The 230,686-nt window shown below is 56.3% G+C and carries 201 protein-coding genes, 2 tRNA genes and 1 riboswitch (1 of these 204 cut by a window edge); of the genes, 127 read left to right on the top strand and 76 right to left on the bottom strand.

Going from position 1 to position 230,686, the window contains the following annotated elements:
* Nucleotides 1–86 precede the first annotated feature (86 nt).
* Complete coding sequence (locus PSR63_RS05090) at nucleotides 87–848, top strand: hypothetical protein (RefSeq protein ID WP_274331302.1); 762 nt, start codon at nucleotides 87–89, stop codon at nucleotides 846–848.
* Between the two features lie 80 nt (nucleotides 849–928).
* On the opposite strand, the gene PSR63_RS05085 is transcribed toward PSR63_RS05090, so the two are convergent.
* A complete protein-coding gene (locus tag PSR63_RS05085) occupies nucleotides 929–3,214 on the bottom strand; it encodes a sulfatase-like hydrolase/transferase (RefSeq protein ID WP_274331300.1) in 2,286 nt (761 codons plus the stop codon).
* A 259-nt stretch (nucleotides 3,215–3,473) separates the two neighbouring features.
* On the opposite strand from PSR63_RS05085, the gene PSR63_RS05080 reads away from it, so the two are divergent.
* Nucleotides 3,474–3,863 (top strand): YkvA family protein, encoded by a 390-nt coding sequence (locus tag PSR63_RS05080; RefSeq protein WP_274331298.1) that lies wholly within the window; start codon nucleotides 3,474–3,476, stop codon nucleotides 3,861–3,863.
* A gap of 85 nt (nucleotides 3,864–3,948) precedes the next feature.
* Nucleotides 3,949–4,770 carry an amidohydrolase family protein gene (locus PSR63_RS05075; protein ID WP_274331296.1) on the top strand — a complete coding sequence of 274 codons (822 nt, stop codon included), beginning with the start codon at nucleotides 3,949–3,951 and terminating at the stop codon, nucleotides 4,768–4,770.
* On the opposite strand, the gene PSR63_RS05070 is transcribed toward PSR63_RS05075, so the two are convergent.
* The 3 genes from PSR63_RS05070 to PSR63_RS05060 all read right to left on the bottom strand — a co-directional run bounded on the left by PSR63_RS05070 (nucleotide 4,767) and on the right by PSR63_RS05060 (nucleotide 6,944).
* A complete protein-coding gene (locus PSR63_RS05070) occupies nucleotides 4,767–5,531 on the bottom strand; it encodes a phytanoyl-CoA dioxygenase family protein (RefSeq protein ID WP_274331294.1) in 765 nt (254 codons plus the stop codon). The genes PSR63_RS05075 and PSR63_RS05070 overlap by 4 nt on opposite strands.
* A gap of 64 nt (nucleotides 5,532–5,595) precedes the next feature.
* Nucleotides 5,596–5,943, bottom strand: coding sequence for a low molecular weight protein tyrosine phosphatase family protein (locus PSR63_RS05065; RefSeq protein WP_274331292.1), 348 nt, complete (start codon nucleotides 5,941–5,943; stop codon nucleotides 5,596–5,598).
* Between the two features lie 23 nt (nucleotides 5,944–5,966).
* Nucleotides 5,967–6,944, bottom strand: coding sequence for a YHYH protein (locus PSR63_RS05060; RefSeq protein ID WP_274331291.1), 978 nt, complete (start codon nucleotides 6,942–6,944; stop codon nucleotides 5,967–5,969).
* A gap of 181 nt (nucleotides 6,945–7,125) precedes the next feature.
* Here PSR63_RS05060 and PSR63_RS05055 point away from each other — a divergent pair, with 181 nt between their 5' ends.
* From PSR63_RS05055 to PSR63_RS05045, 3 genes are all read left to right on the top strand, one after another.
* Entirely contained in the window at nucleotides 7,126–8,001 is an 876-nt protein-coding gene (locus PSR63_RS05055) for an alpha/beta hydrolase (RefSeq protein ID WP_274331289.1), read from the top strand.
* A gap of 332 nt (nucleotides 8,002–8,333) precedes the next feature.
* On the top strand, nucleotides 8,334–9,278 hold the full coding sequence (locus PSR63_RS05050) for a hypothetical protein (protein ID WP_274331287.1): 945 nt from the start codon (nucleotides 8,334–8,336) through the stop codon (nucleotides 9,276–9,278).
* Nucleotides 9,279–9,385: 107 nt separating this feature from the next.
* Nucleotides 9,386–10,174 (top strand): transporter, encoded by a 789-nt coding sequence (locus PSR63_RS05045; protein WP_274331285.1) that lies wholly within the window; start codon nucleotides 9,386–9,388, stop codon nucleotides 10,172–10,174.
* A gap of 18 nt (nucleotides 10,175–10,192) precedes the next feature.
* On the opposite strand, the gene PSR63_RS05040 is transcribed toward PSR63_RS05045, so the two are convergent.
* Together PSR63_RS05040 and ypfJ are read right to left on the bottom strand one after the other, a co-directional pair.
* Entirely contained in the window at nucleotides 10,193–11,014 is an 822-nt protein-coding gene (locus PSR63_RS05040; RefSeq protein WP_274331283.1) for an alpha/beta hydrolase, read from the bottom strand.
* A gap of 71 nt (nucleotides 11,015–11,085) precedes the next feature.
* The gene (ypfJ, locus tag PSR63_RS05035; protein ID WP_274331281.1) at nucleotides 11,086–11,940 is read right to left on the bottom strand and encodes a KPN_02809 family neutral zinc metallopeptidase; all 855 of its coding nucleotides are present in this window, start codon (nucleotides 11,938–11,940) and stop codon (nucleotides 11,086–11,088) included.
* Nucleotides 11,941–12,509: 569 nt separating this feature from the next.
* Here ypfJ and PSR63_RS05030 point away from each other — a divergent pair.
* Nucleotides 12,510–12,773, top strand: a complete 264-nt coding sequence (locus tag PSR63_RS05030; protein WP_274331279.1) for a hypothetical protein — start codon at nucleotides 12,510–12,512, stop codon at nucleotides 12,771–12,773.
* A gap of 68 nt (nucleotides 12,774–12,841) precedes the next feature.
* Here PSR63_RS05030 and PSR63_RS05025 read toward each other — a convergent pair whose 3' ends face one another.
* The gene (locus PSR63_RS05025) at nucleotides 12,842–13,540 is read right to left on the bottom strand and encodes a CHAP domain-containing protein (RefSeq protein ID WP_274331277.1); all 699 of its coding nucleotides are present in this window, start codon (nucleotides 13,538–13,540) and stop codon (nucleotides 12,842–12,844) included.
* Between the two features lie 154 nt (nucleotides 13,541–13,694).
* Nucleotides 13,695–14,834, bottom strand: coding sequence for a substrate-binding domain-containing protein (locus tag PSR63_RS05020; protein WP_274331275.1), 1,140 nt, complete (start codon nucleotides 14,832–14,834; stop codon nucleotides 13,695–13,697).
* A 343-nt stretch (nucleotides 14,835–15,177) separates the two neighbouring features.
* Between PSR63_RS05020 and PSR63_RS05015 the strand changes: the two genes are divergently transcribed.
* The 4 genes from PSR63_RS05015 (at nucleotide 15,178) to PSR63_RS05000 (ending at nucleotide 21,370) form a co-directional block, all read left to right on the top strand.
* Nucleotides 15,178–16,692, top strand: a complete 1,515-nt coding sequence (locus PSR63_RS05015; protein WP_274331273.1) for a sialate O-acetylesterase — start codon at nucleotides 15,178–15,180, stop codon at nucleotides 16,690–16,692.
* 152 nt (nucleotides 16,693–16,844) lie between these two features.
* On the top strand, nucleotides 16,845–18,350 hold the full coding sequence (locus PSR63_RS05010; RefSeq protein ID WP_274331272.1) for a sulfatase family protein: 1,506 nt from the start codon (nucleotides 16,845–16,847) through the stop codon (nucleotides 18,348–18,350).
* A 17-nt stretch (nucleotides 18,351–18,367) separates the two neighbouring features.
* On the top strand, nucleotides 18,368–19,828 hold the full coding sequence (locus PSR63_RS05005; protein WP_274331271.1) for a sulfatase family protein: 1,461 nt from the start codon (nucleotides 18,368–18,370) through the stop codon (nucleotides 19,826–19,828).
* Between the two features lie 36 nt (nucleotides 19,829–19,864).
* A complete protein-coding gene (locus tag PSR63_RS05000; protein ID WP_274331269.1) occupies nucleotides 19,865–21,370 on the top strand; it encodes a sulfatase-like hydrolase/transferase in 1,506 nt (501 codons plus the stop codon).
* Nucleotides 21,371–21,450: 80 nt separating this feature from the next.
* Here the strand turns inward: PSR63_RS05000 and PSR63_RS04995 are convergent, their stop codons facing one another.
* The 6 genes from PSR63_RS04995 to PSR63_RS04970 form a co-directional block, all read right to left on the bottom strand.
* Nucleotides 21,451–22,632, bottom strand: coding sequence for a Gfo/Idh/MocA family protein (locus tag PSR63_RS04995; RefSeq protein WP_274331267.1), 1,182 nt, complete (start codon nucleotides 22,630–22,632; stop codon nucleotides 21,451–21,453).
* Between the two features lie 46 nt (nucleotides 22,633–22,678).
* Nucleotides 22,679–24,010 carry a right-handed parallel beta-helix repeat-containing protein gene (locus PSR63_RS04990; RefSeq protein WP_274331266.1) on the bottom strand — a complete coding sequence of 444 codons (1,332 nt, stop codon included), beginning with the start codon at nucleotides 24,008–24,010 and terminating at the stop codon, nucleotides 22,679–22,681.
* 113 nt (nucleotides 24,011–24,123) lie between these two features.
* The gene (locus tag PSR63_RS04985; protein WP_274331265.1) at nucleotides 24,124–24,546 is read right to left on the bottom strand and encodes a hypothetical protein; all 423 of its coding nucleotides are present in this window, start codon (nucleotides 24,544–24,546) and stop codon (nucleotides 24,124–24,126) included.
* A gap of 96 nt (nucleotides 24,547–24,642) precedes the next feature.
* Nucleotides 24,643–24,834 carry a hypothetical protein gene (locus tag PSR63_RS04980; protein ID WP_274331264.1) on the bottom strand — a complete coding sequence of 64 codons (192 nt, stop codon included), beginning with the start codon at nucleotides 24,832–24,834 and terminating at the stop codon, nucleotides 24,643–24,645.
* 123 nt (nucleotides 24,835–24,957) lie between these two features.
* Nucleotides 24,958–25,407: a carboxypeptidase-like regulatory domain-containing protein gene (locus PSR63_RS04975; protein WP_274331262.1), complete on the bottom strand. Its 450-nt coding sequence runs from the start codon at nucleotides 25,405–25,407 to the stop codon at nucleotides 24,958–24,960.
* Nucleotides 25,408–25,409: 2 nt separating this feature from the next.
* Nucleotides 25,410–26,414, bottom strand: coding sequence for a DUF1559 domain-containing protein (locus PSR63_RS04970; protein WP_274331261.1), 1,005 nt, complete (start codon nucleotides 26,412–26,414; stop codon nucleotides 25,410–25,412).
* 617 nt (nucleotides 26,415–27,031) lie between these two features.
* On the opposite strand from PSR63_RS04970, the gene PSR63_RS04965 reads away from it, so the two are divergent.
* Nucleotides 27,032–28,723, top strand: a complete 1,692-nt coding sequence (locus tag PSR63_RS04965; RefSeq protein WP_274331259.1) for an ABC transporter permease — start codon at nucleotides 27,032–27,034, stop codon at nucleotides 28,721–28,723.
* Between the two features lie 70 nt (nucleotides 28,724–28,793).
* Here the strand turns inward: PSR63_RS04965 and PSR63_RS04960 are convergent, their stop codons facing one another.
* Nucleotides 28,794–29,288, bottom strand: coding sequence for a hypothetical protein (locus PSR63_RS04960; RefSeq protein ID WP_274331257.1), 495 nt, complete (start codon nucleotides 29,286–29,288; stop codon nucleotides 28,794–28,796).
* 387 nt (nucleotides 29,289–29,675) lie between these two features.
* Here PSR63_RS04960 and PSR63_RS04955 point away from each other — a divergent pair, with 387 nt between their 5' ends.
* The 5 genes from PSR63_RS04955 to PSR63_RS04935 all read left to right on the top strand — a co-directional run bounded on the left by PSR63_RS04955 (nucleotide 29,676) and on the right by PSR63_RS04935 (nucleotide 36,909).
* Nucleotides 29,676–31,343 (top strand): efflux transporter outer membrane subunit, encoded by a 1,668-nt coding sequence (locus PSR63_RS04955; protein WP_274331255.1) that lies wholly within the window; start codon nucleotides 29,676–29,678, stop codon nucleotides 31,341–31,343.
* 160 nt (nucleotides 31,344–31,503) lie between these two features.
* Entirely contained in the window at nucleotides 31,504–32,463 is a 960-nt protein-coding gene (locus tag PSR63_RS04950) for an aspartate carbamoyltransferase catalytic subunit (RefSeq protein WP_274331253.1), read from the top strand.
* A gap of 80 nt (nucleotides 32,464–32,543) precedes the next feature.
* Complete coding sequence (locus PSR63_RS04945) at nucleotides 32,544–33,827, top strand: dihydroorotase (RefSeq protein WP_274331251.1); 1,284 nt, start codon at nucleotides 32,544–32,546, stop codon at nucleotides 33,825–33,827.
* 56 nt (nucleotides 33,828–33,883) lie between these two features.
* Nucleotides 33,884–34,585, top strand: coding sequence for an NYN domain-containing protein (locus PSR63_RS04940; protein WP_274331250.1), 702 nt, complete (start codon nucleotides 33,884–33,886; stop codon nucleotides 34,583–34,585).
* 278 nt (nucleotides 34,586–34,863) lie between these two features.
* The gene (locus PSR63_RS04935) at nucleotides 34,864–36,909 is read left to right on the top strand and encodes a hypothetical protein (protein ID WP_274331248.1); all 2,046 of its coding nucleotides are present in this window, start codon (nucleotides 34,864–34,866) and stop codon (nucleotides 36,907–36,909) included.
* Nucleotides 36,910–36,976: 67 nt separating this feature from the next.
* Here PSR63_RS04935 and purD read toward each other — a convergent pair whose 3' ends face one another.
* Nucleotides 36,977–38,272 carry a phosphoribosylamine--glycine ligase gene (purD, locus tag PSR63_RS04930; RefSeq protein WP_274331247.1) on the bottom strand — a complete coding sequence of 432 codons (1,296 nt, stop codon included), beginning with the start codon at nucleotides 38,270–38,272 and terminating at the stop codon, nucleotides 36,977–36,979.
* 536 nt (nucleotides 38,273–38,808) lie between these two features.
* Between purD and PSR63_RS04925 the strand changes: the two genes are divergently transcribed.
* The 24 genes from PSR63_RS04925 (at nucleotide 38,809) to PSR63_RS04810 (ending at nucleotide 68,758) form a co-directional block, all read left to right on the top strand.
* The gene (locus tag PSR63_RS04925; protein WP_274331246.1) at nucleotides 38,809–39,588 is read left to right on the top strand and encodes a hypothetical protein; all 780 of its coding nucleotides are present in this window, start codon (nucleotides 38,809–38,811) and stop codon (nucleotides 39,586–39,588) included.
* Between the two features lie 25 nt (nucleotides 39,589–39,613).
* Nucleotides 39,614–40,396: a cupredoxin domain-containing protein gene (locus PSR63_RS04920; RefSeq protein ID WP_274331245.1), complete on the top strand. Its 783-nt coding sequence runs from the start codon at nucleotides 39,614–39,616 to the stop codon at nucleotides 40,394–40,396.
* A gap of 177 nt (nucleotides 40,397–40,573) precedes the next feature.
* A complete protein-coding gene (locus tag PSR63_RS04915) occupies nucleotides 40,574–41,872 on the top strand; it encodes a c-type cytochrome (RefSeq protein ID WP_274331244.1) in 1,299 nt (432 codons plus the stop codon).
* A gap of 84 nt (nucleotides 41,873–41,956) precedes the next feature.
* Nucleotides 41,957–42,757 (top strand): cytochrome c oxidase subunit II, encoded by an 801-nt coding sequence (gene coxB, locus PSR63_RS04910; RefSeq protein WP_274331243.1) that lies wholly within the window; start codon nucleotides 41,957–41,959, stop codon nucleotides 42,755–42,757.
* A gap of 6 nt (nucleotides 42,758–42,763) precedes the next feature.
* A complete protein-coding gene (locus PSR63_RS04905; protein WP_274331241.1) occupies nucleotides 42,764–44,578 on the top strand; it encodes a cytochrome c oxidase subunit I in 1,815 nt (604 codons plus the stop codon).
* Nucleotides 44,579–44,582: 4 nt separating this feature from the next.
* Entirely contained in the window at nucleotides 44,583–45,605 is a 1,023-nt protein-coding gene (locus PSR63_RS04900; RefSeq protein WP_274331239.1) for a COX15/CtaA family protein, read from the top strand.
* Nucleotides 45,602–46,513, top strand: a complete 912-nt coding sequence (gene cyoE / locus PSR63_RS04895) for a heme o synthase (RefSeq protein WP_274331238.1) — start codon at nucleotides 45,602–45,604, stop codon at nucleotides 46,511–46,513. Before PSR63_RS04900 ends, cyoE begins: the two co-directional genes overlap by 4 nt.
* Nucleotides 46,514–46,546: 33 nt before the next feature.
* A complete protein-coding gene (locus tag PSR63_RS04890; protein WP_274331237.1) occupies nucleotides 46,547–47,764 on the top strand; it encodes a cytochrome c oxidase subunit 3 in 1,218 nt (405 codons plus the stop codon).
* A gap of 12 nt (nucleotides 47,765–47,776) precedes the next feature.
* Nucleotides 47,777–48,220 (top strand): cytochrome C oxidase subunit IV family protein, encoded by a 444-nt coding sequence (locus PSR63_RS04885; RefSeq protein ID WP_274331235.1) that lies wholly within the window; start codon nucleotides 47,777–47,779, stop codon nucleotides 48,218–48,220.
* A 12-nt stretch (nucleotides 48,221–48,232) separates the two neighbouring features.
* On the top strand, nucleotides 48,233–49,171 hold the full coding sequence (locus tag PSR63_RS04880) for an ABC transporter ATP-binding protein (RefSeq protein WP_274331233.1): 939 nt from the start codon (nucleotides 48,233–48,235) through the stop codon (nucleotides 49,169–49,171).
* The gene (locus tag PSR63_RS04875; RefSeq protein ID WP_274331231.1) at nucleotides 49,168–50,025 is read left to right on the top strand and encodes an ABC transporter permease; all 858 of its coding nucleotides are present in this window, start codon (nucleotides 49,168–49,170) and stop codon (nucleotides 50,023–50,025) included. The genes PSR63_RS04880 and PSR63_RS04875 overlap by 4 nt, the downstream gene beginning before the upstream one ends.
* On the top strand, nucleotides 50,022–51,197 hold the full coding sequence (locus PSR63_RS04870) for an SCO family protein (RefSeq protein WP_274331229.1): 1,176 nt from the start codon (nucleotides 50,022–50,024) through the stop codon (nucleotides 51,195–51,197). The genes PSR63_RS04875 and PSR63_RS04870 overlap by 4 nt, the downstream gene beginning before the upstream one ends.
* A 3-nt stretch (nucleotides 51,198–51,200) precedes the next feature.
* Nucleotides 51,201–51,650 (top strand): DUF420 domain-containing protein, encoded by a 450-nt coding sequence (locus PSR63_RS04865; protein WP_274331227.1) that lies wholly within the window; start codon nucleotides 51,201–51,203, stop codon nucleotides 51,648–51,650.
* A gap of 4 nt (nucleotides 51,651–51,654) precedes the next feature.
* Nucleotides 51,655–51,978 carry a hypothetical protein gene (locus PSR63_RS04860; protein WP_274331225.1) on the top strand — a complete coding sequence of 108 codons (324 nt, stop codon included), beginning with the start codon at nucleotides 51,655–51,657 and terminating at the stop codon, nucleotides 51,976–51,978.
* Nucleotides 51,979–52,148: 170 nt separating this feature from the next.
* A complete protein-coding gene (locus PSR63_RS04855; RefSeq protein ID WP_274331223.1) occupies nucleotides 52,149–54,623 on the top strand; it encodes an outer membrane protein assembly factor BamB family protein in 2,475 nt (824 codons plus the stop codon).
* 66 nt (nucleotides 54,624–54,689) lie between these two features.
* Nucleotides 54,690–55,730, top strand: a complete 1,041-nt coding sequence (locus tag PSR63_RS04850) for an AAA family ATPase (protein WP_274331221.1) — start codon at nucleotides 54,690–54,692, stop codon at nucleotides 55,728–55,730.
* A complete protein-coding gene (locus PSR63_RS04845; RefSeq protein ID WP_274331219.1) occupies nucleotides 55,696–56,589 on the top strand; it encodes a DUF58 domain-containing protein in 894 nt (297 codons plus the stop codon). The genes PSR63_RS04850 and PSR63_RS04845 overlap by 35 nt, the downstream gene beginning before the upstream one ends.
* A 29-nt stretch (nucleotides 56,590–56,618) precedes the next feature.
* Nucleotides 56,619–58,838, top strand: a complete 2,220-nt coding sequence (locus tag PSR63_RS04840) for a BatA domain-containing protein (RefSeq protein WP_274331217.1) — start codon at nucleotides 56,619–56,621, stop codon at nucleotides 58,836–58,838.
* A complete protein-coding gene (locus PSR63_RS04835) occupies nucleotides 58,835–61,237 on the top strand; it encodes a hypothetical protein (protein ID WP_274331215.1) in 2,403 nt (800 codons plus the stop codon). The genes PSR63_RS04840 and PSR63_RS04835 overlap by 4 nt, the downstream gene beginning before the upstream one ends.
* A gap of 21 nt (nucleotides 61,238–61,258) precedes the next feature.
* On the top strand, nucleotides 61,259–65,221 hold the full coding sequence (locus tag PSR63_RS04830) for a DUF4175 family protein (RefSeq protein ID WP_274331213.1): 3,963 nt from the start codon (nucleotides 61,259–61,261) through the stop codon (nucleotides 65,219–65,221).
* On the top strand, nucleotides 65,214–66,152 hold the full coding sequence (locus PSR63_RS04825; protein WP_274331211.1) for a hypothetical protein: 939 nt from the start codon (nucleotides 65,214–65,216) through the stop codon (nucleotides 66,150–66,152). Before PSR63_RS04830 ends, PSR63_RS04825 begins: the two co-directional genes overlap by 8 nt.
* A gap of 13 nt (nucleotides 66,153–66,165) precedes the next feature.
* Nucleotides 66,166–67,233 carry a prenyltransferase/squalene oxidase repeat-containing protein gene (locus PSR63_RS04820; RefSeq protein ID WP_274331209.1) on the top strand — a complete coding sequence of 356 codons (1,068 nt, stop codon included), beginning with the start codon at nucleotides 66,166–66,168 and terminating at the stop codon, nucleotides 67,231–67,233.
* Nucleotides 67,233–68,441, top strand: a complete 1,209-nt coding sequence (locus tag PSR63_RS04815; protein ID WP_274331207.1) for an NPCBM/NEW2 domain-containing protein — start codon at nucleotides 67,233–67,235, stop codon at nucleotides 68,439–68,441. Before PSR63_RS04820 ends, PSR63_RS04815 begins: the two co-directional genes overlap by 1 nt.
* A 20-nt stretch (nucleotides 68,442–68,461) precedes the next feature.
* Entirely contained in the window at nucleotides 68,462–68,758 is a 297-nt protein-coding gene (locus tag PSR63_RS04810; protein ID WP_274331206.1) for a hypothetical protein, read from the top strand.
* Nucleotides 68,759–68,799: 41 nt separating this feature from the next.
* Here the strand turns inward: PSR63_RS04810 and PSR63_RS04805 are convergent, their stop codons facing one another.
* Both PSR63_RS04805 and PSR63_RS04800 read right to left on the bottom strand, forming a co-directional pair.
* On the bottom strand, nucleotides 68,800–70,788 hold the full coding sequence (locus PSR63_RS04805; protein WP_274331205.1) for a methyl-accepting chemotaxis protein: 1,989 nt from the start codon (nucleotides 70,786–70,788) through the stop codon (nucleotides 68,800–68,802).
* A gap of 381 nt (nucleotides 70,789–71,169) precedes the next feature.
* Nucleotides 71,170–72,378, bottom strand: coding sequence for a 2,3-bisphosphoglycerate-independent phosphoglycerate mutase (locus PSR63_RS04800; RefSeq protein WP_274331203.1), 1,209 nt, complete (start codon nucleotides 72,376–72,378; stop codon nucleotides 71,170–71,172).
* A gap of 250 nt (nucleotides 72,379–72,628) precedes the next feature.
* On the opposite strand from PSR63_RS04800, the gene PSR63_RS04795 reads away from it, so the two are divergent.
* Complete coding sequence (locus PSR63_RS04795) at nucleotides 72,629–73,336, top strand: metal-dependent hydrolase (RefSeq protein ID WP_274331201.1); 708 nt, start codon at nucleotides 72,629–72,631, stop codon at nucleotides 73,334–73,336.
* Between the two features lie 28 nt (nucleotides 73,337–73,364).
* Here the strand turns inward: PSR63_RS04795 and lpxB are convergent, their stop codons facing one another.
* Both lpxB and PSR63_RS04785 read right to left on the bottom strand, forming a co-directional pair.
* Entirely contained in the window at nucleotides 73,365–74,585 is a 1,221-nt protein-coding gene (gene lpxB / locus PSR63_RS04790) for a lipid-A-disaccharide synthase (protein ID WP_274331199.1), read from the bottom strand.
* A gap of 17 nt (nucleotides 74,586–74,602) precedes the next feature.
* On the bottom strand, nucleotides 74,603–75,352 hold the full coding sequence (locus PSR63_RS04785; protein WP_274331198.1) for a hypothetical protein: 750 nt from the start codon (nucleotides 75,350–75,352) through the stop codon (nucleotides 74,603–74,605).
* A 267-nt stretch (nucleotides 75,353–75,619) separates the two neighbouring features.
* Between PSR63_RS04785 and PSR63_RS04780 the strand changes: the two genes are divergently transcribed.
* Nucleotides 75,620–76,114 carry a DUF420 domain-containing protein gene (locus tag PSR63_RS04780; protein WP_274331197.1) on the top strand — a complete coding sequence of 165 codons (495 nt, stop codon included), beginning with the start codon at nucleotides 75,620–75,622 and terminating at the stop codon, nucleotides 76,112–76,114.
* Here the strand turns inward: PSR63_RS04780 and PSR63_RS04775 are convergent.
* Nucleotides 76,093–76,590: a hypothetical protein gene (locus PSR63_RS04775; protein WP_274331195.1), complete on the bottom strand. Its 498-nt coding sequence runs from the start codon at nucleotides 76,588–76,590 to the stop codon at nucleotides 76,093–76,095. The two genes, PSR63_RS04780 and PSR63_RS04775, sit on opposite strands and share 22 nt — an antisense overlap.
* A gap of 212 nt (nucleotides 76,591–76,802) precedes the next feature.
* On the opposite strand from PSR63_RS04775, the gene PSR63_RS04770 reads away from it, so the two are divergent.
* The 3 genes from PSR63_RS04770 to PSR63_RS04760 all read left to right on the top strand — a co-directional run bounded on the left by PSR63_RS04770 (nucleotide 76,803) and on the right by PSR63_RS04760 (nucleotide 79,654).
* Nucleotides 76,803–78,257: a sulfatase family protein gene (locus PSR63_RS04770; RefSeq protein ID WP_274331193.1), complete on the top strand. Its 1,455-nt coding sequence runs from the start codon at nucleotides 76,803–76,805 to the stop codon at nucleotides 78,255–78,257.
* Between the two features lie 108 nt (nucleotides 78,258–78,365).
* Entirely contained in the window at nucleotides 78,366–78,731 is a 366-nt protein-coding gene (locus PSR63_RS04765; protein ID WP_274331191.1) for a hypothetical protein, read from the top strand.
* Nucleotides 78,728–79,654, top strand: a complete 927-nt coding sequence (locus PSR63_RS04760; protein WP_274331189.1) for a lactate/malate dehydrogenase family protein — start codon at nucleotides 78,728–78,730, stop codon at nucleotides 79,652–79,654. Before PSR63_RS04765 ends, PSR63_RS04760 begins: the two co-directional genes overlap by 4 nt.
* Here PSR63_RS04760 and PSR63_RS04755 read toward each other — a convergent pair.
* Nucleotides 79,635–81,140 (bottom strand): DcaP family trimeric outer membrane transporter, encoded by a 1,506-nt coding sequence (locus PSR63_RS04755; protein WP_274331187.1) that lies wholly within the window; start codon nucleotides 81,138–81,140, stop codon nucleotides 79,635–79,637. The two genes, PSR63_RS04760 and PSR63_RS04755, sit on opposite strands and share 20 nt — an antisense overlap.
* Nucleotides 81,141–81,575: 435 nt before the next feature.
* Here PSR63_RS04755 and PSR63_RS04750 point away from each other — a divergent pair, with 435 nt between their 5' ends.
* The 4 genes from PSR63_RS04750 (at nucleotide 81,576) to PSR63_RS04735 (ending at nucleotide 84,272) form a co-directional block, all read left to right on the top strand.
* Nucleotides 81,576–82,457: a DUF1559 family PulG-like putative transporter gene (locus tag PSR63_RS04750; RefSeq protein WP_274331185.1), complete on the top strand. Its 882-nt coding sequence runs from the start codon at nucleotides 81,576–81,578 to the stop codon at nucleotides 82,455–82,457.
* An 85-nt stretch (nucleotides 82,458–82,542) separates the two neighbouring features.
* On the top strand, nucleotides 82,543–82,938 hold the full coding sequence (locus PSR63_RS04745; protein ID WP_274331183.1) for a hypothetical protein: 396 nt from the start codon (nucleotides 82,543–82,545) through the stop codon (nucleotides 82,936–82,938).
* Nucleotides 82,939–83,117: 179 nt separating this feature from the next.
* Nucleotides 83,118–83,528: a hypothetical protein gene (locus tag PSR63_RS04740; RefSeq protein WP_274331181.1), complete on the top strand. Its 411-nt coding sequence runs from the start codon at nucleotides 83,118–83,120 to the stop codon at nucleotides 83,526–83,528.
* A gap of 126 nt (nucleotides 83,529–83,654) precedes the next feature.
* Nucleotides 83,655–84,272: a heme-binding protein gene (locus PSR63_RS04735; protein WP_274331179.1), complete on the top strand. Its 618-nt coding sequence runs from the start codon at nucleotides 83,655–83,657 to the stop codon at nucleotides 84,270–84,272.
* Nucleotides 84,273–84,304: 32 nt separating this feature from the next.
* Here PSR63_RS04735 and PSR63_RS04730 read toward each other — a convergent pair whose 3' ends face one another.
* The gene (locus PSR63_RS04730) at nucleotides 84,305–84,700 is read right to left on the bottom strand and encodes a DUF6331 family protein (RefSeq protein ID WP_274331177.1); all 396 of its coding nucleotides are present in this window, start codon (nucleotides 84,698–84,700) and stop codon (nucleotides 84,305–84,307) included.
* Between the two features lie 166 nt (nucleotides 84,701–84,866).
* Complete coding sequence (locus PSR63_RS04725; protein ID WP_274331176.1) at nucleotides 84,867–85,334, bottom strand: cupin domain-containing protein; 468 nt, start codon at nucleotides 85,332–85,334, stop codon at nucleotides 84,867–84,869.
* A 280-nt stretch (nucleotides 85,335–85,614) separates the two neighbouring features.
* Here PSR63_RS04725 and PSR63_RS04720 point away from each other — a divergent pair, with 280 nt between their 5' ends.
* The gene (locus PSR63_RS04720; protein ID WP_274331175.1) at nucleotides 85,615–86,562 is read left to right on the top strand and encodes a PIG-L deacetylase family protein; all 948 of its coding nucleotides are present in this window, start codon (nucleotides 85,615–85,617) and stop codon (nucleotides 86,560–86,562) included.
* Here PSR63_RS04720 and PSR63_RS04715 read toward each other — a convergent pair.
* Nucleotides 86,536–87,504, bottom strand: a complete 969-nt coding sequence (locus tag PSR63_RS04715; protein WP_274331174.1) for a hypothetical protein — start codon at nucleotides 87,502–87,504, stop codon at nucleotides 86,536–86,538. The genes PSR63_RS04720 and PSR63_RS04715 overlap by 27 nt on opposite strands.
* The gene (locus PSR63_RS04710; protein ID WP_274331172.1) at nucleotides 87,488–87,925 is read right to left on the bottom strand and encodes a DUF7832 domain-containing protein; all 438 of its coding nucleotides are present in this window, start codon (nucleotides 87,923–87,925) and stop codon (nucleotides 87,488–87,490) included. Before PSR63_RS04710 ends, PSR63_RS04715 begins: the two co-directional genes overlap by 17 nt.
* 154 nt (nucleotides 87,926–88,079) lie before the next feature.
* Between PSR63_RS04710 and PSR63_RS04705 the strand changes: the two genes are divergently transcribed.
* Complete coding sequence (locus tag PSR63_RS04705; RefSeq protein ID WP_274331170.1) at nucleotides 88,080–88,625, top strand: imm11 family protein; 546 nt, start codon at nucleotides 88,080–88,082, stop codon at nucleotides 88,623–88,625.
* Between the two features lie 328 nt (nucleotides 88,626–88,953).
* Nucleotides 88,954–90,306, top strand: coding sequence for a glucoamylase family protein (locus tag PSR63_RS04700; RefSeq protein ID WP_274331168.1), 1,353 nt, complete (start codon nucleotides 88,954–88,956; stop codon nucleotides 90,304–90,306).
* A gap of 8 nt (nucleotides 90,307–90,314) precedes the next feature.
* Here PSR63_RS04700 and PSR63_RS04695 read toward each other — a convergent pair whose 3' ends face one another.
* Nucleotides 90,315–91,040, bottom strand: a complete 726-nt coding sequence (locus PSR63_RS04695) for a DUF502 domain-containing protein (RefSeq protein ID WP_274331166.1) — start codon at nucleotides 91,038–91,040, stop codon at nucleotides 90,315–90,317.
* 594 nt (nucleotides 91,041–91,634) lie between these two features.
* Here PSR63_RS04695 and PSR63_RS04690 point away from each other — a divergent pair.
* Nucleotides 91,635–92,072: a hypothetical protein gene (locus PSR63_RS04690; protein WP_274331165.1), complete on the top strand. Its 438-nt coding sequence runs from the start codon at nucleotides 91,635–91,637 to the stop codon at nucleotides 92,070–92,072.
* Nucleotides 92,073–92,247: 175 nt separating this feature from the next.
* Nucleotides 92,248–93,375 (top strand): nucleotide-binding protein, encoded by a 1,128-nt coding sequence (locus PSR63_RS04685; protein ID WP_274331164.1) that lies wholly within the window; start codon nucleotides 92,248–92,250, stop codon nucleotides 93,373–93,375.
* Between the two features lie 101 nt (nucleotides 93,376–93,476).
* On the opposite strand, the gene PSR63_RS04680 is transcribed toward PSR63_RS04685, so the two are convergent.
* Nucleotides 93,477–94,988 carry a 2-isopropylmalate synthase gene (locus PSR63_RS04680; RefSeq protein WP_274331163.1) on the bottom strand — a complete coding sequence of 504 codons (1,512 nt, stop codon included), beginning with the start codon at nucleotides 94,986–94,988 and terminating at the stop codon, nucleotides 93,477–93,479.
* Between the two features lie 498 nt (nucleotides 94,989–95,486).
* Between PSR63_RS04680 and PSR63_RS04675 the strand changes: the two genes are divergently transcribed.
* The 3 genes from PSR63_RS04675 (at nucleotide 95,487) to PSR63_RS04665 (ending at nucleotide 97,549) form a co-directional block, all read left to right on the top strand.
* On the top strand, nucleotides 95,487–95,729 hold the full coding sequence (locus tag PSR63_RS04675; protein ID WP_274331161.1) for a hypothetical protein: 243 nt from the start codon (nucleotides 95,487–95,489) through the stop codon (nucleotides 95,727–95,729).
* Between the two features lie 117 nt (nucleotides 95,730–95,846).
* Nucleotides 95,847–96,347: a hypothetical protein gene (locus PSR63_RS04670; RefSeq protein ID WP_274331159.1), complete on the top strand. Its 501-nt coding sequence runs from the start codon at nucleotides 95,847–95,849 to the stop codon at nucleotides 96,345–96,347.
* 23 nt (nucleotides 96,348–96,370) lie between these two features.
* Entirely contained in the window at nucleotides 96,371–97,549 is a 1,179-nt protein-coding gene (locus PSR63_RS04665) for a hypothetical protein (RefSeq protein ID WP_274331158.1), read from the top strand.
* Nucleotides 97,550–97,594: 45 nt separating this feature from the next.
* On the opposite strand, the gene PSR63_RS04660 is transcribed toward PSR63_RS04665, so the two are convergent.
* On the bottom strand, nucleotides 97,595–97,972 hold the full coding sequence (locus tag PSR63_RS04660) for a hypothetical protein (protein WP_274331156.1): 378 nt from the start codon (nucleotides 97,970–97,972) through the stop codon (nucleotides 97,595–97,597).
* 276 nt (nucleotides 97,973–98,248) lie between these two features.
* On the opposite strand from PSR63_RS04660, the gene PSR63_RS04655 reads away from it, so the two are divergent.
* Nucleotides 98,249–98,527: a ferredoxin family protein gene (locus tag PSR63_RS04655; RefSeq protein ID WP_105350693.1), complete on the top strand. Its 279-nt coding sequence runs from the start codon at nucleotides 98,249–98,251 to the stop codon at nucleotides 98,525–98,527.
* Nucleotides 98,528–98,832: 305 nt separating this feature from the next.
* A complete protein-coding gene (locus PSR63_RS04650) occupies nucleotides 98,833–99,147 on the top strand; it encodes a hypothetical protein (RefSeq protein ID WP_274331152.1) in 315 nt (104 codons plus the stop codon).
* 112 nt (nucleotides 99,148–99,259) lie between these two features.
* On the opposite strand, the gene PSR63_RS04645 is transcribed toward PSR63_RS04650, so the two are convergent.
* A complete protein-coding gene (locus PSR63_RS04645) occupies nucleotides 99,260–99,661 on the bottom strand; it encodes a hypothetical protein (RefSeq protein ID WP_274331150.1) in 402 nt (133 codons plus the stop codon).
* A 151-nt stretch (nucleotides 99,662–99,812) separates the two neighbouring features.
* On the bottom strand, nucleotides 99,813–100,808 hold the full coding sequence (locus PSR63_RS04640; protein ID WP_274331148.1) for a DUF1559 domain-containing protein: 996 nt from the start codon (nucleotides 100,806–100,808) through the stop codon (nucleotides 99,813–99,815).
* Between the two features lie 431 nt (nucleotides 100,809–101,239).
* Between PSR63_RS04640 and PSR63_RS04635 the strand changes: the two genes are divergently transcribed.
* The 5 genes from PSR63_RS04635 to PSR63_RS04615 all read left to right on the top strand — a co-directional run bounded on the left by PSR63_RS04635 (nucleotide 101,240) and on the right by PSR63_RS04615 (nucleotide 106,083).
* The gene (locus PSR63_RS04635; RefSeq protein ID WP_274331146.1) at nucleotides 101,240–102,103 is read left to right on the top strand and encodes a peptidoglycan-binding domain-containing protein; all 864 of its coding nucleotides are present in this window, start codon (nucleotides 101,240–101,242) and stop codon (nucleotides 102,101–102,103) included.
* Nucleotides 102,104–102,341: 238 nt separating this feature from the next.
* Nucleotides 102,342–103,406, top strand: coding sequence for a 3-isopropylmalate dehydrogenase (locus PSR63_RS04630; RefSeq protein ID WP_274331144.1), 1,065 nt, complete (start codon nucleotides 102,342–102,344; stop codon nucleotides 103,404–103,406).
* A gap of 123 nt (nucleotides 103,407–103,529) precedes the next feature.
* Nucleotides 103,530–104,306, top strand: a complete 777-nt coding sequence (locus PSR63_RS04625; RefSeq protein ID WP_274331142.1) for an SDR family NAD(P)-dependent oxidoreductase — start codon at nucleotides 103,530–103,532, stop codon at nucleotides 104,304–104,306.
* A 138-nt stretch (nucleotides 104,307–104,444) separates the two neighbouring features.
* Complete coding sequence (locus tag PSR63_RS04620) at nucleotides 104,445–104,804, top strand: STAS domain-containing protein (RefSeq protein WP_274331141.1); 360 nt, start codon at nucleotides 104,445–104,447, stop codon at nucleotides 104,802–104,804.
* Complete coding sequence (locus PSR63_RS04615) at nucleotides 104,785–106,083, top strand: GspE/PulE family protein (protein WP_274331139.1); 1,299 nt, start codon at nucleotides 104,785–104,787, stop codon at nucleotides 106,081–106,083. The genes PSR63_RS04620 and PSR63_RS04615 overlap by 20 nt, the downstream gene beginning before the upstream one ends.
* Here PSR63_RS04615 and PSR63_RS04610 read toward each other — a convergent pair.
* The 7 genes from PSR63_RS04610 to PSR63_RS04580 form a co-directional block, all read right to left on the bottom strand.
* Entirely contained in the window at nucleotides 106,080–107,153 is a 1,074-nt protein-coding gene (locus PSR63_RS04610; RefSeq protein ID WP_274331138.1) for a hypothetical protein, read from the bottom strand. The genes PSR63_RS04615 and PSR63_RS04610 overlap by 4 nt on opposite strands.
* 218 nt (nucleotides 107,154–107,371) lie before the next feature.
* Entirely contained in the window at nucleotides 107,372–108,103 is a 732-nt protein-coding gene (gene mtnC / locus PSR63_RS04605; protein ID WP_274331136.1) for an acireductone synthase, read from the bottom strand.
* Nucleotides 108,103–108,684 carry a 1,2-dihydroxy-3-keto-5-methylthiopentene dioxygenase gene (locus PSR63_RS04600; protein WP_274331134.1) on the bottom strand — a complete coding sequence of 194 codons (582 nt, stop codon included), beginning with the start codon at nucleotides 108,682–108,684 and terminating at the stop codon, nucleotides 108,103–108,105. The genes mtnC and PSR63_RS04600 overlap by 1 nt, the downstream gene beginning before the upstream one ends.
* 79 nt (nucleotides 108,685–108,763) lie before the next feature.
* Nucleotides 108,764–109,474, bottom strand: a complete 711-nt coding sequence (gene mtnB / locus PSR63_RS04595) for a methylthioribulose 1-phosphate dehydratase (protein ID WP_274331132.1) — start codon at nucleotides 109,472–109,474, stop codon at nucleotides 108,764–108,766.
* A 140-nt stretch (nucleotides 109,475–109,614) separates the two neighbouring features.
* Nucleotides 109,615–110,190: a tRNA-(ms[2]io[6]A)-hydroxylase gene (locus tag PSR63_RS04590; RefSeq protein WP_274331130.1), complete on the bottom strand. Its 576-nt coding sequence runs from the start codon at nucleotides 110,188–110,190 to the stop codon at nucleotides 109,615–109,617.
* Between the two features lie 155 nt (nucleotides 110,191–110,345).
* Nucleotides 110,346–110,636, bottom strand: a complete 291-nt coding sequence (locus PSR63_RS04585; RefSeq protein WP_274331128.1) for a hypothetical protein — start codon at nucleotides 110,634–110,636, stop codon at nucleotides 110,346–110,348.
* A 428-nt stretch (nucleotides 110,637–111,064) separates the two neighbouring features.
* Nucleotides 111,065–111,138: transfer RNA gene (locus tag PSR63_RS04580), tRNA-Asp, on the bottom strand.
* Nucleotides 111,139–111,402: 264 nt separating this feature from the next.
* Here PSR63_RS04580 and PSR63_RS04575 point away from each other — a divergent pair.
* Together PSR63_RS04575 and PSR63_RS04570 are read left to right on the top strand one after the other, a co-directional pair.
* Nucleotides 111,403–111,549, top strand: coding sequence for a hypothetical protein (locus PSR63_RS04575; RefSeq protein WP_274331127.1), 147 nt, complete (start codon nucleotides 111,403–111,405; stop codon nucleotides 111,547–111,549).
* Nucleotides 111,550–111,623: 74 nt separating this feature from the next.
* Nucleotides 111,624–112,649: a GGDEF domain-containing protein gene (locus PSR63_RS04570; RefSeq protein WP_274331125.1), complete on the top strand. Its 1,026-nt coding sequence runs from the start codon at nucleotides 111,624–111,626 to the stop codon at nucleotides 112,647–112,649.
* Between the two features lie 16 nt (nucleotides 112,650–112,665).
* On the opposite strand, the gene PSR63_RS04565 is transcribed toward PSR63_RS04570, so the two are convergent.
* Complete coding sequence (locus tag PSR63_RS04565) at nucleotides 112,666–113,604, bottom strand: tetratricopeptide repeat protein (RefSeq protein ID WP_274331123.1); 939 nt, start codon at nucleotides 113,602–113,604, stop codon at nucleotides 112,666–112,668.
* Between the two features lie 408 nt (nucleotides 113,605–114,012).
* Between PSR63_RS04565 and PSR63_RS04560 the strand changes: the two genes are divergently transcribed.
* The 4 genes from PSR63_RS04560 to PSR63_RS04545 all read left to right on the top strand — a co-directional run bounded on the left by PSR63_RS04560 (nucleotide 114,013) and on the right by PSR63_RS04545 (nucleotide 116,070).
* On the top strand, nucleotides 114,013–114,339 hold the full coding sequence (locus PSR63_RS04560) for a DUF6793 family protein (RefSeq protein WP_274331122.1): 327 nt from the start codon (nucleotides 114,013–114,015) through the stop codon (nucleotides 114,337–114,339).
* A 268-nt stretch (nucleotides 114,340–114,607) separates the two neighbouring features.
* Complete coding sequence (locus PSR63_RS04555) at nucleotides 114,608–114,835, top strand: hypothetical protein (RefSeq protein ID WP_274331120.1); 228 nt, start codon at nucleotides 114,608–114,610, stop codon at nucleotides 114,833–114,835.
* A gap of 358 nt (nucleotides 114,836–115,193) precedes the next feature.
* Nucleotides 115,194–115,364, top strand: coding sequence for a hypothetical protein (locus PSR63_RS04550; protein WP_274326707.1), 171 nt, complete (start codon nucleotides 115,194–115,196; stop codon nucleotides 115,362–115,364).
* 37 nt (nucleotides 115,365–115,401) lie between these two features.
* On the top strand, nucleotides 115,402–116,070 hold the full coding sequence (locus tag PSR63_RS04545; RefSeq protein ID WP_274326708.1) for a transposase: 669 nt from the start codon (nucleotides 115,402–115,404) through the stop codon (nucleotides 116,068–116,070).
* Nucleotides 116,071–116,100: 30 nt separating this feature from the next.
* Here PSR63_RS04545 and PSR63_RS04540 read toward each other — a convergent pair whose 3' ends face one another.
* From PSR63_RS04540 to PSR63_RS04530, 3 genes are all read right to left on the bottom strand, one after another.
* Nucleotides 116,101–116,826 (bottom strand): hypothetical protein, encoded by a 726-nt coding sequence (locus PSR63_RS04540; protein WP_274331118.1) that lies wholly within the window; start codon nucleotides 116,824–116,826, stop codon nucleotides 116,101–116,103.
* 490 nt (nucleotides 116,827–117,316) lie between these two features.
* Nucleotides 117,317–118,297 (bottom strand): hypothetical protein, encoded by a 981-nt coding sequence (locus tag PSR63_RS04535; RefSeq protein ID WP_274331117.1) that lies wholly within the window; start codon nucleotides 118,295–118,297, stop codon nucleotides 117,317–117,319.
* Nucleotides 118,298–118,727: 430 nt separating this feature from the next.
* A complete protein-coding gene (locus PSR63_RS04530) occupies nucleotides 118,728–119,333 on the bottom strand; it encodes a superoxide dismutase (protein WP_274331115.1) in 606 nt (201 codons plus the stop codon).
* Between the two features lie 315 nt (nucleotides 119,334–119,648).
* Here PSR63_RS04530 and PSR63_RS04525 point away from each other — a divergent pair, with 315 nt between their 5' ends.
* Nucleotides 119,649–120,581 (top strand): cupin-like domain-containing protein, encoded by a 933-nt coding sequence (locus PSR63_RS04525; protein WP_274331114.1) that lies wholly within the window; start codon nucleotides 119,649–119,651, stop codon nucleotides 120,579–120,581.
* A 75-nt stretch (nucleotides 120,582–120,656) separates the two neighbouring features.
* Here PSR63_RS04525 and PSR63_RS04520 read toward each other — a convergent pair whose 3' ends face one another.
* Nucleotides 120,657–121,064, bottom strand: a complete 408-nt coding sequence (locus PSR63_RS04520) for an NINE protein (RefSeq protein ID WP_274331112.1) — start codon at nucleotides 121,062–121,064, stop codon at nucleotides 120,657–120,659.
* Between the two features lie 106 nt (nucleotides 121,065–121,170).
* On the opposite strand from PSR63_RS04520, the gene PSR63_RS04515 reads away from it, so the two are divergent.
* Together PSR63_RS04515 and PSR63_RS04510 are read left to right on the top strand one after the other, a co-directional pair.
* Nucleotides 121,171–121,929, top strand: coding sequence for a 2-phosphosulfolactate phosphatase (locus tag PSR63_RS04515; RefSeq protein ID WP_274331110.1), 759 nt, complete (start codon nucleotides 121,171–121,173; stop codon nucleotides 121,927–121,929).
* Nucleotides 121,930–122,116: 187 nt separating this feature from the next.
* Nucleotides 122,117–122,191, top strand: a tRNA-Pro gene (locus PSR63_RS04510).
* 237 nt (nucleotides 122,192–122,428) lie between these two features.
* Here PSR63_RS04510 and PSR63_RS04505 read toward each other — a convergent pair.
* Nucleotides 122,429–122,827, bottom strand: a complete 399-nt coding sequence (locus PSR63_RS04505) for a hypothetical protein (RefSeq protein WP_274331108.1) — start codon at nucleotides 122,825–122,827, stop codon at nucleotides 122,429–122,431.
* A 783-nt stretch (nucleotides 122,828–123,610) separates the two neighbouring features.
* On the opposite strand from PSR63_RS04505, the gene PSR63_RS04500 reads away from it, so the two are divergent.
* From PSR63_RS04500 to PSR63_RS04485, 4 genes are all read left to right on the top strand, one after another.
* Entirely contained in the window at nucleotides 123,611–124,174 is a 564-nt protein-coding gene (locus tag PSR63_RS04500; protein ID WP_274331107.1) for a hypothetical protein, read from the top strand.
* A 93-nt stretch (nucleotides 124,175–124,267) separates the two neighbouring features.
* Nucleotides 124,268–125,020, top strand: a complete 753-nt coding sequence (locus PSR63_RS04495; protein ID WP_274331106.1) for an ATP-grasp domain-containing protein — start codon at nucleotides 124,268–124,270, stop codon at nucleotides 125,018–125,020.
* Nucleotides 125,021–125,284: 264 nt separating this feature from the next.
* A complete protein-coding gene (locus tag PSR63_RS04490) occupies nucleotides 125,285–125,623 on the top strand; it encodes a hypothetical protein (RefSeq protein WP_274331104.1) in 339 nt (112 codons plus the stop codon).
* Between the two features lie 1,251 nt (nucleotides 125,624–126,874).
* Entirely contained in the window at nucleotides 126,875–127,957 is a 1,083-nt protein-coding gene (locus PSR63_RS04485; RefSeq protein ID WP_274331102.1) for a metallophosphoesterase family protein, read from the top strand.
* A gap of 143 nt (nucleotides 127,958–128,100) precedes the next feature.
* Here the strand turns inward: PSR63_RS04485 and PSR63_RS04480 are convergent, their stop codons facing one another.
* Both PSR63_RS04480 and PSR63_RS04475 read right to left on the bottom strand, forming a co-directional pair.
* Nucleotides 128,101–128,511 (bottom strand): carboxypeptidase regulatory-like domain-containing protein, encoded by a 411-nt coding sequence (locus tag PSR63_RS04480; RefSeq protein WP_274331100.1) that lies wholly within the window; start codon nucleotides 128,509–128,511, stop codon nucleotides 128,101–128,103.
* A 77-nt stretch (nucleotides 128,512–128,588) separates the two neighbouring features.
* A complete protein-coding gene (locus PSR63_RS04475) occupies nucleotides 128,589–129,632 on the bottom strand; it encodes a DUF1559 domain-containing protein (protein WP_274331099.1) in 1,044 nt (347 codons plus the stop codon).
* An 813-nt stretch (nucleotides 129,633–130,445) separates the two neighbouring features.
* Between PSR63_RS04475 and PSR63_RS04470 the strand changes: the two genes are divergently transcribed.
* Together PSR63_RS04470 and PSR63_RS04465 are read left to right on the top strand one after the other, a co-directional pair.
* A complete protein-coding gene (locus PSR63_RS04470) occupies nucleotides 130,446–131,282 on the top strand; it encodes a hypothetical protein (protein ID WP_274331097.1) in 837 nt (278 codons plus the stop codon).
* 324 nt (nucleotides 131,283–131,606) lie between these two features.
* The gene (locus tag PSR63_RS04465; protein WP_274331095.1) at nucleotides 131,607–132,923 is read left to right on the top strand and encodes a hypothetical protein; all 1,317 of its coding nucleotides are present in this window, start codon (nucleotides 131,607–131,609) and stop codon (nucleotides 132,921–132,923) included.
* Nucleotides 132,924–133,067: 144 nt separating this feature from the next.
* Here PSR63_RS04465 and PSR63_RS04460 read toward each other — a convergent pair whose 3' ends face one another.
* Nucleotides 133,068–134,519 carry a Gfo/Idh/MocA family protein gene (locus tag PSR63_RS04460; RefSeq protein ID WP_274331093.1) on the bottom strand — a complete coding sequence of 484 codons (1,452 nt, stop codon included), beginning with the start codon at nucleotides 134,517–134,519 and terminating at the stop codon, nucleotides 133,068–133,070.
* A gap of 260 nt (nucleotides 134,520–134,779) precedes the next feature.
* Between PSR63_RS04460 and PSR63_RS04455 the strand changes: the two genes are divergently transcribed.
* The 3 genes from PSR63_RS04455 (at nucleotide 134,780) to PSR63_RS04445 (ending at nucleotide 137,019) form a co-directional block, all read left to right on the top strand.
* Nucleotides 134,780–135,568, top strand: coding sequence for a hypothetical protein (locus PSR63_RS04455; RefSeq protein ID WP_274331091.1), 789 nt, complete (start codon nucleotides 134,780–134,782; stop codon nucleotides 135,566–135,568).
* A 118-nt stretch (nucleotides 135,569–135,686) separates the two neighbouring features.
* Nucleotides 135,687–136,475: a glycerophosphodiester phosphodiesterase gene (locus PSR63_RS04450; protein WP_274331089.1), complete on the top strand. Its 789-nt coding sequence runs from the start codon at nucleotides 135,687–135,689 to the stop codon at nucleotides 136,473–136,475.
* A 118-nt stretch (nucleotides 136,476–136,593) separates the two neighbouring features.
* Complete coding sequence (locus tag PSR63_RS04445) at nucleotides 136,594–137,019, top strand: hypothetical protein (protein ID WP_274331087.1); 426 nt, start codon at nucleotides 136,594–136,596, stop codon at nucleotides 137,017–137,019.
* 9 nt (nucleotides 137,020–137,028) lie between these two features.
* On the opposite strand, the gene PSR63_RS04440 is transcribed toward PSR63_RS04445, so the two are convergent.
* Both PSR63_RS04440 and PSR63_RS04435 read right to left on the bottom strand, forming a co-directional pair.
* Nucleotides 137,029–137,661 carry a hypothetical protein gene (locus PSR63_RS04440; RefSeq protein ID WP_274331085.1) on the bottom strand — a complete coding sequence of 211 codons (633 nt, stop codon included), beginning with the start codon at nucleotides 137,659–137,661 and terminating at the stop codon, nucleotides 137,029–137,031.
* A gap of 55 nt (nucleotides 137,662–137,716) precedes the next feature.
* Nucleotides 137,717–139,003, bottom strand: a complete 1,287-nt coding sequence (locus PSR63_RS04435) for a hypothetical protein (RefSeq protein WP_274331084.1) — start codon at nucleotides 139,001–139,003, stop codon at nucleotides 137,717–137,719.
* Between the two features lie 182 nt (nucleotides 139,004–139,185).
* Between PSR63_RS04435 and PSR63_RS04430 the strand changes: the two genes are divergently transcribed.
* Together PSR63_RS04430 and PSR63_RS04425 are read left to right on the top strand one after the other, a co-directional pair.
* Nucleotides 139,186–140,550: a putative Ig domain-containing protein gene (locus tag PSR63_RS04430; protein WP_274331082.1), complete on the top strand. Its 1,365-nt coding sequence runs from the start codon at nucleotides 139,186–139,188 to the stop codon at nucleotides 140,548–140,550.
* A gap of 48 nt (nucleotides 140,551–140,598) precedes the next feature.
* Complete coding sequence (locus tag PSR63_RS04425; RefSeq protein ID WP_274331081.1) at nucleotides 140,599–142,500, top strand: amidohydrolase; 1,902 nt, start codon at nucleotides 140,599–140,601, stop codon at nucleotides 142,498–142,500.
* 112 nt (nucleotides 142,501–142,612) lie between these two features.
* Here PSR63_RS04425 and PSR63_RS04420 read toward each other — a convergent pair whose 3' ends face one another.
* The 4 genes from PSR63_RS04420 to PSR63_RS04405 all read right to left on the bottom strand — a co-directional run bounded on the left by PSR63_RS04420 (nucleotide 142,613) and on the right by PSR63_RS04405 (nucleotide 146,009).
* Nucleotides 142,613–143,320, bottom strand: a complete 708-nt coding sequence (locus PSR63_RS04420; protein ID WP_274331080.1) for an ABC transporter ATP-binding protein — start codon at nucleotides 143,318–143,320, stop codon at nucleotides 142,613–142,615.
* A 3-nt stretch (nucleotides 143,321–143,323) separates the two neighbouring features.
* A complete protein-coding gene (locus PSR63_RS04415; protein ID WP_274331078.1) occupies nucleotides 143,324–144,550 on the bottom strand; it encodes an ABC transporter permease in 1,227 nt (408 codons plus the stop codon).
* A gap of 23 nt (nucleotides 144,551–144,573) precedes the next feature.
* Complete coding sequence (locus tag PSR63_RS04410) at nucleotides 144,574–145,350, bottom strand: hypothetical protein (RefSeq protein ID WP_274331076.1); 777 nt, start codon at nucleotides 145,348–145,350, stop codon at nucleotides 144,574–144,576.
* 182 nt (nucleotides 145,351–145,532) lie between these two features.
* On the bottom strand, nucleotides 145,533–146,009 hold the full coding sequence (locus PSR63_RS04405) for a hypothetical protein (protein WP_274331074.1): 477 nt from the start codon (nucleotides 146,007–146,009) through the stop codon (nucleotides 145,533–145,535).
* Nucleotides 146,010–146,328: 319 nt separating this feature from the next.
* Between PSR63_RS04405 and PSR63_RS04400 the strand changes: the two genes are divergently transcribed.
* Complete coding sequence (locus PSR63_RS04400) at nucleotides 146,329–149,364, top strand: DUF1553 domain-containing protein (protein ID WP_274331072.1); 3,036 nt, start codon at nucleotides 146,329–146,331, stop codon at nucleotides 149,362–149,364.
* Nucleotides 149,365–149,379: 15 nt separating this feature from the next.
* Nucleotides 149,380–150,807, top strand: a complete 1,428-nt coding sequence (locus PSR63_RS04395; RefSeq protein ID WP_274331071.1) for a DUF1501 domain-containing protein — start codon at nucleotides 149,380–149,382, stop codon at nucleotides 150,805–150,807.
* Between the two features lie 3 nt (nucleotides 150,808–150,810).
* Here the strand turns inward: PSR63_RS04395 and PSR63_RS04390 are convergent, their stop codons facing one another.
* Nucleotides 150,811–151,584, bottom strand: a complete 774-nt coding sequence (locus PSR63_RS04390; protein WP_274331070.1) for a class I SAM-dependent methyltransferase — start codon at nucleotides 151,582–151,584, stop codon at nucleotides 150,811–150,813.
* 198 nt (nucleotides 151,585–151,782) lie between these two features.
* Here PSR63_RS04390 and PSR63_RS04385 point away from each other — a divergent pair, with 198 nt between their 5' ends.
* The 8 genes from PSR63_RS04385 to PSR63_RS04350 all read left to right on the top strand — a co-directional run bounded on the left by PSR63_RS04385 (nucleotide 151,783) and on the right by PSR63_RS04350 (nucleotide 159,741).
* Nucleotides 151,783–152,097 (top strand): DUF3302 domain-containing protein, encoded by a 315-nt coding sequence (locus PSR63_RS04385; RefSeq protein ID WP_274331068.1) that lies wholly within the window; start codon nucleotides 151,783–151,785, stop codon nucleotides 152,095–152,097.
* Between the two features lie 33 nt (nucleotides 152,098–152,130).
* A complete protein-coding gene (locus tag PSR63_RS04380; RefSeq protein ID WP_274331066.1) occupies nucleotides 152,131–153,255 on the top strand; it encodes an HlyD family secretion protein in 1,125 nt (374 codons plus the stop codon).
* Nucleotides 153,256–153,400: 145 nt separating this feature from the next.
* Entirely contained in the window at nucleotides 153,401–154,351 is a 951-nt protein-coding gene (locus tag PSR63_RS04375; protein WP_274331064.1) for an SgcJ/EcaC family oxidoreductase, read from the top strand.
* A gap of 37 nt (nucleotides 154,352–154,388) precedes the next feature.
* Complete coding sequence (locus PSR63_RS04370; RefSeq protein WP_274331062.1) at nucleotides 154,389–156,056, top strand: hypothetical protein; 1,668 nt, start codon at nucleotides 154,389–154,391, stop codon at nucleotides 156,054–156,056.
* A gap of 172 nt (nucleotides 156,057–156,228) precedes the next feature.
* Nucleotides 156,229–157,092: a DUF2314 domain-containing protein gene (locus tag PSR63_RS04365; RefSeq protein ID WP_274331060.1), complete on the top strand. Its 864-nt coding sequence runs from the start codon at nucleotides 156,229–156,231 to the stop codon at nucleotides 157,090–157,092.
* A 36-nt stretch (nucleotides 157,093–157,128) separates the two neighbouring features.
* Entirely contained in the window at nucleotides 157,129–157,671 is a 543-nt protein-coding gene (locus tag PSR63_RS04360; RefSeq protein WP_274331058.1) for a hypothetical protein, read from the top strand.
* A 34-nt stretch (nucleotides 157,672–157,705) separates the two neighbouring features.
* Nucleotides 157,706–158,962 carry a DUF6348 family protein gene (locus PSR63_RS04355; RefSeq protein WP_274331056.1) on the top strand — a complete coding sequence of 419 codons (1,257 nt, stop codon included), beginning with the start codon at nucleotides 157,706–157,708 and terminating at the stop codon, nucleotides 158,960–158,962.
* A gap of 71 nt (nucleotides 158,963–159,033) precedes the next feature.
* Nucleotides 159,034–159,741, top strand: coding sequence for a tetratricopeptide repeat protein (locus PSR63_RS04350; protein WP_274331054.1), 708 nt, complete (start codon nucleotides 159,034–159,036; stop codon nucleotides 159,739–159,741).
* Here the strand turns inward: PSR63_RS04350 and PSR63_RS04345 are convergent.
* On the bottom strand, nucleotides 159,723–160,748 hold the full coding sequence (locus PSR63_RS04345; protein WP_274331052.1) for a hypothetical protein: 1,026 nt from the start codon (nucleotides 160,746–160,748) through the stop codon (nucleotides 159,723–159,725). The genes PSR63_RS04350 and PSR63_RS04345 overlap by 19 nt on opposite strands.
* A gap of 239 nt (nucleotides 160,749–160,987) precedes the next feature.
* Here PSR63_RS04345 and PSR63_RS04340 point away from each other — a divergent pair, with 239 nt between their 5' ends.
* Nucleotides 160,988–162,550 carry a choice-of-anchor I family protein gene (locus PSR63_RS04340; RefSeq protein WP_274331051.1) on the top strand — a complete coding sequence of 521 codons (1,563 nt, stop codon included), beginning with the start codon at nucleotides 160,988–160,990 and terminating at the stop codon, nucleotides 162,548–162,550.
* A gap of 96 nt (nucleotides 162,551–162,646) precedes the next feature.
* Here PSR63_RS04340 and PSR63_RS04335 read toward each other — a convergent pair whose 3' ends face one another.
* On the bottom strand, nucleotides 162,647–164,155 hold the full coding sequence (locus PSR63_RS04335) for a DEAD/DEAH box helicase (RefSeq protein ID WP_274331050.1): 1,509 nt from the start codon (nucleotides 164,153–164,155) through the stop codon (nucleotides 162,647–162,649).
* A 497-nt stretch (nucleotides 164,156–164,652) separates the two neighbouring features.
* Between PSR63_RS04335 and PSR63_RS04330 the strand changes: the two genes are divergently transcribed.
* The 3 genes from PSR63_RS04330 to PSR63_RS04320 all read left to right on the top strand — a co-directional run bounded on the left by PSR63_RS04330 (nucleotide 164,653) and on the right by PSR63_RS04320 (nucleotide 168,480).
* Complete coding sequence (locus PSR63_RS04330) at nucleotides 164,653–165,168, top strand: DinB family protein (RefSeq protein ID WP_274331049.1); 516 nt, start codon at nucleotides 164,653–164,655, stop codon at nucleotides 165,166–165,168.
* 31 nt (nucleotides 165,169–165,199) lie between these two features.
* Nucleotides 165,200–165,805: a hypothetical protein gene (locus PSR63_RS04325; RefSeq protein ID WP_274331048.1), complete on the top strand. Its 606-nt coding sequence runs from the start codon at nucleotides 165,200–165,202 to the stop codon at nucleotides 165,803–165,805.
* Nucleotides 165,806–165,942: 137 nt separating this feature from the next.
* Nucleotides 165,943–168,480 (top strand): LamG domain-containing protein, encoded by a 2,538-nt coding sequence (locus PSR63_RS04320; protein WP_274331046.1) that lies wholly within the window; start codon nucleotides 165,943–165,945, stop codon nucleotides 168,478–168,480.
* Nucleotides 168,481–168,487: 7 nt separating this feature from the next.
* Here PSR63_RS04320 and PSR63_RS04315 read toward each other — a convergent pair whose 3' ends face one another.
* Complete coding sequence (locus tag PSR63_RS04315; protein WP_274331044.1) at nucleotides 168,488–169,981, bottom strand: sulfatase; 1,494 nt, start codon at nucleotides 169,979–169,981, stop codon at nucleotides 168,488–168,490.
* A 379-nt stretch (nucleotides 169,982–170,360) separates the two neighbouring features.
* On the opposite strand from PSR63_RS04315, the gene PSR63_RS04310 reads away from it, so the two are divergent.
* A complete protein-coding gene (locus PSR63_RS04310; protein ID WP_274331042.1) occupies nucleotides 170,361–171,056 on the top strand; it encodes an MBL fold metallo-hydrolase in 696 nt (231 codons plus the stop codon).
* Here PSR63_RS04310 and PSR63_RS04305 read toward each other — a convergent pair.
* A complete protein-coding gene (locus PSR63_RS04305) occupies nucleotides 171,050–172,405 on the bottom strand; it encodes a sugar porter family MFS transporter (RefSeq protein WP_274331041.1) in 1,356 nt (451 codons plus the stop codon). The genes PSR63_RS04310 and PSR63_RS04305 overlap by 7 nt on opposite strands.
* 237 nt (nucleotides 172,406–172,642) lie before the next feature.
* Between PSR63_RS04305 and PSR63_RS04300 the strand changes: the two genes are divergently transcribed.
* The 4 genes from PSR63_RS04300 to PSR63_RS04285 all read left to right on the top strand — a co-directional run bounded on the left by PSR63_RS04300 (nucleotide 172,643) and on the right by PSR63_RS04285 (nucleotide 177,005).
* Complete coding sequence (locus PSR63_RS04300) at nucleotides 172,643–173,968, top strand: UDP-glucose dehydrogenase family protein (RefSeq protein WP_274331039.1); 1,326 nt, start codon at nucleotides 172,643–172,645, stop codon at nucleotides 173,966–173,968.
* Nucleotides 173,969–174,011: 43 nt separating this feature from the next.
* On the top strand, nucleotides 174,012–174,980 hold the full coding sequence (locus tag PSR63_RS04295) for a UDP-glucuronic acid decarboxylase family protein (protein WP_274331037.1): 969 nt from the start codon (nucleotides 174,012–174,014) through the stop codon (nucleotides 174,978–174,980).
* A gap of 93 nt (nucleotides 174,981–175,073) precedes the next feature.
* Nucleotides 175,074–175,141: riboswitch (guanidine-III (ykkC-III) riboswitch) on the top strand.
* Between the two features lie 37 nt (nucleotides 175,142–175,178).
* Nucleotides 175,179–175,502 carry a DMT family transporter gene (locus PSR63_RS04290; RefSeq protein WP_274331035.1) on the top strand — a complete coding sequence of 108 codons (324 nt, stop codon included), beginning with the start codon at nucleotides 175,179–175,181 and terminating at the stop codon, nucleotides 175,500–175,502.
* A gap of 111 nt (nucleotides 175,503–175,613) precedes the next feature.
* The gene (locus PSR63_RS04285; RefSeq protein WP_274331033.1) at nucleotides 175,614–177,005 is read left to right on the top strand and encodes an alkaline phosphatase PhoX; all 1,392 of its coding nucleotides are present in this window, start codon (nucleotides 175,614–175,616) and stop codon (nucleotides 177,003–177,005) included.
* Here the strand turns inward: PSR63_RS04285 and PSR63_RS04280 are convergent.
* The 3 genes from PSR63_RS04280 to PSR63_RS04270 are packed head-to-tail and all read right to left on the bottom strand — an operon-like array spanning nucleotide 177,002 to nucleotide 179,465.
* Nucleotides 177,002–177,808: a hypothetical protein gene (locus tag PSR63_RS04280; RefSeq protein WP_274331031.1), complete on the bottom strand. Its 807-nt coding sequence runs from the start codon at nucleotides 177,806–177,808 to the stop codon at nucleotides 177,002–177,004. The genes PSR63_RS04285 and PSR63_RS04280 overlap by 4 nt on opposite strands.
* The gene (locus tag PSR63_RS04275; protein WP_274331029.1) at nucleotides 177,805–178,620 is read right to left on the bottom strand and encodes a hypothetical protein; all 816 of its coding nucleotides are present in this window, start codon (nucleotides 178,618–178,620) and stop codon (nucleotides 177,805–177,807) included. Before PSR63_RS04275 ends, PSR63_RS04280 begins: the two co-directional genes overlap by 4 nt.
* A gap of 14 nt (nucleotides 178,621–178,634) precedes the next feature.
* Nucleotides 178,635–179,465, bottom strand: a complete 831-nt coding sequence (locus tag PSR63_RS04270) for a hypothetical protein (protein WP_274331027.1) — start codon at nucleotides 179,463–179,465, stop codon at nucleotides 178,635–178,637.
* Between the two features lie 188 nt (nucleotides 179,466–179,653).
* Here PSR63_RS04270 and PSR63_RS04265 point away from each other — a divergent pair, with 188 nt between their 5' ends.
* On the top strand, nucleotides 179,654–181,255 hold the full coding sequence (locus tag PSR63_RS04265; RefSeq protein WP_274334288.1) for a glycine--tRNA ligase: 1,602 nt from the start codon (nucleotides 179,654–179,656) through the stop codon (nucleotides 181,253–181,255).
* 92 nt (nucleotides 181,256–181,347) lie between these two features.
* On the opposite strand, the gene PSR63_RS04260 is transcribed toward PSR63_RS04265, so the two are convergent.
* Nucleotides 181,348–183,585 (bottom strand): sensor domain-containing diguanylate cyclase/phosphohydrolase, encoded by a 2,238-nt coding sequence (locus tag PSR63_RS04260; protein ID WP_274331025.1) that lies wholly within the window; start codon nucleotides 183,583–183,585, stop codon nucleotides 181,348–181,350.
* A gap of 273 nt (nucleotides 183,586–183,858) precedes the next feature.
* On the opposite strand from PSR63_RS04260, the gene PSR63_RS04255 reads away from it, so the two are divergent.
* The 4 genes from PSR63_RS04255 to PSR63_RS04240 all read left to right on the top strand — a co-directional run bounded on the left by PSR63_RS04255 (nucleotide 183,859) and on the right by PSR63_RS04240 (nucleotide 189,454).
* Complete coding sequence (locus PSR63_RS04255) at nucleotides 183,859–184,719, top strand: fumarylacetoacetate hydrolase family protein (RefSeq protein ID WP_274331024.1); 861 nt, start codon at nucleotides 183,859–183,861, stop codon at nucleotides 184,717–184,719.
* Nucleotides 184,720–184,951: 232 nt separating this feature from the next.
* On the top strand, nucleotides 184,952–186,496 hold the full coding sequence (locus PSR63_RS04250; RefSeq protein WP_274331022.1) for a hypothetical protein: 1,545 nt from the start codon (nucleotides 184,952–184,954) through the stop codon (nucleotides 186,494–186,496).
* 134 nt (nucleotides 186,497–186,630) lie between these two features.
* Nucleotides 186,631–188,223: a glutamate--tRNA ligase gene (gene gltX / locus PSR63_RS04245; RefSeq protein ID WP_274331021.1), complete on the top strand. Its 1,593-nt coding sequence runs from the start codon at nucleotides 186,631–186,633 to the stop codon at nucleotides 188,221–188,223.
* A 7-nt stretch (nucleotides 188,224–188,230) separates the two neighbouring features.
* Complete coding sequence (locus PSR63_RS04240) at nucleotides 188,231–189,454, top strand: class I SAM-dependent rRNA methyltransferase (RefSeq protein ID WP_274331019.1); 1,224 nt, start codon at nucleotides 188,231–188,233, stop codon at nucleotides 189,452–189,454.
* A gap of 3 nt (nucleotides 189,455–189,457) precedes the next feature.
* Here the strand turns inward: PSR63_RS04240 and PSR63_RS04235 are convergent, their stop codons facing one another.
* Entirely contained in the window at nucleotides 189,458–190,246 is a 789-nt protein-coding gene (locus PSR63_RS04235; RefSeq protein WP_274331018.1) for a hypothetical protein, read from the bottom strand.
* A gap of 296 nt (nucleotides 190,247–190,542) precedes the next feature.
* Between PSR63_RS04235 and PSR63_RS04230 the strand changes: the two genes are divergently transcribed.
* A complete protein-coding gene (locus PSR63_RS04230) occupies nucleotides 190,543–191,490 on the top strand; it encodes an isoaspartyl peptidase/L-asparaginase (RefSeq protein WP_274331017.1) in 948 nt (315 codons plus the stop codon).
* Here PSR63_RS04230 and PSR63_RS04225 read toward each other — a convergent pair.
* The 3 genes from PSR63_RS04225 to PSR63_RS04215 all read right to left on the bottom strand — a co-directional run bounded on the left by PSR63_RS04225 (nucleotide 191,487) and on the right by PSR63_RS04215 (nucleotide 195,969).
* Nucleotides 191,487–191,945, bottom strand: a complete 459-nt coding sequence (locus PSR63_RS04225) for a hypothetical protein (RefSeq protein ID WP_274331016.1) — start codon at nucleotides 191,943–191,945, stop codon at nucleotides 191,487–191,489. The two genes, PSR63_RS04230 and PSR63_RS04225, sit on opposite strands and share 4 nt — an antisense overlap.
* 53 nt (nucleotides 191,946–191,998) lie before the next feature.
* Nucleotides 191,999–192,877, bottom strand: a complete 879-nt coding sequence (locus PSR63_RS04220; protein WP_274331015.1) for a DUF1559 domain-containing protein — start codon at nucleotides 192,875–192,877, stop codon at nucleotides 191,999–192,001.
* Between the two features lie 146 nt (nucleotides 192,878–193,023).
* A complete protein-coding gene (locus PSR63_RS04215) occupies nucleotides 193,024–195,969 on the bottom strand; it encodes a hypothetical protein (RefSeq protein ID WP_274331014.1) in 2,946 nt (981 codons plus the stop codon).
* A 242-nt stretch (nucleotides 195,970–196,211) separates the two neighbouring features.
* On the opposite strand from PSR63_RS04215, the gene PSR63_RS04210 reads away from it, so the two are divergent.
* The 10 genes from PSR63_RS04210 to PSR63_RS04165 all read left to right on the top strand — a co-directional run bounded on the left by PSR63_RS04210 (nucleotide 196,212) and on the right by PSR63_RS04165 (nucleotide 208,244).
* Complete coding sequence (locus PSR63_RS04210; protein ID WP_274331012.1) at nucleotides 196,212–197,114, top strand: PfkB family carbohydrate kinase; 903 nt, start codon at nucleotides 196,212–196,214, stop codon at nucleotides 197,112–197,114.
* A 13-nt stretch (nucleotides 197,115–197,127) separates the two neighbouring features.
* Nucleotides 197,128–197,700 (top strand): RNA 2',3'-cyclic phosphodiesterase, encoded by a 573-nt coding sequence (thpR, locus tag PSR63_RS04205; protein ID WP_274331010.1) that lies wholly within the window; start codon nucleotides 197,128–197,130, stop codon nucleotides 197,698–197,700.
* 265 nt (nucleotides 197,701–197,965) lie between these two features.
* On the top strand, nucleotides 197,966–199,102 hold the full coding sequence (gene recA / locus PSR63_RS04200) for a recombinase RecA (RefSeq protein WP_274331008.1): 1,137 nt from the start codon (nucleotides 197,966–197,968) through the stop codon (nucleotides 199,100–199,102).
* 430 nt (nucleotides 199,103–199,532) lie between these two features.
* Nucleotides 199,533–202,352, top strand: coding sequence for an alanine--tRNA ligase (gene alaS / locus PSR63_RS04195; RefSeq protein WP_274331006.1), 2,820 nt, complete (start codon nucleotides 199,533–199,535; stop codon nucleotides 202,350–202,352).
* Between the two features lie 289 nt (nucleotides 202,353–202,641).
* On the top strand, nucleotides 202,642–203,061 hold the full coding sequence (locus PSR63_RS04190; RefSeq protein WP_274331004.1) for a hypothetical protein: 420 nt from the start codon (nucleotides 202,642–202,644) through the stop codon (nucleotides 203,059–203,061).
* A 397-nt stretch (nucleotides 203,062–203,458) separates the two neighbouring features.
* Entirely contained in the window at nucleotides 203,459–203,812 is a 354-nt protein-coding gene (locus tag PSR63_RS04185) for a hypothetical protein (RefSeq protein ID WP_274331002.1), read from the top strand.
* A 227-nt stretch (nucleotides 203,813–204,039) separates the two neighbouring features.
* Entirely contained in the window at nucleotides 204,040–204,258 is a 219-nt protein-coding gene (locus PSR63_RS04180; protein ID WP_274331000.1) for a BON domain-containing protein, read from the top strand.
* Between the two features lie 258 nt (nucleotides 204,259–204,516).
* The gene (tpx, locus tag PSR63_RS04175) at nucleotides 204,517–205,038 is read left to right on the top strand and encodes a thiol peroxidase (protein WP_274330998.1); all 522 of its coding nucleotides are present in this window, start codon (nucleotides 204,517–204,519) and stop codon (nucleotides 205,036–205,038) included.
* Between the two features lie 91 nt (nucleotides 205,039–205,129).
* Entirely contained in the window at nucleotides 205,130–206,626 is a 1,497-nt protein-coding gene (locus PSR63_RS04170) for a hypothetical protein (protein WP_274330996.1), read from the top strand.
* Between the two features lie 208 nt (nucleotides 206,627–206,834).
* Nucleotides 206,835–208,244, top strand: coding sequence for an undecaprenyl-phosphate glucose phosphotransferase (locus tag PSR63_RS04165; RefSeq protein WP_274330994.1), 1,410 nt, complete (start codon nucleotides 206,835–206,837; stop codon nucleotides 208,242–208,244).
* A gap of 154 nt (nucleotides 208,245–208,398) precedes the next feature.
* Here PSR63_RS04165 and PSR63_RS04160 read toward each other — a convergent pair whose 3' ends face one another.
* On the bottom strand, nucleotides 208,399–210,846 hold the full coding sequence (locus PSR63_RS04160) for a PVC-type heme-binding CxxCH protein (RefSeq protein WP_274330993.1): 2,448 nt from the start codon (nucleotides 210,844–210,846) through the stop codon (nucleotides 208,399–208,401).
* Between the two features lie 164 nt (nucleotides 210,847–211,010).
* Here PSR63_RS04160 and PSR63_RS04155 point away from each other — a divergent pair, with 164 nt between their 5' ends.
* A complete protein-coding gene (locus tag PSR63_RS04155) occupies nucleotides 211,011–212,009 on the top strand; it encodes a ThuA domain-containing protein (protein WP_274330991.1) in 999 nt (332 codons plus the stop codon).
* Nucleotides 212,010–212,025: 16 nt separating this feature from the next.
* Here the strand turns inward: PSR63_RS04155 and PSR63_RS04150 are convergent, their stop codons facing one another.
* The 7 genes from PSR63_RS04150 to PSR63_RS04120 all read right to left on the bottom strand — a co-directional run bounded on the left by PSR63_RS04150 (nucleotide 212,026) and on the right by PSR63_RS04120 (nucleotide 221,695).
* Nucleotides 212,026–213,612, bottom strand: a complete 1,587-nt coding sequence (locus tag PSR63_RS04150) for a GumC family protein (protein ID WP_274330989.1) — start codon at nucleotides 213,610–213,612, stop codon at nucleotides 212,026–212,028.
* A 113-nt stretch (nucleotides 213,613–213,725) separates the two neighbouring features.
* Nucleotides 213,726–214,853, bottom strand: a complete 1,128-nt coding sequence (solA, locus tag PSR63_RS04145) for an N-methyl-L-tryptophan oxidase (protein ID WP_274330987.1) — start codon at nucleotides 214,851–214,853, stop codon at nucleotides 213,726–213,728.
* A 9-nt stretch (nucleotides 214,854–214,862) separates the two neighbouring features.
* The gene (locus PSR63_RS04140) at nucleotides 214,863–216,710 is read right to left on the bottom strand and encodes a hypothetical protein (protein ID WP_274330986.1); all 1,848 of its coding nucleotides are present in this window, start codon (nucleotides 216,708–216,710) and stop codon (nucleotides 214,863–214,865) included.
* A 247-nt stretch (nucleotides 216,711–216,957) separates the two neighbouring features.
* Complete coding sequence (gene holA / locus PSR63_RS04135; RefSeq protein ID WP_274330984.1) at nucleotides 216,958–218,058, bottom strand: DNA polymerase III subunit delta; 1,101 nt, start codon at nucleotides 218,056–218,058, stop codon at nucleotides 216,958–216,960.
* Between the two features lie 47 nt (nucleotides 218,059–218,105).
* Nucleotides 218,106–219,860 (bottom strand): hypothetical protein, encoded by a 1,755-nt coding sequence (locus tag PSR63_RS04130; RefSeq protein ID WP_274330983.1) that lies wholly within the window; start codon nucleotides 219,858–219,860, stop codon nucleotides 218,106–218,108.
* A 152-nt stretch (nucleotides 219,861–220,012) separates the two neighbouring features.
* Nucleotides 220,013–220,969 carry a DUF1559 family PulG-like putative transporter gene (locus tag PSR63_RS04125; protein ID WP_274330981.1) on the bottom strand — a complete coding sequence of 319 codons (957 nt, stop codon included), beginning with the start codon at nucleotides 220,967–220,969 and terminating at the stop codon, nucleotides 220,013–220,015.
* Nucleotides 220,970–221,047: 78 nt separating this feature from the next.
* Nucleotides 221,048–221,695, bottom strand: a complete 648-nt coding sequence (locus PSR63_RS04120; RefSeq protein ID WP_274330979.1) for a bifunctional 4-hydroxy-2-oxoglutarate aldolase/2-dehydro-3-deoxy-phosphogluconate aldolase — start codon at nucleotides 221,693–221,695, stop codon at nucleotides 221,048–221,050.
* 888 nt (nucleotides 221,696–222,583) lie between these two features.
* Here PSR63_RS04120 and clpX point away from each other — a divergent pair.
* The 6 genes from clpX (at nucleotide 222,584) to PSR63_RS04090 (ending at nucleotide 230,033) form a co-directional block, all read left to right on the top strand.
* Nucleotides 222,584–223,873, top strand: coding sequence for an ATP-dependent Clp protease ATP-binding subunit ClpX (gene clpX / locus PSR63_RS04115; RefSeq protein WP_274330977.1), 1,290 nt, complete (start codon nucleotides 222,584–222,586; stop codon nucleotides 223,871–223,873).
* Between the two features lie 204 nt (nucleotides 223,874–224,077).
* Complete coding sequence (locus PSR63_RS04110; protein WP_274330976.1) at nucleotides 224,078–225,088, top strand: UbiA family prenyltransferase; 1,011 nt, start codon at nucleotides 224,078–224,080, stop codon at nucleotides 225,086–225,088.
* Between the two features lie 107 nt (nucleotides 225,089–225,195).
* The gene (locus PSR63_RS04105; RefSeq protein ID WP_274330974.1) at nucleotides 225,196–226,029 is read left to right on the top strand and encodes a sugar phosphate isomerase/epimerase family protein; all 834 of its coding nucleotides are present in this window, start codon (nucleotides 225,196–225,198) and stop codon (nucleotides 226,027–226,029) included.
* 310 nt (nucleotides 226,030–226,339) lie between these two features.
* Nucleotides 226,340–227,662 (top strand): alkaline phosphatase family protein, encoded by a 1,323-nt coding sequence (locus PSR63_RS04100; protein ID WP_274330972.1) that lies wholly within the window; start codon nucleotides 226,340–226,342, stop codon nucleotides 227,660–227,662.
* Nucleotides 227,663–227,927: 265 nt separating this feature from the next.
* Nucleotides 227,928–229,544, top strand: coding sequence for a HEAT repeat domain-containing protein (locus PSR63_RS04095; RefSeq protein ID WP_274330970.1), 1,617 nt, complete (start codon nucleotides 227,928–227,930; stop codon nucleotides 229,542–229,544).
* 12 nt (nucleotides 229,545–229,556) lie between these two features.
* Nucleotides 229,557–230,033: a hypothetical protein gene (locus PSR63_RS04090; protein ID WP_274330968.1), complete on the top strand. Its 477-nt coding sequence runs from the start codon at nucleotides 229,557–229,559 to the stop codon at nucleotides 230,031–230,033.
* Between the two features lie 114 nt (nucleotides 230,034–230,147).
* Here PSR63_RS04090 and PSR63_RS04085 read toward each other — a convergent pair whose 3' ends face one another.
* Together PSR63_RS04085 and PSR63_RS04080 are read right to left on the bottom strand one after the other, a co-directional pair.
* Nucleotides 230,148–230,474 carry a YbjQ family protein gene (locus PSR63_RS04085; protein WP_274330966.1) on the bottom strand — a complete coding sequence of 109 codons (327 nt, stop codon included), beginning with the start codon at nucleotides 230,472–230,474 and terminating at the stop codon, nucleotides 230,148–230,150.
* A 171-nt stretch (nucleotides 230,475–230,645) separates the two neighbouring features.
* On the bottom strand, nucleotides 230,646–230,686 hold the 3' end of the coding sequence (locus PSR63_RS04080) for a hypothetical protein (protein ID WP_274330964.1). The gene runs 1,360 nt beyond the window's last position; only the last 41 of its 1,401 coding nucleotides appear in the window; its start codon lies off the right edge, out of view — the gene reads right to left on this strand; its stop codon occupies nucleotides 230,646–230,648.

Genomic DNA, 230,686 nt, shown 5'->3' with positions numbered 1-230,686 from the left:
TCTTCGAGCCCCATTCTTTGTGGCTCACCAGTACCCAATTCATGCTGGCTGGAGTTGCGTGTCACACGAGTGCAACGAGTATCGCCATGTCATCGCCCATCGCACAATCCGAACAAAGCGGCCAGCTCTCGCCAGAGAGTAAGCCGCAGGTTGTCGTGCGCGCTGGCAAGTACTTCCTCTGCTCGGCCTGCGGGACAATGGTCCAGGTGCCTGCCGAGGTCGTGGGGCAGCTGGTGATTGCGGTCGGTCATCCATCGCAAGATACGCATGTCGAAAAGACACATGTCCCCGAAGAATCGGGGGAGCAAGCATGCCACGGCAAGGAACCTGTCCCGCATGTGCCTGTTTCTGATGTGCCGATCGCGGTCGAAGATCATCCAGACGCTACCCGTCACCAAAAGATCAGGCCGCCGCGTCCCCGACGTCCGAAAGAACCGCAACCAGTAAGTTTCGCCGGCACCACCATCGACGGGCTCAGGGTGCCGACCAGTCATCAACTCGACCGCGCGCTGGCCTGGGTCACGTTTCACCTCAAGGTGCTCGACCGACAAGGGAGTGAAGTGGGGCGGCTGAAGAAACTGCTCAAGAAAATGCGGCGGCACCAACAAAGCGCTCCGGCGAGTAGTCATTGGAGCGACAACCCCTCAGGCAGCTCGAAGAAATCCTCTGTACGCTCACGGGCTAAGGTTCTTAAGCAGAATAACCAAGAGCACGCCCCCGCAGACATAATTATCACGCCCAGACCGAAGTCGAATCGGTCGCTTGCAAGACGAACGTCATCCACGCATAGGCAAGGTCGCCCACGGCGCAGCGCAAAACGCTTGCCGGGACGCGGGCCTCCGCGATGAAGCGGCAGACAATGTGAACCTCAGACCAACGGCTCGCAATAGCCTTCGTGGCAGTGTGTTCGTATGCGCGCTGGCGATGCTTATCGCCGCCGTGCCGGTGGAAAGATCCGATAACCTTCCTTGCCCAGCTCTATACGAAACAGCCCAAAGCTTGTCTTGCCTTGTTCGTTGGGCTCGGTTTGGGCGGTGATGTAAAGTGCGTTCGGTTCGTCGGGTCCACCGAAGATGCAGTTGGTGGGGACATCAGGTACCTTGATCACGGCTAATTGCTCACCGGTGGGGCTGAAGACGTAGACGCCTGCGTCGTCCCCCTGGCCGGCGGTGGCGTAGATGTTGCCTTGTTGGTCCATGGCCATGCCGTCGATGCCGCGGCGTCCCATACCAAAGTCAAACAGTTTGATCGCCGGGCCGAAGGTGCCGTCCTTTTCGATCGGCATTTTCAGTAGCGACCGGGCTCCACCGAACTGGTTGTTGTTATCGGCCACGTAAGCGGTGGTGCCGTCCTGCGAGATCAAGATGCCGTTGGGACGCTGGATCTTGTCGCTGGCAACGTGGGCTTTGCCATTGCGAATGAAGTAGACTCCCTCGAAGTCGATCTCCTTCGGGGAATTGCCACCATAACGCGGGTCGGTGAAGTAAACAGTTCCGTTCGGAGCGATGGCCACGTCGTTGGGGCTGTGGAAGTGCTTGCCTTGCCAGTTGTCGACGACGGTGGTGACCTTACCGTCAAGCGATCGAATCGAAACGCGACGCGGGCCTCCGCCAGCGCCTTCGCAGGAAAGCAAGCGTCCCTGGGCGTCGTGCATCATGCCGTTCGAGTTATTCGAGTCGGCTCGGAAGACTGTCGTCTTCCCCGATTTCGGATCATATCGCAGTGTTTTGCTTTCCCGCACGTCGCTGAACAAGATCGCTCCGTCAGCCGCGACGGTCGGACCTTCGGTGAAGGTGCCGCCGCTGTAGACGACTTCGAGTTTGCTTGCGGGGGGAACGAACTCGGCCTGCTTCGTCGCTTGGAAATGCAGTGGATCACGCGGGGCTGGTTCTGGGTTGGGCATCTGGGCGAGGACCGTACCCAACGCTTGCCGAGCCGCAGTCGCCGCCGCAGGTTCCGCTACGGGGCTGAGGGGGCTTTGCTCCAGCGGATCGGCGGAAACGTCAAACAGCTTACTGTCGTCGTACAACTTGAACTGCTTATCGCGGGCAAAGCGAATGTGTGCGAACTGATCCTTGTCCCAGCCTGGACGCGGGTCGTAGTGACAGAACACCCAGGGCCGAACGTCTGATGCCTGGCCAAGCAATTGCGGATAGAAGCTGATCCCGTCGATGCCTCCTGGCGTTAGCTTCTGCTGCCGAGCGGCTTCCAATAGCGTCGGCAGGAAATCGGTTGAGTCGACCAGGTTGTTATTCTTACCAGGGGTAATGTGACCGGGCCAACGAGCAATCAACGGTACGTGTGTGCCGGCGTTGGTCGTCGAGCCTTTGCCGCCAGCGACGGGGCCGCTGTTCGTTTGCGACGTGATTTTGACGTGCGTGCCGTTATCGCTATAGAAGAGAATGAGCGTCGACTCCTTCAATCCGAGGGCATCGACATTGTCGACAATCTTGCCGACACACTTATCGGTGTAAGCAACCATGTCGGCGAAGTAGCGGGTATCTTCTTCCAGGCGACGGCTCGGGTCGGACCACTCCTTGCTGTCTGGCGTTGGGACCATCGGCCAGTGCGGCAAGGCCATGGGGTAGTAGACGAAGAAAGGCTGATCTTTCTGGCTGGCCTCGCGGACGTAGTCGTTGATGAAGTCGACCCACAGATCAGGACCGTACTTGCCATCGATATCTTCGTGCAGGGTACCGTTGATGTTGAGTGTTGGGTTGGCGTAGCGAGAACCCTTCAGCTCGGTGTGTCCGCTATGAAACATGTTGTAAGAATCGAAGCCGGCATCCTCGACCTTCATGCCAGTATCGCGCCGCATCTGAGCGCCGGGGTAGTCAGGCGGGTCATAGCTTTGCAGTTGCCACTTGCCGGCCATGCATGTTTGATAGCCGGCCTGCTTCATGAAGTGACCGAAGGTGCGTTCGCTGGGATCGAGAATACCGAAGAATTTCCAGTTCCGATTGTTGTACTTGCCGGTCATCAACTGGACGCGGGTATTGGTGCATAGCGGCTGGGCATAGGCGTGCATGAACTGCTGCCCTTCGCCGGCCAAGCGGTCGAGATTAGGGGTCTTGTAGCTCGTGCCGCCGTAACAGCCGAGCCCTTCGACGCCTAGGTCGTCGGCCATGATCAAGATGATGTTGGGACGCTCGTCAGCAAAAATGCTGGTAGCGGCGAGCAGAACAATACCAAGGGCAAGTCGCGAGAATTGCATGAAGGAGGCCTGGTGGAATGAAGCCAACGGGGCAGGGGAGTAGGTTCCACGTATGATAATTTACGCTGCCCGCTCGATCTACGGACGCCTGGCAAGCGATGGCGAACCTGCCAGAATTTGGGCCAATTCGGTCCAAGATTCGTTTTCCTGCGACGAATAACTTGCTGAGGGACCGTATGCGCGGGGTGTTTCTGACGGGGAAATGCCTGGACATTTGCCTGGTCGCGAGTACGATTCCCTTGAAATTGGAGGAATCCCTATGAGTAAATCTGAAGCCTACGATCGGCTGCATGAATATGCCGAAAAGGCATCGCCGGAAGATGTTCAGAAGATTCGCGAGAAGCTTTCCGGTATGAATCGTGGACCCATCATGAAGATCTGGGACGATGTGCTTTCCCTGTGGAAGATGATTGTCGATCCCAATGCCAGTTGGACCTCGAAAGCGATCGCCATCGGGGCGGTGCTCTATTTGGTCTCGCCGCTGGATGGTGTGCCGGATCTGCTTCCCCTGATTGGTCTGACCGACGACGCGGCCGTGATTCTGGCAGCCGTCGCGACGCTGGCGTTTGAGCTGAAGAAGTACCGCGATGCGAAAATGTCGAACACGGTCGATGGAAAAACGAGCCAACCAGCCGCGGCAGCATCCTGATGTTCGACTAGCAACGCGGAACAAAATTTGCTCTCCTAAGCGGTAGGCTCTACGCTACAAGAATCACCGCGAAGGAGAGAAGCCGATGATCATCGATTGTCACACGCATCTGAATAATTATCACGAGGAACGCGTTCGCTCGATCACCGAGTGCCTCGATCATCTGCAGGAAGATATGTCGGCCAATAGTGTCGACTATGCCTTGGTGCTTAGCTCCTACAAGATCACGCCTCATAGGCCGGCAACGCGTGACGTCGTTCAGGCGACGCGTGATTTCGATAACATCGCCGTCGTCGCCGGCATCAGCTATCTGCATTACAAAGAGCGCGACCTCCGCGAAATGGCCGACTTCCTCCGCGACGGCCTCGTGAAAGGGTTGAAGCTGTATCCCGGGTACGAGCCCTTCTACCCGCACGATAAACGTTTACAGGTCATCTACGACTTAGCGATCGAGTTCGACGTGCCGGTGATGATCCATAGCGGCGATACGTACAGCCCAACCGGCAAGGTACGTTACTCGCATCCGCTACATATCGATGACGTGGCGGTCGACTACCCCGATTTGAAACTCGTCATCTGTCACGTTGGCAATCCGTGGATTCGCGATTGCATGGAAGTGGTCTACAAGAATGAAAACGCCCACGCCGACATCAGCGGGCTGGTGCTGGGGGACTTCGAGGACCGCTTCGAGCAGTTCATGCTGCAAGAGATCCGCGAGATGATCCTGTACGCAGGCGAACCGAAGTACCTGCTGTATGGCACCGACTGGCCCATCTGCGGCATGAAGAGCTATCTTAAGTTTATCCGTGGGCTCGGCCTTCCGGAGAAGAGTTTAGAGCTGATCATGTGGCAGAACGCGGCTCGGCTTTTCAAGCTGGACGTGGTGGATGGTAAGGTCGTGAACTAACGATCTTCGATGCTAAGAAAGTCATGCCACCGCACCCCATCGGGCAGTTCTGGTGACGCGGCGAACTCCAAGTGCACGATCCGACGATGCGCGGTAATGCCTTCTTTCGACATGCTGCTGGCGTGCGAAACGAGCGGCCGCATGGCCAGGACGTCGCCGGCCTGGGCGGCGAGAATGACTGGCGGCTCTTCTTTCGTGGCGTCTAATAGGTGCGAGCCTGGGATGACCGACAGCGGGCCGTTCACAGGGGTCATCGCGTCGAGGTGAATCCGCAGGGTGAGCATGCTCGCGAGCAACTGGTCGGAGGCTTCCAGATGAGCGATACCGGCTTTCTGAGTCGGGTTGTCAAAGTGCTCGCTGATAATCGTGTTGTCCGTGACCGCAATCGTGCGATCACGATGCCACGGCAGCGACCAACTGCGATCGGGCGGCTTGTCGAAATACAGTCCTCGTACCAGGCCGACTTCCGCGCCCAGCGTCTGGTGCAGTACTTCCGCCAGCGGCGGCGTGCGTGCCAGATCGATCAGCCAGGCAGCGGCAGCCAGCAGATTGCGCGAACCATAGATCCGTCCGCGGCTCTCGAGAACGGCCGGTCCGGGGTGGGCCTCGAGTGCTGCGATCAACCGCGTACCAAGATCATGCATTTGGTCGGCTGAAAAGATGCCGGGCAGCATCGCGTAGCCATCTTTTTCGAGGGATGCGTAAAGGTCTGACATGGTGGTCGGCGAAGTAGGAGAGACATTGACGAGATCGAGCGTCAATCATTGCGATCGGGAACTCGATCCCATCATTCTAGCCAACATGAGAACGCTTCGCCGAGAGGATCTACTCAACAGGAGATTCGCTCAGGAACGACTCGACGCCTTCCTGAATCAGCTTGACCAGTTTGGGATCCATGAACTGATACTTGTCAGGTATTTCCAAGACATGCACAGGCCTTTGGCCGAGTGCATTGCGGTAGAGCGAACGTAATTTGGCCAGGTGTTCGTACTCCATGACGAAGACCACGTCGGCCCAACGCAAGTCATCTGGCGAGATCCGCCGCGCGGCCTTGGGGCTAAGGCCGCGCGAGCGAACCGCGAGTCGCGGGTCATTACAATAGACCCGCTCTGCCGTTGGACTTCGCCAAAGGTTCTTCGAGCAGATAAACAAGATCTTCGTGGGGGACGTCACGCTCTGTTCCTTCTGAGGGACTGCTATCGCCGCGGCGGTGGACCAAAGCCCGGTCGACCACCCGGAGGTCCAAAACCCGGGCGTCCTCCCCCGGGGCCGCGACGAAAATCATCGGACGGGGTACCGCGATAGTTGCGGGGGATTACCGGCCAATGGTTGGTCAGGTAGTAGGCATACGTTCCTTCCGGATACTCAGGCGTGACGGCGAATCGGCCGTTGCACTCGTCCAGGTCACCATGCCCTTCGACGTATTCGTAGTCCTGAACGAACGTACCGTCATAACGACCGCCTGGCTGATTGTCGGTACTGGGACGACGCCCTTTCTTCAGCCGGAAGGAAGATTCCAGCTGGACAATTTCGCTTTCGGGATTGTTCGGATCTTGAAAGCCGTACAGGGCATAAATTGGAAAACCATCGGCGGCCCAGCCAACGATCGGCGAATGCTTGCCACGTTGTACGTTCAGGCTTTTCAGCAAATCGCTCGGCAGTCCGTGGTAGTGATACGCACCGGTCGGTTGCACGTGGGCATGATTGGCATCGATACCCAGCGACACGGCCCCTGACAGGGCTTCATACTGCCAGCCGCCGCGCGGATCGCCGTTGTACCACTCGGCAGCACCTGGATCGAAAGGAACGCCGTTGACGCCAATGCCAAAGTTCTGCATTCGCAGGGGAGTGATTTGACTGGCCGGCTTGGGCTCGGCCGGCAGATGAAAAACATACTGCTGCTGAGTAATTCCGTTGGGGTTGCCATGGTTCGGGAACGAACCGGTCCGATGATCGGGAATACCATTGGCCCGAATGACTCGCTCGTTACCAACCACCTCAATGGAGACTTGGTTTTGACCCGGAGGCTGGCTATCGGCGGGAATGAGCCGTAATGCTTTCGCCTGAGTCACCAAGTGCCGTCGCATGCGAGGTGCCAGTTGCGCGAGCATCGGCCCGGCCCCGAGTATGATCGCGAGGAACATGAGGATTACAAGATGGTATTTGCGCGTCATAGGTAAATCTCCCGTAGATTGCTCTCTACTGGTTTAGCAGTATATCGGTTATGAAACCGAGGTGCGAGAGAATTGTTCCGCCCTATTGGGTAGAAATTCGCAGAAAGTCACTTTAAGATCGGCCTAAGTCCTTTTCCACTACACACCTTGCGCAATTGCGTTTGATGCCTAGGAATCTGCCATGATCTGTGCCCGCCCTCTGCTAATGACTTTGACCGCCGCCGTACTGTTGATCGCGACAACCACGCTGCAGGCGGAACAAGAGAAGAAGGTCATCAAGAACATCGAGTTCGCCGAGGTTGATGGGCATAGCTTGAAGTTGGACCTCTACTTGCCGCAGAAGAAGGACGCTCCGCTGGTCGTGTGGATCCACGGCGGTGGCTGGCAGGGCGGCAGTAAGGAGGGTTGCCCTGTCACGTGGCTAAACGATCATGGCATGGCCGTCGCGAGCATCTCGTATCGATTAACCGATAAAGCCACGTTCCCAGCCCAGATCCAAGACTGCAAAGCGGCCGTGCGTTGGCTACGAGCCAATGCCGACAAGTATGGCTACTCGACCGAGAAGATCGGTGTTGCTGGCTCCAGCGCCGGTGGTCACCTGGCCGCGCTGATGGGAACTTCCGGAGAGGTGAAGGCGCTGGAAGGAGACGTCGGCGGCAACCTCGATCAGTCGTCACGCGTTGCGGCCGTGGTCGACTACTACGGAGCGACCGACTTCGTCCTCCGTTCGAAGACGCAGCCACACCGCGCGAATAAGAAGGGCTCAGTCGTCTACAAACTGTTAGGCGGCGGAGCCGACGAAAAGGTCGAACTGGCCAAACAGGCTTCGGCCGCGTTCCACGTAACCGAAGACGACCCACCGTTTCTGGTCATTCACGGCGACAAGGACAACACGGTCCTACTGGATCAATCGCAGCGAATTCAAACGGTCTACAAAGAAGCTGGCCTGCCGCTGGAGTTGATCGTCATCGAAGGAGGTGGCCACGGCGGTGCTGAGTTCTACAAAGGCGAGCCCCGCGAGCGAGCCATCGAGTTCTTTAAACAGCATTTGAAGTAGAGCGTCGGCAAGTACGAAGTGTCTGACTTTCAAGTTCTTCTGTGCCTTTCAACGAGAAGTGGTTGATGGGATCGATGGATCAACCAATCAAAGTTGCTTGATGCAGTCGCTTGCGCTATCTGCACGTCGATGCTATCGCTGGTAGCGTGCATTGCGATATCCATCTGGACGATTCCCGACGGTTTGCGGTAATGTCCCGCCGCGATTCTCCAATACTTGAACTTCGACTAGTCTCGCCGTCGATATTGGAAGAAACGTTTGTCAGTACGGAACGTCCATTGGTCAGCATGTTCGATCCGCCCACCTTTATGGATAGCAAGGTAGTCATTTCCATGACGAAATTTGCCACCGCATCTTCGCTCGTAGCACTGTTGTTCGTCACGCCTGTGTTCGCTCAAGACACGACACCCCTTCCGCCGGTTGAGCCACTTCCAACCGAACCCATCCCGGCACCGACGCCATTTACCTTCCAGCGGCAGACGCAAAACCAAGCGGGCACGGTGACCAACACCATGCAGGTTTTGGATGCTCCTGAAGAAGGGCGTTTTGTCCGTGAGCATATGGTGACCAACCCACGCGGCGAGATGACGCAGTCTTACGAACGGATCAACACCGAAGACGGTTATAGCCAACTGCGTACGCAAACCTGGACCGCTCCGGATGGAACCATCATGCGGCAGCACGAACGTTCGCTCACGGGTACCGACCCCAACAACTACACACGCCAGCACATGGTGACCTTGCCCGACGGTCGTGTGGTCAGCCAAACACAAGTTCGGACTTGGGACGGAACAAGTGGCACCATGGAGCGTACGTTCGTTGGCCCCAATGGTCAGACGCGCGAATCGGTCCGAAGCTGGACCCCAGATGGTGAAGTGAGCACGGCAACGTTTGAAGCTTCTCGAACTGCTTCGGAATCGTTCGCCTCGACCTCGATGCAACCGACCACGTCCAAGCCGGCCGAGAAGGTAAGCTGGTGGCAGCGTTTGAATCCGTTCAGCAAGAGCGGCAGCAGCACCTCGGCTGCCGCTTCCACCGCAACACCTCGCCGTGGTTTTACCATTGGGAACGGCCAGGAAAGTCGAAGTGCATCGGCTCGATCCGATTTTGATTCGACCGATCATCCTTCCATGCATGCCAGCCAAAACACGCATCGACCTTCGTGGGCTGGTAGCACACCTCGCTCCGTGTCGCCACAAACACGCGTGAACAACGGAGGCGGAAGTGCCGCTTCGATGGCATCTCGAGCAAGCAGTGCTCCTGGACGAAATCGCTAGGGGGACTTCTCTTGCGTCGCTTAGAACAGCGCGCCCTTGCCGCAGCAACGACATGCCTGGCCATCGCCGGGCTTGTCACTTGTTGTGAGACAGGGCATGCGCAGCAAATGAATGTTTTTCCATCCGATGGCGGACCGGTCTATTCCGTCCAGCCGATGGATCGTACTCAAAACGAATTCCTGGCCGAGCCAAGCTGGGGGGCTCCGGCCGAGCCGTCCCCGATTGAGCAGACGTGGACGCAGAAGGTGGTTCGCATGGCTCGCGGACGCGTTCAAATCGAAGGTGGCTATTCGTACTTGCGCGGCCCCAATGGTTTTGGCTCGCAGCACGCGGTGCCTGATATGCTGCTGCGAATGGGATTGTCCGACCGGTTGGAACTTCGCTTGGGATGGCCAGGCGTTGTCTTCAACGACGGCGGCAGCACTAATACGCTCGATCCGACCATCGGCGTCGTTTACGATCTGTGGGGACAAGATGGCTATCGGCCGCTGACCGCCGTGCATGTGGCGTTGCCGGTTTCGATGGAAGGAAACCCATTTGCTCTCAATAGCTTTCAGCCCCTGACCGAAGTGATGTACTCGTGGCAAGTCAGCCCATGGGCGGCGGTGACAGGCCGCACTGGGTTTGCCTTGTTCGATGTCTTTGGCGATGACTATACGCAGATTCAACAGAGCCTGAGCTACGACGTGGTACTGACTGACCGCGTCGGTGCGTTTGTCTCGTGGGAAATGCTGGCCGATATCGGTTCGCAGGATGACACGAGTCAGCACATGCTCGGTGGCGGGCTTTCGTATCTTTTAAGCGATCGCTGGGCCATTAGCTGGCGCAGCGCGTTCGGCGTGAACGAAGCCGCCCCTGACTTTCTTAACGACATTCGACTCGCCTATCGCTTCTAAGGCCATAGGCGATCGCTTTTAGTCGCCCTTCGCGTGCTTCTTGATGAACTGCGTCATCAGCAGAACGCCTGGCTCGACCATGTTGCCGTGGGTGAAGCCTTGTAGTTCGTAGAGCTGAACGTCGGGGTGTTTGACCGACTCCAGCATTTTGAAGAGCAGGGCGTTTTCTTCGTAGCGGAAGGGGAATTCCAGGTTGCGATCGCCCGTGGTGAGCAGCAGTGGTGGCGTGTCTTTGCGAACGTGATAGAGCGGGGCCAGGTCGTCGGCGACACCAGTCTCGCGGCCGAGGCCTCGTTCCATGCGGATCGTGAAGTGCGTGAAGGTTTGGCCGCTGTGGGGGATAGCACCGGCCAGGTCGTTCGGACTAATTCCGTGCGGCTTGAGCCAACGCTCGTCGAGCACCAGCATACTGGTCAGGTAGCCGCCGGCCGAGTGACCGCTGATGAAGATCTTGCTGGGATCGCCGCCGTACTTCTGGATGTTGGCAAACGTCCAGGCAACTGCTGCGGCGGCATCTTCCAAGTAGACCGGTGCGTTCACCTGGGGGCTATGCCGATAATTGGCCGAGACGACCGCGTAGCCGTTGTGCATTAAGTAGTCGGGGATCTTCTTATCGCCAGCTTCGAGGCCTCCGCCATGAAACCAAACCACGGTGGCAAAACCATTACTTGCTGGCGTAAATACATCGACGCGGCACTGCTGTTTGGCGTAGTCGTCCAGGCCAGCTTCCGTGCGGTAAGGGATGTCGGTTTCCAGCTTGGAACCGGTATCCTCCGCATATAGCAGGGAAGGAACAGCGAGTAGGAGCAATGCGCGAAGGAAGGTCTGGCGAGTCATCATGGTGTTCATCAACGGTAGGTAGAATTCAATCGAGTGAGAGCAACTATCGTAGCACAAGCCACTGGACCGTGCTAAAGCTGGTTGTAGGGGATGCTGAACGTGTCTCCCTGGTCCATGTCGCCGGTCTTTAAACCTTTATAGAACCAGCGGGCACGCTGCTTGGAACTGCCGTGGGTGAAGGACTCAGGCACAACGTACCCGCGTGCTTCCATTTGCAATCGATCGTCACCAATAGCGGTCGCCGCGTTCAAGGCTTCTTCGATGTCCCCTTCTTCCAGGATGTTCCAGTTCTGCTGGGCATGGTGTGCCCAGACACCGGCGAGAAAATCGGCTTGAAGTTCCTGTCGGACGGAGAGCTCGTTGGCTTCCTCTTTGCCGACTCGCGTACGCGCGCGGTGGACTTCTTCGCTGATGCCCAATAGGTTCTGCACGTGATGTCCCACTTCGTGAGCGATCACATAGGCTCGGGCGAAGTCACCTCCAGCCCCCAGGTTATTGTCCATTTCGTCGAAGAAGCTGAGATCGATGTATACCTTTTGGTCCAGCGGGCAGTAGAAGGGGCCGGTCGCCGCTTGTTGAAAACCACACGCCGACTGGACCGTCCCGCGGAACATGACCAGCGTGGGGTCGCGGTACTGCTTGCCGACTAGTTGAAACTGCTCGCCCCAGACGTCCTCGGTATCGGCCAACACGACGGAAACAAACTGAGCTCGCTCGTCATCGGCCGGATTGACTTCGGCCGGAGCACCACCTGGTTGCTGAACGGCCAGTCCGCGCAAAATGGCCAAGGGGTTACCACCAAGCAGCCACACCAGCAGCATGATCAGCAAGATGCCCAAGATACTTCCGCCGCCAGCCACTGCCGGGCCACGGGAAGATCGCCGATCCTCAACATTCTCGCTACCGCGTCGTCCTCGCCATCGCATGCCTGAATCTCCTCAGCATTCCCACGTTAAAAGGGTTCCAGCTGGCAATCTCGATAATCACCACTGATTGTCCCTTAGCCGTAGAGCAAATGGGACACCAAAATGAACAAATTCAGAAAGGTTCGACGTAACGAAAGCTTGTCGGCCCTTGTTTCCCCATTTGCGTGGGTAACGCGCGTTGTCCCAATTTCAGCTTCTGGTAACGTTCAACCCTCGTGGCGGTAAACCGTAAACAAAAATGTTGATTCGGATGCCGGCCATCCCTTTTCCAGCCACTCGGATACCTGATATAAACCTACTTCCGCGCAGTTAAGAACACTCGCGGGAAGCAATCTTTTCTTTATCTTTTCTTATGCGACGGGGCAGACGCAGCATGCGATCTTCTAGGGGAATGCGCTATGAATATCTGCTACGTTAGAGGCCGCCAACCGTTAAATTGCCTGGCTTGGATACTCGCCACTGTTTGCGGGCTCGTTGGATTCTCTGGCTGCGGTAATGACAGTTACGCGCCACGGTATCAAGTCTCGGGAACGGTCACCTATGCTGGGCAGCCTCTTCCTTCGGGGTTGGTGAAGTTTGAACCCGATGTCGAAAAGGGAGGTACCGGGCCAGGTAGCTACGCACCGATCAAGAATGGCGTGTATCGCACCGAAGAAGGCGTGTGTGCCGGACCGATGAAGGTCTCGATTTGCGGCTTTGAAGAGGATGCGATTGAGATCGTCAAAGATGGCGAGTTCGCGCTCGAGGGAACCCAGATCTTCAAAGAGTATCCCACGCAGGCAGAAATCAAAAATGAGGACACGGTGATTAACTTCGAGGTGCCTGAGCTTTAACTGCAAAAATGCCAGAACGCCGAGTATGGCTCGGCGTTCTGAACATTCAGGTCGTGACATTGATTCGCTTACGGCGTGGTAGCCTTCGCGCGGTTATAGTTGGGAACGAAGTCGTTCCAGCCATCGAAGTCCCAGATGCAAAGCCGTCCCTCCTTCGAGAATTCATCCCTGCCTCCGGTGAATGTCCATTTCGGAGGCGTGCCAGATCGTGTGTACGCTTTCTGCGCGACGATCTCGCCGATGTAGCACCGTGATGCCGGATCGTTCTGATTCTGGCCATTCCAGACGCGATCGATTCTGCCGCATCGCTGTGAGGATGGGCGAAAGTTTCCCTGGACGATATTCACGGTGCCTGGGGTAACGGAGGTGACGACTTGGACGTGTCCGCCTCCTTGGTACAGGATGATCAGGTCGCCTGGCTTGGCCAGCGGCAAGCTGACGTTGGCGTTCCCCTTCTGGGCGCCTTTCACCATCACGACGGTATTGTAGTCCAACAGGTCGCTGGCCCCGGTCGAAGGGAGCACTGCGTCCAGGTACGCCGCCTTCGAATTGAACTTGGCCGGGTCGAGCCCCTGTGAGTTGGCGTTGTTGCCGAAGAATACCGGCAGATTATTCTGCTCAGCAAAGTCGACCACCATGCGGATCGAAAGGTCCTCGCAGGTCGAACGCAAGTTGCCTGCACGGCGTGGACCATTGGTTTTAGCGTAATTACGGTAGGACTGAATCGTGGATGGCGTCCACGCGTTCTTCACTGTCCAGGCCGGCATATCTGTTCCCTCCCCGATGAGATTCGTACGTTAGAAAAGCGGTAGACGCCGCGCAGAGCTTGGCGTCTTCCCGGTTAACGACCTCTCACGGAGATGGTTGCCACAATTCTCAGATATTGCGGTAAGCGTGCACCCATCAGTGTGAATGCATGCGTTACGATTCCAGCTCAGCGTTGGCTTTCCGCTGCTGTTTGCGGTACTGGCTGGGGGTGACATTCAATTCGTCACGCAGCAACTTATTCAAGTAGGAATAGTGACTGTAGCCCACCATGGCTGCGATCCGCTGCGTCGAGAGATTAGTCGTCTCGAGCAAATGCTTCACGCGTTCCAAGCGAACTTCGCGGATCACTTCCCCCATCGAGCGGCCGATCTGCTTTTTGAATTCGATCTCTAAGGTACGGATCGGAATTCGGACTGCACTCGAAACATCCTTCAAGCGAATACCGTCGCAGGCATGTTCGCGAATGTAGCTCACGGCCCGATCGATATCGGTCACCGCGGCACGTTTCCAGCCGGTGGTTGAACGCCTGGCCGAGACCTGCTCGGCGGGGATCTCGAAAACGGTTTCCTTCGGGGTGTTCCCTAAGATCATCGAGTGCAGTAGCGACGCACAGCGGTAGCCAATCTCGACGCCGGGCGTATGCACGCTGGAAAGTGGTGGATCGGCCATGCGAGCACGTTCCGAGTCTCCCACGCCCAGCACGCCGATTTCATCAGGAATCGAGAGCCCCATTTCGAGGGCGATCTTCGCGACAAACTCGGCCACGACGTCGTTAAGCGCGACAACGGCAAGCGGCTTGGGGGACTTCTCTAGTAGCTGTTGAATCTTTTCGACCGTTGATTCGGAGATCTCTCGGTCTTCATCAACCGTATCCACCGGGATTTCCTTGAGGGCAACGGCCTTGAGCTTGATGCCGCGCTTGGTGAGTTCATCCGCGAGTCCGTCGCGGCGTCGTTTCGATCCGTCCGACTTCTGGTATCCGACGAAGGCAATGTGCTCGAAGCCTGCTTCGGTCAGGTGAGACGCGGCAAGTCGACCGACCGAATGCACATCGGTGTAGACCGAGACGAAGCCGGAATCAATCAAGTCGCCACTGGCCAGGACTACCGGGACTTTGCCTCGCTTGAGCCAAGTGGTGATGCCGGCGTTGCGACCAGCGGAAACGATGGCCCCGTCCACTTTGCCCGCCCACGGAGGATTGCCGACCAGGTTGGGGTCGTTGCTCGAGAATCGAAAGTCGCGAACTTGAATGTTGGGATACTCTTCGATGTAATTGAGTAGTCCTTGCAACACGCGTCGGGAATGTTCGGTCCAAGAAGCTGAATGGATCCCGATCGTTATTTTTTCACTCATATGCGTCCAGAATGTCAGGTTGGCCCGTCAAAGGGAGAGGACGTCGACGTGCGCGATCTTGTATGGTGTATTGCGCAAGGTTTTACGTGCAATTTCGTGTTTTTGCAATAGACTAGGTGGTTGTTTCTCCCTAAGAGACGGGGCGTATTTGTACCAAATCATGGCATAGATGGCCTAATTTGGCCGGTCTGCTTGTTATCGTATGTGGTTTCCTGTAAAGCGTTTAAGAGTACTCATTGCCAGGCTTGTCAACGTATCCTGCCTGTATCGAAAGAATTCTCTAATGGTCCGAAAGTTTTTGTTTCTGCTTGCCCTCTTGTCGTGTGTTTTCGCGCACAGAACGGCCGTCGCTGAGCCATTTCAGTGGGCGTCTCCTTTCGGTGATCACATGATTCTGCAGCGCGATATGCCGATTCGGGTTTGGGGCTGGGGAACACCAGGCGAGAAGGTCACCGTGAAGATCGGCGACCAGCTGGTTATGAGCAAGGATCCGCAGGCCACCACCACGGTCGCCGCCGACGGCAGTTGGAAGGTATCGCTGGAGGCTATGCAAGCCGGCAGCGGTTATGAGCTGATTGCCCGGAGCGGCGAGCAGACGCTGATCGCCCAGGATGTCATGTTCGGCGAAGTGTGGATTTGTAGTGGACAGTCCAACATGCAAATGGGCTACAAGGGTATCCCCGAAATCAAGAAACTCGCGGATAGGCTGACTTCACAGCAGGTTCGCTGTTTGCAGATCACACAGGACGTGGCGTTCGAGGAGCAAGATCGTTGCCAGGCAAAGTGGATCGCCGGCCCTGGCAACAGTGCCGTTGCCACCACGTTCGCTTACGACTTGCAGAAGTCGCTAAACGTGCCGGTCGCTGTTATTGAAACCTCCTGGGGAAGCTCGTCCATCGAAGGCTGGATGCCGCGCAGTTTGGGTAAGGACCTGCCTCACTTCCAAGCGGCACTGAATCAGTTGGACACCGAAGAGCACGACCGCGTCGCCAGCTTGATCGCCAAACAGGCAGGCGGCGAGCGATGGACGCGCGATGAAAACATTTTCCTCCGCAAGCGGCCGAATCTTCTGTATAACGCGATGTTGCATCCGCTCGAACCACTTAGCGTTCGCGGGATGGTGTGGTATCAGGGAGAAGCCAACTCGCATTCGCTCGTGACGATGAAGCAGTATGGCGAGACGCTCAAGCTATGGACCCAACTGCTGCGGGATCGCTTTCAGAACGAGGACTTCCAGATGCTGGCCGTCATGCTTCCTCGCTATGGTCGCATGGCTGCTACGTCGCCGACCAAGGATGTTGAGTCACCCATCGCGCACGGATGGGCATGGATGCGCGAGTCGCAGGCCAAGCTCTTGGAACTGCCCAACACCGGGCTGGCGAACACGATCGATCTGGGACACCTCACTAACATTCATCCGACCGACAAACGTCCCATTGGTAAACGGTTGGCGATGATCGCGCTGAACTATCTTCAGCCGGGCAGAGTCGATCCGTCCGGTCCGCAATTGAAGAGCATGCAGATCGATGGAGCGACAGCCGTGGTATCGCTTAGTCATGCCCGAGGTCTGAAGACCACGGACGGCAACGACCCAACGGGATTTTGGATTTCCGGCAAGGATCGCAAGTGGAAGCCAGCGGTGGCCAAGATCAACGGCGAGACGGTTCGCTTGACCAGCGAAGACGTCCCTGATCCGGTCGCCGTTCGCTACGCGTTTGCCTCGTTCCCGCAAGTGAATTTGATCAACGACTGGGATTTGCCGGCGGTGCCGTTCCGAACGGATGACTACGCGCCGTAGGTTGATTTCAGGAAACTTCGCGAAACATCCGAATTAGCGCGACAGGATCGATCGCGCGCGGCTGTTTAATAGTGCCCAGGGGCCGTTGTGCCCACTGGCCACCTCGTTTTCGAGTTTCGATCCCGCCCCAACCGCTTATCGAGCCTGAACTTATGATGCGACCCCTTCTGTTTGCTGCGCTATTATTGGCTTTGGTTAGTACGTCGGCCGGTACGCTGCGTGCCGCCGAAAAAGACCAGCCCAACATTTTGATTCTCTATGCCGATGATCTTGGGTTCGGCGATCTCTCTTGCTACAACGCCAAGGGAAAGATCCCCACGCCCAATCTCGACAAGCTCGCGGCTTCCGGCACGCGATTCACCGATGGGCATTCTTCGTCCGGCATCTGCACACCCAGTCGCTATGCACTGCTTACCGGTCGACATCATTGGCGCGACTTTCATGGGATCGTGAATGCATTTGGTGGATCGGTCTTCAAGCCTGAGCGTTTGACCATGCCAGAGATGCTCAAAGAGCAAGGCTACACCACCGCCTGCATCGGTAAATGGCACCTGGGCTGGGACTGGAATGCGATTCGTAAGAACAAAGGCATTCAGCCTGACAGCTTCGATTGGACGAAATCGATCCCTGACGGACCGCTCGCTCACGGCTTCGATCATTACTTTGGCGATACGGTGATCAACTTTCCGCCGTATGCCTGGATCAAAGATGACAAGATGGCCCAGATCCCCGACACGATGAAAGACGAGTCGAAGTGGAAGAAGATTAAGGAAGGGAGTTGGGAATGTCGTCCGGGTCCGATGGTCACCGGTTGGGATCCCTATGCCGTGCTGCCGACGCTGACCGATCAAGGCGTCGAGTATCTTGAGTCGCGAAAAGATCAGAAGGAACCGTTCTTCCTCTACTTCGCGTTTCCTTGTCCCCATGCTCCGATCATTCCCAACGATGCCTTCGACGGAAAGAGTGGTGCCGGACCCTTCGGTGACTTTGTCGTCGAAACCGACGCGATGGTCGGCCGACTGCTCGCTGCTTTGGAAGCATCGGGCCAGGCCGACAACACGATCGTTGTCTTCACGGCCGACAATGGGCCTGAGCATTACGCCTATGCTCGCGATGCGAAGTATGGTCACTGGTCGCCAGAGCCGTTCCGCGGTTTGAAGCGAGACATCTACGAAGGTGGCCATCACGTGCCGTTTATCGTCCGTTGGCCAGGCGTGACCAAGCCTGGCAGTGTAAGTGATGCTTTGGTTTCGCAGATCGACTTGATGGAGACCTTTGCTTCGGCACTCGGCTATAAGTTGCCGGATGATGCCGCCGAAGATTCACACGACATGCTGCCACACCTCAAGGGTGAGACCGAAGACGTTCGGGCATCGCACGTGCATAACACGTTCGACAAACAGTATGCCATCCGAGACGGCGACTGGCTGCTGGTCGATCACAAGACCGGCTATCGCTCGAAGGGCTGGCAAGCCTGGGAGCCTCGGCACAATTATCCAGGCGACGACGATCAACCGGTCGAGTTGTACAACCTAAAGAACGACATCGGTCAGCGTCACAACCTGGCGGCCGATCACCCCGAGAAGGTTGAGCAGATGCAGAAGCTGTTGGCCAAGATCCAGCAGCAAGGCCACTCCGCACCCCGTTTGGCGAAATAGTGCACAGGAGCACGAACATGACCTCTCGAGTGACTTGGTTTTGCTTGGCGTTAGTGCTATTTGTACCGCAGATTCTGTGGGGCGCAGAGAAGCCGAACATCGTCTTCATCATGTGTGATGATCTCGGCTATGGAGACGTCCAGTGTCTCAATCCCGAGCACGGTAAGATTGCCACGCCGGGTGCCGATGCACTCGCCAAGCAGGGCATGACCTTCACCGATGCTCATAGCGGTTCATCCGTTTGTACGCCGACTCGCTACGGCTTGTTGACCGGGCGTTACAGTTGGCGGACCACGTTGCAAAAGGGTGTGGTAACCGGTTTTGCCCCTTGCTTGATTGACGAAGACCGCCCGACCGTGGCCAGTTTTTTGAAAGAGCACGGCTATCAGACGGCGATCATTGGCAAGTGGCACTTGAACTTTCAGTACTGCGATCCTCAAACGGGCAAGCCATATAAGGCGAAGGACTTCAAGTCGCCGCCGGTGGGCACCAAGATTCCGGATGGCCCGCTGGCTCGCGGATTCGATTATTACCACGGCTTTCACCACGCGCGTGACATGCAGACGGTGATCGAGAACGATACGGTCATTGCCCATGATCCTCCCATCCATATGCTGCCGCGACTTACCAGGAAGAGCGTCGAGTACATCGATCAGCATGCGGGCGGCAAGCAACCTTTCTTCCTGTACATTCCGCTCGGCTCGCCCCATACACCAATCCTGCCGACCGAAGCCTGGCAGGGCAAAAGCGGCCTGGGGGACTACGGCGACTTCGTGATGGAGACCGATAACGTCGTCGTCGAGGTCAGTAAGGCACTCGAGCGTAACGGTCTGACCGACAATACCTTGGTCATCTTCACCAGTGACAATGGCTGTAGCAAAGCGGCCGGCATCCAGAAGCTGGCCGAGCAGGGGCACATCGTTAGTGCCCATCTTCGCGGCTCAAAGGCCGACATCTGGGACGGCGGACATCGTGTACCGTTTCTCGTGCGTTGGCCTGGCAAAGTTGAAGCAGGTTCGACAAGCGATCAGTTGATCTGCTTGACCGACTGGTTTGCGACTGCAGCCGAGTTGATCGGGGCCGAGGTTCCGTCGGACGCTTGCGAGGATAGCGTCAGCTTTCTGCCAGCACTCTCCGGCAAGCCGATCTCTTCGACTCGAACTGGTGTTGTCCATCATTCGGTCAGTGGGCACTTCGCCTATCGACAAGGTCCGTGGAAGTTGGCCCTTGCTCGCGGATCCGGCGGGTGGAGTTCCCCCAATGAAAAGCAGGCGGGTAAGAATGCTCCCAAGGCGCAGCTTTACAACATGACCGAAGACGTTGGTGAACAGGACAATCGCTACCTGACCGAAGTGTCGATTGCCCAGCGACTGTTAAAGCAACTGCAAGCCGACGTCGAGCGTGGTCGTAGCACCGACGGACCGAAATCAAAGAACGATACGAATAACATCGACCTTTGGAAGAGTGAAAAGAACTGAGTTAACCTTGTCCCATCACCCCATCTAGGACTTTCCATGATCATCGCTACTCGAATGGCACTCGCGTGTTTGCTTCTGACGGTCGGCCTAATGGCGACCGCTTCGGCAGCCGAACGGCCGAATATCTTGTTTATCATTGCCGACGATCAATCTCCGTTTGACTTCAAGTTCTACAATCAGGACTCCAAGCTCCATACACCCGTGATCGACCAACTGGCGGCCGACGGCATGGTCTTCGATGGGGCCTATCATATGGGCTCGTGGTCGGGAGCAGTTTGCACACCATCGCGACACATGGTGATGAGTGGTCGCACCGTGTGGCACATTCCTAGCCGAATGAACCGCAAGCGAAACCCGAATGAAGGGAATGCGGGCCTGGTTCCTGAGAACCTTCCGGAATACACCATGGCCGCCGTGTTCAATCGTGCCGGGTACGACACGATGCGAACCTGTAAGAAGGGGAACAGCTACGACGGGGCTAACAAGCAGTTCACCGTCGTTCGGGATGCTTCGAAGCGGGGTGGCACCGAAGAGACCGGTAGTGCCTGGCATGGCAAGCAGGTTCTCGATTATTTAAATGAGCGAGAGAAGGCGAACGACAAAGATCCGTTTCTGATTTACTTCGGGTTCTCGCACCCGCACGATACGCGTGACGGTACGCCGGAACTGCTGGAGAAGTACGGTTCGATCAATCACACCAAGCAGACGACACTGCCGGAGCCCAACGACAAGCAGCCACAGATGCCGCCCAACTGGTTGCCCAAGCATCCGTTTGAGAATAGCCACTTGAACGTGCGCGACGAAGTGTCTGTCAGTGGCGTGTGGACGAACCGTGACGAGGCGACCATCCGCAACGAACTGGGGCGTGAGTTTGCCTGCAGTGAAAACATCGACATCCAGATCGGCAAGGTGTTGGACAAGCTCGAAGCGATGGGGGAACTCGACAACACCTACATCATCTACACTGCGGACCACGGCATGGCGATTGGTCGTCATGGTCTGCAAGGGAAGCAGAACCTTTACCAGCACACCTGGCGCGTTCCGTTTGTCGTCAAAGGCCCTGGCATCAAGTCTGGCACGCGTGCTGAGGGGAATATCTACTTGTTGGACGTGTTGGCAACGATCTGCGACCTGACTGGCGTTGAGGCGCCCAAGACCAACGAAGGCGAAAGCTTCAAGCCCGTATTAATGGGCGAAAAGGATACCGTTCGCGACGTGCTGTACGGCGTGTACTGTGGCGGCGAAAAGCCTGGCATGCGATGCGTGAAGAAAGGTGACTGGAAGCTGCTGAAGTACGATGTGCCCAGTGCCGGTGTGCAAGAGACGCAGCTGTTCAACCTGGCCGAGAACCCGCACGAGTTCCTGCCGCAGCATCACGCCAAGGAAGTGATCGCCATGACTGGCATGACTCCCGAGAAGCATCAAACGAACCTGGCCGACGATCCGAAGTACGCGCCCCAGCGAAAAGAATTGGAAGCCTTGCTGCAGGCAGAAATGAAACGCCTGGACGATCCGTTCGTGCTGTGGGATCAGGCCAAGTAATTGGCTTTGGCCACCAGGCCTTCAAGTCAGGACGCGTGGGTACCAGTCGTGTGGTACCCACGGGAACGATTGACGACGCGTTAAAGCTTCGCAAGCGGGTTTTCTCGTTCCTTGAGAGGGAACTCGACGATCTTTCCGCCTTGGCGATGCGATTCGAAGACGCCGCAGATCATTTCCACGGTCCAGGCAGCATCCTGAATATCGCACTTAGGAGCACTATTGCCGGACACCGCCCACAGTAAGTCGGTTCCCGCAGCGACGTGGTTGTGAACCTTTTGGATTGATTCAGGATCCGTTTCCTCTTTGCCGACTCCCTGGGAAGTAATTGGAATCCACTTGCGAGGCGTGTTCGCTGGATCGTAAGGGTTGCCCGGCGTGAAGTGGGCGACCGGGTCGCGGTCGATGTGCCAGGTAACCGTTCCCTTGCTGCCGATGATTTGAAAGCAGTAGCCATTGGGGCTGGTGCCGTCGTTGGCGATCGACTCGTAGTATGCAACCATGCCGTTGTCCATTAGGAAGCGGGCATGCACTTCGTTGCCGGCTAGCTGTCCCAGACCTTCGTTGCCACGTTTAACATCCTGGCGGGTAACCAGCTTGCCATCTTGCAGCAGCATACCGGAGACACTCTTCGGTTTGCCGCCGCCGAAGTAGCAGAACAAGTTGACGATGTGCGAGCCCAACACCCACAGGTCTTCGCCACCCCCGCGATGGTCTCCCTTGCCTTTGCCGCGCAGCTCCAGGACTTTGCCAAGCTCGCCCGATTCGATGAGCGTATCGATATGCTCCAGCGCCGGGTGATAGCGATTGCGATGCGCGACGGCGACCTTGGTGCCGCGTTTCTCGGCCGCGGCGATCAGGGCATCGGCTTCGGCTGGGTTACGAACGAATGGCTTCTCGCAGTAGATCCCCTTGGCGCCTGCCTCGATGGCGGCCAGGACCATATCGAAGTGCTGGTCGGGATGTCGCGGACAAACGGAAACGTACTCGGGCTTCACGGTATGGAGCATGACCTGGTAGTCGGCAAATCCTTTGGCCCCTTCCAGCCGTTTGGTGGCCAGCGACAAGCCACGCGGATCGGCGTCGGCCACGGCCACCACTTGTGTCTCGCTGATCTTAAGCCACATCGTATCGAGCCCATGCCCATAGTTGCCGCGGCCAGTATGCCCGATCACGGCGGTGGGACGCGGAGGAGTGATCGCATAGGCCGCCGACGGTAAAACCAAGGCAGCGGACGAGGCAGCAAGGAAGGTACGGCGTTTCATGGTAGGCCAGTTGATATTGAGAAGAGAGTTTAGGGAGAGGAGTTGATTACTTGGTTTCAAACGCCCCGATGTCGGGTGCTTTTCCTTCCAAGGGCAAGCCGACATCAACGCCAGCGTCGATAAGCTTGCTGTTTGGCGATAGCTTCAGGAAGGTCATCTGAGGGAGGCTTCCGTCGGCCTGCCGGGCTGCGGACAGTTGCTGGTTGTCTTTCAGCTCGACGAAGTCTTCCTTGGTGACTTCGATTTCGTTGTCGAACGTGTTCGCCTCGAGCGTGCACTCTTGCTCGTCGATGTTCACGATCGCTCGTCGGCCACCGTAGGCTACGTTGTTCTTCAAGACGTGACCGAAGCCGGGGACATCCTTTTGGAAGTCGGTCGAACGGTTCAACATGTTGAAGTTGGCTCCGTTGCGATAGGCCGTGTTGTTCAGCCAGTCGCAGCCGCCGGGATGATGGTTGGCGTAGAAGCCGCTGTTCTTGTTGCCGACGGACACGCAGTTCTGAATCACGTGCCGAGGAATGTCACGCGGTGCGCGGGGGTTGGGCGAAACGCCGTAGCCACCGGCCTTGAAACCGTTGCCATCGGCCCGGGCTTCGAATTTGGATGAGTAGCCATTCCAGAAAGCCCAGCAGTTCTCGAAGCGAACGGCTTCATCGGCGCTAATGCAATCGAAACCGTCGTCGGCGTTAAACCAGGCTCGGCAGCCGCGAAAGACATTATTCTTTGCCCCCGGCCGGGGATGACAACCGAAGCCATCGACGTTGCCGCCGCGACCTCCCTGCGAGACGGGATCATGATTGTTGTAGGCATCGCAGTTGAGGTACAAGCTATCGCTGCCGCGAACCACATAGATGCCGATCGCATGGCCGTCGTGCATGCTCAACCGCTCCAGGACATTGTGGTGTCCTTCGTTGGCGAAACAGATCGATTGTGTGTGCCCGGTCATGGTGACCTGCACACCGACCACTTCAATGCCCCGCAGATGAAGCCATGAACCTTCGACCTGAAACGCATGCACGCGGTGGCCTTCCGGCTTCACGTCCGAGAAGTCGAAGACCGGACGCTCGTTCTCATAGGCGAAGTAACGAATCGGTTGGCCTTCTTTGCCGCTCTTCCGCAGGTGAATCACGTAGGCCCAGATCCGCCGCTTGCGGGCGATGTCGGCTTCCTGCATACGATAGGTGCCGCCACGCAAGTAAACGGTGTCGCCTGGCTCGGCGGCTGTTTCGGCATGTTGAATCGAAGCGAACGGGGCTTCTTTGGTTCCAGGGTTACTATCAAGGCCATCCGGAGCGACGAAATAATCGGCGGCAAACGTCCAGGAGGACGTCGTTAGAAGCAAACCGAGCGACAGCGGTAACCAACGGGCTGTGGTCATGAACATCCAGGGCCGGGGAGGGAGGCAAATCAAGCGATTGGAAACCGCCTGAGGGAGGTATTCGGTTAGATACCCAAGTTTAGCATGCCGCTGGAGAATCTGCCATGAACGAACTAATCGTCCAACTCCTCTAGTTCGGCCAAGCGCCTGCGAAGTCGGGCCTTTTCCTCCTCAACCGTCTCCTGCTTTTCGGGTAAATCGAGATGTTTCGGGCGAGGGGGCTCGGTTTTGGGCTGGGGGCGGCTGATGATTGTGTCATTGGTCAGATAGACGCCACTCATCATTGATGTCTTCACGTGGGCGCTGTGGATGCAGCCTTGGCGATCACGATAACGGACCTTGTAGATGCGATCGTTCTTCTCACCAAACCAGCCAGGGCCGAAAGGATCCCAGTGTGATTCTAAGAGTTCACCACCGATGCTGGTGATGTATTGATGAACGCGATCCCGATCGAGTGAACCGGCCAACAGCCGAAACATTACGCTCACCGCAATGGCGATCCCGATCAGGATTAAGACGCCTTCACCACCGTTCATGCTAGGGACTTACCTCAAGAAGAAACAACATGTAGAGCACGTTCGTCTCGTTATTCGTAGTCCAACGTTCATTATTGTCAGAAATCGGACGGTCGACTACATCAAGTCACCCTTGTTGCGTCCCTGGTCGTCGTAGCGCATGAAGCTGAAGTAGATGAAGACGATGGCAAAGATCGGGATCAGGATGACAAAGAAGGGAGTGACCGCGAATGATACGACCACGACAAGTACTGCAAAGACACACCAGAGCCACCAGGTATCTCGCCATAGACCTCGCATGGGTCCCATTGAATTCTCTCCAGCCGCTGCATGATTGTTGGGGGATAGAGAGATTCTAAGCCAGACGTCCTGCCTACGCACGTTGAAAACGTCGCACCAGTTCGAGGGGGAAGAGCGCGAACCGATTTGGCGCTAGGGCATGAGATTGAACAGAAACGAGTTGGTGCCTCCTTCGGACACGACTGCTTTCAGTTCCGAAGACTCGTAGTCGGAATACTGCGGCGGAAGAAGCTCAGAAGTTTGCGACTTCGGCGGAAGGGCCGGGTGATCGCTCTCCTTGATGATCTTTTGCTCGGTTTTCTTCACCGAAACCTGGTATCGTCCGATGGGAGCGCCATCGCCTGGTTCGTAGGTCGTCAGCTCGTATTGGCCGGTCGCATCGGTCTTGCCATATGAGGTGATCTTCAGCTTTTCGCTGAAGAACATCACGGTGGCGCCTTCGATCGGTGTTCCTTCGAGGGTGATTTTTCCCTGAACTGGGATCGTTGGTGAGCGTCCAGGAATCAGGGTCGGCTCGCCGGAACCGCAGCCCAGCGATGCCGCTGCCAGGATCAACAGAATGGTGGCGTGAATGCGGAACATGATTACTCGCTACCTGGGGTGAATTCCCCACCGCTCTTGCTTCCCATAGCACCCCACACGCCGTAAGGGCTCGGGCCTTCCTTCACGGAATGAGCCCCTTGATTGCCGGCATCGATCGTTTCAGTAATGAATCGAACCGAACCATCGGCGAACGTGGCCATCACGCCGCCTGGGTGGTAACTGGATGCGGTGTAGAAACCATCCTGAGCGTCGTGATTCGAGTAAGCACATTGCGGGCTATTGGGCGGCAGGCAGGTATTCATTGCCGAGAAGGCCGAGCCTCCATCGGTCCAGCGGCTGCCAGGGGCACTAATCGGATTGCTGTAGCCGTTGATCGGATCGAAGGTCACCGCACATTCCGCTGGCGTCGCAGGATCGCTACCGTAGTTGACGTTGAACCGATCGTCAGGGCTGGTTGGGAAACCATGTTCGGAGAGTGCGAGTGTGTTGCTGGTTCCGTCCGTGATATCCGCCATGCTCGTGTGTTTCACCAAACCAAAGATACCGCGTGGCTCGAGCGTTTCGGTATCGAAGGAGTCGCCGGCACAGAAGGTATAGTTGGCGTCTGCGATCACGTCGTTAGAGACATGCTGCGGACTTGATGGGCATAGCAGCGCGTTGAATGTGATTGTCCAAGGTTGAAAGTCATCCCAAGGGGTCACCGCGTTGCCATTGAGCCGGACTTCGTTCGCAGCGGCCGATTGCTCGATGTAAGGAAGCAGACCGACGAATCCGCTTTGACGTTGATAGGGAGCAAGCGTTCCGCCATTGTGCTGATGCTGACCGCTACCCCCTTCACGATAGGGAAAGACTTCAAACGTATCGTGATACACGTGCAGCGCCAGGCTCAGCTGCTTCAAGTTGTTGGTGCACGCCATACGACGCGAGGTTTCGCGCGCTTGTTGTACCGCAGGCAGTAGCAAGGCGACCAATACGCCAATCACCGCCAGCACGACCAGCAATTCGACCAGGGAGAAACCACTTCGTGTGGTGTATTTCGTGGTCACTTTATACGACTCCAGGAGGGTCTGTCAGGCAGGAAAAAAACTCAAACAACTTCCTGGTTCGATAACTAATCAAACGGCGTTCCAAATCCGGCGAATCTGTGGGTCCAAGAAGCTCGGATAGCCGAAACGGCTTGCGCGTTTTAACACAGCTGCGGTTATCGTTCCTTTAATCTCCCTACAAGGTCCCATCCTTTCCCTAAGCAAATGGTCAATTTTGGCTCATAGAAAGCGTTTTCTTTCTGCCAATTTCGTGATAGACACCCTAGGCTAAGGGGAATTGCTATCTCCTTAGGCGATGCCTTGTTGATTTGCTTAGTGTGTGAGCGAATTGGGGGGCAACGTCGCAAAATCAAACCAGGAATCGACACAAATTGACAAAATGGTGTCGCAAAAAAGCTTACAGAAGCCAGCGGTTTGATCAATTGCGATGAGCGACTTGAAAGATTCGGGGACTGACGCAGGTTACGGAAGATGTGTTGGCTCGATTTCGGTGATCCTTACGAGTCAGAGGAATCTTGTCCTAAGGGTAGCTTTGGCTTGGAGCGGACGTTTAGAATAGGCAAGCCTCGTCGGACAGCGAGGTGCTCATCGCCTTGCCTGGTAAGGATTTGCCACTAATGTATCTGCTTGAAAATCCTGTCTTACAGCGCGAACTGCTGGTCAACTTGCGTACTGCAAGGGCCTTCTTGTTGCTGTTGGCTTATCAGATGCTTTTGGCGGCGATCGTTTATTTTGCCTGGCCACAGGTAGAACGACTCGATCTCTCGGCCGATCAGGAAGCGGCCCGGCGACTGTTCGATCTGTTCTTTCTTGGTCAATTCGTGCTCGCCTCGTTGATGGCTCCGAGCTTTGCCTCGGGGACGCTGACCGGGGAGAAAGAGCGGAAGACCTACGAGATGCTGCTGGCCAGCCCGCTCAAGCCGGGAGCAATTGTGCTGGGCAAGCTGTTGGCCTCGCTCGCTCACCTGGCGCTGTTGATCTTCACATCGTTGCCGATCGTGATGTTATGTCTGCCGCTGGGTGGCGTGTCGCTGTATGAACTTCTGGCGGCGTACGCGATCTTGATGGTTGCGGTGGCGACGTTCGGTATGATTAGTGTCGCCTGCAGCAGCTTCTTTGCCCGCACGGCATCGTCGCTGGTCGTTTCCTACTTATTGATCTTACCGATTGCACTCGCCGGGGCATTCGTCTGGCAGATGCTGGGTCAGAATGGTGGCCTGCGTCTGATCGTTTTGTTGATTACCGTGCCAGCCGCTGCAGCGGCGACAATTCTTTTGCTTTCGCTCTACACGGCCCGCACGTTGTTGTATCCGCACGATGTGGGTAGCGAAGGAAAGGATGTCGTCGACTTAGAGAAAGAGGCTCGCGAAGCGGTCGGGCTGGTGATTCAGCGCGATCAATTCCCGGACCGCCTGTTCGCGCCACCCAAGCGGACGCAACTGCTGGATGACCATAAGAACCCGGTCTACGACAAAGAGATTCACAGCGAAATCTTCGCCCAAGGGACGTTGATGCTGCGCCTGGTAATCCAGATCAGCATGTTCCTGGCCATTCCGTTGATGGCGGTGTGCCTGTACTTCAAGCCACAGTACGCCCCGCTTTACATGGCGTATGTGATTCTGTTCAACATCCTGGTGGGGCCGGTCTTCTCAGCGGGAAGCATTACCTCCGAGCGTGAACGCGAAACGCTCGATTTGCTGCTGACGACTGAGATCTCGCCGTGGATGATTCTTTCCGGCAAATTGATCGCTGGCTTTCGCGTGTCGAGCGTGCTCACAGGCTTCTTGCTCTGGCCGCTGCTTCTAGCGTGCGTGATGGTGCCATACTACTGGACCAATTGGACGTCCGTGTTGGCGTATTTATCGGTGATCTTGATTACTTGCATCACGACCTCGATGTTGGCTCTGTTCTGCTCGGTGTTGTTTCGTAAGACATCGCACAGCTTGATGTGCACTTACCTGGTGATCATCGCTCTGTTCTGCGGGACGCTCGCGTTCGATTACTTTGCTCAGTTGGCGTTCACTCCGGTGGCCGAAACGGCGGTCGTCGACTACACGTCGGCTTCCAATACCGAGCCAGAGCCGCCGCCGATCACACTGGTGGCGGAAGTTTCGCGTCAACTGACACTCATCAGCCCTTTCGCTGCGTTGTGGGATGTTCCGCTGAAGGTTGACCTGGATGGAGCGACTGACAACCCCGGCGACTGGTATCGCTTCTCAATCTTCATGGGGCTGACCGTTGGCTTGAACGCGGTGATGTTCGGCGTAATGGTCTGGCTCTTCCGCACACGCTGGCGGGTCTCTTACTAAACGAAAAAAGCGTGCCGGCGACTTTCGCGCGGCACGCTCTTGATGTTCAATTCGATGGCTCAAGAGTCTCTTAGAATGGAGACTTGTTCACAGGCTCGCGGCCGGCAGCCATTCGCATAGGGCCGATGATGGTGCCCAAAAGGTCGTCCATGGTATCGGTCGGATCTTTAACGATCACGACACGGTCGCCGGGACGCAGTTGATAGTCGTACTCGAACGGAATCTGTTCGTTGTGGTGGTCGTACTTCGAGATCAGCTTCTCAGGTGCGGCACCTGGGCGTTGCGGCAGACGCGACACAGCGATGTGGAAGCGATCGAATTTCTTATTGGCTTTGGATTGCATCACCGCGGCCTGAAGCGTCGGAGCCGAGGCAAGTGGAATCTTCTGGGTTTGAGTGCCGGCTTCCGGCGACTGCATCTCGACCATGATCATCGGCTGATTCGGGGGAATCATGGCCTGATCTTGGGTGCTCACGGCATCGGATTGAGGAACCGTGCTGCAACCACTGGCCAATAAGATGACGGCCAGCACTGGAAGTGTGAATAGAGGAAGTTGTTGGTTCATCCTCACAATCCCTTGCGAAGTGAGTGTTCTGGGGGGAGCGGTCTGAACGCATCCTTGCGCACGGACTCGTTCTTGGACATCGGCCAGCGGTCGTGTTCCGGTTGAACCGAATCCGCAGAAATTTCGGATTAGTTAATCTGCGTAAGGGCATGGTCAGCTAGCAAGCTGCGACTCGCGATGATGTCAGGCCCAGAGGTGGCGAAAGCACGGGCAACCGCGCCAAAGCGTGCTATCGCTACTATCGTCAAGATTAACGGTTGAGTGACTATTACGACCGTCAAAGTTCCTGTGCAACCTGGCGCAATTATTCCACCGATAACGTTTCTGACGGATATCTCCTTGGGAGATAGACTATCTCGAAATAAAAAGGTTAGCTTGCGAATGGTTATGCGAAAATCAAAATCGACGAGCAAAGTAGCGGTTGTCATTGGCAAGCTCGTGCTCAGCGCCGTCGCAGCCGTGGGCATCGGTCTGACTGGGTGCCTGGTCGGGCCAGACCATATTGATCCTGGGGCGCCGTTTCAGTGTGAATGGATTCCGCCACTTCCGCCTGGGGTGAGTCAGTCGCCCAACGATTCGATTGCCTGGTGGACGAAGTTCAACGATCCCGTACTGACTAGCCTGATCGTTCGCACGGCTCAGCAAAACCTGACGCTAGGACAAGCTGCCGAACGAATTGCCGAAGCCCGAGCTTTGCGCGGCATCGTGCGTGGCGGTCTGTTCCCCGATATCGACGGCATCGCCAGCTACACGCGTCGTAAGACATCCGGCAGTGGTAATAACTTCGGTCTGGCCAACTTCAACCCACCGCCGTTCAACTTCTGGTCGGCTGGTTTCGATGCGACTTGGGAAATCGACATCTTCGGCGGTGTGCGTCGTCGACTCCAAGCGGCCGATGCTGACGTCGACGTGGCGATCGAAGACCACAACGATTTGCTCGTCAGTCTGCAGGGCGAAGTGGGGGCGAACTACATTCAGGTCCGAACCTTGCAGCGTCGAATTCAATTCGTCGAACGCAATATCCAACTGCAGCGTCAGTCGCTGAAGATTACCGAAGACCGATTCGCCGCTGGTACGGTGAGCCAACTCGACGTCGAACAGGCCAAGTCCAACTTGTATAGCACCGAAGCTGGCCTTCCGCTTCTACGTCAGGAAATGGAACTGGCCTACCACCGCTTGTCGGTGTTGATGGGCGAACCACCATCCGACTTGTCGAAGCAGATCACCCCGCAGCAGCAATTTCCGATGTTGCCGCAAGACATCGATGTTGGTCTACCGATCGAATTGATTCGTCAGCGACCTGATATTCGCTCGGCCGAACGTCAGTTAGCAGCTCAAGCAGCTCGAATCGGTGTTGCCGTATCGGAACTGTATCCGCGATTCACGATTACTGGTTCGTTCACCGTTGACTCGACCAAGTTTAGCCGCTGGTTTACGAGTAACAGTATTGCTTATGCGGCTGGTCCGGCAATGCGATGGCGATTGTTAGACTTCGGTCGCGTGCGAAGTGATATCGAAGTCCAGCGTGCTCGTTGGCGAGGTCTGGTCTACTTCTACCAGAACGAAGTGATCTCGGCCGCGCAGGAAGTGGAAGACTCGTTGTCGCAGTACCGCTACAGCATCGAGCGAGCCAGAAGCCTTCGCGAAGCAGCCTTGGCGGCTCGTGCGGCAGCTGAGATTTCCGAAGAGCAGTACAAGGGGGGGATCATCCCGTTCCAGACGCTTCTCGACGCTCAGCGTTTCCAGGCGGAACTGGACGACCAAGCAGCCGCGGCCGAAGGGGATATCTACCTGGCGGTGGTCTCGTTGTACAAGGCCCTGGGGGGTGGTTGGATCGATCCGTTCGCGGTCGCACCTGATCCGACGGCCGTGCCAGCCGGGGAGATCATCGAGCCGACCCCAGCCAATCCCGATGGCGACAACGCCGACGCCAACGATGGGGAAAACAACAAGGACATCCCGCTGGATGATAACCTGATCCCCAACCTTCCAGTTCCCAAGGACGCTTTGCAGCCGGCCGATGCCTTGCCACCTCCGGCGGCTGACGCCAACTAAGTCCTGCGAGTTGGTTTGGACGAGAAAACAAGGACGGCTGGTGCACTTTTTCGCCCCAGTCGTCCTTTTTCGCGCGCCCCAGGTTGTGAGCATGCTGCGGAATCCGTAGAATTTGCCCCAACGTAAACCGGCCCATTTCGCTTACATATTCTGGGATTCCATGGAGACGCCTGGTTTTCTCGAGCCCTTCGTAGGCCGCTGGACAAAGCGGCATCTGCTCGATTTGGAAAGTTTAACGTCAGACGAAATCACGCTTCTTCTCGACGTTGCTCAAGCGTTCAAAGAATCCACCCAAGATTGCCGCCAGAAGCTGCCGCTATTGACCGGTCGCACCAGCGTCAATCTGTTCTTTGAAGACTCGACACGCACACGAATCAGTTTTTCGCTTGCGGCTCGTCGCTTGGGTTCCGATGTCATCGAGTTCTCGGCATCCAGTAGTAGTCTCTCCAAGGGAGAAACGCTGCTAGACACGGCCAAGACGATCCAGTCGATGTGTATCGATACGCTCGTCTGTCGGCATAAGGCGCCCGGCACCGCTCAGATGCTGTCCGAAAACATGGACGTTTCCGTGATCAACGCCGGTGACGGTCCGCATGAGCACCCCACGCAAGGTCTGCTCGACATCCTAACCATTCGTCAGCATCGCGGCGACTTACGCGGCAAGACCGTCGCATTGGTAGGGGATATCGCCCATAGCCGGACGGCCCGGTCGAATATCTGGGGACTACAAAAGCTTGGGGCGCACGTCATCGTGTGTGGCCCGTCGACGCTTGTTTCCCGCCGCTGGGAAGAATACGGCGTCGAGGTCTCGTACGATTTGGACGCGATCCTGCCCCGTTGCGATGTTTTGAACTTGCTTCGTATCCAATTCGAGCGGCAATACACGCGTCCCTTCCCATCGGTTCGCGAGTACGCGTTGCTTTATGCGATGGATCAAAATCGCATGCAGCGGGCCAAGTCAGACATCTTGATTATGGCTCCTGGGCCGATCAACCGCGGTGTTGAAATCACCCCAGAGGTGGCCGACGGCGAGCATTCGGTGATCCTGCACCAGGTGAACAACGGCTTGGCGGTTCGCATGGCGGCCATGTGGCTGGTCAGCGCAGGGCGTGCCAATTGATTGGGCTTGAATCGAAGAGAGAATCATAACCGCACCCCATCCTTCGCCGGTGAAGGGGCGAAGGGACTGGACGTGAGACCATGCTGAAAACGCTGATACAAAACGGTCGGGTCATCGACCCAAGCCAAGAAATCGATCGCGTTACCAACCTGCTGATCGAAGAGGGACGCATCGCTGCCATCGACGTCGAGCCGACGGACGAGATGAAGGTCATCGATGCTACCGGTAAGTTGGTCGTCCCGGGGCTGATTGATCTGCACGTGCAGATTCGTGAGCCAGGTTTTGAGGAAGACGAAACGATCGAATCGGCTGGCTGTGCAGCGCTTGCCGGCGGGTTCACATCCATCGCGGCCATTTCTGAAACCAATCCACCGGTTGATAGTGCCGCCGCCGTGACGTATCTCGGTCGCCAGGCATCCGAGGCCGATCATTGCAACGTGTTTCCCGTGGCGTGCGTTAGCAGTGGACGCCAAGGGGAAGAAATGGCTGAGATCGGCATTCTGCACAATGCCGGAGCGATCGCGTTCAGCGATGGTCAACGGCCGGTGTCCAACCCGGAACTGCTTCGCCGGGCCCTGGAATACACGCTCATGTTCGATCGCCCCGTGCTGAATCGGCCCGAGATGGTCGAACTCTCACGTGATGGCGTCATGCACGACGGCTCGGTCAGTACCGTGCTAGGGCTCGCCCCGATGCCGGCCGAGGCCGAAGATGTGATGGCCGCTCGCGACATTCGTATTTGTGAAGCCACCGGCGGTAAGCTGCATTTGCTGGCCATTTCCTGTAGCGGCACGGTCGATATCCTTCGCCGGGCAAAGGACCGCGACGTAAGCGTAACGGCAAGTATCTGTGCCTATCAGTTCGCGTTGACCGACGCGGCCATGCGAGGCTTTCACACCAGTTTAAAACTCAATCCGCCCTTGCGTTCACGCGATCATATTGACGCGTGTATTGCTGGGCTGAAAGATGGCACGATCGACGTCATCGCCAGCGGGCATGCTCCGCGGTCTTCGGAAAAGAAGATGTGCGCGATTACGGAAGCTCCGTTTGGTATGGTCGGATTGGAGACAGCCTTGGGGTTGGTCAGCACGCACTTGGTGCATGCCGGGCACCTCGACTGGCTGACGGTGATTCGGGCCATGTCGACCAATGTTGCCACAGTATTGGGTGTCGAAAAGGGAACGCTCAAGCCTGGTGCCGATGCCGATGTGACGCTGATCGATCCGGAAGCCAAGTGGACGGTCGATCCGTCCACCTTCCGCTCGAAGAGTTTCAATTCTCCCTTCGGTGGTGTTGAACTGACCGGACGTGCGGTGGAAACGATCGTAGGCGGAGTGACGAAGTTCCGCTACGATGGGAACTAACCCGCACGACGGGCTTTCCCGAACGTTCCTTTCGCAGCCGAGTCGATGGCGCTGCCATGCCGCTGATTATTGATGGATACAATCTGCTATACGCGGCTGGGCTAGTCGGTTCTGTCGATGGTGAAGGTTCTTTTGAAGGCGAACGCAGGGCTCTCTTAGATGCCTTGCTGGCGGTGATCGATCCGAAGGAACTGACGCAGACCGTCGTTGTCTTCGACTCGGCCAAGGCCCCGCCTGGGTTGCCGCGTGTCTACGACTATCATCAGATCACTGTACGGTTTGCCACCGGCTATGCCGACGCCGACGAGATGATCGAAGAGCTGATTCAAGAGCATCATGCTCCCAAGCGTCTAACGGTGGTCTCCAGCGATCACCGCGTGCAGCGTGCGGCCCGACGCCGCAAAGCGAAGGCCATCGATAGCGATAGCTGGTATCGCTTGATGCGGCAATCGCGTGCCCGTCGCCGGGAAGAGGAAGCCAAGAAACCGCCACTGCCTAAACGGCCAAGTGCTCCGGCTATTCCCGAAAACGAAGTAAGCGAGTGGGTCGAATTCTTCGGTAAGATCGACGTCGATGCGTTGGCACCGTCGGAAGATCAATCGCGAAGTGTTCCCACCGCTATGCCAGCGCCCCAGCCGAAGACCCCGCCTGGCAAGCCAAGCCGGCCTGGGGCGAAGCCGACCGAGAAGCCAGCCCCCAATGTCTTTTCGGACGACTATCTGAAGAAGATTGCCGAAGAGTTCTTCGGCGAATCGTAACGCCTGACTTCACAAGCGTTGGTAGGGCCTGACTCGTAGAGTGATGCATTTAGAGGCATGGCACGAAAAAGGTGGCGCAATTCTGTTGTCGTCCTGGTTTCGCTCGAGCTGAAAACCACGCGAAGAAGTTTGAAATGACTATGGGACGCAGTTAGGCTATGCCCAAGTAGAGGTCCTGATGTGGTTTGCCGCACGGTGACCTTTCGCAGGCGGCAAGGGATGCTCTCTGCAACGGCCAGAACACTCTTCATTATGCGTCAGTTCATCGAGGTGCTTCCATGTTTCGTTCTCTCTGGATCGCAACAATCCTAGCCGCCGGAGTCTGTCTGGCACTTACCGAGGTATCCTATGCCAAAGGTGGTGGTCGCACGATCACGGGCATCGCGACCGCTGGTGCTTTGCCGCTGGAAAGTGCGACAGTCGAGTTGTATTCGGCCGGATGGGGACATGCCTATTTGCTGGATAGTGATACCACGGACGAAAATGGCTTGTTCAGCGTTAACTATCGCCGAGCCAGCCACAAAGATCTGCTGTACGTGGTCGTCTCAGCCGGCGAACCAGGCGATAGCGAACTGGTGCTTGTCGCTGCGGTTGGTCAGGTTGGCAAGAACCTTTCGATCGCGATCCAGGTCAACGAACTGACGACGGTTGCTACCGCGTTTGCCTGTGCTCAGTTTATCGATGGCCACAAAATCTACGGCTTCTCGCCGGGGCTGGATAACGCATTCGCTACGACGACCAACCTGGTCGATGTGCAGACCGGCGAAGCCGCCGCAGTGATCTCGAATCAGAACAACGGGACGACGCTTCTCGAGTATCCGCGTACCACTCAGGCTTTGGTTACCTTCAATACGTTGGCCGATATGATCGTTGCGTGTGCTACCGACAATACCGGTGTCGCATGCGATACGTTGTTCGCTTTGACGACTCCACTCGGTTCACCTACCCCGACCAATACATTCGAGGCCATTCACAACATCGCACGCAATCCGGCCTCGTTCGACAACAGTGCGTTGTTGGCGTTGGCTCAAACATCGCCGCTATACGCACCGCTTTTGCTTGAACCTCCGATGGCCTGGATTCTGATGCTGCATTTCACCGAAGGTGGATTCAACGCACCGGGCCGGACGGCCTTCGATTCCAAAGGGAACGTATGGTCCAACAATAACTTCAATAACTTGCCGCCAGACGTTGATCCTGGCGAGCAGGTCACCGTTTTGAGTCCTTTGGGCCAGCCGATTCTCGGTAGCCCGATCGTCAATCCACTTGTTAATGGTTCGGGCTATGGCACGGCGGTCGATCGTTTCGACAACGGCTGGATCTCGAACTTTGGCAACGGTGATATCACGTCGTTCTCGCCACGCGGCGATTTGCGGCGGTACATTCCGTCGACCGTCTACGATGAGGACCCACCGGTCAAAGCGATGGGGATCGCGTTCGATCAGAAGGGGAACTTATGGGTGACGAACATGGGTGACTCGTCCGACCCGCTTTCCAACGGTTCGATCACGGTGTTTCTCGGTGCCAATCGCAATCGGGCGATTACCTTTCCCCGTGGAAAGAACGAAGGACTGATCGTTCGCAAGCCATTTAGCGTAGCAATCGATGCCAAGGGGAGGGCATGGGTTGCCAACTCAGGCTTTGCCCCAATTGGCGTCGGGAATGTATGCGTGCTCGAACTGACGCCTCGCGGCAGAATCAGAGTCGTCGCTCAGATCGATTCGCCAGGGCTGGGACAGACGCCTGACTTGTCGCTGCTGCGAAAATACGGCGATTTCTCTTCGCCCAAGACCATTGCCATCGACCAGGGAGGCAACGGATGGATCAGCAATTTTGAATCGAACAAGGTGACGTTTATCGATGGAACAACCTTTACGCCCACCGATTATGAAGCCGATCCTACGACCCACGGTTGGGGACTGGCGGTTGACGGTAGCAATCAGATCTGGATTGCCAGCTTTACCAATCCGCCCGGTGGTACGCCTGATCAGAATGTACCGCCATTTATCACCGTGATGCAGGGAAGTGGCGCCGATCGCGGCGACGTGTTGTTTAGCTACTCGAATCCTTCGTTCCAACACGTTACGGGGCTACAGATCGATGCTTCCGGAAATGTCTGGACCTGCAACAACTGGCAGTTGGACTCGACCAAGACCAACATCATCGGCGGTGACGGCCTGGTACAGGCCATCGGTGTGGCAACGCCGGTGAAGACACCACTGATTGGTCCGCCGCAAAACCCAGAGTTCTTCCACCCGCGGTTTGGCTTCCGCGGATTCGGACCCAGCAAGTGGTTCCCATTCAATCCCTGGTGGGGATGGTAGAACAAAAAAGGGGACGCATATGTCGCGTCCCCTTTTTCTTTTGGCTCGTGTCAAAGACCACTCGTGCTTACGAGTGACGTAGGGCCTTGTCGGAAATATCTTTCCGGCACCAGGCACCGTCCCAGCGGATGCATTTGACTGCGGTGTAGGCTTTCAGCTTGGCGGCCGAGATGGTGTCGCCGATCGCAGTTACACCCAGGACGCGTCCGCCGTTGGTCACGACCTGATCGCCATCCATCTTGGTGCCTGCGTGGAAGACCTTTACGTCTTCCAGTTTCGCGGCTTCGTCGAGGCCGCGAATCGGCTTCCCCTTTTCGTAGCTGCCGGGATACCCTTCCGAGGCCATCACGACGCACACCGCGGGGCGCGTGTCCCACTCCGGCGGATCGATCGATTCGAGGTCGCCCACGGCACAGGCTTCCAGGATGTCGACCAGGTCGGACTTCAACCGCATCAAGATTGGCTGGCACTCTGGGTCGCCGAAGCGAACGTTGTATTCCAGGACCTTTGGCCCCTGGTTGGTCATCATCAGGCCGGCATACAGAACGCCTTGGAAAGGATTTCGGGCACGCTTCATCCCGTGGACGGTTGGTACCAGGACCTTTTCTTCGACCATCTGCATCACTTGCGGCGTGACCAGTGGGGTAGGGGAGTACGCTCCCATGCCGCCGGTGTTGGGGCCTTGGTCGTCGTCGTAGGCAGGTTTGTGGTCTTGGGCCGGTGGCAGGGTGAGGATCGTCTTGCCATCGGTAATTGCCAGAACGCTGGCCTCTTCGCCGTCGAGCCGTTCTTCGATGATGATCTGAGCACCCGCATCGCCAAACACGCGCTGCCGACCGATCTGGTCGATTGCTTCCAGGGCTTCTTCGGCCGTATCGCAAACGGTTACGCCTTTGCCGGCGGCTAGACCGTCCGCTTTCACGACGACGTTGACGTCTTCCCCTTCGTGCGGGAAGCGGTCTTTGATGTAGCGAGCGGCCGCGTCGGCTTCGCGGAAAACGCGGTAGTCAGCGGTCGGGACGTCGGCACTACGAAGCGTTTGCTTGCAGAACGATTTGCTACCTTCCAGTTGGGCAGCGGCTTTGTTCGGGCCGAAGATCGTCAGGCCCTGCTCGCGGAAGTAGTCGACAGCGCCCGCAACCAACGGGGCCTCGGGGCCGACGACGGTCAGACCCACTTCGTTGCGTTTGGCAAACGAAACGAGTTCGGCGAAATCGGTTTCCGCGATCGGGACGTTCTCGGCGTCGATTTGCGTGCCGGCATTGCCAGGGGCAACGAACACGTTTCGTACGCGTGAGCTTTGTGACAACTTCCAGGCCAACGCGTGTTCGCGTCCGCCAGAACCGAGGACCAATACGTTCATAGCATCGTTGCCGCTGTGAAGGCGCTAAAACAACCGGGGTAAGCAATCTCGCAGTGTAGCAAATTTACGTCCTGTCGCTCACCACCTGGTACAAATCGGTCATCTTGGGCGAAATCAGACGTGATTGTCAAAAATGGGGGCAGGTTCCGGCAAAAAGTGACGGTAAATGTTAGATCGTCTTGCTTGTTTCCGGATTTTGGTCTGGTAAAACAGGCAATATGCAAAAGCATCCTGCCTGAACGCTTTTTTTCGATTCCTACCGACCTCTGCTGTTAGCAGATCTCCCTGTTTTTGAGAAGTTTTACAGCGATCTGAAACCATCTCCAAGGGGGTGGAATTCGTGCTGTAAAGTCCGTAAAGTAAACGGAATGCGCTCCCCTCATCCGGGTGCGACAGAAAACTCGGGCACGAGAACTATGAATGCATATAATGTGAGATGGATTGAAACGTCCCCCCGGGCGTTGGGCTCCCCTCGCTTCTCGTGGCCACTTAATTTACCCACCACCTCAGAGAAGAGTCCGACTAAGGAGTAACTTATGAAGAAGACACAACTTGGATTGATGCTGTTAGCGGTTATCGGCATTTGTGCACAAAGTGCCGTCGCTCAGGAATGGGGCACCGTTAAGGGACGTTTTGTGGTTGATGGCGACGTTGCCGCTCTTCCTGCGATGAGCGTGACCAAGGACGCCGAATTCTGTGGTCCAAACCTGCCTGACCCATCCATATTGGTGGGCGAAAAGAATGGCCTGCAAAACGTGGCCATGTGGTTGTATCTGGATCGTGGCGACAAGGCCCCGGCCGTTCACCCGGATTACGCTGCTGCTGCCAAGGTGCCAGTCGTGGTCGACAACAAGGCTTGCCTGTATGCCCCACACGTGGCGACGATCATGGTCGGTCAGCCGGTTGAATTCAAAAACTCGGACCCAATTCCACATAACTTCAAGGTCGAAGGTTTCGCCAACGCTGGCATGAACAACCTGGTTCCTGTTGGTGGCGTTTACGAACACAAGTTCGACAGCGAAGAACGTTACCCAATGAACGCCAGCTGCTCGATCCACCCTTGGATGTCGGCTAAGCTCGTCGTTCGTGAACTGCCTTACATGGCCGTTACCGGCGAAGATGGTTCGTTCGAGATCAAGAACTTGCCGGTTGGTGAGCACAAGCTGCAAATCTGGCACGAAGTTCCTGGCACCATCAAGGAAATGACCGTTGGTGGCAAGAAGGTCAAGGACCGCAAGGGTCTGCTGGAAATCACCGTCAAAGCAGGTGAAAACGACCTGGGTGACATCTCCATCGATGCCGGCGACCTGAAGTAACTCGCCCTTACTCGGAACGAATCCGATGCGACTAACCCACGTTGCTATTTTGACGCTGACTGTCCTGGGCATCTTTGCCCAGGACCTCGTTGCGCAGCAATGGGGAACGGTTACCGGTCGTTTCGTGGTGCAGGGAATTGTGATTCCAAAACTGCCAGCACTTGCGGTCACCGCGCCTGCTGTAGGATTCTGCGGAGACAAAGTCCCCGATCCATCGTTGCGAATCGGTCCGAAAAACGAGTTGCAAGACGTGGCACTGTGGTTGTACGTGGATCGCGGCGAGGAAGCCCCTACGCCGCATCCGATGTACGCGCCTCTCAAGAACCAGGCCGTACAGGTATCCAATAAAGGATGCATTTATGAACCGCACGTGGTGATGGTCCGGCCAGGACAAACGGTCGACCTCGTCAACGCGGATCCTCTTCCGCACAATTTCAAAGTCGAAGGCTTCGCGAACGCAGGCATCAACTTCCTGGTACCTGTCGGTCAGAAGCAAGCTCACGTTTTCGCCGATGAAGAGCGTTATCCGATGAACGCCAGTTGTACGATTCATCCTTGGATGACCGCGAAGATCGTCATCCGGGAATCGCCCTACATGGCGGTCTCTGGTCATGACGGCAAATTTACGATCGAGAATCTGCCAGTGGGAACCCACAAGTTTCAGGTCTGGCATGAAAGACCTGGGAACATCAAAGAGCTAACCCTAGGTGGCAAAGTCCTTAAGGACCGTAAAGGCGTTGTCGAGATCGTGGTCAAACCCGGGCAGAACAACCTGGGCGATATCATGATCAACGCTGGCCTCTTGTAATAGGGCCGAATCAAATCAACCACAAGCGTGGCGTCGTCACTGACCCTCGCTTGTTTATTTTTGGACCGAATGATCGGTTCTCCTGTGTGGAGAAGTCGGGAAGTTACCGTTTTCCTCAATCGTTTCCGTAGGCAGCAGACTGTCACCCAAGCAGGTGACGGCAAACTGGAACAAACAATGCGAATCAGCCAGGCCCCTGAGTTTGGCGGGCGACACTGGGCGGGAGGCCTGGTCTTGGCCGCTCTGGTTGGGGCAATCGTCGGATGCTCTTCGGAGCCAGCCCAATTCGAGTTAAACCGGATCGCGATGCACAAGTCCGAGGTCTCGCTAGGTGCGAACCTGGACCAGGCGTATCAGATCGATCCGATCGCCAAGGTCCTCGACGAAACGTTCGGCACGCCCGACGAGCCCATCGTCCCCGATGTCCCCGATATCGAAGAGGTGATGGACATCGAGCACCTGAAGATGGCTGCTGGTCCCTATGGCAGCGACGAAGATGGCAGCCCGCGCGGGCTCTATCGCCAGCACTGTGTTCATTGCCACGGCATCACCGGCAACGGAGCCGGTCCAACGGCCGCGTTTCTGAACCCTTACCCGCGAAACTTTCTGACGGGCAAGTACAAGTGGAAGTCCACCAAGACCGGTTCGCCACCGACGCATGATGACCTGAAACGCGTCCTGGTTAATGGTGTTCCTGGTACGGCGATGCCTAGCTTTGCCTTGCTTCCAGAAGACGAGGTCGAAGCCCTCGTGCAGTATGTGAAGTACCTCACGCTGCGTGGCGAACTCGAGCGAAACCTGCTGCTCGAGTTTTCGGACCTGGATACGTCGGTCGTGAAGCCGGTCGAAAAGCGATCTAAGGAAGAGCAAGAATACGTCGCCAGTCTCTCGCCGGAAGATCTTGAGGAAGAGAAGGCCGACCTGGACGACGTCGTCGAAGAGTTGACCGATCCGGAAGTAGTATTGGAAGAATTCCTGGCTCCCATCGTCGAAGGTTGGGCATTCGCGTACGAAAACGTGACTGAAGTACCGGAGAAGCCGGAATCCGAGCTTGCAGAGTCGATTGCCGCTGGTCGGGATTTGTTCTTCAACAAAGGTGGTTGTGCCACCTGCCACGGTCAGTCAGGCGTGGGCGATGGCCAAACGGCCGAGATGTTCTACGACGACTGGACCGAAGAGTATTACGACCCGAAAGCTCCTGAACATTTGGAAGAGTTTTTGGCCCTGGGTGCCTTGCCGCCAAGAAAGCTCGATCCGCGTAATTTGCGTTTGGGTAACTTCCGTGGCGGTCGCCGACCGGTAGATGTCTACTGGCGGATTCGCAACGGGATTGAAGGGGCCAAGATGCCTGCCGCTCAGCAGCTTTCCGAAGAAGAGATTTGGCACGTCGTGGACTATGTCCGCAAAGGCTTACCGTACGACACCTTGAGTCAGCCGCCTGAGCACGAGCAAGAGAACGTCCGCGTCCGAAATTAGTCATAGCAAATCGTGATAAGAACCAGGCAGCGACTGGTTGCCTGATTAGTAGAACAGCCACGGCTGGAAGTAGGAGAGTCCCTGGTGGGAAGATTCTGGAGTCTGCTTTTTCTTAGCGTCCCAATCCTGGGGGTCATCACATTCGTGTGGTCGGCCATGGGATTGTATCCGCTTGAACGCCATTGGTTTCCTGAACTGGTCGTTGCAGATAGTAACATCGATCACTTGTTCTACGTGATTCTTGCGATGACTGGCATCGTGTTCATCGGAACCGGGCTGGCCATGTTCTGGTTCCTGTGGAAGTACGACGATAAGAAATACGACGGTCCCGTTTGGTATTCGCACGGTAGTCACATGTTGGAAATCATCTGGTCGGTGATCCCAGCTGTGCTGATCCTGTTTTTGGCGATCTACCAGATGGATGCCTGGGCTGGGGCTCGCATGCGTCGACCCATGCTCGAAAACGGCCAGCCCAAGCCGGCGATGGCACGCGTGATTGGCCGCCAATTTGAATGGAAGATTCAATATCCCGGCAATGACAAGAAGTTCGATACGCCGGACGATCTCTATACGACGAATGACTTGCACGTTCCTCGCGATGAAGAGGTGGTTCTCGAGATCACCAGCGAAGACGTGCTGCATAGTTTCTTCCTGCCGAACTTTCGAGAGAAGCAGGATGTGGTGCCTGGCATGAAGCAGTTCATATGGTTCAAACCGGTGAAGGACGGGAAGTACGACATCGTCTGTGCCGAACTGTGTGGCTGGGGACACTACAAAATGAAAGGCCAGATCACGGTCGAGTCGGCTAGCGATTATCGAGCGTGGCTTGAGAAGGCCTATAACGAACAAGAATTGTCCGAGTATTCGCTGGCTGAGGCAGAGTAAGAAACGATGAGCAGCATCACCGCGGATGGGCAAGCGACTCACGCCCACACATCAGGCGAATTCGGCGTTGGCGAATTCATTTCCACTTACGTATTCTCGCGCGATCATAAAGTGATCGGGCTGCAGTTCCTGTTTTCCACGCTTTTGTGGTTCTTGATCGGCGGCCTCTTGGCGATTGGTATTCGCTGGCAACTGGCTTGGCCGTGGAGCGATATGCCGGTGATCGGTCCGATGCTCTTTTCGGCCGAAGGGGGACAGATTTCTCCTGAGTTCTACACCATGCTCTTCACCATGCATGCCACGGTGATGACCTTCCTGGTCATCATTCCGATCCTCGCTGGTGCGTTTGGTAACTACCTGATCCCGCTGATGATTGGTGCCGACGATATGGCCTTCCCCACGCTGAATATGCTCAGCTACTGGGTGATGTGGCCGGCGTTTCTCTTTTTCGGAGGAAGCTTTTTTGTTGCCGGTAACGGGGCGTCGAGCGGTTGGACAAGTTACCCGCCTCTTTCCTCGGTGACGGAAGCCGCACCAGGTAGCGGGCTGGCACAAACCATGTGGCTCATCGCACTAACGTGCGTGGGTATCAGTTCGATGATGGGTTCGGTCAACTATATGACCACCATCATCCAGATGCGTGCTCCAGGCATGACGATGATGCGTCTGCCGATGACGATTTGGGGCATGTTTATCACGGCACTACTACAAGCATTCGCGCTGCCTGTGTTGACGGCCGCTGGTTTCATGCAATTGGCTGACCGCGTGTTTGGCACCGGCTTCTTCGTGCCGGAAGGGCTGATCGTGAATAACTCCGAAATGGTCGCCGGTGGTGGTCAGCCGTTGTTGTGGCAGCACTTGTTCTGGTTCTACTCGCACCCGGCGGTGTACATCATGATTCTGCCGGCGATGGGTATGGTCTCGGACATCCTCTCCTGTTTTGCCCGCAAGCCGCTGTTTGGCTACAAGCCGATGGTGTATGCCATTTGCGGGATCGCCGGCCTGGGCTTTATTGTCTGGGGTCACCATATGTTTGTCTCAGGCATGAACCCGGGACTGGGTATGACCTTCATGGTCGCAACGATGATGATCGCTTTGCCTAGTGCGGTGAAGACGTTTAACTGGCTCGGCACGATCTACGGGGGCAAGATCAGCTTCACCACACCGATGCTGTTCGCGTTGTCCTTTGTGTTGATGTTTGTGATCGGCGGTTTGTCCGGGATCTTCATGGCCGCTACGCCGGTCGATATCTTTATTCACGACACCTACTTCATTGTTGCTCACTTCCACTATGTGCTGTTTGGTGGAACGGCGATGGCCGTATTCGGGGCAATCTACTTCTGGTTCCCCAAGATGTTCGGCCGGATGATGAACGAACCACTGGGCAAGATTCACTTCCTGCTGACGTTCCTGTTTATGAACGGCACGTTCTTTACGATGCACATTCTGGGGGCCGTGGGCTTCCCGCGCCGATTGGCCGACCCGTACCACTACGAGACCTTCCGGCACCTGTTGCCGATGAATCAGTTCATGACGATCTGCGCCATTCTGATGGTTGCCTGTCAGATATTCTTCATCGTGAACTTCTTCTACAGCATTTTCTTCGGGCCAAAGGCCGGTCGAAATCCTTGGCACGCCAACGGTCTGGAATGGCAAGCTCCGAGCCCTCCTGGCCACGGAAACTTCGACTTCCAGCCGATCGTCTACCGCGGCCCGTACGAGTATGGTTCGCCTGAAGTGGATGAAGACTATTACCCGCAAACCCAACCACCGAACGAACGCGGCGACACGGACGAGCCTGCGACAATGGTGAATCACTAAACGCATGGCTAACCCGGTACAATCCGAGTCCCCTTGGCCACATCGCCTGGCGATGCTGTTGGTCTGCGCGACCTTCCCGCTGATCTGGATCGGTGGTCTGGTCACGACAACCAAAAGCGGCATGGCTGTGCCGGACTGGCCGTCGACCTATGGATACAACATGTTCTTGTATCCTTGGCAGACGTGGGTGTTCGGGCCGTACGACCTCTTCCTGGAACATGGTCACCGGTTGTTGGCCTCGACCGTTGGCATGCTCTGCATTGCCTTTTTGGTGTTGGCCATTTGGCGAAAAGACAAGTCGTTGATCACGCTGGGGGTGATTGCCCTGGTGCTGGTCCTTTCACAAGGCGTGCTTGGTGGTCTGCGAGTCGTCTGGGACAAAACGACCATTGCCCGCGTCCATGGCTGCGTGGGGCCGCTCTTCTTTGGCTTCCTGGTTTACCTGGAATGCTTCACATCGAAGCGGCTTCAGGCGATGTCTCCAATCGAGTCGACCCGCAGCGGTAGCTACCTGCGGTTGTCGATCGGTTTCATGGTCGTCGCGTTTTTACAGATCGTGCTTGGATCGTTGATTCGGCACGTGCCCCTTTCGATGACGCACGGCGCCTTTCGCGCGGCGTTGCTGTTTCATGTGATTACGGCATTTCTGGTGGCCGTCAGTGCCATCGCGATTTGCTTTACTGCGTGGCGAGACGCACAGGGTCAGCGAAGCATTCGATTCACATCGACCTTCGCGGTGCTGCTGATCGTTGGGCAAATTCTCCTTGGTATCGCGGCCTACACCGTCAAGTACGGTTGGCCAACTTTCCTGCCAGGCGGAGCCTATTTCGGTAGCTTCGTCGTTCAGTGGGAAAGTGCGATGCAGTCGATGATCGTGACGGGGCATGTTGCGGTTGGATCGTTAATTCTGGCTTGCAGCGTGATGCTGGTGGCCTATTGTCTGCGTTGTTATCCAATCGCTTCTTCGCAAGCGAATTCCTCCCCAGCCAAGCTCACCGGGACTCCGGGCAAAGAGGTGATGGCATGAGTAGTGGTCCTGCCACGTTGACCGATCGCAAAGCACGCGTAAAGCAGCAATTGAGCGACTATCTCGAGCTTACCAAGCCCAAGATCGCCGTCCTTTTGTTGGTATGCGTCGCGATTGCCGCTTACTGCGCAAGCAACGGTCAGCCTGACGTGGCCCGCCTGATTCACGTGATCGTTGGCACCGCCTTGGTGGCCGCCAGTAGCTGCGTTTGGAACCAGTGCCTGGAAGTTCACGTCGATCGCCGCATGAACCGCACCTCCCAGCGTCCCATTCCCAGCGGTCGCTTGTCGCGTTACTCGAGCGCTTTGTTCGGCACGCTGTTGGGTTCGGTTGGTATCTCGTATCTGCTCGCGACCGTGGGTGTTATGCCGGCACTGATCGGGGCGCTGACTTGGATCCTGTATGTATTCATCTACACGCCCATGAAGCAGGTCACGCCATGGAACACAACCGTCGGTGCGATCGCTGGCGCGTTGCCGATGCTGATGGGCTGGCTGGCCGTGAACCCCGTGCTGGATCTGAAGGCTGTCGCTCTGTTTGCGATCTTGTTCTTCTGGCAGTTCCCGCACTTCATGGCGATCGCCTGGCTGTATCGTGAAGACTATGCCCAAGGCGGCATGAAGATGTGGTCCGTTGTCGATAACAGCGGAACCAAGGCAGGCATTCAAGCCGTTTCCGGAGCGATGGCCCTGCTGCTGGTCAGCGTGGTTCCAGGCATCGGCCAGGCTGCGATGCCCAATGTTTTCTACATGCTCCTTTCCTTGCTTGGTGGCGTGTTCATGTTGGTTGCCTCGTGGCGTTTTTTCACATCGCGAGACGACAAGACCGCCCGGCAGTTGTTATTTGCCTCGTTGATCTATTTGCCCTGCCAACTGGCTTTGCTGGTCATTTTGCCCAGCAGTGTCTAACGGAAAAAAGAACCTCAAGTAGACTGACCCCGCATGTCCGATTCTCATAGTGAAGATCATCACGGTCACATCGAGCTGGAATACCACCCGGCGCTGCCGCTTTCGCTAGGCAAGCTTTGCTTGTGGCTGTTTTTATCGACAGAAATCATGTTCTTCGCCGGCCTGATCGGCGCGTACGTGGTGCTGCGGTTCGGTGCTCCGTCTGGTAGTTGGCCGACACCGCACGACGTCTACCTGAGCGAGCCGATCGGTGCGTTCAATACGTTTGTGCTGATCTGTAGCAGCTTGTCGATCGTGCTCAGCCTGGAAGCTGCCCGTAAGAATCAAAGCGGTTCGGCTAAGAAGTGGCTGCTGGTCACGTTCGTTCTGGGCTGCGTCTTTCTAGGTGTGAAAGCGTACGAATACAAAGAAAAGTTCGCCCACGGTATTTTCCCGACCAAAGAAGGTCGTCGGCTGTATGATCAGCCAGACGTTTACTACGTGTCGGCGCTCAAGGTGCGGCTCGAAAACCTCAAATCGGAACTCTCGGAAGAACAGAAGGAAGAGGAAGTTCTCGAAGGAGTGACCAAGGTCGACTTCATCGATACGATGCTGACTGGTGGCGTTGCTTACGCCGCACGAACGGCCACCAACACCGAGAACCCGATCGAAGCCCACGCCATTCTCGAGTCACTCGCCTATGCGGTGCAGCATCACGAAGTGTCCGACTACCAGGCCACGCGGCTGCGAAACGAAAAAGAGTCGATTGCCGGGCCTTTGGCCAAGGTCGAAGACGATCTGAAAACCAAGGAAGCCCGTAAGACGGAACTTTCCGAAAAGCTCAAGCCGCCCGCGGAAGGGGAAGAAGGACCTTCCGAGGACGAACTGCGTGAAATGCGTGTCGAACTGGGCGGGCTTATGCAAGAGCTGGCCAAGCTCGAGCAAGATGCCAAGCCGTTGCGTGAGCGGACTGCTTTTCTCAATCTGCTACTTGCCGATGATGCCCACCTGCTGAACCATGGTATTGGGCACGAAATGGAATGGATGAAGCTTCCCTTCGTCCTTCCGAGCGGCAACATGTGGGCCAGCACCTATTTCCTGCTGACTGGCTTTCACGCCTTGCACGTGGTGGTGGGTTTGATCATTTTCGCCCTGGTAATTTTCAGCACGCTGGATGTCAGCAAGTCGCACTACCTGGAAAACGCAGGCCTGTATTGGCACTTCGTCGACCTGGTGTGGATTTTCCTCTTCCCGCTGTTGTACCTGTTTTAAAGAAGTGAATCCGTGAGCGAACCGAATACACATCCACCGGCGCACGAGCATCATTTGCACAACGACGAAGAGCTGCATGCTTCGACCGGTAACACCAAGTACTGGGTGGTCTTTGTGGCTTTGTGCCTGCTGACGATGTGCTCGTTTCTGACCTATTTCGATTGGTGGGATACGGCCATTCCGCCCCACGTGAGCATGGCCTTCATGATGGCCGTCTCGTGCGGCAAGGCCTTGCTGGTCATGTTGTTCTTCATGCACCTTTTGTGGGAAGCCAACTGGAAGTGGGTGCTGACCGTTCCCGCTGGCATGATGGCCATCTTCCTGGCTTGTATGCTGATTCCGGATATCGGCATGCGAACCGAAAAGTACTCGCAAAGCCGTTGGCTGCACGCTCCGGTGCCCCATGTCCATGTCGACGATGCCGCCGCGCTGGATCAGGCCCCGGCTGCTCATTAAGTTGAACTGCGAATGATTGCCCCGCGCGCCGTATCCATCGAAAACGTTTCCCATTTTTATGGAAAGCGGCAAGCGCTGGTCGATGTCACGCTATCGATCGACCCGGGCGAGATCTTCGTCTTTCTCGGTCCCAATGGGGGCGGCAAGTCGACCTTGTTTCGGCTGCTTTCCACGTTGATGCCACTCGCTCACGGCGATATCAGCATCCTGGGTAATGGGGTGCGTTCGCATCAGCACCAGGTTCGCCAGCAGATTGGGGTCGTCTTTCAGATGCCCAGTCTCGATAAAAAGCTGACCGTCCTGGAAAACATCCACCAGCAGGCCGCTCTGTACGGAATTACCGGGGCCGCGCTCACCGAGCGAACTGCCTTGCTGCTGAACAAGCTGGAACTAGAAGATCGCCAGAAGGACATCGTTGAGGACCTTTCCGGAGGTCTGCGACGACGTGTCGAACTGGCCAAGGGAATGTTGCATTCGCCAAAGATCTTGCTGCTGGACGAGCCCAGCACGGGACTCGATCCGGCTGCCCGTCAAGCGATGTGGCGTTACCTGGAATTCCTGCGAACCGACCAAGGCGTCACGGTCATTCTTACCTCGCATCTCTTAGAAGAAGCGGAGAAGGCCGATCGGATTGCTATCCTCGATCAAGGCAAGCTGGTCGCGCTCGATACACCGGATGCCCTGAAGGATAAAATCGGCGGCGATACGATCACCATTCGTTCGCGTCAGCCCGAAGCACTCATTCGAAAACTGCACGACGAGTTGCAATTGAATGCCAGCGAGGTCAGCGAACTGGTGCGTCTGGAAACCGAAGACGGCCCCGCCACGATCCGTTCGATCATGCAAACGGCCAGCGAACTGGTCGATGCGATCACGCTTGCCAAGCCTTCGCTGGAAGATGTCTTTATCGCGATGACTGGTCGGCAGTTTACCGAGGAGGTAACCCCATGACCTCCGAAGCGATTGCCAGCCCCAACCCATTGGCCGCCGCCTGGTCGCTCTGCCGCCGCGAGATCGTACGGTTTCTGCGGCAGCGGAACCGCATTGTTGGGGCGATAGGCCAGCCGATTATTTTCTGGCTTCTGTTTGGTACCGGGCTAACGGGCGTCTTTCGGACATCAGGGCAGGGGGGCACGGACGAAAGCTTCACCGTTTATTTCTTCCCAGGCACCTTGCTGCTGATTGTGCTGTTCACAGCGATCTTCGCAACGATTTCGATCATCGAAGACCGCAACGAAGGCTTCCTGCAATCGGTGCTCGTTTCGCCCATCCCGCGGTGGTCGATGGTGCTGGGTAAGGTGCTCGGCGGAACGATTCTCGCCGTAGGGCAGGCGATGATCTTTCTCTTGTTGGGCTACTTCGTCGGTATTCATATGAATGCCGTGCAGTTGGTCTCCATTTTTGGACTTTTGGTGGTCGTCGGTATTGGGCTGACGTCGCTGGGGTTCTGGCTGGCGTGGCGGATGGACTCGACGCAGGGGTTTCACGCTGTGATGAATTTGCTGCTGATGCCCATGTGGCTTTTGTCCGGGGCGTTCTTTCCCATTCCCACCAATACGTCGTCGATCGGGCAGTGGGTTTTGAGTTGGGTGATGACGCTCAATCCGGTTACCTATGCACTGGGGGCCATCCGACAAATCCTGCATGCGGAAACCGCGCCAAGCTTTTTGGGTGGGGAGACGACTGGGCAATTTTGGTTGCCCGGCGTAGGCCTTGGCGTAACGATTACCATACTATTTGCCATCGTCATGTTCGCCTTGGCCTGCCGTGCGGCAGGGAAAACAAGGCGAGGAGATTGGATATGAAACCCACCACCGGAATTTTCGTTTCTGCCGTGCTGTTGATCCTGTTGGGACTGACGATGTTCTGGGCAGCACTCAATCGTGGCCCCAGCGGCGGTAGCATGCCGATTGACGATCACGCAACTGAGGGACCCGAGGTCGAGCTGAACCGTGAGATCGCCCCGTTCGAGCTGATGTCGGCCCAGGAAGAGACATTCGATACGGCATCTTTGGATGGAGACGTCTGGATTGCCAGCTTCTTCTTCACCGCGTGTCCTTCGATCTGCAAGATGCAAAACCAGCAGATCGCGATCCTGCAGGAAGAGTTCGCCGACGAAGGCATCAAGTTCGTTAGTATCACCTGCGATCCCGATAACGACACGCCGGCCGTTTTGCGTCAGTATGCGGAGTCATTTCAAGCGAAGCCTGGCGTATGGACTTTTTTGACTGGTGATATGGAGCAGCTGAAGCAGATCACCGAAGGATCGTTTCAGGTTGCCTTCGAGACACAAACGCACAGTGACCGCCTGATGGTCATCGACAAAGCCGGCAAGCTTCGCGGGACTTTCCGTGCGACCGATTCCACGGACTTTTTGCGTGCGAAGAAGATGCTGAAGGAACTGTTGGCTGAGCCTTATGATAAGAAAGCGACCGAAGAGGAAGTCGCAGAAAAGGAAGAACCTCGCAAGCAGACGATGGATAGCTTTCAGCTGACCGATAGTCTGGATCAGCCATTTAATAGTGAGTCGCTCGAAGGAGATATCTGGCTGGGCAGCTTCTTCTATACGTCGTGCCCCGGCAGCTGCATCATGCAGAACATGGAGAAGGCTCGGCTGCGAAACGAATTCAAAGATCGTGGCTTGAAACTGGTCAGCATCACCTGCGACCCCGATAACGATACCCCGGCAGCATTGGCTGGATATGCCGAACGCTTCCAGGCCGATCCCGATCGCTGGTACTTCTGTACCGGCGAGTTCGACTATATCCAGAAGATCGGCAGCGACTTCTTTGATATCAAAGTCGAACCGCAGTATCACAGCGATCGCGTTTTTCTGGTGGGGCCTGATGGCAAGGTGATCGACTCGTTCCGCACCAGCCAGAAAGATCAGATGGAGTCGCTGCACAAGACGCTGGATGAAATGCTTCCGCCGGCCAAGGACGAAGCTGCCCCAAGTGAAACCGAGAAGAAGGACTAACGTGTGGATTTGGTAACGCTCTTACCCCATGTGAATGCATCGCTCAACGGCCTGGCGACCCTGCTGTTGGTGGTCGGCTTTGTGCTGATCAAGCTGGGTAAAGTCGATGCGCACAAATGGACGATGCTGGGCTGCTTCGGCGTATCGGTGGTCTTTCTGGTGTGCTACCTGGTGTATCACGCCTTGATGGAAGGGCACAGCAAGACGTTCCCTGATTATCCGGCTGCTTGGATTCGATACAGCTATTACATCATGCTGCTTAGCCACGTGGTGCTGGCTGCGGTTGTGCCCTTTTTGGCGGTCATTACCATTTATCTGGGCCTCAAGGATCGCCGCGAAGCCCACCGCAAGATTGCCAAATGGACCTTTCCGATCTGGCTTTATGTTTCCATTACCGGCGTCTTAGTTTATCTTTGTTTGTATCAGTTCTTTCCTCCAGAGGCCGCAACCTAGGATTATGAACGCCCTGAAAGCCATCTTCGCCAAGTTGAACTGCGCCGCAGCACTACTGTTGGTGCTCGGGGCCCCTTCGTGGGCTTGGGCGTGTCCGACGTGCAAAGATGGCTTGAGCGACAACTACGTGAGCGCGTACGCATTCAGCATCCTGTTCATGATGATCGTTCCCTACGTGCTGCTGGGAGGCTTTTTCCTTTACATCGTGGTGTGCTACCTGCGCAGACCAGCGGCCGAGCGAAAAGAACTGTCCGCTGATGAGTTGACCGATATTGCGCTGAAAAAAGCGAAGCAGGGGATTCCGACCCAGCCCCCTGCGTTTGACTAGTTCGCCGGGTTTCTTCGCGTCTTTTCTTGACGAAACAGCCAGCTTAATCGGACCCTTTCCCCCAATAGTTGGTGGAATCGCAAGTTCCAGGCTGACGCTTTGCTTTTCCGGGGCAGTGGCGGCTTCTATACTGTATGCGGAAGGCAATTATCGTCAGGAATAGCGAGTGCATGAGATCTAGGCCAACGCTGACATCGCGATCTGCAGGACTTGTTTGGGTCCTTCCCCTCTTGCTCCTGGGCGCGACTCAAGCCTTGGGCCAGGCTCAGGATGTATTTGCCCGGGCTGAGTTCTCGCTGACGGTCGAACTACCTGAAACCAAAAACGACACCAAGAACCTGCTGGCCCAGGTCGATCAGCAACTGCAACAACAAAAGTGGCAGGATGCGATCGACACCCTGGAACGGCTTATCAGTGGTCATGGTGACGAACTCATTGTCCAGGGAAGCGACCAGGTCGACCTGGGAAGTGAGTATGTCTACTACGTCGAACTGAAGACGTATCTGCGTCGCCGCATCTCCGAGTATTCTCGGCAGATGCCCGAGTTCCTCGAGGTCTACCGCACACGCATCGATTCGTTGGCCAAGCAAGATCTCGACGCCGCGATAGCCTCCCGCGATCCGGCCCAGCTCTCTGCTGCGATCAATACCTACTTTCTCAGCAAGCACGCCGACGAGGCGCTGCTGCACATGGGAGATCTCCTTCTCGAACAAGGTCGCTTTAACGAAGCCCGCACTGCCTGGGAACGCATCTCTCCCCGTTATCGGACGCCAGAAGATCCGGAAGGTGTTTTGCTGGCCATGCCGGGGCAGCCAATCTGGGTTGCCGTCGATGGTGTCGACTGGGGAAAGCACCTCGATTACATCGAAAGCTTATTAGACGAGAACCAGGCATCGAGTTCGCTGGCGACCACCGCCGATAGCGATGTCGATCCGGCCGCCGTCTGGGCTCGACTTTGCCTGGCATCGTGGCTGGAAGGGAGCAGCGATCGTGCTGCCGTCGAACTGGAACTGTTGCGGCAACTCCATCCCGATGCCCAGGGGTATCTGGGAGGGCGTGACGTTAACTATGCCCAGTTCCTGACCAAGCTGGTAGCCTCGTCACCTGGCGAGCATGCTTCGCGACACGCGAATACCTGGCCAACCTATGCAGGCTCCTACGCTCGCACCGCCAAGGCCGAATTGCCGGAGCGGGCCAAGACGTTCAAACCGAACTGGAGCGTCTCGCTCGAGACTCAATCGTTGTCGCGTGTCGGAGGCCGAAACGGCTTTGGCGAAGATCGGGAACTGCAACGTATTCCATTGGTGGCTGAATCGTCCGATGCACTCCTCAGTACGTTTCCCGCGGTAATGGATGGCAATGTCATCGTCGCGGATGAAGAGCGAGTACGTGCGTTCCAGCTCGATAGCGGCCTGCCTGCGTTTCCGACCGAGGGCTCCCAGTTCTTTGATCGAGATGAACTCGATTACGGTGCGTTCCATACCGGCGGTCGTCGACTCGATTTCGATTTTAATATGCGTGGTCGTCGACGTGGTTCACCCCTGTCGGCCATGTCGCTGAAACTGATTCATGCCCTGGGCCCCGATCGCTTCACGCTCTCGTCCGACGACAGGAAACTCGTCGCACGGATCGGAACGACCGCGATCGGTGTTCCCTACGTCCAGTCGCAGTTTCAAGACCCGGCCGACATGGTCGTGTTCGACATGCGGAAGGAAGGCAAGCTCGAAGCGCGGATACCTCCAGTGACCGAGCTTTCCGGTCCTTGGTCATTCGAAGGCACGGCGATCATCCAGGGAAACCGTCTTTACTGCGGGATGATCAAGTCAGGCGTTCGAGACGAGTCTGCCGTGGCATGCTTCGACTGGACGACTTCGCAGATGTTGTGGCGGCGAACGATCTGCCTGACACAGCCCTACGGAAGTGGTCTGGTCGCCGGCGGAGAGTATGGCTTTCGTTCGCACAACTTGCTGACGCTCAAAGATGGCGTCCTGTATTACAACACCAATCATGGCGTGATCGCTGCACTCCAGGCTGATCGCGGCGAAATGCTGTGGCTCACGCGTTATCCACGCCGGGGCTTGATTCCCGATAAGCTTGAAATGGCACACTCGCTGGTACAGCGCAACGTCAACCCATGCATTGTTACCCGCGGGCTCGTAGTCACTATGCCGCTTGACTGCGAGCGTCTGTTGGCCCTTGATGCGGCAACGGGGCAGTTAGTCTGGCAAACGGTCCCCGGCGGTCTCGATCCGCTGCACCTGGTGGGTGCGACCAAGGATGATGTCCTGGTCAGTGGCGAACAACTGTTCTGGGTTCACCTATATTCCGGCAAGATTCGGGCCGAGTTCCCCAACGTAGATCAAATGTTCCGCGATCGAGGATACGGCCGTCCGGCGCTGGTCGGTGACCAAGTGTACTGGCCGACTCGCGACAAGATCTTCCGCCTTGCAACGCAGCTTGATTCGAGCGGCAGCGTGAAAGAAGCCGCGTTGCCAGTCGATCTGCTGCAATACGGGGAAGAAGGTGGCAATGTCGTCGTAGCCGGAGGGCAGATGATCGTTGCTTCTCCTAGCCGTTTGACGGTTTATTCGCCATCGCCCCTGCTAGAACCTCCCGACGCCTCTTCCACAAACGAATCCAACTAAGCACAACGAACCGTTACGCGTCACGTAATCCATTTCCGCAATTGACTTCCTACGGACAACGATCGAATGACGAGCGAAAATGATGCCGCCGCAGCCGCCAGACTGGCCGAGGCGTATGAACTTCTGCAACGCGAAATTGGCCGCGTGATTGTCGGTCAGGAAGAAGTAGTCGAGCAGCTTCTGATCGCCCTGTTTGCAGGCGGTCACTGTCTGCTGGAAGGGGTGCCAGGGCTGGCGAAAACGTTGATGGTCCGTTCTTTGGCCAGCGCGTTGCACCTGGAGTTCAACCGTATTCAGTTCACGCCTGACCTGATGCCGTCGGATATCACTGGCACGGAAATCATTCAAGAGAATCGCAGCACCGGGGAACGAGCCTACCGCTTCGTTCCCGGTCCGATCTTCAGTAATGTGATCCTGGCGGACGAAATCAACCGAACGCCTCCCAAGACTCAGGCCGCTTTGCTCGAGTCGATGCAGGAGAAGCAGGTCACTGCCGGTGGCTCGAAGCATGCGTTGCCCAAGCCGTTCTTCGTGCTCGCCACGCAAAACCCGATCGAGCAGGAAGGTACCTACCCGCTGCCGGAAGCGCAGCTTGACCGATTCATGTTCAACGTGCGGATTGACTACCCTTCCGAACTGGAAGAACTGGAGATCGTCAAACGCACGACCGCCGATGTTAATACGGAGATTTCGCCGCTACTGACTGGCGAAGAAATCATTCAGCTTGCTCAGGTCGTGCGGCGTGTGCCGGTAGCGGATCCGGTGGCCCAGTACGCAATTCGTCTGGTCCGCATGACACGTCGCGGCAACGACATTCCGTCGAAGATGGAGCCGTACATCCAATGGGGTGCCGGTCCGCGGGCCAGCCAGTTCCTGGTGCTTGGCGCGAAAGCACGAGCCATTTTGCAAGGTCGCGAGTTCGCTACCACCGACGACGTGAAAGCCGTGGCGCTGCCGGTACTGCGGCACCGCATTCGAACGAGCTTCAACGCCGACGCGGAGGGCATCACGACCGATCATGTCGTTCAGCAGCTTTTGGAAAACATTCCCACCACGGTAGAGGACCAGCAATTTGTCGACGCTTTTAGATCCTCAGACGCTGGCTAAAGTCCAGGGGCTGCGGCTGCGGGCAAAGCATATCGTGGAAGGGCTGATCGCCGGCTCGCATCGTAGCCCGCACCGCGGGTTCTCGATTGAGTTCGCCGAGCATCGCGACTACGCGCCCGGGGATGATCTGCGCTACCTCGACTGGAAAGTCCTCGGCCGAACTGACAAGTACTACATCAAGCAGTTCGAAGACGAAACGAATTTGATCTGTAACCTTGTGGTCGATGTCAGCGAAAGCATGCGCTACAAGAGTCCCGATGCCGCGATGAGCAAGCTTGAGTATGCCCAGTGTATTGGGGCGACGCTGGCCTGGTTAATTTTGCAGCAGCAAGACGCCGTCGGGCTGGTTACGTTCGACGATCAGGTTCGTTCGCTGGTATCCCCCAGTGGAAGTCCTGTGCAACTGCAGCAAGTCATCGACGTACTGCAAACCGTCGAATCGAAAGAGAAAACACAGATTGGCCCCCTTTTGCACGAACTATCAGGCCGGCTGAGTCGTCGAGGCTTAGTGATCGTGCTCAGTGACTTCTTCGACGATGTCGAGTCGATCATGGCCGGTCTGAAGCATCTGCGGTTTCGCAAGCACGACATCATTTTGATGCAGGTGCTCGACCCAGCGGAACTCGATTTTCCCTTTGATCGTCCCACTATGTTCAACGGACTGGAGGCATTTCCCGAGTTGTTGGCCGATCCTATTTCCGTTCGCAAAGCGTATCGCGAAGAGATCGAGGCTTTCGTCAATGACCTTCGCAGCCAGTCTTTGGCGAACCAGATGGATTTCGTCCAGATCCGTACCGACCAACCTTTCGACGCCGTGCTTCGTAACTTTTTCAATCACCGCAATGCCCGGCTTGTGTAGCCCACTTTAACGAAACGCTTGTTAACCCTGTGAATCCATTCGCTTTTTCCAGTGCGACGATGCTGTTATGGGGATTGGCCGCCGTGGCGCCGATTCTCATTCATCTGTGGAATCGTCGTCGCTATCGCGAAACGGATTGGGCCGCGATGAAGTTTCTGTTGGCTGCGATGAAGAAGAATCGTCGCCGCATTCAAGTCGAACAGTTGCTATTGCTGTTGGTTCGCTGTGCGATTCTGTTGTTTTTCGCGATCGCTTTGGCCGATATCTCTTGCACCGGTGGCTCAGGCATCAGTGGCTTTGGCGGTCCCGGCTCGGCCACACATACCGTTTTAGTGATCGATCAGTCGTACAGCATGGCTTACGGCGAAGAAGGTCAGACTCGCCTCGATCAGGCCAAGGAACTGGCTCGTCGAATCGTCAACGAAGCTGGCGAAGGAGATGGGTTCACGCTGCTGGCGATGGGCCGCACGGCCAAAGGAATCATTTCCGAACCAGCGTTCGACCCGAACGACGTGCTGCGGGAACTCGAGCAGATCGAGATCGACCCTGGCGTCGCGGCGCTTGATCTTGCCCTGGCGGAAATCGAAGGAACACTACGAATGGCAGCCCGGGACTTCCCTCGACTTCGTCGTGCCCAGGTCTGCATTCTGACCGACTACGGCGATGTGACTTGGAAAGAGGCCGCTTCGCAAACTAACGAACAGGTACTGGCCAAGATCGAAGAGCTGGCGGTCATGCAGACATTCGATGTCGGTCAGCCGCAAACAACCAACAGTGCGATCATCGGGGCGACGCAGCTTACGCCTTATCTAACGCCAAACCAGTCGGCTCGGTTTCGAGTTGATCTTTCGTGCGACAACGCCTCGCAACTTCCCAGCCAGGTCGTACAGATGCTCGTCGATGGTCGGCTCGTCTCACAGAAGGTGGTGCCGTTCGTTGACAATCAGGTGGTATCGGTCGAAATGAATACGGTCTTCACCCAGCCTGGTACCCATGCGATCGAGTTTCGATTAGAGGACGACCTGCTGGCGACTGATAACCGTCGCTTTATTGTGGTGGAAGTAAAGCCGCAGTTGCGGATCTTGTGTTTGGCCGACGACGTTCCTTCGCTCAAGTTTTTGAAGCTGGCCCTCGATCCGTCGGATTCGATCCAGTCGCCCGTCAAGGTCGAGACGATGAGTGCTTCGGCACTGATGGATATCGACCTGCTGTCCTACGATGCCGTCTACCTGTCCAACGTGGCTCAGATCGCTCCGGACGAGGCCGCCATTCTTCGCACGTTTGTCCAACGCGGCGGCGGACTCGTGTTGTTCCTGGGCGACCGGGTGCAAGCGGCCAGCTACAACGCAGCCTTGGCCAAAGGGGATGATACTGCGTCGTCGCTAATCGATATCAAGCTCGATGGACCGACCCCGCGCGGCGAGTACTTTTTAGATCCCCGACAGTATGAGAGTCCACTGCTGGAGTCGTTTCGCGGACAGCAAGCTGGCGGCCTGCTAACGACCCCTGTGTGGAATTACTTCAAGGTCACCACCAGCGAAGACTCCACGGCACAAACGGCCCTCTGGTTTGGTACCGGCGATCCCGCGATTGTGACGTCGCGTTATCAAACGCTTTCGCAAGATAAGGAAGATGCCGTCGCGACTCGACTTGGGGGCAACGTGATTGTTTTCTGCCTGCCGGCCAGTACCGACTCGGTCGATCGTTCGCTCGATCCGCCGGCTGCTTGGACAGTTTTTCCGACTTGGCCAAGCTTCCCACCGTTGGTGCAAGAGTCTCTCTCGCTGGCCGTCGCTTCGCAGTTCGATCGCCGTAATCGCGAGCTCGGCGACGTCTTTGAAGGTGTCATCGAAGGAGACCCTGGTGCGAACCTCATCGAGGTGATTTTGCCGGATGATCAATCGAGCCGGATCGAAGCGGTGGCCCGTGATGATCGCTTGTTCTGGGCGTTTGACGGAACCGATAAGGTTGGCATTTATCGCTCGAAGTCACTTTCTGATAGGGCGACCGAAAAGGTTGAATTCGCCGTTAACGCCGATACCCGCGAAAGTGATTTGAGCCGGGTCTCGATGGAGAACGTGCCGCCATCGCTCCAGCCAGGTGACCGTGGATTCGACCCGGCCTCCGGCGGTCAGATGGCAGCCGTACCGGCTTCGGTGGAACTCTTCCGCTACGCGTTAGTGCTCGTGATGGGATTGTTGTTTTTTGAGAGTTTCCTGGCCTATCGATTTGGGGCCGCCGCACGATGAACGACGCATGGCGACAATTCGTTCGGTGGACCTTGGCGGATGAAAGTCCGGCCACCGATTCCACCATGGAAGTGACCTTGCAGTGGGCACCTCCGTGGGCCGCCTGGATCACGCTGGCGTTGGTTATCGCAGCGGTTCTTTTCTTCGGCTGGATCTACCACAAAGAAAACATCCAGAGGGCTATCCCCAAGTGGGCAGCGCTGTTGGCAGCCCGGCTCACGCTGATCGGTATTGTGCTGTTCATGCTGTATGGTCTTCAGCAGCAGCCATTTCAGACTGACGCCCCGGACTTGGTGATTGCGGTTGACGATACCGAGAGTATGTCGCACCTCGATACATTCGCGCCAGGTGACGAGTCGCTGATTCGTTCCCGTGTGGAAGCCGCCAACCTGGGCGAGCCGACCCGCTGGAATCAGGCCCGCACGCTGCTTCTGGAAAATAACGAATCGCTGATGGCCAAGCTTCGCGATCGCTATAACGTACGAACTTATTGGATGGGAGAATCTGGTCGGGCCCTGACTATCCCCGACGACCAGTTCACTCAGACGCTGCGAACGGCGACGCCCGATGGCCAGGTCAGCCGACTCGGTACCAGCTTGTCACAAATCTTGGAACAACAACGTGGCCGGCCGACCGCCGCCATCGTCCTGTTAAGTGACGGCGTGACGATCGAAGGGCCGAGCCTGTCCGAAGGTGCCCAGCAAGCCGCGCTGCGTGGTGTGCCGATCTTCCCGATCGGGATCGGTAGCCAGCAACTTTCACGCGACCTGCGGATTGAAGAAGTGGTCGTCGACCCGATTGCGTTTGTGGGTGATACACTCACCTTTGTGGTGCGTCTTTCGGCTCAAGGTATGTCTGGAGAGTCGGTTCGACTTTCGGTTGCCGACCGAGAGAACCCTACGCTTACACTCGACGAGCAGAACGTGACCCTGCCGGCCGAACGCGTCACGCGCGAGATTCGCTTGCAATTCCGCCCGGAAAAGGTGGGCGAGTTCGACTACGTGGTTCAAGCCGAGCTGGAAGGGGGCAATACGCCGGACGATAACTTCTCGGTGACGCGCAAAGTGAAAGTGCTCGACGCGACCATTCGCGTGCTGTACGTCCAGGCCTATCCGCGGTTTCAGTTCCGCTTTCTGAAGATGCTCCTCGAGCGGCAGTTGAAACGCAGCCCGGTGTCAGGGGCCGATGAGAAAGCGTTCGAGCTGACCACCATTCTGCAAGACGCTGATCAGTCGTACGCCGACCAGGACGAGACCGCCGAGGTAGCGTTTCCGGGGACACGCGAAGAACTGTTCGACTACGATGTCGTCATCATGGGGGATGTCAATCCGGCGTTTCTCAGTCGCGAACAACTGCAGAATCTGCAAGATTTTGTGCAGGTCAAAGGTGGCGGCTTGATCTTTGTCGGTGGGCAGAGTTACTTACCGTGGGACTACCGCTCGACGCCGCTGGCTGCTCTGCTTCCGTTTTCGCTGGATGATGTTCGGCGGTCGGATCCCGATCAGGCGTACACCCAGCCGGTCCCGGTTGAACTGTCCGACTTGGGTCTGAACACGTTGCCGCTGCAGGTTACCGAAATGCCTGCCGACACCATCGCCGCATGGCGGGGCATGAACCAGGTTTACTGGCACGTTCCGATCGAGCACCTCAAGCCTGGGGCCCAAACACTGGCCACGGCGTCGCGTCCGGATGGATCGAAGCAACCGCTGCTAACGCAGCAGTTTGTTGGCCGTGGCAAGGTCATGTTCCTGGGAAGCGATGATCTGTGGCGGTGGGACTATCACGATGAATTCTGGATGCAGACGATTCGTTACCTGGCCCGTTCCAGCCTGCTAGACTCGGATGGATCGGTCGAGATCACGGTCGATCGTTCGACCTATCGCACCGGCGAATCGGCAACCGCCCGGGTGCGTTTCTTCGACGAGAGTGAAGCACCACCCGAAGACGATGGCGTTCAGTTGACGCTTGAGAAACCGGACGGAAGGACGCGAACGATTACCATGTCGCGGGTAGCCGGCAACCGAGATTTATTTGAAGCCACCATTCCAGGGCTTACTGCCGGCGACCATCGACTGTGGATCGTGCAGCCTCTTTTGCGAGGCGATTCCGGTGAGACCGAACCCCCGTCAACGCAGTTCACCGTCGAGCCGGTTGCGGGAGAAATGACCCGCTTGGATATGGATCTCACCGAGCTCCGCCAGACGGCCTCGTCGACGCGAGGACAGTATTTTTCGTTTTTGGAGGCGGACTCGTTGTTAGAAGCCCTACCACGAGGACGACAGGTAAGAATTCAGACCTTGCCCCCCGAGCCGCTATGGAATTCCTGGAAACTTGCCCTGTTGTTCGTCACACTATTAATTGGTGAGTGGGTTCTGCGAAAACGTATGGGCCTGGTTTAGTTTTTCCCGAGGATAGTACGGATGGCATCCGACGCACAAAAATCGAACACCCGGCCCGTGCATCACCTGGTGGTGCAGCGGGTCGAAGAAGCACGTCGCGGCGCGATGCGGCGGGTTCGTCTGCGTGGTACGGCGTGGGGGCTGGCCGCCGGGATGCTGCTGCTTCTGGGAATGGCCCTGTTCGACTATCTGTTGCGGCAAGACGATATCGGAACGCGTTGGTTTCTGTCGCTGATAACGCTCGGTGGATTGGTGTTCGCGGTCATCTGGTGGATGGTCCCGGCCTGGAATTGGTCGCCGTCGCTGCAGCAGATTGCCCAGCGGATCGAGCAGTTCTTTCCCGAACTGCGTGACAAGATATCGAGCGCCTTGTTCTTCCTGGAGCAAGACGAACAGGATGCCGCCGGAAGTTCGATTTACTTCCGCCGTAAGCACATTAGCGAGATGGCGGACACGCTGACCTATACGGACTTGTCGGTCGCACTCAATCGCCATCTGGCCACCAAGGCACTGTATGCCCTGGGTGGTGTTATTTTCGTCACCTTGTCGGTCTTGCTCTTTTCCCCACAGCAATTCGGCACGGCCGTTTCGCGTTTAGCGATGCCGTGGAAGTCCATCGAGTGGCCGCGGCAAAATAATCTGGCCTTGGTGGATCCGCCGAAGGTGGTTCCCCTGGGAGGCCGCGCAGTGATCGAGGTGGAAGACCTCAATCGCAACCTGCCCGAGATGGTCGAACTGCAAGTTCGTTACGAAGCTGATGGCCGGCCGATGACGCACCCCATGCAGCTCGATCTGGAAGCCAACCGAATGGTTTACCAGTTGGACGGCATTCAGCGAGCCTTCGAGTTTCGCGTCGAAGGTGGCGACGACGATACGATGACGTGGCACGCGGTCGAAGTGGTCAAACCGCCGAAGTTCTCGGACGTGCAAGTTACGTTGGTCCCGCCTGACTATACGCGTTGGCTGCCCAGCCAGTCGCCACGTTCGATCATCGCTTTGCAAGGCACGACCGCGCAGTTGTATGGCAAGGTCGATCAGAAGATCACCCAGGCCGAATTCGTCTTCGAGACCGCCGGCAAGTCGGAAGTTTTTCCCCTGGTGATAGGCGAAGATGGCTACAGCTTCTCGACCCCGCAGGAAGGTGCCGAGGGCGAGCCTGCCAAGGGGCCGGTACTGGCGGCCAGTGGAAGTTACTGGATTGAAGTGACGGTCGAGTCTGGTCTGAAGAAAGCCGAAGGACGACGCTTCCCGGTACGTGTGATTCCCGATAAAGCGCCGATTGTGTCCTGGGTTCAGCCTGATCGTAATATGTCGCTTACCCCTTCGGCCCTATTGGAACTTTCGGCTGCCGTTCGCGATGACCTGCAGACACAAGACGTGAAGCTGGTCGTCAAGAAGCAGGCCGACGATTCGGTCCTGATTGAGCAGTCTCTGTTTACTGGCCCAGAGGAGCGTCCCTTCGAATCTGCTCCCAGTAACCTGGCGATGGGGCTCTCGGAAGATCTAGAGATCACGCACTCTCTCGACTTTTCTGAGCTTGAGGGCTTGACGCCGGGTACGATTCTGGAAATGACCATTGCCGCCAACGACTACCGGCCACAAACCGGGACGAGCTTGCCGCGGATCATCACGATCATCTCCGAAGAACAACTCGATCAGCGGGTGAATCGGCAGCAGCGTGAGATTATTTCCAAGATCGCCGAGGCTCGCCGATTGCAGCAAGATGCCCGGCAGCAGACGCGTAGCGTTGAAATCAAGTTAGAAGAAGGCTCTCAGCTGGGGCCGGCTGAACTTGCCAACCTGCAAAACAGCGAACAGAACCAAAAGAACGTTCGCGAGAAACTAGTCACCGGCCGTGATAGTGCCGCCAAACTGATTGATGAACTCCTGGATGAGTTGAAGCAGAATCGCCAGACCGACCACGATGCTTCGGAGATATTGCAAGACCTCAAGGAAAAGATCGAGTCAATCGCGGATGCGGAATTGACCCCGATCGAATCGGAGATCACTCAGCTTCGACGTCAAACACCGCGCGGTGTGGAGTCTGCCAACCAGCCGAGCGGTAGCAACAAGCCGTCGGAAACGGACATGGGCGAGCAGACTGGCGAGAACAATGCCGATGAGAAACCGCAAGAAAATTCGGATGGTTCCGAGGCCGGCGAAAAGCCAACCGAAGGGAAGCCTGAGGAGGAAGATGCCAAGCCCGAAGGCAGCAGCACGGAAGACAATGAAGAGAGTCCTGCTTCCGGCGAAGAATCGTCCGACCAGCCGATGGAATCAACGCCGACCGGTGAGGCTTCTGCCGAAACGAAAAAGCAGAATGCCCAGCGCACCAAGCAGCAGCTCGATGAGATTGGCAAGCGGCAAGAGAAGGTCGCCGGGCAATTGCAAGATTGGCAGAACGACCTGAACAAGTGGGATACGTTCCGACGCTTCGCGATGGATGTGCGTGACCTGGCCAATCGTCAGAAAGATCTCGAGAAGCGAACCGAAGCGAAGCAGACTGAAACGCTCGGCCAAGATGTCGAACGGATGTCGCCGGAGGATCGTGCCGACCTGAAGCAGATGGCCGAAGAGCAAACGAACCTGGCTGGCGAACTCGATCGCATTCAGTCGCGAATGCGGGACATGATGGAAAACGATCCTGAAAGTGAAGAGGTCGCCAATACGCTCAAGGACGCGATCAACGAAAACCGGGATGCGGCTGTCTCGCAGCGGATGCGGCAAGCAGGCCAGCGTATCGAGCAAAATCAACTCTCTTCGGCCAAAGAGTCGCAGCAGCAGGTCGAAAAGTCGCTGGAGGATGTGCTCGACACCCTCCAAAACCGCCGCGAAACCGATAAGAAAGAATTGAAACGAAAGCTGGACGAGGCCCAGCAGGAACTTGAAGATCTGCAGGACCGCCAGAAAGAACTGAAGCGAAAAGCGGATGAAGCCCAGATGCAGTCGGGCGACATGGGCAGTCAGCAGGCTCAGCAGTCGCAACAGCGAAAGCTCGAGAACCTGAAACAGCAGGCCCAGCAGTTACAAGACCAAGCCGAACGTTTGGCGCGTAAGCTGGAAAGACTTACCTCCAACAAAGCAGCTGAAAAAGTTCGCGACGCCGCCGAGCGTTTAGAAGAGGCGGCCAAGAACGCTCAGAACATGGACACGCAGCAGCTTCAAGACGAAATCGACCAGGCGCAGAAGGATCTGGAAGATGCTCAACAGGAACTGCAGCAGCGCCAAGAGCAAGTCGAACAGGACCTGGCTCAGGAACAAGCGGCCAAGCTGAAGCAGTCGATCGAACAGTTGATCATTCGGCAAACACGCATTCGGGACGAACTGGTTCGCTTGGACGAATTGAAAAAGAAAAACGGCCTACTGACCCAGGCCCAGAAGCAAACGCTCGAAGGGATCTCGCTGGAACAAGCAACCCTGACCGACGAGATCCGCTCGTTCGCCGAGTCGATCGCCAAGGCTGAGGTCTACCATCTGTCGCTGCAATTGACGGCCGAAGTCACGACCGATCTGTCGCGTTTGCTGGACACCGGAGAGATCGATGCAAGAATGCTTTCGCTGGCCGATGAAGCCGTCCTGCGGCTCGAGCAGTTAATTACCGCCATGGAAGAGCAAGAAAACCAGCAAGGCTCGCAGGACCAGCAGCAGGACGACCAGCAGCAACAAGATCAAGGCGACCAGCAGCAACAGCAGCAAGGGAGCCAGGACGGAATCAGCCAAACGGCTCAGCTGCGGCTTTTGAAGATGATGCAAGAGTCTCTCAAGGCTCGCACTCAGACGTTGGGCGAGAAGATTGAAAAGGACCCCAACGACGCCGACCAGGCTGAACTGTCGCGACTGGCCGCCGAGCAGGGGCGACTTTCGGAGATGACGTTGAACCTGATCAAGAATACGGAAGAGGAAATCTTCGATCCCGAGAACTTGCCTGATATCGAACCGACCGAGCCTGCCGATGCCGATCAGGAGGAGGACAACGATGTCTAAACGATTTGTCATCACCAGTTGGGTGATCGCCAGTCTGTTAATCGCGATCATTGCGGCCCCGATCTCTGCCCAGGAACCGTCCGACGATGGAGCCGGCATGTCGTCGCTGGATGAAGAACTGTTCAACGACCTGGGTAGTGACCTGTTCGACGATCTCGACCTGCCCGAAGAAGCTAAAGCGGCACCTGACGACACAAAGCCACCGACCGATGCTGGTAGGAATACGGATGGTGAAGATATCGGCGAGGAAGGTTCCCCAGATGGAGCCGAGGGGCCACGCGGTTTTGGATCCGATCAGACCAATCAGATGCAAGGAGAAGACCCCCTGACCAAGATCGGGGGCCTCATGCGAGAAGTACAAAAGCGAATGGCCGGTGGTCAGGCCGAATCGCAAACCGTGGCGATGCAGCAAGAGATCATCGTGGAAATCGAAAAGCTGTTGGAGCAGCAAAACAACCAGAACAATCAAAACCAATCCAACAATAATTCGCAAAATCAAAACCAGCAGCAGAACCAACAACAGCAACAGAATCAGTCGCAGAGCCAGCAGCAACAAAACCAACAGCAGAATCAGCAGCAAGGGCAACAGCAACAGCAGCAAACGGGTCAGCAGCAGTCCCAACAACAGCAAAAAGGACAAAGTCAGTCGCAACCGCAAGAGCAGCAAGGGGGCGATTCGCAGCCAAGCCAGGCCCAGATGCAACAAGGTGAAAAAAGCGAAGACTCCCAGGATAGCAGCGACAAATTGCGTGATGCGAAGGTCCTAGCGATCTCGCCTGAGGAACAAGACGCGTTGATAAAAAAGGCCTGGGGTAACTTGCCGCCTCATTTGCGGAAGCAGATCTCGAACAGCTCGATGGAGCGTTTTCTGCCGAAGTACGAGCGGTTGACCCAAGAGTATTTCCGCAAGCTGGCCGAAATCGAAGAATAAGCAGCGAAGCCGTATGAGCCAAACCACTCGCCGAACACTATTGAAGTCTGCGTTGGCCGCCGCCGGGAGTTGCGGTGTTGGGTCGCTGCTGTCTGCCCAAGAGTGGCGCGGTACGTCCCGGCGGAACTCGCGTGGTTTGATCACGCGTGAAGTTCAATCGAGCATCGATCAAGGGCTGCAGTACCTCGTTCAGCGGCAAACGATGAACGGTAGCCAACGTGGTGCGTTCGGTACCGACGGCTACCGCGCGAATACGGCGGTTGTTGGCCTCGCCGGTCTGGCATTCATGGCTGCGGGCAGTTCGCCCAATCGGGGTCCCTACGGAGCGAATATCTCGGCGTGTCTTGATTACCTGTTGGCCAACACGCAGAGCGGCGGCTTTGTCGCGTTGCCCAACGCTCGCACGCATGGTCCGATGTACGGGCACGGTTTTGCGACGCTGTTTCTAGCGGAAGTGTACGGCATGTCTGGCGCTGCTGAACTTCGCGATACGGTCCGCGCGGCGGTGAAGTTGATCGTCGACACGCAGAATGCCGACGGCGGTTGGCGTTATCAGCCGGTTCGTAGCGAAGCGGATATCTCAGTAACCGTGTGCCAGATGATGGCTCTGCGTGCGGCACGCAACGCGGGCATTTTTGTCCCCAATGAAACGGTTGACCGCTGTATCGATTACGTCACCCGCAGTCAGAACGCCGATGGTGGGTTCAGCTACATGCTCAGTGGTGGTCCTAGTGCGTTTCCTCGTTCGGCCGCTGGTGTCGTTGCGCTGTATAGTGCGGGGATGTACGAAGGGGAAATCATCGAGCGGGCCCTGAAGTACCTGGACGACAACCTTCCCCAGGAAAGCACGTTCCGTGGGAACAATCACTTCTTCTACGGCCAGTATTACGCGGCTCAGGCATTTTGGCATGTCGGCACCCAGCGGTGGGATCGATACTACCGCATGATTCGTGAAGTCTTGACCGAACGGCAAACGGCCCAAGGCTTCTGGACCGACTTCATCTGTCCCGAGTACGGCACTGCGATGGCTTGCATCGTGCTGCAACTTCCCAATAACTATCTCCCTATCTTCCAGAAGTAATGACTTTGCTTGCCCGTAGTTTTGTCTTCGCGTGGATCTTGCTGGCTTCGACCATGGCCTACGGTCAGTCGCGTCTGGACGGACCACTGATTGCCATCGGCAAGCCGGAAGCCAACGTCGCAATTACCGCGATCCCGTCGATCGACGGCTGGATAACTAGCGACGGCGAGATCGATCCGGCAAGCATCGTCCGGTTTGGTAACCCACAGCTGATTCGTGACGATGGCGTCGTGGTCTTCGAGGATGGTTCACGCATCGTGGCCAAGGAACTTCGTACCGAAGGCACGCAACTGCACGCCTACAATCGCTTGTGGGACGAAATGAAATTCCCACTACGTCCTTTGCGTGGGATCCTGCTTCGTTCGTATTTGGATCCTGACAAGACACAAATCTCGCTCGATCGCATTCATGCTTACGAGGGAACACGCGATCGTTTGCTACTGGCCAACGGCGACTATATCGACGGCACGTTTCGCCGGCTGACTCCTTTGTCGGTCGAATTTCAGATCGGCGACAAAGCCCTGAAGCTGGATCGCAAGCGGATCGCCGAGATCCACTTCGCTCGTTCGGCAGGCAAGTTGCCGACGGCAGAGCAGGGGGTCTGGGTTGGGCTACGCGACGGTTCGATGGTTCTGACTACCGAGCTTTCCTTGGCCGATGACATCCTCAAGGTTCGTCTCAGCCAAGGCATCTCGATGCGATCGTCGACGCTGGAGAATGCGTTTGCCTATGTGAAGTATCTTCGCCCGCTCGATAGCGATGTTCGTTATTTGAGCGATCTCGAGGCGATCGGCTTTAAGAGCCTTGGCTTTTTGAATGCGAATTGGGACTACCGCAAGGACCGCAATGTCCAAGGAGGCACGCTCAAGTCGAACGGGTATGTCAGTCAGAAAGGCCTCGGCTTGCACGCGACCGCGCGTCTGGCCTATAAGGTCGAAAATCAGGCATCCCGGCTGCGAGCCAAGGTCGGCATCGACGATGATACCGATGGCGCCGGCAGCGTGATCTTCAAGGTCTTTGCCAGCGAAACCGGCAAGTCGTGGAAGACAATCTATGAGAGCCCGATTGTTCGCGGGGGGCAATCTCCGCTGGATGTCGACGTCTCGGTGCAAGGCATGAAGGGCCTGGCCTTGGTGGTTGAATATGCGGACGGAGCTGACGTGCTCGACCACGCGAACTGGATGGATGCCCGGTTCGAGATGGAGTGACCCGGGGCGAGGTTTCCGTAATGAAGCTCACCAATATCCTCATGCATGATGGCTCGCGGGACTTTGGTGCTCTGCCTGAATGTTTTCCATTTGAGCAGCTACGCGATCATGTTGCCAAGTTGCCGGAAGCAAAGGTCACTCGCTTTGTGTCCGATGGTGTAACCGAAGCGTGGCTGCACTTTCGATATCGCGGTCATCAGTTTGCCGCGAATACACAATGCGGCGAGTGGTGGTTCTTTGTCAACGACCCGCAGTGCCCCGATGAAATTCTGCTGGAAGTTCTGACCTACTGCGCAAAAAAGTTGGGACAAGGATAACCTTGCCCCAACTTCTTCGTTTCTGTTCATCGAGCAGGCGACTAAACCTGGAACTGGCAAACGAGCGTTTGTAGCTTCTCGGAAATACCGTTGAGCACACCGCTGCAGTTCTTGGTCTTTCCGGCACCTTCGGAAACTCGGAGGGCACTGCCATCGACCGAGTTGACCGAACGAGCGATTTCTTCGCCAGCAACGGCCGATTCCGAAACCGAACGGGAAACCTGTTGCACGGCCGAGTTAGTCTGCGTGACGTTATTGGCAATCTCTTGCGTGGTCACCGATTGCTCTTCCACGGCGGCAGCAACTTCCTGCGAGATCTGATTCATCCGTTCGATAACTTCGCGGATCTTGTCAATCGATTGGATCGATTCATCGGAAGCTTCCTGGATGCCGTTCACGCGGCGTTCAATGTCACCGGTCGCGGAAGCCGTTTGACGGGCGAGTTCCTTAACCTCTTCAGCAACCACAGCAAATCCCTTGCCAGCTTCGCCAGCCCGGGCAGCTTCAATGGTGGCATTCAGGGCCAGCAGATTGGTTTGTTCTGCGATGTCTTGAATCAGTTCCACGACGTCGCCAATCTCGTTGGCTGCGATGTTGAGCTGGTTCAAACGATCGCGGCTACCATCGGCCAACTGGTTGGCTTCCATCGAAACTTCGCTGGCCTTTTCCATGTTGTTGGCGATCTGGCCGATGCTGATCGACATTTCCTCGACAGCACTGGCCACCGATTCCATGTTGGAAGACATCTGCGTGGCAGCGGCAGACATGCTTCGCATGTTGGCCGACATTTCTTCGGCGGCAGCGGCTGCCGTCGTCGATTGCGACTTGGTTTCGGTCGAAACGTGGGCCATGTTGTCGGCCGTCATGTTCATTTCGGAAGCCGAGCTGGCGATCGCCTTGCTGTTTTCGGCAAGAGCCGTCATGGCTTTTTGGAGGTTCTCGACCATGACATTGAGCGAGCCAGACATGGCACCGATTTCGTCCTTGCTGGTCACTTGCAGACGCTGTCGCAAGTCGCCTTCCGAGACGGCACCCAAAATCGTCATCACGCGGCGGATAGGCAGCACAATCGCACGACTTTGGAAAACGGCGATGATGATGCCCGCGACTAACGCACCCAGGCACACGACTCCCACCACGGCCACCGTGGTACGGTTCGAGGCTTCCAGTTGCGGTCCCAGTTGGTCTTGTTCGGCCTTGATCGAACCGCTGAGATCATTGCTCAGACCAGCGACTTCTGGGCCGATCGTATCGAGTTCTTGGCTAAACAAACGACGTTCCGTCGCAAGGGCAGTGGCCAATTCTTCATAAGCAGTCCGGTAAGTCTCGATACTCTCACGCGAAGCGGCCAGCAGCTTGCGACGCTCTGGGTTTTGAATTTCCTGATCGAGCTTGTCGAAATCGGTTTGAACCTGATCAATTGCCGCAAGCGTTTTCTCGTGGTACTGCAAGTTGTTGGTTTTGAGCAGCTTGAAGACGCTCAAGCGAACTTGCAGCAGGTCCTTCAGGGCCAAGCCGGCCGAACTGGCTGCAATCGCATCATCGTCGGCTCGAGCCGAAGTCATGATCGAGTTCAGGTTTTCCGATGCTTTCGGGCCCTCCACATCCAGCACATTCGCCAGACGTTCCTCACGCAGTTGACGATTCTCGACGACCTTCTCAAAGCCGGTGTAATAAAGACCGACGGCTGACTCGATGCCGCTGAGGTACTCTCGACGTTCTGGGTTGTTGATTCGCTCGTCCGCCTCGGTCAATAGCTGATCGATTTGGCCACGCACCTCGTTGAAGCGAGTGACGTGCTTGGGATCGGCCGCGATGTCAAAGTTCTTGGCAGCAAACCGAAGCTGCATCATCTGGTCCATCAAATTGGAACAGAAGTTGGAGTCTCGCGCCAGCTTGCGATAGCGCTGAAATCCGTCGGACGAACTGCTGAGTCCGTTCCAGGCAACGCCGCCCACAATTACCATCAGCAACAAGATTGCTGCGAAGCCCATAAGGGTCTTCTGCATAATGCTTAGTCGATTCAACATTTGCCCCTGCCTTTATTAGGCCCTGAGATCGAGTGGGCCCGTTGCGTCGATCATGCCCCGTGTAAGTAAATTGCGCAATGCAAGTGCGAGGCATGAAGCAATTGCATTTCTGAAGAAACATAGGACTGCACTGATGGCAGGCCGCTGTCCGATCTAAATTTGCCCACGTTAGAAGGGGCAATTCGATAGCCGCAGGGGTGGACTTATTTGTTGTATGGGAAAGAAAGTTCCCGAGAATCCCAGTTTAAGGGAGGCCTGTTATGCTGTTGCGGGTAACCGCAATGGGAGGCCGGGCTGTAGTACTCGCCACTTTTAAGGGGGGAGGTAACACGGCGCAGGTGCCGTGTTACCTGGATTTCTCTTATTTAAAAAGGACGAGGCCTAGGCTCCGTACTTTTGCAGTCGGCCGGCGTTGGCCATGGCCAGGGACATGAGGTACTGGGCTTCAAACAAACCCAAGCCACCCCGGCAGGCAGTCGCTTCGCCGAAGGTGGTGTGACCGTCCGGTCGGCAGCAGTTCGAGTACAGCAAGGTGGGAACCGGGTGCCAACTGTGGCTGGCCAGGAACGAAGGGGTGCTGTGGTCGCCGGTGACGATCAGCACGTCCGGGTTCAGATCCAGGATCTTAGGAATCTGAGCGTCGAACTCTTCGGTTCGCTTCACCTTGGCATCGAAATCGCCATCTTCACCACTCGAGTCGGTGTACTTGAAGTGGATGAAGAAGAAGTCGTAGTCGTCCCAGTTCTGCTTAAGGACTTCGAGCTCTTCGTCCAGCGATTGAGCTTCGCCCAGGATGTCCATGCCGACCAGGCTCGCCAAGCCCTTGTACATTGGGTACACGGCGATGGCACCGGCCTTCAGGCCGTAGACTTCTTCGTACGAAGGAATCGAAGGCTTGGCCGAGAAACCACGCATGGTCAGGCAGTTGGCCTTCTTCTCGTCCTTGAGCATCTTCTTGGCTTCTTCAACAAACTGCTTCGCGATCGCAGCCGTCTTGTTGCTCGCTTCGTCGGCACCAACCGGATCGAGTGGAAGAACGCCGGTCGCTTGCGGGTCGGTGTCGGCAACATTACCGCCCAAGCCATCACCACCGCGGAAGACCACCACGAAGCGGTGTTCTTTCACGGGCTTGACGATCACCTCGACACCGGGGATTTTGATTGCGTTCAGGCTTTCGGCTAGCGGAGCGCTTTCTTCGGTTGGAATACGGCCGGCACGGCGATCGGTGATCTTGCCGTCGGCGTCGATCGTGCAGAAGTTGCAGCGAACGGCGACGTCCCCTTCTTGCAGAGGCAGACCGATACCGGTCGCTTCCAAGGCTCCACGTCCGATCAGGAACTTCAGCGGATCGTAGCCAAATAGTCCCAAGTGACCCGGGCCGCTACCAGGGCTGATGCCTGGCTTCACTGGGATGCTTCCGCCTTGCACGCTCTTGGCGGCCAGGGCATCCAGGTTTGGTGTTTTGGCGGCTTCCAGTTCCGTCTTGCCGCCTGGTTCGTGCGGCAGCCCACCCAGGCCGTCGCCGACAAACATGACGATCTTCGTGTTGTTCTTGGTCTTCAGACTGCGCACCAGGTCGATTTGGTCCATGGCGTTGCTCTCTTTGCGATCTAACAAGTGGATGGGTGGGTAATTTGCATCAGGGGCACAGCGGTTAATTATCGGGTTTTTTGGGCTTATCACAACCATGCCTGATTGGCAGGGAAAACACCCTAAACCTTCATCTAGGCGGTACTTGGCAGCGATTGCCGACGTCCGCTATGGTGGTGATTAGGAAAAGGCGATGACGAATACCACTTGGCAAGCAGCCCCGCCTCAACCATCCAGGGAGAAACCTTCGATGACGCTCAAGCTTATTTGGCACGGACACGGCACATGGTCGCTTCATACCGCAGACCACAAAATCTTGATCGACCCGTTCTTCTCAGGTAATCCGGTAGCTGATATCGCGGCCGATGCGGTCGAGGCCGATACCATCTTGCTGACGCATGGCCACGGCGATCACGTCGGCGCGAAAGGGGATGGCAAGTACGACATTGTCGAGATCGCCAAGCGAACCAAAGCCCATGTCGTAACCATCTACGAAACGGCCAATTGGTTGTCGGCCCATGAAGTGGAAGGCGTCACCGGGATGAACCTCGGGGGAACACTTAAGATGCCGTTTGGCTCGGTGACCATGACATTGGCTCTGCACAGCAACGGCCTGCCGGATGGAACCTACGGCGGCATGCCGACTGGGTTTGTTGTCGAAGCGGCTGGCCGGAAGATCTACTTCGCTGGCGATACGGCCCTGTTCAGCGATATGAAGTTGATCGGCGACATGGTCCTGGACGCCGCGGTGCTTCCCATTGGTGACCTGTACACCATGGGCGTCGAAGATTCGATCCGCGCCGTCAAACTGCTTCAGCCAAAGCAGGTTATCCCCGGGCACTACAACACGTGGCCACCGATTGAACAAGATGCCACGGCTTGGGCCAGCAAAGTCCGTCACGAGACCAACGCCACACCCCACGTTCTAGAACCAGGGCAGACGTTGGAAATCCATTAGTGGTTTTCAAGCCTAAGCGGCTGGTAAGCTACGCCGCTTTCGAGCCTTGGTCTTCGTGTTTGCCTGCTGCAAGGTGCGACAGGATGTAGTCCGCACCACGACTGGAAGCCCCTTGGCCAACGACACGTTGCTTCAAGGTGCGCAGTTGCTCGACCGTCTTGCGAGTCGAGCTTGGCTCCTGCAGCCAGGCCGCGATTCGCTTGGCCATGTCGTCGCTACGATTGCGGTACGTCAGGTATTCCGGAAAGACCACCTCGTCGGCTCCCTGGGCATCGGGATCGTACGTGAAGTAGCCGTTTTCGTAAAACAGGTCGTTCCGCGAGAGCAGGTTCACCAAGGTGATGTACTTCACCTTGCGAAAGTGACTTTGCACCCAGTGAGCAAACGGGCTGATCTTGTAGTGCACCACCGAAGGCTTTTCGTGGTACAAGAGTTCCAGCGAAACCGAGCCACTGCAAGCCAGGCAGCAGGTCGCGCTGTGAATCAGTTCCGGTGTCAGGTCGACATGGACTTCGGCTTCCACGCCGGACGCCAGCACGTGCTCGAAGGCCAGTGCGGCGTGTTTGTCGTTGAATGCGGCAATGGCGAAGCGAACGTTGGGTACTTCGGCTTTGATCTTCTTGGCGGTTTCCAAAAAGACCGGCAAGTTCGAGCTGACTTCCTGGCTTCGCGAGCCTGGCAGTAGCGTGACCAACGGTGTGGTGTTCTCGTTTTGTTGGCGGACAAAGTCGGTGTCGAGGACCTGGTGTTCCAGTTCGTCGAAGTAAGGATGTCCGACGTAGGTCGCGTTACAGTCTCGCTCGCGGTACCATTCTTCTTCAAACGGAAGCTTGCAGAGCGCGTGATCGACCAGCCGACGCATCTTGTTGACGCGCCATTCGGCCCAGGCCCACAGCTGAGGTGTCCCGTAGTAGAAGACCGGAATGCCGTGCGCTTTGGCGCGCCCGGCAATCCACCAGTTGAAGCCTGGGTAGTCGATCAGGACGACTGCGTCCGGCTTGTGTTCGCGAAAGTATCGATTGGCCCGCAGCATGAGGCCAATGAAGTTGTGCAGATTCAACAGCGCGCGCAGGAACCACATGATGGCCCAACGCGTCAGGTCCTCGTGAAGTTGGCAACCGGCTTCGGCCATCTTAGGCCCGCCGTAGCCAACGCACTTAATGTCTGGTCGGCGCGACTTGAGGGCACGAATTAAATTCGCACCATGCAGGTCGCCGCTCGGTTCGCCGACGCTGAAAAATATCTCCATCGGTTCCGTCAACCTTTTTAGCCCGCCTTGCGTCTTGATTCGTCTTCGAAGAACGCGACTCGCAGATTCGGATGGATATCTGCAGGCCCGTTTGCTTCGCTGAAATCGACTTGGGTCCATCGCTGCTGTAACCAGCGGTGCCCGGCCCAATCTTTCCAGGACCAACAATCGGGAAGTGGGGAGGAGTCTGTCGGCTGGCCACCGATCGTATGAGACGGACAAACGGCAACCCGGTACCCTTGCATGCCAACCAGTAAGGGCAAGCCGCGGCTGAGCCCTTGAATCTGTGGCAAGCGGGCCAAGGCTTCACGGCGTGCTCCCCACACCAGCCGCGAAACGTCCCATCGTGTATTACCTCCCATGCGCCGCGATAGCCAACCGGGAACGATTCGCATACCTGGCACATGTTCTTTGCTTGCCGAAACAAGCACTAAATCCTGCTGGATCAACTGCTGCAACAATCCGTGAAGCATGCCACGCGGAATGCTGGTCTCGGCCGGCAAGTGGACAATCAGTTCTCCTTCGGCTACCTGAGTCCCGCAAAACAGGGCCGATGAATACGTCCGAGGCCGATGTATCTCGACGCGCCGAATGCCCTCCCGTTGGTCAAAAACCTTCGGGGTGTCCTGGCTATCGGCGGACAGAGATAGCAGAATCACTTCGCTGGTCAGGTCACTTGCGCGCAGGATGTCCGTCATCGTTTCCACCTGCTGACGGATCGATTCGTTCCAATCGGCGTAGGGAATAAATAGGGACAACTCGCGCATACAAGGGCTCACTACGAAGCGAATCCAGGGAAATAATCGGGCGAGAGTATGTCAAAACGAGCCAATCACCGACAGGCCAGTTTCCAAAGAGAAGTCCCGACTGCTAGCAGCTGCCCCTGGCAGACGCCGTAACTCCGCAAGAAACAGTCACTTCAAGCCGGTCTGGGAAAGATTTGTATCGGTGATATCATCGGGAGGTGACGATAGTAAAACGGAGCGAGCACCTTTATTGAAAAACCATCTGACAGCTCGCCATGGGGCTTATTGATGAACGCTTTATCGCTGATTGCACAGAACGCCGGCTTCCTGCCAACTCGTGGCTCGATCATGATCGACTTCGTCGCTGCGGCGATGTTCGGCATTATCTTGGTGTTGGGAGTAAGCATCTACCTGGTGCGTTATCGCCGTCTGTACCAACTGCACAAGTGGATTCAGATTGTCACTGGCGTGGTGCTGCTGGTCGCGGTGACGGCCTTTGAAGTCGACGTTCGCTTCTTCACCGATTGGGAAGCGTTGGCCGAACCGTCCAGCTTCAGCTCAGGCACCGTTCACGGACTGCTGTACTTCCACTTGCTGTTTGCCATCCCGACGCCCTTGTTGTGGATCTTCGTCATCTGGCACGGCATCACCAAATTCCCAAACCCAGCCGAACCCAGCCCCTACAGCCAGACTCATATCTTTTGGGCACGCCTGGCCGCCATCGGCATGCTGCTGACGGCGGTTACAGGGTGGGTATTCTATTACGCGGCATTCGTGGCGTAGTAAACGGCGTAGCCGATCCCCGTTAATAAGCCTACGATGACCGCGCCGATCACTGTTTGAAAAATGGCGATGATGAGTGCTCGCGTAATCGTTGTCGCCAGAAACGGTAACAACATGATTGCCATCAGAATAGTGTTGCCGACCAGGCTGATGACGACCAAAAGGAAACCGTGGAATTTATTCTGAAGGTCCAGGTCTACATAGCTGGCGAACCACGGCCCGGCGAAAAGCCAAAACAGGTTCACTACGACATAGGCCCCCACCATAAACAGGTAGGTCGTGAAGAAAGATTGTTCTCGAACAGCGCCATTATCGCAATAGTATTGTTCCATACCTTGCTGTTTGACCTCCTTAGGAACCTTCACGAACAGCTTGTTAAAGAGCCTAATCCCAGCCCGCAGAAAGTAGACATGAAAGACAGCAATCAAGGGGACAGAGCAAATTCCAAGCATCAGAAGTTGGTGTTCTGGTTTCACGTTGCGACTCTTAGGGTGTCAGGAACGATGCTAGAGCGGCTGATTGTAAACTTCTGAAAGTGACGTCGAAACAGTTAGATTCTGTTTCTCGCCCACAATCACGACCAAGAACAAAACCGGCAGAGTTTCATAGAATATTGGCTCAATCACTCCCCGGTATTTACAATGGGGCTCTCTCTTCTATCGAATACGCTTCCAATTCGAGAGCCCACATGAAGACAACACTCCTGGCTATCCTCTTCACGCTTCTGACCAGCTCGCTGTTCGCGGCCGAGCGTCCTAATATTCTGCTCTTTACCGCCGATGACCTGCACGCGGGATCGCTTGGCGTTTACGGTGGTAAACCGAAAGACCTCACGCCGAATCTCGATGCCTTTGCGGCCGAGAGCATGAAGTTCAACCGGGCTCATGTGAATGCCGCGATCTGTGCCCCGTGCCGAGCGATCATCGCGACGGGGCGTTACAGCCATCGCTCCGGCGCGATGGGCTTCATGCCGGCTCGGGAAGACGTGCCGGATATCGTGAACACATTGCAAGCGGCCGGATATCACGCAGGTATCCTGGGCAAGGTTCCTCACTCGACGCCGAAGAAGTCGATGAACTGGGACTACGCGTTCGATCAAAAGGATCTGGGCAACGGACGCAATCCACAGATTTACTACGAGCGTGCGAAGACCTTTCTTAAAGAGTGCAAGGATGCGGACAAGCCGTTCTACTTCATGGTCAACTCGCACGATCCGCATCGTCCGTATTGCAATCCAGAGAAGCTCACCAAGGGAGCCGCTATGCCCTCGAAGGTGTACATGGCGGAAGACGTCGACGTGCCAGGCTTCCTGCCTGACCTGCCGGGCGTTCGTGAAGAACTGGCGACCTACATGAACTCGACCCGGCGGCTCGATGATACGTTTGGCAGCGTGATGCAGGCCCTCGAAGAGTCCGGCGAAGCCGACAACACGCTGGTGCTGTTCATCACCGATAACGGCATTGCCGTTCCTTTCGCTAAGTGCAACGCTTGGTTCCATAGTACCCGCAGTCCGCTATTAGTGCGGTGGCCAGGACGTATTCAGCCAGGCTCGGTCGACGATCAGAATTTCGTCTCGGTCGTTGACTTCTTCCCGACGTTCCTCGATGTAACTAAGGCCGCTGGTCCGGAAGGGCTCGACGGTCGTTCGTTCCTGCCGCTTCTCAAAGGCGAGAAGCAAGAGGGGCGTGAATACGTCTTCACGCAGATCGACTCCAAGGCCGGCGGGGCTGCCGTGCCGATGCGCTGTGTGCAGAACGAAAACTTTGGCTACATCTACAATCCCTTCAGCAACGGCGAGTACTGGTATCGCAACAACAACGAAGGTAAGACGATGGCCGCAATGAATGAGGCCGCCAAGACCGACCCAGCCATCCAGGCCCGCGTCGATCTTTTCCGCTACCGTGTGCCGGAAGAGTTTTACGATTTGAAGAAGGATCCAGACTGCTTGCACAACTTGATCGACAACCCCGAGTATGCTGACCAGATCAAAGAGCTTCAAAAGCAGCTGGTCGCTCACATGAAAGCAACCGAAGACCCAATGCTGGCAGCGTTCGCCAATCGCGACGATCGCGCGAAGGTCGATGAGGTGCTCAATGCGACCTACGGCAACTGGAAAGCGAAGGGGATGCGCAGGAAGAAGTAGCCACTGATGGAAATTCAACTCACGGACGTCCGGTTTGAAGATCTGAGCGAGATTGCCTGTCGCTTCTAAATCGGGACGCATCAGGGAACATCGTACCCACGCAAAGTCTTGGTAATTCAATTTGCCGGGACTTACCGCGTGGGCTCGTCCGGAAACCCTGACGCGAGCTTCATGTTTGCCATGGGAAATGCGGCCGTCGAGGCATTCGGGCCCGGTGCGGTTGTTCTGGATATGTCCCAGTTGGCCTACGAGTGGGGTGATATGCTCGAATGTGTCTTCGACATCGGTGGCCATCTGCGACTTCCCTCGTCCGTCATTGTGGGACCGCAATGCCGCGAGGCCATTGGGACCCTTTGCTTCGGGATAAACTCGAAGGAAGATGCCTGTCAGCGGGACGAGATCTTCGATACGCTTGAGGATGCGTGGCAGTACGTAACCAACAAGCTGGATGAAATCGAAGATCAACGGACATGAAAATCACCATCGTTGGCACCGGTCGCGTCGGAGCAGCGATCGCGTTCGCGGCAACCATCAATCCCATGGCCAGCGAACTGCTGCTCTTAAATCGCACACGAGACACGGCCGAAGGCGAGGCGATCGATCTTTCGCATGCCACGGCCACCCAAAACAGTAGCATGCGCATTCGGGCTGGTGATATCGCCGATTCGGCTGGATCGGATGTGATCATCTTCACCGCGTCGGTTCCTTACGGCGATCCCAATCGCAAGCGGTCGGCACTGGCCAGCGACAACCTGGCAATCCTCCAGCACTGGATCCCTCCACTAGCCGAAGCCAGTCCTGACGCGATCATCATCATGGTCAGTAACCCGGTCGATGCAATGACCTTCGCGGCGCTGAAGCTCTCGGGATTTCCGCCTCATCGCGTGCTAGGAACAGGAACGTTGCTCGATAGCGTTCGCTACCGCGCGATGCTGTCGACCGAACTCGAAATCCACGCCGACGACATCCGAGCCTACATCCTGGGGGAACATGGCGACACGCAGTTCGCGGCGCATTCGTTGTCGATGACCGGCGGCGAGCGTTTTTACCCAAGTGATATGTCGCGACGTCTATTCGAGAAGACCGTAAACGTCGGCTACGAAGTCTCACGGCTCAAAGGGCATACCAGCTACGGCATCGCGCTTGGGACGATGATGATCCTGGACAGTATCGTCTACGATCTTCGTCATACGATGCCGGTTAGCGTGTTGATTGAAGACTACTTCGGCGTGAAGGACGTCTGCTTGAGTTTGCCGGCGGTCATCGGTCGGCAAGGCATCACACGCGTGCTACGGCCGCCCCTTTCGGAAGACGAACAGGCCGCGTTCAAACGCTGCGGAGAAGCAGTTGGTAATTGCATTCGCGGCATGGGCACGATCATGGAAGATCGAAAATAAACGACGTCTGCAAACGGTTGGCGGCACCGATATCGCCGTTGATATTCTCGCGGATACCGTACAGGTATTCGGTGCCAATGCGAATTCGATCGGACGGTTGCCAGATCAAGTTAACCGCCAGGTAGGTCGTCTCGTGGACATCATCGCCATCTTGCCCTGGCAGGTTATCCAGTGTGTTTTCGGCGTACGTGAAGTTCGACGCCCACTCGTCATTCCATTCGTGCGTCATCCCGACCATCCAGCCAACCATGCTTAGCAGATCACTCTGGGTTGCCGAAATCGGAGCGGCATCCGGAAGGTCACGGTAACTGCCGATCCCGTCACCAAAGACGATCTGGTAGTAGGCCTTGGTGCGGGGACGTACGAGCATGGCTCCCGTGAAATTGAAGCCCCACGCATAACGCGTAATCACCTCTTCGCCGTCCGGCTGAAAGCCACCGATGCGATGTAGTGATGCAACCTGGAACTGCCCCCATTCCTTGTCCCATCGCAAGTGCCCGACAAAGTCCGGGGAAGGGGAGCGTGACTCACCCATCACGCCCATCGGAACATCGATGATGAAGCGGGTATCTTCGACCGCGACAGCCAGCTCAATATCTTCCCGCAGGAAGAAGGTCGTCCAGCGAGCCTGGGCCTGACGGCGATTGACCGCCGAGACTGAGCCTTCAAAGTCGAGCGTTGCAGGGGCCGCCGAGGTATCGGTGAACGTGGTAAAGGTTCGTCCGACTAGCAGGTGCCCCGACTCGCCATAGGCATGTCGCAGGCGAAACTGATTGTCATCGCTGAAGAAATCCCCTTCGACGTAAATGCGAACGACATGATTGTCGGTCGCCAGCCAGCGCGTATCGAAACTCATACGCGTCTGCCGAGCATGAAATCGGGAGTTCGTTCGTGGTGGTGCACCGACCGGGATATCGGTCGTCACGAAGGAATCGGTCGAGTCGATCGGATCGAAGTCGTAGATGAAGTCGGCCTTCACGTAGCCGCCAATTTTCATGGCGACGTTATTGCCGTAGAGGATCAATCCATCGTCGAAGGATGGAGCCGAGTAAAAGTCGAAGCCAATATCGAGCCGGCGCGAATCACTCATGAACTGCTGGCCCGAGAAGTTCTGCAGAACGGGATCCATGGAAACGACCGTCTCGGCCGCCGGCTGCAAAAACGTTGTCGAGACCGGCAACAAGTTCGGAGGCTGCGGTGGCGTCAACTCGGTTGGCTGAAGGTTGGCCGCCGCTGTTACCACCGGCTGATAGTGCGATGCCAGCATTACTTCGCCTGCCTGTGAGGTGACGGCAAGCGGATAAGCGAACTGCTCGCCAAAGTTGGACGTGACGCTGGGATAGGCTTCTTCCGCATCACGAAACCAGTCGTCGGCCTGAAGACAACTTGCCGATATCCAAACGACCACCACAACCAGGCAGCGAGCCCAGTGTATGCCTGAGGTGACAGGCCGCGGTGTTTGGAAATGGTGAAACATTGTCTTCATCAGACCGTCGTGGTGAGCCGCATTGGGATGCCTCCGTCCCTCCGCTTCTGCTGGCATTGATAGCATTGGCAGGCGGGAAACTTCGGATCACATCCTTTTCGGTATCGCAAACACCGGTTGGTAATCTTTAACGACTTTGCGGATTACGGAAGAGATTCACCCAGCCTGGTATCTGGACGGATTGAGCGTCTCGTGGAAAGCGAGTAAAGAAAATTTATGTTTCTAGGAATATTTCTTTCGGGTTAGCACGAATCCCCTAAGGGTAGATAGAGTCTGACTTTACGCTCTTTCTATTGCATTGCTGAAGATGGTCGCCTTAGCTTTATCGGAGCCGTCTTTAGTGATTGGTTTTAGCACCTTACGAGGTGGTCGAAGCCGCTTTTCCTTTTCCTTATCCTTTTCTCATTCTTGTCTTGCGGTTGTAAAGGAGTTGGTATGTCCCGTCGTGGATTTACTCTCGTCGAGTTATTGGTGGTGATTGCGATTATTGGTGTGCTCATCGCACTGCTTCTTCCTGCGGTGCAACAGGCTCGCGAAGCTGCCCGTCGCATGGAGTGCACAAACAAGATCAAGCAGTTGCTGATCGCCTCGCACAACGTGCACGACACCTATCGTGTCTTCCCACCAGCCGGTGGAAAGTCGGGGGCACACAACGCTCGTGTCGAACGAAAGGGGCCGTTCCATAACCTGGCCGGATCGTTCTTCTTTCATATCTTGCCGTACATTGAAGAGAACGCCTTGTACGACAAGGCCATTGCCGCCAGCGGCAACATGGACAGCACAGTCAATAGCCGCCGCGTGAACAACTACATCATCGAGGCCTTCCGTTGCCCCTCGGCCCGCAGTCCGGCTGCGTCGACCGGCTATGGATATCCGACCGGCCCTGATGGGACGCATGCGATTTCGAATTACGGTGTGAATTACATGGCGTTCTGCGAAAAGTCCAACAACAACCAGGAAGGGGCATCGAATATCGCATCGATTACCGATGGTCTGACCAATACGGTCTTCTTTGCCGAACGTTACGGCCAGTGCACCTCGAACCGCTCGAGCCTGTGGGCGAATTCGTCCGGAACATGGGCGCCCCAGATTTGCCGTGGTCGCAATCCGAACAATGCGACTTGTCCTGTCTTTCAAGTGACGCCGATCTATACCAGTGCCGGCGACGCCAGCAGCGGGGGCAGCTCGCCACATCCAGGGGCGATGAACATCGGCCTGGGAGACGGCAGCGTCAGAAATGTAGCCGCCACGATCGAAGCGGCTGTCTGGCACAATCTGACTAACCCAGTCGATGGCAACGTGGTTGGTGAATTCTAGTCGTTTGCGTTTACACCTCTGATTTCAACCACCGCGTCCTTCCCAAGGGACGCGGTGATTCTCTCATTCTGTAAAGGATGGAACCATGAAAGCCAATGTCCTTGGCTCGCTGTTGTGCGCTGCCGTTATGTTCGTGTTGCTGGCTGGTTGTACCGCTGAAAGCAAAACATTCACAGGCTCGGTTACCTTAGATGGAAATCCGCTTGATAGCGCCGGCGTCAAACTCGTTTCCAAAGATAGTTCGGCTCGCGGCGAGCATTTCAGCACGACCGATGCCGCCGGCAAGTTCACGATTCAAGAAGACCCTAACAATCCGCTTTCGCCAGGGGACTACATCGTGGTGGTCGACAAAGTTCCGCAGGAAATGGGAGGCAAAAGTGTCGTTCCCAATCAGTACCGCAGTACGGAGACAACGCCGATTACCTTGACCATCGCACCCGAAAGCAGCGAGATTCCCCCGATCACGATTTCGAGCAATTAAGTCTATTAAGGGATGTTATATGATGCGTGTTCTGACATGCATATCAAAATAATATCCACCTTATTTATAGTGTTGCTTCAATACGGTCTCTCGATCTGATACAAATCGTATCCACTGGGCGATCGCGATGTGCGTTTGCCCACATTGGTAACGGTGCATTGGACTGCGAGAGAATCGAAATGAGTGGGAATTTGCCTTTGGCGATTATTGGCGGCGCCATCGCTGCGGTGGTAGGGGCTGCCATTTGGGCGACAGTCACCTTGCTGACTGGCTATCAAATCGGCTTCATGGCGATTGGCGTCGGTTTTCTCGTCGGCATTGCCGTTCGCCTGGCAGGCCAGGGAGGTTCTCCGGCGTTTGGCGTTGTCGGCGCGCTCTTCGCACTTTTCGGGTGTGTGCTCGGCAATTTTCTGACCGTGATCGGTGTGATTGCGGACGGGGCTGGGGTTGGTTTTTTTGAGGCCCTGATTAGCTTCAATTACGCCCATACCTTCGAGGTTCTGTACGCGACCTTTTCGCCGATGGATCTCCTGTTCTACGGAATTGCGATCTACGAAGGCTTCAAGTTTGGAACCATGGAAGAAGAGTAGTGCTGGCCGCACCTTGGCTAACTTTCCCTCATCGCTTATTCCTGTTGCCCGCCGGTAGTTACTGCCCAGCAGCTCTTGCGGTTCATCGAAGTGTTAGCTTTTTGCTCTTCGATAGGAACCATTCGTATGTCTGCTAAATGGGCTCTCAGCCTGCTCGCGATCGTGATGTTGTGGACCGTTTCCCTCACGGCTCAAGCGGATAACCTACCGCCAGCGGCCAAGCTCGACGCGCCGCTACCTGACGGTTGGCCTGAACCATCCGCCCCTGGTGAGATCGAAGTGAAACAGTATCCGGCCTATCGTAGTGCGGTGGCCAAGAGCGGTATGAAGATGGACCGTGCCGATGGGATACTCTTTTGGCAGTTGTTTGCCCACATTCAAGCCAACGAAATCGCCATGACGGCTCCCGTCGTCAACACGTACAATACGTCCGGCGAGAGTGATCAAGTCGAGATGGAATTCTTGTACCGCACCACCAAGCAAGGCGAAGCCGGCAACGGTCTTGGCCAGGTTAAGGTCGAAGACCATCCAGAGCAAACCTTCGCAACGTTGGTCGTGCAAGGCAAGATGAACGCCGAGGTGTACCAAACCTCTTTGAAAGAGCTCCAGGCGTGGCTCGAGAAGAATCCCCAGTGGAAGCAAAATGGAGATCCTCGTCGCCTCGGCTATCACGGCCCGATGACACCCCAGGCAAAACGTCTCTGGGAGGTTCAAATCCCCGTAGAAGCAGTGGAAGCGAAATGACCCAGCGAGGGCTATGAGGGACTAGCTCAGGATCAAGAAGGATTCGTCTCATCCTTCAGTCTATGCAAAGTCACCATGATATGTTCGAAGAGTGCCAAAATCGTCTGTCGATGGAAATAGTTGTTCATTCGTTCGCTGAAGTAGGTCTCAGTATCTCGACTGGCGATCTTATCCGAGATCTCTGCAAAGCGTTGAAGTAATTCGTGGACTTCGAATGATTCGACGGCAGAGGAAATGTCTTTTTCCCAAAACGTGTAAGCATCGATACCGCAGCAACCGGCGTCACACTCTGTTTCCAGGCGGTTCAGAAAATCAGCAACATGCTTAAGATCACCGTCGAGTGGTTCTGCCTGCTGCCAGTCGGAATTACGAAACTCGATCCACCGGCCTTCGCCTATTGAAATGTCATTTGGATTTGGTTTGGCCATGGCGTCAAGTTGTTGAGGGATTCGTTCCTTCGACTAAGCGATAGATGATTGCCGTGTTGGCGAGCGATATACGATTGAAATGCAGAACTACTTCCCGAATACGGCGGACCAAACCGACAGCCGCTGAACGGGCATTGCCTGACCTCTACGTTGGCCAAGTTGACGATTAGAGACCAGATGGATGATCGTGGTCATGATCATCGAGTTCCTTGGTAACCTTCTCGCCTTGAACGCCGGCGTAGAAGACGATGATCTCGGCATCGGTCTTGCCGTTGTTCTGTCCCCAGTGCGGCTTCTCAACCACTTCGATTAACGAGTCGCCGGCTTTGAGCTTTAAGGTTTTCCCATTCTCCATGTGCACGTCGAGTTCACCCTTGAGTAGAACCCCAGCGTTGATCACCGTGTGCAGATGCAGCGGCGTCTTCGAGCCAGCGGGAATCACGATCCGCAGAATGGTGATCTCCGGTTGCCCCTTCGGGTAGGCCGGCAGCGGCTTGCCATCCCAGGCATCGACCGACTTGGCCAAAACGGTGACTTTCAGCGGACCGCCTGGATCGTGAGCCCAGACCATGCTCAGCCCACCAATCACAACCAGTCCAAGAGAAATCATCCAGGGGCGTGTGAACCAGTTCATCGGAAACCTTTGCAAGTAGTGTGGCCGAGAGGATTAAACCGATCGCGATACGCTGCGAGTGTAGCATTTTTTGGGTGACACGGCGGGTAAAAATGATCTGGCGGACGGATCACCCTGATCGGGATGGTATGTGAGATAAGATGTCACGATCTATTTGCACCAGGAACGGCCCACGAATCTTGCTGGTTTCCCTAGGTCAGGACTCGACTTTGGTGATTTTCCTTGACTATGCTGGAGAGAGTTCGCCTTCTCAATCTTCCCTCCATTGGTGATTGCTCCCATGCTCATCTCCCTCCGCAATGGCCTCCTCCTGGTGGCCGCTCTTGTGTTGTTTGTTGGACTGAAACCTGCCGTCGCCCAGGCCCAGTCGCCTGAGGCCACCGAGGCCGACTCCGGCAAGAAGCTGCGTATCATTTGCTTCGGCGCCCATCCGGACGATGCCGAATACAAGAGTGGCGGGTCAGCTATCAAGTGGGCCAAGCAAGGGCACCACGTGAAGCTTGTCTCGGTAACCAATGGCGACATCGGCCATTGGCAGATGTCCGGTGGTGAACTGGCCCAGCGCCGCGCGGCCGAATCGGCGGAAGTCGCCAAGCGGATGGGAGTCACATCGGAAGTACTCGACATTCACGACGGCGAACTGATGCCGACCTTGGAGAACCGCCGGAAGATCACGCGTCTGATCCGCGACTGGAAAGCCGATATCGTGATCAGCCATCGTCCGTGGGATTACCATCCCGATCACCGTAATGTCGGTGTGCTTGTGCAGGACGCGGCGTTCATGGTGTTGGTACCATACTTCTGTCCCGATACGCCGGCGCTTGAAAAGAACCCGGTCTTCCTCTATTCGAGCGACCGTTTTCAAAAGCCGTATCCTTTCCGTCCCGATGTCGCCGTTTCGCTGGACGACGTGTTCGAGGAAAAGGTCGACGCGTTGATGGCCTTGGAATCGCAGATCTTTGAAGGGGGCGCCCTGGGCAGTCCTGAGTTTGTGGCGAAAGTCCCGCCTGCCTCGCAGCCAGAACTGCGTCGCGCGTACCTGCACGATCGCTGGGTCAAACGCCAAGGGGGCGAAGCCAAGCAGTACCGCGGCCTGCTGCAGCAATGGTACGGAGAAGAACTCGGCAACAAGATTCAATTCGCCGAGACCTTTGAGGTGTGCGAATATGGTCGCCAGCCAACCCCGGAAGAACTGCGGGAACTATTTCCCTTCTTCCCTGCGCGGTGAGTGACTCGTTGCCTCGTTCATCCAACGCCAAGCTGCCGTGCGATACTTGCTCGGCAATAACGGCCAGCGGTCGTTATGGGGATGCCTGGCGTGCTGGTGGGGGAACTCTCCGAAGATCGACCGCGTGTTGATTGGCAGGAACGTGAATGCTTGCTGGTCGCCTAGTACCGACTCGACCAACTCCTTCGTTGGTTCGATATTGCCGTTCTCGCACACCAGGTAAGGTCGGCCAGCGACGCGCTTAAGCCGCTCGCTGGCCTGCTTGCGGTAGGCTTCCAATGGGCTACCCCATTCAGTTCCCCGCCAGGAGCGTACGCCGTCGAAGTGATCGTGCGTGATGAAGCCGGTCCAGAGTTTGGCGACTTCGTCATCGTGCAGCCCCAGGAAGTTCACGCCAATCGCCCCACGCGAGAAACCACACAAGTAGACCGCATCGGGATTGGCATGAAACTGCTCGATGATGCGGGGGACGTTCGTCTTGGCGTAAGCAGCGGTTGCATCGACATCGCCCCACCAGGTAATTGCGTTCGACTTGCCATCGGGCGCGATCATCGGCAGAACGACCCAAATGAACTGGCCGCCTGAGAGTCCATAGCCGAGGCCCGCGTCCTCGACCTTGCCGGTCGATCCCGCAGCCGGGTAATAGTTGCCGGTGTATTCAAAGATGATCGGCAGCCGTTCTCCTTCGGCCGACCATTGCTTCGGCAAGTAGACGGTATGGTGGACGTCGGTATCCGCGTATTCGATTGCCTGCTGCCGCGAACGCACGCCAGCTTTCGGTTGGCCCTCTACGACTTGCGGAAGGGTTAGCGTTGCCGTTGATTCTGGGGCTAACTCAGCTGCATGCGCATGGGCGGCCAGCGCCAAACTAAGCAGGCAACAGCCGACCAGGAGCGTCTTATTGGGAAAGCGATTCATGCCTGGTTCACGACTCTTGGGCATACTCTTTCCAATCGGCCAGGCGTTCATCCAGAACCGGTTTCAGTAGGTCGTAGTTGGCCCAGCTATCTTCGATCTCATAGATACTGTCGACATCTTCCGCGAGAAGTTCTTCGTAGTCTTCGATATACTCGCCGGCTTCCATGTCAAAGTAATCATCGGTGAACTCCTGACCGGTCTCGTTGAGTTCTGAGCTGGTGAACTTCCCATCGCAGGCCGCCATGAAGAAGGCCCCCGGCGTGATCTGGCGAGCCTTGAGCTTCTCGACGAGCTCTGTGAAATCCTGCTCGAACTGCGAACTACCCAAGCCCGACAATACTGCCCAGGCCACGAACATACCGATGTGCGTACCGCCTGCTTCTTCGGACAGATCTTTGGGGAAGTTGTCCGAACCGTAATGCCACGAGGCGTCGTCGTATTTCATGTTTGCAGTCTCTTGATGGGGTTGATATCCTCGCACAGACGCGGGATTTGCTGCATCCATGCGAATGATCGGGGGTCGGCATTTTTTACCATCGCGAGCTGGCGCATTCCAGCATTTTCTCAAGCGATCGATGCCAAGTCATCGAGGGGGCCGAATGTTCTACAAACTCGAAGACGACGTCGACACGTACGGCGGATTCTTTTGGGAAGACAAGTCGAACTACATGGCTTTTATCTCATCCGATCCACTAGGCCCCAAGTGGAAACCGCCGGCAATCATTTCGCCGGGGCTGCCGAAAAAGATATTGAAACTAGGTCCCCCCGACTTCGGCAGTGTGAGCCCGGGCATGTACCTGTTGAAGCCCCACGTCTACGAAGCACTGCAGCCCCTGTGGGAAGATGCCGGCGAAACCTATCCGGCGGAAACGAGCCGCGGACCATACCTGCTGTTTCATGTCACCAAGCAGGTCGATTGCCTTGATCGAGATCAATCGAAAGTCTGGTACTCCGACGAAGAGCGAACTAAGGTCCGGTCGGTGAGTCGTTATAAGTTTCATGAAAAAGCGATGCAGGGAAGCAGCCTTTTTCGCCTCCCCGAAACGTATAGGCTCGAGGCGTTCACATCTCAACAAGTGAAAGATATCGCTTTGGCCGAAGGCTTCACGGGCTTCTTTTTTGAAAAGTTGCGTCTGGCGGACTAGGACAAGCCCTGGTCACGTTTTGTCCTTGAGTGCGCATCGCTTGTTCAACTCTCCCTGCTTGCCAAGTTAAAAGCGTAAATTTTTACGGTATTGCCGTCTCGTCGCCCCTCTGCATGGGGTCATTGTGGAAAGTCGCACCTTAAAACGTCTTTTATAAAGTGCCCTTGTCCTTTAAAAGCCGACCATTCTTGTATATTATTCACTGCTCGCTCAGCTGATAGCACTGCCATTAGAGGGCAAACGTGATCCCCGCAGCGAGCTGATTTGGGCAAATTCCGCCTGCCTTTGCATCCCCAACCTATCCTTCCCATAACCGAGGAGGTCGCACGTGAAGCGTCGTACTTTCCTCGCGGCCGGCCTCTCGCTTCCTTTGGTGATGAGTGGAGTGCTGCCGCGCAGGGCACATTCCGAAACCATCTCCGATTCGCCCACTTACGATCTGCGGGGCGAAACGCTGGTCCGTGACATGCAGCGGCGCTGCTACCGGTACTTTCTGGAAGCGGTCGATCCCAAGACGCAGCTGGTGGCCGACCGAGCGGCGGCGGACGGAAGCAATTACAGTCGGCATGCCAGTAGTGCCGCATGCGGTTTCGGCCTGGCCTCGCACGCGATCGCGGCCCAGTATGGGTGGGCTCCGCGCGAAGAGATCCGAAGCCGAGTGCGGACCATGCTGCATTCGCTCAATGAACTCGCCGCGCACGAAAAGGGTTTCGTCTATCACTTCTTCGATATCAAAACCGGCAAACGAGCGATGCGCTCGGAAGCCTCGTCGGTCGATACGGCTTTGATGCTGGCCGGCGCGATGTCCGCTTCGGTCGCTTTCGAGGACGATTCTGAAATCGGCCGCCTGACCGATCAGCTTTACAACCGCGTCGAGTGGTCATGGCTGTTGGGTGAAAACGGTTGCCTGCACATGGGCTACCTGCCCGAGATTGGGATCTTGCCGCATCAGTGGGATCAGTTCAGCGAGCATCTGATCTTGTCGCTGCTGGCCATCGGTGCGCCTTCCAATCCAATTCCTCCATCGAGTTGGGATGCCTGGCGACGCGAACCGGTGCTGAGCTTCAACGGCCAGGAATTCCTCAGCTACCCGCCGTTGTTTGTGCATCAGTATCCGATGGCCTTCTTCGACTTCCAGAGCTACCGCGCCCCCAGTGGTCGCAGCTTCTGGAACAACGCGAAGATCGCCCATCACGCCCACGTCGACTTCCTCACGAAGCTAGGCCAGAAGTATCCCGAACGGATGGGGCACTACGGCGCCGATCTATGGGGCATCACCAGCAGCGACAGTCAGCATGGCTATCGCGATTGGGGCGGCCCTTATAAGAACGACCGCGTCGAGCCTGATCGCGAAATCGACGGCACAATCGTCCCGAGTGCCGCCGCCGGCGCGCTCGCTGTGATGCCGCAAGAAGCGCTGCGTACGCTCGAGTACCAGAAGGCTCGCTTCGGCGAAAAAATCTACGGGCACTACGGCTTCGTCAACGCGTTCAATCCGGCCAACGGCTGGGTGAACTCCGACGTGATCGGCATCGATACCGGCATCTCGCTGGTGATGGCCGAGAACATGCTGACCGGCGGTCTGTGGAACCTCTTCATGCAGCACCCGGCTGCCCAGCGCGGGTTGAAGCTGGCCGGCTTTACGCCCACCGGGACGACCGTGCTGACCAGTAGCAAGTAACTGGCTTGCTACTCGTTATGATCCACCGCCGCCTCGCCGCTGGTGGTCTGAACCTTGTTGATTCCTTCTTCCGGTTCGAAGGGGATATTCGCCGGAATCGTCAGCCCGCCCGAGAGCAATAGCTTCCAGACATCTTTCGTGGGCCAGTCGGTGTAGACGATCTTTTCTTCCGGCACCACAAGCGTATAGCCAGACGGCGGGAACAACACCAGCGGAACGTACACGGCGACCAGCGTTCGCCCGTTGGGCTGCTTGCTTTTGGTCATCAGGTACCCGGCCATGCGGGCATCGTTGTGGGGGAAGGGCACAAGAACCACCGTGTTGACATTCGCCAGACCCGGCGGGCCGGTGAGCGCCTTGGCCGTATCGCTGATGGCCGAATAGATAGTGTTCACGCCAGGCACTTTGCCGAATGCCCAGTCCAAGAAGTTTCGTACCCGCGTGCGGAACAACAGCCCCATGAAGAATAGAAACACGAGGCCGGCGATGATCGAGACGAATGGCCCCCAGTAGTAAATGAACAGGTCCTCGAACCCCTTGGGAAGCAGCAGCTTCGCCAGCGGCGTGACGACATAGTCGTTCATCAAGCTGAAGATGTAATGCACGATCGCCAGCATCACGGCAAACGGCAGAACCAACACGATCCCGCCAAAGATCGTCCGGACGATCCAGCCGAGAATGCCGTTGTTATGGGGTTCTCCCGGTAGATGAGACGGTTCGTTCGAGCTGGACAAGGGGCACCCCACACGGTGAAAGATGTGACTCGCAGAAGGGTTTACCTTACTGTCTGACGTGGGCGCGACTCAAGTGAGAAGATGAGGGAAGGTCACGACAGGATGATTCCCCTCGGACAAGACGTGCTGGAACAAAAAAAGCCAGGACCTCGTCGAAGAGAGTCCTGGCCTGGGTTAGGAAGCCGACAGTGAATCAGCGACTAAGTACGCTGCCCCGATTACTTCGACGTCAATTCAAAGTCGGCGTTCGTTTCATGGGAGTCGACGGTCACCGTCAACTCAGATTTCGAGTTGTGCTTTTGCGGCCGGCGAAACACTTGGCCATAGGACGAGCTCATGGAGAAGAGACAGTTGAGTAGCTTTCACTAAAGCATATTTTGCGGAGGATTTTTGGTAACCTCACGATTTCACGCCGAGTACGATTGTTTCACATCGGGCAGAAGTTTAGCGAATCGGGCGGATGCGTCGCACATCGATTGCGAAACAGAATTCGTTTTCACGAGAAGCATTCGATCGCGCCGGTGCCACACGTTACCATGGGCACTGCTTTGCATCCGTGAACTGTATCCACCTGAATAAGCTGAAAGCTGCCGCATGTCGAACCCTTACTCGAGTCCTGATTATCATGCTCCATCGTCTGGCCGCCCGCCTGAAGTGAAAGCCCCGGCGATTGCCTTGATGGTGGTCGCGGGCATTGCCATTGTCGTCGGCATCTTTAGCCTGCTGGGCGATGCCTTCCTGCTGTTCTCAGGTGCGATCGCACAATTGGAAGAGATGAACGACGGCCCAGGCTCCAAATACCAGGACATCTTCATCCGCACGATCTGGGGCCTCATCCTCATCGCCGCCTCTGCCTACGTCCTGTACGGCGCGATCCAGATGAAAAACTTCACCAACTACACCGCGGCTAAGACTGCTGCGATCATCTCAGTAATCCCATGCCTCGGCCCATGCTGCTTCCTGGGCATCCCGTTTGGCATCTGGGCCTTGGTGGTGCTGTCGAAGCCTGAGGTTCGGGATTCGTTTCGGTAGAAGGTTTAGGTGAATTGAACTACGGCTAAGATGACAACAAGTTCACGAAAGTTGCTATGATATATCTCACGCAATCGAAAGCTGTGGACACTGTACCGAAGAATTATTCCGAAGTAATAACAAGTCTGACATCAAAGCTAAGTCTTCGTACTTGTTAAACTAGCCGCGAGGTTCTATGCCGGAATTTGCAACTCTCTTAACCGAACTCGAAGTAAGAGCATTGAACCTGTTTCAGTCTCTGTATACGGAAGAACGAAAGCTTTTAATTGAAAAAGCAATTACACTTTCGCATGAATTCGATATTGCCCATTCGGGGTCGTGGCTCGGTTATCACTCTCTCGTTTATTATGAGGGAATCGAAAGGCCGCCATCAGGGGCATTCTTTGACCGCCAATGGGGTTTGCAGGATCGATTCAGTAACTCAACTGAAGGTGATTGGGTAAAGTATAGTCATAGTGAAATTTACGACTATCTAGTAGCGCAGCTAGGCAAAGCCGATTTTGAGGAGATACTTGATGTCGCCAAGGAAAATGCGGCGGAAATTGACGATCTGAGAGAAGACTTGTTAGCCATCATTGAAGCGTGCCTTTCCAATGCTAGTGATCAATATCTTGAAAAGGTAAAGTCACAAGTTGATAAAGCACGCATGGTTCCTCAAGAGAAGTTTTGTCGATCGATTGCACCGCCTCCTCCGCCAATTACACACGACCATACTGCGGTATCAGGGGGGACTGTTGTGCCTCCACATGTGACGTTTCGGGCTTCTCTTCAATCGGTTCGTACTTTACTTGAAATCCCTCAAGACCTTGCGAAGATTGCACGACGGACTAACAATTATCTCAAGTCGAAAATCGAGACGAAGGATTATCTAATGGGCGATCAAACAGGGACCAGGGTATTCATCGGCCATGGTAAGTCTACGGCTTGGTTAGAACTAAAGAACTATATCCAAGATCGCCTCGGTGTTACATGCGATGACTTCAATCGACAGGCAACGGCTGGACAAACAACGATTTCGAGACTGACGACCATGCTCGAAGAAGCATGCTTTGCTTTTCTTGTGCTAACTGCCGAGGATATTCAGAAAGATGATCGAGTACATGCTCGATTGAATGTCGTTCATGAAGCGGGTTTGTTTCAGGGAAAGCTTGGTTTTGAAAAAGCGATAGTTATGCTTGAGAGTGATTGCGAAGAGTTTTCAAATATTCACGGTCTTGGTCAGATACGTTTCGACAGCGGAAAGATTAGTGGGGCTTTTCATGAAGTTGCTGATACCCTAAAGCGAGAAGGCGTAATTTCGTAACACGCCAACTCGCAATGTGTGATAGTTTTCTGTAATTAAAAAGAGCCCAGGCAACACGTTGCCTGGGCTCTTCGCATTTCAATTTGTAACGGGCAATCAACCTACCCGCTAATCCGGTTCACCGCGTCCAAAATCGCATGAACCGTCGCTTCTACCGTATCGGTCGAACTGCCGCGGCCGCGGGCCGTTTGTTTGTTCGATTCGATTTCGACGGTGACTTCCCCTAGGGCGTCTCGGCCCAAGGTGGCGCTGTGGACCTGGAAGTCTTTGCAGGTGATCGGCACGCTCGTGATGCGTTCGATCGCCCAGAAGGCGGCGTCGATCGGGCCGTCTCCTTCGGAGATTTCGGCGGTCTCGGTTTCGTGGCCGCGACGCAGGGTCATCTTCACGTGCGGCGGCTTGCCGGTGCCGTGGGTGACGTCCAGGCTTTCGAGCGTCCAGCCTTCGCGAACTTCGCCGCGGATTTGCTGGTCGCAAAGCGAAGCGATGTCGCCGTCGTAGATGTCCTTCTTCTTATCGGCCAGCTTCTTGAACTCGTCGAACACCTCTTGAAGCTGTTCGGCCGAGAGGTGATAGCCGAGGGCCTTCGCGCGATCGGACAACGCTGCCCGGCCGCTGTGCTTGCCGAGAACCAAGTCGGTCTTTTCGAGCCCGACGTCTTCCGGCCGCATGATCTCGTAGGTGGTCGGCTCTTTGAGCATCCCGTCCTGGTGAATGCCTGACTCGTGGGCGAATGCGTTGCGGCCGACGATCGCTTTGTTCCGCTGCACCTGAAGACCGGTGATGTTGGAAAGCAATCGGCTGGTCGGCACCAGACGCTTGGTGTTGATGCGGGTGCCGATGTTGTAGTAGTCGTGCCGCGTGCGAAGGGCCATGACGACTTCTTCGAGCGAGGCGTTCCCGGCTCGTTCGCCGATCCCGTTGATGGTGCACTCGATCTGCCCGGCACCTGCTTCGACGCCGGCCAAGCTGTTGGCGACTGCCATGCCCAGGTCGTCGTGGCAGTGGACGCTGATGACCGCCTTGTCGATGTTGGGAACGCGGTTCTTCAGATCGCTGATGACCTTGTACATGTGATTGGGCGTGGCGTAGCCGACGGTGTCCGGAATGTTGACTGTCGTGGCCCCGGCGTCGATCGCCGCTTCCACCACGCGGCACAGGAAGTCTGGCTCGGTGCGGGAAGCATCTTCCGGCGAGAACTCGACGTCGTCGCAGAAGCTGGCGGCCAGCTTCACGCCGTCGACACCGCGCGAGACGATTTCCTCAGGCGTCATCCGCAACTTGAACTCGCGATGGATCGCGCTGGTTGCCAGAAAGACGTGAATCCGCGGCTGCTCGGAATGTTTTAATGCTTCCCAAGCGCGTTCGATGTCTTTGGGGTTACAGCGAGCCAGGCCGCAGATCGAGGCGCCTTTGATGTTGGTGGCGATCTCTTTGACCGATTCAAAGTCGCCAGGCGAAGCGATCGGGAAACCGGCTTCGATGATATCGACGCCCAGGTCTACCAGGGCCTGGGCGATCTCCATCTTCTCGGCGCGGTTCATGCTGGCCCCAGGCGATTGCTCGCCGTCACGGAGCGTGGTGTCGAAGATTTTTACAGTCGGGGTACTCATATTGGATTCGTAAGTCGTTCAGAAGTGATTGTGTGATGTGTGGGAATCGAAAAATCTCACTGCCGGCCGCAAGCCGGCCCGGCTAGGAGGAGGATCGACACACTGGCCACTCCGTCGAATTTGCAATGATGGGGGATTGCCATGGTTTTATCAGGGGAACTTACGTCAACAAAAAAAGCCCTAAGGTGTTGGGCCTTAGGGCTTTTGGTGATCTCGTTTTGAGCGAACGTGAAACCTTCCCTAACACCCGGAGGTGATCAGCAGCAGTTGCAGCAGCAGGAGGTTTTGATTCATGGTTAAATCTTGCTCGCGTTTGAGTGGATTTGCTATGAATGACTCTACTTCCGCGTGCGGGTTCGGTCAACCGGGCGTTTTTTCGTAAACCGGCATTTCCTCGGACCTTAACGGCAATTTGGGCAAAATCGGCGGGGCATCTGGCCGATATTTCAAGCAGTCAGACTTCTAACTACCAGGCGGGTAAGAGAAGGGACCCAGGCCATGTCCGATCGCTTGGACATCACCAACGAACCAGAATACGGTCAGCCGAAGCAGAAAGCCGACGCCGAGCGTAAGCCTCGCCCGTTTCTTGGGGTGAAGTTTGACTGCTGCAGTATCTATTCGCGGATCTATCCAAACAAAGACCGCACGCACTACATCGGCAATTGCCCCAAGTGTGCCAAGCAGATCCGCATCCGCATCGGCCACGGCGGCAGCAGCAACCGCTTCTTCACGGCTTATTAGATTGAACTTCTTTTAAGTGCTATCGTGAAGTGATAGCACCCCAAGCCGCGTCCATCTTGAGTCGCGGCTTCAATTTCCGTACGATCTGCCGCCCCCACTTTTTGGAAGATGGCTGCCATGATCGACTTCGACATTCAACGCTGCACGAAAAAGTGCCACGCCACCGAGCGCGAACTGCGCCCCGGCGACGAGTACTTTTCGGTCCTCGTCCCGGAAGGGGCCGAGGTGGTCCGGCAAGACTTCAGCAAAGAAGCCTGGGAAGGTCCGCCTGAGAACGCCATCTGCTGGTGGAAGGCCACCATCCCCGATCCCCAATCGACCAAGATCAGTTGGGCACCGCACGACATCATGCTCGATTACTTCGAGCGATTGCTCCAAGACCCTAAGCAGCAAGACGCCGCTTACGTGGTGGCGCTGTTGATGGTGCGACGCAAGATCGTGCGAATGGAAGACACGGAAAAAGGTGAGGACGGCATCGAACGCCTGGTGCTGGTCGGACTCAAACGCGAAGGGAACTACAAGATTCCTGTCGTCGAACCGACCGCCCAGCGAATCGCCGAGATCCAAAACGAACTGACCTCGCTACTGCAAACCGGCGACGAGCCAACCGACCAGTAACCAACGAACGCAAGGATGCGCCAGTGACACAATTCAAGCTGCAGGGGATCGTCGCGATCTTGCTGGTTGGTTTCGCCTGCGGTGCCGGGTGCCCGCAGTTCACGCAACAGATCGACCCGATGTATCAGTCCCCGGTCGTCTTCAATGCTCCGCCGACCATGGAGCAGTTGATGGCCCAGGTCAACATGAACACGCAACGCGTGCAAACGCTTGAATCGACCGGCGCAACGTTAGGCCTCAAAGGCTTTCCTTCCATCCGGGCACAAGTCTACATGGCACCCCCGATGAAGTTTCGCATGATTGGCGAAACGGCACTTACCGGTCAACTGTTGGACCTGGGCAGTAACGAACAAGAGTTCTGGGTGTGGGGCCGTGGGTTTAACTCGCCGGGTCTGATGTATGCCCGGCACGATGAATTCAACCAGACGATGGCCAAGACGATGCTTCCGGTCGAACCAAGCTGGGTCGCCCAGACAATGGGACTGGCACGCTTCGACCCGAACGACTTCCACCAGGGGCCGTTCCCAACCGCATCCGGCAACTACGAGATCCGCACGACGATGAACTCGTCGGCAGGGCAGATCACCAAGGTCACGGTCATCGACAAACAGTACGGCTACGTGCTCGAACAGCACATGTACGACGCCGCCGGTCAGCCGATCGCTTCGGCCTTGGCCTCGAATCATCGCTTTGATCCAAGCTACCAAGTGTCGCTGCCATACAAGGTCGACATTCGCTTGCCGAAGTCCGGCATGGACTTCTCGATCTCGGTCATCGGTTACCGCATCAATCAGCTGACCGAAGGGACCGGCACGTTTAGCCGGCCGCAGCGACCCGATGTGCCTGAGATCAACCTGGTCCATAACGGCGGCCAGCCACTGCCAGGCGGTCCGGCCTATTCCAGTGGCCAACCACTACCGAGTGGTCAGCCATTGCCAGGTGCTCAGCCTGCACCGGTCAGTCAGCCGTATCCGGCCAACGGACAAATGTTGCCATCGGGACAACCGCTGCCAGGCAACAACTTCGCTCCGCCAACGCAAGCACCGACAGGCTATCCGCAGCAGAGCCCGCAGTATCCATCCAGTGGAGGTTTCCCGTTGGGAAGCAATACGCCAGCTGGTGCGGTCAATGCGGTACGACCTGTGTACGAAACAGCTGCCCAGCAAGACTACCAGTCGCCACCGATCCGCGGACTGCATTAGTCGAATCTAGACGTGGTGGAGAGGGGATAGGAGTAGAAGCGGAGCCTACGCCGCCGAGCCTGGTATCTGCAATCGCCGGGCGGAGTCATCTTTCAGCGCGGTTTGAATTCGCTGCTCGGCTCCACGGTCTTGAAGTTCCTGGATGACGATTCGGCGGGCTGCCACGGTCAGAAATGTCGTGAAGCTGCCGCTTGTGTCGAAACGACGCAAAATCTCCAAGTCATTTTCCGCCAATCGCTCGAAGGTGGCGACCACGACCGCGTCGGCATCTTTTTGGGTGAGCGTCCATTTTTGGCTCTGCCGGGCATGCTGCACCACCTGAATGACGGTGCTGGCATAGCGATCAATAAACCGCCGCCAGTTCGCGGTAGGGGCTGCGAATAAGTCTTCCAGCAGTTGAAGGTCGGTGGAACTGGCTTTCATGGATACACTCTGAGCGTAAAATCGAGGCGAATTGAGACTGAGAGAAAGTAATTAACTTGAGACTTAAGCTCAATACAGGTTTTCACTTGGGATATAGGGCCAAATGAGGCATGGCTGCCTTGACACCTTATTGAGACAGGAATAAAAAACGAGGAGAAGGTCGCTGCTGAATACCTTTCATAGACGCGACTTGCGATTGGGGGCAAGATCAACTGTTGCTGCCCCGCTTGCGAAAACATGTTTTCAACACCGCTTTAGTGGTCAGGAGATACCAGGATGACTCACGTAGTCTGCGAACCGTGCTTTAACTGCAAGTACACGGATTGCGTTGTTGTGTGCCCCGTCGAGTGCTTCTACGAAGGGGACAAGATTCTCTACATTCATCCCGAAGAGTGCATCGACTGCGAAGCGTGTGTGCCTGAGTGTCCTGTGGAAGCCATCTTCCACGAAGACAACGTGCCAGAAGAATGGAACGGCTTCATCGAGTTGAACGCCGAGATGGCACCACAGTGCGAAGTGATCACCGAAAAGAAAGAGCCACTGGCCGACCAATAGTCGCCAGGCAGGCCGCTTGCCGGATCGAATAAGAAAAAAGCCACAACCCAAAACGTTGTGGCTTTTTTTATGCGCCGGCGGAAAGCTAAGCGCGAAAATGATTCGTGTGAAAGCCTTCAGCGAAAAGCTACTCCACGCAAAGAAGTCAAGGCGATTTCACGCTTATTTTTGCGGTAACTCACTGGTAGCGTTTTATTCCACATACTCGTATTGCTTCGCATTGTTTAACGAGGGTAGGATGAAAAACTGCTTACCTGCCGTGTCCCACACGGCCTTATCATGTGACCAAAGGAAGGACCTATCTGATGAGTCAATTTACTTGCCAGTGTTGCCAGCAAGTTTTTGACAAAAGCAGTGATCCGTGTTTTGTGATTCGTGTCACTGCGTTTCTGGAGATTGAGCCTTACTTCGACGAAACCGATTACGACGATACCGACCGAGACAATCTCTCGGTACTCGCTGATACTCTCGAACAGGTTTATCCCATCGAAGACCCGACGCTGCACGAAGATCAAGTGCCACAGGATTTTCGTCTCTGCCGTGATTGCTACCAGCAATACATGCGAGACCCTGTCGGTCGCGATAATCAAGCCGCGCAGATCTCGTTCAGCGAGAACTAACGAGCCGATTCAACTCGGCACGAACGGTTGAGAGTCCACTGCGCATCAGTCAATGTGCGCTAGAGGTGGAATGTCTGACGATGTGCCCCCAAGCCAATCTCCCGGAGCGTGCTTACTTCGTAAGTTCCCACGTCAATTGATTGCCGCCAGCCGGATTGATCTCGACGGTTAGTTCCGAATCGCGATTGTACTGGGTAGGAATAAACTGAACGGGCACACTCCCTGCGCCGCCGACTTCCATTGTGCGTCGCATTTCTGCCGAAACCTTCTTAGGGTCTTCCAGTCGCGTTGCCGTAATCCGTACGATCTTCTTGCCCGGCGTTGCTCTAAGCTGAAACGCGCCGTCGTGAATCGAACCGGCGAAAGGGCGCCCCCCAGCTACCACCGGCTCGAGAATGACTTTGCCTGATTCTAATGGACTACCGTCAAAGGTCACCGTTCCGGATACCAGGAGGGTACCATCGTCATTGCCGCCTGAGCAGCCACCGGCGGTAAGTAAGAGACTGCACGACAAAAGGCATGTCGTTAGGAGGGTCGGTGAAAGTTTCATCGCGATTAACTCGGTCGTAAGTAAGAAACGAGAATGAATAAAAGACAAGCAGTGCCGTCGACGCTTAAGCGAAAGATGGGCACTGCCTGTCGGAGGTCTTAATCCTCTGGCGAGATTAGAAGTTGCCGAGCACTTCGCCGTTGCCGGTCGTTCCCAACGCACGCCAGGTACTCAGGTCGATCGTTTCGGGAACAAACCTAACCGAGGCGTCGCCCAGCACCGTGTTCACACCGCCGGCGTGGTAGCTGCGAGCCGAGTTACGGTAGCCGCCGCTGGAGTTGTTGTCGTCGTAGCCAACGTCTTCGCAAGGAGCGACTCGGTCCCAGTTGCCGTTGGTGCATTCGTTGTTGTTGGTGTCGCTACGAACGATCAAATCCGGCAGCGAGGTGTTCGGCGCTTGCTGCGTTGAGAAGAAGCCTTCGCCGTGATTCGATCCTTGCCAGTAACCACCGGCATCGTAGATGTGCCCGGAACGATTGGCACCACGAATGATCGCTTCACTTCCCATGACCGTGTTCGAGCTACCATCGGTCAGGTCGTTAAAGCCAGTGCTGGAATTGTAGTAGAACATCCCCTTGGTGCTGTTCGAGGGATTGGCCGTTCGCTTGAAGAAGTCGGCACCGTTACACAGCACGTAATTGCCAACCTGGTTGCCACGGCAATAGCCGGGGCTGTTCGGTTCGGAAGGGCAGTTGAAGATGTCGATCACCGCACCGCCGAGTAAGCTTCCTTGGAAGGTCGAGGGAACCGTGTAGACGTACGACGTGCCGCCGCTCAGGTTGCCTCCGTCGGCCGTTGGAGTGCGGATGCACTTTTCATAGACATCTTGCAGCGCGTCTTGCTCGACGAACGGCAGGATCCGCTGAAACCAGCAGTCACGATTGCCGATGTTGCCTAGGCGATAGCCGTACGGAAAATTGCCATGGGTATCGTGGTAGTTGTGCAGCGCCAGGCCAATTTGTTTCAGGTGATTGGTGCACTGCATACGGCGAGCTGCTTCCCGGGCTTGTTGAACCGCAGGCAACAAAAGTGCGATCAGGATGCCGATGATCGCAATGACCACCAGAAGCTCGACCAGCGTAAAGCCAGGCTTGCGAGAGCGTTCGCTCATGGGATTCTCCGAAACGTTAAGGGAGTACTGAAGTTAGTAAAACGCTAAGAATACAGGTGTTTTCGGGTAGATCATCCAACGAGACGCATGATCTAGACGCTACCGGCCGTCACCTCGGAAATGGCTGAAAGCGACACGATCAAGTTTAGAGACAAGCAGGATCAATATACAACAAAGTTGACTGTGGGGAAACAAATAAATCACGTTTTCTTCACTGTCTCTTCATGTGCGATTGGAGGAATAGGCAAAATCCGGGAGCCAGGGCAGAGTGTTTGCGGATCCATGGTTTTTGGTGTCGAGGTCGATTGCCAACTGGTAGACTGAGGGGGTACAGCTCAGGACGTTCGGGGGAACTTGCCAGAGTGGTGTCGACCTCGTTCTGGGGCGACAAGCAGAGTGGGTTATGTCAAACGACAACGGGGGAACGTGTCATGGCAGAATCGATCAGCGCGAGTGTGGGGCGAAAGAAGGGGCATAACGCCACCAACCATAAGGCCGATGTGAAAACCGTTCAGCGATTGCTGGCCGCTGCGGCGAAGAACCTGGGAAACAACGATTGCCATCCCGGCGACGACGATGGGCTGATCGCGACGCCTCCGCGGTTTTCAGAAACCGTTGCGGCGATCAACGCTTTTCAAAAGCGATTCATGCGCAATCCAGACGGGCAGGTCGATCCCGGTAAGAACACCCTCAAGAAGCTCAACGAGGCCGCCGGTTCCGCTCCTGCGGGGGCAGTCGCCGCGGCACCCAAAGCGCCAGTGGCCGGGCCCAAGAAGGCCCCTGCGCCATCCGCATTGGGGAAGCTCTCGCTCAATTCATTCCTGGGCAAGTCGATGGCCGAAATTTGCCCCAGTGGTTACGCCGATACGAGCAACAATCATTGTGCTCATTTCGTGGGGCATGCCCTCGATATCACCGCCGGGCTGACCTGCCACGGGATGACCTCGGGCAAAAAGCGGAAAGGGGAGGCTGCCAGTCTGCGCGTGCAAGAGATCTTCGCGGTTTGTCCCTCGTTGGCCGAGTACGACAACAAGACAATGGCCGGCAAGCGAGGGCTCATGTTTGTCAGCGCCCCGAGCAGCTTCGTCACGACCGGCACCAAGACAACCATTCGGAACGTGCCCAAGAAGCACATCGGGATCTTCCTCAACGGTACCATCTGGCACTACAGCAATTCGCGAAATAAGGTCGTCACGCAGACGCCGGCGCAGTTCATCAAGCACTACAGCGGTCAGACGAATGCCCTGTGGTTTGGGACGCTGCCGCCGGGGGCGATCTCAAATTTCTCAGCGTAAGCCGTCGGTTCGCCTTCGCAGTAGGGGTAAGTTGTGCAGGTGACTTGGTTTAGGAGGGGTAAGGCAGGCCTGTACTTTTGACGCGGCGCGACGTGGTTGGGGTCGTTGTTCCTCCTCCAAATGACGGATAAACTGAAGGTTTGACCGCAGGTCAGCCTGATCGATTAGCAACAGGCCATTCCTGGGCGGTCTTGGTTATCAATAAGAAGCACCCCTACCTTCCGAAAAGATGTCGAACATGAAAATTGCCGTTATTGGTGGAGATGGAACCGGACCTGAAGTTACAGCGGAAGCCCTGAAAGTCATGGACGCGGCCGCCAAATTGGAAGGTTTTACCATCGAAAAGACCGAGTTCGGTTTTGGTGGGGATCACTACCTGAAGACGGGCGAAATTCTGCCAGAAGGTGCCGTCGACGAGCTGCGTAAGTTCGACGCTATCTTCTTGGGTGCCATCGGTCATCCTGACGTCGCCCCAGGTATCTTGGAAAAAGGCCTGCTGCTGCAGCTGCGTTTCCAGCTGGATCAATACATCAACCTGCGTCCGGTCAAGCTCTACCCCGGCGTCGATACTCCACTGAAGGACAAGGGTCCGGAAGAAATCGATTTCGTCGTCGTGCGTGAAAACACCGAAGACCTTTACGCCGGTGTCGGTGGTTTTCTGAAGAAGGGAACCGCGGACGAAGTCGCGACGCAAACGGCCATGTATACCCGCAAAGGTTGCGAGCGTTGGTTGCGTTGGGCGTTTGAATACACCCAGAAGCGAAACAACCCCAAGGGTAAGAAGCTGACCCTGGTCGCCAAGACCAACGTGCTGACCTACGGGCACGACCTCGTCTGGCGTACGTTCCAGGAAGTGGCCAAGGATTACCCCGACGTCGAGCCAGATTACAACCACGTCGATGCCTGCTGCATGTGGATGGTTAAGAATCCTGAGTACTACGACGTGATCGCCACGACCAACATGTTCGGCGACATCATCACCGACCTGGCAGGCATTCTGCAAGGTGGCATGGGTGTGGCCGCCGGCGGCAACATCAACCCCGATGCCGGCGGAACCAGCATGTACGAACCAATGGGCGGTAGTGCTCCCAAGTACACCGGCAAGAACGTGATCAACCCGATCGCCGCGATCAGTGCCGCAGCCATGCTGCTGGAACACACCGGTCAGCCGGCTGCCGGGGCACGCGTTCTGAAGGCCATCCAGACCGTTACCGGCACCAAGATGAAGAGCCAAAGTGCCGGCAAGATGGGCTATGGTACTTCCGAAGTGGGCGACCTGGTTGTCGAAGCACTGGGCAGCTAACAGCCCACAGTCGATTTCCGCGAACAGTAAGAACAGATGAGGGGTCACGACCAAGCTACTTGGTCGCGGCCCCTTTTTTTAAATACGCATCTCATTCCGCCGAAGGCAAACAGGAGAACTGCCATGTCCGTAAAAAGCCTCTTTGATCTGACAGACCGCACGGTTCTCGTCACCGGGGGAAGTAAGGGGATCGGCAAGACCATCGCGCGAGCTTTCGCCGAATGCGGAGCGAATGTCTGCATTACCGCCCGGCATCAAGACGAACTGGAAGCGGCCGCCGACGAGATCGCCCAGGGGCTGAGCGTTCAGGTCGAGTACCGCGTATGCGACATGGGAGACCGCGCGGCGGTCGATGCGATGGCCGTCGACGTGTTGCAAACGTTTGGCGGTATCGACGTTTTGGTGAACAATGCCGGGACAAACAAACCTCAAAACTTAACGGAAACTACCGACGAAGTTTGGGATGAAGTGTTAGAACTGAACTTTAGCGCGTGCATGCGTTTAGCTCGTCATGTTGTTCCCAGCATGAAGGAAAAAGGCTGGGGGCGAATCATTCACCTTTCCAGCGTGATGGCGATGGCTTCCAATCCTGGGCGAGGGCTGTATTCGGGAACGAAGGCAGCACTTATTGGGATGGCCAGGGCACATGCGTTAGAATTGGGGCCATACGGCATTACCGTCAATTGTATTTGCCCCGGCCCAATCGCGACGGACCTCCCCATGAGCTTGTTGAATGACGAGCAAAAACAACGTTTCGCCGAGCGGACCGCCGTCAAACGGTGGGGCGAAACAATTGACATGGTGGGGCCAGCCTTGTTGCTAGGTAGCGATGCCGGTGCCTACATTACAGGGACGACCATCCTTGCCGATGGCGGACTTATTTGCCGAACGTTCGATTAAGCTGCTCCGCTTGCTGGTTGCCTCAACGGCATCTGGCAAGTCTTTTCCTGGAACGCAGCGGGTCGAATGACTACTTGATGTGACCACTTAATGGATTAGCGGCTTCGCGAATGCGAGACGCGACGACTTGGCTTGCTCATGAATCTACAGATCATCTCGACGAAAGATAGCCACGTTCATATCGCCGTAACTGGCAAAGTCAGCCAGGATGGCATCCCCCGCGATAAAGAACCGATTTCGAGTCTGTTGGGGCCAGATGCCTACACTTTAACGGTGCTATTGGACCTGAAAGACGCGGAAGTGATCGACTCCAGCGGCATCGGTTGGCTGCTGGTTTGTCACAAGCGTTTCGCGGAGAAGGGGGGGCGAATGATCTGTTATTCGGCACCTCCGGCTGTCGCCAATGTCTTCAAACTGATGCGCATGGATCTTGTCTTTGATAGCGCGGCCAACGCCGTGGAAGCGGAGAAACTAGCTGGTGTCAACGCAGAAACATAATTCGAACGGGATCGACGACTCGCAAGAGACCGATCATTCTCAGAAGCGCGAACACTCGCACGGGATCGACTTTTCGCACGTCAATATGAGCAACCTCGAGCCAGAAGCCCAGATGCGGCTTCTGATCGAGCACTCGTCGATGACTGGTGCGAGCGACCTGTTCATTTTCGCCGGCGAGCCTGAGTACCAGATCGCGATGCGATTGTGGGGGCGGATGCGAACGATCACCAACCTTCCGTCGGCTGAAGGTCGTCAGCTGCTTAACTACGTGAAGGCCCTCGCCGGGATCGATATCACCGAGCGTCGCCGACCACAGGATGGTCGCTGGATTTATCGCGACGACGAAAAGGTCATCGACCTGCGTTTGAACCTGATCCCGACCCGCGAAGGAGAAGACCTCACGATCCGCTTGTTGGACCGGGAAAGCAACTTGCTGTCGATCGACGAGATCGGGCTGGGTCGTCACGACCGCAACGCCTTGATGGAAATGCTTCAGTCGGCGTCCGGCTTGATCCTGGTCACCGGTCCCACCGGTACCGGTAAGACGACCACGCTGTATGCCTGCTTGCAGCATCTCAACGATGGCAATCGCAAGATCAACACGCTGGAAGATCCCATCGAGTTCTCGCTGCCAGGCATTCGCCAGTCGCAGGTCAACATGAAGGTTGGTCTCGACTTTTCCGATCTCTTGCGGGGTGTCATTCGTCAGCAGCCCGATGTCATCATGGTCGGCGAAATTCGCGACAAGGAAACGGCGATCACCGCCGTGCGGGCTGCCAACAGTGGTCACCTCGTTTTCGCGACGCTCCACGCCCCGGTCGCCACCGGTGCCGTGCAAAGCATGTTGTCCTTCGACATCCATCCTTACTTCCTAGCCAGTTGCCTGCGGGGTGTCATTGCCCAGCGCCTGGTCCGCGTTCTCGATACCGACACGCGCGTGAAGTATGAACTGGGTTCCAACAGCAACACGTTTGCCGATATCGAGTCGCTCCTGGAAGATGGCCAAGGAAGCTACTTCTACGGCCCCGACCCATCCGCAGACAACGAAGGCTACAACGGCCGCACGGCGATCTTCGAGATGGTCACCATGAACAAGACGCTGCGTGATGCCATCATCAATCGCAAGCCAACCCACGAGTTGGAGAAACTAGCCGAAGAGATGGGCATGATCACGTTCCGCAAGGCCGCCATGCTGAAAGTCGCCCGCGGCGAAACCAGCATGGAAGAGGTCTTCAAGAACGTCCCAGTCGAATACCTCGATCTGGAATCGACCGGTTAGTCGTCACTCAGTTCAATCGTGACAGGCGAGTTCGGGCTCGGTGACTCGTCTGTAAAGTGTGACGTGGCCAGTGGGCGGCTACCGCTGCAGCCGTCCATCAGTGACTTGGCTTCCTGGAAGCGGTAGTAGGCATCGACTACCGGAGGTGGAAGTTCGCGAGATGCCTCTTCAGGGGAATTGGCCAGCCACCGGTCGATGTTGCCCACCGATTTGCTTGGCCGCACGATCGATGTCAGGTAATCCAGTGGTGATTCCTTCTTGCGATCGTGAATCTCGTCGGCATATTCGCGTTTTGTCTGAATCCAGCGCGACTCTTCCTGGATGTAGCGTTCGGCTACCTCGGCGGCGTAGCGGTCGCCGGCCTGATAGGTCGCCACCGTGTACTTTGCCTCCGGCAGGTCGGTCTCCTTCGAGGGAGCACCTGGCACGACGGTCTGGCGAATCTTGGCCTGGCAGCGGATCGTCATCGTATCGGCCGACCACCCTTCAGGTACTGCCAGGATAATGCCCAGCATGGTCGTTCCTTCCAGGCTCGTCTGCGTCGTGCGGTTGAAGCGGAAGTAAACACCGCGGCCGCGATGAATCGTTCCGCTGGCAGCGACCAGTTTCAGCTCTGGCAGGATATCGACCTTTTCGACAGTGGCATGTTTTCGATTGAAACCGAGCGTCGCATCGGCGCCCAGGCTCTTATTGAATCGCTCGTTCGCAGACAGCTTGCCGTTGATATCGAGCTCAGAGCGATTCTCTTTCGAGATGTTGCCGGCATACGGGCTTTGTAGGGTGGTCTGAGGCGAGAAGTCCTCGATATGAAGACGTGGGTTGTGCAGTTCGACGAAGTAGGTCGTTTCAATCAGGTCGTCGGAAACACGTGAGTCGACCATCGTCGAGATCATCAAATCCATCTGCAGAAGACGATAGCCAGGCCGTGCGTTTTGAAACTCGGGCGTGGTGATGTCATTGGCTGGCGTGAGATAACCGACGTCAAACTGAACTGGCGAGCCTGCCCAGCCAAGTGCCGGGCTCGTAGCAAGAATGCTCACGACAGTCAGAATGTAGATGAAGCGAACCATGTTTGCTGGCCTTATTAATGCGAGTCCATAGTGGTCTACGCGGCTTAACAGCAGGTCGCATTCCGTGCGAAAAAGAAATTCCTATTCGTCCTTGCTTGCCGAATTAGTTTTTGAGCGATGTCATCCTACGGTACGCATCGAAGTCGGCAAGTGTTGGGCGATAAGAGGCTAAAACATGGCAAGATTTGCGGATTTCTCCGCCTGCTGGCGATGCACCGCTAGCCGATAGAAACCTGGGCAAAGCTGGTAATGGCCTGGTGCGCGTGGCCGTCTTCCACCGGCTTGTTGCCGGGGCGAATGCTCAGACGAGTATCCATGCCGATCTCTTTAGCAGCGTCTAGCTCGGCCACGATATCGCTGATGAAAAGAATCTTCTCGGCGGCTTCGCCCACTTCGGCAGCGATCGCGTTGTAGCTGCTGGCTTCCTTTTTGGGACCGGTCGTCGTATCGAAGTGACCCGAGAAGTACTTGAGCAGGTTGCCTGCTTCACTGTGCCCGAAGAAAAGCTTCTGGGCCTTGATGCTGCCGGACGAGTAGATGTAGACGCGCAGGCCTGCCGAGGTCCAGGCCTCCAACGCTTCAGGCACGTCATCGTAAACCTGGGCAACCAGTTCACCGCGTTCGAAGCCATCCTTCCAGATCAGGCCCTGCAAGGCCTTCAGCCCCGTCGCTTTCACATCGCCATCCATCAAGCGGCGAATTTCCGTGGCGACCTTTTCGCGCCGCTGCAACTCATCGGTGCAGTCGGCGGTCCAACTGGCGAAGTCCTCGCTGCCGGCATCCTGAGCGATCAGATCGAGAACCGGACCTAGCTCCGGCTCGTTCCAACCGCACTTCAGGAAGTTGTCGAGCTCGCGCAGGACATACGGGAACATGACATCGAACACGTAAGAAACGCTCGAAGTCGTTCCTTCGATGTCCAGCAGAATGACATTCCAGGCTGCTGCCATTAGAGCTTCACCACGGGATCGATGTCATCGGCTTTGGCCAGGTAGTCAGGACCCCAGCACAGCGGCGAATACTTCGTGTGCACGCCGTCTTCCATGTAGTGCGGCGTCCAACCGGAAGGATCTTCAAACAAGCGAATGCAACGGATGTGGCGATCGCTACACAGGTTGAACCAGTGCTGCGTGTCGCGTGGCACGTTGATCAGGTCGCCTGATTCGACCAGCACGGCGAAGACAGGACCGTTTTCCGGGTTGATGTGAAAGATGCCGCTTCCTTCGACGGTGAAGCGAACTTCGTCTTCGCTATGGGTATGCTCTTTGTTGAACTTTTCGAGCAACGCGTCGAGGTTCGGCGTTTCTGGCGAAACGTTGATGACGTCGGCCGTGACGAATCCGCCTTGTTCCTTTAAGCGATCGATCTCTGGCTTGTAGGCTTCCAGAATTTCTTCGTTGGTGGCCTCGTCGCCGATGCGGCCGGCGACGTCCCACTTTTCATACCAGATGCCAAACGGCTTCAGGAAGTCGCTGATCTCCTGAGGGTCGGTGATGGTTCGGTTTTCGTCAGGTACGGAAATGCTGGCCATGGTGCCGATTTCTCCCTTCGCCTTATTGCGGCGAAACTAATTCAAGATGACGTGTGCGAAAAGTGATTGCGTGTGCGGATTAAGTGGCAGGGCAAAGCTTGCCTTGTGCGGCTAGTTTACGTCCCATGACCTCGAATAGGAACTCATAAATCTCGATATGGCGTCGAGCTTCAGCGAGGTCCTCGCCCCAGGTGTACAAGCCATGGTTGCGGATCAGGAAGCCGTGGATCGGTGGCTGCGATTCGTCTTGAACGCGCTTCTCGACTCGTTCTGCGAGCCGGGGGATGTCTTGGGTGTTCTCAAAGACAGGGACGTGCTCGGTGTGCTGGTGCGTCTTCACACCGGCCAGGCCTTTGAGCATTTCGTACCCTTCGATCTCGAAGCCGCCATTGTCGCCGAACGTATCGGACAAGAGCGTGCCCCAGACCGAGTGCGTATGCAGGACCGAACCGACATCTTCCATCCGGGCCAGCACCACGTGCAGTTGCGTTTCGGCCGATGAGCGAGGCTGATCGGTCGTTGGCATGTTGTCGGCGTCGACCTGGTTGCCGTCGTAGTTGCAGCGAACAAAATCGTTCGGTCCCAGGTTGCCTTTATCCATACCGCTGGCAGTAACCAGCAGCTGCAGCGGGCTGCGATTGACGACAACGCTGTAGTTGCTGCTCGTGCCGACAGACCAGCCGCGCTCGAAGAAATACTGGCCCGTTTCCCGGAGCCCCTGGACCGGCTTGTCGAGGCCAGCGAGGGCAGGGTGGGAAGGAGAACTCTTCGGCTGGGTATCGGTGCTCATGGGGAGTCTGAATTCTTTCGCAGGCGGGCACTGATGGTGGTTGAGTGCCGACTGTTGTCGCTAGTGAACAAAGGCCAAAAGTCTGAGTGTAGCAAATCGGGGTGGTGCATCAACTCGCCACGCGCTCGGCGGCAGGGCTGTTAACTATGCATCCTAGCGTTCTCGTCTCCGGCGGCAATGATGGCTGCCTCGGCGGTGGCCAGCTCATCCAGGCGGGCCATGACTTCGCTTTCCGGGGCATAATGCTTGGCCAGACGCACATAAACCGCATGGTGCCGTGCTTCCGACTCGAACAAACTATCGTAGAAATCGCGCAACTGGGCATCTGCCAAATGCTTGCGAAGCTGGCCGAAGCGTTCGCAACTGCGAGCTTCGATCAATCCGGCGACCAACAGTCGATCGACGGCCCGTTGGGGCTCACCGCTACGGATCAACTCGTGCAACTGGCCGCCGTAAGAGCTGGGTTTCATGCGGCGAAACTCGATTCCCCTTTGCTTGAGAATCTCGCGGACCATATGAAAGTGCTCGAGTTCCTCGTTGACGATCGAGGTCATCTCGCGGCACAGCTCTTCGTCTTCGATATAGGCGAACATCAGGTTCAGGGCCGTCCCGGCTGCTTTCTTTTCGCAGTGGGCGTGATCGATCAGGATCTCTTCGGTGTTCTTTTCAACCTGATCGAGCCAGCGTTGGCCGGTCTCGGATTTCAGATGCAGCATCAGTCAAACTTCCATCGTGTGCGTTTGCATTCCAATTTAGTGGTCTTTCGAGGGAAGAACGAGGGGTGATGGGGCCAGGTCAGCGCAGCAAAAACCCCTCGGCCGGAAGGGCCAAGGGGCGTTGCCACGTCAGTTGTCTGCCGTAGAGGTCGCTCTTAGAAGCGGACGCCAACCGAGAAACCTGGGCTACCGTAGTAGAACCCGCTGCTGCGGTAGTAGCTTGGGTAGCAGTTGTACGGAGCTCGGTAGCGGTACGGATTCGAGTAGTAGTGGCCTTGGTAGCCGTGATAACCATGGTAGCCATGGTGGTAGCTGTGGTGATGATCATAGTGACCGTGGTGGCCATGATGACCGCCATGCCCATATCCACCAGCTTCGGCCGTGGAAGCTGCGCCCCCAATCATCAAACCAACGGCAACAACGGCAGCAATCAATAACGACTTCATAACTCATCTTCTCCTGAACTAAGCGGCAATCTTCTCGCAGGGGAAAACCTGTTTTTCCCATCTGCGGCCCCCTATGTGATCTGCCTCTTAAGAAAAGCAGAGGGTATGCCAATTCATAGGAGGAATTTCCTAAGTGATGACGCTATAAGTGCTTGCAGCGAATTTAGGGGCAGGGGAAGCCGGGAGGTTTCGTTGTCATGCTGACAACAAGTGTCTCAAAGCAGAGAACGGTGAGACTGATTCGGTCGACCGAGCCTGGTCTTATCGCGGACCACCAGCCGAGGGGAAGGCGTGATCGAAAGAGCACTCAGATTTCAGGCCTTTTTGAAGGCGATTTCGAGTGAAAAAAGAGAGCAGGCCAGAGGTTGCCAGATGCGCATAAAATAAGGCAGCTATTGGACTTCCAACGCTGCCTTCTCGCTTAAAAGCGAGGCCGACGGGGATCGAACCCGCAACCACCGGATCGACAGTCCGGTACTCTAACCAATTGAGCTACGGCCCCAACTCGTGTTGAGATACGTTAATATAGGCCCATCGCTCTGAAACTCAAGGCCCCCCTGGCGATAATTTGATCGCATTTTCTCTTGGGGTCACGATTTAGCGACAAATGCCAGTTATGTCGTTTCTATTAGACCCGGCCGCACCGATTCTGTTCGCGCGAACCCGGCATTTTCGTTTGAATTCCCGCCATAACCCTGTTCCGTGACCTAGCGTTAAAAAGTGGAACCTTATTTGTCCTGTTCCTTTATGTTTCGGAAAACCGGCAATGCGCGACTTGGTATTTCATGTGGTTCGTGAGACGGAATCGTTCGTCGTCAGCATGGGCACTTTGGAATGGACGATCGCGTTTGCGGTGGTGGTGGGATTCGGCGTGCTGTGTATGCAAGGCGTCGGCGGTAAGACCCGCGGCTAAGCGAAACTCGAAGTACAGGCAAACAAGATAAGCAGTCAATCGATACCTTCTAGTGCGTGTAGGAAAGAGCCAGGATGGAAGACTGGATTTTAGGAATTCCGACTCCGGTAGCCATGGCGTTGATCGCCTTGATCGGATACTTCCTAGGAAAACGCAATTATCGTCCCGTATCCTCCGAGCAAGCCTATGCTCGGCGCGAGCTGAAGCGCGCGAAAGCAATCGTTAAGCAGCTCGAGGAAATCTCGCGCGAAGTCCGTCGCAACTTGGCCTCGCACCAATCGAGCATCGCCCACTTCAAGGAACGCATCGTCTTGATGAGTTCCCAGGAAAACGAAACCGGCGAGTCGTGGCAGACGCTGTGCGAAGAAGCCGAGCGGATGCTCAGCCCCACGATGCGACTGTCGGCTCAAATCGCCAATGCCTACGACGAAGTCCGTCAGCAAGCCAATCTGCTGATGACCTTCACCGAGTCGCGTACCGATCCTTTGACCGGGCTCAGCAACCGACGCGCGCTCGACGACAGCCTGGAAAGCCTGTTCGCGATGAAGGATCGCTACGAGTTAACCTTCTCGCTGTGTATCTTTGACGTCGATCACTTTAAACGAATCAACGACGAATATGGTCACCTCGAAGGGGACCGTGTTCTGCAGGAAGTGGCCAACCTGATCGACACATGCGTTCGCGAGACCGACGTCGTGACTCGCTACGGTGGCGAAGAGTTCGTCATCTTGATGCCGTCGACCGATCTGGCCGGAGCGTTGATCTTCGCCGAACGTGTTCGCGAAGCGGTCGAACAAAAGTTGAAGGTGACTGTCAGCGGCGGTGTTGCTCAGGCCAGCGAAACCGATGAATCGCAGACGCTACTGGCCCGTGCTGATGCGGCCCTGTATCGTGCCAAATCGCAAGGTCGTAATTGCATCTACTGCCATACCGGCGACAGCGTGCAGGCACATCCGACTTCCGACAAGTCCGATGCCAACCTGCCGCACGAAGACGCCGAGTTGCTGTTGGAAGAGGTCCGATCCTTGGAGAAGACGCTCGGAAAACGCGAAAGCGACAAGAACGGGTCTCGCGAACAGCATCAGGCCGAAATCGTTTAGTTCGGCCCGAGTTGAATTACCAAACGCCTCGCTGGCGATCGAGCCCGTAGGCTTCTGCCAGATCGGTATCTTGCTTGGCTTCGTCTTCGTTGCCAAGCTTCTCGTAAGCGGTCGCTCGATGCGAATAGAGCACCGCCAAAACCTGCTTCAGTTGGTTGTCCACGAACGACACCCCGCTGGGCATGTTCTCGATTTGTTCTGGTGTCAGTTGGGCAAGCAGTTCCGTGCGGGTGTTCTCGTAGAACTTGATCGCCGCGTCCAGATCTTTGACCGCTCCTTCTAAGTCACCATCGAAGACCTTCAGGTAGCCGCGCGTGTCGACGTACGATGCGTCATCGCCGTAGTACTCGATCGCCAAGTCGATGTCCTTCATCCCGTTGGCAATCTGCTCAGCCGTGGCAGCCTCGTCGGCGGCGGCCATCGCAATGGAGTAGGCCCGTCGATTGAGTGCTTCGTGCAGATGAATCGTCTGCTCTTTCTCAGCGATATCGACCAGGCGATCGGCGAGCATCATGGCACCGTCATGTTGCCCCATGCGCGACAGCAGGAAGCCTGCCTGGGTGAGCACCAACGGATTGTCTTTGCCCAGGGCGATCGCTTCTTCGATCTGCATTCGGGCTTCGGTCGTTTCGTCCTGACGATAATGCATTTCAGCGATATGCAATCGCAGTTCCGCATTTTCAGGGTCCCACTCCAGCGCCTCTTCGGCCAGTTGCTTGGCCTGATCGATGTTGTCGTTTTCTAATGCATCGACCGCAGCTGCCCATTTCCACTGAGCGATCGATTGCGGCGTGAAGAATGAGTAACCCACGTAGACGGCGGAAAGTACCATGACCGCGATCAACACGGGAACAAAGGGAGGACGGCCCGGTGGCGGCACTTGCGAAGGGCTCGGCGAAGGGCTCGGCGAAGGGGCAGGGCTGGACTGGGATTCGGTCGAATTCGACTCAGACATGGGGATCCATAAGATTTTGCGGAAAGAAAATAGGTATTCGTTTCTTCCTCAACGATTGCTTTCATTCTACCAGAAATGGGCCGCCTCAGAGAACAACGGCAGAGAGGCAACCACTACCGATTTTGGCCATGATTGCCCCTGTGAATTCTCAGCGGAAATTTTGTTGACGCTTGCATGATGAAGATTTAAATTCGCCGGAAACTACCTCATTTTATTCTACTAGGTCGCCTCGTTATGTTTCTTACTCCTACGACGCTTTGCCGCTTGGCTTTAACACCGCATTCCTTGCGAATTGTGTGGTAGTGACTCTAGCGCGTTGGAGAGAAAGCGAGGGCAGGCCGGAAGAGGATGAGGCCAGTTCTTATCTCACTCGCTTTCCCTAAAGTCTTCGTAAGAAGGAGATTCTCCATGGCGCTCTTCGAGGTGGAAACAAACGCTCATATCGTCATCACCTGGGCGGATGACGAGAACGAGGCCAAAGGACAGGTCTACGACAACTATCCCGGCGACGACGTGATTCGCATTTCTAAAAGGCCACGCACGTCGTGGGTGATATCTAAATCGGCACTAGGTTTAACGACAGGTCCTCTGGATCCTTGCATTGTAGCGCGCGACTGTCTCTCGAAAGCCGAAGGGGACAAGGTCCATGCGATTCGCTTATACATGCATGAGACAGGCAACGACCTGAACCAGGCTCGCAAGGCAATCGAGTCCAACATGGTCATGGGTTGGTAATCACAGGCCAACCTCCCCGGCGGAGTGATGGCAAGGATTCTCCGCTTATTTTCGCGCTTCCGCAGGGCGTTCACTGCTCAAACGCCCTCGAACCCTCTTAAACAATCTCTCTTTCGCTCGGCATCTGGGGCCGAGCGATGACGGCCAGATACGCTAGATGGCCTCAATTTCCTGTCTTGCCGCCGAAAACCTGGAAATTGGGTAATCAATCGGCTCGAAATGGTTCGATGAAATAAGAACCGCTTCTAATTTCTTGGGAGATTGAGCCATGAATCAATCCACACAAAGCTCGGCGGGAAAATGGATTTCCGTGAGCGCCCCGGGGGGAATGGCGAGGCAGGTTTTCGTCGATGTCTTTGATGCGACGGAACATGCCTGGAGACGCGTTGGCACGTTCGCCGACCGGACTTCCGCCGAAAAGAAGATGACGAACCTGAAAGTGCAAGGCATGTTGTCTCGCATCGTCAGTCAAAATTTCTGTCCAACGGGGCGCTAAGCCCCGTTTCTCGGACACTTCGCTTCCGCGATCACCAACGATCAAGGTGCGCGCGCAACGGACGATGGCACGCCCAAGCAGACTTGGACGTGGCACCCGTCGAGGAGTGAATGCGCACGCGCGCTCCTGTCCCCTCGCCCCTATGGGGAGAGGGGCAGTTCGCTTGTTGGCGGCGCATGCGTGAACTGTGTTCCGACCGTTGCGGAAGCTTTGTCTTGCGATGTTGGGTCAAGGTCGCTCAGGAAACCCTCACCCTAGCCCTCTCCCTGCGACAACATTATTCACCAGCTAGCAATAAAAGGAGTTCACGTACTAGGCTAGGTAGTTGTGTACGAATTCCCAAATTGGGAGCCAAGCCATGGAACGTGAACTCTGGATTGCATTATACAAATTGGCTCGCCAGTGCGACGCCAATCCCTGGTGGGCGATGACAAAGTTTTTTCGATTGGGAGATCGTGAGCGTCTACTTGTGGGCGGTTATTCACGATCGACCAACCTGCTGGGCATGCGAGCCGGGCAACTGGCCTGACGATCTCAGGCCTCGGAAATTACCGTCTCAACCGACGATGAGCCGACGCTTGCCAACCACGGAAGTTCAGGCACTGCTCGCTCAAATGGAACGGTGCATGATCGCGGTGGACGATTTCGGTTTTGTCATGCTCGTTGATGGCAAGCCGCAAATGGTGAGTCATTGCAGCAAGGATCCCGATGCCCGTTGGGGCCGCGCACGACGCGGCTACGGCAAGGGCTACAAGGTCCACGCGATCTACGGCTCGAGCAGCATGCCGCTGGCCTGGGATGTCGAACCGCTCAACGTGGCCGAAACGCCGGTTGCAGTTCGGCTTCTCCCGATCCTAGGGAGAGGCGGAGGCTATCTAGTGGCTGATCGTGGATACGACAGCAACCAGCTCCACGACGCGGCGATGGAAGCCGGTTATCAACTGGTGGCCGAAAAACTGCGACCAGGAAAAGGCTTGGGGCATTGCCGCCACAGCCCAGGACGAATTCGCTGTTTCGCCCTACTAGAGCAGGAGTTCGGTCGCGCCCTAATACGGTTCCGGAACCAGGTCGAACGAAGATTCGCCTGGCTTGGCAATCACGCCGGAGGCCTCGAACCACTACCCAACTGGGCTCGACGAATACACCGCGTCCGCGAGTGGGTTCAAGCCAAACTTCTGATCCATGCCATGTACATGCTCCTCAACCTTCATCCTCCACCGCTAGCTGGTGAATAATGTTGTGCGAGGGAGAGGGGACAGGATTCTTTAAGGCGGCCCGCGTTCATGGGCTTCACTCGTTTCCTTTGTCTTCTCGACCGCGATGCTCATGCTCGCTTCGTGAACTCGTCCGGGTGCCACGCCCAAGTCTGCTTGGGCGTGTCTTTGAAGCGCGTGGCGAACGCGTTCTCGTCGCCGTGGCGTGATGGCCTGCTTGGTCTCTCGATGAGCAACCACCTTCTGCAGTGTCTTGCTGGGCGAACCTTCTTCGGGCGAAGACGTTTCCTTCAGGCCATCCAGTTCCCGCTGCAACTGGTCGATCTCTTCCTGCTTCTCGCAGATCTCGCGGTGCAGTTGCCGATTGAGGGCCTGCAGGCGATAGAACGTGTACGCGAACAGTCGGGCAGCCTCATAGGTGAGCGGTTCTCGTAACGGCCGCTTGGAGCGATAAAGTTCGCGTTCGCGAGCCCGCGTGGCTTCGTCTCTCTCGCGTGGTTCTCGCGGATCGAGCGACTCCGGCCGAAGCCTGGTGGTTCGCCGATTAGGAATCGGCGGAGGCGGGTCGGCGGGGAACTCGTGTGCCGCGATCTCCGGATCGATAGCGACGGCCTGGCAGCTGGCACCGTAGGAAGCAGGTTTCTCCGGCAGGACCAGCAACACTTCCCCGCAGCAGGGACACAGCAGCCGGTTCCCATCGCGCACGGCAACCTGCGGAGCATGGCCTTTTGAGCCAGCTCCGTGTTTTTCCGGTTGTGCTGCGTGGTGATGGGACATGATGCTTCTGTGTGTTGATGAATCGTGTGCCACTGCCGCCCTCGGCAGTGCGAAGTGAGAACATGGTGAGCCATCCCGATTGGCTGTAAGAGCACTGGCCAGAGGACAGTGGCACACCGAGGTTGGGATTGGCAACAGGGGAAGCGAGAGTGCTTCGATGGATGTACGTGTAATTTACAGGCAGGACGCTTCAGTAGGATAGTGCGCCTGGAAGATTTCTGTAGGGACCGCGTGTCGCGGGTCGGCACCCTGGTACCCGCTTCGCGACACGCGACACGCGGGCCCTACTTATCTGCGGTTGGTCTTCTCTTTCAGAATTCAAGAGCGAGTACCAGCTTCGCCCCTCACCCTAGCCCTCTCCCCGAAGGGGCGAGGGGACAAGATATGTTGTTGTTGCGGGAAGAGGCGGCGTGCTACGGACCGCGCATAAAAATAGGGGGAGCAAACCAGCATGCTCCCCCTAGCGGTTGTTGTTCGATCTGGCTCGCGATTAGCGAGTGTAGGTCGACGTGGTTGGGTAGCTCGTTTCGGTGCTACCGTAACGGGAAGTCGTGCCACTGGTGGTCGTGCTTCCGCTGTAGTCGGCCGTTCCGCCTGGGCGGTAGTGCGAGTCGGTACCAGCGGTCGAAGCCGTTTGATAAGCCGGGCTGCTCATGGCCTGGTAATCATTTGGGTTTGGAGCCGCGGTGCTCGAGTAGCTGCTGGTCGAAGGATACGACGTGTTCGACTGGTAGTTGCTGGTCGAAGGGTAGCTCGACTGTGGCGTCGAGGTCGACGGATAGCTACCCGTTGGAGTCGACGTCGAAGGATAGGCCGAACCACTTGGGCTGGTCGTGCTTGGGTAGGTGGTCGTGCTTGGAGTCGTGCCACCGGTGTACGACGAACCACCGTACTGCGAACCGCTTGGCTGCTGTTGCGTGTACGAAGCTGGCGGAGCCGAGTAACCGGCTGGAGCCGTGCCACTGTAGGTCGAGGTGGTGTTGGCGTTGGCCGTGTAGGCTGCCGGCGAAGTACCGTAGCTACCACCCTGAGCAGTTGGGTTGTAAGCACCGTAACCAGCTTGCGGAGTTGCACCAGCGGTTGGAGCAGTCGTTCCGCCAGGCGACGCAGCATAGAAACCGCGTTGTGGCTGCATCGATCCCGTGGAGGTCGGCGTTGCCTGAGCGGTTTGAGCAGCGTGCTGCTGCTGGTAAGCGTAAGGGCTGGCCGATGGGGTAGCCCCAGCTAAGTAGTTTGGTGTGACCGACTGACGACCAGCCAACTGAGCGCTGGATGGTACAGGAGTCGAAGTTGAAGAAGGAGCCGCAGCGTACTTCGGAGCTTCCGAAGCACCCGCCGATGCTTTTTGAGGAGCACCCCAACTGGCCATGTAGTTATAGCCGGGCATCGACTTGCACCCCGTCGAAGCGACGGAAGTGACGGTAACGGCTACGGCGAACAGTAGCGACCAATGTTTGGTGTGCATTCGCATGGCGTCCCTGCCTTCGGATGTGCACGAGAAGGTTAGCGAAAAATCCTTTTTCGCGTGCCAACTCATTCGGTTATGTTTCAATTTTGGTGCCGGTGATATCACCGGTTTGCATTCATGGGGAATGCTTCGGTGGATATCCCAGATACCCTACCATTAGATTGAGATCGGAAGTTGCGCAAAAAGCCTTCAGCCATTCCGATACGAATTTTCAGAAAACCCGACCCAGTTTGACGCCGGCCCGAGGAAATCGTGGCGGATCGTAGTTTCGCGCGTGAGTGAGGTCAATGTCATTCCCTCGCAGAAATAGCTCTCACCCATAAAAAAAGGCCTGATTCACTGAGGAATCAGGCCTTCATTGATTGCGATGCTATCAACGCCGCGTCCCTTCGCAAAGCCAAGGACGAGGGTTGGATGCCAGGTAACTCGTTAATTAACCCTTGGCAGCGGCGTAACGGGAAGCAACTTCATCCCAGTTGATCACGTTGAAGAACGCGGCGATGTAGTCGGGACGCTTGTTCTGGTAGTTCAGGTAGTAAGCGTGTTCCCAGACGTCCAGACCCAGGATCGGGGTCTTGCCTTCCATCAGCGGCGAGTCCTGGTTCGGGGTGCTCATCACTTCGAGCTTACCGCCCGAGACGACCAGCCAGGCCCAACCGGAACCGAAGCGGGTAGCGGCCGCGGTGCTGAAGTCTTCCTTGAACTTGTCGAAGCCACCCAGTTCGCTGTCGATCGCAGCGGCCAGGTCGCCCGAGGGGCTGCCACCGCCTGGCTTCATGATGGTCCAGAAGAGGGAGTGGTTGGCGTGACCACCACCATTGTTGCGGACGGCACCGCGGATGTTCTCGGGAACCGAGTTGATATCGGTGACGAGGTCCTCAATCGACTTGGCTTCCAGGTCGGTGCCTTCGATCGCAGCGTTCACCTTGGCAATGTAAGCAGCGTGATGCTTGGTGTGATGGATTTCCATCGTGCGGGCATCGATGTGTGGTTCCAGGGCATCGTACGCGTACGGCAGATCGGGAAGTGTGTAAGCCATTAGTTGGGATCCTCAACTTATTTCATGTGGTGTCGTTACGGGCGAATGCGACCGTCAGATAGTCGGCTCGGTAGGAACCGTCTGACTTGCCGACAGAATAACGCATCCCCCGCATGGTGACAATCAGCCGCGCAAGGGACGCTTATTCCATTGGTAACGGTTAAACCGAATAAATCAATCAGGCCAGCCACCGTTTGTGGTGGATTGGGGAAAGAGGATAGGCGTGGGGGACTTGCCGCCTGGGCAGCACCTAGACTTCATAAACAGGCGGATAACACGCACTTTTTCAAACGTATCGCGCGAGAGCCCCCGATTATGGTCGCAACAAACCTGGTCGACTGCACCTTTACGAATCAGCAGTTGGAAGAAACCCCGCTGACGGTCCAGCACAATCTGCTGGAAAGCGGCCTGTTCAGTGACGAACAACTTGTCCGCATTCTGGACACTCATCCGCGTGACTACTTGAATGTCCACACGATGGGGACCGACGAGAAGTCGAACCAGTGGCAAGAAGGGGATGCCTCGAAGCTTTCTGGCGAGCAGCTATTGGAAGCCACCAAGGCCGGCCGCTTGTGGCTGAACGTCCGTAACATGGCCCAGCACCACGACGACTTCCGTCAGCTGATCAACAACATCTACAACGAAGTCGAAGCGAAGGCGCCTGGCTTCTACGCGCTCGAGCGTTCAGCCAACCTGCTGGTCAGTTCGCCAAGTGCACTGGTTTACTATCACCTGGACATTCCGTGCAACATGCTATGGCACCTGCGGGGCGTCAAGCGTGTGTTCGCCTATCCACCGCGCAACGAGCGCTACGTCACACAGAAGAAGGTCGAAGACGTCATCTGCGGCGTGTGCAATGAAGAACTCGACTACAAGCCGGAGTTTGACAAGGAAGCGATGGTCGTCGACCTGCAGCCTGGGCAGATGATTACCTGGCCGCAGAACACGCCGCATCGCGTGAGTAACCTGGAAGGGCTGAACGTTTCGCTGACGACCGAGCACCTCACGCCGAAGGCTCGCCGCCGTATCAAGCTGTTCCGCGCGAATCGTTTCCTGCGACACAAGTTTGGCTACCAGACACTTTCGCAAGAGACGGAAGGACTTGGCTACCGCGCGAAGGTTGCCGCTTATTCGATCGTGCGTGCCTGGCAGAAGCTGTTCCCGGAAAAGGCAGACGGTTACCACTACCCGGTGACGTTCGAGCTCGACCCAAGCAGCCCCGCCAAGATTCAAGAGCTGGCGAAGTAGGTTTCAGCAAGGCTTAAAGAATATCGATCGCCGGCGAGTAGCACACGCTTCTCGCCGGCTTTCTTTCTTGGTGGACTAAGCCACGGTCAGTTCGCGGTTGATCTCATCGACCTGTTGGTTAATCGTCAGGCAGTCGTAGATCCAGCCGATACCAAACACGCCAGCCGTCAGCAGCCAGATGATGCCGGTAACCCATTTGCCCATGTAGAACCGGTGGATGCCCAGGTAACCCAGGAACACCGTCAGCAGCCACGCGACGGTGTAATCGACCGGACCGGCCTTGAACCGCGCATTGCATTCGGCATCCATCGAGGGAATCAAAAACAGGTCGACAATCCAGCCGACAAACAGCACGCCCAGTGTCAGCATCCAGATCACGCCGCTCACAGGCTTGCCGTAGTAGAAGCGATGGGCGCCGAACACGCCAAAAGCCCAGGCAATATAGCCAACAACGATCGAGTGAGTGTTGTTGTTCTCCGTCATTCCTCAGTGAACCCTTTCAGGTCATAATTCATTCGTGGTGTGTCGTTACACTAATACTAGATTCGCTGCGGCCGAAGGAAAATTGGCAAGTCTCCTGGAGGAAACCTTGAAAACGAAGCGAATCGATGTCTTTCTGCTGCCAGCATTGCTGGGCGAAACGGATCTTTCTGGGGGCGTGGCCGTCGTGATCGACGTTTTGCGAGCCACCACCACCATCACGCATGCGATCGCCCACCACGCCGATTGTGTCGTCCCTTTGTTAAGTGTTGACCAAGCGAAAGAGGAGGGAGCCAAAACTCCTTCCGCGTTGCTGGGGGGCGAACGAGGCGGCCAAAAGATCGACGGCTTCGACCTGGGGAACTCTCCGGCAGAGTACCCCGAGAGCACCGTCCGCGGCAAGAAAATTCTTTTCACGACCACCAACGGCACCAAGGCGATGCAGGCCTGTCGCTCGGCCCAGGAAATCTTCATCGCCGCCTTCGTGAACCTGACAGCCCTCTGCAATCAACTGGCCGACTGCGAGCAGATCTTCGTTGTCTGTGCCGGCACCGAAGGGGAGATCACCCGCGAAGACGTCCTGCTGGCCGGTGCGATCGTCGATCATCTTTCCGCAGACGCAACCCAGCCGATCGAACTGAACGACCAGGCCCAGATCGCTGCCGATGCCTGGCTCGAGGCGAAGACCGGCCTGACCGCGACCTCGCTGGCCGACCGCCTGAAGCAAAGCCGCGGCGGCCGCAACGTCCTGCGGCTAGGCCAGGAAAACGACATCGATATCGCCGCGACGCTCGACAAGTTCAACGTCGTCCCGAAGCTGAATCCGCAGAGCTGGGAAATTCGCGATTCTCGGAATTCGACCCCCTAGAGCGATATTCCGGCCCATTTGTCAGCCAAAGTAGCCATAAGCCCGGCTGGGTGTGCCCTATCAGGCCTTGTTTCCCGGGGCCAGAGTTGGCATATTGGTAGTTTCCCTTGAAGGTCTCGGCCACCGCTAATGCGAACCGAAGCCAACGACCGGTGTCCCCACAGGCACCGCCGCAGGGATCAAAACTCGGGGTATAGCGCAGCCTGGTTAGCGCGTTTGACTGGGGGTCAAAAGGTCGCAGGTTCGAATCCTGTTACCCCGACTTGCCTAAGCCTTTCGTAACGTTGGTTTACGAAAGGCTTTTTTTATGGGGTGGTTTGCTCAAATCTCGTGAGCATTGTGATCCCTGGGAACGCGGTTCCGGTATCAGCACTGCTGAGGGCAGCAGTGGCACACGATAGGAAATGGAACCGATTGGATTCCTGGCAGTGCCACCCAGCCGAATTCGCATCGGTCGATCTGACCGGACGCATTTCAAAGATCGCCTTCGTGACGCGCGTCAATCAGCACCGTCTGTAAAACCAAACCTCGTTGTTTTCATCTCGCCAGAGTACGGGACAATGACGATCGTGTACGTCCCCATCCCATCCGGATACACCTCGCCGGGCGGCTTAGCTGGGTATTCCGCCTCGATCCACATCGTTTCTGCATCTTCACGGATAGACAGCACTTTCGGCTTTGAGGACAACGTGTCGGGATTTAGCAGCACCAGTGCCATGTTCTTCTCGAAATCAATCTTTGGTTTCTCCAGCAGAGGATCGTCATTTTTTGGCGGTGGGTTGGTCTTGGACGGCAAGTTTTCCGGTATGCGTCCGATGAACTTTTCAAAATCCGACTGGCTGTAGATTGGCGAACCCGTCATGTCACCGGCGGGATTGGCGGGGGTGGCTGGGTTCATGGAACAGACTCCGCTGTAGGTCGTAATCACGTTCACGCTCTTGGCGTCTTCGCCAGGACTCGGACCAGAAGAAACTTTAGGCTGGCCCTTAGGCTTCGCCACAATCGGCGATTGTGCTGGTGGTCCGCTTTTTTGCAGCGGACATCCCGTTACTACGCAAGCTATGCAACTCAAAGCGAGTGGAATCGCGTGATGCTTCAGTCTCAAGAGTGGGTGGTTCATTTACAGGCTCATCAATGTGGTGGACGGGCGCAAGCAATAAGCAGTTCGCACGGTTATTGTAAATATTGGGCTCAAAAAATCGAATATTTTTGCTGACTCTTGCCTACGCCGGAACTGCGGTCGGTGGGTACCACTTCCGCGGCCGGGTGGCACTGGCGAGTCACTTTGCAACGTCTGTGTGCCACTGGCCTCTGGCCAGTGCAATGCGGTCTCAAGGGTTGACGATGCATCTTCTGCACAACGGAATGGCCGACCCAAGCCAGCTCACGTCTTTACGCTGATGGATGCCTCTTATGTGGATCACCCATTGGGTCCGACCGATTCTGATCGGTAACCAGGTACCTGATTCGCAATGGCCAAGCTGGAAGAGATCGCAAAGATGCTCTCAGGGCTGATGAAGGGGTTTGAGAGTCGAGACGTTTGAAAACGCGTAGTTCTTTCGAGTATGCTTTGTCGGACTGGCACTGCTGAGGGCAGCAGTGGCACACGTTACGATATGGAACCGATTGGATTCCTGGCAGTGCCACTTGGCCGTTATGCCGTAAAACCATTCCATCCAAAATGCTTGAACTAATTTCTGGTAAATACCGCGTGACAATTGCTGATGAGCCAACTCACAGCGTTGGCTCAGTAGACAACGTCCACGCATATGATCACGAATACCATCTCGATGATGCACGCTCCGAGTACGCTGTCGCTTCCCGGCATGCCGTGCAGGTCTCCGACAACACCAAATTGATCGCAACTTGTATTTTGTTGGCTAGTGGCGGCGCATCGGGCGTCCACGAACATTCGGCAATCATTAACAACGAGTTTTGCATTGTTGCGGTTGGGCCGTTTATGGCGTCACTCCGCATTCCAACACTCGAACTTCAATGGGCAACCAAAAGCGACACCGCAACCTGTTTTGGTGTCTACCACTCCGAAAAACATCACTGCTATATTTCACATGGCGAAATCGAAATCGCTCGTGTGACCTTTGGCGGCGACATTGTTTGGCGAGCTTTCGGCGCTGATATTTTCACCAACGGCTGTAGGCTGCTTGATGATCATGTGCATGTGGTTGATTTCAACGACATGGGATACACTTTCGACATCGATACTGGTCGCGAAGTAGCGGGATAACCACGCAACGCACCTGAGTTGCCACCCGGGCATTTCCTCAAGTCCATGTCATGTGGCGGCAATCGGGTGGTTTTGACGTTATCCGACTAGGCAATGATTCATACCGCTTACATCGAGCAATCCGGCACCGGGCAACTTGGTGCCGAGGAACGCATGGTCGCCGACACGCTGCATCGCCGCGGCGTTGCAATCAAGTACTTCTCCAAGAAACACATCAGTCGTCGTCAACTTCCACTCACGCCAGAAACGCTGGTTGTTGGTGATGTCGATTCCTTCGTCGGCGCCCTGCGTCAACTCGGCGTTCCGATTCCATCTTCGGATCCCTATCCTGATTGCCTTCGGCCATTTCTCCACCGCAGCGTATGGAACTCAACGGTTGGTGAAGAAATCGACTACATGCGAAGTGATGGGGCGAAACCCCGCTTCGTAAAACCATGTGGACGCGCCAAATCCTTTACAGGGTTCGTTCTAAACTCATCCAATGATATTCCCAGATTCCTCGATACATCCCGTTCCGAACGCGTCTCTTGCTCGGATGTGGTCGGTTGGGTTTCTGAATACCGTTTTTACGTAGTTGAGAACGCGATTCGTGCTATCAGCCACTATTTTGGCGAAGAGGACGAGCGGCTCTCCCGCGCGGTGGTTGAAGATGCCGTTGGGACACTAGCGTCCTCGGGCATCGGGATGACTAGCTACGGGATCGATTTTGGGACGCTGACGACAGGCGAAACTGCGCTGATCGAACTAAACGACGGTTTCTCGCTGGGGGCCTATGGCATAGGCCCCGAAGATTACACCGATCTTGTAACATCACGTTGGCTTGAACTAGTTAGTAGATACGTATAATGACCGACGAAACAGGCGATGCACGACGAGTCGGCTGGGTCGCACTGTCAAGCCACTATGACGCCAGTGGCACTCTTGCCGTTTGCTCGTTGCACAGGGGCTCGGTAAGATTCAACCAGCGTCGCTTCAACACAAACGGGGGTACTTGGCATGCGCCTGTGTATACCCGCAAGGGTATGGTAAGAAGTGAATTCCGCAAATTGATTCTGTGTAAGCGGTGCTTATACAGAGAAACTCTGTCTAATAACAAGTTAGCTGGACTCGATGATTCTGAACTTCAGGCGAGCAGAGTTTGATCATATCGTCGAGCAGTCGTTCCAGCGCAGTGCAGACACTTCGAACTTCAGTGTTACCGTTGAGCTGTTTGACGCAATGGACTCTCTCCCGCTTGATCAACTCAACGAACTTGTTGCAATCTTCTTCTTCGGACAACGCCAATTCCAGTTGCAGACCTTCGAGCTTGCCAGATCAGAGGCTGCGCGGGTTGGTTTCGCAGGTGTGGATTTGCTTCACAAGTCGGAGGATTTGCACGGCAGCCTGACTGCAGGTGTCGCACGTCTTGAACGCGGTCAGTCAGTAACTTGGTCGGTAGTTGCCAGCTAACACCGCGTTGAAGCCGACCAACGGGGCAGGTGGTTCGCGGGCCACGGTCCTCGCCTTGGAGAACCCCGTTCGTTAGACTGCACGTTTTCAGCGCCGCCCCGTTGGCGGCTTAACTTCATCCGTTAGCCATCAGAGGACGAGTTTGGACGATATCCCGAAGGCGATTGCGTACGCCAGACAGAACGACCGAGCTGTGACATGCGTGCTTCTCGGCGGGTGGCACTGTCGAGTCACTTTGCTGCGTCTGTGTGCCACTGGCCTCTGGCCAGTGCAATGCGGTCTCAAGGGTTGGCGACGCATCTTCTGCACAACGGAGTGGCAAACCCAAGCCAGCCCACGTCTTTAAGCTGGTGGAAGCCTCTTATATGGATCGCCCATTAGGTCCGACCGATTCTGATCGGTAGCCGGGTACCTGATTCGCACTGGCGAGACGCCAGTGGCACTCTTGCCGTTCGCTAGTTGTTCAGGAGTTCAGAAGCTGTAGCGGACCAACGCGTGATACAGCACCGTTTCTTCACGTTTGTCTTCGCCTGTCTTCATTCACTCGCGTCTCATCCCGGAACGCTCCGAATTATTATAGCCCCACTCTCGCCATTTCTCTAAATCTTCTCCGAAATTCTCACGAGCCATTCTCGCTAGATTTCTGATTGATGCTCTTTTGTGTTTTTCATCGTCATTATCGATGGCAATTCGAAGTTGTCGCAGAAAAAACTGATATTGAGATATCTTCATAATAAGTCATTGTAAGTAATATACTAACTAAATAAAGAGAGGGCACATAGGTTAATAGTGTCGGATTGCTTACGCGTTACTCCAGCAAATGAGGTACGGCCGGGTGGCACTGTCGAGTCACTTTGCTGCGTCTGTGTGCCACGGCCTCTGGCCAGTGCAATGCGGTCTCAAGGGTTGAAGACGCATCTCCTGCACAACGGAGTGGCCGCCCCAAGCCAGCTCAGGTCTTTAAGCTGGTGGAAGCCTCTCGCACTGGCGACCCTATTTGTCTGTGTCCCCAATTGTCGTCAGTGTGCGGATTAGCACAGGGTGTGCTGAATTCGCTCTCTTTGGTCGCGTTTATCGCCGTAGGCCACAACCTTTGAGCGTGCGGACCAAACCGGGCGAAGCAAACGCTTTCCTGCGTTTCTCACGTGGAAATCGAGGTTTAGACCGCAAGGTCTTTGTTCGGATGGAACGGAACTTGCGACTCAATCACTCCTCGGACAACTTACCTCTCAACGACGAAGGGGGATCAAGATGAACGGCAAGATATCTATTTGCATTGCTTTATTGGTGAGTGTCTTCTTCGGCACCGCATTACCAACAGCGCTTGCCCAGGAGGCCGTCAAGGCAAAGGCCAGAACATCGGTCTTCTCTTACGACAAGGCGGCCCTGCCTGCCGCGACGCCGTGGACCGCGAAGGAATTCAAGAACAATCCTCGCAATTTTCAATTCACGATCATTGGTGACCGAACGGGCGGAGCCAACGTCGAGGGGACTTTCAAACTCGCCATCGACAAGATCAATCTGCTTCAGCCAGAGTTTGTCATCAACGTCGGTGATGTGATCGAAGGATATAGCGACCAGAAGGCAGAGTTGAACGCCGAATGGGATGACGTTGACAAGATGCTCAATACGCTGGAGATGCCCTTCTTCCGCACCCCCGGCAATCACGACATTGCGAACAAGACCGCTCAAGAGGTCTGGCGCGAGCGTCATGGAGCGACCTATTACTACTTTGTTTACAAGAATGTGCTGTTCATGGTCCTGGACAGTGAAGACAACTCCCGTCCTGAGCCGCCGCCCGAGATGAAAGAGAAGATCGCACTCTACAACCGACTGCAATCAGAGGACCCTGCTAAGGCCAAGGAGATGCTGGCGGAGTTCATGTCGGACGAAGCCGTCGTGGCGGCGTTGGGTAAGCCGGTTGAGTTCCCCAAGAAACAAATGTCCTGGATTCAGGAGACGCTGGCTGATCATGCGGATGTGCGCTGGACGTTTCTGTTCATGCACGAACCCTGCTGGGAGAATCCATCCGAGAGTTTCAAGCAAGTCCAGAAAATGCTGAAGGGCCGCGACCACACGTTTTTCGCCGGGCATCTGCACTATTACGACTACGACAACATTGACGGTGTTGAACATATCACCATGGGGCCGGCCGGTGCATCGTTCCACCATGAAGGCCCCGGTAATGTAGACCACATTATGTGGGTCACCATGACCGATGATGGTCCTCAGATGGGCAATATCGCGTTAAAAGGTTTGTTCGATCGCAAGGGTCTGGATCCCGATCTCTTCGGTGCCTACGACCGAAAGGGTGCCGAAAAACCTGATAAGTAGATGGTCGAATAAATCGGCGGTCACATCGACCGACGCAGATAACGGAAGCTGAATTGCCGGGGGCAAGAAACAACATCACCCGCGAACCGATCGGGAACGCGGGTGATTGTGGTTTCCGTTCAACGTCTCGGCAAGGCTGACGACTACTTCGAGGTCAGCTCAAAGTCAGCCGTGTTGTCCCCTTCGGTAACGTCGGCTGTGAGGGTCGTTTTGGCGTTGTACTTCGACGGGATCGTTTCTTTGGTTGGTTGAAGTCCCGTGACATCCGCCGGGCCATCGGGCACCTTGACGCTGACGGAAACTTTCTTGGTTCCCGGAGCGGCTTTCACTTCGTAATTGCCGTTCTCGATTTTGCCGATCGCGGGAGGAATGCCTGCGGCCGCGTCCTCGGCGGATTCGAAGATGATCTCACCTTCGGGAATCGGCTGACCATCCAAGGTCACCGTGCCGGTCACGGCGTATCTCGGATTGGCCTCGCGGGCCGGTCCTTGATTGCAGCCAGCCATAACGCATGCCGCAAGACAGAAAATAGCGATAAAGTTACGCAGATGCATGGTGTGTGCCTGTTCTCGATTATGGGATGGAAATCGGGCCGGTTAGCACGGCCCGATTTGTGCGAACGTTTCAATGACTAGGGAGCTTCGACAGTCTGGCCATCGTTGCGGGACGCATAGGCAGCAAGTACCGATGCGGCGGCCGTTTCGGCAATGAAGTGGACCGAGCCGTCCGCGAACAGGACGTTCACGCCGCCTGGGTGCTCGGACAGAAGCGGGTGGTTATTGCCCATGTTCTGGCAAACACCATCGGCACAGGAGGTATCACCCAGCGAGCAGCTACCGTTGCGGCAATTCTCGTTGACCAGGTAGCGGAGCGTCGTCGTGTTGAACACGCGCGAGTTGGCATCGTTGGGCAGCGATAAATCGGTTGAGTTGTTGCGGCCATTGCAACCCATGGCGAAACCGTGCTGAACGCCAGGGCGGAAGTCTCGCTTGGTCGTCGCGTTTTCCCACATCCAGCCGCCCACTTCGCCGACAGCCATCGTGTTGCTCGATCCGTCGGTCAGATCCGCAAACTTATTTTGCGTGTTGTACCCCAGCATTCCGTTTCGACCAACCGGACCGTTGTTCGTGCCGGCGGTTTCGCCTGGGCTTCCGGTCAATCCACCAAAGCCGTTCACATGACCGGCGATCCCTGCGTAGTCGGCCACCATCGATCCCGGCGAGGTATTGCTCAAGCACACGTCATTGTCGAGCGCTGCCGAAGGGCACTTGAATGCATCAAAGATGGGACTGCCAGCCGTGTCGCCGATCCCAGCTCGAATGCTGGTGCTGTTGTACTGCTGGTTCTTTCCCAACTGAGCAATTTCGAAGGCGTTACTCAATTCCAAAAACGGCATGATGTAACCCATCCAGGATGAGCCCCATTGCTGGCCAGTGCTGGTGCCAAATGGCGAGATGTTATTCGCGGCTCCTGGTGGGAAGCGATTGAAGGTGTCGTGGTGGTTGTGTAGCCCCAGGCCCATCTGCTTCAAGTTGTTCGTGCATTGCATGCGGCGAGCGGCTTCCCGAGCTTGCTGCACGGCCGGCAAAAGCAGGGCGATGAGGACACCAATGATGGCAATCACCACTAACAACTCCACGAGCGTGAACGCCCGCTTTGAACTAATCCGCTTCATATCCATGTTCCTTAGAAGAAAAAGAAAAGGTGACGACTGAACCTGATCTGCCCCTGAAAGTATCAGGGGTCAGTTCCATGACTTGGGAATCGACGAAGGGTCGCGAGTTTGAAAAGGTAAGGTGAAGAGTCAGACCACATTCAAAGACGCGAGACGCCCGAATTGCCAATCTGAATATCAAGGGATATCGTAGCCGCGTTCCCCCTAACGTGTCTACGAAATTGATCAATGTTTGCTGATCAATTTTGGTATTAAATGTGGTTTTTTTCTAGACATATCGCGACGGGCTGGAATTGGCGAGTCATTTTGCCGCCTGTCTGGCACTTGGCCTCTGGTAAAGTGCAACGCGGCCTCAATGATTGATGCCTTATCTGCTACACGACGGAATGAGCAAGACAGTCGCCCTGCGTCGGTAATCTTCGGGCGTCTCTCGTCCTGATCGACGATAACGTCCGACCGATTCTGATTCGTAGCCAGGAACCTGATTCGCAATGGCAAGCAGGCCAGTGGCACACGGAAGCCGCATCGCTGGCCAATGCTACCTTGGAAGTGGCCTTTTCGTGGGAATCGAAGCATGCTTTGCCTGAAGCTTCGAGTGGAACGGTGTGCTGCCGTTTGTTTCTGCGTTTCAATCAATCTTCGTTGATGAAATTAGCCGGTCAGTTTGCTACGATCTTTACCAGTCGCTTCTCAATCTGACCTGGCGACCCTTATCCCACGCACCGAGAACTGCTCACGGCAACCTCCTCAGACTGTTGTCGGTATACGAGCGACTTCGGCATCCTCATCGACGACTGACGCGAGAGAGAAGTGATGGCTTCTTGCGAAGATCTGACACCTCAGCAGCAGAGCGAGTTGAACTCGTTGATTCAACGTGTTCCCTTAACCTCGCTTTCATGGATCATTGGCCTATTCGTCCCTTGCGGTCTGATCGCGGTAGGCGGGTTTGCGTTTCTGGTTATGAACCGTCCGGTGGTGCCTTGGCAAAAAGACCTCGTTGTGTATGTCGTGGTGATCTGCGGCTTCGCGATGTTTTGCCTCTACGCTGGGATTCAGAGACGCCAGGGTTATCAAAAGAAGATCAAGCAGATGTTGACTCGCCAACCGATTGTCTCGTGGAATTACACGGAAGAGGATTGGAAGAAATGGCTGGAGTTCGCCGAAGGGCTAGGCTACGGACGGACGAGGAATACGACTCCGGGGAAAGTGATCTTCATGGTCGCCTTCTTCGGCTTGATTGGCGGAACCCTGTTGACCCTGACGCGAGAAGATACCAACTTCGTCCAGGGATTCGGGTTTTGTGTTGGGCTGTTGTCTTTGCCCGTTTTGGTTTTCTACCTTTACTGGAAACAGCTTCGCCAGGATTGGACCCACGGCCCAAGTGAAGCACTCATCTTTGAGAAAGGAGTCTTCTTTCATCACAAGTTCGTGGACTGGGAAGACTCCCCAGACGAAGGCGTTCTTGTCGAGGTCGAAACCGAGGATCAGCCGATTGCCACGCTTTCTATCAGGATGCGAAGCGGGAATGCGAAACTGGCACCACACTTGAAGGACATGTTCATTCCCATTCCTCACGAACAGCTAGATGAGGTACGGCAACTGGCAAAGACGTTATGCCAGAACGTCAATGTGGATGAAGAGGAAGCTTGAAGAGCCTCATCGCTGGCGAGTACCGCCCAACTGCTCCCGACCTCTCCCCACCGGCGCGGTCTTTTCGTTTGTGAATTATCCGACATCGACTTGTCAGTTTCGGTCATCGTCGTGAAATCGACAGCAATAACAGGCCAATTCTTGACTGCCGATTCTGCGATTCACCCTGGCCCGGATTCCCTTGACGCCCTTCGATTTGATATAACTTGAACTACTTCCCTTGTACGCCCGCTCGGCTGCGTACTGCCAAGATGAAACCCCAACTCGTCTCTCCCAAGCATTGGGAAACAGAGACGCTACTCGGCCCTAAGAGGAAAAAAGTTCATGGCTGCTTCGCCCTCCATTCTCGCAGATAAGCTTCACGAATACCCACAGCAAGGTGTGATCGACGGCACCAGCGACGGCGTCGCTGCGGTTCTCGACGACTGCCTCGACAAGAACGGCGGCGTGCTCCAACTTCTGCATCGCTATGCAGGTCGTACGTTTTGTAGCCCAGGCAAACGCCTTCGCCTGGAAGAGAAGTCCTACTATCCAGACTACATGGGCGGGACCGGTCTCGATGAAATCTGGATGTGCTGCACCGTGCCGATCGTGACCGGCGTTATCGACACCCGCACGAACAAGAAGCCATTTCGCGAAGGCGAAGCACATGTCCTCACCGCGGATGGACAGTTCATCTCGCTGCAGGATTTGATCTCTGCCAATCCCGAGACGGTGATGGGCGAAAAGATCACGGCTTTCGCGAAAGAGATGTTCGGCGATCCGACCTGGCCGATCGTGTCGAAGAAGTTCGACAACCTGAATCCGATTCCGGACCACCTGCACTGGAAGAAGTGGGAAGTGTACGACATCAACTCGTACGACAATCCGGGCGTCAACCCTTCGCACTATCACACCACCGCGATGGGTCTGTATCCGTTTGTGACTAAGGATCAGTTCCTGGCTTGCATGAAGCGATACGGCCAAGGCGAGTACAACGGCATTCGTCACCTGGCACCGCATACCATGATGAAGTTGGATGACGGCTTCGTGATGCCCAACGGCGTCCTGCATTCACCAACCGATCTGTGCACGCACGAACTGCACGTCACGATGGACGAGCACTTCCTGGCCGAGGACGTCACGCTCGACGGGCGGATCAGTGCCGAGGCGGCCTTCTACGCCTGCCGAGAACAAGACTATCCGAAGTCGAAGCACGGAGACTGGGACTACCTGGTCGAACAGTTCGACTTTGAAGCGAATCAGGATCCCGACTTCGTCTTGAAGAATTCGCGTCCGGCAATCAAGTCGGAAGAATTCAGCGCGGATGGGGTCGATGCCAAGTGGATCGTGTACGGCGAACTACTCGGCGAGCAGAAGTGCTCGATTCTCCGGCTCATCCTGCAGCCTGGTGCCAAGACGAAGTTCCAGCCTGAGAGCCCCACGATGTTCCACACCAACGGCGGCAGCGGTCGCGTTGGCAAGCTCGAAGTGCGTTATCACCAGGGGATGATTCTCGGCGAGCTCTATCCCGAAATCGGATTCATCACGCAGGCCGCGCTGAACAACGGTGGCGTGGAAATCGAGAACACCGGAACGGAGCCGCTCGTGTTGACGTTCGACTTCCCGCAGAACGCCCACAGCAAGACGCCTGGGACTTAGTCGTCGAGCCGGGTTGCCGGTTACTTAGACTTAATTTGAAAACAAAAACAGCTCGTCGCGTAGGTCACGCGGCGAGCTGTTTTGCGTTGGCTGCTTGTCGAGTTGCATTCGCGGCGAACTCGACATTCGATTTCAGGCCAGTCCTTAAACGAGTTTAGGGACTTCGAAGCCCTTGCGGTATTGACGCTTGAGGAAGCCGTTGGCCTGCTCGGCGTGGTCACCGACGAATTTTTCGTTCTCGACGTCGACCGTCAGCATAGGACTGAGCTTGATCTCCGAGCTCTCGATCTTGATCTCGTGCGATTGGAGATGCTTGTCGGTCTCTTCCAGCAAGCTGCCCCAGATACCACCGTCGCCACTGACTTCTTTCGCCGCGGCGTAGGTGAAGGTGTCGCCTGCCCGGAAGGCAATGTTGGCGAGATTGCACCAGCCGGTCGAATCGTGGCCGACTTGCACGTCGGTGTTGAGCGACGAGGAATCGCGCGACCGCACAGCGTCAATGAAATTCTGCTGATGCAGGACATTGCCGCCAAGGCCTTTGAACGATTTGATTTCCTTGCCATCGTTATCGAAAGCCACTGCCCGGCCGCGTTGGCCTTCCAGGCGACCCCCTTCGCAGTAAGCGATGTAGCCGCTGCCGGGACCGGGATGCTTGGCCGAGCCGAGTTCCTTCAGGTTGCTCAGGCCAATGACCACCGGAATCGATCCGGTGTCGAAGTACACAAAGTGAACGTTCGGTGTGTCGCCGGCGTCGTTCCAGGCAACGCGTCCGCCGCCGCCGATGATCCGCTGCGGTAGCGAGATCTCATCCTGGAAGACGTTGTTGCGGAGATCGTCCAGCACGTGCACGCCCCAGTTACCCATCTCGCCGGAGCCCGTGTTCCAGTCCCAGTGCCAGTCGTAGTGTAGGTTGTTGCGATAGATGGGCTCGTCCTGAGCTGGGCCAAGCCACATGTTGTAGTCAATCTTGGAATCGATCACCAAAGGTTCGGTACGCTTGCCGATCGGGCCTCGTTGTCCGTAGCGATTGACGCGAGCCGACTTGATTTCGCCGAGCAACTTATCTTCGTGAAGAAGCTTCTTGATCTGGGCTTGCATCGGATCGGAACGCTGCTGGGTTCCCACCTGGCAGATTCGGTTGTACTTGCGCGCGGCCGCAACGGTCTGCTGGCCTTCCCACTGACTATGCGAGAGAGGCTTCTCGACATAGACATCCTTGCCAGCTTCCATCGCCCGAATAGCAGCGAGGCAATGCCAGTGATTGCAGGTCGCGATGATAACCGCGTCGATCGAATCGTCGGCCATCAGGTCGTCGAGGGTCGCATGAACGGTGCCGTTTCCCTTCGAGGATCGTTTCGCCGCGGCGGCGCGCCCCGGATCGGGATCGTAGAAGCCGGCCATCTTCACGCCGTCGATGTCCATGAAATACTTCATCAACTGGCCGCCACGACCGCCGCAGCCAATCAGGCCCACGCCGATCTCGTCATTCGCGTTGGCGGCATAGGTGATACTTGATGAGGTGCCGAGCCAGACGCCGGCGGCAAGGCCGGTGTGCAGGAAGCTACGGCGTGTGATCGATCGATTGGTAGGACTCATCGGGTTGGCCTTTCAAATGGGGCGACGGGTATTCGTTGGCAGGAAGTCACGCTTCGCCAGGCGATCAGGATGAACTGGAACACATTGCCGATTTTAGACTACTTTCGGCCCGCGTTCCCTCTTATGTTTGAGTGTAACAAGAATTCTCGGGGGATGTCGTCAACCAGCACAGTGTTGGCTGGCAAACACGGATGAGTGGCACTCGTCTGGGCGAAGTTCAGGGATAATCCGCCGAACCGGCTATCGGGAAGGAATGGTCCATGAAAAATCAATTTTCTCCAGGCGATCGCTTCACATGGTGTTGGATCGTGCTCGGTTGTGTCAGCTCAGGCAGCGTTGCGACCGCCCAAGAACCGATGGCGCAGCCTTCCAGTTACGTCGCGGCGACGGTCCTCGACGAAGAGATCCGTCTGCGCGTCATCTCGCCGGCCGAGGTGGAGCACAACCGATCGAAGCTCTCGGAAAAGGACTTTGCGCGGTGGCAGGCGGACTCTCGCTGGCGTCCGCTGGTTAGCAAAGTATCGCACCGCGTCATGTCGGATTGGGCCAAGCAGAATGACGTGCAGCCCACTCGGGAAGAGATTCAGAAGCATTTCACGGATGAGGCCAGGCAGCACCTTCAAGCGTATGACACGCCCGCTACGAAGAAGCAACTGGCCGTCGCCATGGGGTGGGCGATCGCAACGAGTTCCGAATGGGCCACGGCCAAAGCCCTGCATGAAAAGTATGGTGGTCCGATTGCCATCAGTTCGTTTGGAGGATGCATCGCAATCGAAGGCCGCAACCAGTTGGTCAAGGAGTACGCCGCGGCAGGTAAGATTCGCTTCACCGATCCCGAGCTGGAAAAGCTGTTCTGGGAGGGACTCGAAAATCCGTCCGTGCTGGACGTGACGATCCGTGAGCCAGAGCGCGTTGCCAATCACTTCAAGCGACTTCCCTGGCAAGGCTGGGGCATGAGGACGGCGAAATGGATGGAGGAGAATGCCGATCTCTTAAAAGGCCTCGACACCGAGCCGCAGGATAAAGCGGATGCCCCCTCGGATAAGTGAGATGCGATCCGAGCCCGCAGATCGTTTGCTTGGTGTATAATCCACCAACTTCCTGCCAGATTAAACTCACTTTGCTTCGCCGATTCCCTTAGGGAAGCGCTCGATAGGAAACTGCTTGATGAATCTTCGTTGGATTGCTGCCAGTCTGTTGCTGCTTGGATTGACCGGAGCCGGTCATGTTTTCGCCGAAGGGCCGATCATTCTCGCGCACCGGGGTGGGGCTTATGAATTTGAAGAAAACACGATGGAAGGCTTCCGCGCCTGCTACGAGCGTGGCATTCGCGGTTTTGAAACCGACGTCCGCATGACCAAAGATGGCGTGCTGGTGATTCTGCACGACGACAGCCTCGACCGAACGCACAACGCGACCGGCCCGGTCGAGCATAAGACCGCGGCCGAGTTGAAGGACGTGGTGACCAAGAAGGGGCAGAAGATGCTCTTTCTCGATGAGTTGCTGGAGTACTTCGCCGATAAGCCCGGCGTCTACATCGAGCTGGAAATGAAGATCAAAAACAAGAAGCTGTACCCTGACGAGGTCATCGACGACTACTGCAAGAAACTCTATGCGGCCGCCGAGGCCCGCAAGCCGGAAGGCTCGACCTACGTCTATTCGTCATTCGACGAACGTCCCCTAAAAGCGATTCACGCACTGGATTCCAAGGCCCCCATGTCGCTGATCGCCAGCAAGCCGTGCTCGGCCGAATTCATCGAAAGGGCCAAGCTGGTTGGTGCCGATCGGATTGCCTGCCAACTGAAAGGAACCTCCCGCGAGGACATCGAGGCCGCCCACAAAAACGGAATCGGCGTCAACTGCTGGCCCGGCCGCGCCGGCGAAGATTATCTGCTGGCCCGAGGCTTGGGTGCCGATGTGCACTGCACCGATATCCCGACGGTGATTCAGGGGTGAAGGAGAAGTTGGAGTAGGGAGATTGAGGCATCGGATCCCCAAGGACTTGGCAGTCGGGCCGATTTTGAATTAGATAACTACTGCTCAGTCCCCGTGATGATTCGGGGCATAGGCTCGCGTGGCAGACATGGTTTTAATGCTAGAACAAATCGAAGTTGAATTCCCTGTCGTCACCGCCGAAATACGATTCCTCACCGAAAGGGAAGGGGGGCGTCGTACATCCATTGATCCATCCAGTGGAAAAATTTATCGACCACATTTCGTCGTTCAGAACCGAACGACTCGCAAGGCAAAAATGGATGGCAATGGATGTACCGAGCAGTACTTCGCAATGACGTTTATTGATGGACCGAAGAATTACACCAACGGCGAATCCGGGCTATTTCGATTCTACTGTCCTTATTGGACCCATCCGGAACATCCAGATATGGTGGCTGGCACTCAATTTACTGTCCGTGAGGGCGGCACAATTGTGGCGGGCGGGACGGTGATTGAAAGAACAGAACCTAAGTCAAACCTGCATCGCCAAGCAAGCGACGGTTAATCCCAAGAGCTACTCCCCGTCATAGACACCATAAACGGCGCCCATCACCGCCCCGGTTACTGCTCCGAGAGCAAGCGGACAAGCGAAGGCCAGCAGGGCAACGGGGTGATCTGTGGTTGTCACATGCTCTTCCCGGGCAGACGTGGTTCGCTCTCGTTCAACAGAAACGGAGTTCACCCACGACTGTGGAGCAAAAGGGCTGTAAGTAAGCGAGAACCAGATCAGGATGAAGGTTCCGCCGAGCATTCCTCCGAGAAACGCTCCAAATAGACCTCCGTAGGCAGTCGAGGCTAGGAAGCCGTGACGACGCCCTGGGTTCTTACTTTCTTCGAGTTCGGGTTTCGGGTCGTGGGATTCGCTCTGGGGCTTTTCCTTTTGAATTGACTTCTGCTGGCGATACTTCCAGAAGGCGACGGCATCGCCGATGGCGGCCACGAGAACGCCAATGCACCAGCCTGCGCGAATCCATGTGGTGCCTACCGCCGGGTCGGGAGCCCGTTCACTGCCGAAGAGACTGGCTCCGCCAACCTGAACTAGGGCCACGATCACCCCGAAGAGATTTGCGAAGATCAAACCCCCGGCTGCCAAGCTCAAGAGGAACGCATACCCTTTTGCAATTAAAACGATCAGTCGGAACAACATGAGCCTTTGCGAACGAGGGGTAGGGTGACTCGGTTGGTAGTAGCGGAAGTTTCTATCATCTTGGAATGGTCAGCTCGTAGTTCTTGTTGGCTCTGATTTCGATTTCGCCGGGGATGAATCCTGGATCTACCAAAGAAACGCTCAGCTTGACGCCGTTCTTTTCCAGTGAACATTCTACGACCTGCGCTGTTTCGACCGTTGACTCCAGTTTCCAGCCATCCGATTTCATGAGGTTGATCCACCGTTTCAAGACTGTGGAGCCTTCGCCGCTTTTGGTTTCGACTTGAAGATGGTTCTTGCTTTTAAGCTTCGCACCGGTGATGGGCTTGATCTCGACCTTCTTAATCTCGGCCGCTGCTCTCGCCTTGACTTCCGCGTCCATTGCGGCCTGCTTGGCTCGTTCGCCTTCCTGGGCGACTTGCTCTTTGGTCTGGTACGAAAGCCGGCATCGCGACTTGCCTTCGAACTCGAAGAATTCGCAATCGGCTAGTTCTTCTTTTTCACTGCGGAAGATGAGGTGCTTGTGAAAGTTAATCTTGATGGGATTGTCGGTCGTGCATCTCCAGTTCTTCTGCTTGAACCGTTCGCGAAGGTCGGTCATCAATTCCGGGACGGACAAGGTGCTATCCACGATCAATCCACCGTTGCTATCGGTGTATTGAATCATCGTTGTCTTGGAAGGGATTGGCAATTCGGTCGATAGCTGTTCGCTCGAGAGTTGAATTACGGTGGAGCTTGGCTGGGCAGGCGATGCGTTGGCCATGATTTGAAGTCGAATGGCATTCTTTCGCATAAAAAATGATGACGCCGTATCGCCGAACCATTCCCACCCCTGCGACTCCAGGTCTTTACGAACCAGCTTTCGCGTTTCCTCCGGAGCAAGCTTGGTGGTAAACATAACTGAGCCAGGCAGTGCGTACATATTCTGGAAATCTTTTCCCCCCAGGATCTTTTCCAAGTCGACGTTGCCATGGTTCCGGAGTGCCACCTGGGCCGACTGAGGTTCACCCGAAGGAAAGATCGAGAGCGATACCGAAAAGCCATTTTTCAAGAAGACTGCCGATGCATAGGCAGGCGTGATCGTTGCTCCTTCCGCTTGCTGGAAGCCAGCCGCACTGAGTGCCTTGGTAATGTCTTTGGTGACTTGCTCGACGTCACCCTTAGCGCGATACGATTGGGACGCCACACACGACGAAACGGTGTCTTCAATAGGATTTGCCAGCGGGAACTCTGAGAAGTCGATTGCCTTGGCGGCTTGATCGACCGTGGCAGGACTCGATTGAGCGACCAGATGGTTTACGACACAAAGTACCGATACGATCGCGATACAGGAAATCTTCATGTTCATTTCCTTTGCCCAGAATTTACGGCGAATAACGATAGTATTTCAGATGGAAGACATGTCGACCAGCTAATCAATGGAATTCAGTGCAAGGGGCTCGGATGCGGTCGCGCTTGCACCTCGCCAGTCCACCGATGAAAATGAGACCCAACGATGTCTCTTTCCCACGGAGGTCTTCCGCGATGCCTTTCTCTTTTCTTCGCTTATTGGCAGTAGCCGTTTTGCTTGTGGCGATCGGTGCACCTGTTTTCGGCGATGACGATGCGGAGCCTTTGGCATCTGGGCAGCGGCGTACGGTCGAGCTGGAGTCTCCCTGGGTGAGCATGACCACCGGTGGGGCGGGGCGGTACCTGGTGCTGCATCTGAAAGAGGCGGGGAAGTTGGTGCTGTTGGATGTTGCGGCGGGGGCGATTATCCAGTCGATCGATGCTCCCGGCGAGGATCTGATGTTGGCCGGCGGGCTCGATAAGCTGATCGTGCTGGTCCCCAGCCAGGGACTGTTCCATCGTTACGATATCGCCACGCTAAAACGTAAGAAAAGCTTTCCGGCACCGGCCAACTTCCATCCCCGGAAGATGGCCATGGGCAGTGCGTCGCAAGGGCCGCTGGTTTGCCATACACGTGGGCCGGTGCAGCTGTTCGATCTCGATTCGCTGAAGCCTCTTACGCTGCAAGGTGATGTGCTTACCAGTGGAACGTTTGGTGACTGGGGGTACGAGATCACGGTGTCCGGCGACGGCGAAACAATCGTGGGTTGGATTCCCAACATCTCGGGGCAGCAATACCACGCGATGAAGCTTGACGGCGCGAGCACCACGATTACCAAGTCGACCGACGGCTATAGTTATGGCGGGCGTTACCTGGTACCCAACGCCGACGCGTCCCTCTATTTTCGCGATGGTTCCGAGCTATTCGATGCCGACCTGAAGCCGTTGGCAACCGGCCATCTCAAGGATCACGTGTTGATGCCTTGCGATGATCCTCGCTTCTTTCTCGCCGTGCAGCCAACCGATGGTCAAAAGAACGCGGACGTCTGGATTTGTGCCAGTGGAACGCTGCAGAAGATTGCTCTCGTCGAAAATGTCGGGCACGTGGTGGATGGTGTTCGCCGAACGGACCTGGGGCACTGGCAGTTCGCACCGCGCGTGCGATGGTCGCCGAAGGCCAGCACGCTTGTCAGTCTGCCGATGGGGCAGAAGGAGGTGCTGCTGGTCGGTGCCAACCTGAAGCAGCTGTTGGAAGCAGCGGAAGGCGATTACCTGCATATCGTTTCGGTACCACCTCGCAGCGCCAATGTCGGCGAGCCTTATTCGTACCAGATCGATGTGCTGACGAGCATTGATCGAGTCAAATTTAAGACCTTGGCGGCGCCGGACGGGTTGAAGATTTCACCTGCCGGCCAAGTCCAATGGACACCCAAGAAGAAGACGCCTGAGGGGCCCCACCAAGTGGTCATCTCGGCAAGAGCCAAGGGTCAGGAAGCTTTTCAACGCTTCAATATTACGGTGGAAGGAAAGTCAGACCCTGGGGCAGATGCTATGCCCTGATCACGGCAAACCAATCTCAATCAGCCAAATCGAATCGGAGGCGAGACGATGACTACGAACTCGTGTTTCGGGCCCATGGTAAGCAGACTCTTGCTGGCGACATTGCTGTTGAGCCTGATCGTGTTCGGGCCACGTGTTTCCGCTGCTCAGATGGCCGACAAGATCTACCACAATGGGAATATCTTGACGATCAACGACGCCGCGCCTGAGGCTGAAGCGGTTGCGATCAAGGATGGAAAGATTCTAGCCGTAGGCACCCGGGACGAGGTGCTCAAAACGAGAGGAGACGGCACGACGCTCGTCGATCTGGCAGGTCGCACGATGCTGCCGGGGTTCGTCGATTCCCATGGCCATGCTTACATGATTGGTATCCAGGCCACGACGGCGAATCTGTTGCCTCCCCCGGATGGACAAGGCAAAGACATCGCTGCCCTTCAAACGCTGCTGAAGGATTGGGCCGAGAACAACCAGGACGCCGTGACCAAGGTCGGGTGGATCGCAGGCTTCGGCTACGACGATTCCCAACTCGCCGAGCAGCGACACCCGACGCGCGATGATCTCGATGAAATCTCAAAAGACTTGCCGGTGATTATTATCCATCAATCGGGCCACCTGGGCGTCGCGAATAGTAAAGCTCTGGAGATTGCTGGCGTCACCAAGGATACCAAGAACCCGGAAGGGGGCGTGTTTCGGCGCAAAGAGGGTTCGCAAGAGCCAAACGGCGTATGCGAAGAGTATGCGTTCTTCAGGCTAATCGCAAAGCTACTGGAACAGTTCGATGATGACATCAACGAGGCACTCGTCATCGAAGGTACCAAGCTTGAGGCATCCTTCGGCTACACCACGGCCCAGGAAGGTCGAGCCATGGGGCCAGGCATTGCCGCGATTAAGCGTACCGCGGACTCGGGAAAGCTTCCCATCGACCTGGTCACGTATCCCGATATTCTAGAAGTCGACGACATCCGCCCAACGCCCGAGTACTCTGGTCACTTTCGAATCGGTGGCGCAAAGCTGACCATCGATGGTTCGCCACAGGGGAAGACGGCCTGGCTGACCGAGCCGTACTTTGTTCCGCCTCCAGGGCAGCCGAAGACGTACCGGGGTTACGCCGCGATTGACGAGCCCACGACCTACCGAGCCGTGGAAAAGGCCTATGCCAACGGCTGGCAGATTTTATGCCACGCCAATGGTGACGCCGCGTCCGATGTTTTCCTGGAGGCAGTTCGCCGCGCGCAGGAGAAGTACCCCGGCGTCGATAATCGCCCGGTCTTGATCCACGGACAGGTGCTGCGTGAAGATCAAGTCGAACAGCTTAAGAAGCTAGGCATCTTCCCCTCGTTGTTCCCGATGCACACGTTTTACTGGGGCGACTGGCACCGCGAGTCGGTGCTAGGCCCGGTGCGTGCCGAGAACATCTCGCCCACCGGCTGGGTCTTGGAACGCGGAATGATGTTCGGCAGCCATCATGATGCACCGGTAGCCTTGCCCGACTCGATGCGAGTTCTTTCGGCGACGGTCACACGCCGATCACGAAGTGGAAAGATCCTCGGGGCAGAACACCGGGTGCCGGTTGCGACGGCCCTGAAGGCGCTTACCATCTGGCCTGCGTGGCAGCACTTCGAGGAAGATACCAAAGGAACGATCGAAGTGGGGAAACTGGCCGACTTCGCCATTCTCTCGGAGAACCCTTTAACGATCGACGAGAGTAAACTAGCCGATATCAAGGTGCTTGAAACGATCAAAGAAGGGGTGTCTGTTTACCAACGCCCGGCCGACGATAAACTCTCGCTGGCGACTCCGGCCATGTTTGGAATCACACTCACCGCCCCCAGTGACAAGCCGCACGCACACTTCGGCGGCAGCATGGTTTGTGGCGACGGCTGCTTCAATCATGGGCTGAGCTTGCTGGTCAATGCGATCAATCACCAGCGCAGTGATGACGAAGAGTAATTTTTCTCATGCAGCCCCAACAAACCGGCGGTTGGTCGAAGACCACAGCAAGATTGCCGCCGGTTTGTATTCGATTGACGAACGGGATTCTCATCCCGAGCTTAGATGGTATCTACGCGGCAGAAACCTGCGGCGTGGATGTTGATCCTCTTTCGTCCCCGTCCACCAGCATCCCATTGTCCAACGTCAGACGCCGGGTAGCTCGCTGGGCAACGCTGGGGTCGTGGGTGACGACAACCAAGGTGCGGCCTTGTTGGTGGCACTGGTCGAAGATCTCGAGTACGACTTCTCGACTGCTGGGGTCGAGGTTGCCGGTCGGCTCGTCGGCCAGAATGATCTGGGGATCGTTGACCAGCGTGCGTGCCAAGGCAACACGCTGCTGCTGTCCTACGCTCAGTTCCGATGGCCTATGATGCAGACGCTCGGCCAGGCCCAGATAGGTTAGCATCTCGGTGGCTTGCTCTTGCTGCTCGCTGACAGGCATCTTCGAGAAACTGAGCGGGATCTGTACATTCTGCAGCGCCGTCAGGTACGGGATCAGGTTGAAGCTTTGAAACACAAAGCCCATCTTCTGACCACGAATGGCCGAACGCTCGGCGACCGAGTGTTCGTACAGCGAGACACCATCGATCAGCACGCGGCCGGTCGTCGGTGAGAGCATGCCACCCAGCATCGAAAGCAAGGTCGTCTTGCCGCTTCCGCTGGGGCCGACGATCGCGATGTACTCGCCACTTTCGATTTGCTGAGACTCACACTGAAACGCGGTCAATGAATGGCCGCGTTGTTTGTAATCCTTGCGGATCGCTTCAAGTTGAATCATCGATTAGACCTCTCGGAAACAGATGCAAGGATCGAGATGGGCGGCTCCCTGAGCGGGCCACCATGCGGCGACTAGTGCTACCAGCGTGGCCGCAAAAATGGCGAGCAGCGACGTCCCCAACAGTGGTGTGATCGCGACGCCTGCCCAAACCGGGCCAGCAATGATCGCGGTCACGACACCGACCAGGCAGCCAATGCTGCCGGCACACAGCCCCAGGACGAAGGCCTTGCCGAGGAACAGCTTCTGGATGAAGCCAGGCGTTGCCCCGAGGGCCATCAACGTACCGATCTCACGGCGGCGTTCCCGCACGTTCGATGCGATCGAACCGGCCAGGCCGGCGCCACCAACGACGATCATCACGGCCAGCACGATCCACGAGGTCTTGGCCATCAGCGCGTTAACCCCGACCTGCGTTTCGACGACTTGCGAGATCGTCACAACCTTGGCGTCTGGCAGAAGATCGCGCAGCTGCGGGACCAGGCTACCGGCCGCGTCTTCGCAGCAGCCGACAATTTCAATGGCATTGCAGGTCGAGTCCTTCTCCCACAGACGTTGGACCGAATGCAGATGGGCAAATACCCGTCCGTCGTCCACCGTCCCGGTGACCGGTAGAACGCCGATCACGGTGAAGTTTTCGTCTTGCAGCTTCAACTTGTCGTTGACCTGGCAGTTCAGCTTCTGGGCGATGTCGGCACCCAGCACCAAAGCCTTCTTGTCGAGGTTTTGAATCGCCCGATGCTTAACCAATGCCTCAGGTGCTTTCAGGTCGTCGCTCGTGGCGACGTTGGCCTTCGTGCAGCAGCCGGTATCGGTCGTGTTCATGAACATGGTCGTTGCCTGCCATGTGGCCAGCGATTCGACCTCGGACTGAGGCAGAATGCCGGTGACGGCGACCGGGTGCCCATTGAGCTCAGTCGAGACGTTCAGACGCGGTGAAACCTGTTCGACACCGGACAAACCGGCGAGGAAGATTTCGGCAACGTACTCTTCCGGTAACGTACCGCCGTTTTGATCGGCGGCGTAATAATCTTGCAGCGTGGCGTCCTTGGGAATGACCAGGATGTTGGCTCCCAGGTTGGTCAGCTGTTTCGACACGGCCTCTTCGGAATGGACCGTGACGTGGCGAATCGCCACCAACGCGGCGACTCCCAGAAAGATCGTCAGGCTGTTGAACGCCACCCCGGCCGGGCGCGATTTCAACTCGTGCCAGATGATGGAACGAAGATTCATCTCGTTTCCTTCCTAGTCAGGGTTTAGCGACGTGTAGCGGTGGACTGCGATGCCTGGGCATTGCCGGCATGCTTGCAGTTCGGGTCGTCACAGCACTTGCCGGCCTTATGAATCGCACCGGCGATCTGATCGGCGGTCGAAGTGCCTGAGAAGTGACCCACGAGTACCCCTGGCGGAGCAATCAGTGCGGCGTAAGGTCCCTGGACCTGGCTGGCATCAACCTTCAACTGCTGCATGAGACGGGCTTCGGTTGTGTCTTCCACGTTCAACCCAATCAAAGCCATGCGGTCCTTGAACATCGGGTCGAGTTGCAGAGCTCGCACACCGGCCGGCACGGCCGCTTGTTCCGACTTGGTCAGACAGACGAAGACGAGCTTCTTCTCTTGCAGATGCTTCATGCATTCCATCATGACTGGTGGAACGATTGCCGCGTCGAGGTTGGCCTTGGCAACCTGGCGCGAGAACAAGCCGGTCACGGCACCGTTAGGTGCGACGGCGACGGTCATGGGCATGGGCGCCCGGCTGACCTGAAACTTTTCGGCCATCGCTTGCCCACCGGCGGAAGCCATGCTGGCCGTTGCCAAGGTGGCTTGCTGAGGTTGGCCGGCTACGGACTGCTGCACTACCTGAAACATCTTTTGGGTCTGCGGCGAGTTGTCTTTGTAGAAGACGATGAACGTGAACTTGCCTGCTTGTTGGGCCTGCTCAAGGGTTGTGCCGGCGTCGGTCTGGGCGAAGCTGGTACTGGAAAGGGTGAGTAAGCAAGCGAGCGTTATGGCTACGTGCGTGATGATTTTCATCGGAATCCTTTCGGATGAAATGTTGTATGAATCAATTGGTGCCCGAGTTGTGCCTCTGGGCTTTTCTTCTCGCAATGCATCTGCTGTCAGGCGGAAGCATCGCCAGGTGGTTGTTGAACTTGTCGAAGAGGAAGAGTGGCGACCATCCCGTTGAAATAACGATCCAGTCCGCCGATGCGACTCTAAAGCGTGAGGACCGCCAGGGAGAGATGGAGGCGCAGCTTGGGTGTCATGTTCGTCGATGTTCGCTCACCGATCGGTGGCGGATGCAATTGTGGATCGCTTTCAATCGCCAGGCTGGCCATGTCGGACCAGGAGAATTCCGCAGGCAAGAGCAGGGCGTCGGTCAGCCCATCACAGGCCGATTCGTTCGAGATGAAAGCACACTTGGCCGTGCCGCAGCCAAGGCATTCATGATGATCTGGCTGAGGGTCTGCTTCGGAGGATGGCTCTTCCGGCATCATGCTGACAGCCGGTTGCAGGCAAAGCTCCAGGCCGCCATGGTCGTGATGATGATGATCGCAGCAGACGCAGCTTGTTTGACACGTATCGGCGTGGTCGTGATGCTCGCTGGCGCTCAAGCAACGCGCGCAGCAGCCGAGCACGCAGTGAATGATCACTGCCAGAACTGCCATCATTGCTGTCGCTCGTCGAGGCATCTCTACAAATCCCACGCGATCGGTAAAACTTCTGCCTTCGGTATATTCGTCCCTGGGGTGGGTCTGCCTCTAGCGGTTTCTCGAGGAATTGGGGGAAGAGTCCGAGATCGATCGACGGCCGTCGCCGATTCACCGCCAAGTGCCGCAGATTGCCCGGAGACAAGGAAAAACGGTAGCCATGCAGATCAGGCGGGAAATCGTGCTTTCGCAGTTCATCGGATCTAATTGCTTCGCTTTGAATGCATGTTTGGCAAATCGGGCAGCGAGGGATATACTTGAAGGATCATCCCACCGTTACCTTCCTTCCCCGGAATGCGCGATGTCGCTTCGTCGAGTTCTCTTCCTATTCCTGGCTTCCCTGGCGGCCGTCGGTCTCGATGTACGCCTGGCAAGGGCCCAGTCGTCGATTGATTTCAATCGAGATATCCGCCCAATCTTTGCTGCCCGCTGCTTTGCATGTCATGGCCCTGACGAGTCGCACCGCGAGGCCGACCTGCGGTTGGACGAGCGGGACGCCGCGATCGATTATGGGGCCATCGTGCCCAACTCGCCGGACGAGAGTTTGCTGCTCGAGCGTATCCTGACCGATGATCCCGAGCTGCAGATGCCTCCGCCACATACCAACGACACGCTGACGGCCGAGCAGAAAGAAAAGTTTCGCAAGTGGATTCAAGAGGGAGCCCCCTATGCCGAGCACTGGGCGTTTGTCCCGCCTGAGAAGCCACCGGTGCCGGAGGTTTCCGATGCGAAGTGGCCACGCGATGATATCGACCGGTTCGTGCTGGCTCGTCTGGAAAGGGATGGCCTGAAGCCATCGCCGGACGCGGATAAGTACGCCTTGGTTCGCCGCGTCTACTTGGACCTGATCGGCTTGCCACCCACACCAGCCGAGGCCGACGCATTTGTCAACGATCAAGACCCTCAAGCTTACGAGAAACTCGTCGATCGGTTGTTGGCTTCGAAGCATTATGGCGAACGCTGGGCCCGCGAGTGGTTGGACCTGGCTCGCTACTCCGATACTAACGGCTACGAGAAAGATCGTCCTCGTTCGATCTGGCCTTATCGAGACTGGGTCATTCGGGCGATCAACGATGACATGCCGTTTGATCAGTTTACGATCGAGCAGATCGCCGGCGACATGTTGCCGGATGCGACCCAAAGCCAAAAGATCGCTACCGGCTTTCATCGCAATACGATGCTCAACGAAGAAGGGGGCATCGATCCGCTTGAGTACCGCTTCTATGCCATGGTCGACCGCGTCGCTACAACCGGGACCGTTTGGCTGGGCCTGACAGTCGGTTGTGCTCAGTGCCACACGCACAAGTACGATCCGATCACGCACACCGACTATTACTCGTTCATGGCATTGCTCAACAACGCGGACGAGCCAGACCTGCGGATTCAATCGGCCGACGTCCTCAATCGCCGTGAAGAGTTGACCAGGCAGGTCGACAAGCTCACGGCCGAGCTGGCCAGCCAGTTTCCACCGGCCGAAGGCGAGGGAGACGAGCAAGAACGTCGACAAGCGAACCTGCAGGCCAAGCGTTCGGCTTGGCTCGCCGATGCCCGCAAGCAGGTCGCCCCGTGGCAGCCCCTGGCGGCCACCAAGCTGGAAAGCAACTTGCCGAAGCTCGAGTCGCTTCCTGATCACTCGATTCTTTCCAGTGGCGATATTACTAAACGCGACGTGTTCACGTTGACCTACGCGATTGATGAAAGCCAATTGCCGCTGACGGCGCTACGGCTGGAGGTCATGGCCGACCCACGCTTGCCGGCCGGCGGCCCAGGTCGTGCCTATTATGAAGGCCGCGAAGGGGACTTCTTCCTCAGTGAGCTGTCGGCCAAGTTCGACGGTCAGCCAGTCAAGCTGGACGGGGCCTCGCATAGCTACGGCAAGATCAGCATCGGCAGCGGCAACGCCGACGCGGCCAATGTGCTGGATGGGAATGGTTCGACCGGATGGTCGACTGCCCAGCGCGAAGGCGAGTCGCATCAGTTGGTCGTCAATTTGCCGCAGCCGATCACCAAGGCAGACGAGCTGAAGGTAGAGCTCCTGTTCGAGCGCCACTTTGCGGCCAGCCTCGGAAGATTCCGCGTGTCGGCCGCATCGGCCGATCGACAGGTATCGGCCAAGCAGATGCCAGTCGAAGTGGAAACGTTGCTTGCTATGTCTCCCGAAGAGCTTTCGCCGGAACAGCAAGAACAAATCAATCACTACTATCTTTCGGTCGCTCCGGAACTGGCTGATGCCCGCAAGCCAATTGATGATTTGCGGAAGAGAATGCCTGCGTTTCCGACCACGCTTGTGATGCAAGAACGACCTACGGATAACCCGCGTCCGACCTTCCTGCATCATCGTGGCGAGTACTTGAGCCCGAAGGAAGCCGTTACACCGCGCGTGCCAGAGTTCCTCGGCGATGATTCGTCCGAAGGTCCCCGCACTCGGTTGGAACTGGCGCGGTGGCTGGTCAGTGAAGAGAATCCGTTGACGGCCCGGGTTGTGGCCAACCGAACGTGGCAGGCATTTTTTGGCCGGGGGCTCGCGGAAAGCAGTGGAGACTTCGGTACCCAGTCTGATCCGCCGACGCATCCGGAGCTGCTGGATTACCTGGCCTGCTCGCTGATGGAAAACGGTTGGTCGATGAAAGCATTGCATCGCAAGATCGTGCTCAGCTCGACCTACCGTCAGACGGCAGATGCTTCGCCGGAGCTTCGCGAAATCGATTCGGGAAACCGGCTGCTCGCACGAGGGCCTCGGTTCCGCGTCGATGCCGAAATCGTCCGAGACGTGATGCTCAAGGCCAGCGGTAAGTTCTCTGGCGAAATGTTCGGCCCTGGCGTCTATCCGCCGCAGCCCGATAGCGTGACCGCGCTGGCCTATGGAAATTTCAAGTGGAAGCCATCGACCGGCAACGATCGATATCGCCGCTCGATTTACACGTTCAGCAAACGCACCACTCCTTTCGCGGCGTTTGCCGTGTTTGACGCTCCTAGCGGTGAGGTGTGTACGGCTAAGCGAGACCGCAGCAACACTCCGCTGCAAGCGCTGACGCTGCTGAATGATGCCATGTACATCGAATTGGCTCAGGCAATGGCAGCGGCCGCCCAGCAAGAGGCTTCTACGCCCGAAGCGATCGCCGAGAATATTTTCCGCCGACTGCTGACGCGGCCTCCGGAAGCAGACGAGTTGAAAGCGATCCTTGCGTATCGAAACCAACAGCTTGCGCGTTTGCAAAACGGCGAGCTTGACGTCAAGGTCATTGCCTCGCAGGAGTCGAGTTCGCCCGAGCAGGCCGCCTGGGTCATGGTGGCTCGCTCGCTGATGAACCTGGATGAAGCTGTTACCAAACCTTAAGAAATCAAACGCCCTATGAACTGGCTACAAGAACAAACGCGACGGCATTTCTTTCGCAATTGCGGAGTAGGACTCGGCAAGATTGCCTTGGCATCGCTGTTGGCTCAGTCGAATGAAGCCGTGGCAGAAGATGGTAGCCCCTTCGCGCCCAAACCAACCCACTTCCCGGCGAAGGCCAAGCGGGTGATCTACCTGTTCATGGCCGGTGCGCCGAGCCAGCTGGAGCTGTTCGACTACAAGCCGAAACTGGCCGAGATGGAAGGGAAGCCAATTCCCCCGTCGGTCATCGATGGCCAGCGTTATGCGTTCATTCAGCCGGATGCGGCGGTGCTTGGTCCACGGTTTAAGTTTGCCAAGCATGGTCAGTGTGGTGCCGAGATTTCGGAAGTGCTGCCGGGCCTGGCCAAGGTGGTCGATGACATCGCGATCGTGCGTTCAGTCCACACCGACCATTTCAATCACTCGCCGGCTCAGCTGTTTTGTAATACCGGTAATGGTGTGCCGGGCCGTCCGAGCATGGGCTCGTGGCTCAGCTATGGGCTGGGGAGTGAAGCGGATGACTTGCCGTCGTTTGTCGTGCTAAAAAGTGGCGGTAGTTTGAGTGGTGGCGCGGCGATGTGGAACGCTGGCTTTTTGCCGTCGGTCCATCAAGGCGTGCCGTTTCGCGGTCAAGGTCAGCCGATCTTGAACGTTTCCAATCCGCCTGGCTACGATCAAAAAGCCCAGCGTGACTCGCTCGACTTGATCCATCAACTCAACGGTAAACAGTTGGAAGGGATCGGCGATCCCGAGATTCGCACACGCATGGAAGCGTACGAAATGGCGTTCCGCATGCAGTCGCGGGCACCCGAGCTGATGGACTATTCTCAAGAGTCGAAAGAGACACTCGACCTGTACGGAGTAAATCCAGGCGAGTCGAAGAATGACTTTGCGACGAACTGTTTGATGGCCCGCCGACTGGCCGAGCGGGGTGTCCGCTTCGTGCAGGTTTACCATGCCGGCTGGGATCATCACAGCAACGTCGAAGGAGGCATTCGCGGTCAGGCCAAGCAAACCGATCAGGCCTGTGCGGCGCTGGTCGAAGATCTTCGCCGCCGCGGCATGTTGGATGAAACGCTGATTGTTTGGGGGGGCGAGTTTGGTCGTACGCCGATGGTCGAAGCCAGTGCGGCACTAGGCCGAAGCAAGGGCCGCGATCATCACCCGCAAGCATTCACCATGTGGTTCGCTGGCGGCGGCATCAAGCCAGGGTTTTCGATGGGCAAGACGGATGAACTCGGGTTCAATGTCGTCGAGGACCAGGTACACGTGCATGACGTCCAGGCAACGATTCTGAAGTGCCTGGGCATCGACCACAACAAGCTGACGTTCCGACACCGTGGACTGAATTTCAAGCTGACCGGCGTGGAAGAGCATCATCCAGTCGAACAGCTGTTGAGCTAACGCCTACGTTGCCGGATTTAGCTGCACGACGAAGTGGTCGCTGAAGGTGTTGATCTCGATGTGATCGTCTTGAACGTACTGGTCGAACTCCCGTAGCAGCTGCTCGCGTGGCATCTGTCGCAGGTAGTCGTCGAATAGGAACCGCAGGATCTTCCAGCGGTTCTCTTCGCTGTCAGGAAAGCGAAGTTGGTAATGCGACGGAGACGTGCTCACGCTGACATTGTGGTCCGCAAGTACCGCCGCGACGTCCTCGGCGATGTAAAAAGGAATCGGCTGGTTGAGAAGGTCAAACCCGACTTTCCACAGCTTGATCAACGCGTTCTCATGCCCGGCCATCGCCAACAGCATTCTGCCTTCCGCGTGCAGGCGTTCTAAGAGTTGTTCGATCGTCTGGGTAAGATTCTCGGCGTAGTACAACACGTGATTGGAAACTATCACATCGAAGGTCGGTCGCTGATCGAACGAGGCTTCTCCCAAGCTGGCGATCGCATGATCGCTGAAGCGGCACAACCGGCGGGCCGCGATCTCTTGTTGATGGTCAACCGGCTCGAAGAGGGTCAGGTACAACGACTCCTTCGGCCAGGCCAGGGTTTCGAGCAGTTGCCGACTGAACTCGCCGGTGCCGCAGCCAAAGTCGAGCAGGTGAATCAGCTCTCGTCCCTCGGCAAATCCGTTGAGTTGTCGAGCGTATTCCTCGACGTCACTTTTTGCCTCGGTGGCATTCGACATGAAAAACGCGTAGTCGGTTTCAATCGCGCCGAAGTCCTTCGTTGCCATGGTGGATCTCAAGATGGAGTGCGGGAATTTCGCGGGGCATCATCAGCTTAGTTTGATCTTAATGAGGATACCAGCGACTAAGTCAAGGCGAAATCAATTGTGGGAAAAACCATGACGCTCGAAATACCAATTGCTAGACTGACAGTCGAGTTCGATTGACTCATGGAAGCCTTCCGGTTGACTTCAGGAATAGGGATTATGGACATTGCCTCGCTGTTCGCCTGTTTCGTTATCGCGATTCTGTTTTTTGTGATCGTTGCGGCGATTGCCTTTCTCGGGTCGCTTCCTGGCCGCATTGCCCAAGGGCGAAATCATCCTCACGTCGACGCCATCAACGCAGCCAGTTGGATTGGGTTAGCCCTGGGTGGGGTTCTCTGGCCGGTCGCGTTTGTGTGGGCGTTTATTCCCTTCGGTAATTCAACCCCGGCAGAGGGTAGTGAAGTTGAGACGCTCCGTAAACAAGTGGCCGAACTTCAGGCCGAACTCGATTCCCTTAAAAGTGCGTCGGCTTAAGGTCGCTTGCCCCATGTCAAAGATAGGTGCACGATGATTGCCTTGTTTGTCATTTTGTATGCGGCGGGGATTTGGCTCTTCTATATGAAGATGAAGGTCAAGCCAACGCCTGTGAACTTGGCTGTGTGTTCCGTCATCGGAATCGTTGCGGTGGGAGCGATTGTGATCATTTGGCAATTCTCTGCACCGACTTCCAGCCAGTTGGTTGTTTCGCGGTATACGATTCAGATCGTTCCACAGGTCAAAGGCCCCATTACCAAGCTCGCTGCCAAACCCAATGTTCCACTGACGAAGGGAAAAGACGTTCTATTCGAGATTCAAAAGGACCAATACCAGTTCGCTGTGAATCAGAGCGAAGGGGATCTGCGTGCTGCCGAGAAAACGGTAGAGCAATTGATTGCCGGACTCAAAGTTGCTGACGCCACGATTCAAGAAGCAACCGCCAGTCGCGAGGCAGCCAAAGCCGACCTGGCTGCGAAGGAAGATGCGAACCAGCGTTCGCCAGGCGCGGTGAGTGCCCTGGAACTGACTGAACTGCGAGCGAAGGTCGTTGCCGCAGAAGCAGGTGTCGATAAGGCCAATGCGGCCAAGGAAGTCGCCACGTTAACCTTGCAAACGGCCGAGCAACAAGTAGGAGTTGCCAAAGCCAAGCTCGATACGGCTGAATTCGATCTCGCGCAGTGCACCGTGTATGCGCCGGCTGATGGTTTCATTACGAATTGGCAAGTTCGCGAAGGCGCGATGGCCGTGCCACTGCCGATGGCTCCGATGGGATCATTCGTCGACATGAGCGATGTCACTGTCGTGGGAGTGTTCAGCCAGAACGTACTGACGAACGTTGATCAAGGCGATCGCGTCGAAGTGGTCTTTAAAAACCATCCCGGTCAGGTTTATGGCGGCACGGTAGATCGAGTTATCCAAGGTAGCGGCGAAGGGCAGTTCCTCACTTCAGGGAAGCTGATTGACGTTTCGAGTGTGCATTCCAGTGGAAAGTTTGCCGTGAAGATCGACCTCGACGACAAGGAGTTTGCGAAAGAGCTTCCCATCGGAACCGCCGGTATGGCCACAATCTACACCAGCAAAGGGAAGCCGTTTCAAGTGATTAGCACCGTCACCGTTCGGATTAAAGCGTTGATGTACTATCTTCTGCCAATGTAAATGTTGTGAAACTCCGGTGAAAACTCGCTTCTCTGCTAATTCTCTCGATCCTTTTGTTGCGACCCCCAAAAAACACCACCTATAATTCTGGGTGAAACACCTAATAACGGGGCACAGTCATCTCATAGAGAACGGGGGACGTCGGATGAAGTTTCTATCTTCGCCGAGCGGATGCCATATCGCCGGAAAGCTCGGCTGTGGTTTGCTGGCATGCTCGATTTTATTGCTGTTTGGCGCAGCGGTTCATGCCCAATCGAACGAGTCGGCAGGCAGCCCGCTCGAGAAAGACCTTCAGGCGGCTTTCAAAACGTTTGAAACGGCCTTCAATCAACACGATGCCAAAGCGATTGCTAATCTCTGGCAGGAAGATGCCGTGCATCGTCAGACGTCGATGGCCGGCAGCCTGAAAGGGCGTGCGGCAATTCTGGCCGCCTACGAGGGGCTCTTTCAAACCGATCCCCAGGCCAAGTTGGTCATCACGGTGAATTCTTTTCGCGAGATCGCCCCCAACGTTGCAAGCGTGAAGTGCTCGACGCAGCTCTTGCACACCGACAAGTCGGTTTCGTTCTCGCGTCTGTCGGCTCTGTTGGCCAAGCACGGCGACCAGTGGCTAATCAGCGAAGTCGAGGAAATGGATGTGCCAGCGGCTGCCGCGGTTTCGCCCAGTGCGTTGCATCAGCTCGATTGGCTGGTGGGGACGTGGGTTGATGCCAGCGAGAAGTCGGTCGTGTCGAATCATGTTCATTGGATTAACGGTGGCAACTTCCTGGCTCGCCAATATCAAATGAACACGCCCCAGGGCTTCAGTCAGTCAGGCATGCAAATTATCGGCTGGGATAGCGAACACAGCGTGATCCGCTGTTGGCAGTTTGACGGCGACGGAAGCTTCGGCGAAGGGACCTTCGAGCAAACCGGACCGAAGACTTGGCGTTGTCCGATGGTGGTGAAGCTGGTCGACGGTCGCCGTGCTTCGTACAGCCAGGTCATCGAGCAAGTCTCGCCCAATGAATTGAAGCTGAGCCTGGTGAACATGGAAGTCGACGGTCAGGCACTGCCGGGAAGTGGTCCCGACAAGCTCACACGTCGCGGCAACTAGGACTTCACGCACACAAGAGACATAAGGGAACATTTCGATGAAGCGAAATATCTTGACCTGGTGTTGGGCTGTCGTGGCGGCGGTCCTGTTGCCTGCAACAACCTACGCGATCGGCTTTCATGGCGGTGGCGGATTCCACGGTGGTGGAATGGGAGGCCTGAGCGGCGGATTCCATGGCGGCGGAGCGATGGCCGGAGGTGGGTTTCATCCCGGTGGTCCTGGCGGCGCAGGGCTGGGTGGCAACTTCGGCGGTGGCGGTCTCGGTGCCGGTGGCTTCGGGGGAGGAGACTTTGGCGGTGCTCATTTGCCCTCGGGCGTTCACTTGCCGCAAGGTGGATTGAATCTTCCGTCTGGTGTCGCGGGGCGTTTCCCTGGCACGCTGAATCCTTCGTCGCTGCATGCTGGGGACGGCTTGGCCGGTATCGGCGAAAGTCACGCAGGCTTTCCTTCGTTCACTTCGCATCTGCCCAACGGTGGGCGACCCTCGACCGGGCAGCTGCAAAGCTTCCTCGGATTGCAAGGTGGTCCGAAAGCCGACGGTGGTATTCGTACGAACTTCCCGCCGGATGCTGCCAGCAAGATTCATGATCAGCTCAGTAACATCGTCGGTCCCGGCAGTGCTGGGGCGAACAAGCTTAGCAGTTGGTTGGATAACAATCCCGACCGCGCCGCGAAGCTAGAGCAATGGGCCGACAAGGCGAAAGGCTCGGGCCTGCCCGGCGGTGGTGCATTCAGTCAGAATCATCCCAACGCTGGCAACCAAATCGAAAAGTGGTTAGGGGGCGATGGTCCGAAGCCTGGGAATGACTTCTGGGGCCAAGACCATCCGAATCTGCAAAACAAGCTGCAGAACTTTCAAAACAACGGCAACATCGGTAACAAGCTTCAGAACATTCACGACAACCACATCGATGGTAACTGGTGGAGCGACAATCATCCGCAGATCACCCAGAACATCGAAAATCACTTCAATTGGAATCGTCCGGGAAGTGATTGGTGGAGCCACAACCATCCGAACCTTCGGCCCTGGTACTACCAACACGATTGGCACAATCACGACTGGTGGTATTGGTGGGGCGGCGTGACCTGGGGTCGCATGACGGCCTGGTTCCCTTACTACGGCTGGGGAGCACCGATCTATTACGACTACGGCGCCGGCGGCAACGTCGTGTATCAGGACAATTCCGTTTACGTCAATGGTCAGGATGTCGGCACCCAGGAGCAATACGCCCAGTCGGCGATGGACCTGGCGACCGTGCAGCCTTCGGATATCGAGTCGAACCAGCAGGACAGCACGCAAGGCGATAACAGCCAAGACGACAAGTTCCTTCCGCTGGGTACCTTTGCGATTTCGACCAGTGAAGAAGACCCGAAGCCGACGCGGGTGATCCAGTTGGCGGTCGATCACAATGGGATCATCAGTGGATCGTACTACAACACGTCGACCGACAAGTCGTACCTGGTGCAAGGCAAGGTCGACAAGAAGACGCAGCGCTGTGCGTTCACAGTCGGGGATAATTCGTCCACGGTCTTCGAGACCGGGATCTATAACCTCACCAAGAACGAGGTGCCGGTCCTGGTTCACTTTGGTACGGCCAGCACCAAGCATTACTTGTTGATTCGCATGGATCCACCTAAAGACGCCAAGCAGGATGACAGCGGAGACGCTTCCAAGGACTCTTCCGGCGAAGGGTTGCCGTTCTAGCGGAGTATTTGGCGAAGCACGATCACACAACATGCCCACGTTCGCGTGGGCATGTTTCGTTCGAAGACGCTTCTCCTGGTTCCCGATAAAAAAGTTGGCACCGCTAGGTGGCTCCGATAAACTGAGCCGTAATTCCTCTCTTCTCTCTTCTTATCAACGAGGCCCGTCGACCATGTCCGATCAAGAATCGACCGCCATCCTTACGCCTGCCAACGACCCCGAAATGGTACAAGCCGCCGAAAAGGCGCGGCAAACCTTTAAATACTTCTGGCGCGAGATGTCCTGGGAACGCCGCCGCATCATTCCGGGGCTGGAAATTGCCGCGGTGAAAGCGACCTTTGAAGATCCGCCCGAGCTGCGAACCGACGATCCGGATGAACTTGAAAAAGAACACATGTGGCTGATCGATGTCGACTTCGATGGCAAGCACTTGACCGGCACGTTGATCAATTCGCCTCACTCGCTTAAGTCGGTGAAGGAAGGGGATGAAGTGAAGATCCCCGGCAAGCAGATTTGCGATTGGATGTACGTGATCTTCGGCAAAGTCTACGGCGGTTTTACCGTCGACCTGATGCGATCGCGTCTGGGGGCCAGCGAACGCCGCGAGCACGACAATGCCTGGGGCTTCGATTTCGGCCCGGTGGGCATCGTCAATTTGGTGCCGCCTGACTACATCGGCGAGAAACCGCCGAAGCAAGGTTTCTTTAGCAAGCTGTTTGGTGGCGGGGCCAAAGAAGAACCGCAAGACTACGCCAAGGTCGCCGCCCACGAGCACCCCATGTCGGTCAACATGCGTTCTTCATTCGAGGAAGCCTTGGCCGGCAACCCGGAGATGCTCAACGAGCCGGACGACAAGGGTTTTACCTTCCTGCACCAGTTGGCCCTGGGGGGATCGTTCGATGGTGTCGACGTTTGCCTGAACAACGGTGCCGACCCCAAGAAGCCTGCCGGCAACGGCATGACGCCATATATGCTGGCCAAGTCGCTGGGTTGGAAGAAGGTCATGAAGCGGCTGGAAGAAGCTGGCGGAGCTTAGCGGCCGCATTGGAATCACCTGAAAGGGAATCAACGATTGAAAGAAATCCTCGCCGCAAGTTACTTGGCTGCTTCTGACCTGCTGCGCCGGGAATCTGGTCGTTGGGATGTGATTGTTGTGTTGGGTGGCGAATCGGATTTAAACCCGTTTGTCGAGGAGCATGCTCAAGACTATGTAGTACTTCGGTTTGATGATATTGAGCGTCCGATTCAAAGACAGCAGCACGTTACATCGGAACATATCGACCAAGCCATTGCATTCGCCAAGGATCGTGAATGCGTCCTAGTGACGTGCCGAGCGGGTCAAAGTCGTAGTGTTGCATTGGCGTTCGTCCTAGCATGCCAGTATTTCAGTTTGGCAGCGGCTACAGAAATGCTAAACGCGAAACGACATATCCCTAACCAATTGCTGATTCGTGAAGCGGCTAGCTGGTTAGATCGTCCTGAGATTGAAAATACGTTTCAAGCATGGCGAGCCAGGAACGCACACATCGTGCTTGCCGACTACTACGACGAAATTGGTGATGAGGTGGATGCGTTGGAAGCTGCCGGTGTGGTAAATCAAATTTCGATCGAGTGAATTGTTTCATTAGTATGCTGGGATAATTTCAACCGTGACGGAAGAACACCAACTACTCGAGTACATCGAGGAAGGGATCGTCGCGCACGACGGCGAACTGGGGGGCTGGACGCAATTGTTCGATGGCCAGCTCAAGCTATTCGACGGACGGATCACCCTTAGGGGTGAAATCTACGATGGAGAAGAGGACCGCCGTGAGATGGCGCATTGTCATGTGTTTGCCACGCTACATGACTATGACGATGAAGTCCTCGATGCGTGCGTGGTGGGGATGGGGGACGATCGTGAAAAGGCCTTGCGCGAGGCCGCCGCATTGTGGATTACCTGTGTGGCCGGGCCGATCAAATCGTTTCTCGATAACCAGCCGCTTTGCATGACCTGCCAGGCTGGCGTTGAAGGAGGGGATTTCTCAAAAGGGTATGCCCCCGGCGACTACGGCTTGCCGGGGCTACGGGCCTACGTCGGACCATCGCTGTCGCGCGGTATCGAGGACGATGCGATTCACGAGAAGCTCGACGACAGCAAGCCATGGTTTCGCTATGCGGCCGAGTCCGCAGCTCCGCGACGGGTTCACCTGGTTAAAGCGACCATTCTTTCGCATGGCGACGAAGGCTGGAAGCGTGAATTGGAAATCGACGGTCACGAGGTCGCCCATCGCGATGATGACTGGCCAGCCAGCGTCCGAGGGCCTGACTTCGGCTACGTGACTCGATTTGCCGTGTTCGAGTTTCCTCGTAACTCAGCCGAAGTCCAGCGCCGCAAGGAGTTGGAACGCACGATCCAGTTTTTTGCCGAGCACTTTACCGATTACCCCAACATCGATTCGTTGATGGACGTCATGGTCCGGCAGGGGTTCGACGCCGACCTGGTCCATGAAGTCGAGTCTCTTTCGACGATTGCCTTCGGGCGTCTCTACTTCGAGCAGACCGGCGTGCAGTATTCGCCGACCATCGTCCGAGCACGTCGTGACGGCACGATCGAAACGGATGTTCCCTTGATGGGATTGCCAGCCTACTCCCGGGCCCGGGCCATTGGCGCCAAGCTGTGGGAGACGATGCCGGAAGAGAAATGGCAACCGCTAACCCTGTACAATGCCGAGTCGAATGCCATTCTCAACGCCCTGGAATCGGGGGCCGATGCCGATGACTTAAGTGGCATGCGGCTCTTTCCGAGTGTTGTTCCAGAGCGGGGCGTATCGCAGGCAACCATGGACAAGGCGGTCGAGATGGTCTTCAAGATGTCGAAGCCTTCGCGACCAGCGGCAAAGAAGCCGTGGTGGAAGTTCTGGTAGATTCCTGGCGACAAGACTAAAATCGACAGAACGAATCTGATCGTTTGCTCCTTTCTGCTAGATCTATTGCCATGACAAAAATCACTCCCGCCGCGATTTGTCTCGTTGCGATCCTTATGCTTGTTGGCTGCAACGTTGAGAAAAACGGGGACGCGCTGGTCGAAGAAGGGGCCCTGTATCACGACCAGGGGAACTACGCCGAAGCGATTCCCTATTTCCAAGATGCTCTGAAGAAGCCGCTGATTAACTACAACAAAAGCGAAGTGCTGACGATGATCGGCAATTGCTACAACGAGCTGGACGAGTACGAAGAGTCGATCAAGTACCACGATATGGCGATCAAGGAAGATCCCCAGAATCATATGGCTTACGTCAACAAGGGTGTCGTCTGCCGTCTGATCGGTGAATTTGATGAAGCCGAAAAGATGTACAACAAGGCTTTGGAACTGGAGCCGGAGTACGCCGAGCTTCACGTCAGCCTGGGCGCGCTCTATATCCATCAGGAAGAGTACGAAAAAGCGGTCGTGCATCTGGAGAAGGGGGTCGAGCTGGACGACTCCTTGGCTGTCGCGCACTCGAACCTGGCATTTGCCTATGCCACGGTCGGCCGCTTCGACGACGCCGATCGCGAGCTCAAGAAGGCAATTGTGCGTGGTTACGAGCGTCCCGAGTTGATCAAAGAACGAATCGACTCGTTTAGGGCCATCGCGGAAGAGACGCCAGCACCGGACGGAGCGAAAGCCGAGGCAACCGACGGGGATCAATCCTCCGACCAATAGTCGGCTTCATCTAAACACAAGTCGGCCTGGCCTGCGGCGACCAGCGGATAGGGGCCGAAACTGCCGCCGTGGTCCTGTTGGCTGGGACCGGGGCTGTAAAGCAGGAAGCTTTCGATCGAGCGATGAAAGATGCCTTTCCATTGGGGGCGATAGATGAAGTCGTTTCCGGTGAATGGATCGCTGGGAAGTTCTGCCAAGACGCCTGGGACCAACTCGGCAAGCTGCTGCGGGTAGCGACCGGTCATGGCTTGAAACACGCGGATTGCCGTATCGAGGGTCATCAGCCGCAAGCTGGCCACGGCCCGGTTCTCGAGGTCGCGGTTCATGTCGGTGCGTTCTTCGTCGGGCATGTTCAGCATTTGATCGATCACCTCGTAATAGGCGGCGATCTCTTCTTCCGACATGTCATGCTTGTCTTCTTCGGAAAGCTCGAACGACGATCCATCGACCGCGTCCTCCGGGTACTCAACAATTTTTTCCCACGCTTGATCGCGCTCCAGGACCGCATCCCAGTCGTCTCGACCTGCTTCGATTTCAGGAATACGAACCAGTAGGTGCGATAACGTCGCCTCGTCATACTGGGTACGCCAACGCCGAAGCAAGTCGATGCCGCAACTGCTGATGGCCCAGCCGACCATGTGATCGCACAGAAGTCCGCCCCGTCCGGTCGCACTGGCGAGTTCCAAGAGGTCGAGTCCGATCGAAGCCACATCGTTCCAGCGCTGTTCATAGCCGGCCAGATGTCCCTCGGCGGTGAATGCCCGCGACAGGTTCCGCAGATGCTGCATGTTGGGACAGCTCTTGGCAAAGAAGTCGGCTTCGTACACCAACTTAATCTGGCAACTGGGTCCCAGGTGCGTCCGAGCAAGCGCAAGTGCTTCGCGATTCTGATCCACCAGATGGCGCAGTGCTGCCATGTCGCGACGATCGATCAGGTCGTGGTAGTTATCGTCCACCACGATCTGCGAAGCGGCTTGAACCAAACGAAGATAAGGCGTCTCGGACAAGGTAAGGTCGTCCTGGTACGTGGCTGTGAATCAAGCTTTGTTTATTTTATCGAAGCTTAACAAGTTGCGGAACCAAATTGTCTTTGCTGCTGGGTTGAACCGTTCTTGCACGCACTCCGTCGGGGCATAACACGAAATTGTGTTATTCATTTGCCCTTCATCTGCTGCCAACAAAAGCTCGGCACACTTGTCGACTCATTGTCTTTCTGGACTCACCCAAAGATGAAGGATCACCTCGGATGAAATTGCGTTGTTTTGGCAGTGCCGTTCTGGCATCGCTGGTGTTGGCTAGTTCGGCTGCAGCCGGCCCGTTGGATTTTCTGTTTGGCACGCCCACGCTGGAAGAAGCCTGGCGTTATTCGGCTGCCGGTGGAGAATCGGCTTGTGAGATCGCTTCTTACGATGCGGAAACTCAGAAAGTGTTTGTGACCAACGCGGTTGATGAAACCGTCGACGTCCTGGATGCGACCGACGGCACATTGCTTTATCAAATTGAAGCAGGCAAGGTGAATAGTGTTGCCTGCTATGAAGGTCTCGTTGCGATTGCCGTTGCCGCAGAAACCGGCGTGCGAGGCAAAGTCATTCTGGTCGACGCCGAAGATTACTCGGTCTATTCCGAGCCTGAAGCTGGTTTCCTGCCAGACATGGTGACCTTCACACCCAACGGCAAGTATGTGCTGGTTGCCAACGAAGGGGAGCCGGATGACGACTACCTGATCGACCCGGTTGGTTCCGTTTCGATCATCGACGTGACCGATCCTTCGGACCCGGAAGTATTCGAGGCTGGCTTCGAGTCGTTCAACGGTGACGAAGCGGCCCTGAAGGCCGCTGGCGTTCGCATTTTCGGCCCAGGTGCTTCGGTCACGCAAGATATCGAACCGGAATACATTACCGTTTCGGCCAACTCCCGAACGGCCTATGTCAGCTGTCAGGAAAACAACGCGATTGCCGTGATCAGCATTCCGGCTAAACGCGTTCTGTCGATCAACCCGCTTGGTTTCAAGGATCATTCGCTCCCTGAGAACGCGATGGACGCCTCGGACAGAGACGATGCGATCAACATCCAGCCTTGGCCGACCAAGGGGATGTACATGCCGGATTCGATCGCTTCGACCCAGTTCCTCGGCTTCACCGTGGTGGCTTCGGCCAACGAAGGGGATGCCCGCGACTACGATGGCTTCTCGGAAGAAGAACGCATCAAGGATCTGGTGTTGGACGAAGATGCCTTCCCCGATGCCGAATTCCTGCAGGAAGACGAAAACCTGGGACGCCTGGACGTCACGACCACGCTGGGTGACATCGACAACGATGGCGACTACGACGAGCTTTATAGCTTCGGTGCTCGCTCATTCTCGCTGTGGCTGCTGTCTCCGTTTGGTCAAACGGTGCAGTTGTACGATAGCGGTAGCGACTTTGAAGAGATCACGGCGGCTCAGGTGCCTGACTACTTCAACTCGGACGATGGCGACATCGACAACTTCGACAACCGCAGCGACGCGAAGGGACCGGAGCCGGAAGCGATCGATATTGGCAGCGACCTGGGTTGCACTTGGGCCTTCATCGGTCTGGAACGCGTTGGCGGCGTGATGCTGTACGACATCAGCAACCCGCTGAACCCGAGCTTCGTCGAGTACTCGCGGAACCTGACGGACATTGCTCCAGAAGGGATCGACTTCATCTCGCGTAGCGACAGCCCATTCACCGAACCGGCGATCGTTGTCTCGCACGAGTTCAGTGGCACGACCACCCTGTTCAAGATCAAGCGAACCGGCGGTCTGCTTTCCAACCTGCTCAACGACTAAGCGGACTTTCGCACGCATCGTGTCAAAAACAAAAACCGCCTGCAGCGATTGCTCGCTCAGGCGGTTTTCTATTTGTTCTATCGCTAACCCGTCGGCTTAGCCTTTGGCACTCGCCGGACGGCGACGCTTTTGCTTCTGGCCGAAGCCGGTCGCTGGCTTGCCGCCGATGCGTTTGGGCTTCTTCTTGTTGCCGAAGGGACCTGCCGCGGCTGGCTTCTTATCGCTTGGGCGATCGTCGCCGCCTTGGTTGTCCGACTTGGCCTTCGAGCCAAAACGACGTGGCTTCTTGCCTGGCTTGCTGCCGAACTTGCGTGGGCCACCATTGGAACCACCATTGCCACGAGGACCGCCGCTACGAGGGCCACGACCACGCGAGCCACCTCGGCGAGGTTCGTCATGCACGATCGGGTCGCTCGTTTCGAAGCCTTCGATGGTCGCTTCGATCGGAATCGAGATACGGGTCAGGCGTTCGATCTGCTTGAGCAGACGGCGTTCGCCCCCAGCACAAAACGAAACGGCAACCCCTTCGGCACCGGCTCGGGCAGTACGACCGATTCGGTGGACGTACGTTTCCGGAGTTTCCGGCAGGTCGAAGTTCACCACGTGCGAAACGTCGTTCACGTCCAAGCCGCGTGCGGCGATATCGGTCGCGATCAGCACGGGCGGTCGGTTGCTTTTGAACTGAGCCAGCGTGCGGCTGCGGACGCTTTGGCTCTTGTTGCTATGGATGGCAGCGGCACGCAGGCCGTCCTTCTCCAGCAAGCGAACGATCTTGTCGCAGTCGTGCTTCGTACGCACGAAGACCAACGTTCGGCTGCGCGGCGTATCTTGCAGGTAACGCGAGAGCAGGGCGGCCTTCCGTCGCTTGTCAACGAAGTGGACCGACTGCGAAATACGTTCGGCCGGAGCCGCCACGGGGGCAACCTGAACAGAGACCGGATTGCTCAGCCACTTCTCGGCCAACTCGCGGATCTCGGGTGGCATGGTCGCCGAGAACATCACCGTTTGACGCTGATCAGGGCAAGCCGCAACAATCTTCTTGAGTGCCGGCAAAAAGCCCATGTCCAACATTTGGTCGGCTTCGTCGAAGCAAAGGATTTCCAGCTGCGACAGGTTGATGTGTCCCTGGTTCATCAGGTCGAGCAGACGGCCCGGGGTAGCAACGAGGGTGTCGACACCCCAACGAAGGTCACGTACCTGAGGGTTCTGCGAAACGCCGCCGAATACGACGGTGTGCTTCAATGCGGTTGCCCCGCCGTACTTCTTCAGGCTCTCGCCGATCTGGGCAGCCAGTTCGCGCGTGGGAGCCAGAACCAAGCCACGGATCGGACGAGGTGGACCTTGGAACTTGTTGTGAGGAACTCGCTTACCGCGAACACGTTCGGTTTGCTTCTCGCGGGGAGGAAGCGATTCGAGCAGGCGGTTGAGCATCGGAAGCGCAAATGCGGCCGTCTTGCCGGTGCCGGTTTGGGCACAGCCAATCAGGTCTTTACCGTCCATGATGACGGGAATTGCTTCCGCTTGAATCGGCGAGGCCGTTTCGTATTTCAGCTTCTTCAAAGCACGCTGAAACGGTTCGGCTAGCGCGACGTCAGTAAACTTCATATCAATCAATGCTTTCGGAGGACGTTCGCAGACCATCGGTAGAGAGTCCTCTCGACCTGGACGCGCGAACTGTCTGCCCCATTGGTTTGCGGGGCGATGCCAAATTGTCGGCCAGCTGGTTTTGCCTTACGCGGCAAGGTAATCATCACGCAGATAGTTTTGTTGCGTGGAGTGGCCGTAAGGGGCAAGATAATCAGTCGCGGTCGAGAGAACGAGCAACCTGGGAGGAGCAAGTGAGATGGCAATTGGTTTGCCGCATCTCGGTCCAGGTGACCGCTTTTTATCGAATCGAATGAACTTGAACGGCACGAATGCCGCTAAGTCTCACACCTTGTTTGGCATAACTATACTCGCTAAGCGCACTAAAGAATAGGCGGGTTTCCGCGACCAATCACCAGAAAGGGGCAATTCAGACCCAATTCTGGGCGGATATTCCGGAAGGTGCTAGGATGTGCCAAGTGGTTAGCTGACACGACTTTATCGACAGGGAAAAGGGTATGGCCGATCTGTGGAATGACGTGATCCTGCAGCAGTACGAAGCATCGTTATGCACGTTGAATCACTGCATCGTTCAGAGCCCCGAAGCTGCCTGGCAGGGGAAAGTGGTCAACCTGACCTTCGATCAGGCCGTCTTTCACACGCTGTTCTTCACCGATTACTACCTGGGGAAGACCCCGGACGACTTCAAGCAGCAGGCCTACCACCAGCAGCGTGCTGATTTCTTTGCCGACTATGAAGAGATGGAGCCGCGTCGTCAGGTGCAGCGGTACACCAAAGAGTCGCTTGACGACTATCTGCAGTATTGCCGAAGGAAAGCGAAGGAAACGCTGGCTGCAGAATCGGCCGATGACCTGGCGGCCCCGTGCAACTTTCCTCCCAAGACATTCAGCCGGGCCGAACTTCATGTTTACAACGTGCGTCATATACAACACCACGCGGCCCAACTGATCATGCGGCTGCGGATGGACTATCAAATTCATACGCCCTGGTTTGGCAGTGGATGGCAGTCCTGACTAGTTAGTCTTCCGGAAGCGAGGCACCCTCATGACAGCCCAAATCAACGATCATTTCCAATACCAGGACGAGTCCTACAACGTCGCGGGAATCAGCGAAGGGGAATTGTTTGACCCGGCCGTTTTGGAGTTGAAACCGGTCGGCACGTGCTCGGCGTGCTGGCGAGGGTACTGTGTGGAATACGGCTTGGTCGATCGGCACTTGGCCGTGATCAATCTACACGTCAATCTGTATGAAGAGGGGAAAGACTACCAGCGGCTTCAGGGACCGGCGATCAATGACGTTGTGCCCACGGATGCGCAGAAGCAGCACGACTGGTTTAACAATCACTACGAGAAGATCCACTTTCACCTGGAGTACTCCGGCGGGCTCTTGCTGGCTAAGGATTTTATCCAAGAGCTGTACGTTCACATGGGATTTCATCCGGCCTGGAAGTATGAAAAGGTGCGGGAACTGGTCTTTGAAAACGGCATCTTGGTCGGAGACTACGACCGCAGTGAAAAGATGGCTGAGATTCGGGATATGGTAAGTGGTGATGGTCCAAACGACGGGCCGTCCGGCATGCCTTCGGACCAAGATATCCGTACCTTCGTCGAGCAGGCCTTCGATCGCACTTATCCCATGGGCTGGCTGTAAGCGGCTCACTTGGCTCGGGACGCTTTCGGCAAGGTCCGGTTATCCGGGTTCTGACGATTTGAAACGCGTCAGGGGTGACCTATCTTTTAGGACCTTGTTTTCCGCACTGATGCGTTGTTTCCTCGGAGAAGGTCCCGATGATGCCTCGTCCAGCTTGGTCGAGATGGGTCGCTTTCGCTGCGTTTTTCGCAGTTCTAGGTGCTGCTGCGCCGTCGCTGTTTGCTCAGCAGACGATTCTGATGGTGACCGCTAACGACGGGAGTTTGACCAGCGAAGAGTCTGCCCGGCGTTCGTCATTTCAGTCTTGGGGGTACACCGTTACGACCATCTGGGACGATGCCTCTCAGACGGAATACAACAATGCTCTTGCTTCGGCAGATCTCGCCTACGTTCCTGAAGATGCCAATGGTAATTCCGTGGGAACGAAGCTTCGGCTTGCAACGATTGGCGTTGTTGTCGAAGAGTCAAGACTCGACGTTGAATTCGGCTTCTCCGATACCGACGGTAGCGAACGTTCGGCAACGCAAATCTATGTGGTTGACGGGGGATATAACGTTACGATCGTGTCGTCGACCCAACCACTTACACAGATGAATGGCACCCTGGCTCCCGGGTTGGTCATTGTCGGGAGGACGAGCTCAACCGGCCCTGTCACCGTGGCTACCCTGGAAACGGGAGCCGCTTTGGCCAATACGCTGCTCAGCAATTCAAACGCGGCCGGCCGCCGTGTCCGCCTGCCATTTGGTGGAAATAGTTTTCAGTGGTCGTCGCTCAACAGTACGGGGCAATATATCGTTCAGCAAGCGTTGCTCTACGCAGCTCCGGCAAGCGCGGAATTAGAACTGCATTGGCAACTCGATGAAGGATCGGGCACGAGTCTTAGCGACGTGTCGGGCAACAACCGTCATGGCTCGTTTCAGACCGGCTCGCCGACTTGGACGACAGGCCCCAGAGACGGGGCCCTTGATTTCAACGGGGCGAACAATGTGCGCTCGAATGCCACATTCAATCCGCCTGAGCGAGGCACAGTCGCTTTCTGGATGAAACGCGATGACTCGGTCAGCGGGACGGAACGCATTCTCGGCACGGCCGATAACTGGGAAATCTATATCGGCTCGGATGGCAGAGTTGGCTTCGATCTGGGGGCGACCGGGACGACCAGCGGATTTGTGACCAACAGTTCCTTGAATGTGGTCAATCGTTGGTATCACGTCGTTGGTGTTTACGACGCGGTTGATGACACCTACGCAATCTATATTGATGGCCAGTTGCACAAGACCGGTTCTTACAATCTGGCCGACCAAGGGGCGAACTACCTCTCGCTGGGAACGAGGAACGGTTCAAGCGAACGTTTCGACGGGACGATCGACGATCTGCGTATCTATAGCTACGAACTCGACGCCGAAGAAGTTGCCGAACTACATGGCTTGGTCGGGCATTGGAAGTTTGACGAAGGGAGTGGTAGCGTTGCGGCCGATAGTACCGCATTTGGCAACGACGCCACCATCAGCGGTGCTACTTGGGCAACCGACTGTGCTGGCAATACGACTCTTTCCTTTGATGGTTCCGGCGACCGAGCTGAGACGGGTTCCAATTTCGATCCGCCCTCGGAAGGAACGATTGCTTTCTGGTTTTTGAGTACGAACCCCGCTGCTGGTCATCAACGTCTGTGGGGTGTCGGCGGCGACTATGAAATGCGTCAAACGACAGATGGTGTGGTGTACTGCGACGTCGCATCCAACGCGACGTCCAACGGTTTTTATTCCGAGCCATTCGCAGGGGCGAAGTGGTATCACTTTGTTGCCGTGTACGATAGTGACGATGATACCTACGCGATTTATGTTGATGGTGAACTACAGAAGAGTGCGTCGGGTAGCTTGAGCCCGCAATCGGCCAATCGACTTACCTTTGGAACACGCACCGGGTCGTCCGAATATTGGCAAGGCTCGATGCGCGACTTCCGGATCTATAATCGCCAGATTTTGGAATCCGAGATTCTGGAACTAGCCGGTGTGATCGCTCATTACGAACTCGACGAAACGAGCGGATCGATCGCTTACGATTCGTCCTTGGCCGGGAACCACGCGACCTATATGGGGGCACCGACACTCGGAGTTGGCGGGCCGAGTTCGTCCGAACTGGGGACCGCCGTCGAATTGGATGGCTCGATGCAGTATGTGACCAGTGGGAAGAGCCTGCTCAATGGTCTCAATCAGTTCACGATGGCTGGCTGGATCTACTTCGACTCATTGACTGCGAATCGGTCGTTCTTCGGACAGAACGATGTGATCGAGTTTGGTATTAACGGTGCCGAAGGACAAATCCATTTATGGACGGCTAACGGTGGTAGCAGCTACGTTGCTGGTACACTGTCTGCCGGAAGATGGGTGCATCTTGCCGCAGTGGGTGATGGGAGTTCGATTTCGATTTATGTAGATGGAACACTCGTTCACATGGGAGGCAATTCTATCGGCAGCGGTACGTATGGCAGCAGTAGCTACCCTTTCATAATGGGTGAAGGCGTCTACAGTGCTTCAGGCGATTACCTGGATGGACGCGTCGACGACGTCCACGTCTACAGTCGTGCGTTGTGCGCCTCGGAGATCCAGGATTTAGCAACCGCTGGGCTGAGTACCCAAGGTGTTAGGATTCTACGCTGGACCGAGATCCAATAGCCGTGCATTACTTCGAGGCGATATCCCCTGCCTGATCAGGCCATGGCACGGGATTACCGGTTGCTTTGACGATCGGCATCTGGGCGTCTACGGTTCTCAAGTACTGCCCCAACTCGCTTGCCAGTTGTTCTGCTTTCTCTGGATGAGTTTTGGCGACGTTATTCTTCTCGCTCAAATCGTTCTTGAGATTGAAAAGCTCGGAAGTCTGCGAACCGTGATGGTAAATCAGCTTCCAGTCCCCATGGCGAATTGAACTGTAGGCCGGCTGGTCGTAGTTGTTGGGATAGTGCCAATAGATCGGTCGGTCGTGATGAGCCAGCTTGGGATCCTTTAGCTGCGGCACGATGCTCACGCCGTCGGTCTCTGGTCGATCGTTGACGCCAGCCATTTCCAGGAAGGTTGGAAAGAGATCTTCGATGATCAGGTAACCATCAGATGTTGTCCCAGGCTTGGTTACACCAGGCCACTGCACGATCATCGGAACACGCGTTCCCCCTTCATAGGGCGTAATTTTATGGCCACGCAGCGGAAGGTTTCGGGGAACATTCTTCGGAGCACCGTTGTCGGACATGAAGACGATGATCGTGTTGTCTTCAATTCCATGTCGCTTCAGGTTGGCTCGGATATCGCCGAGCGACTTGTCCATGCCTTCGAGCATCGAGGCCAACGTCTGGCCGAGTCCCGGTAGACCGGCGTCTTTGTATGACTCGTAAAAGCGATCGTCCTTTTCCCACGGAGCATGGACCGCGTAGTGCGACATATAAAGGAAGAAGGGCTTATCGGCTGCCACCGCTTTATCGATCTCTTGATTGGCTTCCAGGGTGAGCGCCTCAGTCAGGAAGATGTCTTTTCCGTGATATTTTTCCAAACCGGGAACATCCCAGATGGGACTGCCGTTGCGCCACTTGGCACTGAAGTTCTTCTTGCCCCAGTAGCTACCAGGTCCGCCGGCTGCGTGCCCAGCAATGTTCACGTCGAAGCCAACGTTCTTGGGATCTTCTCCAGGAGTACCCACCGCGCCAAAGTGCGCTTTGCCGACGTGAATCGTGTGGTAGCCGGCCTCTTGCAGCAGCATGGGGGCCGTGGTTGCCTGGACGGTTTTATCGATACCAGGGACAGGGCTCAGGCCGTTCAAATTCCACTGCGGTTCGCTTAGCTTGGGATGATTGCGCGAAGGAGAAACATCTTTCCGCAAGGTCCAACACGTGACGCGATGGCGGGCCGCGTTTTGTCCGGTCATCCAGCTAACACGCGTCGGGGAACAAATCGCGCAAGCATAGGCCTGTGTAAACTTGGTTCCCTGCTCAGCCAGCGTCTCCATGTTCGGAGTCCGGTACTTACCGTTCAGCGCGGTCGCTTCGGTGTGGAAGGGGAGGGACGTATCTTGCCAGCCCATATCGTCGACCAGGAAGAAGACAATATTGGGACGTTGATCCGCGGCATGTGCCAAAGAGACAAACGAGAGAATCCCCAGCAGGGCAAGCGTTGAAAGCAATTTCACGAGAGGAGGCCTCATCTTCAGGAGGGGTGGAAAGGGCGTGGAGGCAAAGCGTGCTTTCTATCGTAATGGCGTCGTGAGGGCATTCAACCGAGATGACCTCGTAAGAGCGCTGATCACGTTAGTTTATTTAAACTATCTCGTCAGAAGTCTATTGGCGCACCCCATGATTGGTTGTCTGGATGACGTTCTTCAGCGCGGTACCCACTTCAGGAAACTGAAACGTAAAGCTATTGCCACAAACGGGACTTCTTGGGTGCGGTGATAAAGGATCGGGTAATCGCACCCCGCGTCCCCAGGTAGCTCAAAGGGTGACTTACCAGTGTCAGGTTAGCGCTCTATTCTGTAGGAAGACCCCCCACTCTTATTCGATCGACTTGCTATGCCTATTGTTCATCCTGGAATCTTGGAAGTTCGTGCCCCGGCGCTCAACTTCTTTGTGCTGCGCGATGACAAGGGGCTCTACGTCATCGATGGTGGTTTTATCGGAGGTTGGCGAATGCTGCAAAGTGCACTCCGTAGCGAGGGCTGGCAAGATGAACCTGTCCGCGGCGTCGTAATAACTCACGGGCATCTCGATCACATCTTGAACGTGACCCACCTGGCCAAGGCCTACGGTGCCTGGATCGCAGCACCGAGATTGGATGCCGACCACTACGCAGGCCGCCCTAAGTATTCTGGCAAATCGCGGGTCACAGGATGGCTCGAAGCCGTAGGGCGTGTGGTGTTGGCTTATCACAAGTTCGAGCCTGACATTTGGCTCGACGATGGGGATCGACTCGAGATCTCTTCCGGAGTCCAAGCCGTCCACTTGCCAGGGCATACGCGCGGTCACATGGGTTTTTTGTGGGAAGAGCAGGGGGTGCTGTTCACCGGCGACCTCTTTGTCAGCTACCGCGATCAGGCTCGCTTGCCGCTGAACATCTTCAACATCGATTCGCAGCAAAACGTGCGAAGCATTGAGACGGCCCTCGCCATCAAACCGCGAGGGGTGCTGCCGAATCATGGCAACCTGGCACCACCGGAAGAGCACCTGCGACGGCTCGAGAAACTGCACGAGTGGCTTTCGGCTCACTGATGCATGCCCAATTGCCGCTCTATTTCTTCCAGCGGAACTCCTTTGGTCTCTGGCATCTTGGTCAACACCCAGAGAAGTTGCAGCACCATCATCCCACAGAAAATGCCAAACACGATCGAAGGGGCCAACGCGTTCACCAGGTAAGGAAAGACGAGTGTGAGCGTTGCGGCGAAGAACCAGTGCGTGAAACTGCCAACCGTCTGGCCGCCGGCACGGTAACGGTTGGGAAAGATCTCGGAAATGAAGACCCAAATAACCGCGCCTTGTCCCACGGCGTGGGCCGCGATGAAGGCAAAAATACACGGCGGCACGATCGAATAGTACTCGCTATGAAACGCCCATGCGCAGAGGCCCAGCGAGGCGATGTAACCGATCGAGCCAATGATCATCAACGTGCGGCGTCCCAGGCGATCAATCAATGCCAGGCCAACGAACGTAAAAATCAGATTAGCCACACCAATTCCGACCGACTGCAGCAAGGCCGCTTCTTCGCCGAGTCCGGTCATCTCGAAGATGCGTGGGGCGAAGTAAAGTACCGCATTGATGCCGGAGAGTTGATTAAAGAAGGCAATCAGAACGGCCATCAACATCGGCACATGTAGCTTCGCTTGCCAGATGCTGCCAGCGGCGACGGTTTGCTGCGCGGTGATCTCGATTTCGTCCGCCACGGCTTCGACGTGACCAGGCGAGTCTTCCGGCATAATCATCCGCAGAATCTCGATTCCCTTTTCGCGTTCCCCTTGCCGGGCAATTAACCAACGAGGACTCTCCGGCAGGAAGAAACAGAAGATCGAGTAGACGAGCGCGGGAACCGCTTCGACCCCCAGCATCCAGCGCCATGCATTGTTGACCTCTCCTTCGGCGACTGTATCCGCAAACCACTGCGCGATCAGTGCGTTCGAGAGGAATGCGATCAGGATTCCAAAGACAATATTGAATTGAAACATGCCCGCCAGCTTGCCACGGTTCTGCGGTGGCGAGATTTCAGAGATATACAGCGGAGAGGTTACCGTCGAGATCCCCACGCCCAGGCCGCCAATAAACCGGGCGAGCATGAAGGAATAGGGATCGGTTGCCATGGCCGACCACAGAGCCGAAACAAGGTAAAGCACGCCGATCGATACCAATGTCTTTTGGCGACCGAAGTGATCGGTTGGCCAGAAACCAACCATCGATCCAATCACTGTCCCCCACAACGCGGCACTCATGGCCAGGCCATGCTTAAAGTCGTTCAGTCCCCACAACTCTTGGATCGTTTTTTCCGCGCCAGAAATCACGACCGTGTCGAAACCAAACAGGAAGCCTGCCAGAGAAGCCGTTACCGACCAGAAGATAATTCGATGAAGCATTTCAAGGGTTGGGGAAGATTAGGTAAACAGGATTAAGGCTGGATCGCGTCGTGTTGGATGAGTCTGCAAGATTCTCCCACACTCAAGCGGCCTAAAAAAGGGTTTTCTTCCCCAGATGCCCCTGAATTGTCCCGGTAGGTGTGGTCGCGCAAAGTCTCTTCACCTGTTATCCTTTACAAACTGAGTTACACTAATTCGATTACCTTCATGGTCGATTTCCTGGCAGGAAGAGTTTAGATGAAGCTAGCAGTCATAGGCACGGGCTACGTGGGTCTGGTTACGGGGACCTGTTTCTCTGATTTGGGTAACGAAGTCACGTGCATCGATGTCAATGAGGCCAAAGTCGAAGGACTGAAGAAGGGCATCATTCCGATTTATGAGCCAGGCTTATCCGAACTGGTTTTGCGGAACCATGAAGAAGGTCGTCTTCAGTTCACGACCAACGCCGCCGAAGTGATTCCGGATGCCGATCTCGTTTATATCGCCGTCGGCACGCCACAGTCTGATAGCGGCGCGGCCGATCTTTCTGCCGTGTGGAAAGTTGTCGAAGGCATTGCGCCCCACCTGCGAGAAGACGCCTTGGTGGTGGTGAAGAGCACGGTCCCAGTCGGAACCAACGGCAAAGTGTACGACATGCTCAAGAAGCTATGTGGCCGTGAGGTCAACGTGGCGAGCAATCCCGAGTTCCTAAAAGAAGGCTCGGCGATCTCGGACTTCATGTACCCCGACCGTGTCGTCTGCGGTGTTCGTAACGAGGCGGCCGAGGAACTGCTGCAGACGCTGCACGCTCCGCTGGTTCGCACCGGCAAGCCGATCTTGTTCATGAGCCCAGAAAGCTCGGAACTGACCAAGTACGCCGCTAATGCCTTGTTGGCTACTAAGATCAGCTTCATCAACGAGATCGCCAATCTGAGTGAGAAGGTTGGTGCCGACATCAACGACGTACGTATCGGCATGGGGCACGATCAACGCATTGGCTTCCAGTTTCTCTTTCCTGGGTTGGGCTACGGTGGAAGCTGTTTCCCCAAAGACGTTCGAGCGTTGGCATCCTTGGCAGAAACGTTGGAACTCGAGCCCAAGATCATGCGGGCAGTCGACGACGTGAACGTCCATCAGCGGGCATCGTTGGTTCGTAAGATTGATGCCTTCTATGGCGGCGACGTGGCCGGCAAGACGTTTGGCGTGTGGGGGCTGGCATTCAAGCCGAAGACGGACGACATTCGCGAAGCACCGGCGCTCGAACTGCTGAACTACCTGGTCGAAAAGGGAGCGATCATTCACGTACACGATCCCGAAGCCATGGAAAACGTCCAGGCGCAATTCGGCGATAAGATCCAGAAGTACTGTAAGAGCGAGATGGAAGCCATCGACGGCGCCGATTGTCTGGCTATTAACACCGAATGGAACGAGTACCGTACGCCAGACTTCAAGAAGCTGAAGGCAAAGATGACGACGCCGACCATCTTCGACGGACGTAACCTGTTCGACCTGGGTACGATGGAAAAGCACGGGTTCACGTACTTCTCGGTGGGACGTCGACCGGTCGATGTTTCCAAAACCTAGCCCGCGGATTGGGACTTCACTACAGAGAGTGGCCTGAATTTCTATGTCTCAGATCAAACGCATTTTGGTGGCCGGCGGGGCTGGCTTTTTAGGATCGCGAATTTGCGAACAGCTGGTCGCGCAGGGTCACGATGTGATCTGCGTCGATAACTTCTTCACCAGCCAGAAGTCGAATATCGTCCACCTGTTGTCCGAGCCCAATTTTGAGGTTATCCGTCACGATATCATCCATCCTCTTTGGCTGGAGGTGGACGAGATCTACAACATGGCCTGTCCAGCCGCTCCTGGGCACTATCAATTCAACCCGATCAAGACGATGAAGACGTCGGTGATGGGTTCGATCAATCTGCTGGGGATGGCCAAGCGTTGTCGCGCGAGATACTTGTTTGCGTCGACTTCGGAAATCTACGGCGATCCGGAAGTTCATCCGCAGCCAGAAACGTATCGCGGTAGCGTCAACACGCTGGGGATCCGCGCTTGTTATGACGAAGGTAAGCGAGCTGCCGAAACTCTGTGCATGGACTACCATCGCATGAACGGCGTTCAGGTTCGCATCGTGCGTATCTTTAATACCTACGGTCCGCGGATGCATCCGTACGATGGTCGCGTGATCTCGAACTTCATCCGTCAGGCCTTCACCGGCGAGCCAATTACCATCTACGGCGACGGCTCGCAGACGCGTTCGTTCTGCTACCGTGATGACCTGGTCGATGGCATCCTGAAATTGATGGCCAGTGATCAGGTCGGCCCGATCAACATCGGCAATCCCAAGGAGTTCTCGATCCGGCAGTTGGCCGAGTTGGTCGTTAAGCTGACCGGCTCGAAGTCAGAAATCATCTACACCGAACTGCCTGCCGACGATCCGAAGCAGCGTCAGCCCGACATCACCTTGGCTAAGAAACACCTCGGCTGGGAACCTGATACCGAGTTGGAAGATGGCCTCAAGAAGACGATTGACTGGTTCAAATCGATCGAGCTTTCGCAGTATCGCCCACCGACGCCTAACTTTTAGGATGTCCGTACCCCTGCGGATGGTGGAAGAGAACAAGATCGCAAGTGCGGTAAGCCGACCTTGTTGTTACCTCGTTACCGAACAATAATCTCGACAGCGTTGGCTACGCAAACAGCCCCGGACGAGACGCGCCGTACCCGGTCAGGATAAGACGACGCACGAAGTAACAAACCTCGTGTCGTTGAAAAGGAGCTTATCATGGCTTGGTGGATTCTATTGGCAGCAGGCCTTCTGGAAGTCGTTTGGGCGGTTGGTCTTAAGTACACCGAAGGGTTTACCCGTTTCTGGCCTAGTTCGCTGACACTGGTCGCGTTGGTCGGTAGCATGTACCTCCTTTCGGTTGCTGTTCGTGATTTGCCTATTGGAACGGCTTATGCCGTTTGGGTTGGCGTGGGCGCGGCGGGAACCGCCATTTTGGGGATGGCTGTCTTGAACGAGCCGATCTCGCCGTTTCGCTTGTTCTTCATGGTTTTGCTGGGCATTGCCGTTCTTGGGCTGAAGTTCAGTGCAGCAGCTACGTAATACCGCACGATATGTTAAGAGTTCGTGAAGTCGCTTGTCAGCTTGGCTGTGCCTTAGGTACCTTGCCTCTTGGCATTGGTGTTTCTTAACAATCCCTTTTTGGGCATATACATGTCGGAACCTAAATCGCGGCGCGAATTCCTGAGTGATACGTTCTCTGTATTCGGGTCATTCGCCATTGGAGGGGCCCTCTCGACCTTTGGCGAGCGTACGGCACTTGGCGAAGCTGCCCGGCAATCGACTCCGTTGATTCCGATCAAGGATGAAGCGACTGGCCTGCCGCTGCTAAAGCTGCCCGAAGGGTTTCGCTATGTCTCGTACGGCTGGACAGGCGATGAAATGTCCGACCATCAGGCGACGCCAGCCGCTCATGACGGCATGGGCGTCATCGGCAAGAAGGGAAATAAGCTGCTGCTCACGCGGAATCACGAACTGAGCAATCCCGGCCCGGCATTCAATTACAAAAATGGTGCCCCGTTCGATCGTATGGCGACCGGTGGCTGCACCCAACTTGAGTTTGACACCCGGCGAGGCCAGTGGCTGACCAGCTACGGGGCCATTTCCGGTACGGTCCGTAACTGCGCCGGTGGGGTGACTCCTTGGGGAAGTTGGCTGACCTGTGAAGAGACCGACTACGGTCCTGAGAATGGCAACGAGCTGTCCCACTACGAAAAAGATCATGGTTGGGTCTTTGAAGTTCCTGCCGATGGAACGGCGACGGCGAAACCGATCAAGGAAATGGGCCGCTTTGTGCACGAGGCCGTCGCCATCGATCGCAAGACGGGCTATGTGTATCTGACCGAAGACCGAGGAAGCTCTGGCTTCTATCGCTTCCGTCCCACCAAGCCAGGGCAATTGGCTGAAGGTGGTGTACTGGAAATCGCCGAGGTCGTGGGCCAATCTGACCTGCGTGGTGGCTTCCCCGATGGCTCGTCGTTCCCGGTTAAATGGCACCGCATTGCCAATCCGGCTTTGGAAAAGACGAGTCCCGATGCCAAGGTCGACACAGTTTTCGAGCAAGGCCAGAAGCTGGGCGGTTCGACCTTCTCTCGACTCGAAGGCTGCTGGTACGGGAACGATCTGATTTACTTCGATGCGACCGATGGCGGTGGTGCCAAGGCAGGGCAGATCTGGCAGTTTGATCCGCAGCAGCAAACGGTCACGCTGCTTTACGAATCGCGCGACAAGCGTGTGCTGAACATGCCCGACAACCTGTGCGTCAGCCCGCAAGGGGGCCTGATTCTCTGCGAAGACAACGACTACGCCGGCGAAGACCCGCTGCCACAGCGGATGCTGACCCTGAGCAAGGATGGTCGTCTGAATAACTTCGCCGAGAACAACGTTATCCTCAACGGCGAGCACAACGGTCTGCGTGGCTCGTACGTCGACAAGGAATGGGCTGGTTCCACATTCAGCCCCGACGGCAAATGGTTGTTTGCCAACATTCAGACGCCTGGAATCACATTCGCGATTACCGGTCCGTGGGAAGACGTGTTGTTCTAATCGGCTGAACGCGTCTCAGGTAATTCGTAGATTTCATGGGCGAGCCGTTCCGCTTGTTTCTTGCGGTACCGCTGCGTGAACGCAAGCCATGGCTTGATGTCGGCCGGCAAGATGCAGAACTCGTGAGGACCTTCGTCGGTCTGACAAGCAATTTTGACGACGGTGGTCCAAGGGGACTGCAGCTTGATTTGCTGCACGTCACACGCCAGCAGGGACCGACGCGGAACTCGGTAACGCCGGTCGTCGCATTCGATGACCATTTCTCCCTTGGTCTTATCCAACTGAAGCATGCCGATGTCGATGATCTCGGCCTCGTTCGAGCCCAGCTGAAACGATGCCATCGACTTCGGCTGCGTTGAAGTCAACGTAACGAACTCGGATGGATGCTCTGCCAGCGAGACCCACGGGGCAGGGCGACTACCGATTTGTTTCCGAAGGAGTGATTCCCACCAGCGGTCCTGGCAGAACGCGTTGGTCAGGACGTAGATCATCGCGAAAAACAGCGTGATGCTTATCACCAAAAGTGCCAGCGACGCATTCCCTCCCAGGTTGAACCGAGCTGGTCCATATGCAGCGAGCGTATAGAACATGATGCCCAGGCCGATGGGGATCACCACGTTGGGCAGACCCAGTAAGAACCGCATGCCCAACGTGCGGACCTTTCGACGATGGGTTTCCGGCACGTCCTCAATCACTGCGATCGCCGTCGCCGTCATCGGATACGCCTGATCGGCCTCCGGTGAGCCGGTTGCCGAAATGTCGGCCGTCGGCGAAGCGAACGGATTGGTGGGTTCAGTGGTCATGACGCCTTCTTGAGCAGCAGAATACGATTCCTATATTCTTTCGCTTCTGCTTCCCTTTGACCATCGGTTTGCCAAAGATGATCGGTATTTCCGAGTCGAAAACAAAGCTCTTGGGGGCCTTCCTGGGTTTGAATGACTAGCCGCACGAACCAGTACGTGGTTGGATACTTCCGTAGTGGTTCTACCGAGACATCCAGTAAAGAGTTCACCGGAATTCGAAAGCGGAACTGATCGGCGTCGAGAAATAGCCGCTTCTGCTCAGGATCGATATGGGCATTCGCCACATAGGCAGTCATCTCGGCGCGTGAAAACACCCAGCGTGTTCGCGGGACGATCATGACAAACACAGGGTCATCTGACTCAGGCAGAGGGTCGATCGCTTCTTTGCGCTTACGAATAAGTTTTCTTAGTCTGCCACGGTCAGAGACGTCTTCGCGATCGTAAAACACCAAATACGGCACCATTAAGCCAAAGAAGAGAGCCACTGTAGCGGCGATCGCCCCCATATTCGCGAAAGTCCGTGTGCTTTCCGACGAGGAAAGAAGCAAAAAAATAAACGAGAACGTAAAGTAAATGAAGGCCAGCGACGACAAGAAGATCCCCAACCAGCGACCATTGCCCCACTTCCGGGCAACCGATATCGGACGTCCCCACGGTCTGGGAATTTCTTCGATCTTGGCTAGTTCAGTCGCTTCGTAAGGCCATGATTCTTCCTCCAACGGAGTCGTCGGCGGCATGGCTGCCAACTGGACCGCTTCTCGTTGGGAGACGGCTTGTGGTGAAGCGAACGGATTAGTTTCCTGGGACGTCATTTACAAGGATCTGGCTAATTCTCTTCCGTGCTTTTCCGCGGTGCTTTCTTTAGAAGCATGATGCGTCCCCAATACTTTTCGGCGACCGACTTTCGCTGACCATTCGATTGCCAGAAGCCATCGACATTTCCGACTCGCAGACAGACTTCCCGAGGACCATTCTCTGTTTGAATAATCAGACAAACGACCCAGATTTCTTTCTTTGATTTCGTTAGATAGTCGACTCCACATTTAAGGAGTGCATGCGAGGGAATCCAGAAGCGATGTTTGGCTCCTTCCAGGATGATCCGCGACTCGTACGGATTGATATGCAGTACGGCGACTTCCTGCGTGACATCCAATTCGGAAAACTGCCACCGCTCACGCGGGACGATCGCCACGAACTGACAGTTGGGGGAATTCAGCGAGGGTATCGGCTTGGTCTCACGCAACCGAAGTAGTTTGGCGAGTCGACGGAATGTCGAGACATCTTGCTGAAAGTAGTGACGGCTAATCGTTAGTAGAAACAGAACCGCCGGCAGGACGACAAACAGCAAGGAAGTCACGTGGTGTATCAGCAGGCTATTCATCGCATCGGAATTGCCAGAGAGCCACGCGATCAGCACCATCACGCCAATCCAAAGCCCGTAGCAGCCGACTATGCTCAAAAGGGAAAAGGAGATGATCTTGCCCCATGAGCGTCCTGGCACGATCGGTCGACCCAGAGGGGGCTCGATTTCCTCGATCACTGCTAGCTCGGTGGCCTCGAACGGCCATTCCTCTTCTGCCACGGCCGAAACGACGGACGGGGCCTCGTCCGGCGAAGCTTGCGGCGACTGAAACGGATTGATGGGATCTTTGGGCATCACGGCGATAAGGGAACCTTTTGGGGGCGTAATTGTCCGAATTCTAGGGCAAACCCGCCAGGCAATCGAGCGAATTGCTCGATGCCGACCCACGTAGACGCCTGAGGGACCACTGAGGTACACTAAGACGTTTACCCGTTAACGACTTACGCCAACCACCCACTTCAAGCAGAATCGACGCCATGGAAATGGAAAAGCTCGTCTCGTTGTGCAAACGGCGAGGCTTCATGTTTCAGTCATCCGAAATCTATGGAGGAATCAATGGATTTTGGGACTACGGCCCGCTGGGCGTCGAGCTGAAACGAAATATCAAGGATGCCTGGTGGCGTGATATGGTCACCGGACACGACGACCTGGCCCAACTTCCTGGTGCCCCGGCTGCGTACGAGATGACCGGTCTCGACTGTACGATCATCATGCACCCTCAGGTCTGGAAGTGCAGTGGTCACTACGACCTTTTCCACGACTACATGGTCGACTGCCGCGAGTCGAAGAAACGCTATCGCCACGACCAGATCCAAGGTCGCTGGGTCGAAGCCAAGGGCAAGAAGATCTTCGCCACCGCCGGTAGTGATTCCGAATCGCCTGAGGCCGACATCGAACGCCAGGCACTCAAGTTCTTCGGCATGCGTTCCAAGAACGCGGACGAACTGAAGTGGGATGGTCCACTCGTTTCGTTGACCACGGTCGATGATTTCGAGCAGGTTCTCGGACCTGATGCCAAGAGCCTGGGAACGCTGACTCCGCCGCGCGAATTCAACCTGATGTTCAAGACGACGATCGGTGCGTTGGGTAGCGAAGCCGATACGGCGTTCCTGCGTCCGGAAACGGCTCAGGGTATCTTCGTGAACTTCAAGAACGTGGTCGACAGCAGCCGCGTTCGTGTTCCCTTTGGTATTGCCCAGGTTGGTAAGAGCTTCCGCAACGAGATCACGCCGCGTAACTTCACGTTCCGCTCGCGTGAATTCGAGCAGATGGAAATCGAGTTCTTCTGCCATCCTGACTCGTCGCAAGACTGGTACCGCTACTGGCGCGAACGTCGCTTCCAGTGGTACAAGGACATGGGGCTGGACGAGGGCAAGCTGATCCTCCGCGAACATGATCCGGAAGAGTTGGCCCACTACTCGATCGGTACGGCCGATATCGAATATGCGTTCCCATTCCTGCCGGAAGGGGAGTATGGCGAATTGGAAGGGATTGCCCACCGAGGTGACTTCGACCTGCGTAGTCACATGGAAGGCAAGCTCGATCCGAGCACCAACCCGATGACCGTCGAGCTGAACGAGGATGGCAAGCCAAAGCATCGTGGTAGCGGCAAGGACTTGTCGTACCGCGATGACATCACCGGCGAACGTTTCGTGCCGCATGTGGTCGAGCCATCGGCCGGTGCCGACCGTGCCACGCTGGCCTTCTTGTGCGAAGCCTTCACCGAAGACGAAGCTCCGGACGACAAGGGCAAGATGCAAACCCGCACGGTGATGAAATTGCACCCGCGGATTGCCCCGATCAAAGCGGCCATCTTCCCACTGGTGAAGAAGGATGGCATGCCGGAGATGGCACAGGACATCTACCGTTCGTTGAAGAAGGACTACAACGTCTTCTACGACGAGAAGGGTGCCGTCGGGCGTCGTTATCGTCGACAAGACGAAGCGGGTACTCCGTTCTGTATCACGGTCGATGGCGAAAGCATGCAGGACCAAACGGTCACTATCCGCCATCGCGACACGCTGGAACAGTGGCGCGTCAAAGCCGATGATCTCAGCGGCGAACTGAAAAAGCTGATCGGTTAAGAGCGAACCGATTTGAAGACTCAGCCTTGCTCCCTCTCCCGTGAAGGGAGAGGGCTAGGGTGAGCGATTCTTGGACGCAGGTGACGTCTCGCTTACCGCGATTCCGGCTTAGGAGAGCTACCCCACAGCTTGCTCCACCACGAAGGCACTTCTTCTTCTGCGGCAAAGGTAGTGTCCACGAATTCGTAGGCCACCATGTACGATTGCAGACTCATCAGCAAGTGACGGGCTCGTTCGATCGCGTCTCGTTTACGTCGGTCGCGATTGCGACGCGGGGCAATGGAAATCTGGACCTTGGTATGCTGCCCACCTTTTTCGCCCGTGATCGGGCTGAACTTAAGTTCGATGATCAGCGGAACGGCACGGTCTGCCACACGCCGCTGAAGCGGCAAGGATTCCCCGTCGACCATGATCTTGATCGCTTCTTCGTTCACGCTCAGCACTTCGGCGCGGTGATCGGCAACAAAGCCACGGATCTTTTCCGCAGCCAGGTTGAGCGGCACCTTGGTCTTCATTGCACGCTTGATCAGCACCTCCGGTTCGACCGGGGCAAACATGCGGGTAAACCAGCTGCGACGATCACCGATTTCAGGCTCTTTCAGGCCGCTACCGATCTGGGTGACGATGTTACGACCCATTTCCTTCGATTGCAGTAAAGCTCGGTCGGCACGGTTTAAGATCGAGTCTGCCGTATCACCACGCTGTAGCTCGGTAACACCAAAGCTGGCGGACATGGTCTTGCCACCTAGTGCCGGTTGTGGCGTCGCCGCGACTTCGCTACGAATCTTTTCGGCCAGTTGGCCCGCTTCTTCATTACTGCAACTCGGGCAGAGGATGACGAATTCTTCGCCGCCGTACCGTGCACAGATGTCTGCCGAGCGAGCATGTTGCTGAAGCTGTTTTGCAAAGCAAATCAGCGCTTCGTCGCCGGCCTGGTGTCCAAACGTATCGTTGATCTTTTTGAAGAAGTCGATGTCGCAGATGATCACACTGCACGCTCGGCCAGCGGTCGTGTGACGCTCGACCATGTCGACCAGTCCGCGGTCCATTTCGGCTCGGTTCACCAGGCCGGTAAGTGGATCACGGGTCGCTTTGTAATGCAGCGATTGAATCTGTTCTTCTAATGACTCGACACCTGAGGTGTCGTGCATTTGGATGGTCGTGCCGAGGCTCTTACCGTCTTCGCCAACCACCGGAACGATATGGGCCGTGACGGTCACGAACTTACCGCCTGAGTTGCGGATTGAAAGACGATGCATGCCCTGGGTGCCGGCGGTGATGGACACGCGTACCGGATCGGTCTCGTGGGTGAATTTGCGACCTTGGTGATCGGCGAGGCCGAGCAATTCAGATGTCCAATAGTGACCTTCGACCGCGTCACGCGTCAAACCCGTGAGACGTTCGGCGGCTTGATTCCAGCCGAGGATCTGCTGGTTGATATCGATGAAGACAACCGCGTCGTGAATATGGCGAACGATGCTTTCCTGGAACGGTGCTAGTGAACGCATCTTCGACGGGTTGGCCCCATTCTGATTCACGCGCCAATGCTTGTTGACTTGTTCGGGGGAAAGAACCTTAAGCCAGTTGCGTGTCGATTGGCCGCTGGTTGGCAACGGATGCGACATCATCTCGCAGAAGTTACTGACCAGGTCAGGATCGAACTGGGAACCAGCAAAGGACTGCAACTCGGCGAATGCCCGTTCTTTCGAGCGAGCTCGGCGGAAAATCTGGTCGACCGTCATCGAGTCAAAAGCATCGGCGATCGCCAGCATGCGTGCTTCGATCGGGATGTCTTTTCCTTTGAGCTGATAGTCGCCTTGCGTTCCGTCGAACCAGGCATAGTTGTAGCGGATCAGATCGACGATCTCTTCGCCATCGCAGCAAGCCGAAAGGATCTCCAGGCCGATGTCCTGGCTGCGCTCCATCAATTGCTGTTCTTCGGCTGCCAACTTGCCGGGGGAAGCCAATACATAGTCAGGCACACCCATCTTGCCGATATCGTGCAGCAGGGCGGCGACTTCGAGTTGATCGCGTTGGTAGGCTTCCAGGTCAAGAGTTGCGGCCCAACGAGAGCACAACTTGGCAACACGCAGCGAGTGCGATGCGGTCGGGAAATGCTTTGCCTGCAGCGAGTAGAACAAGCCTGAGGCAATACCCAGGCTGACTTGAATCAGTTGATTGTCTGCTTCACCAAATTCTTCATCGACGGTTTCGTCCGAGTCCTGGTCGGCCCATGCAATGAGATTCGAAATGGTGTGAATCGGGTCATCTGCGGGACCGAGTGCTTCGTCCGCAGGGTCGAATGAACCTGAGTTAGTATGAGGTTCCATGGCCATCAGTTGCTGCTGCCCGTTGCTTACCGCGCTTGTGTGTTGTTGGAAGGTTAGCGCTGAAAGGTACGTTGGAATCCGTAGACCAGCAAACTCCCCCCGTCCAAGAAATGAGAATTCCATTAGAACCATAGCTCGTAGGCGTCTGATGGACCGCTGGAAAGAGAAAACGTCTCGTTGTCGCGCGTGAATAATTGCGATAAGTTGAGTTTTGATGGTTCTCCGGTTTTTACCGATTGTTAGGCTTGCTCTTCAGGAAAGTTGTCGACGGATATGCGACTGATCAGCTACCAAAGTGAAACTGGCCCACGCACGGCCGTGGCCCATGGTGATGGCTATGTCGACTTACACCAGGCCGACCCATTGTTGCCAACTCAGATGAAGCACTTGCTTCCGATGCTATCGATGCATAGGGAGGCCATCTTGGAAGCCGCGGAAGAAGGGCGATTGATTGATCCGCGTAAGCTTCGCTTGCTTCCCCCGGTTGTCGAACCGCAAAAGATTCTTTGCATCGGTTTGAATTACGCCGACCATGCCGCCGAGACCGGGGCGACCGTCGGCGACGAACCGGTTGTCTTCAATAAGTTCCCAACATGCCTGCGAGCTTCTGGCCAGCCGATCGAGCTTCCTTCGGTAAGCAGCCAGGTCGACTACGAAGCGGAATTGGTCGTCGTGATCGGTCGTGCCGGAAAGAATATTCCCCAGGAAGAGGCCATGAGCCATGTTGCCGGCTACGCAGTCGGGCACGACGTCTCGGCACGCGATTGGCAAAAGGGCAAGCCTGGCAAGCAGTGGCTACTCGGCAAGGCGTTTGATAGCTTCGCCCCGCTGGGTCCGGAATTGGTAACGGCCGACGAGATTGAGGATCCGCACAACTTGCGGATTCAGTGCCGACTCAACGGCGAAACGATGCAAGATTCTTCGACGAGCCAGTTGATCTTCCGCGTCGACTTCTTGATCTCTTATCTTTCTCAGGTCTGCACGCTGATGCCGGGCGATTTGATTTACACCGGAACACCACCTGGGGTGGGCATGGCTCGCAATCCACCCGTCTTTTTGAAGCCGGGCGATACGGTCGAAGTTGAGATCGAAAAGCTCGGTATTCTGACCAATCCGGTGATCGCCGGTAAATAGGTTGGGCACATAAGCAAGGGAGGCTAGTCGAAGGGATGTCTTCGCTAGCCCTGCCAGCAAATTCGCCCGACTTTACGCGTTTTACGTGATGCGATAAGCGTCTCTCATTTGCTGGCTAAATAGTGATCAGCAATCGTTCAGAACGCTTCGTTCGATTGCCGAAATGACATATGTAGGATGATTAAATGCCACAGGGAAGTGGTCATTTCTTTCACCAGGGATGGATGTGAGCATGCAATTCAGGCGGAATGGCCTGCGCGACGAGCGTCGTCGCCGGGCCCTCATGGACGATCGCGCTAGCGATTCAGGCAACCAGTCTACGTCGAACACCGCAGACGACACTGTATGTCGTTCGGCTCGGACTTATTCGAAGACTGCCGTAGACGAGCGAAGGATTCGCATCGTCGATGTGGTTCCTGTCTATCTTGTCCACGTCACGCTCATTTATTCCGCCATCGTGCTTACCGTTGCCGTGCTGCTAGCCATGCATCATTACGGCGCAAACATCGTCCGTTGGGCCGACCTGACCCGAGTCGATAGTTTAGGAACGTACCTTTCCGCTGGCTCGCTCTTTGTCGGGGCCATGCTGGCATTTCTCACCTATCGAATTCGACGTCATCGCCTAGATGACTACCGCGGCCGTTATCGTTGTTGGCTGTGGTTTGCCGGGCTGTTGTTGTTTGCCAGCTTGGACTGCATGTTGAACTTCCGCTCAGATGTCGCTCGAGGCTTGGAAGCTGTTACCCGTGTTCGCCTGCTCGGGCAGACGGATGGCTGGTGGGTCGTTGTCTGGTGTGTGGCCTACGGATCGATGACGCTTCGGGCACTGATCGAAGTTCGCGAAAGCAAAGGGACGATTGCCGTCGGGCTGATCAGCGCTGTGTTGCTATTCACCGGTATGGCGCTGCAGATGGACTTGCTTTTACTGCCCAGCAGCGTTCCGGCAGGTCTGGCATTGCATGCGGCCCAGCTGCTGGGTGTCGGGCTGTTGCTGGCGACGCTTATTCAATATTCGCGGTTTGTGTGGCTAGACGCCCAGGGGCTCATCTCGCGACGGTCGATCAGCGTGGAAGAGGAAACCGACGAGGAAGCCAAGCCGCGGAAGACAACCCGCCGCACTCGCACCGCCGCGAAGAAACCAGCCGCGAAGTCGAATGCGGACGAGACGACCGACGAGAACGAAGAAGAAGCCAAGCCACGTCGCGGATGGTTCTCGTTTGGCAGAAAGAAGACTGAAGAGACTGACGAGGAAGCTGACAAGCCGGCAAAGCGGCCTGCGAAGCCAGCCGCCAAGTCGACCGACGAAGAGTCCGAGCAAGACGAAAAGCCAATGCGTGGCTGGTTCTCGTTCGGTCAGAAGAACGTAGAAGACGACTCGGCCGATGATCAGGAAGTCAAATCGCCGGCCAAGCCGAAGATTGCGGCTTCGACGGACCAGGACGACTCGGCCGAAGAGAAGCCTAAGCGATCGTGGTTCTCGTGGGGTAAGAAATCGTCCGAAGATGCCGACCAGGAAGATGCGGCATCCACCGACGAAGAGCGGACGACCATGACGCCACGGGTCAAAACACGTCCAAAGCAGCAGCCGTCAGCTCAGCAGCGTCCTGCCGGGAACCAGGCCCCCACCATCACCGGCAAGTACTCGCAGGATGACGATGACTCGGCAAATTCGAGCGAGGACGCCGAAATCTTACGGTTGGAATCGAAGCCAGAGCATTTGCTCAGCAAGGCCGAACGGCGACGTTTAAAGAAGTTAAAACGTCGGGCAGCCGCCTAAATCGCCGCAGCCCCTTTGACGGGCTTTGCCGCAAGCGTCTAAGCTTAGGGATCGTTCCGGGCGTTTCCCTCCCAACAAGGGGGAGACGCTGCCCTCGTTCGGTTCCTCAAGCAACGGCTTAAGCCCTCGTCATCATGGCAACAGTTCGTACTCGCTTCGCCCCCAGTCCGACCGGCTATTTGCACATCGGTGGTGTTCGCTCTGCACTTTTCAATTGGCTGTTCGCTCGCAAGCATGGCGGCCAGTTCATTCTGCGGATCGACGATACTGACCAACAACGCAACGTCGACGAGGCCCTGCAGCCGATCCTCGATGGCTTTCGTTGGTTGGGTATCGATTGGGACGAAGGTCCCGAAGTCGGCGGCCCGTACGAGCCCTATTACCAATCGCAAAGGTCCGACAAGTACAAAGCCGCCGCGCAGAAGCTGATCGAGAACGGTTTCGCCTACTACGACTACTCAACGCCTGAAGAGATCAACGCCGAGCGTGATCTGGCGCACTTTGAAAAGAAGCCGTTTCAATACAGCCGCACGTGGATGGCAACTACGCCGGAAGAACGAGCCAAGTTCGAGGCCGAAGGACGTAGCTTTGTCGTTCGCCTGAAGATGCCGCGCGAAGGCAACTGTGAGTTCACCGATGCCGTCCGCGGTGATGTCTCGTTCGAGTGGGCCAAGGAAAACGATCACGTCATCCAGCGGAGCGATCGTTCCTGCTTGTATCATCTGGCCAGCGTGGTCGACGATCATGACTTACAGATCTCGCACGTGATTCGAGCCGAAGAACACTTGCCCAATACACCGCGGCAGATCTTCATCGCCCAGTCGCTGGGATATGAGTTGCCGGTGTATGCTCACCTGCCGTATGTCGCCGAGCCTGGTAGCAAGAACAAGCTAAGCAAGCGCAAGCTCGAGAAGTATCTGAAGAACCCCGACTTCAAGCGGATCAACGAGCATGGCCAGGAGATTGCCCATCGTATGGGAATTGAGATGTCGGCCGAAACGTTCAACCCGGTGATCGTCGACTTCTACGAACTGACCGGCTATTTGCCTGCCGCGATCCTGAACTACCTGGTCCTGCTGGGCTGGTCGCTGGACGACAAGACCGAAGACTTCACTGTCGACGAGATGATCCAGCACTTCAGCTTGGAACGTGTCACGAAGGCTCCGGCGAGCTTCGATGCGAAGAAGCTGTGGGCTTTCCAGGATCGCCATCTGCAAAAACTTTCGGTGGCCGAGAAAGCCGCCGGGATGATGCCTTTCCTGACCAAGGCCGGCCTGGTGGCCGATCCCAATGCCGAAGGGGAAATGGAAAAGCTCGAGCGGATTGTTGCCGCGTGTGGCGATCGTTTGAAGGTCATGGGGGACATCCTTTCGTACGCCGACTACTTCTATGTCGACGACGACAAGATGGAAATGGACGAGAAGGGCTTCAAGAAGCGACTTTCCAGCCCTGAATCGCAAGCTATACTGGCGACCTTCCGCAATCACCTTTCCGACGTCGAAGATTGGACCGTCGAGCACCTCGACAAAGAGATGCACGCGTTCATCGATGAAGCTGGCGTCAAGATTGGCGACATCATTCACGGCGTTCGCCTGAGCGTAACCGGCAAGACGGTTGGCCCTGGCATGTTTGATTGCCTGGCAATTTTGGGCAAAGAGTCGTGTCTGAAGCGTATGGACGCGACGTTGCATTTGGCCCAGGAAACATTTCCACCTGAATCTGAATAGTCACCGAATGTCCGACGAAACAAGCGATGCGTCTGCGTCCTCCATTCCGATTGTGAAGCTCCGCCCACGCAAGGCTCAACCCTTCTTTGGGCGGCATCCTTGGGTGCGTGATAGCGGCATCGATAAAGTGATCGGCAAGGTGCAAGATGGCGACGTCGTCCAACTGCATAGCGATAAAGATCGTTTCATCGCGTATGGCCTGATCAATCGCAACAGCCACCTGCGGGTTCGGCTTTACTCTTGGGACCAGCAACAGCCACTAGAAGACGCCTTTTGGCGAAGCCGCCTGGAGCGTGCCATCTTGATGCGCCGCGAATTGGGGCTGCTACAGGACAACGCTGGCTGTCGGCTCGTCTACAGCGAAGCGGACGGGCTCAGCGGGCTGATCGTCGAAAACTTCGCCGGGCATCTGATGATTCAGGTCACCTCGCTGGGGATGTTCCGCCGAATCGAAAGCATCGCGGCGATCCTGACCGACCTGCTCCAGCCGAAAAGCATCTCGCTGCGCGGGGAAGCCGGCATTTTGAAGCTCGAAGGTCTGGAAGTGGAACCGCAGCTGCTTTCCGGGGAATTGCCAAGCGAAGCGATCGAGATCGTCGAAAACGACCTGCGTTACGAAGTCGATCTGACGGAAGGACAAAAGACCGGTTTTTACCTCGATCAGCGCGACAACCGACGTGTGGCGGCCAGCTATTTGCCGCCCAGCGCCAAGGTGCTGGATATGTTCTGCTACAGCGGCGGCTTTGCGATGAATGCTGCCAAGCACGGCGGTGCGGCATCGGTGCAGGGGGTCGATGGAAGTGGTCCGGCGATTTCCGCGGCGCAGCGAAACGCCGAACGAAACCAGCTGAGCAACGTTTCGTTCGAGAAGGCCGACTGCTTCGATTACTTGAAGGCCCGCGTCGATGCCGGCGACAAGTACGATGCAATCATTCTCGACCCACCCAAGTTCACCAAGTCGCGTCGCACGATTGACGAAGCCCTGCGGGCCTACTTCCACATCAATCGGCATGCTACGCAACTGTTGCGGCCCGGTGGCATCCTGGTGACGTGCAGTTGCAGTGGAAACGTGAACCGCGAAGAATTTCTGATGATGCTGCTGGGCGTGTCGCAGAAAACGGGACGCGACCTGCGTCTTTTGGAACAGCGTGGAGCTGCTCCGGACCATCCGGTCAGCGCAACCTGCCTGGAAAACGAATACCTGAAGTGTTTCATCGCCAGCGTCGGCTAGGCGTTATCGAAACACCGTCAGGTTACCAAATTGCCCGTTGTGATCGTCATCGGGCAGGTCGTCCGAGCGACCTTCCCGTTTGGGTGGTCCAACGTGACGGCGAAGCTCTTCCACCAGGATCTTGCGGTCGGACGGGGCCATGAAGACTTCAACGGGCCCACGTCCACGGATGTCGAAGGCAATCAACGAAGCGGCATCGTCCCAGACGGTGTAGCTAAGGATGCGATTCCAGCGGCAAGGATAGAATCCGCCGATCATCATGCCTTCTTCGTGAACTTCTAGATCGTGCCCTTTGGTGTTCAAAAAGAACTGCACCAGCCACGGCATACTTGCCAACGCACCAAAGCCAGCCATCACCACGAACGGCAGAAAGCCGTTAAGCGGCAGGTCAGGCTTTTTTTCCATCAGCAGAGGAATCCACAGCAGAAACAGCGATAGCGTGTGCATTCCGCCTCCGAGCAGCAAGTTACGGTAGAGTGAGGATTGAAATCCATCCACCGTGAATTGCCATTCCCCCAAGCGACTGCTGGCGACGCTGCGCCAGGTAATAATCAATGCTACTAGCGACGCGTCCAAGACCAACACCGTGACCAGGCACAGCAGGTACGTTGTGGTCTCGGCCGAGGAGACGTCCGCGGTGAAAAAGAGGGGAGCAAACGCAACGCCCAGCGAGAGTCCCATGATGATGCCGCCGATGCCGCGAAGCCATCGAGCTTGGCGTGACGGCTCTTCCGAGCCGTGATTGAATCGTAAATGCGAGGGCGAATCGCTTTCGTTACTTGGATTGGTCATGAGTGCTTTGAGGGGGCAAGGCGATCAACGATCGGGCAAAACGTTTTCACGCGGAAAACGCGCAACGATCTCTCTTTCGATTCTTAACGACAACAATAGGCTGAGCGTTCTCTCAATTAGCTTGCGGGTTGGCTGTCCCCGAAAACCACCGCCTTGCAGAACGTCAGCCGGCAGAGCATCTGCTAAGATGTCCTGCTTCTAGGATCAATCAATAGTAACGATACCTGAACCTGGGACCACTAATTTTTGTTTTTTTAAGTCTGTCAATTATACCGCCCCAAGGGTGAAAAATAACCATGAAAGTGATTGCCTCGCACAACGGCTTGGAAGCAACCCGCTTAGCTTGGCAGAAGCTAGAGGCCGGTTCTCCGCTGATCGACGCCTGCGTCGACGGAGTGACTCTGGTGGAAGACGACCCGGATGAGCTAACAGTTGGCTATGGCGGCCTTCCGGATGAACAGGGACATGTAAGTCTGGACGCGGCTGTGATGGACGGCCGATCGCACCGTGGTGGCTCGATTATTGGCCTTTCTGGCGTTCGTCACGTTTCTAAGGTCGCTCTTCGGTTGATGCGAGAATCACGCCGCGTAATGCTGCACGGAGACGGAGCTGATGCGTTTGCTCGGGCGTGTGGCTTTCCGACAGAAGACCTGCTGACTGAGAAAGCACGCAAGCTGTGGCGACTGTGGAAGAGGACCTATCAGGCCAACAAGGAGTGGCTACCGGCTCCGGCGGATGACGAAACCGAGGAGTTGATGAAGATCTTAACACAGTTCTATCGTCACCCTGGCGGGACGGTCCACGCGGCGGGACAGGATCCCCAAGGGCACCTGGCCTGCGTGACCTCGACCAGTGGACACTGCTTCAAGACCAAGGGACGCGTGGGTGACTCACCCATTTTCGGAGCCGGACTGTACGTCGATGATGAGCACGGTACCTGCGGAAGCATTGGTCACGGCGAAGCGAACCTACTGAACTGTAGCAGCTTTCACGCGGTGCACTTGATGGGGCAGGGGATGTCGCCCCGGGATGCCGGCATGGCGACCTTAGAGCACGCAGCCAAGCATGCTCCACCATTTGAACTAGACCCACTGGGACGCCCTAACTTCAACCTGCAGCTTTACCTGCTGGCGAAGGATGGCACACATGCTGGAGTGTGCCTGCGAGGAGACTGGAAGATTGCCATCACCGACGACGCAGGCTCTCGGCTTGAGACCTGCGAGGCGATGTTTCCCAGCGACTAGAAGCCCGATGCGTCCCCCTTCAAAGCATTGGCGTTGTCGGGCGCGGCACGCATCTTCCCTTCCAGCTCAATCTTGAGGGAATCGGTAGGCTCATTGATGACGACCGTTAGTTCGCTTGTCGTCGCGTCCGCATATTCCCTAGGAAGCAAGTTGACCGACTGACCGCCAGGCCCCAAGGCATTCACGAGGACGGTCACGGGGTGCTCACCGGGAACGACTCCATCCCCGTTCTCAAACGTGGTCAGCGTGAAGGTCCCATCGCTAGGGTTGATCTTTCCGGTGGCGGGTCGATTATCGGCCGGAATAACTTGGACGAAGCCGTCACCTTTGAAGGTTAACGGTTCGCCATTGAGAAGAACCTGCCCTGAGACTTTCACCCGAGACGGGCGACCGTCACCACAACCTACAAGCATCAGCGCAGCAAATGCTGCGCTGATCAACAAGAATTTTGACATAAGGCAATCTCTGATGAGTGTTCAACGAGTTAAAGCTCAGACGTTCGCCTCGTCTAGTTAATCGTTTTGGGTTGGCCGGATGACCGCTGACCAAGCAACTTGTAGATGGTCAGGTTGATCGTTTCAGGAATGAAGTGAACCGAACCATCGCCAAAGGCAAAGTTACCTCCGCCTGGGTGCCGACTGCCAAAGGCACCATTGAGTGCTTCGCCATAGGGCGACGTGGTGACGCCTTGTCCTGGCGGAGTGTTGACTGGGTTTTCGGTGGATCGCAGCGAGTCCAAGTGGCGCCCTGCGATGGTCCAGCGATTGATGTGATTAGATAGGTGACCATCAATCACTTCACCCACAAACATCACGTTCGACAGACCGTCGGTCGCATCTTGCACGCCGAACGAATCACGATAGACAAACATGCCAGAGTTTTCCCACTTCACCTTCGAGCCGATGCCCTGCGAAGGACCGAAGTGCCCCGAGACCAATGCGTAGGAACTGGTAGCCCAGTTCTTGCTGCTGGCGTTCACCGTTTCAGGCATGGTGCTGCTTGGGCAAACATAAGCATCCGGACGCGTCGTCAACGTCGATTCCGGCAACGACCCTGGGAACGCCGAGCCAGGACCGTACGGGGCGAACAATTCGTACAGGTTGTTCTCTTCCAGGAAGGGGAGCAACAGCACGAAGGCGCTTGTGCCGGGACCGTTTTGTGGGCTACAGGCACCGTCGCAACCAAGACGTCCGGTAGGGAACACCTTGAAGCTCGATTCATAGTTGTGCATGGCCAGAATGATTTGCTTTTCGCCATTGGTGCATTGCATACGACGGGCTGCCTCTCGAGCCTGCTGCACGGCAGGTAACAACAGAGCAATCAGCACGCCGATAATGGCGATGACGACAAGCAACTCGACCAACGTAAAAGCATGAGTTTTGCGCATGGAGGTACCAAAAGAGAAGGGAGAAAGATACGGAATAACTACGCAACACCGCCGGTAACGTTGCGTTCCGACGAATCAGGCGGGAAGTGATTAGATTTCCCGGGAAAAGTATTATTCCGCAAATATAGTTAAAACAGATGAGTTTGTTAATTGCCCTGAAGGGTGGAACGCTTCTGCGTCAATGGATGGGCGATGGTTAGAATTGGCTCCCCATTAGGACATTTTCCGCGCACGAATCCGGCAATCTGGTGATTTCGGTCGATTGCAACGGCACCGATCGAGATGTCCGCGTTCGAAGGTCCGGAAAGAATCTCAATGCCTTTTGTGAAAGTGATCGGCCTGCAGATATCCCAGGCAATTTGGGTGGGCTCTTCGTCCTGCTGAATCAGCATATAAGCGAACTGACGATCGAACCGATCGCCTCCCGCTAGATTAACTTGTCCCCACTGTCCGTCCTGCTCAATATTCTCAATTCGCAGCAGGGCCAGTTGGGACTCCTCGTCCATTCCCAGGCATTTAGCAGGGAATTTCTTGCCGTCATCTCGAACGATTTCGACCTGCTGATCCCGCTTCCAATCGTCGTCCCCCAGCATGGCAAAGATGCCTTGGCCCTGGTCGATCATAATGGCTGGACGAACCGGTTTTTTGGGGCGATGAACCTGGACTAGTGTTTTTGGGAGGTAGTTCATTAAGTCATCGGATCGCTTCTGCCAGTTGTCCCAGTTGTTGTTGATGGGCGAAATCGAGGCCAATCGCTCGTAATGCCCGGCACTACTGGCGAAGACAAAATGGTCCCAGATCGACGTGCCTTTTCCGACCGATTGAATCGCAATTCCGGTGATGTTGATCTCGCGGAGGTTGGAGTAGATATCGGGTCCGACCACGTGCCATTCACCCGGCTTGGTACTCTTGGGGGCGAGTTCGATCACTCCTTTTTCTGCCTTATCGGTTCCAACCGAATAGATCGTCGGCGACTCCGCGTCTCGGCCATGCATCAGGCGAATCTGGACATAGCCGCTACCCTTCTTCTCAAATGCGAAACGCAACTGCCGGTACTGACCCGGTAGCGGTCGTTCCCGGATTTCGATCGGGCGATCAAAGCTGGCAATCTGAACCCAGGGTCCGTCATTGATCTCGAGGGCCGGTCGGCTGACCAGGCGGATCTCGTTGTTCCATTGCGCGTCAGCCGGTTGCCCATCGAGGGTGAGCAAGCCTTCGATCTGTTCTTCCGTGGGAGCATCCAGCACCGGCATCAGGAACGATGGTTCCGACAGGAAGTGAATCCCTCGCCAGTCGACGCTGATGTTATCGGGGCCAGGCGATTGTGAAATTTCGAGCGCGACTTCATGCCCAGCGAAGGGAGTCAGATCGACCAAGTAGGGCGCCGGTGTGTTGACGTGATCGTGCGTGTTAACGTTCTTCAGTGGTTCCGAAAGTACCGGAATGTCATTGATACGAACTTCAAGGTTCGGCTCATCCCCGCCATCGAACTTGGCCGTGTTGATTTCCAGGTAGGTGGTTTCCGGGGCGATCTTCTTAGTCATCGTAAGACGCAGAGGCTCGTCCTTCGCCACGACGGTCGTCCGCCACGAGGGGGACTCGTACGTGTATTCGACGCGGCGACGTGTCGTTTGGAATCGAAGCTTGGTCAAGTCCGACGCGACTTGCCATCCGTTCCAGGCCAGGATCGTTTCAGGCGTTCGCTGGTAGATCGCTTCGCGTAGCTTCTCGCCGTCGAGTTCAATACGCGGCTCGATCCAGTTTGCCATGTCGCGAATGTCAAACGGATCGGCGCCATTGGGTCGCCCGTGATGGGCCATGTCGACTTCCAATATCAGCTGTCCGTCGCGTGGTACTTCGTTCCAGCGAACGTTGCCGGCATCGGCTGTCTTTTCCGAACCGACGATTGCGTCAGATTGAAACTTGGGAGATCCCTCCCAAGAGACGAACACCCGCCCGCGAATGCAACCACGATCGTGCGCGGCCTGATCGATTCCAACCATCGTACGAAACGCCGTTGCCATCGGGGGCAGGTTGAAGCTTAGGCGGCTGGGGGCCATGACACCAAAGCTCCATCCGCTGATGCGATCACCTGACTTGGCGGTGCCGGCGAGGATGCCGCGGTTGATGCGTGCCGAGAAACCATTGCGCGAGAACATGGCTCCGTCCCGGCTCTCTTGATAGGGCAAGCGAAACAACGGAATTTCGTCGAAGGCCCAACTGCGTCGCATCCAGGTCGAACGGCATTCGATCCAGATCGGATCGAGCGACCAGGCAGGCTGGATACCATGAACCCAACGATCGGAATTGTTGTTGTCGCCGCGCGAGTCGGCATCGATCCGCTGCACGCTGGTGGTGGCGACCAGGCCGTCGGACGTTTCCCATTGCACCAGTCGCTGCTGATCGGCCGGTTCGACCTTGCCGCTTGGGAAAAGGATCGCCAGCTCTCGTAAGTGGCTTTCCCATGGGGATTCGATATCCAGGTGTAGTTCGGCAATTTCGTGAAAGCCGAACGACATCCGCTCGCGATCAACCAACAGGTGGATGCCTGCTTCCGAGAAGCGAATCGCGCGGAAGGTGATCTCGCGACCGTTCTTCAAAAAGACCGTTGCCGGCACGTGACGATCGACTAGGGCTGGCATCTGTTCCCAAACGACCTTCCGCACAAAGTCACGGCGGACGCGGATATCCGAACGATAACGCGAGTTGGAGGATCGGCGAAACGCAAAGCTAGGCGTAATCAGAAAGTGCTCAGGTACGTCGGCCTGGTACTCAATTCCTTCAGGCACGTAGGCATCGGGATGTCCTGGGATGCGGTCTCCCGAGAATAGCTCGATGTAAGCGTTGGGCATTTCGGCCGGTCCCAGCGAGCGGTCCATCATCCACCGCATGGGATTGCCGCCATTGATCAGGCTTTGCCCAGCCAACTGTGGCATCGCATTGCCGGAATACCAATTGCGCAGGACGTCGTCTTCAACCACTCGGCCATCTTCCAGCAGGGCCACAAACCGCTTTTCTTCGTCACCATAGGCGGAAGCGCTAATTGTGCAGGCAGAAATCAATAGGCAGAGCAGGGCGGAGCGAAAAGGCAATTTCACGACCTTTCGGGGCATTCAAGCGAAAAACGAGGGGTTCCAAGACGCCACAAGAAAATGACCACAATGCCTATTTGGTTTCATGCGGTACGTTGCAGTCGGAGCGAATTCCCCGATAATGAGGCGTTTTGCGAGGTTCATTATGGACCAGACAGGGAGAACTTCCCATCGTTTGGTCGCAACCTTGCACCCATTGAAAACGATTTTCCCCCGCTCACGCTAAAACGAAAGACGTCCCCATGCCACTTTTGGTCGTCGGATCCATCGCCATCGATTCCATTCACACGCCCACCGAGGTTCGCGAGAACATCATTGGCGGATCGGCCACCCACTTCTCCTATGCCGCCAGCTTTTTCAGCGGTGTGAGCATGGTTGGTGTTGTGGGTGAAGACTGGCAGGAAGAGCATACCCAGCTTTTCGCGGAACGTGGGATTGATACGACCGGCATCGAAGTCGAAAAGGGGGGCAAGACGTTCCGCTGGACTGGCAAGTATCACGACAACATGAACGATCGTGACACGTTGGAAGTTCATCTGAACGTGCTGGAAAACTTCAGCCCGACTCTTTCGGAAGAAGCCACGCGTTGCCCCTTCGTGTTTCTGGCCAATGGCTCGCCGACGACGCAGCTTAAGGTGCTCGATCAAATGACCGGCCCTCGTCTGGTGGTCGCCGATACGATGGACCTGTGGATCGAGATTGAACGCGACGAACTGATGAAGCTGCTGGGCCGCATCGACGGCTTGGTGCTCAACGACAGCGAAGCCAAACTGCTGACCCAGGAAGAAAACCTGGTCAAAGCCGGTCAGAAGGTCCTGGAAATGGGGCCGAAGTTCGTCGTTTTGAAGAAGGGCGAGCATGGTGCGATGTTCTTCTCGGAAAAAGAAACGTACGTGATGCCTGCGTTCCCAACGCCGGAAGTGGTCGATCCGACCGGTGCTGGCGACAGCTTCGCCGGTGGCATGATGGGTTACCTGACCGAAAAGAACGAGTTCGATCCGAAGACGCTGAAGGAGGCCATGGCTTACGGTACCGTTGTGGCCAGCCTGATTGTCGAAGACTTCAGCATGGATCGTTTGAAGGGTGCCAGCCGCGATGAAATCGACGGCCGTTTCGCCCAATACCGTCAGATGCTCACCTTCTAAGGCGCTCTGCTTCATGGAAGCGACTCGCTGTTTTCTGGCCGTTCGCATTTCGACGGACGTTCGTCGCCGAGCCGAGAAGCTGATCAAAAAGCTCTCGGCAGCCGAGGCGGACGTGAAGTGGGTCGAGTCAGAGAACCTGCACATCACGACCAATTTTCTGGGTGACGTGACCAGCCAGGACGTGGTCGATATCTCTCGGAAAACGATCGAGGTCGCTGCTGAACATGCGGCCTTCGATCTCGAGATGATTGGCACGGGGGCATTTCCCGATGTCGAAAATCCCCGCACGCTGTGGATTGGGGCCAATGCTGGTGCTGAGCAGCTCATTTCGCTGCAGGAAGATCTGACTGAGCAACTGGCCGCGATTGGGTTTCCGCCCGATTCCCGCAAGAAGTATCACCCCCATCTCACGCTCGGACGGCTGAAACGCTTCAGCGGCAAGGTGGAAGACCTGAAGACTTTGCTGGTAGAAAACGCCGAATTGCCAATGGGTGAGTGCCACGTGAAAGAAGTTTGCATCTTTGCCAGCAAACTGGATCGCACCGGCCCCAAGTACACGCTGATCGGTCGCGGCTCGCTCGGGTAACGGTCCGTCTGCTCCGGCGATGTTACATGGCGTGATTCGTAAGTCCTTGTTCTGACAGGGTTTTCGGACTTCTTTCCACTTTCTGGAAATTCTTTTCCGCCCCTGGACCTAACGTGTCCTGCCCCTCACCGATCATTAATTTCAGAAACAACACAGAAACAAGATTGCATGGCCGATGCAAATTTGTACACTGTTCATCTGTGCACTTGGACTTTCAGGCCGCTTGCAGTGCCTGCAGTCTTTCCGCATAAAGGAGCCCTAAGAAATGGTCACGGTCGCAACCAAGAGCAACGGTAAAATGGCAGCCAAGAGAAAATCGTCCGGGAAGGACACCGCTTCTAAGGGAGCGGACGCCAAAAAGGACGTCTTTGCCGGGAACACCACCCTGAAAACGACCCTCGCGCAGATCGAGAAATCGTTCGGCGAAGGGGCCATCATGCCCCTGGGCACCAATCATAAGGTGATCGAAGGGATCCCGACCGGATCGCTTTCGCTGGACCTGGCCCTGGGGGGCCGAGGGATTCCGCGTGGGCGAATCATCGAGATGTTTGGCCCTGAATCGAGCGGTAAAACGACGCTCGCCCTCCATGCGGTCGCTCAGGCCCAGAAGCTGGGCGGGATCGCTGCTTTTGTCGACGCCGAACACGCCCTCGACCCCAGTTGGGCCAAGAAGCTTGGCGTGCAGCTAGAAACATTGCTGGTCAGCCAGCCATCCAGCGGTGAAGAAGCGATGCAGATCACCGAGATGCTGGTCAAATCGAACGCGGTCGACATTATCGTTGTCGACTCGGTGGCTGCCCTGGTTCCCAAGGCGGAACTCAATGGCGAAATCGGTGACTCGCACGTCGGTCTCCAGGCCCGCTTGATGAGCCAATCGATGCGTAAGCTGACCGGAGCGATCGCTAAATCTAAGACCTGCGTGATCTTTATCAATCAGATTCGCGAAAAGGTCGGCGTGATGTTCGGTAGCCCCGAAACGACGCCTGGTGGCCGTGCTTTGAAGTTCTACTCGTCTTGCCGTATCGATGTTCGCCGCATCGGTCAGCTGAAGGACGGGGAAGACGTAGTCGGCCAGCGTGTCCGCACGAAGATCGTCAAAAACAAGGTTGCCCCGCCATTCCGCGTCGCCGAGTTCGACATGATGCACAAAGATGGCATCAGCTTTGAAGGGGACGTCCTTGACCTGGGGCTTACTCACAAGATCGTGGCTCGCAGCGGGGCTTGGTTCCGCTATGGCGATATGCAGCTTGGCCAAGGTAAGGAGAAGGCTCGGGTATTCCTGGTTGAGAATCCTGAGATTACTGAGGAAATCAAGCAGAAGGTGATGGAATCTATCGAGCCGGTCGTCGGTCCTGTCTCAGGTCCGGAAGCTGATGGCGAACCGCCGGAAGAAGAATTGTAAGCGACCCGTCCTCCCGGGTACGTTCAGCTCCGGTCCACTTCCCCAGTGGGCCGTAGGGTGCGAGAAGTGAAGCAACGCAAGCGATTCGCACGTTCCTTTCCGTTTGACAAACCACTGCGGTACGGCTGGTTCTGGGAGCCGTATCGCACCAAGGCAGATCTGGCAGATCTCCGTCCCCCTCGGGATTTGCTTTTTCGTGCGTTCTCCTAACCAAAACAGGGTTCCGAGGTCGGCTGTCCCAGCACAGAGGGACGGCCGGCCTTGTTTTGGTTCTTGAGCGGCCCATATTTCTGGCCAAATCAGTCACCTTTGCCCAAATTGGCAAAGAACTTATCATGAAGGGCTTGTGTCCCAACGATTGGGAAAAGAGGTCGGCAGAGCGGCTTTCCTGCTGAACACTGAAAACTGAACACTGAAAACTAAGCTCCCAATGAAAACCGACGAACTACGCGAAAAGTACCTCAGCTTTTTCGAGACCAAAGGACACACCCGTTGCCCGAGCGACGTTCTGGTTCCCACCTGGGACCCCTCGGTTCTCTTTACCCCGGCCGGGATGAACCAGTTTAAAGATCACTTCCTCGGTCGCGTGAAGCTCGACTTCACCAAGGCCACGACTTGCCAGAAGTGTCTGCGTACCGGCGACATCGACAATGTCGGTCGTACCGCCTATCACCACACGTTCTTTGAAATGCTGGGCAACTTTAGCTTTGGCGACTATTTCAAAGAAGATGCGATTCACTGGGCCTGGGAGTTTCTAACCGACAAGAAGTGGCTCGCGATCGATCCCGCTCAGCTGAGCGTCACCGTCTATAAGGATGACGACGAAGCTGCCAACATCTGGCACGAAAAGATCGGCCTGCCATTCAGCCGCATTGAACGCCTGGACGAAGACGAAAACTTCTGGCCGGCCAGTGCACCCAGCCAAGGCCCCGACGGCGTTTGTGGTCCGTGTAGCGAAATCTACTTCAACCCGAAAGACGGTGGTGAGAAGGTCGAGATCTGGAATCTCGTCTTCACGCAGTTCAATCGCGTGGGCGATCCGCCAGATAACCTTGAACCGCTACCCAGCAAGAACATCGATACCGGGATGGGGCTCGAACGTACCGCGGCTACCCTGCAGGGCGTCAGCACTAACTACCACATCGACATCCTGCGTCCGATCGTGGAAGCGGCCGGCGAGATCTGTGGTGTGAAGTACGATCCGGCTTCCGATAACGGTCGTCGCCTGCGTCGTATCACCGATCACATCCGCGCCTGTACGATGGCCGTTCACGAGAACGTTTACCCAGGTGCCAACAAAGAGAAGTACGTCATCCGTCGATTGCTTCGCCGGGCCGTGCTCGATGGTCACCAGATGGGCATGCACCAGGCCTTCGCTTACCAACTGGTCGACAAGATTGTCGAGATGATGAAGACGCCTTACCCGGATCTGCAAGATTCGGTCACACGCGTGAAGAACGTCATCAAGAGCGAAGAAGAAAACTTCCTGCACTCGCTGGATGACGGCATTGCCCGCAGCGAAAAGATCTTTGCTGGCATGCGTTCGGCCAATCGCACTGTGGTCAACGGTGACGAAGCGGCTGAACTTTACCAAACGTTTGGCTTCCCGCCGGAACTGTTCGAGCAGGTCGCTATCGAACATGGCTTCACGTTCGACTGGGTCGGCTACAAGAAGGCAATGGAAGAGTTCGGCGAGCGATCTGGCGGCGACCAGGTGAAGCTCTTCGAAACGGGGCCAATCGAGTCGCTCAAGAATTCGGTGCGCTCGACGGAGTTTATCGGTTACGACAACGAAGCCACCGAGGTGACGATCAAAGGGATCGTGACCGCTGCGGAAGGGGACGATGAGTCGCAACTGGTCGACGAGTGCAGCACGACCGGACCCGAGCACCACATGATCGTCGTCCTCGACAAGACACCGTTTTACGGTGAGTCAGGCGGTCAGGTTGGCGATACCGGTCGCATCTACTCAAGTGACTTCGAGTTCATCGTGACCGACACGCAGAAGGACAGCGACCTGTTCCTGCACGAAGGTTACCTCGCCAAGGGAACGATCACGACCGACACCACTGCCAAGGCCGAAGTCGACAATGCACGTCGCGCGGCTATCAAGCGGGCTCACTCGGCCACGCACATTCTGCATCATGCGTTGCAGAAGACACTCGGTTCGCACGCTCAACAGCAAGGCTCCAAAGTCGAAGACGACCTCCTCCGGTTCGACTTCACCAACATGGAACCGATTGCTCTCGATCAGTTGACCACCATCGAAACCGACGTGAACGCGAAGGTCGTCGACGGTGGTACGGTCAAATGGGAAACGGTTCCGCTGGCCAAAGCCCGCGAACTGGGTGCAATGATGCTCTTCGGCGAGAAGTACCCCGACCCGGTTCGCATGGTCACCATGGGTGACTTCAGCCGCGAACTGTGCGGTGGTACGCACCTGACTGATACCAAGCAGGTCGAAGCGTTCGAGGTGATCAGCGAAGAAAGCGTCTCCGCTGGCGTGCGTCGTATCATTGCCCTGACCGGTGAAAAGGCGAAGGAGTACCGCGAAAAGGTCGATCACTCGCTCGACGCGATGGCCAAGACACTCAAGTGCGACGTGCCCAACATCCCCGAAGCCGTCCGTAGCTTGACCGGTTACGTGCGTGACTTGAAGAAGGCCGTCAACGGTAGTGGCAAAGCACCGGAAGCTCCGGCCGAGATCAAGCCGTACAGTGGTGCGGACGTCGATTACTATCATCGCAAAGAGATGTTGAAGGAATCGGCTCGCCTCTTGAACAGCCCACTGTTCGAGTCGGCTGAACGTGTCGAAACCCTTTACCACGAAGTTGACAAGCTGAAACATCAGTTGGCCGAACGAGAGAAGTCCGGCACGCTCTCGGGCGATGACCTGCTGGCCAAGGCTACCAAGGTCGGCGACACCAGTGTCGTCGTCGCCGACGTGCCCGGTGCCAATGCCAACCTCATGCGTCAACTGATCGACCAGATCCGCAAAAGCACCGAGTCTTCGGCCGTCATGCTGTTCGCCGCTGCCGAAGAAGGCAAGGTCACCATTGTCGCCGGGCTCAGCAAGTCGCTGGTCGACAGCGGCAAGAAGGCTGGCGACTGGGTCAAAGAACCAGCCGCGGTCGTCGGTGGAAAGGGTGGCGGACGTCCTGACATGGCCCAAGCCGGTGGTAAGGATGCCTCGCAGATTCCGGCGGCTATGGCTAAAGCGGAAGAGTTAGCTAAATCGCTGTTTGCGTAACCAATCCGGTTACTCAGATCGAACCAGGATCCCGGTAGTCTGCTTAGCTGGGGTCCTTGCCTTTGATGAGCATCGCTTGTTCATCTGCGCCGAAATCTATGTGACAAGCCCCAAAGCACTGGCTACACTCCGGCTTTGGGCGGAATCTATTGCCGCTTGTACTTCAAAGGCAGAGCCTTCTAATACTTGTCAATGCTGCGATTTATGATCGCGGAGGTCCCCGATGTCTTCAGCAGTATGTGAGGAATGCGGCGAACGATTCTATCCGCTGAAAACGAAGCAGGCGGATATGATTCGAAGGTGCGCCAAGAGTAAGTGGACAGAGTTGGGCATCGAATGCCCTCGTTGTCATGAATATACGAAGATTAATCCTTCCGCGGTCGTCGCTGGTAAGGAAGGTACGGTTATCTCCAAGCCCCAGTATCGTTGCCCGGTTTCGGGATGTTCTGGCCTCGTTGACTACGTCGAGGGCAAAAAGAAAGAAGACCCCTACTGGGGATGCGGCGAATGCGGATCGATCTGGTACGAAAAGACGAATCTGCTGAAAGAGATCGAAAGCATCGTCAAGAAGTTCGCCTATCGTAAAAAGTGCTATCGAAAGTCAAAAGGAGAGTGGCTTCCCGCTGCACTCGATAAGATTCCAGATGACTACGAGGAACGTGTTCTAGAAGAGCCGGAAGATGATTGGGATGACTACGTGCGCGGGTGAAGGGGATCACGCCGGCATCGAGCCAAGTGTTGACCGAACACGTGAAATGCCAAATCAGATTCTTCTCGTGTCCTCTCGATTACCGGCATTGTTATTGGTCCGAATGAGCTCTCACGAGCGAGGACCATGGCTTGGGAACAGATGACGCGGTCGGTTCCGATTCGCAGGAAGTAGATTGTCATCGACAAACGTATAAGGTATGCCGAGACGGTTTTCGACGATGGATCTCCTACAGCAGCGAGTTTCCCTCGAGCTTAGCCAGTTAAATGAAAAGCGATGCCTGGCAAGGTACTTGTCTTTCTGCTGTTCAGTCTGGTCGGCTTAGTTTACGCTTTCGATAGTGGACTTCTCGTTTTCGTTTCCAATTGCCAGCGATCTAGATTGCTCTCCGAATTCGATGAACGAACTTCCAGCGGATATTTCCGAATCGCTAACTCCCGTCGAGCTTGTGCCCGTCAAACGATGGTGGGATGCACTCGGCAAAAAAGAGCAAGAGGAATTGCTGGATTGCTCTCAGCTGACGGCCTTGGATTTCAAGTCTCTCGATGAATCAATCGGACTTGATGAAATTGACGCTCTAGAAGACGGCAATGATCTTCCCGGCTACTTTGACTACCTGGTGAACCATGAGTTTCGCTTAGTGGGATTCGTCGATGAAACGGCTGAAAAGAGCTCTTATCGCGTGATGTGTAGTTACGTTGCCTCTCTAGGGTCAGATTACCGGCACGGAAAGCCTGGGAGCGTTTGGTAAAGCCAGAGAGATCAACCCTCTTGCCTGCTCGCCCCTCCCCTCCCAGGGGCGAGGGAACCAGGAGGATGCTTGGTAATCGTTACAACCGGACCAGCCGGTATCGTTTCGGTCGGCTTGGCAGTCCGGACGGAAAATCCGTTGAGGTTAGCCTAAGGGAATCTCCGATAGCAGTGATAGCACTTCCATGCGAATTCCCCCATCTCATTCCCCATCGTGAGGCACCCGTGATGCAAGACATGACCGCGATTGCGAGTAATGTTCACCAGGCCCTGTCCGCCAGCCCCCACTTTCCTGGTCGCCACCTTGAAGTGGAAGACAGCGAAGGTCGCGTCGTTTTGAAGGGACGCGTGGGCAGCTATTTTCATAAGCAGATGGCCCAGGAAACGGTTCGCCGCTTGGACGGGGTTCATGAAGTTGAAAATCAACTGGAAGTCGATTGGCGTTAATCGGTCCGCATTCTTCGGACGAAGATCAACGGTCAACGATCCATTCCCATAAAGTGAAAATGCCACCAGGTGCAAGCCGGGTGGCATTTTTCATTTCGAATGGGCCTGCCCTGATTTCTTCCTGAAAACGGAACACTTCAAACTGAAAACTCGCCATACAGGCGACGCCCTCTTCAAACACCCCCGGCGGCGCGTCACAATGCGCCTTTGTTTGAAACCCACTTGCCAACGGCAACATTCATTAGAAGAGGAAGTTCCATGAGCCGCCCCGCAGCGATTACGTTCAAAGGCAACCCCATGACCCTGGTCGGCGAAGAAGTGACAGTTGGTCAGGACGCTCCTGACTTCAAGCTGCACGCCTTCGGCCCAGAAGGCCTGACCGCCATCACCGTGGCCGACGTCAAGGGCAAGCCCACCATCATGAGCGTTGTTCCTTCGCTGGACACCGGCGTTTGCCAAACGCAGACCAAGAAGTTCAACGAAAAGCTGGGCGACCTCGGCGACAAGATCAACGCCCTGACCATCAGCCTGGACTTGCCATTCGCTCAAAATCGTTTCTGCGGTGCCGAAGGCATCGAGAACATCAAGCAGTACAGCGATTACCAGGATCGCAGCTTCGGCAACAACTACGGCATGCTGATCGATGAGCTGAAACTGCTGGCTCGCGGCACGTTTGTTCTCGATAAGGACGGCAAGGTCGTCTATGCTGAAACTTGCAAGGAAGTGACCGAAGAACCTAACTACGACGCTGCCTTGGCCGCGTTGAATTCGGCCCTGTAAGTCAACCTATCGCCAGTCCCCTCTCTCGCAAGCCGGGTGAGGGGACGCGGCGCGATCGGCGGGCTGGGCGAACACTTCCGGATGTCACGCCATGAATTTTCTGAAAAAGCATTGGGGCAAGTTGCTCGGGTTTGCCAGCGGTGTGATCGTACTGCTGATCGTCTTGGTGCTCGCGGCTCCCATGCTCATCGGCTATGGGCCGGTGCGTAGCTTTCTGTTGAATCATCTCTTTAACGGCAAAGAAGTCGCCGTTTCGGTCGGCTCGGTTTCCGTGGGGTGGTTTCGCCCGACCGAAATTGGCAACCTTCGGATTCAGCAAAACGAAGGCAAGTACAACGTCGGTGTTCCGCGGATCGCCAACGATGTGACTCTCTTCCAACTGATCACCAAGCCGCGCCAACTTGGGAATCTCACGATCGAAGAGCCGCTGATCGTGGTCGAATTGCCTAACGAAGAGGCCGACCTGGTCACCGATGGAGCCGGGGATGCCCCTTCCTTGGACCAGGAACAAGTCGAAGCCGCGCTACAGCGAACGATCGACGTGCGGGTGATCGATGCCACGCTACAGGTCAAGAAGCCAGGGGCAGAGAAACCCTGGGGATTTGAAAATATCGGCTTCCTCGCCCAGCTACGTCCTGGTCGTAGCGAAGAAGAAGGGCCATCGCTGCTCATTCCCGAAGCGACCCTGATGGACCACCAGGCAATGACCCAAGAGATGTGCGACGACATGCTCAAGTTCGTCGCCCCGATCGTCACCGGCGTGACCCAGGTCGACGGAGAGGTCTCGCTGTCGCTCTCGGACATTCGCGTTCCGTTGGCCGATCGTCAGAGTTCGGTCGGCAAAGGCCAAATGACGATTCACAAGGCCCGGCTCACCGGTAAAACGCCGCTGGTGAAGAAGATCACCGAGTTCATCGGCCTCGGGCCGTCGGTGGAAGTCTTTTCCGACTGCACGATCAACTTCGAACTCGCCGATAAACAGGTCTATCACGAAGGGCTCGACTTCGGCATCGGCAACTTGCGTGTGCGGACACGCGGGTTCGTGGGCCTCGATAAGTCCCTTAATCTGATCGCCGAAATACCGATGCCGCTCGATCCCGTGGAGGAACTCGAGGAGGGCGAACTCCCGCGTCCGCTCCTGTCGGCACTGCGAGGTAAGACGATCGAAATCCCGATTGTCGGTACGCTTGATCAGCCAATTATCGACAAAGATCGTCTCGGTCAGTCGCTGATGGCAACCGCCGAATCAACGCTGCGTGATTTTCTTAACAACGATCAGATCAAGCTCGATCTCGAAGGGGAAGAGGGCGAGATCGACGTAGATGGCATCCTCAACATGGCTGGCTCGCTGCTGGAAAACGCCAATCGCGAAGGGGGCCTGCTGGATCAAATGCGTGAGCGACGCGAGGCCAAGCAAGGCGAGCAAAACACGACCGATCCGGAGGCAGCCCCACGGGAAGGTCTGTTTAAGCGACTTCTGAAACGAGCCCAAGAGGCAGCCGAAGGTTCCGATGCCCCGCCAGGAGATAACCAAGACCCAGCCGCGCCCGAGATTGAAATCGACCTGAGCGAAGCGGTTGATCTTTAGCATGTTCTGCCCCCTCTCCCGCGAGGGGCGAGGGGGATAAGAACGTGATTGGGCCATGAATAATCGTTGCGATCGCTACACTCGCTAACGGTGTTCTGCGAGATCATAGCTGGCCGATTGTATTTCTTTCCGCGGCTGAGGGGGCTGACCTATATTTGCCTGAATTCGAATCCCAGGGGCGCATGCGCCTTGACGTCAGGCAACCGCGATGAGCAATCCACTTCGACAAATTCAACATAAATCGACCCTCCTCGATGGTCTCTACCGTGTAGCAGATGCGGCGGCGATCATCGTGGGGATGATCCTGGCCGTCATGTGGTCTGGCGGTACTCCGGTTGGTGATCATCAACTGGCCGTGGCGGCCGCGTTGGCCATCTTTTATGTGGTGGCCGAATTCACAGGCGTCTATCGCAACTGGCGGGGTGTTTCCACCGAACGAGAAGTCTGGTGTGGAGCAATGACCTGGGCGGTGTCACTTGCGCTACTTGTCCTGCTGGCTACCGTCTTTCGTTACGATCACCCGTTCAATCGCTACACGCTCGTTTCGTGGTTTTTGATCACGCCGCTCCTGCTTACTGTCTCGCGGATGATCATCCGTACGGTGCTCCGTTGGATGTTGGCCAGCGGGATGAATCAGCATGGCGTGGCGATCGTCGGAGTGAATGAACTCAGTATTCAACTTGCTCAAAACATCAAAGATACGCCTGACCTGGGAATGCGAGTCGCCGGTTTTTACGACGACCGCCCGAGCGAACGTTTGCCGGAAATTCCCGATAGCCTTGGGGCTTGCGTCGGAAACCTGCACGACCTGGTCGAAGCGGCTAAGCGTGGTGACGTGCATCGCATTTACATTACGTTCCCCATGCGTGCCGAATCACGTATTCGCAACGTACTGAACCATCTTGGGGACACGACCGCCTCGGTTTACATCGTGCCAGACTTCTTCGTGTTCGAGATCCTGCACTCGCGCTGGTCTGATATTCGCGGCTTGCCGGTGGTCAGCGTTTACGAAAACCCACTGTTGGGCGTCGACGGTGTCCTGAAGCGAGTCAGCGATATCATCCTGGCATCGCTGGCACTGCTGTTGTTGTCGATCCCAATGGCGCTGGTCGCCTTGGCGGTGAAGTTGACTTCCAAGGGGCCTGTCTTCTTCCGTCAGCGTCGCTATGGTCTGGACGGGCAAGAGATCCTGGTCTGGAAGTTTCGCAGCATGACTGTTTGCGAAGATGGTCCCAATGTCAAGCAAGCCCAGAAGAACGATAGCCGGCTGACGCCGATCGGTGGCTTTCTGCGGAAGTCTTCGATCGACGAACTGCCGCAGCTATTCAACGTATTGTCCGGGACGATGTCGTTGGTGGGGCCGCGTCCGCATGCTTCGGCACATAACGAACAGTATCGCAAGCTGATCCATCACTACATGCTGCGTCACAAGGTCAAACCCGGTATTACTGGCCTGGCTCAGGTCCGCGGCTGGCGTGGCGAAACAGACACCGTTGAAAAGATGGAACGCCGTGTTCAGTGCGACCACGAGTACATCCGCACGTGGAGCATCTGGCTCGACCTGCGAATTCTATTCGAGACCGTTTGGGTGGTGCTGGGACGCAAGAACGCATACTAAGCGAATCGACCTAAAGGGAAATGCTCGCCCAATAGATTCTGTCCCCTCGCCCCTTTGGGGAGAGGGTTAGGGTGAGGGGCGATCCAGGTACCCGCTTCCCAACCCTCACCCTAGCCCTCTCCCTTGGGAAGGGAGAGGGGACAAGAGTACGCTGCTATTTCGCGTCGCTCGTTTCCATCAGAAACCCGATCAAGTCACGCATTTCCGCGGGCGAAAGTACCTGCTGAAACCCTTCGGGCATGATCGACTTGTTCGAGTCGCGTTCCTCTTCGATGGCTTCGGGATCAAGCTCGAACCGCTTCCCGGCCGTGTCGACGAAGAGACGTCTTTCGTTCACGCTAGGGTCGGTAATTGGATAGCCGATATGCAATCGCCCGTCGTCAGTCAGCAAGACTTTGGGGACGTACATCGGAGCGATTTCCTGGCTGGGTTGGAGGATCGATTCCAGCAGACGCTTGCGTGTCATGCGTTGGCCGATGTAGGTCAGGTCGGGCCCTACGTCCGCGCCGCTGCCGTCGTACCGGTGACAGCGAATGCAGTAACCTCCTTGGGACGAAAGAAACGTACGGCGTCCTGCCTCGACATCCGCTTCGCCCTCAATCGCAGCCAACCATTGGTCCAGTTTCTCGGGAGAAATCGGATTGGCAACCGTATCCGCATCGAGCGTGCGATTGGCTTCTTGGCGAACCGTTTCGTTTTCGTCGGCCGCCAGTTTCTGCAGCGTTTCCAGGTGAACGTTCGCGTGATCAGACAGCCCGACGATTGCCATCGCGCGTACTTGGGGATTGCGGTCAGCATTCAGGGCGATTTCAGTTGCCACCTTCTCGCCGTGCTCGGTGCCGCGAAGGTAAAGTACCTGCAGCGTCTGCCGGGCCAGGTCCTTGTCGGCGGATTGGGCTAATGCCTGGAGCGTATCGTCGCTGAGCTGTTTGCTGTGGGGATCGATCAGTTTGAGAGCCAGCGTCCGTAACGCCGTCGACTGCTTCTCGTCCCGAATAATGTTGGCCAACGTCTGTTGTTCGAGAATCTCATTGCGGCCGCCCACGCTGCCTGATTCGAGCCATGAAATGGTGCTCAGCAAAACGGGAAACTCACGAACGCTCGGCGTGTGCGATTGAAGACGTTCTTTCAGCTGCGGTAGAAAATTCTTGGCCTGCGTATCGGCGATCCACCGCATCGCATAAATGCGAACAAGATCGTCGCGATCGTCCAGCGCGGCGCGAAGCAACGGTAGAGGAGCCTCGGCCTGCTTGGTGTCAAATGACCAACGATACGCTTCGAGAATTCCCAAACGCTGTGCGCCCGTGGGCAGTTCTTTCCAGATTTCCAGCGGCATGTCGACGCCACGCTGCGAAAAGCCATAGACGGCGGCCTGATGCAGGAACGGATCGTCGTACTCAAGTGCTGCCAGGGTAGGGGACTTCCGCAGTTCCTTCGCTTCCTCTTCCGCAGTGGAAAGGGGTAACGCCTCGCTCGGGGCAGGCTTCTCCTTCCAAGTCAAACGCCAGATGCGTCCCTTGCCGTGCACTGGATAGCTGCGGTCGACCCAGTCGGTGAAGTAGAGCGATCCGTCCGGAGCGATCGCAAAATCGACCGGGCGAAAGTTGTGATCTCCTTGCACGACCGTCTGGAACGTTGCCTGCACACTTGCTCCATTGTTGCCGAGGCGAAAGGTTTCGATGCGATGATCGCCCCAGCTGGTACCCCATAATTCGCCGTGGTACCACGTCACGCCGCTGGGGGCTTCGCCGGTCGCGGCTACCATTGGCAGTGTGCCTGGCAGTTCGCCATTCCAGGCTTGCAGCGGATGAACGCCCGTTCGCCCGTAACGGAACTGATAACCATAGTCGCCACCAGGGACGATATGCAGAAGCCGACAAGGTGGGCGGCTGTCGGGGTCGTTGTCGACCATATACAAACGTCCGGCCGGATCGAAGATCATGCCGAAAGGATTCCATACGCCGGTCGCCATGAGCTGTAGATCGCTGCCATCCAAATTGCAGTGATAGATGGTTCCGCCTTCGCCACCACCGGAAAGTTTGGTGCCGTCGCTGCCGACCAATGCGTAAGGCTCGCCCAGGTTTTCACCCAGTCCGAAGTACAGCAGGCTGTCGGGGCCGATGGTCAGACCGGCCAGCCCGTTGTGTGGATACCGTCCAGCCGTTTCCAGATGGGCAATCTCTTCCCGCTTGTCGGCGACATGGTCACCGTTAGTATCGCGAAGACGAAAGACTTCCATCCGTGTCGCAACATAAACAGTGCCATCCTTTGCGGAAAGGATGCTCATCGTGGCCTCGGTCCCTTCGTAGAAGGTACTCCACGTATCGAACTTGCCATCGCCGTCTGTGTCAGCAAAGCGACGGATGCGATCCTTGGGTGGGCCTTGGTAGTCCGGCTTGCGATGATGTGTGTGCGATTCAATCACCAGCAGCGCCCCGTCGGAATCGAAGGTGATACCAATCGGCGTCACGATGTCAGGCTGCTCGGCAATCAGTTCCAGCTCAAGCCGCGGATCGAGAACCTTAGGCTTTTCGGCGCTAAGAATATCCGTAAATCCCAGTAATAAAATCAGACCCAGAGCGAGCGACAGTAATCGAGGCATGACGAATCTTTCGCGAGAAGCGTGAGCAAGGGCGGGAGGATCAACACAGCGACAAATTCGTGAGAATTGATCGCGCGGAAGCGGTGAAATGTGGATTGATTTCGATTATAACCGAACTGATTCACGACTTCCCACCTCCCGATTCACCCCTTCAGGAATTCTCCATGAAATTCAATATCGCCTGGCTCGCGCTTGTTGCTCTGGTGTTAACTCCGCTGTCTGTGGCTTCTGCCGACGAAACCATGCTCACCTACGAGGGTGGCGATGGTCCTGGCAAAGGGAAGCACATCGTGCTCATCAGTGGCGACGAAGAGTACCGCTCGGAAGAAGCCTTGCCCATGCTGGCAGGTATTCTGTCGAAGCATCACGGTTTCGACTGCACGGTCTTGTTCTCGATCAACCCGGAAGATGGCACGGTCGATCCGAACAATCAGAAAAACATCCCTGGCATCGAGAAGCTGAAGTCAGCCGATCTGTGCATCATCATGACCCGCTTCCGCAACCTGCCTGATGAAGACATGCAGGTCATCGACGACTACCTGAAAGCAGGCAAGCCGGTCATCGGGATTCGTACGGCGACTCACGCGTTCAACATTCCTAAGGACGCCAAGTTCAACTCGTATAGCTTCAACAACCAAGGGGGCTTCGGTAAGCAGGTGCTCGGCGAAACCTGGGTCAGTCACCATGGTCGTCACAAGGGAGAAAGTACCCGCGGTGTGATCAACGAAGAGGCCAAAGACAATCCGATCCTGCGTGGTGTCGATGACGTCTGGGGTCCGACCGACGTGTACGGGATTCGCAACCTGCCGGAAGACGCGACGGTGCTGTTGTACGGCTCGGTGCTCAAAGGAATGAAGCCAGAAGACGAAGCGGTGGAAGGGAAGAAGAACGATCCCATGATGCCGATCGTCTGGACGATGCCTTATCAGCTGAAAGGTGGCGAGAAAGGTACCTCCGTGTGCAGTACCTTCGGCAGCGCAATCGACTTCGTCAGTGAAGACGGTCGCCGTGTTATCGTGAACGCCGCGTTTGACCTTGTAGGTCTGGAAGACAAGATCACGCCGGATCTCGATGTCAGCATCGTTGGCGAATACGACCCGAGCTTCTACGGTTTCAATGGCTTCAAGAAGGGCCTGAAGCCAGCGGACTTCCAAGGGAACTAAGCATTAGACGCGTTCTCTACTGGCCGCGCCGATCTCCGGGCGCGGCCGTTCCACGTCGGTCGAAGCCAGTGCGGCGATCGACTTCTGGATAAGTTGCCTGCGGGGTTTGATCGGTCGCACGACGACCTCGGCCTGGGGCATCTGGATTAACCGGCGGCTCGGCAGTTCGCGGAGCCGATCGACGATCCCCGGCACTGGGTGCGGTGGAAGTATCGGTCGAGCGGCGTCCCCAAAGACGATCGGTCCAGCGGCGACCCTGGCTGCCTGGCATGGGCGAAAGCAGCACCACGATCCCAATGCCCAGGATCAAGCCACCCAACAGACCGCTGCCTGCGATGACCGTTTTGCCAGGACCTAACGGGTACTCGCCGGTCGTGGGCTGATCGATGCGGGTAATCAGGCTGGAAGTTTCCGATGCTCGCTTGTTGGCCTTGGCATCGGCCAGCTGCTCGTGAGCGGTTCGTAGGACGAGCGTACACTTGTCGACGTCGGCCACCAGGTTGGCGTAGCCGGCGCGAATCGATGCCAGCGAATCGAGTCGCTCGCGAACGTCGGCCTCTTGGCTATTGATCGATTTCAGTCGCGAGCGTTGCAGCTGCAGGTCCGCCTGAACACCACGGACGGCAATCTCCAATTCGCCTCGTAGCTTGCCACGAACCTCTTGTTCCGCGGCAACCGCCGAGAGGACTTGCGGGTGCGACTTGCTCATCTTGCCCATCAACTGCGACGTACGAAGTTGAGCGTCGACCAGGCCGTCCTTCAATCGACGAAGCGAAGGCTGGCTTTCCAGCAGCTGATTCGGCGTGGCGATCAGATGTTCGGGATCGTTCTGGGCGGCCTTGAGGATGTTCAGTTGTTCGTCCAGCTTGACCAGTTCGGCCTCGCCGTCGCGGATCTGCTGCTTGATCTGATTCCAGGCATTGCGGAGGTTGCCATCGCCGGAGTTGGCATCGTTCAGGCTGCGTAGTTCACCCAGGTCACTTCCGACCTTCGTTTCCTGAGCTTTGAGCGCCTCGGTTGCCCGGGCAAGCTCCTGCTGGGCCAACAATTCGGCATTCTCAAGTTCAGCGATCACGCTGTCGGCGCGTCGGTTGCGGATGTTCTTCAGGGCGATGTCCATCTGTTGGCAAAGGGTCGAAGCCAAAAGGACGGCTCGCTCGCGATTGTCGGCATCGACTGAAAGGTGCAGCACTTCCGTTGTGCCAAATTCGGCACCGTTGGGTGGGCTGACCTTCACGTTCTTTCGCAGTGATTCCACTTCGGTTAGCGACGGCCACTCTCCTTTGATGCGGCTGCCCAGCGGAGGCCCAACCTGCTTGAGGGTCGCTTCCAGCACCGCTTGATTACGGGCCACTTCGACCACCATCTCTTGAGCCGCTTTCATCGTATCGATGCTGTCGAAGCGGCCTTGGCCGCTCAGCTGACCGGCTGCTTCGTCACGCAACAAAACCGACTGCGTGGCTTGCCACTGATCGGGCTTCACCAGCGAATACGTTGCCGCCAAAAGAAAACAGCCAACGGCCACCGGCACCCACAGCTTCCACTGTTTACGAAGGAGATCGGTGTACTGCTTAACTTGAGGTGGTAACTGAAGCTGGCTCATGGCGACTTCCGAATGCGGATTGCAGCGGTTGTATCGATTGTCCGACGCGTGCGCAGGTGCGCAGCGAAACACGTATCCAAATCTAGGTCGCCGTTATGGAAAGGGGACGCGATTTAAGAGAATCGTCGCGGAGAAAGAAACTCGATCGGCGAGCTCGTCTGGCCTGTTATTGCCAGGTCGCAAAGGATCTCACCCAGGGCCGAAGCGAATTTGAAGCCATGCCCGGAAAGGCCTGCCGCGAAGTGCAGACCCTCGTGCTCGGGATGCGTCCCGACGAGAAAGTGATGGTCAGGCGTGACCGTGTACATGCACGCCTCGCGGCGGACCAGGTTCTGGGAGAGCAGCGGAAGGTGACCCGCCGTGAAGGCTTCGACGGCCTGACGATCGGCGGCGTCTTCCTGTTGGTGTTGCCGATCGGCCGCCGGGATCGGTTCGCCTCCATCATGCCGGGCCAGTTTGACTCCTTCGCTGTCCAGCTGAGGGAATCCGTAGTAGATGCCCTGGGGAGTCTCAAGCAGAAAGACCGGAAACTGAGACTCGCTGGTGTAGGCAGGGGCCTCGTTCTCGTACCAGTATAAGTGCTTCCGCAGGATGGTCATCGGTACGTTGAGATCGGCCAGGAGCTGCGTAGCCCAGGCTCCGCCGCACACGACCAACTGCTTGGCTTGAATGACTTCGGTGTCGGTTCGCAGCTCAAACGTGTCGCCCGTTCGTGTCCAGGATTGAACCGGCGAGTCCGTCTTGATGGTTGCCCCGTGCTGCCTGGCTTGGTCCAAGTAGGCTGCAATGCAGTCGGCCACCAGTAAGTAGCCTGCATCGCGTTCCAGAATGCCAATGCAATCTTCTGGGGGAACTACCCCGGGAAACTCGCTGGCGATTTCGTCGTACGCAAAACGTTGGATTGCCAGTTGATGTTCCTGGGCACTATGCAGCGTACCGGCAATCACTTCGCCTGATTCAGGGCCTATTTGAAGCACGCCGGTCGGGTAGTAGAGCTGGCGTCGGGTGGCTTGTTCCAGATCGCTCCAGCCGCGGTAGGCCTGGCGGAGCAGTGGGACGTAGTCTGGATGTTCGAAGTAGGCCATGCGAATGACACGCGTTTGGCCGTGCGAACTGCCGTGAATGTGTGGCGGCGAGAAGCGATCGAGGCCAATGACGTTTGCGCCGGCTTTCGCCAGAGACGCGACCGCCGCGCTGCCGACGCCGCCGATTCCAACTACAGCAACGTCGCACGTGAGCATGGCGTCTTCCTACTTGATACTGAACTCGATCGAGGCCTGGCCAAACTTGTCGGCGGCCGAATCACGGACCGTCAATTCTAGACGATAGGTGCCTGCGGCGATATTCTCCGGCATGTAAAGCCGATACGGAACATAGAAGTCGCGGCGACGGACGCGGCAACTGTCCTTCACTTCCGGGAACTGACGAGCATCGATCCGGCGGCCGGACTGATCGTAGATCTCGTAGTTGCTTTGTAGGGCCGTTTCAAACTTGCCACCGTTGTCCCGACTGGTGAAGTTCTCGATCTCGACGTACAGCAGGACTTCTTGCTTGGGTTGGAAGTCATGCGAAGGGAACGGCTTGAATTGACCGAAGCTGTCGACGCTTTGAATGAATTCCAGGTTCCGCAGTTCCAGCGGGCTCGCCGCTTCCAGGTGCGACATCGCTCGGCGGAACGAACCCAAGGCCAGCGTATGACGGCGCTCGACCGGGATGTCTTCCACCTTCATGTAATCGGCCAGGCCGAAGAGCGTGTTGCTCCAGACCTCTTGTTCTTCTGCTGTCAGACCTTCGACCTTCTCCATCGCGTCCCCCTTGCGATTGGCAATCAGGTACAGCATCCTCAGACGCAGCTGTGCGATGGTGCGTTCTTCTTCCGAAGCCCGCGAGTCGGTGGCAACGCGTTCGAGCTTGCCGATGGTGTCATCAATCAGTGTTTCCCAACTGCCAGAGTCGGTTTCCTCTTGGTTACGAGCAGCCCAGTAGACGACCGTGTTGCCACGCCGGGTATCGGCGATCCAACCGCGATTCTTCAAGTCGAAGAGAATCGCGTGCAGTTCGTCGAGGCTCAAGATGCTCGGATCTGGCGAAGTCGGCGATTGCTCGGAAGCGAATTGCGCTTTGTATTCTTTGTACAACGCTTCCAGCGAAAGTTGGCTACGCTGCCAGAGGATCTGCATCGCGCGGTATTCGACGCGAGTAAGCTGGCTGACGGTTTCTTCTTCCTGGCTTTCTGGCTGAGTTGATCTTGGCTTAGGCCCAGCGGTCTTGTCAGGCAGATTGCTCGGGTTTCGCTTCATGTCGGCGATGGCAGCGGCTTGAACGTCTTCCGGGTAGAGGCCTTCTGACTGGGCATCCATCTCTGGCACGTAGGCGGCTAGTTGAACGCCTGTGTCGCGGCGTACTTTCTCCTCTGGCGGAGCCGTGGCCCGGACGGCCGGCGACATCTTGCCGCGGTCGAGGTCGATGGTCCGTGGATAGCCTGCCGGATCGGCTTGGGCCAGGTGCGACGTATCCTGGTGCATATTGATCGACGGCAAACGCTTAGGCTGTTCGGCCGGTTCGTTTTCGATTGGCGTTTTCAGATGCCGCTGCACGAGCTTCGAGGCGTATTGATCGATGACGTCAGCTTCGCCGGACGATTCCTTTTGCGCAACCGCTTGCTGCTGGGGGCCGAAGACCGGTTCCAGCTTGGAAAGAAGTTCTTCCCACTGGGCGTCACTGGCCGAAGCGAACTCGCTGAGGATTTGCTGCTTGTCATCCGCCGGCAACGACAACGCTTTGACGCGGGCTGCATAGCTCGTCGCTTCGGGTGCCGACTCCGCTGGTGCTTTCTCGGCGGCGGCGGCTAACTTGGCTGCCAGCTTTTTGCCGAGGGAAACGTCACTGCTTTCCGACTTGGCCAACTCGTGCTGCTTGGCTTTCTCGGTTTCCGGCATGGTCGATTTCTGCGCCGCCGGTTTCGACTGAGCCGCTTGCTGATTGAGGTACGAGTTGAGCGAACTCGACTCATTCATACCACGATTCCAGCCGCTCATGCAGCCAGTCAGAAGGACGGTCAGGGAGACAACGCAGGGGAGGATAATCTTCGACATCATTCGCTCGAGCTTCCGTTGATGGCGCGCGCGGGCGCAAGCCTTCTTCCAAGAAACGGTCGGCGGATAGTAGGAAAACCTCAAGATTGAAGCAAGAGATACCGACGGGAGATTGTCGATGGGTGCTAGCTGCGACCGTTTCCTGTCCCCTCGCCCCTTGGGGGAGAGGGGGAGGGTGAGGGGCGAACAGAATACCCGCTTCCCAACCCTTACCCTAGCCCTCTCCCTTGGGAAGGGAGAGGGGAAAATTTTATCGCTGAGCGGTAGCTCGTGGTGGATCCATCGCTTTTGAGAACGATACGATCAGCTTCTCCAAAGCCAACCGGCCGCGGGCCTCTTGCGAGTGGCTTCCTTTGAGCGACATATCGAGTTCCAGCAGTTGCCGATAAAGACGTCCCCCGCGGATTTGGCCGAGGGCCAACAGCCGGCGTTGGGCTTCTTCCAGGGCTTTGGGCCAGTTCGGGAAGCCAGCTTCTTTGAGGGCATCCCGCAGACTGACCGCATCGCCGCGGCGTCGGGCCCGCTGATAGATACGTGTGGCAGCAGCGAAGCGGCGGAGGCTCCAGGCAATTTGACCGTACAGCTTCTGCGGCTTGTCGCCCGATTGGAACAGCCGATCGAGCTGATTCAACGCGTCAGCTGTTTTGCCTTCGACCGCCGCATCGACCAGGTGCCAGATCTCCTGCAGCTGACCTCCGTGAACCTGTTCGCGGACCAGGTCTTCGTTGATCGCCTCGTGAGGATCAACGAAGAGAGACAGTCGGGCAACCTCCTGATCGATCAGTCCCAGTTCCGTTCCCAGAAGTTCCACCAAGAGGTGTGCGGCCCCGACGTTGAGCTTGGCGTCGTGTTCCTCTTTCGCGCGGCGAACAAACCACTTGCTCAGTAGGTCCATGTCGAGCGAGGTCTTCTTACCGGCTTTCTTTTCGGGCGGGTTGCACTGAACCTGAAGGCCGACCTCGTTGCACTTCTTGTAGAGCCGCGTATTAGCCGCCCACTTCTCGACCTGCAGAACGAGTACCCCGCCGGGGCGTTTCTTTTCCAGAAACCCTTCCAGTTCGTCTCGATAGCGAGACACGAACGGGTCGGCATCATCTACGATCGCCAGCCGTCGTCCGGAAGCCCCGAACAGGCTTACCGTCGAGACTTCGTCCGCCACATCGACCCACGTGACCATGTTTCCGGCCAGCTTGCCGTAAGGAACATCGGGATCGTCCCCCAGGACGGCTTTGCGGATCTTCTCCGCGGCGAGCCCGCGCAGAAAGGCATCGCGACCGAAGACGACACAAACCGAGGGAATGGACGTCGCGTCGGAGTCGAGAAAGTCGAACGCGTGAACCGTATTTGCCATGGCACCAAGTTACCCGGTGCAGGGCAATTTGACTACCAGCGGATCGATTAGCGAATCGTGAACGGCATGGCCGCTTGATCATTCTGGCCGGAAATCGGCTGTAGTGAGCGAATTTGAGCTCGGGGAACGAGTCCGTCGTTGGCGATGGCCCGCTTCAGAACGAACTCGCCTACATTGCCAGAGCGGTCTCGGGCGATCGCTTTCAGGAAGATATCGGCCGGCACGTCCGGGGTGATCTTCCAGATGTACTGCCCCGAGTTGGCAATCTCTTCCGCGATCGGCTTCCAGGGGCCATCGGCCGACGAAGCGTAGTACAGCGAGACAGGTCGATCGGCCAGGTCGGCGTCGGTGGCACTCCAACTGATGTCCAGGTGACCCACGTGCGGGCCTTCACCGTAAACCACGTTCGTGATCGTGGCGATCGGCTTCGTCAGGTCGACGTTCACCCAAATATCGGCCAGGTCGCCCGGTTGTGGTCGGCGTCCGGTCAGGCCGTTGCCCCCTTCGACCACGATGCGGAAGCCGTACGTCCCTTCGGCCTGTACCTCGACATCGAATGGGCTTTGACGATCGGGATCGGTACCGCCTGGTTCCCAGGTTTCGCCACCGTCGCGGGTAACCCACAGTTCAATCTGGCCGATGCCGGAAGGGCCGACCGTGTCGACTCCGTAATTCAGGGCGAAGCCTTTGTGGTTGATCGCTTGGGGCGAAACACCGGGCGGAAGGCCGACCGTCGAGTTCGCTCGGACGGTGGGGCGTTCTGGCTGACTGGAAGAAGCGACCGGTGGTTCCATCTTCATGCTGGCCGGCTTGAAGCGCTGGTCCACGTTTTGTGGCAGTGGTGGAGCACCCATTCCGGCCAATGGCTGCGGTGGTTGAGTACCAATACCTGGCTGCATGGGATTGTTATTGGCTTGGGCTTCTGGTCGCGGCAGGACGTTGTCCGTCGGCCACGGCACGGCTTGCTTGGGTGGCTCTGGCATCTCGATGCGGCGCTGTTGGAACGGATCGACCGGGATGTTACCGCCGGCCAGCGAATCCTGGGCAGGACCGGCCTTGCCGGGGGCTGGCCGCGGAACACCATTCCAGTTGGGCTTTTGGGCGACCAGCGGTACCGAAACGGACTGCTGAGCAAAACCTACGTTGCCCGCTTTGTCATACGCATCCAAGCGGATCTGCATGACGCGGTCGGTGGCGATCGGAAAGAATCGCGTTTCGCCGGCAATGATGCCATCGGCTTGATATGCTTTCGAGGCATCGACCTGCACGGTTTGAAACGGCGACTGAGGCGACGACTGATAGCTTAGCTGAATATGTTCCGAGTCGATGGCCGGATCTTGAATCGTCCACTGGACGATGACTTCGCCACTTTCGAGTGCTTGCGCTTTGATCGAGACTTCCGGTGTCTGAGAGTCGATGGCGACTTTTAACTCAGGCTTGAAGTAACCGTTGTTTTCGGTCGGTCGGCCGCTGGCATCGAAGGTTCGGATCGCGAACCAATACTCGCCATCGGACTGGGCCTGAAAGACGAAGCGGTCTTGCTGGGCCGATTGGCGGTGATAGCCAATCCAGTTCACGCCGCGGTCGTTCGAGACCATCAGCTGGACTTCAGGCGTCGAGCCAGGGGCATCGACCTGGTAAGGAATGCCAAACTCCATCTGTCGGGTCAGCACGGGGCCGCCATCGGAAGCAGTAGCGCCAGCGGGCCGATGGGCCTGCGCTGATAGCACCTGCGGACCTAATGCCAGCATCGATGCTAGTACGCCAGCCGTGGCAGCGAGCAAGCCTGATTTGGCAAACATGAACGACCCTTTAAACGATAGAGGACACGACAACACAGTCTATCGGTCGTTGAGTCGTCCGCTTGATAGGGTCGCTCTCATGATACGCGTCAGTGAAGGCTGGCAAGCTGTGCCGGTCGTACGGCTCGTACCAGTCGCTTAATACGTAACGCTCACGGCTGGTCGAGCAGGTCCATTTCGTAGCCGATATCTTCGCTGCCACTGCGCGTGGCCATCCCTTGTAGAAGCGTGACCGAGGTGTTTTCGTTGGCGTGGTACGTATCGCCACTCATCACACCCAGGTTACCGGTCAACGTCGACTTGCTTGCCGTCGTCGATTGCCGGTTGTTGTCGATAATCATCGTGCCCTGCGGGCTGTCGAGATTGTAGTTCTGAGTCGGGTCGGTCCAGTCGAAACCGAGACCATGCACTTCGACGACCATCAGCACCGTATTCGGGTCGTCGATGGCCTGCGACCGGGTTGTCGACTTCTCGTGCGGAAACATCGTCCGCTTACCCACCACGGCCGCGAAGTTGGTCGAAGTGGAATTCGACGAGTTGTCGAGTTCGTTGCGAAAAACGTCCGGCATCCGCGTGGTCACGTTGATGTTGGTCGGCGAGTTCCAGGGCTCGTCAAAGTTGTATTGCTTGTACAGATCATTGCGATTCAACTGCGGTAGGATCATCACCCGCCACGAGTGCGTCGGTGCTCCCTTGTCATCGGTGAAATAGGCCGGCGGATACGATCCGTGAATGTCATGGTACGCGTTGAGCGCCTGGGTGATTCGCTCGATCTTGTCCAGCGAAGCCCGATTTAAAGCGTTGGTTCGCATCTGAGTGGCTGCCGGAACTGCGACCCGGAAGATCAAAACCAGGGTCAGAAAGATCACCGAGAAGAAGGCAACCGATCCGCCCAGAATTCCGATCAGCGTTCCCAAGGCCACGCCGCTGTTGTCTTCTGACGAACTGGTGGTGGTTACCTTCGATTGCCCAGGCTCGGCCGCCGCGTTGGGGTCTCCTGGAATGGTGATTGTCTTTGCGCATACGGCACATGGTCCGGTTTGGCCGGCATAGCGGTCGAGGACCTTCATGTGGGTCCCGCAATGAGGACAATCAAAGGAGATGGGCATGTGCGCTGCGGACTGGGGAAGATGAGCCAACGACGATTGGTTTCAACTCATCGTATCGGGCCCCTACGCAGGGAACAACTATTGGGCCCGGAATCGCTGGACGATCTCGACATACTGCTTGGCCAGATCGCGAATGCGATCCATGTTGCCACTTTCGATTGCCGACTTCTCAACGAGCGAGCCGCCGACTCCCAAAGCACACGCACCTGCTTTCAGGAACGCCTCGGCCGTATCCAGATTGACCCCGCCTGTTGGCATCATGCGAACCTGGGGCAGGGGACCTTTCAAAGATTTCAGATAGCTGGGTCCGGTCAGGTCGGACGGGAAGATCTTCACCACGTCCGATCCGGCTTGCCAGGCTCGGACCACTTCGGTGGGGGTAAGTGCTCCGGCCATCATCGCTTTGTCGTACCGGTGGCTGATCTCGATGGTCGGCAGGTCGACAATGGGCGAGACGATAAACTCAGCCCCGGCCAGGATCGCGATGCGAGCCGTCTCGGCATCGAGGACGGTGCCCGCTCCGAGCTCGATTTGGTCCCCGAATCGATCGGCGACGTACTCTAATACCTTGTGGGCCTTGGGTACGGTAAAGGTCACTTCGATAGCAGTGACCCCACCGTCGATCAGGGCCTGAGTCACATCCGCCAAGATTTCCCCATTGTCCGCGCGGATAACGGCGACAATTCCCGTGGACGAGATTTTTTGAACGGTTGCTTCACGTGGCATGATCTGGTCGCCCTAAATGGTCTTCAAGCAAGAAGATACGAGTAGGGTTAGCCTATCTGCCCGCGGCTGGCCTTGTCAATTTGCCGATTGGGCATGGGCAATCCGGGCGAATGATTGGACGAGGTTGCCGTTTATGGAAATAATAAGGATTTGAAGGCCTGCCCGCGCTATCGGTACGCTTGCGGCATGGGTAGGTAATGACGAGTTAGTACTTCCTGGTTCGCGATGGAAAATCAATACCTGCAGTTAGCATTCGCAGTATTCCTATTAGCCGTATGCATCCTAGGACTGGCACTAACGTTTCACCTTCTGAGAAAATGGCGCGAATACTCGGACGAGGACCAACACCACCCCAACACGATGCTATCAAAGTTCCGCGAAATGCATTCACGGGGTGAGCTATCGGACGAGGAATTCCGAAAGATAAAAACGGACATGTCAGCCCGAATCCAAGAGCCTGCAACAGTTTCGGAAGAAGCGGAAGTCGTTTTTACCGAAGATGCAAGCAAGACCGATTAGGGATTATTTGTCTGGTTTTTGCGAACAACAATCGCACAAACCAAAACATCGTTTCGTATTGCGAGGTGTGGTGCCTGGGAGGCCAACCAATGAGGATCACTTTAGTGATTCTCTCTTCGCCCTTGCGAAGCGGTATCAGCGTAGGACGTTTTTCTTACTTAAGAGCGACGACTGCGGCTGAAGAATACGGCTCGAACTCTTTGCGGACAAGGATGCCCCCAGGCCAAACGGCTTCGATAAGCCATGGCCAGTCGAGCAGCACGTGGAAATAACAACAGCCCTGGCCGGCATTAGCATCAAGAGAATCACCTCAAGGTCCCGACACCGCTGCCAGTTGCTGTTCCAAGCGAAGCCGAAAGGAGTTAATTCATGCCCGCAGGAAATGATGTTGGTGGAACTCGCCACAACAGCACCAACAAGAAAAACGCATTTTGCTCGTTCTGTCGCCGTAACTACCGCGAAGTAGGTCCTTTGGTCGAAGGTCCTGGTGACGTTTACAACAACGTATACATCTGCGGCGAGTGCATCGACCTGTGCAAAGAGATTCTCGAGAAAGAGAATCGTCGCCGCGGCTCTGGCAATAAACTGTTCAACAAGATCCCCAGCCCTCGCGAAATCATGGCCAACCTCGACGAATACGTCATTGGCCAGGATGGTGCGAAGAAGGTTCTTTCCGTCGCCGTTCACAATCACTACAAGCGATTGGTCGTCGGTCACGAAGGTTCCGATGTCGAGATCGAAAAGTCGAACATCCTGTTGGCCGGTCCAACCGGTAGCGGTAAAACGCTGATGGCTCGTACGCTCGCTCGCATCCTGAACGTTCCGTTCGCGATTGGCGATGCCACCACGCTGACCGAAGCCGGTTACGTGGGTGAAGACGTCGAGAACCTGCTGCTGAAACTATTGCACGCTGCCGACTTCGACGTAGAAGCTGCCCAACGCGGTATCCTTTACATCGACGAAATCGACAAGATCGGCAAGACATCGAACAACGTTTCGATCACGCGTGACGTCTCCGGTGAAGGCGTACAGCAAGCTCTCTTGAAGATGCTCGAAGGCACCGTCGCTAACGTTCCGCCACAAGGTGGTCGTAAGCATCCCGAGCAGCAGTACATCCAGATCGACACGAGCAACATCCTGTTCATCTGTGGTGGTACGTTTGTCGGTATCGAAGACATCGTCCGTCGCCGTATGGGTCGCAAGAGCATCGGCTTCGGTCAATCGTCTGGCTTCAAGTCAGATGCTGACTCAGCTGAATTGATGCGAAACGTGACCAGCGACGATATCCTGGAATTCGGCCTGATTCCAGAATTGGTCGGTCGTCTGCCGATGGTTGCCTCGCTGGAACCTCTCGACCTGCAAGGTCTGAAGAAGGTGATCACAGAACCGAAGAACGCTCTGGTCAAGCAGTACCAGACCCTCTTCGAGATGGAAAACGCCGAACTCGAGTTCACCGACGAAGCGATCGAAGCCATTGCCCAACGTGCCCTGGCCAAGGGTACGGGTGCTCGTGGTCTTCGCTCGATCATCGAATCGGTCATGCTCGACATCATGTTTGACCTGCCCGAACAAGAGCCTGGCTCCAACTACTCGATCACGCGAGAGATCGTCGAAGGTCGAGAGAAGCTTTTCAAAATGCCCGAAACGAAAAGTGCCTAGGTGATTGTCTCCTGCTAAGCCCCTCCTTTTCTAAGCACCCCCGCGTCAATCGCCCGACGCGGGGGTTTTTTCTTTTCCAAGTGGAAGTTTACGGTTTTCAGTTTTCAGTAAGAGTTGATTGGGTCTCCTCGACGCTTCTTACGCAAAAACGTAAAATCACAGACCTAATCCCATCGCGCATTAAAAGCTATCACGAGACGCCCCTTGGACGATTCGACGACACCAGAGACGCCGGTTGACCCAGCCTGGCTTGCGTTTGGCAAGTTGTGCCGGCTGCCGAACCTGTTTACGGCGTGGGCTGATATCTTTGCTGGCTTCTTCATCGTCTCGGCCTTTGCCAATGGTGGCGTCACCAATCTGAACGCTCCGGTCATCTTCGTCTGCCTGGTATTGGCTTCAAGCTTGATCTACTCGGCCGGGATGATCCTGAACGACTACTACGACCGCGACGTCGACGCCCAGGAGCGGCCTGATCGCCCGATTCCTTCCGGGGCGATTTCCGCTCAGACGGCGATGCTCGCTGGTTTTTCGATGTTGGTCGTGGGGACGCTGGTAGCCTTGCTGGGCGGCTATGCTTACGTCGATTACGCCGCGATTCCCTGGCGAGGCGGTGCCGTGGCGGCTTGTCTTTCCATTTGCGTGGTCGCCTACGACGCAGTGCTCAAACGGACGGCCTTAGCTCCTTGGATGATGGGAGCATGTCGTTTTTTCAATATTCTGCTGGGGATGAGCCTTGCCAAAGAGAATCCCTTCAGCGACAGCTGGCAGATCTTGGGTTATGACGCGGGCCAACTGATCTTTGCTGGCGGCATTGGCGTATACATTGTCGGCGTAACCTGGTTTGCGAGAACCGAAGCGGTCGTCAGCAGCCGAGCCATGCTGGGCCTGGGGGCGTTTTTGATGCTCGCAGGCATCGCCATGCTGGGCATTTTGCCCTGGTTTCAGCCGTCGATCGTTGATATCGACCCATCGAAATCATTCGGGCTGTGGGGGATTTTGGTATTATTGAGTTTGGCCTTGGGGCGCAGAATGGTTCTCGCCGTTTGTTACCCCGAGCCGCGAAACGTGCAATTAACGATTAAACAAGCGATCTTATCGCTGATTTTTTATGACGCAGCGATTACCCTAGCGGTATGCGGAACGATTTGGTCGGTCGTGATTGTTGCCCTGTTGTTTCCCATGCTGGGGCTTCGTCGTTGGATGTATTCAACATAATGAGATCGACATCGTCGTGGGGCACAGCGAACAAGGTTGGCCAACCTTGCACCGCGCGGAATAGCAAACCAGGCAGCGACATCGTAAGGTCGAAGGGTTAGTCAGGAATGATCCTAGGTTACAACACGAATGGACTCGCGCATCACGACCCGTTCGATGCCGTGGAAATCCTGGCAGAGATCGGCTACCGTGCGATTGCCCTGACGATCGACCATTTGACCCTTACCCCGTTCGGTAACACCTATCTTGCCACGCGTCAGGTCGATCTTCTGGCCAAGACACTCGAAGAAGCCAAGATGCGCTCGGTCGTCGAGACCGGGGCTCGCTTTCTGTTGGATCCGCGCCGCAAGCACGAGCCGACCTTTATCAGCCCGGAAGCGAAAGGACGCGACCTGCGTTACGAGTTCATGCGGCACTGCATCGATACGGCCCAAACGCTCAAGAGCGATTGCGTTTCGGTCTGGTCAGGCCGTCTACTGGACGACGTCTCGTATGACGTAGCCATGGATCGATTGGTCGCGTCGCTCGAACCTGTGCTCGACTATGCCGCCGAGCGTGACGTCACGATCGGCTTCGAGCCGGAGCCTGGCATGTTGATCGATACGATGGAGAAGTTCGACGAACTTCAGCAGCGGATCGATGCTCCGAACTTTCAGCTCACGCTCGACATCGGCCATTTACACTGCCAAGGCGAAACACCCATCGCCGATTACATTCGCCGCTATGCCGACCGTATCGTTAATATTCACCTGGAAGACATGAACGCCGGCGTCCACGAACACCTGCCGTTCGGTGAAGGCGAGATCGACTTCCCGCCGATTTTTAAGGCTCTCAAAGAAATCGACTACCAGGGCTGTGTGAACGTCGAACTGAGCCGGCACAGCCACGACGGCCCCAACCTGGCCAAGCTGTCGTACGAATTCTTGAAGCCGCTGATCTAAGCGAATTAGAAAGTGCCCCAGCGCATCCTGTCCCCTCGCCCCCGTCCCCGGGGGAGAGGGCTAGGGTGAGGGGGCGAAGCAGGGTCACGCGTCGTCGCTCTAACGTGTTTCTCTCACTCGCATCCTGACTTGCAGTGAGTCATCCTCGATGCACTTCTATCGCCCGTGAAGAACCCCTCACCCTAACCCTCTCCCCTCAGGGGCGAGGGGACATGAGAGTTGCCCTGGTTTTCTCGCACTGGATCTCGGGTTAGAGTGACTTGATTGCGAATTGACTCCCGACCCTGCCCCTTACTGAGCGAGCACCCCCATGGCCGACAACGTTGTTCTTCTTTCCATCCCCGGATTGCGAGCCTCAGACGTTGCCCACATGCCGAATCTCACGGCGCTAACCGAAGCAGGGGACAAAGCCACGCTCGTGCCGAGCTTTCCCGCGGTGACGTTGTGCGTCGAAACGAACATCATGACTGGCATGCTGCCGGTCGATCACGGAGTTGTGGCCAACGGCTGGTACGACCGCGAAAAGGGGGAGGTCGAACTGTGGACCATGGGCAACGAAGCAATCGAACAACCTCAGATCTGGGACACGCTGAAAAAGCACAATCCATCGCTCACGTCGGCCGTGTGGTTCCCCATGCTCAGCAAACGCTGTAATGCCGATTACGTCTGCATGCCGGCCCCTGTGCATAACCCCGACGGCAGCGAATCGCTGTGGTGCTACACGCGGCCAACCGAGTACTACGGTGATTTGCTCGAACAGTATGGTCACTTCCCGCTGAAGTTCTTCTGGGGCCCGCTTGCTTCGATTCCTTCGACCAAGTGGATTTCCGACACGGCCGTGCTGACCGCTAAGAAGCACAAGCCAAACTTCTTCTACATCTATCTGCCGCACCTCGATTATCAGGCCCAAAAGCTTGGTCCCGATAGCGAACCGGCGATGAAGGCCGTGGCAGAGCTCGACGTCGTCCTGGGCGAGATGTTTGCCGGTTTGAAAGAAGCCTACGGCGACGATGTGCTGATTTTGGTGGCCAGCGAATACACGATTGTGCCCGTCGATCATGTCACCTACCCCAACCGCGTACTGCGAGAAGCAGACCTGTTGAAGGTCAACAGCGGCGAGGAAGGGGAGACGATCGACTACCGCGGCAGCAACGCGTTTGCCGTGGCCGATCACCAACTCTCGCATATCTACGTGAAAGATCGCGATCAGGCAACGATCGACAAGGTCGTCAAGCTGTTCGAGGGGCAGGAAGGAATTGCAGAAGTCCTCGCCGGCGATGATCGCGAAAAGTACTTCCTCAATCACGAGCGAAGTGGCGACGTCATCCTCGTTTCGACCGCCAACAGTTGGCAGGCCTACTACTACTGGCTGGACGATGCCAACGCCCCCAAGTTTGCTCGCACGGTCGATATCCACCGCAAGCCCGGCTACGACCCGGTCGAACTGCATGTCGACATGGCCACCAAATCGATCCCGTTGGACGCGACTCTGGTCAAGGGTTCGCACGGTGCTCCGGCCAAAACAGAAGCCCAACGAGGCGTCCTGCTTTCCAACCAAAAGGGCGTCTATCCCGAGACCCCAATGGCCGATACCGACGTCTGCGATTTGGTGCTGCGTCAGTTCAATATCTGAGGCCAAAACCGCTTGTTACGGTTTAATTCGTAGTGTGCCGCCATTTGGGGGTCTGCGAGAGGCTTTTTTCATCGCGGATTCCCCCTACAGAGGCTGTCCATCGTTCTGTCTGTAACGATTGTACGGCCCGCCCCGAAGGGGGAATTCGATTTCATGCGGTTTCTCACGGCTCATATCTGTGGGGAAAACTAGGTTTTCCTGTAGTTGCCCCAAGTTTCGATCACTGATGTTCGGAACCACTCAGACATGCAGCGGGAATCGTAGCGTGCCCTCCGGAATCGAAAAAACCTTTCAGCTATTTGCCAACACGGACAACCATGCGGCGGTCCCAGTGTTGGTAGACGCGCTGGACTCGCCGTATTCGGAAGTGCGCGAGGGAGCTCTTTCCGCTCTGCTGCATCAACGTCACGTCGTCGCCCAACGGGCTCTCGTGCAGCGTTGGCGCAAGTTCACACCGGTTCAGCGTAGCTGGATCGAACTTTCCGGCATCTCGCTCGAGATTGCCGTCCGCGAACTGATTCACTCCAGCGACCACGAGCAATTCGCGTTGGGGCTGGAGGTCTTGAATCAGGTTCCCGAATACGAACTGATCCCATCGCTTGCGTTGATCGTTCGTGATTCTGGCCACTCGTACCGCGACTCGGCTGGCAACACGCTCGTGCACTTGGCGGCCAGTCTCCGCAAAGACCTTCGCGTCGGTGATTCCAAGAAGGGTGGCGAAGCGGTTCGCAGCCGGGCAATCGATTCGCTGGGAGACTGCATCAGTCACTACCAGCAGCACGAATCGGTGGCCATCCTCGAAGCATTCCTGGTGCTCGTCACTCGCGAGAATCAACTCCTTCGCGAAGCCTGGAACAACGCCAAGCATCCCGCACACACAGCTATCATCCGCTTCCTGCGGCACAGTTCGCGTCCTGAAATCATCGACTTGGTGCTCAGCTCACTGACCGATATGCACCCCGCCATGCCGGTGCTCAACATCGTGGGACTGCGGCACGATCCGGCATTCATGTCGGAATTGACAACGCGTATTCACGGAGGCGTGAACGACACCGTCCGCCGCAACCTGGCCAAGCTGACGAAGGTGGCCTGGGCCGAAGAGCATCGCCATGTGCTCGAGAAGCTCAATGGCCTGCAGCAGGCTGCCGCGGTGCACATGGCTATGTGCACTTCGATCGGTTCCGAGCGGCTGTACGATCTACTGCTGATGATGGCCGGTTCGCAGCATTCCAGCGGACGCCTGGCAGCTCTCGAAGAACTGGCCAGCTATATCGACCCAAGTACCAACCAACTGATTCTGGATGCCGTCAGCGATCCTGACGCAGGCGTGCGTGCCGAAGCCCTCCGCCAATTACGCCCGCGAGGAATTCCCGGAGCGATCAAACTACTGCTGCAGCACTTAGATAGTCCACAGCTGATCGTGAAAGATACGGTGCGCAATTCCCTGGCCGAGTTCAATTTTCCTCGGTTCCTGTCGGCCTTCGACAAGATGAGCCTGGACGCCCAAAAGAACACCGGACGCCTGGTTCGCGGAATCGACGTGAACACCCAACGCCTGTTGGCCAACGAGATGGTCGACGATGCGAGCTACCGACGCCTGCGTGCGTTGAAGATTATCGAGGTGATGGAGAATCATCTCGACATGGAGTCTGACCTGATCAAGGCCTTGCAACACGAAGATCATTTCCTGCGTGCCGAAGCGGCTAATCTTCTGGCCCGTTGTCCTTCGTCCGCTTCGGTGGCGGCCCTTCGCCAGGCCATGCTCGACCGAAATGTGCGTGTTCGAGAGAACGCCGAGGCAAGCCTGCGTCGCATCGCTGGAAACAAAGTGGCTGTGCCGTCGATCGAAGCTCCGGTCGCCGGTGAACAGGTCACGACTTAGGAGCGAAGACCCATGGCATCACTTTGGCAACTCGTAATTCTGGCCGATCAGCCGCCGGTGGATTTTTCCGCCATGGGCGAGCACTTCCGCGCCGAGAACGCGCACTTCAATCTCCCACACTTCATCATCCTGGCCTTGGTGGTCTTGGTGATCGCTTCCCTCATTTGGGCTCTGACGCGTTGGCAGGAAACCGAGAACGCCTGGAACGTCGACAACCCCCAGCGGTTGTTTTCGGACCTGTGCAAGAAGCATGAGCTGAGCAGCAAGGATTCGTCGCTGCTGAAGAAGATTGGCCGCGAGCTTCAGCTAACGCACCCGGCAAGCATCTTCTGCGATCCGAGTCTTCTCGTTTCGGCGATGAAGCTCGAGAAGTTCCATGAACTGCATGGCCAGCTGGCCGCGCTCGGAGAAGAGTTCTTCGGCTACCATCTCTGGAAACAGGCCATCGCTTCCGACAGCAGCGTGCACCAGCAAGCCTCGATCGGCTAACCAAGTCTTTGGAATCCTCGCCGAGTCGATCGGACGTCACACTCTCGTAGATGCGCCCATGCTCTTCATCTTGTCCCCTCGCCCCTTGGGAAGAGAGAGGGGACCGGAAAGGCGCTAGTCTGCATTCGGCTGGATCTTCACCGCTGTTCCGTACGCCAAGACTTCGGTCGCGCCAGGGGCGAACTCGGTAGCATCGTACCGCGTCCCGATGATCGCGTCGGCCCCGACCTGGCGGGCATGCTGCAGCATCAGGTCGTAGGCGTGCTGACGGGCCTCCTCACACACGGCGGCGTACTCGGGGATGTTCCCGCCGACGATGGACCGGAGGCCGCCTATGAAGCCGCGAGCAATGCTCGGCGACCGGACGACGATTCCTCGGACCAGGCCCAGGTACTCGACAACACGTTGTCCTTCGACCTCGTTGCCAGTGGTGACGATCATTGGGTGCTCCTTACTGACATGCTCGTGACGCAATGCTAATCCTGTCCCCTCGCCCCTGCGGGAAGAGGGGACAGTAACGAGAGGCTTGGTTATATCTGCGCATGATAAAAGCCGAGATATTCATCTCGGCTTTTATTCGTTGCTTGGATGCAATTCTTAGGACGAATCGCTTTAGAAGGCGCTGTTGCCGCTTGGGCGACGCTTCTGGAAAC

This window comes from Bremerella sp. P1, from assembly GCF_028748185.1.
Classification (GTDB): domain Bacteria; phylum Planctomycetota; class Planctomycetia; order Pirellulales; family Pirellulaceae; genus Bremerella.
This window is presented reverse-complemented; position numbering and strand designations above follow the sequence as displayed.

What these genes read in the sequence shown, in the direction of transcription:
- PSR63_RS04555 (WP_274331120.1), top strand. Translation starts at nt 114,608, where the DNA reads ATGAATCAATCCACACAAAGCTCGGCGGGAAAATGGATTTCCGTGAGC.
- PSR63_RS04830 (WP_274331213.1), top strand. Translation starts at nt 61,259, where the DNA reads ATGGCATCCGACGCACAAAAATCGAACACCCGGCCCGTGCATCACCTG.
- PSR63_RS04875 (WP_274331231.1), top strand. Translation starts at nt 49,168, where the DNA reads ATGACCTCCGAAGCGATTGCCAGCCCCAACCCATTGGCCGCCGCCTGG.
- gltX (WP_274331021.1), top strand. Translation starts at nt 186,631, where the DNA reads ATGGCAACAGTTCGTACTCGCTTCGCCCCCAGTCCGACCGGCTATTTG.
- PSR63_RS04465 (WP_274331095.1), top strand. Translation starts at nt 131,607, where the DNA reads ATGGCTGCTTCGCCCTCCATTCTCGCAGATAAGCTTCACGAATACCCA.
- PSR63_RS04320 (WP_274331046.1), top strand. Translation starts at nt 165,943, where the DNA reads ATGATGCCTCGTCCAGCTTGGTCGAGATGGGTCGCTTTCGCTGCGTTT.
- PSR63_RS04165 (WP_274330994.1), top strand. Translation starts at nt 206,835, where the DNA reads ATGAGCAATCCACTTCGACAAATTCAACATAAATCGACCCTCCTCGAT.
- PSR63_RS04835 (WP_274331215.1), top strand. Translation starts at nt 58,835, where the DNA reads ATGAACGACGCATGGCGACAATTCGTTCGGTGGACCTTGGCGGATGAA.
- PSR63_RS04760 (WP_274331189.1), top strand. Translation starts at nt 78,728, where the DNA reads ATGAAAATCACCATCGTTGGCACCGGTCGCGTCGGAGCAGCGATCGCG.
- PSR63_RS04105 (WP_274330974.1), top strand. Translation starts at nt 225,196, where the DNA reads ATGATCCTAGGTTACAACACGAATGGACTCGCGCATCACGACCCGTTC.
- PSR63_RS04570 (WP_274331125.1), top strand. Translation starts at nt 111,624, where the DNA reads ATGGAAGACTGGATTTTAGGAATTCCGACTCCGGTAGCCATGGCGTTG.
- PSR63_RS04825 (WP_274331211.1), top strand. Translation starts at nt 65,214, where the DNA reads ATGTCTAAACGATTTGTCATCACCAGTTGGGTGATCGCCAGTCTGTTA.
- PSR63_RS04770 (WP_274331193.1), top strand. Translation starts at nt 76,803, where the DNA reads ATGAAGACAACACTCCTGGCTATCCTCTTCACGCTTCTGACCAGCTCG.
- PSR63_RS04650 (WP_274331152.1), top strand. Translation starts at nt 98,833, where the DNA reads ATGAGTCAATTTACTTGCCAGTGTTGCCAGCAAGTTTTTGACAAAAGC.
- PSR63_RS04225 (WP_274331016.1), bottom strand. Translation starts at nt 191,945, where the DNA reads ATGTCAAAATTCTTGTTGATCAGCGCAGCATTTGCTGCGCTGATGCTT.
- PSR63_RS04415 (WP_274331078.1), bottom strand. Translation starts at nt 144,550, where the DNA reads ATGAATCTTCGTTCCATCATCTGGCACGAGTTGAAATCGCGCCCGGCC.
- PSR63_RS04940 (WP_274331250.1), top strand. Translation starts at nt 33,884, where the DNA reads ATGCCGCTGATTATTGATGGATACAATCTGCTATACGCGGCTGGGCTA.
- PSR63_RS04920 (WP_274331245.1), top strand. Translation starts at nt 39,614, where the DNA reads ATGCGACTAACCCACGTTGCTATTTTGACGCTGACTGTCCTGGGCATC.
- PSR63_RS04230 (WP_274331017.1), top strand. Translation starts at nt 190,543, where the DNA reads ATGAAAGTGATTGCCTCGCACAACGGCTTGGAAGCAACCCGCTTAGCT.
- PSR63_RS04755 (WP_274331187.1), bottom strand. Translation starts at nt 81,140, where the DNA reads ATGAAGACAATGTTTCACCATTTCCAAACACCGCGGCCTGTCACCTCA.
- PSR63_RS04740 (WP_274331181.1), top strand. Translation starts at nt 83,118, where the DNA reads ATGAGTGGGAATTTGCCTTTGGCGATTATTGGCGGCGCCATCGCTGCG.
- PSR63_RS04125 (WP_274330981.1), bottom strand. Translation starts at nt 220,969, where the DNA reads ATGCCCATCTCCTTTGATTGTCCTCATTGCGGGACCCACATGAAGGTC.
- PSR63_RS04520 (WP_274331112.1), bottom strand. Translation starts at nt 121,064, where the DNA reads ATGACGGAGAACAACAACACTCACTCGATCGTTGTTGGCTATATTGCC.
- PSR63_RS05075 (WP_274331296.1), top strand. Translation starts at nt 3,949, where the DNA reads ATGATCATCGATTGTCACACGCATCTGAATAATTATCACGAGGAACGC.
- PSR63_RS04285 (WP_274331033.1), top strand. Translation starts at nt 175,614, where the DNA reads ATGTCGGAACCTAAATCGCGGCGCGAATTCCTGAGTGATACGTTCTCT.
- PSR63_RS04585 (WP_274331128.1), bottom strand. Translation starts at nt 110,636, where the DNA reads ATGAAGTCGTTATTGATTGCTGCCGTTGTTGCCGTTGGTTTGATGATT.
- PSR63_RS05050 (WP_274331287.1), top strand. Translation starts at nt 8,334, where the DNA reads ATGACGAAATTTGCCACCGCATCTTCGCTCGTAGCACTGTTGTTCGTC.
- PSR63_RS04670 (WP_274331159.1), top strand. Translation starts at nt 95,847, where the DNA reads ATGATCGACTTCGACATTCAACGCTGCACGAAAAAGTGCCACGCCACC.
- PSR63_RS04460 (WP_274331093.1), bottom strand. Translation starts at nt 134,519, where the DNA reads ATGAGTCCTACCAATCGATCGATCACACGCCGTAGCTTCCTGCACACC.
- PSR63_RS04620 (WP_274331141.1), top strand. Translation starts at nt 104,445, where the DNA reads ATGAATCTACAGATCATCTCGACGAAAGATAGCCACGTTCATATCGCC.
- purD (WP_274331247.1), bottom strand. Translation starts at nt 38,272, where the DNA reads ATGAACGTATTGGTCCTCGGTTCTGGCGGACGCGAACACGCGTTGGCC.
- PSR63_RS04955 (WP_274331255.1), top strand. Translation starts at nt 29,676, where the DNA reads ATGCGAAAATCAAAATCGACGAGCAAAGTAGCGGTTGTCATTGGCAAG.
- alaS (WP_274331006.1), top strand. Translation starts at nt 199,533, where the DNA reads ATGAAAACCGACGAACTACGCGAAAAGTACCTCAGCTTTTTCGAGACC.
- PSR63_RS04340 (WP_274331051.1), top strand. Translation starts at nt 160,988, where the DNA reads ATGAAATTGCGTTGTTTTGGCAGTGCCGTTCTGGCATCGCTGGTGTTG.
- PSR63_RS04850 (WP_274331221.1), top strand. Translation starts at nt 54,690, where the DNA reads ATGACGAGCGAAAATGATGCCGCCGCAGCCGCCAGACTGGCCGAGGCG.
- PSR63_RS05045 (WP_274331285.1), top strand. Translation starts at nt 9,386, where the DNA reads ATGAATGTTTTTCCATCCGATGGCGGACCGGTCTATTCCGTCCAGCCG.
- PSR63_RS04235 (WP_274331018.1), bottom strand. Translation starts at nt 190,246, where the DNA reads ATGACCAATCCAAGTAACGAAAGCGATTCGCCCTCGCATTTACGATTC.
- PSR63_RS04190 (WP_274331004.1), top strand. Translation starts at nt 202,642, where the DNA reads ATGATTCGAAGGTGCGCCAAGAGTAAGTGGACAGAGTTGGGCATCGAA.
- PSR63_RS04365 (WP_274331060.1), top strand. Translation starts at nt 156,229, where the DNA reads ATGTCCGATCAAGAATCGACCGCCATCCTTACGCCTGCCAACGACCCC.
- PSR63_RS04715 (WP_274331174.1), bottom strand. Translation starts at nt 87,504, where the DNA reads ATGCCCAAGAGTCGTGAACCAGGCATGAATCGCTTTCCCAATAAGACG.
- PSR63_RS04150 (WP_274330989.1), bottom strand. Translation starts at nt 213,612, where the DNA reads ATGAGCCAGCTTCAGTTACCACCTCAAGTTAAGCAGTACACCGATCTC.
- PSR63_RS04265 (WP_274334288.1), top strand. Translation starts at nt 179,654, where the DNA reads ATGGAAAAGCTCGTCTCGTTGTGCAAACGGCGAGGCTTCATGTTTCAG.
- tpx (WP_274330998.1), top strand. Translation starts at nt 204,517, where the DNA reads ATGAGCCGCCCCGCAGCGATTACGTTCAAAGGCAACCCCATGACCCTG.
- PSR63_RS04100 (WP_274330972.1), top strand. Translation starts at nt 226,340, where the DNA reads ATGGCCGACAACGTTGTTCTTCTTTCCATCCCCGGATTGCGAGCCTCA.
- PSR63_RS04960 (WP_274331257.1), bottom strand. Translation starts at nt 29,288, where the DNA reads ATGAACCAACAACTTCCTCTATTCACACTTCCAGTGCTGGCCGTCATC.
- PSR63_RS04705 (WP_274331170.1), top strand. Translation starts at nt 88,080, where the DNA reads ATGTTCTACAAACTCGAAGACGACGTCGACACGTACGGCGGATTCTTT.
- PSR63_RS04660 (WP_274331156.1), bottom strand. Translation starts at nt 97,972, where the DNA reads ATGAAAGCCAGTTCCACCGACCTTCAACTGCTGGAAGACTTATTCGCA.
- PSR63_RS04550 (WP_274326707.1), top strand. Translation starts at nt 115,194, where the DNA reads ATGGAACGTGAACTCTGGATTGCATTATACAAATTGGCTCGCCAGTGC.
- PSR63_RS04730 (WP_274331177.1), bottom strand. Translation starts at nt 84,700, where the DNA reads ATGGCCAAACCAAATCCAAATGACATTTCAATAGGCGAAGGCCGGTGG.
- PSR63_RS04440 (WP_274331085.1), bottom strand. Translation starts at nt 137,661, where the DNA reads ATGTTGTTCCGACTGATCGTTTTAATTGCAAAAGGGTATGCGTTCCTC.
- PSR63_RS04250 (WP_274331022.1), top strand. Translation starts at nt 184,952, where the DNA reads ATGCAATTCAGGCGGAATGGCCTGCGCGACGAGCGTCGTCGCCGGGCC.
- PSR63_RS05060 (WP_274331291.1), bottom strand. Translation starts at nt 6,944, where the DNA reads ATGACGCGCAAATACCATCTTGTAATCCTCATGTTCCTCGCGATCATA.
- PSR63_RS04640 (WP_274331148.1), bottom strand. Translation starts at nt 100,808, where the DNA reads ATGAGCGAACGCTCTCGCAAGCCTGGCTTTACGCTGGTCGAGCTTCTG.
- PSR63_RS04425 (WP_274331081.1), top strand. Translation starts at nt 140,599, where the DNA reads ATGACTACGAACTCGTGTTTCGGGCCCATGGTAAGCAGACTCTTGCTG.
- PSR63_RS04625 (WP_274331142.1), top strand. Translation starts at nt 103,530, where the DNA reads ATGTCCGTAAAAAGCCTCTTTGATCTGACAGACCGCACGGTTCTCGTC.
- PSR63_RS04950 (WP_274331253.1), top strand. Translation starts at nt 31,504, where the DNA reads ATGGAGACGCCTGGTTTTCTCGAGCCCTTCGTAGGCCGCTGGACAAAG.
- PSR63_RS04710 (WP_274331172.1), bottom strand. Translation starts at nt 87,925, where the DNA reads ATGAAATACGACGACGCCTCGTGGCATTACGGTTCGGACAACTTCCCC.
- PSR63_RS04275 (WP_274331029.1), bottom strand. Translation starts at nt 178,620, where the DNA reads ATGACGTCCCAGGAAACTAATCCGTTCGCTTCACCACAAGCCGTCTCC.
- PSR63_RS04540 (WP_274331118.1), bottom strand. Translation starts at nt 116,826, where the DNA reads ATGTCCCATCACCACGCAGCACAACCGGAAAAACACGGAGCTGGCTCA.
- PSR63_RS04915 (WP_274331244.1), top strand. Translation starts at nt 40,574, where the DNA reads ATGCGAATCAGCCAGGCCCCTGAGTTTGGCGGGCGACACTGGGCGGGA.
- PSR63_RS04470 (WP_274331097.1), top strand. Translation starts at nt 130,446, where the DNA reads ATGGCTTCTTGCGAAGATCTGACACCTCAGCAGCAGAGCGAGTTGAAC.
- PSR63_RS04860 (WP_274331225.1), top strand. Translation starts at nt 51,655, where the DNA reads ATGAACGCCCTGAAAGCCATCTTCGCCAAGTTGAACTGCGCCGCAGCA.
- PSR63_RS04905 (WP_274331241.1), top strand. Translation starts at nt 42,764, where the DNA reads ATGAGCAGCATCACCGCGGATGGGCAAGCGACTCACGCCCACACATCA.
- PSR63_RS04545 (WP_274326708.1), top strand. Translation starts at nt 115,402, where the DNA reads ATGAGCCGACGCTTGCCAACCACGGAAGTTCAGGCACTGCTCGCTCAA.
- mtnC (WP_274331136.1), bottom strand. Translation starts at nt 108,103, where the DNA reads ATGGCAGCAGCCTGGAATGTCATTCTGCTGGACATCGAAGGAACGACT.
- PSR63_RS04375 (WP_274331064.1), top strand. Translation starts at nt 153,401, where the DNA reads ATGAAGTTTCTATCTTCGCCGAGCGGATGCCATATCGCCGGAAAGCTC.
- PSR63_RS04475 (WP_274331099.1), bottom strand. Translation starts at nt 129,632, where the DNA reads ATGAAGCGGATTAGTTCAAAGCGGGCGTTCACGCTCGTGGAGTTGTTA.
- PSR63_RS04370 (WP_274331062.1), top strand. Translation starts at nt 154,389, where the DNA reads ATGAAGCGAAATATCTTGACCTGGTGTTGGGCTGTCGTGGCGGCGGTC.
- PSR63_RS04450 (WP_274331089.1), top strand. Translation starts at nt 135,687, where the DNA reads ATGAATCTTCGTTGGATTGCTGCCAGTCTGTTGCTGCTTGGATTGACC.
- PSR63_RS05040 (WP_274331283.1), bottom strand. Translation starts at nt 11,014, where the DNA reads ATGATGACTCGCCAGACCTTCCTTCGCGCATTGCTCCTACTCGCTGTT.
- recA (WP_274331008.1), top strand. Translation starts at nt 197,966, where the DNA reads ATGGTCACGGTCGCAACCAAGAGCAACGGTAAAATGGCAGCCAAGAGA.
- PSR63_RS04935 (WP_274331248.1), top strand. Translation starts at nt 34,864, where the DNA reads ATGTTTCGTTCTCTCTGGATCGCAACAATCCTAGCCGCCGGAGTCTGT.
- PSR63_RS04270 (WP_274331027.1), bottom strand. Translation starts at nt 179,465, where the DNA reads ATGCCCAAAGATCCCATCAATCCGTTTCAGTCGCCGCAAGCTTCGCCG.
- PSR63_RS04500 (WP_274331107.1), top strand. Translation starts at nt 123,611, where the DNA reads ATGCTTGAACTAATTTCTGGTAAATACCGCGTGACAATTGCTGATGAG.
- PSR63_RS04305 (WP_274331041.1), bottom strand. Translation starts at nt 172,405, where the DNA reads ATGCTTCATCGAATTATCTTCTGGTCGGTAACGGCTTCTCTGGCAGGC.
- PSR63_RS04430 (WP_274331082.1), top strand. Translation starts at nt 139,186, where the DNA reads ATGCCTTTCTCTTTTCTTCGCTTATTGGCAGTAGCCGTTTTGCTTGTG.
- PSR63_RS04795 (WP_274331201.1), top strand. Translation starts at nt 72,629, where the DNA reads ATGACGCTCAAGCTTATTTGGCACGGACACGGCACATGGTCGCTTCAT.
- PSR63_RS04575 (WP_274331127.1), top strand. Translation starts at nt 111,403, where the DNA reads ATGCGCGACTTGGTATTTCATGTGGTTCGTGAGACGGAATCGTTCGTC.
- PSR63_RS04260 (WP_274331025.1), bottom strand. Translation starts at nt 183,585, where the DNA reads ATGGAACCTCATACTAACTCAGGTTCATTCGACCCTGCGGACGAAGCA.
- PSR63_RS05015 (WP_274331273.1), top strand. Translation starts at nt 15,178, where the DNA reads ATGGTCCGAAAGTTTTTGTTTCTGCTTGCCCTCTTGTCGTGTGTTTTC.
- PSR63_RS05000 (WP_274331269.1), top strand. Translation starts at nt 19,865, where the DNA reads ATGATCATCGCTACTCGAATGGCACTCGCGTGTTTGCTTCTGACGGTC.
- PSR63_RS04420 (WP_274331080.1), bottom strand. Translation starts at nt 143,320, where the DNA reads ATGATTCAACTTGAAGCGATCCGCAAGGATTACAAACAACGCGGCCAT.
- PSR63_RS04295 (WP_274331037.1), top strand. Translation starts at nt 174,012, where the DNA reads ATGTCTCAGATCAAACGCATTTTGGTGGCCGGCGGGGCTGGCTTTTTA.
- PSR63_RS05090 (WP_274331302.1), top strand. Translation starts at nt 87, where the DNA reads ATGTCATCGCCCATCGCACAATCCGAACAAAGCGGCCAGCTCTCGCCA.
- PSR63_RS04350 (WP_274331054.1), top strand. Translation starts at nt 159,034, where the DNA reads ATGACAAAAATCACTCCCGCCGCGATTTGTCTCGTTGCGATCCTTATG.
- PSR63_RS04610 (WP_274331138.1), bottom strand. Translation starts at nt 107,153, where the DNA reads ATGGTTCGCTTCATCTACATTCTGACTGTCGTGAGCATTCTTGCTACG.
- PSR63_RS04685 (WP_274331164.1), top strand. Translation starts at nt 92,248, where the DNA reads ATGCCGGAATTTGCAACTCTCTTAACCGAACTCGAAGTAAGAGCATTG.
- PSR63_RS05055 (WP_274331289.1), top strand. Translation starts at nt 7,126, where the DNA reads ATGATCTGTGCCCGCCCTCTGCTAATGACTTTGACCGCCGCCGTACTG.
- PSR63_RS04130 (WP_274330983.1), bottom strand. Translation starts at nt 219,860, where the DNA reads ATGTTTGCCAAATCAGGCTTGCTCGCTGCCACGGCTGGCGTACTAGCA.
- PSR63_RS04750 (WP_274331185.1), top strand. Translation starts at nt 81,576, where the DNA reads ATGTCCCGTCGTGGATTTACTCTCGTCGAGTTATTGGTGGTGATTGCG.
- PSR63_RS04725 (WP_274331176.1), bottom strand. Translation starts at nt 85,334, where the DNA reads ATGAACTGGTTCACACGCCCCTGGATGATTTCTCTTGGACTGGTTGTG.
- PSR63_RS04405 (WP_274331074.1), bottom strand. Translation starts at nt 146,009, where the DNA reads ATGCCTCGACGAGCGACAGCAATGATGGCAGTTCTGGCAGTGATCATT.
- PSR63_RS04805 (WP_274331205.1), bottom strand. Translation starts at nt 70,788, where the DNA reads ATGTTGAATCGACTAAGCATTATGCAGAAGACCCTTATGGGCTTCGCA.
- PSR63_RS04210 (WP_274331012.1), top strand. Translation starts at nt 196,212, where the DNA reads ATGCCACTTTTGGTCGTCGGATCCATCGCCATCGATTCCATTCACACG.
- PSR63_RS04330 (WP_274331049.1), top strand. Translation starts at nt 164,653, where the DNA reads ATGGCCGATCTGTGGAATGACGTGATCCTGCAGCAGTACGAAGCATCG.
- PSR63_RS04600 (WP_274331134.1), bottom strand. Translation starts at nt 108,684, where the DNA reads ATGGCCAGCATTTCCGTACCTGACGAAAACCGAACCATCACCGACCCT.
- PSR63_RS04980 (WP_274331264.1), bottom strand. Translation starts at nt 24,834, where the DNA reads ATGGGACCCATGCGAGGTCTATGGCGAGATACCTGGTGGCTCTGGTGT.
- PSR63_RS04435 (WP_274331084.1), bottom strand. Translation starts at nt 139,003, where the DNA reads ATGAAGATTTCCTGTATCGCGATCGTATCGGTACTTTGTGTCGTAAAC.
- PSR63_RS04990 (WP_274331266.1), bottom strand. Translation starts at nt 24,010, where the DNA reads ATGACCACAGCCCGTTGGTTACCGCTGTCGCTCGGTTTGCTTCTAACG.
- PSR63_RS04780 (WP_274331197.1), top strand. Translation starts at nt 75,620, where the DNA reads ATGAACGCTTTATCGCTGATTGCACAGAACGCCGGCTTCCTGCCAACT.
- PSR63_RS04090 (WP_274330968.1), top strand. Translation starts at nt 229,557, where the DNA reads ATGGCATCACTTTGGCAACTCGTAATTCTGGCCGATCAGCCGCCGGTG.
- PSR63_RS04815 (WP_274331207.1), top strand. Translation starts at nt 67,233, where the DNA reads ATGACTTTGCTTGCCCGTAGTTTTGTCTTCGCGTGGATCTTGCTGGCT.
- PSR63_RS05025 (WP_274331277.1), bottom strand. Translation starts at nt 13,540, where the DNA reads ATGCCGGCCTGGACAGTGAAGAACGCGTGGACGCCATCCACGATTCAG.
- PSR63_RS04410 (WP_274331076.1), bottom strand. Translation starts at nt 145,350, where the DNA reads ATGAAAATCATCACGCACGTAGCCATAACGCTCGCTTGCTTACTCACC.
- PSR63_RS04155 (WP_274330991.1), top strand. Translation starts at nt 211,011, where the DNA reads ATGAAATTCAATATCGCCTGGCTCGCGCTTGTTGCTCTGGTGTTAACT.
- PSR63_RS04880 (WP_274331233.1), top strand. Translation starts at nt 48,233, where the DNA reads ATGATTGCCCCGCGCGCCGTATCCATCGAAAACGTTTCCCATTTTTAT.
- PSR63_RS04385 (WP_274331068.1), top strand. Translation starts at nt 151,783, where the DNA reads ATGGACATTGCCTCGCTGTTCGCCTGTTTCGTTATCGCGATTCTGTTT.
- PSR63_RS04280 (WP_274331031.1), bottom strand. Translation starts at nt 177,808, where the DNA reads ATGACCACTGAACCCACCAATCCGTTCGCTTCGCCGACGGCCGACATT.
- PSR63_RS04400 (WP_274331072.1), top strand. Translation starts at nt 146,329, where the DNA reads ATGTCGCTTCGTCGAGTTCTCTTCCTATTCCTGGCTTCCCTGGCGGCC.
- PSR63_RS05080 (WP_274331298.1), top strand. Translation starts at nt 3,474, where the DNA reads ATGAGTAAATCTGAAGCCTACGATCGGCTGCATGAATATGCCGAAAAG.
- PSR63_RS04890 (WP_274331237.1), top strand. Translation starts at nt 46,547, where the DNA reads ATGTCCGATTCTCATAGTGAAGATCATCACGGTCACATCGAGCTGGAA.
- PSR63_RS04995 (WP_274331267.1), bottom strand. Translation starts at nt 22,632, where the DNA reads ATGAAACGCCGTACCTTCCTTGCTGCCTCGTCCGCTGCCTTGGTTTTA.
- PSR63_RS04630 (WP_274331144.1), top strand. Translation starts at nt 102,342, where the DNA reads ATGAAAATTGCCGTTATTGGTGGAGATGGAACCGGACCTGAAGTTACA.
- PSR63_RS04530 (WP_274331115.1), bottom strand. Translation starts at nt 119,333, where the DNA reads ATGGCTTACACACTTCCCGATCTGCCGTACGCGTACGATGCCCTGGAA.
- PSR63_RS04255 (WP_274331024.1), top strand. Translation starts at nt 183,859, where the DNA reads ATGCGACTGATCAGCTACCAAAGTGAAACTGGCCCACGCACGGCCGTG.
- PSR63_RS04785 (WP_274331198.1), bottom strand. Translation starts at nt 75,352, where the DNA reads ATGCGCGAGTTGTCCCTATTTATTCCCTACGCCGATTGGAACGAATCG.
- PSR63_RS04975 (WP_274331262.1), bottom strand. Translation starts at nt 25,407, where the DNA reads ATGTTCCGCATTCACGCCACCATTCTGTTGATCCTGGCAGCGGCATCG.
- PSR63_RS04300 (WP_274331039.1), top strand. Translation starts at nt 172,643, where the DNA reads ATGAAGCTAGCAGTCATAGGCACGGGCTACGTGGGTCTGGTTACGGGG.
- PSR63_RS04745 (WP_274331183.1), top strand. Translation starts at nt 82,543, where the DNA reads ATGAAAGCCAATGTCCTTGGCTCGCTGTTGTGCGCTGCCGTTATGTTC.
- PSR63_RS04290 (WP_274331035.1), top strand. Translation starts at nt 175,179, where the DNA reads ATGGCTTGGTGGATTCTATTGGCAGCAGGCCTTCTGGAAGTCGTTTGG.
- holA (WP_274330984.1), bottom strand. Translation starts at nt 218,058, where the DNA reads ATGGCAAATACGGTTCACGCGTTCGACTTTCTCGACTCCGACGCGACG.
- PSR63_RS04635 (WP_274331146.1), top strand. Translation starts at nt 101,240, where the DNA reads ATGGCAGAATCGATCAGCGCGAGTGTGGGGCGAAAGAAGGGGCATAAC.
- PSR63_RS04565 (WP_274331123.1), bottom strand. Translation starts at nt 113,604, where the DNA reads ATGTCTGAGTCGAATTCGACCGAATCCCAGTCCAGCCCTGCCCCTTCG.
- PSR63_RS04720 (WP_274331175.1), top strand. Translation starts at nt 85,615, where the DNA reads ATGCTCATCTCCCTCCGCAATGGCCTCCTCCTGGTGGCCGCTCTTGTG.
- PSR63_RS04220 (WP_274331015.1), bottom strand. Translation starts at nt 192,877, where the DNA reads ATGCGCAAAACTCATGCTTTTACGTTGGTCGAGTTGCTTGTCGTCATC.
- PSR63_RS04535 (WP_274331117.1), bottom strand. Translation starts at nt 118,297, where the DNA reads ATGCGAATGCACACCAAACATTGGTCGCTACTGTTCGCCGTAGCCGTT.
- PSR63_RS04525 (WP_274331114.1), top strand. Translation starts at nt 119,649, where the DNA reads ATGGTCGCAACAAACCTGGTCGACTGCACCTTTACGAATCAGCAGTTG.
- PSR63_RS04480 (WP_274331100.1), bottom strand. Translation starts at nt 128,511, where the DNA reads ATGCATCTGCGTAACTTTATCGCTATTTTCTGTCTTGCGGCATGCGTT.
- PSR63_RS04590 (WP_274331130.1), bottom strand. Translation starts at nt 110,190, where the DNA reads ATGCTGCATCTGAAATCCGAGACCGGCCAACGCTGGCTCGATCAGGTT.
- PSR63_RS04855 (WP_274331223.1), top strand. Translation starts at nt 52,149, where the DNA reads ATGAGATCTAGGCCAACGCTGACATCGCGATCTGCAGGACTTGTTTGG.
- PSR63_RS04985 (WP_274331265.1), bottom strand. Translation starts at nt 24,546, where the DNA reads ATGAACGGTGGTGAAGGCGTCTTAATCCTGATCGGGATCGCCATTGCG.
- PSR63_RS04185 (WP_274331002.1), top strand. Translation starts at nt 203,459, where the DNA reads ATGAACGAACTTCCAGCGGATATTTCCGAATCGCTAACTCCCGTCGAG.
- PSR63_RS04395 (WP_274331071.1), top strand. Translation starts at nt 149,380, where the DNA reads ATGAACTGGCTACAAGAACAAACGCGACGGCATTTCTTTCGCAATTGC.
- PSR63_RS04160 (WP_274330993.1), bottom strand. Translation starts at nt 210,846, where the DNA reads ATGCCTCGATTACTGTCGCTCGCTCTGGGTCTGATTTTATTACTGGGA.
- PSR63_RS04180 (WP_274331000.1), top strand. Translation starts at nt 204,040, where the DNA reads ATGCAAGACATGACCGCGATTGCGAGTAATGTTCACCAGGCCCTGTCC.
- PSR63_RS04820 (WP_274331209.1), top strand. Translation starts at nt 66,166, where the DNA reads ATGAGCCAAACCACTCGCCGAACACTATTGAAGTCTGCGTTGGCCGCC.
- PSR63_RS04690 (WP_274331165.1), top strand. Translation starts at nt 91,635, where the DNA reads ATGTCGAACCCTTACTCGAGTCCTGATTATCATGCTCCATCGTCTGGC.
- PSR63_RS04675 (WP_274331161.1), top strand. Translation starts at nt 95,487, where the DNA reads ATGTCCGATCGCTTGGACATCACCAACGAACCAGAATACGGTCAGCCG.
- PSR63_RS04390 (WP_274331070.1), bottom strand. Translation starts at nt 151,584, where the DNA reads ATGGCAACGAAGGACTTCGGCGCGATTGAAACCGACTACGCGTTTTTC.
- PSR63_RS04870 (WP_274331229.1), top strand. Translation starts at nt 50,022, where the DNA reads ATGAAACCCACCACCGGAATTTTCGTTTCTGCCGTGCTGTTGATCCTG.
- PSR63_RS05005 (WP_274331271.1), top strand. Translation starts at nt 18,368, where the DNA reads ATGACCTCTCGAGTGACTTGGTTTTGCTTGGCGTTAGTGCTATTTGTA.
- PSR63_RS04085 (WP_274330966.1), bottom strand. Translation starts at nt 230,474, where the DNA reads ATGATCGTCACCACTGGCAACGAGGTCGAAGGACAACGTGTTGTCGAG.
- lpxB (WP_274331199.1), bottom strand. Translation starts at nt 74,585, where the DNA reads ATGGAGATATTTTTCAGCGTCGGCGAACCGAGCGGCGACCTGCATGGT.
- PSR63_RS04455 (WP_274331091.1), top strand. Translation starts at nt 134,780, where the DNA reads ATGAAAAATCAATTTTCTCCAGGCGATCGCTTCACATGGTGTTGGATC.
- mtnB (WP_274331132.1), bottom strand. Translation starts at nt 109,474, where the DNA reads ATGAGCACCGATACCCAGCCGAAGAGTTCTCCTTCCCACCCTGCCCTC.
- PSR63_RS04490 (WP_274331104.1), top strand. Translation starts at nt 125,285, where the DNA reads ATGATTCTGAACTTCAGGCGAGCAGAGTTTGATCATATCGTCGAGCAG.
- PSR63_RS04120 (WP_274330979.1), bottom strand. Translation starts at nt 221,695, where the DNA reads ATGCCACGTGAAGCAACCGTTCAAAAAATCTCGTCCACGGGAATTGTC.
- solA (WP_274330987.1), bottom strand. Translation starts at nt 214,853, where the DNA reads ATGCTCACGTGCGACGTTGCTGTAGTTGGAATCGGCGGCGTCGGCAGC.
- PSR63_RS04140 (WP_274330986.1), bottom strand. Translation starts at nt 216,710, where the DNA reads ATGATGTCGAAGATTATCCTCCCCTGCGTTGTCTCCCTGACCGTCCTT.
- PSR63_RS04680 (WP_274331163.1), bottom strand. Translation starts at nt 94,988, where the DNA reads ATGAGTACCCCGACTGTAAAAATCTTCGACACCACGCTCCGTGACGGC.
- PSR63_RS04965 (WP_274331259.1), top strand. Translation starts at nt 27,032, where the DNA reads ATGTATCTGCTTGAAAATCCTGTCTTACAGCGCGAACTGCTGGTCAAC.
- PSR63_RS04945 (WP_274331251.1), top strand. Translation starts at nt 32,544, where the DNA reads ATGCTGAAAACGCTGATACAAAACGGTCGGGTCATCGACCCAAGCCAA.
- PSR63_RS04900 (WP_274331239.1), top strand. Translation starts at nt 44,583, where the DNA reads ATGGCTAACCCGGTACAATCCGAGTCCCCTTGGCCACATCGCCTGGCG.
- PSR63_RS04485 (WP_274331102.1), top strand. Translation starts at nt 126,875, where the DNA reads ATGAACGGCAAGATATCTATTTGCATTGCTTTATTGGTGAGTGTCTTC.
- PSR63_RS04560 (WP_274331122.1), top strand. Translation starts at nt 114,013, where the DNA reads ATGGCGCTCTTCGAGGTGGAAACAAACGCTCATATCGTCATCACCTGG.
- PSR63_RS04495 (WP_274331106.1), top strand. Translation starts at nt 124,268, where the DNA reads ATGATTCATACCGCTTACATCGAGCAATCCGGCACCGGGCAACTTGGT.
- PSR63_RS04810 (WP_274331206.1), top strand. Translation starts at nt 68,462, where the DNA reads ATGAAGCTCACCAATATCCTCATGCATGATGGCTCGCGGGACTTTGGT.
- PSR63_RS04170 (WP_274330996.1), top strand. Translation starts at nt 205,130, where the DNA reads ATGAATTTTCTGAAAAAGCATTGGGGCAAGTTGCTCGGGTTTGCCAGC.
- PSR63_RS05010 (WP_274331272.1), top strand. Translation starts at nt 16,845, where the DNA reads ATGATGCGACCCCTTCTGTTTGCTGCGCTATTATTGGCTTTGGTTAGT.
- PSR63_RS05085 (WP_274331300.1), bottom strand. Translation starts at nt 3,214, where the DNA reads ATGCAATTCTCGCGACTTGCCCTTGGTATTGTTCTGCTCGCCGCTACC.
- PSR63_RS04925 (WP_274331246.1), top strand. Translation starts at nt 38,809, where the DNA reads ATGAAGAAGACACAACTTGGATTGATGCTGTTAGCGGTTATCGGCATT.
- thpR (WP_274331010.1), top strand. Translation starts at nt 197,128, where the DNA reads ATGGAAGCGACTCGCTGTTTTCTGGCCGTTCGCATTTCGACGGACGTT.
- ypfJ (WP_274331281.1), bottom strand. Translation starts at nt 11,940, where the DNA reads ATGCGATGGCGAGGACGACGCGGTAGCGAGAATGTTGAGGATCGGCGA.
- PSR63_RS04505 (WP_274331108.1), bottom strand. Translation starts at nt 122,827, where the DNA reads ATGAACCCAGCCACCCCCGCCAATCCCGCCGGTGACATGACGGGTTCG.
- PSR63_RS04325 (WP_274331048.1), top strand. Translation starts at nt 165,200, where the DNA reads ATGACAGCCCAAATCAACGATCATTTCCAATACCAGGACGAGTCCTAC.
- cyoE (WP_274331238.1), top strand. Translation starts at nt 45,602, where the DNA reads ATGAGTAGTGGTCCTGCCACGTTGACCGATCGCAAAGCACGCGTAAAG.
- PSR63_RS04380 (WP_274331066.1), top strand. Translation starts at nt 152,131, where the DNA reads ATGATTGCCTTGTTTGTCATTTTGTATGCGGCGGGGATTTGGCTCTTC.
- PSR63_RS04800 (WP_274331203.1), bottom strand. Translation starts at nt 72,378, where the DNA reads ATGGACCAAATCGACCTGGTGCGCAGTCTGAAGACCAAGAACAACACG.
- PSR63_RS04655 (WP_105350693.1), top strand. Translation starts at nt 98,249, where the DNA reads ATGACTCACGTAGTCTGCGAACCGTGCTTTAACTGCAAGTACACGGAT.
- PSR63_RS04735 (WP_274331179.1), top strand. Translation starts at nt 83,655, where the DNA reads ATGTCTGCTAAATGGGCTCTCAGCCTGCTCGCGATCGTGATGTTGTGG.
- clpX (WP_274330977.1), top strand. Translation starts at nt 222,584, where the DNA reads ATGCCCGCAGGAAATGATGTTGGTGGAACTCGCCACAACAGCACCAAC.
- PSR63_RS04335 (WP_274331050.1), bottom strand. Translation starts at nt 164,155, where the DNA reads ATGAAGTTTACTGACGTCGCGCTAGCCGAACCGTTTCAGCGTGCTTTG.
- PSR63_RS04310 (WP_274331042.1), top strand. Translation starts at nt 170,361, where the DNA reads ATGCCTATTGTTCATCCTGGAATCTTGGAAGTTCGTGCCCCGGCGCTC.
- PSR63_RS04240 (WP_274331019.1), top strand. Translation starts at nt 188,231, where the DNA reads ATGTCCGACGAAACAAGCGATGCGTCTGCGTCCTCCATTCCGATTGTG.